We start from the raw sequence: 166,390 nt of genomic DNA, 5'->3' as shown, positions 1-166,390 counted from the left end.
CTTCAATTGGCTGTTCACAATGTATGGCGGTCGGGTCCGGTTTACGGTGCCGGTGTTGTGGACGATCGGCTTCATGGTGTCGTTCGTCTTCGGCGGCCTGACCGGGGTGCTCCTGGCGTTGCCGCCGGTCGATTGGCATGTCCACAACACTGTCTTCCTGGTTGCCCATTTCCATCACGTCATCATCCCGGGCGTACTATTTGGATGCATGGCTGGCTACAATTACTGGTTCCCCAAGGCATTCGGCTTCAAGCTCGATGAGCGCTGGGGTAAGGCGGCGTTCTGGTGTTGGTTCATCGGCTTCCATCTTGCGTTTATGCCGCTCTATGTGACGGGACTGATGGGCATGCCCCGCCGTCTGCAGCACTACGATGTCCTCTCCTGGCAGCCCTGGCTGCTGGTCGCCGAGGTAGGCGCACTGGTTATCCTGGCCGGAATCATCTGCCAGGTCGTCCAGATCGTGGTGTCCATTCGCCACCGTGAGGAGCTGCGCGACACGACCGGAGATCCCTGGAACGGCCGTACCCTGGAATGGGCGACCGCATCGCCGCCGCCGGCCTGGAATTTCGCGGTCCAGCCGCATGTCAACGAGATCGACGCCTTCTGGACAAAGAAGGAGCGCGTGCTCGCCAAGCAAGAACTGCCCGCGTGGCGGCACGACTATGAAGCAATCGAAGTGCCCAAGAATAGCCCGACCGGTTTCGTGACCGCGTTTTTCGCGGTGATCACCGGCTTCGCCCTGATCTGGCACATCTGGTGGATGGCGGGCGTCGGGCTGCTCGGCACAGCCGTGACGTTGCTCGCCTTCATGTTCCGCGCAGAGGACGAAGTTGAGATTTCGGCAGAACAAGTCGCTCAGTTCGATCGCGTGCACGCGGTGGAGGTATCGCTATGAACATCGCAGTTGAGATGGATGATATCCGCCAAGCCGAACTGCTCGATGTCAGTGAGGCGGGTCCCGCACCCAAGCGGATCATCGCGGGCTTCGGGTTCTGGATCTTCCTGCTGAGCGACATCGTGATGTTCTCGGCGCTGTTTGCAAGCTATGCCGTGCTCGCAAAGGCGACTGCAGGCGGTCCGACCGGTGCCCAGCTGTTCGATCTGCGGAACGCCGCGATCGAAACCGCCTTTCTCCTGCTCTCCAGCTACAGCTGTGGACTGATGTCGCTCGCCATCAATTCGCGCCGCCAGTTCGGCACCTTCTTTGGTGCCGTGGTGACGGTCCTCTTGGGTGCGGCATTTCTCAATCTCGAGCTCCGGGAATTTCAGGACATGATTGCGGTGGGGGCGTCCCCGCAACGTAACGCGTTTCTTTCCGCCTTCTTCACGCTAGTCGGTTGTCATGGACTGCACGTAGCAGTCGGACTGGCCTGGCTGGTCCTCATGATGATTCAGCTATCGCTGAGGGGGTTCCAACAGGTCGTAGTGCGCCGCTTGCACTGCTTCTCCCTGTTTTGGCACGCGCTCGACATCATCTGGATCCTGATATTCACGAACGTCTACCTGATGGGAGTCCTGCCATGACCGACACGCGTTGGGATGTTGCACCCGGAGACAGGCCGGCGCTTCCGGCCTGGGAGCGAAGCGCGTCTTCCGGCGTTCTCGTGTACACGATCGGCTTGCTCCTTGCAGCGATCCTGACGGCCACGTCTTTTTGGGTAGCCAACACCTCGGCGATCTGGGCTCCCGGCGTGCCGGCCGGGCTCGTTGTCCTTGCCATCGCTCAGATGGGAGTGCACCTGGTCTTCTTTCTTCACATCACCACGGGGCCGGACAGCACCCACAATGTGCTGGCGCTTGCGTTTGGCGTGCTCATTGTATTCCTGGTTCTCGCGGGCTCCCTCGTGATCATGGCCAACTTGAATGAGAACTTGATGGCGCATGGCGAGATGATGAATTTGCAAATGCAGCGCTGAACCATATGGTCGCATCGACCTCTGCGCGAATTCAGCGAGGCATGCCGCGAGGAATTCGACGAGATGCGCGACCGGCAGCTCTGTCCGGAGACGCCGGAGCATCGGGAGCGGCTGCTCCGTCTCGGCAACCGAAAGTCGCGGACGCATCGGCCGGATACGCGGACCGCCATCAACAGCAACCCAGGACAAAATCGCAGCAACCAGGGCAAAGCCGCGCCCTGGAAAATTCTTCATAACACGAGCCAAGCCACATCGATCCCGTAATCGCCGGGCCTACGGAGGGTACCATGACGTTGCAGATCTCACGACGAGGCAGGGAATATCTGAAGACGGCGCAGACTTTGCTCCACTCCGCCAACACCGCGACCAATCGGGCGGTAGCGGATCAGCTCAAGGCTCTTGCCGACATGTACGAGCGGCGAGCGGAGAAAGCTTCGCATGTCGATGCGGCCAAGGCAGCGACTCGCGCAGCCGCCGATAGCGAAGCACCATTCGAGGGAGGTCGGACATGACCCAGGTATATTTCTACTGTTCCAACACGAATAAGAAGGTTGTTCTCGTCAATCACCTCGGGGCCGTCGTGGACGATCTTGCTGAGGCTCGCGATCATGCGACACGTGTCGTGCAATCCCTCACCAATGAGCGCAGCCTCGAGGATTGGCGTGACTGGGTCTTGCATGTCAGCGACGACCAGGGCGATGAGCTCTTCGTTGTCCCCTTCACTTTCGTGCTTGGCAAGCCACATTGAGGTCAGCATGCGCGCAATACGATCGCGGACAGTGTCGCTTCGCCGAAGGGTGAACGAAGTCGCGAGAAGAGCGAGCAAGCTCATCGCGATGGCTTTTGATCCGTATCGGCCCCAGCGTCATTACATGCGTGGGCCGGGCCCAAAATGGTTCGCCAAACATGGCGCATCCGCATCTGTCACGATTTGCTGAAAGGCAGTTTGGGTCCCCGGCGCTGTCTCCCCCTTGTCCCTCGCCGGGCTTCCCGGCGGCCGGTCCTTTTCCCTCCCGGGGACCGGCCGCCTCTTTCAGGGCCTGATGGGCGACGGCGGTCAACGAAGCGAATGACGAAAACAATGGAGCACACAATGAAATACCTCTTCACATCTGAGATGGCTGTGAGTTGCCTGGTCGCCTTCGTATCGGGCGCACAAGCCCGCTCGGCGTATGACGGGTCCTGGGACCTTGTGTTCGTGACGCAGCGAGGCGCCTGCGACCCGTCCTATAATTTCTCCGTCAACATCACTGACGGCGTCGTCACGCATCCCAACCTCGTGAAGTTCAGGGGCCATGTAGCGCGCTCGGGCGCAGTCAGCGCCTCGGTGACCGTTCCGGACAAATATGCGTCCGGCTCGGGTCGGCTCTCGAGCAATTCCGGTCGCGGAACATGGAGCGGCTATTCGGGAGGCGCGCGTTGCTCGGGGTACTGGACCGCCCAGCGGAATTGACGGGTCTGGTCGAAATCGGCTGCTGATCGGAAAACGGAGTTTTCAGGTGAAGACAGCAATCACCGAATTGTTCGGCATCCGGCATCCGATCATCCAGGGCGGCATGCATTATGTCGGCTTTGCCGAACTCGCGGCCGCGGTTTCGAATGCCGGCGGCCTTGGCATCATCACAGGGCTGACTCAGAAGACGCCGGAGCTTCTGGCGAAGGAAATCGCGCGCTGCCGCGACATGACCGACAAGCCGTTCGGTGTGAACCTCACCTTCCTGCCGAGCTTCACCGCGCCGCCCTATCCGGAATACATCACCGCGATCAGGGAGGGTGGCGTCAGGGCCGTGGAGACTGCGGGCCGCAGCCCCGAGCAATACATGCCGGCGCTGAAGGCGGCCGGCATCAAAGTGATTCATAAATGCACCTCGGTGCGGCACTCGCTGAAAGCCGAGAAAATCGGCTGCGACGCGGTCAGCGTCGACGGCTTTGAATGCGGCGGTCATCCCGGTGAGGATGACATTCCGAACATGATCCTCCTGCCGCGGGCGGCGGATGAACTGAAGATCCCGTTCGTCGCCTCCGGCGGGATGGCGGATGCACGCAGCCTGGTCGCTGCGCTGTCGATGGGCGCGGCCGGCATGAACATGGGTACGCGTTTCATCGCCACTAGGGAAGCGCCCGTCCACGACAACGTGAAGCTAGCGCTCATCAAGGCGACCGAACTCGACACGGTGCTGGTGATGCGCGCGCTTCGCAACACCGAACGCGTGCTGAGGAACAAGGGTGTCGATAAGCTTCTCGAGATCGAGCGTGACAAGGGCGCCGCGCTGAAGATCGAGGACATCCACCCACAGGTCGCCGGCGTCTACCCAAGGGTCATGATCGACGGTCAGATGGATGCCGGCGCATGGAGCTGCGGCATGGTGATCGGCCTGATCCACGATATCCCGACAGTCAAGGAGTTGATCGACCGCATCATGCGTGAGGCCGAGCAGATCATCCGAGGACGGCTGACGGGCCTCCTTGACGGTACTCTTGATACCAAACCAACCCGCGGGGTTGCCTGAGGAGGGCGCTATGGGCGACTCGCACTTCAACAGCACGATCGCCATAGGAACCTGAGTATGCTGGAGAAGGTCCCGTCACGTGCTTAGCCGGCGACGCGATCCTCCCGCGCCGCATTGGTTTTTCTTCTCTACCGTCGCCGAAACTACGACCGCGGTCTTGCCGCGGTAGGCGAGGAGAGGGCGGCACGCTACTTTGCGCCTTGAGTACGGATTGAGTGGGAAAACACATAATTTAGTGCGGTACTTCACGAGTTCGTCGGTACGACAATGTCGTACCGACGACATCCCAGATCGTCGCGACAAAATGTGCCGTTCCGTAAGTGTTTGAAACGAGAGGAAAATGTTGTAGCCCTAACTTCTGATCGACTGTCGGCCCAAAAATTAGCTAATCCATCCGAGATGACAAAGCGAAATAACATCAACATGTTAGCGCATCGATTTTGCATTGCGCCCATGATGGATTGGACCGAGACATCTCGAAAAGCGATGCAGCATCAGCACTTAAGCCGCAGCTCGATCGGTCATGTCGTACCGAATGTAGTACTGCCGCTGGCTCGGAGCTCGACGAGCAAACGATTTCGCGCTTCTGCGTTTATATGGTGGCGGTGGCGTAACGCAGCGTAGCATCCAAAACGGCAGCTGCTGCTGGCTCCAGTCGCCGCAACCAAGTCATATTCAGTTTTCGCGTCTGCTTAGTATGCACGACCGCGCCTAATGGCGAGCTGACTTTTCCCCACCGACTCTGGGCGGTTCGAGCGTGACCTCCTTCAAGCGATCGCCGCTGGCGATGACGACCACAAAGTTGAGTTTGCCATCCTGCTTCATAAGGCCTCCGGCGAGAGCGCTTCCCTCTGCAGCTTTCTCGGCGATGCGTACGGCGTCCGACAGCTCTTGCTCAACAGACTTCAGGGCAATGATATTGCCCAGATCGTCTCGGTCGAGCTCCCTCAGCGATGACGAAACTTCCTTCTCTGTCACGCTTCCGGTATTCGCATCTATAACATTTTCCCAAAGTCGCTCATTGCCTACCGTCCGCACGCGATAAATGGCCGGACCGGAAATCTCAAGGCTGACATCCGCGGTCCTGGAACCGTCATGTAAATGCTCGGCGATCGCTACCGCCTGGCTGAGTGGTACTTTTATCGTGCGAAATTGCTCGATCAGGCGACGTATCGCCGCCTCATCGGCATCGCCTTGGGCGGCTACGCCCCTATTTGCGGCGTTCAAAGGTGAGTGGGGGACGTCGGCTCTCGCGCCCGTAGCAGCAAACGTGGCGGACAAAACGATAATCGCTAACATTCGCTTCTTCGGCATGATGAGGTAAATCCTGTGGCTATCCGTGAAAAACTGATCGGTGGTCTTATGGGTGTGTGCGAGGATCCACGACGGGCCTATCGACACGAACCTTGGCTCAGTGAAGCGCACCGTTCGAGTGTGGTATCTAAACTCGAATGCCGACCAGGTCGCCGCCGCTTCCCGGACCGAGTCTGTGCGAAATTGCGTCGTGGTTCCAAGGCAAGCCCGACTGCCCTCGTGCTTAAGTCGGCTTGATCGGAAACCCCCGGATCTAACTGCGCCAACGTTTCACGGACCTGGGGCGGGATTGCGGGGCTACCGTCACTCGCATCGGCTTGCTCGGATATTGACGCGGGCGGCTGTCGTGCGGCATCGGCCACATCCGAGGTAAGCGGCGAGGGGATTGCAGTCTCCCTGTCCGGGACAATGGGCGGGAAACCGGGCTGGCTGGTATCGATGATAACTGCTTCCGGTACCTTCAGCTCGGAGGCGATCCGGATCGGCGGAAGCGTAGAGTGCGATTCGATGAGCTTGTTTGGCGGGGGCTCCGGCAGCAGGGAATTGGCTGCAAAGAGCAGCACGAGCAACGCTCCGCCGACCCACATAAAGTAACCCCACACGGGAGCTTGAGTATCGACTGAATCACGCGCACGCATTGACAAGACGGATGTTCTGCTCACAGCGCCGGGCTCCCGCGCTGAAGTCCTTTCGGCGCGATGCAGAACCGCTCGCCGGCGAACGCGTGCAGCCCGGCAAGCAAGGCTATCGTAACGCCCAGCAGCAGGCTCAGAGCCACGAGGGACAGGGCCACGACCAGGTTCAGGCATGCGAGCGCAAGCCCCGGCCACGGATTTTCCTTTGCGAGCGACCACAAAAGGATTGACATTCTCGGCTCCCTAAATACACTATACCGTATAGTTCATATACATCCCGAACCGCGGGGTGTGTCAAGAGCGAAGACTCACAAGCTCGTGTTCAGGCACTTTCAACGGGCGGGTAATCGGAGCATGACGCTGCGTCTCCCGTTCGAAAGCGCGATGCCTCAGCAGAAGAAGGGATTTTGTATGTTCAAGTACACATTAGTAGTCATGCTGGCGGCAATGTTCGGGAACGGGACTGCTGTTGCGCAGGACAACCGCGGTACTCCCGAACAGAGGGCCGCATGCGCGCCTGACGCCTTCCGGCTGTGCCTTAGCTACATCCCCGACGCCACGAACGTAGAGGCCTGTCTCCGGCAAAGAGAGTCAGCGCTGAGCGATCCTTGCAGAGCCGTCTTTGACCGCGCTGCGGAAGCTGCTTCGGTCAGGACTGTTAGGGCGCCCCGCCGCGACGCGAGAGAGGAATGATCGCATGAACACGATTTATGCACCCGCTTTCGCCGCGTTCGGTGGCTCGGCCTTCGGAGCGATCTCCACGATCGTGACGGGATGGGTGACCCGGCGCCGCAAGCTTCGCGAGCGTCATAATGCCCGGTCGATCGCCAAGCGCGAGCGGCTCTATCGGAGTTTCATCGAGGAAGCCTCCCGTCTCTATGCCGAGGCGCTCGTCAGCGACAAGTCCGAGATTCCGCAATTGGTCAATCTGTACGCGCTTGTCGGGCGGATGAGGATTCTTTCTAGCGATGAGGTGGTTCAAGCCGCAGAGCGGGCAGGTCGCCTGATCGTCGAAACCTACCTTTCGCCGAACCCCGAACTGGTCGATTTGCCAGAACTCATGGAGGAGATGGACCCCTTGCGTCACTTTGGCGAAACCTGCCGGCGTGAATTGCATTCGATCGCATCTTGCTGAGGTCGCAAGCGATGCAGAAGCCGATGCGCCAAGTCGAATCCTCGTACATTCGTCGGCGAATCGTCCAAGCAGCGATCCGACTGCACCGCGAGATCGGTTTCAGGAAGACCACTGTCGCCGATATCGCTCGCGGGGCGTCGATGTCGCCCGCCAACGTTTACCGCTTCTTTCCTTCAAGGCAGGCGATCGAAGAGACGATCGTGGCGGATCTGTTCGATCGCGTGTCCGTGGCTGCAACTCTTGCGGCTCGCGGCGACTCCGCTCTGGAGCGCTTGACGGCTGCTTTGAGGACAATCTCGCAGCTGCACCAACATCGGCTGGAGCACGACAGCAAGCAACACGAATTGGTCGCTGCGGCGGTACGAGAGAACTGGGCAGTCGCCCTGTCTTACGCGGACCGGATCCGGGGGCTTGTGAGCGCGACCATTGCTGCTGGACAGGCGAGCGGCGAGCTACGACCGGGATGTGCAATGGCAATGACCTGTTGCCTGCTTGAAGCAATGGAGGGCTATCTTAATCCTTCGCGGATCAATGCGGCTGTCGTTCGGCCCACGTTCGACGAGATGATGGATTTTTGCGCCGGCGCCGTGCGTCACGGACCGTGGGGGCGGCCGATCGACCTGGCCGCCGATATCCGTCCCAAAGCCGTGGTGCAAGGATAGCGGCAGGGCTTCGGCTGGTTCACGGCCTCCAGTCCGCCTCACAAGCCGCGAGAAAGAAATTGACCCGCTCGTGCAGGAACGTCGGCAGCTCTTTTTTGAGATCCTTCAGTTCCTCACCCATCAAAGATCTCATCAGCATCGGAAGCAGAATGAGATCCATGAACATTTGAGCGGTCGCAACGCTCCGCTTTGCGCTGAAGGGGCCTTTGGCTGAGCGCGCGACCCTCTGCGTCGCCTCGTTCAAGAGTTGCGAAACTGCCCCAGCCGCGCGGTCGCGCGCCGCGTCGTGAACATTCCGGCTCAACTCGGGAAATCGGCGTGCCTCCGCGATCGTTGCGCGCGTGAGGTCCAACGTATCCTCGACAAATCTCTCCACGATCTCGATTCCTAGATTGGCGAGCTTTTCCTGGATGGTGCGGCCTGCCGGCGTGAACCCCTCAAAATCCGTCAATCCGTTGATGGTCCGCGCCACCACAGCCACGAACAGCGCCTCCTTGCCGGGGAAGTGGGCATAGATGGTCGGTTTGCTCGCAGGGGCCAACTCGGAGATGTCGTCGATACTGGCACTCCTAAAGCCTTTCTCGAGAAAGAGCTGCTGGGCAGCATCGAGAATCCGCGCCTGGACGTCACCGGCCAGATCCTTGGGCGGCCTGCCGCGTTTCGGGTTCTTGTTCTTCGCCATCACGATCTCCTCATCACGAGTCTTTGCGTGTCTGGATTCCACTTGACACGCGCCGGGAGGAAATGCAATGAAAAGAAAATATACGGTATAGTTTAATTTGGCCTTGCGCAAGTTGGCTTTGATGGCCGTGCCTGCGCCAGCTGATCCGGATGACCGGCCGACCGCCACATGCGCGTTCGGCCGCCGCCTGTCCGGCGCAACCTGAGGAGATCATCGTGAATATATGCAGCCCGGATTCGCCAATAGTGGAGCAGGGCATCTTGCTGCGCGAATTGAATCACCGGATCAATGGTGGGCTCGCCTCGGCGATCAACCTGGTCTCAACCGCGGCTGTCCGGGTGGAGGGGGCAGAGGCCAAGCGCGCCCTCAGCGATGTCGTCGAGTTGCTGCGTGGTTATGCCGATGTGCAACAGGCGCTTGCAGTGCCCAAGGGCAAGGCGCTGATCGACGCCGCGACCTACATCCGCATAATGGGCTGCGCCATGCGCCGTTCGTTGCTGGATCGGATGAATATCCGGCTGGCAATCGCCGCCGAATCTCTTCCGCTCCAACCCGAGCGGTGCCGGCAGCTCGGATTGATCGTCCACGGGCTCGTCACCAATGCAGCGACCCATGCGTGCTTCGAGGCGCGGGCCGGAGAAATCAAGATCAGGTTGACACGAATCGGCGGCCTGGTGAACTGCGTCGTCCTGGACAATGGATCGCGGCCGTCACGGAGCGCTGCTGGGCGCGGACTGCGGCTCGGCAATGATCTTGCCATGGGTCTCGGCGGCCGGGTCGAGCACGGCTTTGGTGACGAATTCACGTCCGTCGTTGTGTCGTTTCCGCTGTCAGAGCGTGAGCGGCAGGCGAACGGGGCGATGGTGAAGCGTCGCATCATGCGGTCGCCTCGCCGATCAAACGTCAACACGTCCGATGCCTCGGCGCTTTGCATAGAAGCGAACTGCCCCGATCGGGACAGCCGTCCCGTTGCAACTCGACCGGATCCTACGCCAGCTCACGGAGCCCAACTGGTGTCTGCCCGTCCAGCGCAGGATGCGCTGGGCGCGTTGTTGTCACCCCGCCACCGCATGGACCTGCTATGACCCATCACGCTACGAACCACAGCGAAATCGACCAAGCTGCCTGCAAACGCAAGCTGAGGGGCCCCGGTGGCCTGGCGGCTGCGCTTGTTGCAATCGCGCTGAGTGGCTGCAACGATCACGCCGCCGCTCCCATCGCGCGCACGGCGATCGTGCGCACGGAGATCGTGCAGCCGCGCGACCGGCAAAACTCCGTCACCCTGACCGGTGAGATCCAGGCCCGTTTCCACGCCGACCTGTCATTCCGCGTCAGCGGACGTGTGCTCGCGCGCTATGTCGATGTCGGCGCTCACGTCGAGGGTGGCGAGATCCTGGCTGTGCTCGATCCCACCGAGCAGCAGGCCGACGTCGATGCCGCGACCGCGGCGGTGCTGGCTGCAGAATCTCAGCTGCGCGTGGCCAAGGTGACTTTCGAACGACAGAAGACGTTGATCGCAAGCGGTTTTACCACGCGGACGGTCTACGATCAGGCGCAGGAAGGGTTGCGTACCGCAGAAGGTGCGCTTGAAGCCGCAAAAGCGGAGCTCGGAACGTCGAAAGACGCCCTTGGTTATACGGCGCTGCGCGCCGAAGCGGCGGGTGTGATCACCGCGCGCAATTTGGAAGTCGGCCAAGTCGTACAGGCCGCGCAACCCGTTTTCTCGCTGGCGCAGGACGGTGAACGGGATGCGGTGTTCGATATCTACGAATCTCTCTTGTTTGGCGATCGCGACGACAGCCGCGTATCGCTGGCGCTTGTCTCCGACGCAGGTGTTGCGGCGAGCGGGCATGTCAGGGAGGTATCGCCCGCGATTGATGCGAAGAGCGCGACCATCCGCGTCAAGGTTGCCATCCAGGATCCGCCGGCAGCGATGACGCTTGGTAGCGCCGTTGCGGGAACTGTCAAAGCGAAAGCCCAGCAGCAGATCGCGTTGCCCTGGAGCGCATTGGCGGCGGCTGGATCGAAGCCCGCGGTTTGGACCATCGATCCGGCGACCAAAACAGCTGCGCTTAAGGCGGTGACGATCGGCGGTTATGAAGCTCGTGAAGTGCTGATCAGGGCCGGACTCAAGCCGGGCGAGCGCGTCGTGATCGATGGCGGCAAGCTGCTGAGCAATGGCCAGGCCGTAACATATGAGGGAGACCCGTCATGAAGAGGCGCGTCACGATTGCAGCCGGCACCTTTGTAGCAGCGTTCGCGCTGGCTGGATGTCAGCAGGATGCGAAAGCGCCCGAGCCTGTGCGACCCGTGCTGTCGATGGTACTCGAGCCGAGCCGTCCAGATGGCATCGTCGCCGTTGGCGTTGTTGAGCCGCAGTACAAGACCAATCTCGCGTTCCGCGTTCTGGGACGTCTGACCGGGCGTCCCGTCTCTGTTGGTGACGTCGTCAGCGAAGGACAAACGGTCGGCGTCATCGACTCCATGGCTCTGGAGCTTGCGGTACGCTCGGCGAAGGCTGAGCTCACCAAGGCCGAAGCGCTCCTCGCGACTGCCAAGGCGACGGAGGAGCGGCAGCGAACCCTCATCACAACGGAAGCCACCACAAAGCAGACACTGGACAATGCCGAGCAGGCGCGAGCCGGTGCCGCCGCGTCGGTCGCGCACGCACAGGCAAACTTGATCAAGGCCATCGAGCAACGGGGCTATGCCCAGCTCAAGGCCGATTTCGCCGGCGTCGTCACTGCGGTGGGCGCAGAAGTCGGACAGGTGGTCTCTCCTGGCCAGAATGTCGTGACAGTCGCGAGGCCTGACATCAGGGAGGCGGTGGTCGATATTGGGGAGGATTTCCCGGTGCCGGTTGAAATTGGCTTGCCGTTCACCGTCGGCTTGCAGTTGCTCCCCTCCGTCCGGGTCGAAGGCAAGGTACGCGAGATCGCTCCGCAGGCAGACCCCGTGACGCGCCTGCGGCGAGTCCGTATCGCCCTGAACAATCCGCCTGAAAGCTTTCGCTTGGGCACGACCGTTACGGCGAAGCTCAGCCAAGCGCAAACTCCAACATTGCGCGTTCCCGCCTCGGCGGTGCTCGCCAAGGATGACGCGAATTTCGTCTGGGTCGTCGATCAGTCCGGGAGCACCGTCTCGCTGCAAAAGGTCGATCTTGCCGAGGACCCCGCAGGTGCCCGCGTCGCCGGTGGGCTTAGCCCCGGCGCGCGCATCGTGACCGCCGGAATCCACAGCCTTAAGCCAGGACAACACGTCCGTATCGAACAGGATCAGAAGCCATGACGTCGTTTAACCTTTCCGACTGGGCGCTCCGCCACCGTTCGCTCGTCTGGTACTTCATGATCGCCTTCATGGCGGCCGGCCTCTTTGCCTATCTTCAGCTTGGTCGTCAGGAAGATCCCGACTTCACCATCAAGACGATGGTGATCCAGGCACAGTGGCCGGGCGCATCGCCCGAAGAGATGACGCGCCAGGTCACCGACCGGATCGAAAAGAAGCTCGAGGAGCTGGAGTCGCTCGACTACACCAAGAGCGTGACTGTCGCGGGCCAGACCACCGTATTCGTTTATCTGCGCGACACGACAAAGGCGGTTGACGTCAAGCCGACCTGGGTCCGCGTCCGCAACATGATCGCGGATATCAAGGGCGAATTCCCGCAAGGCGTGATTGGGCCGGGCTTCAACGATCGCTTCGGCGACGTGTTCGGCAACATCTATGCCTTCACCAGCGACGGCTTGACCCAGCGTCAGCTGCGCGATGAGGTCGAAGGCATCCGCGCCAAGGTGTTGACCGTGCCAGATGTGGGTAAGGTCGACATTCTGGGAACGCAGGACGAGGTGATTTACCTCGAATTCTCCACTCGGAAGGTCGCGGCCCTTGGCCTCGACGTCCACTCGATCATGGCCTCCCTGCACGGACAGAACGCGGTCGCACCGTCCGGGGTGTTCCAGGACGGGCCCGAGCGGATCAGCGTGCGGGTAAATGGCCGGTTCACGTCTGAGGCAAGCCTGAACGCGGTCAATCTTCGGATCAACGACCGCTTCTTTCCGCTGACTGACGTCGCGACTATCACGCGCGGTTACGCCGATCCGGCCAAGACCTTGTTCAGGTACAACGGCCAGCCCGCGATCGGACTTGCGATCGGCATGAAGTCCGGCGCAAACCTGCTCCACTTCGGCGAGGCGCTGAAAGAGGAGATGTCAAAGGTCGCTGCCGACCTGCCGATCGGCGTCGGCGTTCACCTAGTCGCCGATCAGCCGGTCGTGGTCGAGCATGCCGTGTCGGGCTTCACCGAAGCGCTGTTTGAGGCCGTGGTCATCGTTCTCGCCATCAGCTTTCTCAGCTTGGGCATGCGCGCCGGGCTTGTCGTCGCAATTGCGATCCCGCTGGTTCTCGCCATTACCTTCGTGGTGATGGCCTATGCCGACATTTCGTTGCAGCGTATCTCGCTCGGTGCATTGATCATTGCGCTCGGCCTCCTGGTCGATGACGCCATGATTGCCGTCGAAATGATGGTGGCTCGGCTGGAAGTCGGCGATCCCCTGGAAAAGGCGGCAACCCACGTCTATACGTCGACCGCCTTTCCCATGCTGACGGGCACCCTGGTTACGGTCGCGGGCTTCATCCCTATCGGGCTGAACAGCAGCAATGCCGGTGAGTTCACCTTCACCCTGTTCGTGGTGATTGCGGTCTCTCTGATCGTGTCGTGGGTCGTCGCGGTGCTGTTCACCCCGCTGCTCGGCGTCACCATCCTGCCGGCAAAGATGAAGGGCCATCATGAGGCGAAGGGCCGGCTGGCGCAGATGTTCGCCCGCGTGTTGCTCGTCTGCATGCATCATCGCTGGATCACCGTCGGGGTGACGGTTGCAGCCTTCTTCGTCGCGTTGTTCGGCATGAATTTCGTGCAGCAGCAATTCTTTCCCTCGTCGGATCGCAGTGAACTGGTGATCGACTGGAATCTCCCCCAGAACGCTTCGATTGCCGACACCAACGCGCAGATGGCGCGCTTCGAGCGCGAACAGCTGCAGGGCAATGGCTCCGTGGAGCATTGGTCGACGTATGTCGGCACCGGCGCGCCGCGGTTTGTGCTATCGTTCGACGTGCAGACGGCCAATGCATGGTTTGGTCAGCAAGTCGTCGTGACCAAGGGCGGCATCGAGGCCCGCGACCGTGTCAAGGCGCAATTCGAAGAATATCTGAGGAAGGCGTTTCCAGGCACCGACACTTACGTCAAGTTGCTCGAGGTCGGGCCGCCGGTAGGGCGTCCGGTGCAATATCGCGTGAGCGGACCGGACGTCGCGAAGGTCAGGGATCTCTCGCAGGAACTGGCTGGCATCGTCCGGAGCAACCCCGATCTCGGCAACGTCGTGTTCGACTGGATGGAGCCTGCGCGGGTCGTCAAGGTCGATGTTCTCCAGGACAAGGCCCGTCAGCTCGGCGTGACGTCGGAAGACATCGCCACGGCCGTGAACTCGGTGCTCGAGGGCACGCAGATCACACAGGTTCGCGACAGCATCTATCTTGTCAATGTCACTGGACGCGCGACCGCGGTCGATCGCGGCTCGATCGATACGCTTCGAGATCTGCAGTTGACCGGGCAGGGTGGGCAGTCGGTGCCGCTCGGCGCCGTGGCCAACCTGCACTATGAGATCGAGCAGCCGACGATCTGGCGCCGCGCGCGCATTCCGACGATCACGCTGAAGGCTGGCATCGTCACCAACGTCCAGCCGAAGACAATCATGGATCAGTTGGTACCGAGGGTGGCGGAGTTCAGCAAAGCACTACCGGCGGGTTATTCTCGTGGCCGTCGTTCCGCTGATGTTGTTCGTCATGGCTACCGTAAAAATTTTTAAGCGACCGAGCATCGTATGCGGCCGATCCTCCTGACCGCGGCCGCCGCGAGTCTCGCGCTGATTCCGATCGCGCGCGAGATTTTCTGGGGTCCGATGGCCTACGCGATGATGGGCGGCATCATCGTCGGCACCCTGCTGACGCTCTTGTTCCTGCCGGCGCTCTATGTGGCGTGGTTCCGAATCCACCCTGTCCACGACGATGGCCGGCCAATGTCTGAGACGGTTGACCCGGCGCACGACACTCATTCGTCGAACTCGACCCTTGCACCGGTCGCGCCGGTGCCAGTCCTTGAAACGCAATTCTGAAACGGAGACTATCATGTCCAGGAAGTCACTCTTGACGCTGTCGGTCAGCGTAATGCTCGCGACAATTTCGTTGGCGCCAACCGCGGTGTTTGCGCAATTCCCCGGTCCGCCTCCAATAGGGCCGGGCGGTCTTCCGCCGATCGCGGCCGGCGGTCCTCCAGCATTCGCAAGTCCGCCTCCCATGCCGCCGGGCGGTGCGGCCAATGCCGGCCTTGGCGGTCCGGCTCCTCGGTTGGGCGCCGGCGTTGGTCCTCGCGGCGATCTAAGGGCGCTTGGCGGCGTCCGCACAGGCGGTCGTGACGGACCCGCGGTTGCAGGCTCGGTCCAGGCTCGCTCTGCATCGGTCAGCTACAGCCGTTCCGGAAGCTTCAGCCATGGCTATGGCGGGCGGCGATACGGTTATGGTGCAGCCTACGTCGCTGGAGCCTCTGCGGGCTATGCCTATGGCAGCAGTTCGAACGAGGGCAACTATTCCGATAGCGATTGCTACTACGCCTACGGTCGCCACCGACGCGTTCTGGTTTGCAACTGACAATCACGAACTCGGAGCTGCCCTTGACGGAGATCGGTTTGTTAATCCCAGCTGCGCGCCGTCGAAGCGGACCTTGGCATTGCGTCAGCGTGTCGAGCTGGTTGCGACAGTCGACACAAGGTCGGGCGTAATTGGGCCTCGAGCAGTTGCAGCCCGAGCTTTTGAACGCGCTCGCTTGACGCAACAAGAAATAAACTATACGGTATATTTTATTAAGCTGGCGAAGCTCGCGACGACCGCGATCCGGACAGAACGGGCTTCAGCAACCGCAAACCAAGAGCACAGAACCATGAACTTTCAGCCTCGACCACACTTGGCGATCGCCGACCGGCGTCTGCCATTCGATTGCATCGCGTTGCTCTTGCAAGGCGGCGGCGCCCTGGGCGCTTACCAGGGTGGCGTCTACGAGGCTCTGGCGGAAGCCGATATCCATCCGGATTGGATTGCCGGAATTTCGATTGGAGCGATCAACGCAGCAATCATCGCAGGCAATCCGCCCAATTCCCGCGTTGACCGGCTTCGCGAGTTCTGGACGCAGGTGACGTTGGACACGCCCTTCACCGAACTGATGAATAGTGATCACACCCGCAATTTTCTCAATCAGGTGAATGCGAGCTTCGCGGCGATGTTTGGCGCGAGTGGCTTCTTTTCTGCGCGGCCGCTGGCGCCTTGGTTGCAGGCGGGTGGAACGCTTGCCGCCACCAGCATCTACGACACGAGCGCGCTAAAGACGACACTAGAGCGCCTCGTCGATTTCGATCGCATCAACGCCGGTACGACGCGGTTCAGCGCAGGCGCCGTCAACGTGAGGACCGGCAATTTGGTCTATTTCGACACGGTCACGCATACGATTCGGCCCGAGCACATCCTGGCGAGTGGGGCGCTGCCGCCGGGCTTTCCGGCCGTCGAAATCGATGGCGAATACTATTGGGATGGCGGCCTCGTATCCAACACGCCGTTGCAGTGGGTGATCGAGTGTGGTGCCCGTCAGGACACGCTCGTGTTTCAGGTCGATCTCTGGAGCGCGCGCGGTCAGATTCCGCGCAATATGGCCGACGTCGTCACGCGTCAAAAGGAGATTCAATACTCGAGCCGCACGCGCGCGAGCACAGACCAGTTCAAGAGCCTGCATCGGTTGCAGCGGGACCTGGCAGCTCTCTTGAGCAGGCTGCCTGAAGATCTGCGCGAGCAAGATGATGTCAGGCTGCTCAGGACGGCTGCCTCTCACAACGTGCACAGCCTCGTCCACCTGATCTATCGCGCGCGGGACTACGAAGGGCACTCCAAGGACTACGAGTTTTCCCGTCTCTCGATGCAGGACCATTGGCGCGCCGGTTATCACGATGCATTGCGCACCCTTCGTCATCCCGAGGTGCTGGCCCGCCCGACCAGTGCGGACGGCGTCTCCACTTTCGATCTTGAGCAGGATGGTCGCGAATAGGCCAGTCAGCCGGCTATTCCCAATCACAGGAGAATTGAAATGCACGAGAATGAAGTGGTGAGGCGGGCGTTCGCGATGCCGCTCACCAATCCCGCCTATCCGCCTGGACCGTATCGCTTCGTCAACCGCGAATACCTGATCATCACCTATCGCACCGATCCGGCGAAGCTGCGAGCGGTCGTTCCGGCTCCGCTCGAATTTGACGAACGCGAGGCGTTGGTCAAGTACGAATTCATCCGCATGCCGGATTCCAGTGGTTTTGGCGACTACACCGAGAGCGGCCAAGTCATTCCGGTGTCGTTCCGCGGTCGCAGGGGCGGTTACACCCACTGCATGTTCCTGAACGATGAGGGACCGATCGCCGGCGGCCGCGAGCTCTGGGGCTTTCCGAAGAAACTGGCTCAACCGACGCTGCGGACCGAAGTCGATACGCTCATCGGCACTCTGGATTACGGTCCGTTGCGGGTAGCAACCGGCACGACGGGATACAAGCACCGCGAAGCCGACCTGGCGCAAGTCAAAGCCGCTCTCAAGGAGCCGAACTTCCTTCTCAAGATCATCCCGCACGTCGATGGCACGCCACGCATCTGCGAACTGGTCGAATATCATCTCGAGGATGTCACAATCAAGGGCGCGTGGACCGGGCCTGCGGCGCTCCATCTGACGCCTCATGCGTTGGCACCCGTAGCTGATCTGCCAGTTCTCGAGGTGGTGTCCGCGGTTCACCTACTGGCCGACCTGACGCTCGGGCTGGGCAAGGTCGTGCATGACTACCTCCAACAGCCAAGCCGACGTCTCATCGAAGCCCGCGAGACGAGCCTGGTCGACTGAACATGCAGGGACGCAACAGAAGGAGAGTGAATTGAGTGTTCTGAAGGGCAAGACGGCCGTTGTGACCGGCTCGACAAGCGGAATAGGTCTTGGGTGCGCGCGGGCATTCGCAGGTGGCGGCGCCAACATCGTGCTCAACGGGATTGGGGCACCGGCCGATGTTGAGAAGACGCGGGCTGCAATCGAGAACGATTTCGGAGTGAAGGTTATCTATTCGCCCGCGAATATGGGTGAGCCGATGGAAATTGCCAACATGATTTCGTTTGCCGAGAGGACGTTTGGGCGCGTGGACGTGCTGGTCAACAATGCCGGCATCCAGCATGTCTCGCCAATCGAGGATTTTCCGGTCGAGAAGTGGGACGCAGTCATCGCAATCAACCTCTCCTCCGCTTTCCATGCGATCCGTGCCGTTACTCCTGGCATGAAGCAACGAGGCTGGGGCCGTATCATCACCACGGCCTCGGCGCATTCGCTGGTCGCGTCTCCCTTCAAGTCAGCTTACGTCGCCGCCAAGCATGGCATCGCCGGACTCACGAAAACGCTGGCGCTGGAACTCGCCCGGTCGAAGATCACCTGCAACTGCATCAGCCCCGGCTACGTCTGGACGCCGCTGGTGGAGAAGCAGATCCCGAACACGATGAAGGCGCGCAACATGAGCAAAGATCAGGTGATCAACGACGTCCTGCTCGCGGCCCAGCCAACGAAGGAATTCGTGACGGTCGAGCAGGTGGCGTCGTTGGCGCTGTTCCTGTGCAGCGAGGACGCTGCACAGATCACCGGCGCCAACCTCTCAATCGATGGCGGCTGGACGGCCGAGTAGAGCCGCCGAAATGCACACTAGCTCTTGCAACGCGCGGTGAAAGAAAGGTGGTCGACGAACGATAGACCAAGAAGACAACAACGCTCAACAGCCTACGGCTGTTGCTTTACTGAACATCAACCAATTCCTCTGGAAAGAAGATCATGAACAAGCGACTGATCGCGAATGTCATTGGCTGTGCCTGCCTTACCTTGGCGACGGCAGCCGAAGCTCGAACCTCTTACGACGGTCCCTGGGATCTCGTCTTCGTTACGCAACGCGGAAGCTGCGATCCAACCTACAATTTCTCAGTGAACATAAACGACGGCGTTGTGACGCATCCCAATTTGGTGAAATTTAGCGGGTATGTCGGAAGATCGGGCGCAGTTCGCGCGTCGGTGACGGTGCACGACAAATACGCATCAGGTTCGGGAAGACTGACGCGAGATACTGGCCGCGGAGTCTGGAGCGGCTACGCAGGAGGCGGGCGCTGCTCGGGATATTGGACCGCGCATCGAAACAACTAGGACGCAGCCGACGGGCAGAGCTTCTCAGCGTGCCCCGTTGCCACGACTATCCTGTCGCCGAGGTAGACCGATATCGTGCCAGTTCAGACTGCCAACGTACGCGCCGTGGATAAGCGGCGGCGCTGTGGCTCACCGAACTCTTGCGAGGTCATTTACGCTCGCTTCGATCTTCTTGGCCAGATTAAAGCGCGGAGGGACGTAAGATGCTATCGCCTTCGTTTTCGGCATTGCCGACATGAAATAACTGACTCCAAGGGTGGCAAGAACCTCGCCGCCGAGGCGTATGGAAGACTGAAGGTGTTCGCTGATCTCGGTTGGTCATCAGGCGATCGTTCTGCGAAGCCGTTGCGCCGCACGCGCGCAATGATTTCGCGGGCGTGCGCAGAGGATATTCAGTACGAACAATTGCTGACGCTGGCAGTAGCGCTGCCCCGCCGAATTGTACTCGGACTGGTGCTTTCTCTCCTTTGACTTCTCATGGTGTTCGACAGATATCCGATTTTTGTTGTCGACATCTCGGTCGTGATTTTCGATTGAGAGCCCGCCTTACATCTCCGCACTGCGCAGGTTTTCCTACCCTGCAGCCGCCGCAACTACGATCGAGCGTGTCCCCCAGTTGGCCTGGTGAGGGCAGCAAGCTACTTTGCCCCTGAAGTAGATATAGGGAGGGCAACCGACTTAGCGCGGTACTTCACGAGTTCATCAGGTACGACAATGTTGTACCGACTGCATCGCGGAATCGTCGCTTCCAAACGTGCTATCTGCAAGTACTTGAAACGAAAGGAAAACGATCTAGACCCAAGGCTCTGATTGACTGTCGGCCCAATCTAAAGCGACCCAGACGAATTGAGAAAGCGGAATAACATCAACATGTTATCGCATCGATTTTGCATTGCACCTATGATGGATTGGACCGGAAAATCTCGAAAAGCGAAGCACCATCAGCACTTAAGCCGCAGATCGATCGAGCATGTCGTACCAAATGTAGTACTGCCACTGGTTCGGATCTCGACGAGCAAGGGTTGTCGTGCGCCGGCGTTTGTCCTGCGGCTATAGCGTAGCGCGGCGTAGCTGCGCGCGGCGGGAGGCGATATGCGCCTGCGTCGCCACGTGCATCGTTCTGCAGCGATCATTCAGCTCGGAGCTTCAGTTTGGCGTGGGCGAAGGCGCGCGTTCTAGGCAACTCGCCTGAGGGCGCGAAAAAAGGAGAGGCGGTGCGCCGCCTAGGTCGTCAAGGCTGCCATTTCTTTTCTGGCGGCATCGACTCTCGCATCAAGATATTTGGCTAGATCCAGAAGGTGGATGCCTTTAGCGCATTTCTGGCTTGCTTCCATTCGCACCAGAGGGATCGCTATTTCACCTGCGCTGATCTTCTGCACCAGCTTGGTTGGATTCAAGTGTGAGAAGTAATCCCGACACGCGTCTTCAATCGGAATGATCGCCTTACCTCCGTACTGCGCCATCAAAAGGAATGCAGTGTTCATTGGGCCTGGTCTCAACCGATCGCTATTCTATCTAGCTTGAGAAATGCCCGGCTTATTAGATCTATTTCCCTCGTCGGCGGAAATTCGGCTTGCCTAGCGTAGTAAAAGGAGCGCTCGGCGCGTGCGGGCCCTGTGCATTGTCAAGTAGGTGCCCTATCTGGTGCAGTCATCAACTCAACGTACAAGCGCACCGTTATGAGCGGCAGACTATCGATCAGGCTTGTTTTGCTGCATTTTCGTTCGAGTTCGATCGAGCTCGTTGCGGTTCGTGTGGTTATAGGCTCCTATCTCCGAAATATTTTCAGGATGATCATCGAGCGGATCGACTTGGCCCTCTCAAGGCTGAAACAGGGGTTCGATTCCCCTAGGGAGCGCCAGCAATCTCAGGCACTTAGGTAGCCTTCAGCCGCGTTCGTTGAATAATGGTTGAATAAGACGCTGGTGAACAGCGGCGAACGCTTGGGGAATTGGCTGTCGACGTCTTCGTAGATCTCGAGAGAGCTCTGATGGATGTAATCGACGCGAATATCGGGGTGTAAGCGGTGCCACTCGCCCAGCAGGCCTTTCGCCTCGACGGTGTCCGATGTCGAGACAAGGCGAACCGCTCCCTCCGTACCGGAGCCGACCGACAGGTCCCGGTCGAGCGGATCAGTGCGCAGTTGGTCCTCCTGGCTGCTCGCCGACGTGGCGGCCAGGGCACACAGCAGGGTGAAGGCTACGAAATGTAGTCTTTTCTCGGCCTCCAATTTGCCTCGATCTGCCGGACGTCACCGGCTGAGGCGTCATCGAAACCACTTAGCCAGGCGACATCTAAATGAGACAATATAGACGGTGCCGTCGTCCTGAGAAAAAGCCCAGCTCTTCAGTACGTATCTATCGTGTGGGCGCGATCGGCTCCATGCCGGATTTGACCAGTGCGGGAGCGGCTGCGGCCGATGCGAGGAAGTCGATAAGTGCCTTGCCTTGCTCGCGTGCTTTACCGTCCTTGGTGAGCGCAGCCGAGAAGATTGTGATCTTCTGGAGCTCCGGCGGCAGTGGTCCGACCAGCTCAGCGCCCGGGATTGGCAGTAACTCACTGATTTGCTGAAAGCCGAGCTCGGCGTCACCGTGTGCGACGACGCCGGCGACGGGGTCCGCTGGGATCATCCTGGCCTTACCTTCCATCTCCGAAGCGATGCCAAGCTTCTTGAAGAGTTCTGTCCCCACATAGACACCGCTTGCACTGTCGGAATATGCAACCGACTTCGCAGCGAGGAGGGTTGCCTTGAGAGCCTCCGGGGTCGAGATGTCGGGCTTCGGGGCGCCCGCGCGAACGACCATGCCTATCGGGGATCGCACCAGATCCACACGGCTGCCAGCATCGGCAAGTCCCTTGGAGATCATGACACCGAGCGCGTCGCCCACCATGATCAGCACGTCGGCAGGTTCGCCGCGGGCGAGGCGGACGGGGATTGCATTCTCGGTATTTCCCATCGACGGCCCGTAAGACGTGATGACGGTGTTGCCGGTCGTCTTCTCGAATTGCGGGACGAGCTCTTTGTAGGCAGCGCTCAGGCCGCCTGAAATCATGACCCGGATTTCCACCGCCTCAGCCATCGGTGCGCAGAGGCTGGCAACCAGGACTGCTACTACAATAAGCCAAGCCGGACGAATTGGACGCATCAAGTCACGTCGGGGCTGTTCATTCATGGCCGGTCTCCTTCCTCAGGTGCCGACGGTGTTCAAGCTGGCGGAGACTTCGGATGCCGTCGCAACGGCTTGCGTTCTATAGACCAATAGAGTTCCGACAAGACCACATGCTGCCGCCGCGCTCATCCACCAGCCGGGGGAGGCGTTGTCGCCCGTGGTCGCAATCAGCCAGGTGCAGATCGCGGCCGTGAAGCCTCCAAATGTCGTGGCCAAGCTGTAGGCAAGCGAAAACCCGGACGTGCGCACGCCGACTGGCATGACTTCCGTCAGCGCGACGATCATCGCGCCGTTGTAGCTCGCATAGATGAAGGACAACCAAAGCAAAACCACGAGCATCTTCCCGAACGTCGGCTCCGCTGCCAGCCAAGAGAGAGCAGGGTAGGCTGTCACGAGTCCCAGCAAAGAAAAGCCCACGAGAATCGGACGCCGGCCGACCTTATCTGACCAAGCTCCCATGACCGGAAGCCAGAAGAAGTTCGAAATGCCGACGCAGGCTGTGACCAACAGACTGTCGGTGGCGGAAAGCTTCAAAACCGACTTCCCGAAGGTGGGCGTATAGACGGTGATGAGGTAGAATGAAACTGTCGTCATAATGACCATCATCATGCCGCAGAGCACGATCGCCCAGTTCGCGAGGATCGATCGATAAATCTGAGCTACGGTCGGATGATGCTTGCGCGCAAGAAATTCGTCGGTCTCCTGGAGGGAGCGCCGGATGAAGAACACGAACGGCACGATCATGCAGCCAACAAAGAACGGAATCCTCCATCCCCAATCATCGACCTGTTGGGGAGAAAGCCAGGCGTTAAGCGCGAAGCCGAATGCGGCCGACACGATGATCGCGACCTGCTGGCTCGCCGATTGCCAACTGGCGTAGAAACCCTTGTGGCCGGGCGTCGCCATTTCGGAGAGATAGACTGAAACACCGCCCAGTTCGACGCCCGCCGAGAAGCCCTGCAACAGCCTTCCGATCAGCACGAGAAGGGGGGCTGCGATGCCTATGGTTGCGTAGCTCGGGACGAACGCAATCAAGACGGTTCCGCTAGCCATGATCGAGAGTGTCACGATCAGGCCCTTGCGGCGTCCGATTCGGTCGACATAGGCACCGAGGAAGATAGCCCCGAGCGGACGCATCAAGAAGCCGGCGCCGAAGGCGACGAACGTCAACAGGAGCGATGCGTATTGACTTTCGAGCGGAAAGAACGCCTTGGCGATGTAGGGAGCAAACACGCCGGAAAGAAAGAAGTCGAACATCTCTAGGAAGTTGCCGCTGGTGACGCGCAGCACCATCCCGATCTTCGATTGCGCGGATGTCGTCATGCTATCTTCCTCCCGTTTGGTTTGACCCGCCGGTGGGTTTTGTATTGCGTCTTGAGCGCGGTTAGTGCCGTGACCATTCGATCTGGCACACTCGCGACTCCAAAAGTTCAAAGCCTTAGAGCAGCTGCGATCGCCGTGCGGCGAAACCGAAGGGACACCGTAGACAGCTGAGCTGTCGTCAACCTGTCGCGAAGAACGGGTGCCGCGCGACAGTCGGCGCGTGAGCAAAGAGCGCAGCTTTACGCTCCGTGCCACGACCCTTGCTCTAGATCGATGTCCATTCATGGTCAGGAGCGGTTTTGCCTCTCCAACAAGGATGTCAGTCAGAGCTCTCGTCAAGGCGGGCCAGCACACGGTCGACCATGACACCAGCCTGGCCGAGATAGTTCGCGGGATCGCAGAGCGCCTCGAGTTCGCTGCGGCTCATCGCGCTCGCGATCTCCTTGTTCTCCAGCAAGAGCCCCAGCAGCGGCCGCTTCTGCCGCAATGCCTCGCGACAGATATCGTACATCAGATCGTGGGCGTATTCGCGTCCCAGGCGAGGTCCGAGTCCCATCATGACCGCTTCGGAGACGACCAGACCGTTGGTCATGTCCAGATTGGCCCGCATCTGCTTTTCATCGACCTCAAGACCCTCGAGCACGAAGCGCGCCTGCTTCAGAGCTCCCGCGATAAGGCAGAACGCCTCCGGCAAGACGATCCATTCGATTTCCCAGGGACCGGTCGAACGCTCGTGATCGGCGACCATCGCGTCCATCAGCGCAGCGGCATGTTGCCGGACCACTGAGATCGCCGCGTGGATGTAGCAGGACGAGATCGGATTGCGCTTTTGAGGCATGGTCGAAGAGGAGCCGCGCCCGTGAGAGAAGGGCTCGTACACCTCGGCGACCTCAGTCTGCATCATCAATTTGACGTCCATCGACAGCTTGCCCAGCGTGCCCCCGACCAGTCCGAGAAAGGCACCAACCTCCGCGATCGTATCGCGGATGGTGTGCCAGGCGATCACGGGCTGTGCGAGACCGAGCTCGCGCATCAGGCCGTCCTGCGTCTCCATGGCTCCCCTTTCGATCGAGGCGAGCGTACCGGCGGCGCCGGCAAACTCGCCCATCAGCACGCGCGGGCGAAGCTGCAACAGTCGCTCGCGATGGCGCTCGATGGCCGACAACAGTCCGGCCATCTTGTAGCCGAACGTAACCGGCACCGCCTGTTGCAGGTTGCTGCGTCCGATCATCGGTGTGTCGCGGTAACGTCGGGCCAGGGCCGCGAGAGCCTTCGATACCGCAGCGAGATCCTGGTCGACCAACGCCAGCGCTTCGCGAATCTGTAACACGGTGGCTGTGTCCGTGATGTCCTGGGTCGTGGCGCCCCAGTGGCAAAATTCGCCGAGGCGGTCGCGGCACAAGGCGTTGATCTGCGAGACGACGCCGAGCACTGGATAGCCGATGCGCTCCGTCTGGGCGCGCAGTTTTCCCATGTCGATCTTGTTGATGTCGCAGGCCGCGACGATCTCGTCGGCCGCTTTCTGCGGGATGATGCCGAGCCGGGCCTGCACGCGGGCCAGCGCGGCCTCGATATCGAGATATTTCTGAGTTCGGTTCTCGTCCGACCAGACCGCTTTCATGGCGTCTGTACTGAAGATGTTGCCGAAAATGGTGGAATCGATGATGGTGGCTGGCATCACTGGGCCTCTTGGTTGCTGGATAAATCTGCGCGTTCGATGATGGATTGCGCCCTGCGGAGCACAGGAGCATCCACCATATGTCCGTCGACCTGTGCAGCGCCGACGCCCGCCGCTACGGCGGAAACGACGCGGCGCGCCCACTCCAATTCCTCGGGACCAGGCGCGAAAGCCGTCCGTACGATCGAGATCTGGCGGGGGTGAATGCAAAGCTTGGCGGCGAAGCCCAGCGACCGGGCGAAAGCAACGTCGCTGACCAGGGCATCATGATCGTGAACGGCCGCGGTGACACCGGCGATCGGAGCGGCAAGGCCGGCGCAACGTGACGCCAGCGCGATCTGACTGGCCGGCATCAGCAGCCCTCGCTGATCCTCGCTGAGGCCGAGGTCCAGAGCAAAATCGAGCGCCCCGAAGGCGAGACGCTGGACTCCCGCCGTCCCGGCAATGATGTCAATTGCACGGAGCCCCAGCGCGCTCTCGATCAGCGGCACCAGCACCGGCTCTTCGCCGAGCGCGGCGAGGACATCCGTCAATACGTCACGCGCCTCTGCCTTTGGCACCATCGCGCCGACACCTTGCAGGGCACGAAGCATCGCAAGGTCATCTGCGAACCAAGGTGTGGTCGCGCCGTTGATCCGAACCAGCGTCCGTTTGTTCGCAACCGGCGTGCAACGGCACCATTCCGCGACGCCCGCGCGGGCCTCCGCTTTCCTGTCGGGATCAACGGCGTCCTCGAGATCCAAGATCACGACGTCAGCGCCCGAGCCAAGCGCCCGGTCAAAGCGCTCCGGCCGATCGCCGGGTACGAAGAGATAAGTGACGGGATGGCGCATCTGTCAAACCGCCCCTTCCGCGCGCAAGACTGCGACCTGCGCCGCCGAATATCCGAGCTGTTCGAGAATCGCTCCAGTGTGCTCGCCCAATGCAGGCACGGGATCCATCCTCGGATCGCCATCCTCCCATGATCCCGGCGGCAGCAGGGCGGGCACTTCGCCCCTTGGCGTGCCAACGTTCCGCCAGCGGGCGCGCGCCTGGAGCTGCGGGTGCGCCCAGAGCGCATCCATGTCGTTGGCCCGCGCGTTCGCGATGTTCGCTTGCTCAAGACGCTCGATGACCTCGGCGGCAGAAAGGCTTGCGAACGTTGCGTCGATAATCGCTTCGAGTTCCTGTCGCGCCGCATTGCGCCGGGCGTTGCCGGCAAATCTCTCTTCATGCGCGAGCTCCGGACGACGCAGAACGAACTCGCAGAACGCCACCCATTCCCGTTCGTTCTGAAGCCCGAGGAGCACGGTGTTTCCATCGCCGGCTTGAAACAGGCCGTATGGATAGATCGTCGCGTGACTGGCGCCCGTTCGCGCCGGCGGCGCCGCACCGTCAAATGCGTAGTAGAGCGGATACGACATCCATTCGCCGAGCGCTTCCAGCATCGAGATGTCGATGTGTCGACCCTTGCCGGTTTTCTGGCGCTCGAGCAAGGCGGCAAGGATGTTGCTGTATGCGTACATCCCGGCGGCGATATCGGCGATCGACGGCCCGGCCTTCGAGGGTGTCTCCTTCGTTCCCGTGACCGAGAGAAAGCCGGCCTCCGCCTGGATCAGAAGGTCGTAAGCCTTCTTGTCCCTGTAGGGGCCGTCGTTGCCGTAACCCGAGATATCGCAGACGATGATCCCAGGCCTATGTGCGAGGAGATCCTGATAACCAAGGCCCAGCCGCGCTGCAGCGCCAGGAGCAAGGTTCTGCACCAGGACGTCGGCATGCTCCTGGATCAGGCGCCTTAGGATTTGCCGCGCCTCGGGGTGCTTGATATCGAGCGCCAGGCTTTCCTTAGAACGGTTGGTCCATACGAAATGAGAGGCCAGACCGCGTACCCGTTCATCGTAGCCGCGCGCAAAGTCTCCGACACCAGGTCGCTCGACCTTGATGACGCGCGCGCCGAGATCGGCGAGTTGCCGGGTGGCAAAGGGAGCTGCGATCGCGTGCTCAAGCGTGACAACTGTTATTCCATCCAACGGTCTCATGGCATGATCCTCACTTCGTCACTGCCGTTGCGTCCATGGTCAGCCAGCCCTCGTGATCCCTGGCCCAGAGATGAATGTTTCCATCCGGATCGGGCGCACCACACACGGAGAATTTGTTGACATCGAAGGTTGGACGGACGGCCCGGAACCGAAATTCAACCAGTTCGGCATCGGGACGCTTGTGACGAAGCAGGTCGAGCAGCAGCGTTGCGATCAGGGGGCCATGTACGACAAGCCCAGGGTAGCCCTCGACCTCCGTGACGTAGCGTCGATCATAGTGGATGCGATGACCGTTGAAGGTCAGCGCCGAATAGCGGAACAGCAACACGTCGTCGGGCACCCACTCTCGCTGCCATTCCGCGTTGTTCGGCGCCGCGATCGGCGGCGGTGCGTTATCTTCCGGTCTGGGTGCCTGACGATAGACGATGTCATGGAATTCCGTCAGGGAAGGCGCCGCTGCGTCGTTGCGGCTCACCTCGTGGCGTACCTTCACGAAAACCAGATGGCCGCTGCGGCCGGACTTCTCCGTGACGTTTTCGATCCGCGACACGCGCCTCAAGCGGTCTCCGATCCGAAGCGGCTCGTGAAAGTGGAACTGACTTCCTGCCCACATCCGGCGGGGCAGCGGCACGGGAGGCAGAAAGCCGCCCCGCTTCGCATGGCCGTCCGGTCCGATCTCGGATTGCCGGTGCAGCGGCAGGAAATACAGCCAGTGCCAGAGCGGAGGCAAAGGTGTCCCTGCGGCCGGACGCTCGGCCGGACCGTCCAGCATGGCCGAGAGCGCAGCATAAGGCGTGGGAGTGGCGGTGTCGGTCACGGTCTCGCTGCGGCCGATCCAGTCGGTGAAATTCATGATCGAATCTCCAGGCAGGAATTACTCATGCGAATTGGCGGGTCTCAACGCCGCTGACCGCGGCGGTGCCGTTCTGATCGAGTTCGCGCGTCAGCGTGCTGCGGTCGCAAGCGTTCTCCCATAGCGAGACCACGATGCTGGCCACGCAATTGCTGATCATGCTGGTCAGCGCACGCGCCTCCGACATGAAGCGATCGATCCCGATCAGGAGCGCGACCCCGGCGACCGGCAGGTCCGGCATCACGGTAAGCGTAGCGACCAGTGCGACGAAGCCGCTGCCGGTTACGCCCGCCGCGCCCTTCGAGGTCAGCAGCATCAACCCGAGCATCGCCGCGATCTGCCCCCATGAGAGATGGACGTCGCAGGCCTGGGCGATGAACAGCGATGCGAGCGTCAGATAGATCGCGCTGCCGTCCAGGTTGAACGAATAGCCCAACGGCAGCACCAGTCCGGACACACCCTTTTGGCAGCCGAGCCGTTCCAGCTTGCGCAGTGCGCCGGGCAGGGCGGGCTCGGAAGAGGAGGTGCCGAGGACGATAAGCAGTTCTTCCCGAAAGTATCGGATGGTCTTCCAGAGACTAAAGCCGTTGATCCGGGCCAAGGCCCCGAGGACGAGCACGACGAAAGCCCCGCAGGCGACATAAAAGGTCAGGATCAGGAGCCCGAGCGAGCCGATCGACCGGATGCCATAGCGCCCGACCGTGAATGCCATCGCGCCGAATGCCCCGAGCGGCGCCAGCTTCATGATGAAGCTGAACGACGCAAACAGCACCTGTGAGAATGAATCAATGCCCTTCATCAGTGGCGCGCCGGCATCGCCGACGCGATTGATACCAAAGGCGACGAGGATCGAGATGAGCAGCACCGGCAGCACTTCACCTTCCGCGAACGCGCCGATAAACGAGTGCGGGATAATGTGCAGCATGAAATCCGTGAAGCCAACTGGATCAACCTGCTTGGTGTAACGGGCGGCCACGCTTGGATCGAGCGAAGAGACTGCGACGTGCATACCGGCGCCCGGCTCAAGCACCAAGACCGCAACAAGTCCGGCGAGTAGTGCAGCGACGGTCAGCCCATAGAACAGTACCATCGACTTGATGAGGGTCCGGGCGATTTCGCGGTTGTCATGCAGGCTGCTGATGCCGCTGACGATCGTGCAGAACACGATTGGCGCGATCATCATCTTCACGAGCTTGACGAAGCCGTCCCCAAGCGGCTTGAGCGCTGCGCCAAAATCAGGCCAGACATGGCCAACCACGATACCAAGAACGACGCCGAACAGCACCTGGACGTAGAGTAGCCGGTAAAACGGCTTTCGCGTCGCGGTGCCATCGCTTGGGCCTGATGCATCAACGCGCATCTCGCTTCTCCCTGTGTTAGCCATTTGTCTTGTTGTTTTTGGACCGCATCGGCGATCTGCCCGCGAACCGTTCGTTGGCGGCAGGCTTTTGCTGTATCGGCGGGACCCTTGATGTCCGGCCCGTTGTCGAAGGCTGGCGCCAATCCAGCCCGAAGCATTGCCCCGCCGAGGTCGTTCTGTGAAATGCAAAGAATTGTGCTATTATTCCAAGATGTGGAATAATATGAGGAGCGTTCGAGATGAACGCGGAACTACTCGACCTCAAGGCCTTCGTGACGGTTGCCGAACTGGGCAGTTTCGTCCGCACCGCGAAGGCGCTGAATCTGTCTCAGCCGGCACTCAGCCGACGCATCCAGAAGCTGGAGGAGAGCCTTGGGGCGCCGCTGCTCGAGCGATCCACGCGTCATGTGAAGCTGACCATGGTCGGCCGCGATTTCCTGCCCAAAATGCGCCGACTCATCGATGAGTATGAGACATCCGTACTCGCTATCCGCGATTTTGGCGCGCGCAGCTCAGGGCTCGTCGCAATCGCTGCGGTGCCCACGTCCGTGTTCTATTTTCTGCCGCTCGCGGTCGCGCGATTTAGCGACGCATATCCCCGGATTCGCGTTCGGATTCTCGATATTGGAGCGAACGAAGGCCTGGAGGCGGTGGCGCGCGGCGAGGCGGATTTCGGCATCAATTTCATCGGAGCGTCGCATGCCGATATCGAGTTCACGAAGCTGGTGGATGATCCCTTTGTGCTCGCATGCCGCCAAGACCATCCGATCGCGAAACGAAAGCGCGTGAGCTGGGCGGACTTGAAGTCTGAGCGGATCATAATGGTCGGCCGCAACAGCGGCAATCGCGCCCTGATCGACAATGCACTCGTGCAACACGGGGGGCAGCTCAGCTGGACCTATGAAGTTGCACATCTCTCCGGATCGCTTGGTCTCGTCGAAGCAGGGCTTGGTATCGCCGTGCTGCCGCGTCTGGCAACACCGGCCCCGGGTCACCCTATCATTCGGGCGATCCGGTTGACGGACCCTGAAATCTTCAGGACGATCGGCATCATACGCCGGCGCGGTGCCGGCCTCTCGCCTTCCGCGAGCCGCCTGCTGACGATGCTTCTTGAGACGTGGAGCTTCCGCAAGCGCAAGTAAATCGGAGCGGCAGACAAATAGGACAGCCGACAGGTTATCGCCCGTTTGCCTTTCAATACGGCTATCCTCGCGAAGCGACGCGCCTTGGTCCGGTCCGTGAAGCCGCGCAGGCGAGTAAGACTTAGATCGCCATGAGTCACGCCAACTGTAGTGATAAAAATTGAGGTCGGGGGTTCGAGCCGCTGCCAGCTCCGGACCTGTTGCCTATCGCTACAGGAGCCCTTCTCATCCCATGCTTCACACCTTCAGCTCAACGCGTGACCGGCCAGTCCGTAGACCCACGGCTCGTTCTCCTTTCGATTCAGAAAACGCCGCCCCTTGGACATGGTCGCGACGGTGTCGTTCATCCCCAAGCGGCTCTGCTGAAGGAAGTCGGCAAAGGGACCCGCCTGCTCCCGCGTGTCCACGCGAGCGAACTGCCCGGTTAGATCCTTAAGATGTGCGGCCGTGAGATGGATCGCGTCACGATCATTGCCGGCAACGATGGGACCAATCACGCGACCACGCCCGAACTCGCGATTCATGGAGTAACCGACAATCTCACCGCCGCGCCTTAGCGCGCAGATTGATGCATCCTCCGCAAGCAGCGCAAGCAGCCTGCTCCGATCTATTCTCACGGCACGCTGATCGAGCGCCGCAATCTCCTCAAGATCTTTGGACGACGAGGGCCTCAATTCACCGTCCAGAACTGGCAGCAAGGGGACAGGCGCTACGACCTCTCCTTGCCACTGAAACACTGTGGCTTCCTTCGTGAAGCCAAGTGAAAGATAAAGGTGATACGCAGCATCGGTCGAGTTCAGGCTCAAATTCCGCCCGCCAGTGCGCTCAAAGATCTGTTCCATAAGCCATCGCCCCGTGCCTTGTGCCTGGGTGCGCGGCGATGTGATCACCAAGCCGATGGTCGCGAATTCGTGGCCGTGTGGGAACCACATCGCGCTGCCGAAGACGCGTCCTATGCCATCAACGGCGACGATGCCGTGGCCGGCGCGGCGTAGGAAATCCCAATCCTTGGGTCGATGCGGCCAGCCAACCCCGATCGAAAGCGCGTGGAGCAGCTTCACATCAACCTCGTTGATGTCTTTCGCGACCAGTTCGAAGGACTTCACGCGTACCGTTCGTCCCATTTAGCTTTTCCGTTCCTTTGCGGGCCCCAAAGCCCACGGCCTACCGTCCTATCGGTCTTCTGCTGCGCGCCACACAAGCTTTGTTTTGCAGCAGCATAGCGTGGAAAGCCAGCAGCTTTCGCCTGTTTGGCAGGCGGTATTCGGAATGTTCCGCCGCTGGCGCAACTCAATTCAGCACGGAAAGCTCCTGGTTGCGGCTAGCCTATCGATATCCGGCAACAGCAGGCAGGGTGAGCCTCGTGAATGTTGAAGAATTTGTTGTAGGGCTCGCCGCATGTCCAGCCCTCAGGACTCTGCCAAGCCGCGCGCGGATCCGGGTATGCAGAGCCTGCCAGGTCGCCGAAGCGTCTCGATGCCCAGCATCCCGGGCGAGGACATGAGAGGAATACGTCGATGGCGTTCCTTTTCAATTCCGATGCCGCTCGGGGTGCTATTTTCCGTCACGTATTTGCGCGCCAGCTCCCTGATCTCGAATTCTACCATTGTAGCGAATGTTTCGATCCGGAAAAGATACGATACCTACTGACCTGGAAGGCGCCGGACGATCTCTCGCGCTTTCGCAACCTGGAAGTGCTCTTTTCCATCGGTCCGGGGGTCGATCAGTTCAAGCCGGAGACCCTACCGGACCATGTGAAGCTCGTGCGCATGGTCGAGGATGGCATCATACGCATGATGCAGGAATACGTCGTCCTCGGAGTGCTGACGCTCCATCGCGAAATGCTTGCATATGGGGAGCAGCAGAGACGGGGCGTTTGGCAGGCTCTTGCAACGACCCAGGCGGCCGATCGGCGCGTGGGCTTTCTGGGTCTTGGAATGTTGGCGCAAGCTGCAATCGATCGCTTGAAGCCGTTTCGATTTCCTCTTGCCGCATGGAGCCGCAGCAAAAAGGCGATAGAGGGCGTCACCTGCTTTCATGGCGACGGTCAGCGTGGCAGATTTTTGGGAGCAGCGGATATTCTCGTCTGTCTTCTGCCCCTGACGGAGCAAACGAGCGGCATTCTGAACGCAGGGCTTTTCTCGTTGTTGCCGGTGGGAGCGAGGTTACTGCATGTTGGCCGCGGCCCTCAGCTTGACCAAGGCGCACTCGTTGAAGCGCTCGACAGCGGTCGCCTGGCAGCAGCCATGCTCGACGTGACCGATCCCGAGCCACTTCCGGAAAGCCATGCCCTCTGGTCCCATCCGAAGGTGATCATAACGCCGCATATCGCGTCCGCGACGCAACCGCATACGGCAGCACAATCGGTCATAGAAAACATCCGGCGCCACCGCGCTGGAAGAAATCCGATCGGCCTAGTCGATCGAACACTCGGCTACTAACAGGAAAGATGCCATGTCACTTCTGGTTACCATCGACACCAATCCGGACTTCGCACCAAAGAACGCCCTGCCAGTTCCGGAACGGCTCATTTCAGGCAATCCATCGTTCAAGACCTGGGCGCAGGATGCCTCGAAAGGCGAGAAGGTGCTGACCGGCGTCTGGGAAGCAACGCCCGGCGAGACCCATTCCATCAAGGGTACCACCTTCGAGTTCTGCCACATCATTTCAGGTCTTATCGAAATTGAGGAAAAGGGTGGTGAGACGAAGACGTATCGCGCCGGCGACAGCTTTGTCATGAAACCCGGCTTTGTCGGCGTCTGGCGCACGATCGAGACCGTACGAAAGATCTACGTCTGCCATCATGACTGAGCGCAATGCTGAGGGCGGCCGCAACATGCGGCCGTCAGAACAATCGGCTTTCGGGGCCGCGTCTGACCGGAGTCAACGCCGTAAAGCCATTCATTCTCGATGAATAATGCGGCGCGCTGTCCTGTATTGCTCAGATGAGACGGCCCCGTCGCGCCGCCAATCCAGGCAGTGATGGCGGGCTCACGCCTCGAGGAAGGAAGAAGTCCATGGTCTCATTGAAGGACAGTGACCTGTTTCGCCAGCAAGCCCTGATCGGCGGCAATTGGCGGGATGCGAGTACGAAGGCGGCCGTTGATGTCATCGATCCTGCCAGCCAGGCAGTTCTTGGTACCATCCCTGACATGGGGCGTGAGGAGACGAGGGCGGCTGTCAACGCCGCGGCCGATGCGTTCAGACGTTGGAAGACGAGGGCTCATGCAGAGCGTGCCGTACTGCTCGAGCGCTGGTATGAGCTCATGCGGCATCACGAGCAAGATTTGGCGCTTCTGCTGACGCTGGAACAGGGCAAGCCGCTTGCCGAATCGCTCGCCGAAATCCGTTATGGGGCGTCCTTCGTAAAATGGTTTGCGGAAGAGGCGCGCCGGATCAACGGATCGACGATCCCGTCACCTTCCGTCGATCGCCGTATCCTAGTGCTGAAGGAACCGGTCGGCGTCTGCGGGATCATCACGCCCTGGAATTTCCCCAACGCGATGATTACGCGCAAGGTGGCGCCTGCGCTTGCCGCCGGCTGCACTGTGGTCATCAAGCCGTCTGAGTTTGCGCCCTTCTCCGCCCTCGCCATCGGTGTCCTGGCGGAGCGAGCGGGAATTCCAGCGGGCGTGATCAATATCGTGACGGGCATGCCGGCGGAGATCGGCAGGGAGCTGATGGCCAATGAAACCATCCGCAAAATCTCGTTTACCGGATCGACCCGCGTAGGCGCGCTGCTGATGAAAGGCGCCGCCGACAACATCAAGAGGCTCAGCCTTGAGCTAGGCGGCAACGCGCCGTTTATCGTCTTTGACGATGCTGATCTCGACCGGGCCGTCGACGGCGCGATTGCGTCGAAGTTCCGCAATGGAGGACAGACCTGCGTCTGCTGCAATCGCTTTCTGGTGCAATCAGGCATTTACGACGCCTTCGCACAGAAGCTCGCCAGCCGGGTCGCCAAAATGAAGGTCGGCGCCGGCACGGAAGACGGCGTCGCAATCGGGCCGATGATCAATGGCGCGGCGATCGAAAAGATCAAGCGGCACGTCACGGATGCCCTGGATAAGGGCGCAAAGATCATCTCGCAGAGTGAGGCGATGCCGGAAGGTCGGCAATATGCGCGCCCTGTCGTGCTCGGTGGCGCAACCACCGAGATGCTCTTGGCTTCAGAAGAGACTTTCGGTCCGGTCGCACCGCTTTTCCGCTTTGAGACCGAGGACGAGGCGATTGCGATCGCAAACGGCACGCCATTCGGCCTTGCCGCCTATTTCTACACTGAAAACCTCAAGCGCTCATGGCGTGTTGCCGAGGCGCTGGAATTCGGCATGGTCGGCTTGAACACCGGCCTGATCTCGACTGAGGTTGCACCGTTCGGTGGTGTCAAGCAGTCGGGCCTCGGACGCGAGGGATCCCAGCTTGGGATAGAGGAATATCTCGAGATCAAGGCGCTCCATGTCGGTGGGTTGGGTTGAGAGGTCGATCGATCCATCAGCTGAAGCATAAAAAAGGGGGCGGTTGAACCGCCCCCTTTTTTGTCACAACAACTCTGAACCTCCGTGCATTCACGCGCTTTTGCGAAGCGGCTCCAAGCCGACTGCCGCAGCGAGCCCGCCGATGTCAGCCACTTCGGTGTATTCATAGAACGGGTTCGCGGGCTCGTGACCACGGTTCACCCATACCTTGCTCTTGATGCCCAGGTCATAGGCCGTCATCAGGTCGTAGCGGAATGAGGAGGAGACGTGGGTGATGTCCTCCGGACCGCAGCCCAGCTTGTCCAGCATGTATTCGAAGCCCCTCATCTGCGGCTTGTAGGCGCCGGTCTCCTCGGCCGTGATGACCGTGTGAAAGGGAGCGCCGAGCTTCTCCACGTTCGACATGATGAGGCTCTTCATGGAATTCGACAGAATGACCAGCGGGATTTCCTTTGCAACCCGAGCCAAGCCTGCCGGAACGTCGGGATGCGGGCCCCATGTCGGCACCTCGTCATAGATGCGCTCGGCGTGCTCCGGCCGGAATGCGATGCCGTTGCGCTTGCAGGCGCGCTCCAGCGCATTGTGCACGACGTCAAGATAGGGTTTCCAAGCGCCGAGAACCTCGTCCAGGCGATAGGCCGAAAAATCCTTGATCAGCTTTGCCATCGCCGCGGACGACAGCTCCGAGCCATAGACGCGCGTGGCCGCGCCGGCCATGTCGAAATTCGTCAACGTGCCGTAGCAGTCGAAGGTGATGTATTTGGGTCTGAACGTCGCCATAGCTCCAATCCTCGTGATCTCACGCACCGCTTGCCGGTACGACAAGCATCATAGCGAGCAGCAGACAAGACAAAGCGCCGATGTCGCGGCGGCCGGGAGCAGATTGTGTCGTATCGGATCTGAGCTGTGGCAGAGAGTTGTGCGAAAAGGCGCCTCCTGCGTGAGCGCAAATGCCTTGCGTAGGCCGATGCCGGCATAAGATGCGGCGCCGATCGTCAATGACAGTCAAAATGCCCTTCGTCCGTGTTCAGCCTGAGAGCAACTGCTGTCTTGGTCATCCTACGTTGAGTGCGAAAACATCGGGGTAGCCGCACAAATCTTGCGGTTGATCTGGAGGACGACATGTTGAGCAACTCGCTGATTGAACTCGATCGCGCGCATCTGATTCATCCGGTCTCATCCTATCGCAGCCACGAGGCGACTGGCGTCCGCGTGCTGAAGTCAGGCAGGGGCGCGACGTTGACCGATGTCTCGGGCCGTCAATTGCTGGACGGCTTCGCCGGCCTGTGGTGTGTCAATGCGGGCTACGGACAGGACAGCATCGTTGAAGCGGCTTTGAAGCAGCTCCGCGAGCTCCCTTATGCGACGGGCTATTTCGGGTTGGGCTCCGACCCGGCTATCCGGCTCGCCGCAAGGCTGGCTGAATTGGCGCCTGGCGATCTGAACCATGTCTATTTCACCTTGGGCGGCTCCGATGCCGTCGACAGCACGATCCGGTTCATTCGGTACTATTATCATGCCAAGCGTACGCCACAGAAGGATCAGTTCATTTCCGTCGAGTCTGGCTACCATGGATCGTCGACGGCGGGGGCCGGCTTGACCGCGCTGCCGGCCTTTCATACGGGCTTCGGAGTACCATACGACTGGCAGCACAAAATCCCGTCGCACTACGCTTATCGCAATCCTGTCGGTTCCCATCCCCAGGCTATCATTGCGGCGTCGGTCGCCGCTCTGCGGGCCAAGATCGCCGAGCTCGGCGCCGAACGCGTCGCCGCCTTCTATGTCGAGCCGATACAGGGATCAGGGGGCGTTCTCGTTCCGCCGCCGTCTTGGCTCAAGGCCATGCATGGTGTTTGCAAGGAGTACGACATTCTGTTCGTTGCGGATGAGGTCATCACCGGCTTTGGCCGAGTCGGTCCGCTCTTCGCCTGTGAAGAGGATGACGTCGTGCCGGATCTCATGACCACGGCAAAGGGACTGACCTCGGGTTATGTGCCGATGGGGGCCGTTCTGATGTCGGACCGCGTCTACAACACCATTGCCGATGGTGCCGGCAAGGCGGCCGTGGGCCACGGTTACACCTATTCCGCCCATCCCGTCAGCGCGGCGGTCGGACTTGCGTGCCTTGATCTCTATGAAAACGGCTTGCTGGAAAACGGCCGAAAGGCCGGGCATCGGCTCATGGAGGGTCTTCGCGCGCTGGCCGATCATCCACTCGTCGGCGATATCAGGGGTCGCGGCATGCTGGCTGCGATCGAGCTCGTGACTGACAAGGAGCGCAAGACGCCTCTGCCGGCGGAAGCCGACGCGGCGCGCCGCATTTTTGACCGCGCTTGGGACAACGGTCTCGTCATCCGAGCCTTCGCGCAAGGCGTACTGGGCTATGCGCCGCCGCTGTGCTGCACGGACGCGGACATCGACGGCATCATCGAGCGGACCAGGAAGACTCTCGACCAGACGCTCGAAGACAAGGACGTTCGCGCGGCCATGATAGGATAAGGATCGAGCCTGTCCTCTAGCCGTTGAATATGCTTTCGAGAGGCAAATGAGATTTCACGATCGGCGACTTCAGCACGACGAAACTGAAGTATTTGTCGATACCGATATCCATCTCGACCAGGCGTTCCATCACCGCCTGGTATTCGCTGATCCCTGCCGTGATGAATTTCACAAGATAATCGTACCCGCCCGAGACGAGATGGCATTCGACAACGGAATCAATCTTTTCGATCGTTGTGAGGAAGCGCGCGAAATCGATCTGCCGGTGATTCTTGAGGGTGATTTCGGCGAAGACAGTCAGAGTTTGACCGAGTTTGGCAACGTCGATCTGGGCGGAATAGCCGGTAATGAAGCCCTCCGACTGTAGCCTCTTGACTCGCATCAGGCACGGGCTCGGGGACAGGTTTATCAGCTCGGCGAGCTCGACGTTGGAAATCCGCCCGTTCTTCTGCAATTCGCATAAAATCCTGATGTCGATCTTATCGAGCTTCATAGCAATGCCATGAGATGGGCCCGACAACGGCGTCAAGGCTTTGAGGCTTTAGCGTCATAGGCATTGTCATAACACCAACCAGCATTTTTTCCCACCGGGGGTGGAAACTGGATTCTAGAAGTCGCTGACCTTGCCCCAGGCGCTCATTTTCAGCCGCTCCGGCCTGTAAGGGCGCGGGTCGACGATTGGCGCGCTGCCCGCAATGATGTCTGCGATCATACGCCCGGCGCCTGGGCCGATCCCGAAGCCGTGGCCGCTGAACCCTGCGGCCAGCACGAAACCTGGAATCGACTGAACTTCGCCGATTGCGGGGATGCCGTCTGGCGTGCTGTCGATGTAGCCGGCCCAGACATTCGAGATTTCGACGTGCTCAAGTTCCGGCAGCAGCTTGCAAGCTCGTCGATGCGTCGCCCGAATCTGCTTCATGTCAGGGCGAGGATCGAGCGTGCGGTTCAGCTCCATCGGGGTCACCTCATCCAGCCCCCATTTAGTCAGCGTTTCATGGCCCTGCCGCAGCCCTTCGAAAGCCCCAGGGCTGAGACTTCGCCACCGGCGGGCGAACATGGGCAGGAATTCGCGGCCGAATCTGAATTGCTGCGGCGTGGGGTCAACTCGCGCGCGCCCGCTGATAGCGAGCGTGTATCCACCATTGCCCCGCCGGGTGAGCGAGACGAGCCCGGTGTAAAGAGCATCAGGCAGGCCGGGGGCGCCAGGAGCCAGCGCGAGAATCGACTGGCGCACGGATGCCTGCGGGAAACGAATTCCCAACTGGTTGCAGAATGAGGAGGCCCACGCGCCTCCTGCCATGACCGCCGTTTTCGTCCGGATCGTGCCGGCTTCGGTCACCACGCCGCTGACCCGGCCGCCATTGAGCTCCAAGCCGCGCGCCGCGCATTGCTGATGCACCGTGCCGCCCGCCGCCATGATCGCACGCGCGGCGATGGGCACCGCCTTTGAGGTATCTGCCGTCCCATCGGTTGGAGAGAAGACGCCGCCTTTCCATTTGCGGCCCGTCGCCTTGCCTCGCTCGCTCGCTTCTTCCGCACTCAACATGTGCGTCGTGACGCCCACCGTTCTGGCGAAGTCTCGCCATTTGGCCCAGCCCTCCAGCTCACTTTCGTCGTTCGACAAATACAACAACCCGCAGCGACGAAAACCCGTATCCTCACTGGTCTCCTCGGCAACTCTCTCCCAGAGATCGAGGCTCTTGGTTGCAAGCGGCAACTCGCGCGCGTTGCGGTTCTGTTGCCGGCACCATCCCCAGTTGCGGCTAGACTGCTCGGCTGCGACGCGGCCCTTCTCAAGCAAGGCAACCTTGAGGCCGCGACGGGCGAGGTAGTAGCTTGCGAACACGCCCACGACGCCGCCGCCGATAACGACGACGTCCGCCTCACGAGGCAGGGATGGACTGGATTTGATATGCAGGAGCGGCGCGCTCATCGGACTGGGATCTCCGGTGGTTGCGTAGCGTAACCGAGGAATTGCGGCAGGCCTCCGCGGACTTTGGTCATGAGACCGAATATCCTGCGGTTTATTGCCTTTGACACAGGCTATTATTGCGAAAATACTTTGCTTGCGTTGCAGCTTGCAGGCGGCGAGACGAATGCACGTGCTCCTGCAATCCATCGCGCGCTTCCCGGCAAGCGCCACGGCAGGCCTGGCGGCGCAGACTGAAATGCCAAATCGGACTTCGTTTTCAGAAGTTCCTGCTGCTTCGATGCCGGCTTTCGGCGACTCCGGGCTGATTCAAATCGTCAAGATCGGCAGAACCAGTCGATCGATCGGCGAAAGTCCGCGGAGGCAACTTGCATGAGCCGTGTCCCGGAGCAGGCCTTCGCAGAAGCGATCAAGTCATGACGTGGATGTCAGCTGAGGTTCGCTTTGATCGAAATGGCCGATCGGGTCGGCGCTGCGCTCTGAGCAACCGCTCTTGCTTCTTGCGCGAAGAGGCCTGAATCATGTCGCAGTCTCCAATGAAGGAATGGCAAGTTGAGGGGCGAGTTGTCGACCTGTCCAGGGAGCGTGGAGGCGCAAGGAGCCGAAGGCGCCGGCCGCAGCAAGATGACGGAATTGGCTTGAAAGGGGAGGATGCTCTTATGGCCTCTGGCATCCAGGTGGCAAGCCCCGCCGATGTCGCGCTGTCGGTGCGCGAGCTGACCGTGAGTCTGCCTGAAGGAATGGAGCGGGCCCACGCCGTCGAGAATATCTCCTTCGATCTGAAACGCGGACAGATTCTCTGTATCATCGGGGAATCCGGATCGGGCAAGTCCGTCACCGCCAACGCGATCATGGGGCTTCTGCCGAAGGCGATCCGGGTCTCTGCGGGTGCCATCCACCTGGATGGGACGAACATCGTGAGCCTCTCGCGCGACAAGCTCCGAAGCCTGCGCGGCCGCGTTGTTTCAATGATCTTTCAAGACCCTCTCTCGGCACTCAACCCGCTGATGACCGTGGGCGCGCAGATCGAGGAGGTGATGGCCGCACACGATGTCGGCACGTCGGCCTCCCGTCGCAGCAGGGCCATCGACCTGTTGATTGAAGTGGGTCTGCCCGATCCGCAGCTGATGTATCACCAGTATCCATTCCGGCTTTCGGGCGGACAGCGTCAGCGCGTGATGATCGCCATGGCTCTGGCTCTAGAGCCCGCGATCCTGATTGCAGACGAGCCGACCACCGCACTGGACGTGACGACTCAGGCGCAGATCCTCAAATTGATCCGCGACATTCAGCGCCGCAAGGGGATGAGCGTCATGTTCATCACCCATGATTTCGGCGTCGTGGCCGAGATCGCCGACTACGTTGTGGTGATGGAGAAAGGCCATTGCGTGGAGCAGGGCAGTGCCGAGCAGGTGCTGAAGTCGCCCAGCCACCTCTATACGCGGCGCCTGATCGCGGCCGTGCCGCACCTGACCGCCACGGACCGTGATCCCTTGGACGCTGCCGACAGGGGACCTATCCTGAAGGTTGAATGCCTTGTAAAGACCTATCGCAGCGGCAGCGCACTTTTCCGTACGCAGCGCATCGTGCCCGCGGTCAATGGCGTCACCTTCGATCTCACGTCGGGGCGCACGTTGGGCGTCGTCGGCGAAAGCGGCTCGGGGAAATCGTCGCTCGGCCGACTGCTGATCAAGCTTATGGACAGCGACAGCGGCTCGATTCTGTTCGAGGGCCGCGACCTTGCTGGGCTTTCGGAAGCCAAGTTTCGGCCGCTGCGGCCAAAAATCCAGATGATCTTCCAGGATCCTTTTGCCTCGCTCAATCCGCGATCGACGGTCGGGCAAATTCTGACAGTTGGTCCGGTCGCGCATGGGATGCGCCACAGTGAAGCCTGCGAGCGAGCACGGGAGCTTCTGTTCCATGTCGGTCTCGATTCAGGAGCCTTCGATCGCTATCCACACGAATTCTCCGGCGGGCAGCGCCAACGCATCGGCATCGCCCGGGCGCTGATGTTCAAGCCGAAGCTGCTGATCGCTGACGAGGCCGTTTCAGCGCTCGATGTATCGATCCAGGCGCAGATCCTGAAGCTGCTGGACCAGATTCAGCGCGAGACGGGCGTCTCGATGATCTTCATCACCCATGATCTGCGCGTTGCCAGCCAGATCTGCGATGAAATCGCGGTCATGCATCGAGGACAAATCGTGGAACGCGGACCGCCATCCCAGATCTTTCTCGCTCCGAACTCCAGTTACACGCGAGAACTGGTAGCGGCGATCCCGGGCGAGCAGCCCGGAGGCATGCTCCAACATGAAGGCTACGTCGAGTACCCCAAGCAAGGAGAGACGTTATGACCAAGCGTTCTGCGGATTCATCGAACTACTCGCGGCGCGATGCCCTGCGAATGGTGGCGTTCGGCGGAGCTGCTGTCTTCATCACGCCGAACCTTCTTGGTAAGCCCGCCTTCGCACGTACCTCTGCGGCAAAGCCGACCGGTCGTGTGATCGTCGGGCTCGGACAAGAGCCGACCGTCTTCAATCCGCTGATGGTGCACATCGAAGTCGATGATGGCGTGCATTTCTCGGTCTTCGATGCGCTCTTCCGCATCGATCCTCAAGGCGTCATTCAGCCCAACCTTGCGGCGGAAGTGCCGGACCAGAAGAATGGCGGAATTTCGGAGGACGGTCTCAAGTGGCGCATCCGCCTGCGTGACGACGTTCGCTGGCACGACGGCACGCCTTTCGGCGCCGAGGACGTGAAGTTCACGCTCGAACTGATCATGAACCCCAACTTCCGGAGTTGGCGCACCGCCGGACATGCTCTCGTGCGCGACATCACAGTGATCTCGCCGACGGAGATCTCGTGGCGAATGGAAGAGCCCTTTGCGCCCTATTTGTCCTTCCTGACCGAAACCTTCATCATCCCCAAGCACATCCTCGAGAAGGAGGCCAATCCGAACAACGCCGCCTTCAATCAGGCGCCGGTCGGCACCGGTCCGTTCAAGTGGGGCCAGCGGGTCGCCGGCGATCATCTCGAGCTTGTAGCTAACCCCGACTATTTCGGTGAAGGTCCTCACATCGAGAGGCTGGTCTTCAAATACATTCCCGATCTCACCGTCCTCTACACCCAATTCAAGAGCGGCGACGTTGATCTGGTGGGTCAGCCCTACATCACCCCAGACCACTACGGGGAAGCCAAGACGCTGCCGAACCGCGTCGTGACCCTCGTCCCGAGGACCTCGTTCGAATCCTTCTACCTGAACCTCGAGCGCCCGCAGTTCAAGGAGCTTGCTGTTCGCGAGGCGCTCTACGCGGCGATCGACAAGGAGGCGATCATCCAGGGGCTCTATTACGGGGTGCCGACGCCGACAGAGACGTTCATGCCGCGGCAGTCCTTCTTCTTCAATTCCAATCTGCCCCTGCACCAATTCGACTTGAACCGCGCGGGCAAGATCCTCGATCAGGCCGGCTGGGCAAAGGGCGCGGACGGCATTCGTGCCAAGAACGGCGTTCGCCTGTCCTTTACCAATTCGACCACGTCCGGCGATCCCCTGCGCGAACAGGTGCAGCAGTTCCTGCAGCAGACCTTTGCGCAGCTGGGCGTCGAGATGAAGATATCGAACCTGCCGGCCGCCGTGATGTGGGGCGAGTTCTGGACGCAATCGCAGTTCGATTCCGTGATCGTCGGCAGCTCGTATCTGATCGGCGCCGACCCGGACGTCACCAATCGCCTGCACTCGCGTTCGATCGCAGTGAAAGGCGGTCGCGGCTCGAACAATGCACAGTATACAAATCCGGAGGTCGATGCCCTGCTCGACAAGGGCGCGCGGACCTTCGATCCTGAAGCCCGGCGCGCGATCTACTCTCGCATCCAGGAACTTGTCCGTCGCGATCTGCCCTTCCTTCCGTTGTACCAGAGCAATGCGGTCGAAGGCCTCAAGAAGGGGATCAACGGTTTCGTGCCGAATGGCAATACGCGCACGGAATCCTGGAACGCGCTGGCCTGGTATTGGGCGAGCTGATGTGCTGCCGGCCGAGGCCCGTGGCCGAGGTCGGCGCTGGAGTGATGCTGCAACGCCAACATGGTGACTCGAATGTCCGGGTTCCTGCTCAATCGTCTCTCGCAGAGCATCGTGCTGCTGGTGATCGTCTCGATCATCGGCTTCACGGTTCTCAACCTCATGCCGGGCGGTCCTCTCGCGCAGTTCGGGCTCGATCCGGGCATGACCCAGAAGGATGTGGAGCGGCTCGCAGCGCAGCTCGGGTTGAACCGGCCGCTATGGATACAGTATCTCGATTGGGCCTGGCGGCTGCTCCAGGGCGATTGGGGACACTCCTTCCGCGATGGCTCTTCGGTGCTGGCGGTAATTGGTCGACACCTGCTGGCGACGCTGCTGCTCATGGGTACGTCCACCGCATTTGCGATCGCCGCCGGCGCCTGGATCGGAATCCGCGGCGCCACCCATCGCTACTCCCTGTTTGACTACTGCGCGACCGTCGGCGCCATGGTTGCCCTGTCGGTTCCGACTTTCTGGTTCGGCCTCATCGGCATCTACATCTTCACCCTGAAGCTCGGGTGGGTTCCTGCAGGTAACATGTACACGATCGGCGATGGCTCGGTGCTGGACTATTTGCATCACCTGATTTTGCCGAGCTTGGTGCTGTCGCTCGTTCATGTCGCAATCTGGAGCCGCTACATGCGCACGGCGACTCTCGATGCGCTAAGTCAGGATTTCGTCAAGACCGCCCGCGCCAAGGGCGTTAGCGAGCGTCGCATCCTGCTGAAGCATGTCGTAGGCAATGCGTTGCTGCCGATGATCACCCTAGCGGGGATGCAGCTGCCCAGCATTCTGACCGGCGCATTGGTCACCGAGACGGTCTTTACGTGGCCCGGAATGGGTCGGCTGTTTCTCGATAGTCTCGGTTACAGCGACTATCCGGTCGTGATGGGGCTATTGATATTCTCGGCCATCCTGGTCGTGTTGGGCAACCTGATCGCAGACATCATCATCGCCACCGTCGACCCGCGCATTCGCCTGGGGTGAGCCCGCCGGCTCACGCCTGTTACAGGAGGCAAGTCATGACCGCCATCGTCGCACACTCAGCTCCGGCTCGCTGGTGGCACAGCCGTGCGGTGTACCGCTTCATGCGTCATCATCTGGCGCTCGTTGGGATCGCGATGATCAGCCTGCTCGTGCTGGCGTGCGTCCTCGGTCCCTATGCCTTGCCTTACGACACCCTCCAAATCGATCTGCGCGCCCGCTTTGCTCCGCCTCTCAGCGGTCACCACTACTTGGGAACCGACCCCTTGGGACGTGACTTGGCCGTACGGCTCCTGATGGCCGGGCGCATCTCGCTGCTGGTGGGTTTCTCGGCGATGTTGCTATCAACGCTGATCGGCACCCTTGTCGGCGTCACGGCGGGCTATCGCGGTGGCTGGATCGGGGCGGCGCTGATGCGCACCGTGGACGGCTTTCTGTCCTATCCCTCGATCTTCCTCGTCCTGGCGCTGGCCGCGACGCTGCGGCCGAGTCCCGTCATGATCACGGTCATCATTGCCGTCACGAGCTGGATGGAAACTGCCAGGATCGTCGAGGCCGAAGTCCGCTCGCTGCGCGAGCGCGAGTTTGTCCAGGCTGCACGCATGGTGGGGCTCAGTCGTAAGCATATCATGTTCCGCGAGATCTTGCCCAATGCCATGGGTCCCATCATCGTCGCCGCAAGCCTGGCGGTCGCCCGCGCGATTCTTCTGGAAGCCTATATCAGCTTCCTCGGCTACGGCATCCAGCCGCCGCTGCCGAGCTGGGGCAACATGCTCAACGGCGCCCAGCAATACCTGGCGAGCGCTCCATGGCTCGCCATCATTCCCGGTGCCGCAATTACGATTGCGGTGACGAGCTTCAACTTCATCGGCGACGGCCTGCGAGATGCCCTCGACGTTCGAAACGACCACATTTGATAATTCCAGCCGAGCCACTGCTGAACATACGAGAAGCAACCGCCATGCACGCGCCGAGAGTTGACGAGAAGGCGACGCCCTACTGGTGGGAAGCCTCACCGCTCAAGCCGCTGCCCCAACAGCCACTGCCCAAGAAGCTCGACGTGCTGATCGTGGGCGCGGGCTATGCCGGGCTTTCGGCCGGTCTGGTGCTGGCGCGCGAAGGACGTTCCGTTGCGGCGTTCGATGCGATGGATCCGGGAGAGGGAGCTTCTACGCGCAACGGCGGGATCACCAGCGGAACCATTCGGCCGGATTTCGCGACGCTCACGCGGCGGTTCGGGGAGGAGAGGGCGCTGGCGATCGAGGCCGAAGGCAAGAGCGCACGCGAATTCCTGTACGATTTCATCAAGACGGAAGGGCTTGCCTGCGACTTCCAGCCGGTGGGACAGTTCAAAAGCGCATTCGGCTATGAACAATACGAATCCATGGCGCGGACCGCGGAGAGGCTCGCGAAGAGGCTTGGGATCGAGGCTTACGCAGTTCCCTATTCCGAGCAGCGGAAGTACATCGGCACGGATGTTTATCGCGGCGGCACGGTTCGGATGGACATCGGCGGGCTGCATCCGGCGAAATTTCACGCCGAACTCCTGCGCGTCGCGCTCGCTTCGGGGGTGACCCTCCACGGTCGAACACAGGTCATCTCGATCGAGAGGGATGGCTCCGGATTCTGCGTCGTCACTTCGGCCGGCTTGGTGCAGGCACGTCAGGTGCTGGTCTGCACGAATGGTTACACCGATGGTGCCGTGCCCTTCCTGCGTCGCAGGTTGGTCCCGGTCCGCAGCCGGATCATTGCGACAGAGCAACTCGCGCCAGACGTCATGACGCGGCTGATGCCGAAACGGATGATGATCACCGAGAATCGGGAGGTCGGCTTCTATTACCGGCCTTCGCCGGACGGCAAACGCATTCTGCTCGGTGGCCGCGACAGCTCCCGCGTCGGCGATCCAGTCGCCCCGAAGCTGCTTCTCCGCAAGGGCCTGATCAATCTGTTTCCGGAACTGGAGAGCGTTCGCCTCTCGCACAGCTGGTTCGGCAACGTGGCGATGAACCGCGACATGATTCCTCGCATCTTCGAGAAGGACGGCATCGTCTATGCCACCGGCTTTTGCGGCTCGGGCGTGGTCTGGGCGCCTTGGGTCGGTATGCATGCAGCCCACAAGCTCATGGGGCATGAGGAGCGGGCGCGCACGGCCTTTGACTTCCGCCCTCCGGCCTTCATCCCGTTCTATCGAGGCAATCCCTGGTTCATGCCCGCCTTCATTCAGGGCTATCGGATGCGGGACCGGATCGCGCTGTGGCGCGCCAGCCGCTGAAGGGCCGGCAGCATAGCGTCCAACCAGCGGCACTGCCGCTTCTCGAAAGAAGAGCATCGATGCACTACGTCTCCACACGCGGCCATTCGGGCCGCAAGCAGTTCTGCGAGATATTGCTCGAGGGGCTCGCGCAGGATGGTGGGCTCTACGTTCCTGAGAGCTACCCGCGCGTGGACAGCGCTACGCTAAAGAGGTGGCGTAGCTTGCCGTACCCAAGCCTGGCCTTCGAAATCCTGTCGCTCTATGTCAGCGACATTCCGCCGGCCGACCTGAAGGCAATCTGTGAAAAGACCTATACCTCGGAGGTATTCGGAAGTCCTGCTATCGCGCCGCTGCGAAAGCTGGAGCCAGGGCTTTACCTGCAAGGCCTGTCGAACGGCCCTACGCTGGCGTTCAAGGACATGGCCATGCAATTGCTCGGCAATCTGCTCGAGTACGAATTGGAGCGGCGACACGAGGAATTGAACATTCTTGGCGCGACCAGTGGCGACACCGGCAGCGCGGCAGAATACGCCATGCGCGGCAAGAAGGGGGTACGGGTGTTCATGCTCTCGCCCCACGGACGAATGAGCGCCTTTCAACAAGCTCAGATGTTCAGCCTTCAGGACGACAACATCCACAACATCGCGATAGACGGCGTGTTCGACGATTGCCAGGACATCGTCAAACGCGCGTCAGGCGACCTGGAATTCAAGCGACGATACAACATCGGGGCAGTCAATTCGATCAACTGGGCGAGGTTGGTCGCGCAGGTCGTCTATTACTTTTCCGGTTACCTGCAAGCGTCCGAAACGGCGCCGGAAGGCGTGAGCTTTGCCGTGCCTTCAGGAAACTTCGGCAACATCTGCGCCGGTCACGTTGCGCGCATGATGGGGCTTCCGATCTCTCGTCTCGTCCTTGCAACCAACGAAAACGACGTGCTCGACGAGTTCTTCCGCACCGGCATCTATCGCGTTCGAAGCCGCGCGGACACGCTGGAAACATCCAGCCCTTCCATGGACATTTCCAAAGCCTCGAATCTCGAGCGTTTCATGTTCGATCTGCTCGGTCGCGACGCCAATCGAACGAAATTGCTGTTTGACGATCAGCTCCGTGAGCGAGCGTCGTTCGATCTGAGCGGAGATCCCAGCTTCGCAAAGGCGGCTACTCGCTTCGGCTTCCGCAGCGGCAAGAGCACTCACGCCGAACGGCTCGCGACGATCCGGGACACCTGGGACCGTTACGGCACCATGATCGATCCACACACTGCCGACGGCGTGAAGGTCGGACGTATGCATGTAAGTCCCGAGACGCCGATGATCGTTCTCGAAACGGCACTTCCCATCAAATTCGTAGCGACGATCAGGGAAGCGTTAGGTCGCGAGCCGGATCGCCCGCAACGTTTCGATGGCATCGAAGATTTGCCGAAACGGGTCAGAGTCCTTCCGGCAGATGCAGAGGCGGTCGAGAACTACATCGCCGACGTCGTGCAAGGCAGCTGAACAGACGAGTCCGGACCGGGAGGTGCTGCACGATGGCCGTCTTTACCGAGTTGACGTTCGACGAGGTCGCCGCGTTCTTTCGAGCGCTGGGTCTAGGTGCACCCCATTCCGTTCACGGCATCACCAGCGGAATTGAGAACACCAACTACTTCGTCGATACGGATGGTGGGACCTACGTGCTCACCTTGTTTGAGCGTCTCACATTCGAGCAACTGCCGTTTTACCTGCACTTTATGAAGCATCTTGCGACGCGGGGCATGCCTGTGCCGGATCCGGTTGCTGACGCAAATGGCGCAATTCTTCACACGCTGAGGGAGCGACCCGCGGCAGTCGTCGACAGGCGTCCCGGTGCAAGCGAGACTGAGCCCACGGCCGCCCACTGCAATGCGGTTGGGCAGTTTTTGGGGCGCTTGCACTTGGCCGGGACCGATTACCCGCGAGAACAGGCCAATCCGCGGGGTCTGCAATGGTGGAACGAGGTCGTGCCGGTGCTCAGCCCCTGCGTATCTGCTGGACAGCGCTCGCTGCTGGACAGCGAACTAGCCTATCAGAACCAGATCGCCTTGTCCTCGGATTACCGGCAGCTTCCCCGAGGGCCAGTGCACGCTGATCTCTTTCGCGACAATGCGTTGTTCGAGGGCGGGCAGCTGTCCGGTGTCCTCGATTTCTACTTCGCCGGATGCGAAGCGCTGCTGTTCGATATCGCGGTTTGCCTCAATGACTGGTGCGTCGATGGTGCTGGCGGCTGCGACGACGTCGAACGCTCTGCCGCGTTGCTCGGCGCCTATGGAAGCGTCCGCGAGCTAACTCCGTCGGAACGCATGCTGCTTCCGGCCATGCGGCGCGCAGCGGCGTTTCGGTTCTGGCTGTCGCGTCTCTGGGACGTCTATCGGCCACGCCACGCGACGCTACTCAAGCCACACGACCCCAGCCACTTCGAACACATGTTGCGCGGACTTCGGGAAGCACCATCAAGATCGTCGAAACTGCGGCAGCGAGGATTGGGGGTAACATGGCGTCGACTCTAGCAGGCCGGGTTCGCGAGCTTCTTGCGCAGATCGAAACCGAAGGGCTGTACAAGCGCGAGCGGGTCATCACGAGCGCCCAGGCGGGCCGGATCAGTGTCGGTTGGCAGTCTTCCGAGCGCGAACTCATCAATCTTTGCGCAAACAACTACCTCGGCCTAGCCAATCATCCCGAAGTCGTCGCAGCCGCAAAGCGAGGTCTGGATGAGTTCGGGTTTGGCATGGCATCGGTGCGCTTCATCTGCGGCACGCAGACCCTGCACCGCGAACTCGAGCGCACGATCGCCCGCTATTTGTGCAAGGATGACGCCATCCTGTTCGCGGCCTGCTTCGACGCCAATGGCGGGGTCTTCGAGCCGCTTCTGGAGGCCGACGACGCCATCATTTCGGATTCTCTCAATCACGCTTCCATTATCGACGGAGTGCGTCTTTGCAAGGCGAGGCGCTACCGCTTCGCCAACGGCGACATGAACGAGCTTGAGGATCGGCTCAAAGAAGCCGACAGGGACGGGGCTCGGTTCAAATTGATCGCCACGGACGGCGTGTTTTCGATGGACGGATACGTCGCCAGGCTCCCCGCCATTTGCGCCTTGGCCGAGAAGTACGGCGCTGTTGTCATGGTCGATGACTGCCATGCCACCGGCCATCTGGGCGAAGCCGGCCGCGGCACACCGACGCTGACAGGCACAAGCCGGCAGGTCGATATTGTCACGGGGACGCTCGGCAAGAGCCTGGGTGGCGCGATGGGCGGCTTTGTTGCGGCGTCGCAACCCATTGTTGATCTGCTTCGACAGCGAGCGCGTCAATATCTCTTCTCCAACAGCCTCGCTCCGGCAGTGGCGGCGGGATCGATCAAGGCGATCCAGATCGCGGAAAGGGCCGACGACCGACGGCAGCTCCTTGCTGCGCATACACGGCGCTTTCGGTCGGGCTTGGAGAAGGCCGGGTTCGAGTTGCTCGCGGGAGAATCGCCAATCATTCCAGTCATGCTGCAGGACGCGCGCCTGGCGCAGGATATGGCAGCCGCGCTGGATGAACGCGGCATCTACGTCGCCGCGTTCTTCTATCCCGTCGTCCCCAAAGGAAGGGCGCGGATCAGGACACAGATGTCCGCCGCCTTGACCGAGAAAGACGTTGAACAGGCGATCGATGCCTTCACCGATGCCGGCAAAGCGCTCGGCGTGATTTGATGGTTACAAAGGTGCTCTCATGAAAGCTCTTGTCAAAGCAGCCGCCGAACCGGGGCTCTGGCTCGACGAACGGGGGATCCCGCAGATCGGACCGGATGACGTTCTCATCAAGGTCAACAAGACTGGGATCTGCGGCACGGATATCCATATCTACGCTTGGGATGAGTGGGCGCAGCGGACCGTCCCTGTCCCGATGGTCGTCGGCCATGAGTATGCAGGCGAGATCGCCGAGCTGGGCGCGAACGTCACGAGATTCGCGATTGGTCAGCGCGTTTCGGGTGAGGGCCATGTTGTCGGCACGAGCAGCCGCGCTGCGCGGGGAGGGCGGTTTCACCTGGATCCTGAAACCAAGGGGATCGGTGTCAATATTCCCGGAGCTTTTGCCGAATATCTGCGTTTGCCCGCCTTCAATGTCGTGCCGCTCCCTGATGCGATCGATGACGAGATCGGGGCCATCCTCGATCCGCTCGGCAATGCCGTCCATACCGCACTGTCGTTCGACCTCGTTGGGGAGGATGTGCTCATCACCGGCGGTCCTATTGGCATCATGAGCGCCGCAGTTGCCAGGCACGTTGGTGCGCGGCACGTCGTGATTACCGACGTCAATCCGCATCGCTTGGCATTGGCGACTGAGGTTGCTGACGTTGTTCCCGTCGACGTGAGCAAGCAAGATCTTCGGTCCGTGACGCAGCGCCTCGGCATGAAGGAAGGGTTCGATGTCGGGCTCGAGATGAGCGGTGCGCCCGCCGCGTTCGACCAAATGGTCGAAAATCTGGTGATGGGCGGCAAGATAGCGATGCTCGGCATCCCTGCTCGGCCCGCGACGGTCGATTGGACCAAGCTTGTCTTCAAGATCCTCACCGTTAAGGGAATCTACGGGCGGGAGATGTTCGAGACCTGGCATAAGATGCTCGCGATGCTCGAAAGCGGTCTCGACATCCGGAAAATCATAACGCACCGCCTGCCGGTCACAGAGTTCAAGGCCGGATTTGAGATCATGCGCACCGGCAACTGCGGCAAGATCGTCCTGGACTGGAAGACGTGAATTCGCCCTCTGAGAGGCCGCCTGGCGCTGGACAGCAGATTGATCCTGCTGCCGCATCATCAATGAAATTCTATGCCGAACTTTGCGCCAGTCCGGCTGCGTAATGTTGTCGGCCCCAAGCTACGCTGCGAACTGCGGGGGGATCATGAGATGGCCTCCCGCTGTCAGGCGCTGGCGAGTAGTCCGGCAACCCGAGCAAGAGACGTCGAACGATCATGACAGCCGCCGCTTATCCAGTCGGGCATTGCGACAATGAGGACGTGGTCCTCCTTCCCTTCGCCAGATCGCATCTGGAAGGCGCCCTGAAGCTCTCGCAAGAAATGTCCTGGCCCTACCGGATCGAGGATTGGGACGTCGCGCTGCAGCTGGGCAATGGCTTTGTTCTGGAGCGCGCCGGGACGGTGATCGGGACCGCGGCCTGGTGGCCGTATGGCGAGACTCATGCTTCCGCCGGCATGATCATTGTCGCGAAGGCCGCTCAGGGCCGTGGCTATGGGGCGCGGCTGATGGACGCGTTGCTGGCGTCGGCGGGCCCACGGACCATCGCGCTGAATTCGACGGCCGAAGGCATCATGCTTTATCGCCGCCGCGGCTTTGTGCCCACCGGGATCATCCATCAGTACCAGGGAATTCCAAATGGAAGCCACGAGCCGCCGCGGTCGGGCCTCAGACCAATGGTCGGATCGGAGTTCGAGGCGATCGCGCGGCTCGACCGCGCCGCTACGGGGTTGGAGCGGCGGCAGTTGCTGAATCGGCTGTTTGACAGCGGTAACGGCTATGTCCTGCTGCGTGACGGCATACTTCGCGGCTACGCCATCTCTCGCCTTTTCGGCAGCGGGCATGTCATCGGCCCCGTGGTGGCCGAGAGCCCGACCGATGCGCGCGCGCTGATTGAATTCACGATCGTGCGGCTTGGGCCTGTCTTCGCCCGGATCGACACTCCTGCCTCCTCGCAGCTCGGGGAATGGCTCGAAAGCATCGGCCTGCAGCGCGTCAGCGATGCCACAACCATGGTGCTGGGAACGCCGGCTCCATGGACTGGACCGGCGCGCATGTTTGGGCTCGCCAACCAGTCATTTGGCTAGGGGACATCGGGATGCTGCGGGTGGAGATGGACAGAACGGATATCCTGGACGCCGGTTCGGACCAGGCAGCCGCGACGCTCGGCGCGCTGGCAACACCGGCTCTCCTGCTCGACAGAGACCGACTGGATCGCAATCTCTCGCGCCTCTCCTCTCGTATGGCCGCGCAAGGCATCGTGCTGCGTCCCCATATGAAGACAGCGAAATCCATTGACGTCGCCCAATGCGCCTATCCATCGGGGGTGGGACCAATCACTGTCTCAACCTTGGCGGAGGCGGAGTACTTCGCGCAGCATGGCTTCCGGGACATCACCTATGCCGTGGGACTTGCACCTCACACCGCCGCGAGGGCGATGCGCCTGCGGAAAGGAGGCATCGACATCAAGGTGCTGCTGGATTCGCCTGAGCAGGCCGCCATGCTTGGCGCGGCCGGGCGCGCAGCCGGTGTGACACCGTCCGCCTTCATCGAGATCGACTGCGACGGTCATCGCGGCGGGCTGACCGGGACCGATCCCAAGCTCCTGGCCGTCGCGACGGCCCTGGCCGAGGCCGGCGTCAAGCTTGCCGGCGTTCTCACCCATGCCGGCGAATCCTACAGCCTCAGCATGCCGGCGGCCCTTGCCGCGGCTGCGGAGAACGAACGCGCCGTGGCCGTCGCAGCCGCAACGACATTGCGGGCGGCGGGCCATGAATGTCCTGTCGTCAGCGCCGGCTCGACGCCGACCGCCCATTTTGCCGAAGATCTGACCGGCGTCACGGAAATGCGCGCCGGCGTCTACATGTTCTTCGATCTGGTCATGCACGGCGTCGGTGTCTGCACGACCGACGACATCGCGATCTCGGTGCTCGCCACGGTCATCGGCACGAAGCCGGAAAAGGGCTGGATTTTGGTCGATGCGGGGTGGATGGCGCTGTCGCGCGACCGCGGCACCGCGGCGCAGCGGGTTGACCAGGGATATGGTCTGGTCTGCGAGGTGGCCGGCAAGGTCTATCCCGACCTGATCGTCTCGCAAGCAAGCCAGGAGCACGGGATCCTCGCCATCAGGCCCGGGTCGGCGCACGCTTTGCCCAATCTTCCGATCGGCGCGAAGGTCAGGATTCTCCCCAATCACGCCTGTGCGACGGCGTCGCAACACGAGTTGTACAACGTCGTCTCCGCCGGCAGCGACGCGATTCACGCCCGATGGCCCCGGATGCGCGGCTGGTAGGCCTGGCCGGCCATTCCCGGCCAGCTCGGCCCCTGGTTCCTGCGCTGATCGGCGCCTATTACCGGATCAAGGATCGCTTCCAATGACCTCGCCCCTTCGACACCTGACGGAAGCCGGCTTCCTCGGAAATTTCTACATCGACGGAGAATGGCGGAAGCCGATCGGATCAGTCACGGCAGCAGCAACTGTCGTCAATCCGGCGACGGAGCAGCCGATCGCTGACATCGCGCTCGGCGATGACGACGATGTGGACTGCGCGATCGCAGCCGCCAGACGAGCCTTCGCGGGCTGGTCCATGACACCGCCTGCTGAGAGAGCGGCGCTGCTCGACCGGGTTCATGGCTTGCTCCTCCAGCGGCTGGAGCTATTCGCGCAGGCCCTCACGTGCGAGATGGGAGCCGCCATCACCTACGCGCGCCGCGCTCAGGTGCCGCTGGCTGCCGAACATATCCGCGTCGCCCGCGACAATCTCGCGAATTATCCGTTCATCGCCGCGCGCGGCAGCACCGCGATCATGCGCGAGGCCGTTGGCGTCTGCGGCCTCATCACGCCATGGAACTGGCCTCTCTACCAGATCACCGCCAAGGTGGGACCCGCGCTCGCGGCGGGCTGCACCGTGGTGTTGAAGCCGAGCGAATTGTCGCCGCTGAGCGCCTTGCTGTTCGCGGAAGCGATGGACGATGCCGGTTGCCCGTCCGGCGTGTTCAACCTCGTCAATGGGACAGGCCCGATCGTGGGCGCCGCTCTGGCGTCGCATCCAGAGGTCGACATGATCTCGATCACCGGTTCGACGCGCGCCGGCGTTCTCGTCGCGCAAGCGGCGGCGCCCACCGTCAAGCGCGTTGCCCAGGAGCTCGGCGGCAAGTCGCCGAATATCATCTTGCCGGACGCCGATCTCGGCCGTGCTGTTCCGCTCGGCGTCGGCGCCGCCTTCCGCAATCTCGGCCAGTCCTGCAGCGCGCCGACGCGGATGCTCGTGTCTCGCTCACGCATGGAAGAGGTCGAGACCTTGGCGGCTGCGGCCGCTTCGGAACTGGTGGTCGGCGATCCCCTTGCGGAAAACACGACTCACGGTCCGATTGCGAACCGGCCACAGTTCGAGCGTGTGCAGACCATGATCGGCGTCGGCCTGGAGGAAGGTGCCAGGCTCGTCATCGGCGGGCGAGGTCGGCCGGCCCACCTGCGGATCGGCCTCTATGCGCGCCCGACGATCTTCTCGAACGTCCATCGCGACATGAGGATCGCACGGGAGGAGATCTTCGGCCCGGTGCTGTCGATCATTCCCTATGACACCGTGGACGAGGCGATCGCGATCGCCAACGACACCGTCTACGGCCTCGGCGCCCATGTGCAGGGCACCGATATGGAGACGGTGCGGACCGTCGCCAGGCAGATCCGGTCGGGTCAAGTTCATCTCAACCATCCCGACTGGGACCCCAACGCACCTTTCGGCGGCTACAAGCGTTCCGGCAACGGCCGGGAATATGGCATCGAGGGCATGGAGGAGTATCTCGAGACCAAGGCAGTTCTCGGATTCTACCGATAGCTCAATATCGGCTCCGAAGAGCTGCGGCATCGCGCTTTAAACGAAATTTCCAACCTGTTCTTGCAGCCATTGAGCAAGATGGTGTGCTTTCCCCGACAGTTCAGGTTCTCCTGTCCAAATGAGCCCGTAGTGGCTTTCGTCGGGATCGAAACCGGCAGGTGCGGTGAGCCGCCCTCTATCGATATCGTCGGTAGCAAGTACCCACGGGCTGAGGGCAACACCCAATCCCGCTGATGCGGCTTCAACGATCAGGAAGTGGTGATCGTAGAAGCGAATCTCCGTAGGGCGCCGCACTGACGGATGGGTGGAAAGCCAGCGCGACCAGGCGTCCCGCCGGGTTTTTGAACCCAGGGCGATGTACTCCCCGGAGGCAAACGCAGACGCGAGTTGAGGACTCATGACCGGTCCTACCTTTTCAGGAAAGAGGCGCCGGACATGCCACAAATCTGGAAGCGCAAAGTCGAGCCGGCGTATGGCGAGATCGATCCGGTCGCGGCGAAACTCGACAGGGCCGCCGGCGACAGAGAGATGGAGAGCGATGTCGGGATGGACGGCCTGAAAGTTCGCAAGTCGTGGAATAAGCCAGCGCATAGCCACTGAAGGCTCGCATGAGAGAACGAGGGAATTCTGCCGAGCGTTGGCAGCACGCAAGCTTTCAACGGTTGTCGCCAACTCGGTGAAGAACCGGCCGAGCGTTAGGTTGAGCGCCTCTCCTGCGGCGGTGAGGCGCAAGCCACGTCCGCTTTTTTCGAAGAGTTTGAAGCCAAGGTCTTCGGACAGTTTGGTGATACGGCGGCTCACCGCCCCGTGGGTCAAGGCGAGGCTGTCGGCGGCAAAGCGGACCGACCCGAGGCGCGCCGTGGTCTCGAACGCACGTAAGTCGTCCAAAGAAGGTATTTCTGACCGCTTCATTGGTGATATGATGTCACCAATCAGATGTAAAAACTATCGCTTTTTATACTGGACTTGGTTCGCATAATTGATCCATGCGAACCAATGGCCAATACACAATCGGTATTCTTGCCGACGATTTGACCAGCGCCGCGGATGGGGCCGCCCCGTTTGTCCAGCGGGGCCTGCGAGCCGTTGTCGGCCGACGTCAGCTGCCTCTACGGGAAGCAACGATCCTTGCCGTCGATAGCGGATCGCGATCGCTTCGAGCATCGCAAGCGGCACAGCGAGCGTCGGAACTTGCCCAGCAACTCGCTTCACGGGATGTCCTCTACAAGACCGTGGACTCGACTCTTCGCGGCCATGTGAGGGCCGAGATGGAAGCGGCCTTCGCCGCGAGCGGTCGCAAGATGGTGGTCTTCGCACCTGCGTTTCCGGGCGCAGGGCGTACGACCGTCAGCGGCGTTCAGCTTGTCGATGGCATCCCGGTCGCGGAGACCGGCTATAGTCGCGATCCCATGCATCCGGCGCGGCGTTCGCGGCTGGTTGAGCTCGTCCCGTCCTCCATCGGCAATGTCGTCATCCTTGATGCTGCGACACAGGACGAACTTGACGTAAAGATTGCGGCATTGCCGGATCCGGAGTCGATCCTGTGGGTGGGCTCTCCGGGCATGGCTCTGGCCTTAACAAAGCGGTTTGCGCCGGTTCAGGTTGCGTCTGACGTGACGCTGACCAGGGGCAGCGAGATTCTTGTTGTTGTCGGCAGCGCTAACCCGCGCAGCCATCGTCAGGCCGATCGGATCGGGGTCGAGCGCGGTGTTGCCCTGTTGCGAGCGCCGCTGGAACGTATGGACGACCCCAATTCCATCCTGCGCGACATTGCGCAGACTGCGGCTCGAAGGCTGGTCGATGAGCGTTGCGCCGTGGTGATAGCCACTGGCGGGGATACGATGGAAGCGATCCTCGATAGTCTGGACATCTCTGCGTTCGAGATTCTGCAGGAGCTTGAGCCGGGGTTTCCGCTTGGCCGCGCGTCCCTCGGGAACGGACGAGAGCTGCTCATCGCCATGAAGGCGGGCGGCTTTGGCGACGACGACACGCTGCGTCGTGCGGTCGCGCGGCTCCACGCCTGCGCCTCGGTGTCGGAAAAGAAGGTTGTGTGATGCCCCAAATCGCTCCCCTCGCCATCACCATGGGCGATGCCTCCGGCATCGGCCCGGAGATCGTGGCGAAGACATTGGCCAAAGGCGGTCAAAGCTTGGTCGTCTTCGGCAGCTCGGTCGTGATGGAGAATATCGTCCGTCGTCTGGGTCTCGGCCTCAAGGTCAAGCGCATCGCCGAACCTCAAGAGTCGCGCTCTGAGCCGCGGTCCATCGAGGTCATCGAAGCGACGCAAATCATCGCGCCGCCTCCGCTCGGGAGCGTCAGCGCCATGTCCGGCCAAGCTTCCTTCGACGCCGTCGTCGCCGCAATCGCGGCAGCCAAAACCGGCAAAGTCAGCGGCATCGTCACCGCTCCGATCAACAAGGAAGCAATGGCAAGCGCGGGCATTCCTTATCCCGGGCACACCGAGATTCTCGCCGAGTATGGTGGTGCGAAGCGCGTCGCGATGATGCTGGCCAACGACGACATCCGCACGGTTCTCGTCACGATCCACACGTCGCTGCGCAAAGCGATCGACGAAGCGGACTTCAATGCGCAGATGTCGGCGATCCGGCTCGCAAACGAGGGTGGGAAGGCCCTCGGAATCGCGGCGCCGCGCGTTGCGGTCGCAGGGCTCAACCCCCATGCCGGCGAAGGTGGTCTCTTCGGCGACGAGGAAATCCGGGTCATTGGTCCCGCGATCGAGGCCGCACGCGGCGAGGGCATAGACGCCAGCGGGCCCTGGCCTGGCGACACCGTCTACATGCAGGCCCGCAAGGGGCGCTTCGATGTGGTTGTGGCCCAATATCACGACCAGGGCCTGATCCCCGTGAAATATCTCGGCCTCGAAAAGGGTGTGAATATCACGCTCGGCCTGCCGTTCGTCCGTACAAGCCCTGACCATGGCACGGCGTTCGACATTGCAGGTCAAGGCCTCGCCGACGCCGCCAGTTTCGAGACCGCGCTGGCTTACGCGCGAAGGCTCGTCGCCGCGCAAACTAAAGCCAAGGAAGGGTAGTCTAATGGGCCTTCGCTTCATCTTCATGCTGACGCGCAACGATCGCACCGTCGAGGACGCCTCGGAACAGCTCAAGACCGCCCTGAGCCTTGGCGTTCGCCACGTTGGCTTCAAGGACATCGGCCTGCCGATCGACCGGCTCAAAGTCCTCAACCAAGCCATCAAGGCAGACGGCGCGACCTCCTATCTCGAAGTCGTTTCACTCGACCAGGAGAGTGAAATCCTTTCGGCGAAAGCGGCCGTCGAAATCGGCGTCGATGTCTTGCTCGGCGGCACACGTGTTGACGACGTCCTGCCGATCCTTGCGAGCACAGGCATTCAATACTGCCCCTTCCCGGGTCGCATCACGGGTCACCCGAGCGTGCTCGAAGGGAGCATTGAGGAGATCGTCGAGAGCGCCAAGGCGCTCACTGCGCGGGAGGGCGTGCATGGTCTCGACCTGCTCGCCTATCGCTCCAAGGAGGACGTCCCGGCCCTCATCAAAGCGGTCTGCGCGGCGGTGTCCAAACCCGTCTATGTGGCGGGCTCGATTGGTACGCCCGAGCGGATTGCCATCCTGAAGGACGCGGGAGCTGCCGGCTTCACCATCGGCACGGCTGCGCTGGACGGTAAGTATCCGGGCGAGGACAAGGACGTCGCCGGTCAGCTCGGCGCCATCATTCGTGACGTGGCCGCGCTCAATCGGCATCTCTCGCCACTCCACAAGAAGAACTTGGCCAACTCGTTCGGGCAGTTCAAGGAGACTTGGTCTACCAAGATCGCCGGTCAGATCAACGATATGCAGATCAAGCTCGCCAAGTTCGCGGGCGAGTTCGCCTGGCGCTTTCACAGGAGCAGTGACGAACTCTTCCTGGTGCACAAGGGTCGCCTGCTGATGAAGTTCCGTGATCGGGAAGAGATCATCGAGCAAGGCGAGTTCATCGTAGTCCCCCATGGGGTCGAGCATTGCCCTGTCGCGCTGGACGACATCTGCGAGGTCGTGCTGCTCGAACCCGGCACATCCATGGATGCCGCTCGATCATGTCAATCGACTGCAGCAGAGGGGCCGTGGGGACATGCCGTTCGAGGCTGAGCTCGTAAAAGAGCGGTTCCTGCAGCTCGTATCGCTCAAGCGCTCAAAAACCGAACATCTTGCGAAGTTCTAGCTGATTTCAGCACATTCTGTTGCGCGCACGATGCGATGAAGGGCTGATCGGAATTTTGCTTCCGCATTCTTGGCAGCCGAGGTTCGTTGGAATATGTCGCCCCACGTCGAGCGCATTCACAGCGACGAGCATCTTCCGGCCGAGGCGGACGTCGTCGTCGTCGGCGGCGGCATTCTCGGCTCTACGGCCGCCTATTACCTGGCGAAGCGCGGCCTCTCCGTGGCGCTGCTCGAGAAAGGCCACGTCGCCTGTGAACAATCGAGCCGAAACTGGGGTTGGTGCCGCCAGCAGAACCGCGACCGGCGCGAACTGCCGCTCTCGGTGCTCTCCATGCGGCTGTGGGACGAGCTCACGCGCGATATCAATCGGGATCTCGGATTTCGACGCTGCGGTCTCGTCTATGCGACCCACGACGAGGCTGTGCTCGCAGGCTGGGAAAAGTGGCGCGAGGTCGCCAGGGAGTACGATGTCGATACGCGCGTGCTGAGCCGGGCGGAGGTGGCCGAGCGCGTCCCGGAAGCGCGCGACAGATGGGTTGGCGGGACCTATTCGGAGCGGGACGGCAAGGCCGAACCTGCGCTCGCTGCGCCGGCTATCGCCGAAGCGGCCAGAACTCTGGGCGCCACGATCCATCAGGGATGCGCCGCGCGGGCGCTCGACCTTGCCAATGGCAAGATTGCGGGTGTGCACACGGAGAAGGGCTACATCAGAACCAGCGCGGTGCTGTGCGCCGCCGGCGCCTGGTCCTCGCGCTTCCTTCGCCCGCTCGGGATCAGTTTCCCCCAAGCCAGCATCCGGCAGACCGCGCTGCGTTCCACCCCGACAATCAACATAGGCGAGGCGGTCTCCACACCCTACTGCACGATCACGCGCCGACTGGACGGCAGCTATACGCTTGCGATCAGCGGCAAGGCGAACCTCGAAATCACGCCCCAGGCTATCCGGTACAGCCGGGAATTCATGCCGCAGTTCTTGCGTCGCTTGAAGAACGTCAGGCTCGGCGTCGGCCGATCGTTCGTTTCGGGGCCGGATTCGATGCCGGCCCTGCTGACCAACGACGATCGGATCTTCGAACAGAATCGCGTGCTGGATCCTCCGCCCTTGAAATGGCTGGTGAGCCAAGTGGTGGAGAGTGTCCGGAAAACCTTTCCCCAACTCGGCGAAATAAAGATCGATAGCGCCTGGGGCGGCTTCGTCGATTGCACGCCGGACGCAGTGCCTGTGGTGTCGCAGGTGGATGGGGTGGATGGCCTCGTCCTCGCGGCGGGCTGCTCGGGTCACGGCTTCGGTCTGGGTCCGGGGCTCGGTTATCTGGCCGCAGAACTTGTCGTCAACGACACGTCTTGCGTCGATCCCACACCGTTCCGGCTGTCGCGTCTGGTCGATGGCTCGAAGCTGGACATCTCCGCCATCTGAAGATCGAGCCGGAAGTCGGGCCTGACGCGCACCAAGCGAAGTCAGGTTCATACGATCGACTATTTGGTAAGTCGCCGACTGGCTCCTCTGAACCGCGAAAAGCCTCGTGATGAAAGACGTTCAATACGAGTCGCAGCGACGCAAACTGCCGACAATCACGGCATTTCAGCATTGCTTTTCGAAATGGCGTGCCGCGGTCGGCCTTCGTTTACTTTGGTCGACCGGAACGGTGTAGGCCCCGCACTTCCCGCTGTTGAAAAAGTTCACAGCATACGTCGCGCAACCATTGGCTTGCCGGATCGTGATGGAAGCGGGCATGCCAATATTGCTTCACCGTAAAACCGGCGATCGCGAGCGGGCAGTCGAGCACGCGCAGTCCGTAATAGTGAGCCAATGTTTCGCCGATGTGTCTTGGCAGCGTAGCGATCAGGTCCGTCGTCCCGACGATCGCGGGTAGTCCCAAGAAGCCGGGGAGCTCAAGCGCAACGTCAAGGACCATCCGCTGCTCCTGTAGCGCGGCCGCAAGCAACTGGTGTCCTGTGCCCGAGCGAATGAGCACGTGTGCCTCACGCCTGAAATCCCTTGCGGTGATGCGGTCGCGGATCCGGGCATGTTTTGTGTTGGCCAGACAGATCCAATCCTGCGGGAAGAGTGCCTGCTGGAAGTGTCCGGCGTCGAGGTCCGAGATGTAGCCAAGCGCCAGATCGGCCTCGCCGGACTGCAGCATCCGTGGGGTGTCGGCGCCGATCTGTGCTGCCTCGATGCGGATGCCCGGAGCAACGCGACGGACGTGAGCGAGGATGGCTGGCAGGAGCGTGATGTGGCTGCCGTCCGTCATGCAGATGACGAAGCGACGCTTGGCACTCGCCGGATCAAACTCAGGGCGAAGCTCGGCCAGACGATGCAGCATCTCCAACGCCTGCCTGGCGGTGCCGATGAGAGCCTCGGCGCGCGGCGTCGGCAGCATCCCCTCCGCCGATCGGATGAAGAGCGGATCGTCCAGTTCCTTTCGCAGGCGCGCCAGCCAGATCGAAACGGTTGGCTGACTTTGACCGAGCTTTTCGGCTGCTTTGGTGACGCTGCCCGTGGTGAACAATGCGTCAAAGAGCCGGAGCAGGCGCGGGTCCAGCAGGTTCGTCTCGGAAAGGTCCCGGTGCTTCATTGCGATCTACAATAATAGATATAAGAATCATAGCATATCTAAATAAAGGCCTGACTGCTACCACGCCCCCGACGCCCAAAAAAGGCGCGGGAGAAACGTTCGGATGAGGATCTGCTTTATCGGAGCGGGGGCCTTGGGCTCGACCATCGGCGGCACGCTGGCGCGCGGCGGTGCCGAGGTTTGGCTGATTGATCCGTTCCAGGCCCATGTTGACGCGATCAACGCCCAAGGGCTTCAGATGCTCGAAGGTGGCTCCGACGCCGTCGTGACGGTCACCGCCTGCACTTCCGCGGCCCAGGTCGGCGTCAAGGCCGACCTCGTCATCGTCCTCGTCAAATCCTATCACACGCGGGACGCCATCCGCGCCGCTGCGCCGATCATCGGGCCGCATACGGTCGTGATGTCGCTTCAAAACGGTCTTGGCCACGAGGACATCCTTTCGGAAGAAGTTGGCCGTGAGCGGGTCATGGCGGGCAAGACTTACGTGGGCGGCGTGCTGCTGGGCCCTGGTCATGTTCGCTCCGGAGTTGTCGGCAAGGAAACCATCATCGGCGAACTTGACGGGCGCTTGACGGAACGCGCACGGCAAATTTCCGAGACCTTCAATCGTGCCGGCATTCTCACGCTGCTCAGCGACAACATCCTGGGCACGATGTGGGACAAGTTGTTCATCAACGTCGCCGGTGGGGGAATTACCGCCGTTACCGGGCTGACCTATGGCGGCCTGTATTCACTGCCTGTCCTGGAAGAGTGTGCGCTGGCCGCGATTTCGGAGAGCATCGCGGTTGCGCAAGCCGCCGGTGTCAAGATCTCGATTACCGACCCTCGACGCGCTTGGACGATGGCATCAGCTGGGCTACCGCCCGAGTTCAAGACCTCGATGTTGCAGAGCTTGCAGTCCGGCAATCTGACCGAGGTTGATTACATTCACGGCTCCGTCGTGCGTTGGGGGAGCAAGTTCAATGTCCCGACCCCCGTCAATTCGACCCTCGTCGCGTTGATCAAAGGGCTTGAATACGCCCGCAGCGAATATCCGGGAAAGGCCTGAGACGATGTCGCTACCGCGCGCTTATGTCGAACACGTCGCGATCCGTGTGCCGGACGTTGACCGTCACGTCGACTTCTTTCGTGAGGTGCTTGGTCTTGCCGTTCGCGACGAGCAACCCGCCGATGGCGCGCGTCCGCGTCAGGTGTGGGTGCTCGGAAGCGTACAGCTCATCGAAGATCCTGGCTTTGTCGGACTCGAGGGACGTCTCGCCCATCTCGGCATCATGGTCGACGATTACGAAGGTGTGCTCGCCCGTGCTGCCGCGTGGGGCGCCAAGGCCCTGCCCGCCGGGCCGAACTGGCTCGAACTGCCGGGCGGGCTGAACGTCGAAATCTTGCAAGCTAGTGCGGGTGCCGTGGAAGCGGCGCTGGCGATCAATCCACGGGCCTAAGGAACACGCGACATGACCGATGAGCGCTACTGGGACGATGCCAAGGTCGGCGACGAATGCGTCACCCCCGCGGTGACGGTCACCGAAGCGATGGTGAATGCCTACGCCGAACTGACGGGTGACTTCACGCCTGTTCATGTCGACGAGGAATACGCCAAGACCACACCATTCGGCACGCGGGTCGCGCACGGGTTGTTTGGTCTGTCGCTGGCTGACGGTCTGAAGACACGTGCCGACTACCGCTTCCTTCCGGGAATGTCGCTGGGCTGGACGTGGGATTTCAAGCTGCCGATAAAGCTCGGCGATACCGTGCATGTGAAGTTCCGCGTCGGTTCGATGCGCGCCACCAAGCGGGAAGGGTGGGGCATCGTGGTGCTGCCCTCCGAGCTCATCAATCAGCGCGGCGAAGTGGTGCAGCGCGGCGAGCACCGCTTGATGATTCCGATGCGCCCGAAGACCGGCATCGCGGGAGAGCAGGCATGACCGCACAAGATCTGCCGCTCAAAGGCATTCGCGTCATCGACTACAGCCATTTTCTCGCAGGCCCGTTCATGGGCCGTTGCCTCGCCGCGATGGGCGCGGAAGTCATCAAGGTGGAGCGCCCCAGGGAAGGCGATGCGGGCCGCGCCCATGGCTATTTCAAGGACGGACAATCCGGCTACTTCCTGCAGCAGAACATGGGTAAGCAGGGCCTGTGCATCGATCTGCGGGACGGGCGTGGCCTCGACATGATGATGAAGCTGGTCGAGACGGCCGACATCTTCATCGAGAACTATCGCCCCGGCGCACTCGAACGCCTCGGGCTCGGTTACAAGACGCTCTCGGCGCGGAATCCGAGGCTGATCTATTGTTCGGTCTCCGCCTATGGCCACACCGGTCCCTATGCCGACCGTCCGGGCTTCGGCCTGATCGCAGAAGCGATGTCTGGCGCGCTGGCGCAGTTGGGCTCCCCCGGGGAAGCGCCGCCGCTGCTGCGGATGCCGCTGGCGGACATGTACACCGGCATTCACGGCGTGGCTGCCGTCAATGCCGCGCTGGTCGGCCGCGCGTCGTCCGGGCGTGGTCAACATATCGATCTGGCGCTGTACGACTGCATGGTCTCGATGCACGACTATGCGGTTCAGCGTTACTTTCTCTCTGGCGGTACCGACCTGCCGAAGCAGACCGGGAGCGGTCAGCCGGACTCGACCGTCTACGGCGTCTTTCCGGCAAAGGACGGCAATCTTGTCATAGCGGCGCAAGTCGATGATGCGTGGCGACGATTGGCGGGCCTTATCGGGGGAGACACGCTGGCATCCGACGAACGCTTCACCACGCCTGCCGCGCGCAACGTCCACTATGCTGAAGCGATGGAGATTGTGCGCACCTGGACGCTGTCGCAACCGTCTCGCGACGCCTGTCTTGCGGCACTTGAGGAGGCAGGAGTGCCGTCGGCTCCCGTGCAGACCATCGAAGAGGTCGTGAAGGATCCGCAGATCCACGCCCGGGGCATGCTGGTCGAACAGGAGCATCCGGTGCTCGGCAAGGTGACGCTGCCGAACCTTCCGTTCCGCTTCTCCGACTGCGACACAACGGTGCGCACGCCAGCACCACTGCTCGGCCAGGACAACCGTCGTATTGCCGCCTCGCTTGGCCTGTCGGCCGAAGTCGTCGATGCGATGGTGCGAGATGGCGTGCTCTACAACGAAGCTGCAGTGCAGGAGTGAGCCATGAGCGATCGCTATGCGGTGATTGGCAATCCGATCGGCTTTAGCAAATCACCTCTCATCCATGGCGCTTTCGCCAGAATGACGGGACAGGACCTTGTCTATGAGGCGATCGAGGGTCCCCTCAATGGCTTCATCGAACGGGTCGATCAATTCCGAGCAGAGGGCGCCAAGGGGCTGAACATCACCGCTCCGTTCAAGCTCGATGCCTTCGACTACGCAAACGAGCTTTCAGAGAGCGCCGAACGAGCGGGCGCCGTCAACTGCCTGAAGTTCGACGCCGATCGGATCATTGGCGAAAACTTCGACGGGATCGGCCTCGTGCGGGACACTACGGTCAATCTCGGCGTCAAAATGGCCGGCCGGCGCGTCCTGATGCTCGGCGCTGGGGGCGCGGCGCGTGGCGCGCTACTGCCGTTCCTGCGCCAGGAGCCGTCCGAGCTGGTTCTCGTCAACCGGACGCTGTCGAAAGCGGTGGCCCTGGCCGAAGAGTTCGCCGGCTGTGGTCCCCTGATTGTCAGCGGCTATGCTGAACTGGCCGATCTTGCCGAGGGCTATGACGTCGTGGTCAACGCGACGTCGGCCAGCCTGCGCGGTGAGATGCCGCCACTTCCAGGCAATGTCTTCCGCGGTGCGGAGCTGGCCTACGAACTTGCCTACGGCAAGGGACTAACTCCCTTTCTGCAAGCAGCCCGCGCCGAAGGCGTAGCCAAGCTGGCTGATGGCGTCGGCATGCTGGTCGAGCAGGCCGCGGAAGCTTTTGCCTGGTGGCGTGGCGTTCGACCGGGCACGACTCAGCTTATCGCCGAACTGACCGTTCCGTTGAGCTGACCGGCGATGCCCAGCATGCATCAAAAGCCCAGCTTTCTCGTCGGCCTGATTGGCAGCGGCATCGCCGCGTCGCGCACTCCGCCCATGCATGAAGCGGCCGCTGACGCCGCTGGCATCCGCTATCTCTACAAGAAGATTGACCTGATTGAGTTGAAACTTGGTGCCGAAGCGCTGCCGGAATTGCTGACGGCGGCAAAGCGGATGGGCTTTGACGGGCTGAACGTGACCCATCCCTGCAAGCAGGCGATCCTTCCTCTCCTGGACGAGCTTTCGCCCGACGCGGAGGCGCTAGGTGCCGTGAACACCGTGGTCATCAGGAACGGTCGAATGACCGGCCACAACACCGACTGGTTCGGCTTCGCCGAGAACTTTCGCCGCAACATGCAAGGTGCATCGCTTGGTCGCGTCGTCCAAATCGGTGCGGGCGGTGCGGGCGCGGCGGTTGCTTTCGCGCTGATGAAGCTGGGCGTGCAGGAGCTGACCATCATCGATGTCGACTTTGTCAAGGCGCAGAGTTTGGTGGATAGCTTGTCCCCCCGATTTCCGGAAGGGCGCTTACGGCTCGGCCAGGATGTCGCTGCAGCCGTCGCTGCCGCAGACGGAATTGTCAACGCGACGCCGCTCGGCATGGATAAATATCCAGGGACGGCGCTGCCCACGGAGCTTCTGCGTCGCGACCTGTGGGTCGCCGAGATCGTCTACTTCCCGCTGGAAACCGCACTGCTGCGCGCGGCACGTGCCCTCGGCTGCCGCACCGTCGATGGCGGCGGCATGGCGATCTTCCAGGGCACCGAAGCATTCCGCCTGTTCACCGGCATCTCACCCGATCCAGACGTCTTCTTCGCCACTTTTGCGTCCCTGGGAGGGTGACGTCAGGTCGATGGGCGAGCGGCACGTACAACGCCCGAGAGGAAACGCAAGATGGGCTACACGCTCGATTTCTCGGTGGTTTGGCACGCGATGCCGGCCCTGCTGTGGGGCTGCGTGGGCACGTTGGGCCTGGCGCTTGCCGGGATGATGCTCGCGATGGTGATCGGTGTCGCCGGCGTCGCGGCACGCGATTCGAAAGCGGCCTGGCTGCGGGCCATCGTGATTGGTTTCGTCGAGATCGTCCGCAATACGCCTTTCCTGGTGCAGATTTTCTTTCTGTTCTTCGCCCTGCCGCTAATAGGATTGAAGCTCAATCCAACCGCGACCGCGATCATCGCACTCGGTGTCAATGGCGGCGCCTACGCCATCGAGATCATCCGCGGCGGCGTCCAGTCAATTCATAAAGGACAGGTGGAGGCCGGCTACGCGCTCGGACTGCATAAGGGGCAGGTGTTCCGTTTCATCGTGCTCAAGCCCGCGCTACGCGCGATCTACCCCTCGCTCACGGGTCAGTTCATCATGCTGACGCTGACCTCGTCGATCTGTTCGGCTGTGTCCGCCTACGAACTAACGTCGGTTGCGCAGCGCATCGAAAGCGACACATTCCGTAGCTTCGAGGTCTATTTCTCGGTGACCTTCCTCTATCTCGCGATCTCCTGGCTGCTGATGCTGGGCTTTGCGGTCATCTCTCACCGCTTCTTCTCATATCCGACACGCTGAGGAGGGTAGGTCATGACACCGCATTTTGGTCTTCCTGAGCTTGGGTTCCTGTTGCGTGGGCTGCAATGGACGATGCTGCTGACGCTGGTCGCATTCGCAGGCGGCTGCACGGCAGGGCTGGTCGTCGCTTTGCTGCGCACCTGTGGTCACAAGGGCGTGGAATGGATCACCCGCATCTACATCGGGATATTCCAGGGCACTCCGCTGCTGTTGCAGCTCTTCGTCGTGTATTACGGATTGGCGCTGACCGGCCTGAAGCTCGACGCGTTCGTCGCGGTGGCGATCGGCTTCACCGTGAATGCCTCCGCCTTCCTCGGCGAGATCTGGCGCGGCGCGATCGAGGCCGTGCCGCGCGGCCAGACTGAGGCAGCGATGGCGCTTGGCCTGCACTATTCGTCTCGCATGCGCGATATCGTGCTGCCACAGGCAATCCGCATCTCGCTGCCCGCGACCATCGGCTATCTGGTGCAGCTCATCAAGGGCACTTCGCTCGCCGCCATCGTCGGCTTCATCGAGCTCGCCCGCGCCGGTCAAATCGTATCGAACCAGACCTTCCGGCCGTTGCTCGTCTTCGGTGTGGTCGGCGCGATGTATTTCATCCTCTGCTGGCCACTGTCGTGGTGGGGCAGTCGGATGGAGGCCAGGCTCGCCCTGGCCAATCAAAGGTAGGAATGGCGGACCTGCCCAATCAACACAGCCATCACCAGGAGGAGGGAATTTCATGTTGTTTTTACGCAATCATCGCCAGCTTGGCATCGCGCTGCTGATGCTGGGGGCAATCGCCGCCGCAGGCAAATCGCAGGCCGGCACCCTGGACGACGTGAAGAAGAAGGGCGTCGTCGTCATCGGCATTCAGGGCGACAATCCCCCTTGGGGCTATGTCGATAGCTCGGGGAAGCAGGACGGTTTCGATGCCGACATGGGGCGCGCCTTCGCCGAATCTCTCGGCGTGAAGGCCGAATTCGTCCCGCTGGCGGTGGCCAATCGTATCCCGGCGCTGACCACGGGCCGCGTCGACATTCTGTTCGCAACCATGGCCATGCTGCCCGAGCGCGCGAAAGCGGTGCAGTATTCCAAGCCCTATGTCGCCAACGAGATTACGCTTGTCGCGGCCCAGGCCACCCCGATCAACAGCAATGCCGACATGGGTAAGTACGTTATTGGCGTTCCGAGGTCCTCGACGCAGGACACCCAGGTCACCAATAGCGCTCCCGCGGGCACCGAAATCCGCCGGTTTGACGATGATGCGGCCACGATCCAGGCGCTGCTCTCCGGTCAGGTGCAGGCCGTCGGCGCGAACAGCTTCTACCCGCAGCGTCTGAACGCCGCAAAGCCCGAACTTGGGTTCGAGCCCAAGCTTCACTTCACGGCTCTGTACAACGGCGCCTGCACCCGTCTCGGAGACAAGGAGTGGAACGAGACGGCCAACAAGTTCATCGACCAGATCAAGACGAACGGCAAGTTGGCCAGCTTCTACGCCAAATGGATGAAGGCGCCCGTGCCGATCTTCCCGGAGCAGGTTCCTGGCGTTCCGTTCACCGTCCAATAGCCACCGCGAGCGGCCGACGCACCATCCGCGTTGGCCGCCGTCCGATAGCGGAGCCAAATCCCATGCTGGACCAGATCCTGATCGAAATGAAGGGCGTGCAGAAGTGGTACGGCGGGTACCAAGCTCCGCGACGTCGATCTCACCGTGCGCAAGGGCGAGAAGATCGTGCTCTGCGGTCCGTCCGGTTCGGGCAAGTCGACGCTGATCCGCTGCATCAACCGCCTCGAGGCGATCCAGCAGGGCAGTATCGTGGTGAACGGTCATCGGCTGGACGACAGCATCAAGGCCATCGATGTCGTGCGTCAGGACGTCGGCATGGTGTTTCAGAGCTTCAACCTTTTTCCGCATATGACGGTGTTGCAGAATTGCATGCTCGCACCCATTCGCGCGCGCCGCATCAGCAAGGTCGAGGCGGAAGCGACCGCGCGAAAATACCTCGAGCGCGTCCGCATCGGCGACCAGGCCGAGAAATATCCAGCCCAGCTCTCGGGCGGCCAGCAACAGCGCGTCGCGATCGCGCGTGCGCTCTGCATGCAGCCCAAGGTCATGCTGTTTGACGAGCCGACCTCGGCGCTCGACCCTGAGATGGTCAAGGAGGTGCTCGATACGATGATCGGCCTTGCCAATGACGGCATGACCATGATTTGCGTCACCCACGAAATGGGCTTTGCCCGACAGGTAGCCGATCGTGTCATCTTCATGGCTGAAGGCCAGATCATCGAAGAAGGTGCGCCCGACGCATTCTTCCGCAATCCACAGCACGCCCGCACCAGGCAGTTCCTGGGCGAGATCCTTGCCCATCACTGAACGGAGTTTTCATGAGTCGTCTTGTCTACGTCCTCAACGGACCAAATCTCAATCTGCTCGGCAAGCGTCAACCCCACATCTATGGCCACGAGACGCTTGCGGATGTGGAGCGGGACTGTCGAGCTCTAGCCAAAGAGCTTGGCTTGGAGATTCGCTTTCATCAGTCCAATAGGGAATACGAACTGATCGACTGGATCCACGAGGCGCGTGAGACCGCCGCCGGTATCGTGATGAATCCCGCCGCCTTCACCCATACGTCGGTCGCCATCCTTGATGCTCTAAACACGTTCGAGGGGACGGTGATCGAGGTGCATATTTCCAATGTGCACAAACGCGAGGAATTCCGCCATCATTCGTTTGTTTCCAAACGAGCTGATGGGGTCATCGCTGGCTTCGGCACCCAGGGTTACCTGCTCGGCTTGCGTCGTGTGGCCAAGCTGCTTGATGAGAACAAGGGATAGCATTGTATGAGTTCACCAGTCCGGCTGTCGGTGATGGGAGCGGGTCTCATCGGCAAGCGCCACATCGAACACATTCTCGCGCGGCCGGAGGCGATGCTGTCGTCGATCGTCGATCCGGCGCCTGCGGCACGAGAGTTGGCGGTTGCGCTGAAGGTGGACTGGTTTCCGTCCTTTCAGGCACCATGCTCTCCGAAAACCGGCCGGAGGGAGTTATTGTCGCCACCCCCAATCAGATGCACGTGGCCAACGGCATGGATTGTATCGCTGCTTGTATCCCGGCGCTGATCGAGAAGTCGTTAGCGGATGACGTCGTCGCTGCACAGTCCCTGGTCGAAGCCCGCGTCATTCCGGGGCGCCTCGTCAGAGGCGAACCCGAAATCTCGCGCCACAACCCGATGATCCAGCGCGCCAAGGCGGAGATCGACGGCGGCCGGCTCGGCCAGATCGTGTCGGTGCATGGCATGTTCTGGCTGATCAAGCCGGACGATTATTTCGATGTGGCGTGGCGTCGCGAGAAAGGGGCGGGGCCTGTTTTCCTGAATCTCATCCACGATGTCGACCTGCTGCGCTATTTGTGTGGGGATATCGTCGCGGTGCAAGCTGCGCAATCGAATCGACTGCGTGGAAACGCCGTCGAAGAGACGGCGGTGATCATCCTGCACTTCGCCTCCGGTGCGCTGGGAACGGTCAACGTCTCCGATACCATCCAGTCGCCCTGGAGCTGGGAGTTCACTTCTGGTGAGAACCCGGCCTATAGCCATATGAAGGAGATTTGTTACCAGATTGGCGGCACGAGGGCATCGCTGGCTATTCCGCAGCTCGACCTATGGCATCATCCAAGCAAGGCCAGCTGGTGGGCACCGATCGAGCGCGAGCGGCTGAGCTACGAGACGGAAGACCCGCTTGGTCTGCAGATTGCCAATTTCTGCGGGGTTATCCGCGGCACCGCCGAGCCTGTGGTGAGCGGTCGCGAAGGGCTGAAAACCCTCAGAGTGATCGACGCGGTCAAGCGCGCGGCGGAAACCGGAGCTCTCGTGTCGGTTTGATACGGGAAGCGGAAGAGACAAATCATCGGCAAGCCGTCCCGTCCATTCTCGCTTCGAATGCTATCTCGAAACAGCGAGTGCCTCCTTGCATCGTGTCGCGAACGCCATGAGATACTCGCCGATCTCTGCGCTCAGCGCATCGCTGGGCTCGATGTCTTGCATGCTCATATTGAGTACGTAAACCGGCCAGCCTTCGAGGACGATAGGAGCGGCGACGGCGAGTACGCCAGGTTGCCAGGAAACCGCACAATATCCATGGCGCCCGACATCGCGGATTGATTTTTGTACCTCAACGTTCAATACCTTCGTGGCGGCGACGGTGCGCCGTCTGAATTGCGCAAGCAACTTGTCGCGCTCCGCGTCGGCGATGCCGGCAAGATAGGCGCGCCCGAGCGAGGTCAACTCCATCGGCACCTGTTGGCGGCCGCGATGCTGCGCAGCGTCGGGCGCGGGTTGTAGCGAATGGATTCCAGATAGACCATCATTGCACGATCAGCCGTTGCCAGACCGACGTTCAGTCGGCGCCGCGTCGATTCGGCCCGCATCCATGGACCGAGCACCTTGAGCACGGGTGATCCCATGCGGACGGCGTGGCCGAGGCTGAGAACGGCGGCAGCGAGCCGATAGTTGCGGTCGCTTCGGACTTCGTCGAGCATGCCGAACGCGACCAGGGTCTTGGTGAGACGGCTGACGGTCGAGCGGGGTAGCCCCGTGCGCTCGGCGATCTCGCCGTTACCGAGCGTATCAACGCCCGGCCGGAAGGCGCGCAAGATCTCGATGCCGCGCTCTAGCGATCGGTTTCCGTTTGCGCCACCGGCATATTGCCGCGCCGAAGCCATCCCGCGTTCCTCCAGCCATTCCATTAAGTGGAAATGGGGCATATCGCTTTTATGACAGGTGAGCGGCAAAGCATCACTAAATCGCTTCTCGCTCAAACCTGGCCTGCCAATCGATCGATCAGCCATTGGGTTGCCGGGCCCGGCGGCGTTTGCATTCGCCAAATGGCCTGTAATGGATAGCGCGCATCCCTCGAGCCCGGGATGTCCAATTCGACCAGGCGTCCCGCCTCCAAATCGCCGTGGACCATGAATTCAGGCATCAAGCCCCAGCCTACGGCGGCCAGCAACAAGGCGTGCTTCACTCCGAGATCCGCAAGCCGCCATGTCTTGCTACTGAAGACACCGAAATCCTGGCCTCGCGTCAGTGGAGAGCGATCGCTCAAAACGAGCTGAATGTACTCTCGCAGATCGCTTCGTAGATCACCTGGCGAATGCCGCCGCGCGCGTGCCAGCGGATGCGAAGGCGAGGCCACCGGCACCAGCCTGACGTGGCCGATCAACCGCCTCTCCATGTCATCCGGAAGCGGATGCATCGCGCCGTTGATCCCCAACCGCGCGGTACCATCGGCCACGAGCTGGGTCACCGCACCAAGTGCCTCTGCATGCAATCGCAACTGAACTGTCGGATAGGCAATTTGGAATCCTTGCAGAGCGTCGACGAGGCGGGCCGTCGGCAGCATCACGTCGGTCACCACGGACACCTCGGCTTCTTCGCCTTCGCGTAGACTGGCGGCCTTGGCGCGCATCTTCTCCATGTCCTGAAGCACCGACCGCGCGTGGGCGAGCAGCGCTCGGCCGGCTTCGGTGAGTTCAGGCCTCTTCGTCCCCGAGCGATCGAACACAGCGACGCCGAGTTGCTGCTCGAGATTGTCGATCCCGTAAGCGATTGCGGAAGTGGCGCGGTTCAGGCGGCGCCCGGCGGCGGCGAAGCTGCCGCAGTCCACCACCGTGGCCAGGATCTGGAGCTGATCGATCGTCGGGGTGCCAACCTTCATTTCTAAAATCCTGAACAATCTTTTCTATATTATCATGATTTTCTGGAAAGTGGCGGGAAGGTATCCCTCGTTCAGTGGTTCACGAGATCGCCCAAAAACACCCCAATGAGCACCTTAATGAACACCCTCACACGCGTGCGCGAGCGCAAGATCGCGACGCTTCATGCCGCCCTGCATGCAAACGAAGGAGACGGCTTCGAGGTTCGTCGCGCCATCCCGTCGTCGGCCTTTGAAGCCATCGGTCCCTTCATCTTCCTTGATCATTTCGGTCCGATCGAGGTGCGCCCCGGCGAAGCCAAAGGCGCCTCGGCCCATCCTCACGCCGGGATCGAAACGCTGAGCCTCTTGCTCGAAGGACGGACGGTTCACAAGGACAGCCTCGGCAACATCAGCACGATGGGGCCGGGCGAGGTGCAATGGATGCGCGCCGGGCGCGGCGTCGTCCACGATGAATCACCGGACGAAGTCCTGCGTCGCGCGGGTGGGCGCGTGCACGGCGTGCAGTTGTGGATCAACATGCCAAAGGGCGGGAAGCATGCCGACCCGAGCTACAGGCACGTCAAGGCGGACGAGATTCCGCTTTTGCCGCAGGATCGCGGGACGGTTCGCGTTGTGGCAGGGCGGACCGGCGATGTCACCGGCCCGGTCCAGACCTCAGGAAATCCCTTTGTCGTCCATGCGAGCTTGAGCACGGGCGGTGCGCTGCGCATGGATGCCTCGGGCCCGCATGAGCTCGCGCTCTACCTCATGACGGGCCAGGTCGCGATCGACGGCCACGCCATCGAGCCGGGGCAGCTTGCCCGCCTCGCATCCGGCGATGCGCTCCATGTGGTGGTGCAGGAGAGCAGCGAATTGCTGCTGGTTGGCGGCGACCCGCTCGACGCTCCCATCGTCCGCCATGGTCCCTTCGTCATGAACACTATCGCCGAGCTCGAGCGCGCCGTCCGTGACTATCACGCGGGCCGGATGGGAAAGATCTGACCTCGTCCATTGCTCATCCTCTCCAATCAATCCATCTCAAGAAAGGAACCATTGCCATGTCCACGCCCACCTATCTTCCGGCCCTCGGTCGACTGCTGATCGCACTCATCTTCGTCATGTCCGGCCTGTCGAAGATCGCTGCGCCCGCCCAGACAATTGCCTACATTCAGTCCTCTGGCGCGCCATTCGCCCCGGCCGCTTTCGCCGTCGCCGTCATCGTCGAGATGATTGGCGGGCTCGCGCTGCTGGTCGGTTTTCAGACCCGCCTGACTGCTACAGCGCTGGCAATTTTCACATTGGCCGCCGCCATCTTGTTCCACAACGACGTGGTCGACCAGAACCAGATGATTCATTTCCTGAAGAACATCGCGATCACGGGCGGGCTCCTCCAGGTGGTCGCGTTCGGTGCCGGCGCATTCAGTCTCGACAACCGGCGCAAGTCCATTTCGGTCCCAGCGTGAGCCTGCGCGATCGATCATCGCGGGGTGCGGGCCGATCCAAAAGCGTCGGCGAAGCTCGCACCCGCGCGACGGTGACGTGCTGTTTGAGTAACACGGCGTCCCACAAAATGCAGACGTGCAGTTTGTTCAGTTGTTGTTTTTGATGAGGAGGATTGCTCATGTCTCGTGCTTCCGTTCAAAACAGAGGTTCGGCCGCGGTGACCGGAGCCGGCAGCGGCTTAGGTCGCGACATTGCGCTGGGTCTTGCCGCGACGAACTACCGCGTGTTTGGAACAGCCCTTTCGGCGGACGAGGTCGCCGATCTCAAGCAGGCTTCCAACGGTAAGGTCAATCTAACAGTCTGCGATATGACGGACGAAGCCGCGGTCAACAGCTGGGCTCGCGAGATCGATAGTCAGTCAGAAGAAGGGCTTGATCTGCTGATCAACAACGCCGGGATCCTGACACCAGGGCCACTGGAAATGTTGCCGCTTGGCGCTATCCGTCGCGAATTCGAGGTCAACGTTTTCGGAGCTCTCTCGGTCATCAATGCGTTTCTGCCGACCTTACGGAAGGCGCGCGGCCGCATCGTTCAGCTCAGCACCTGGACGGCCAGCTTGCCGCTGCCATTCAACGGACCATCCGGCGCATCGAAAGCTGCAATGGAGGCGTTTGCCGCCGTCTATCGCGCAGAGCTTAAGCCGTTCGGTATCGATGTCGTGGTCGCCGCGGCCGGCAACATGAAGACTGGCGGGCCGGCCAAGACCGCCGCTGCGCTCAAGCGAATCGCCGACACCATGACTCCGGAGCAGCAGCGATTGTACGGGCAAACTTTCGGCACGTTTACGGACAAGCTGAATGGCATGCAGGAGAGCGGGCTGGAGTCAGCGGCGGCGGCAAAGCGCGTCATTGAGATCGCCGAGCAAGTGCCCGCACCGAGCAGGGCTGGCGTGGGCCAAGACGCCGAAGAAATACTACGCTTCGTTCGCGAACGCTCCGACGCCGAACAGGATGCCCGTCGCCTTCAAATCGTTGGCCTGCAGCAAGTTTGATCCGCTCGCCGGTGCGATATCGCAGCCGGCGCGACAGAAATCAAGGAGAGGAGCTAAGCCGTGCTCGTTCTTGTCGATCCCAAAGATGCACGCGCAATCAGGAACAAGGATAACATCCTTGGGATGTATGATCTGATGATCAATAAGGGGAAGCCAGAGGAAGCGGCAGCAAGGTTCATGGCGCCTGCTTACGTCCAGCATAATCCGCTCATTCCCGATGGCGCAAACTCTCTCGGAAAGTTCTTCGGTCAAGTTACCAGGGAGCGTGCGCGAGCCCGGGTCGACGTCCATAAGATCATCGCTGCTGGCGATTACGTCTGGTCGCACGTGAACTTTCTCAATCTGTTCAATGACGATCCGCAAGACACCGGGATCGCCGGGGTCGACATCTTCAGGATGGACGCCGACGGAAAAGCCATCGAGCATTGGGACGTGTTGCAGGTCGTCGGCACTTCAGACAGTGCAGCCAATTGGTATGGCCCGAATGTACTCGCTGCAAACCCGAACGGGATGTTTTGAAGCGGCCAGTTCGTCATGGGCAAACGAACTTGCTCGTCTTATGCAAAAAAATAGAGGAATCCGATGCCCGGAAAGTTCATTATCGCGAACGAGTTGCAGCTCAAGCTCGATGACTTTGGCACATCTAGGCGGCTCAGCGATCCGCTAAACACAGGAGCCAAGCAACTCACAGTAAGCGAGGTTAACTTCGATCCGGGCAGAGGACACAATTTCCACAAGCATCCCAATCAAGAAGAGATGGTGCTCGTCGTTGCGGGACAGGTCGAACAATGGGTCGATCGCGAGAAGCGAATCCTCCATCCTGGTGACTCCGCCTTCATTCCGGCCGATGTTGTGCACGCCTCATTCAATGCTAGTGACCAGCCGGCGAAGATCATCGCAATCCTTGGACCCTGTATCGGGCCTAACGGGTACGAGGTGGTCGATGTCGCCAACGACGCGCAGTGGAAGACGCTACTAAGGTAAAGAGTGGCGATACGCGAGATTACAACCCTACGATCCGCTTGAGCATCTTCAGCTTCGAGTCCGATCACAAGAGGGAAGGCAATTGCTGCTGGACCGCGCTTGCTTCCGATTTTCCGCGATATTGTTCGCCTAGCTCCGAGAGTAAGGTGGGCGCTACGCGCCAATTGTGGTGATCGAGTGGGGCAGATCTGAGGACCGGCAGCTTATGGGCGCAAAGCGGAATTCGGTGGAAACTGCGCTTTGAAAAGGGGCAGGCTGCTTCTCGGCCAAGATTGCTTCCGAGAAGAGGTGTTATCGGAAGCGATCGACCTGTAGCAAATTGCGTGGTGATTAAAAAAGAAGGGACCAGCCAGGAATAACCTATCAAACTGATAGGTGTTCATACGAGATTGAGCGAGTTGGCGAATTGATGAGCAAAATTGCACAAAGCTTACCAGTTCTGTCGTTTCTCACGGCCGAGATACTGAGTGCCTTCGCAAGGTTCAAGAGCCGTTCTCGGTGCGGTAGAATCGCAGGGAGTTAGCTGTAGCTTCGCCATGGCCGCCTAAAATCGGCGGCCGAACTTGTCCCCGCAGCAATGACGAGTGGAGAGGCCGAGAGGTGATACTGCTGATTTTTCTGATGATTTCGCTCCAGGCCCTTAAGCGTGCAACGCTTGCCGGTAATGATGCTGAGCTTGATCGCTCGGAAGTCTCCCGGGCCGCGCAAGACTGCAGCAACAGCTTGAGACCCGCTTTGGCTGACGTTGAGTGGAGTTGGAGGCTCGCCGAAAATCGCGGGTCGCAAATTGCGCTCAGCTTGAGCTTATGGCACGCGACCGCGCCCTGCTGAGCTAACAGCGCGCGCGGTCCCGCTGTTGTGGCGGGGCTACCGTCGATGACCTGCGGCAGGCCCGCGAGTTTGCTCGGCTGTTCTGTAAGCGCGAGGAGGCGATCGAAACGTGCGTCGAACACTGCGATGTTGCGGCGGGCGATTTGCTGATCCTGTATCGCGATGTTGTCGTGGTGTTGTCAATAGTCTTGCTCGTCAAGCGTACGCTGGACGGCCGGAAATCGGCAAGATCATTTGGGACTTTGAAGCGCACAAGGCGCTCGCGGTTGAGCATCGCCGGCGTGCAGACTGGCACACGGCGCAGCTCGCAGCCGCGCGGTTTCGGAGCCAAATGCATCAGATAGATGTCGCAGCCTTGCCACACTCTACACCAGATCGGGTGCGTTAATCGACGACATCAAGGATCGTGAGGCTACGGCGGACGTAACCGATCTCACGATATTGAAGGCCCCGACGTGCAATATCGTCGGGGCCTTTTTCATCGCCGGCGTTTGCGCCGATGCATTCGAGAAACTAGCCAACTCACGATTGTTCGCTTGCGCGGTGAATGATCGTGCATAGTTCGCGGCGATCCGTCATCCAGTTCGCGTAGCCGGTCAATCTGAACTTTGAGCCTCGCGGGTATTTCTTCGTCTCTGAAATACGCTTGCAATCTTTCACCGATCTCTCGGAGGATTGCACGTCTAAGCGCTTCGTCGATATGGCTTTGCATGGCGGAACCTCTTTGTTCCGGCTAAAATTCCGAACTCGCACCTCCTGGCCTGCCCTGTGATTGTCACCGTGCATAACAGCGGCGACGCTCTTCGAACGGGCAACGCCGTTGGTTTAGAAATGTTCACATAAGTTAATGTGAGAACCCGCAGATCAAGGCGAGTAACGATATCCCCCGGCTGCATGACGATCCTTGGGTGGATCGAGCCGGCAGTGATCCTGACCGGTCTCGATTTGCCTTTCGACAACCCCAATGCTTCAACGGCGCGAATGCAAATTTGGGCCGGGTCTTTGAGGCCGGTCTGCCCGATCTCGATGACCTTCTTAGCGATCAGCTCGGTAAGGGGATCGTTCCGATCCTTGACGCCGATGGTACGCGGGGCCTGCTCGTAAACTGCCGAAAGTCGAGCGACGTCTTCCGGCCCGACGGGTGAGTTTTGAAGTATTCGGTAGATAGCTACTGCTAGTCCCCAGTTGAGACCAGAATAGCACTAAGTCACTGGCGAAAAATTGCGATTTCGGAGCAAATTTAGTGGAAGTTATCCAACACTCGCTCCATCGCCGGATGCTGCCTGTTCTTCACCTTGATCCAGTGCTTAGACCTGCCGCCCTGATACGTTCGGTCGCGATGCTTGGACACCAGTCCTTCAAGCCCCAACTTGCAGGCAGCTCGAAACAGATCAGGCCCAAGCTCGCCACTCTCGAAAGGATTGACGAAGACACCGTCAGGACGACGCGCCAGCAGGCGCTCCAAATTCGCCTTCCGCATCGACAAGGGGAGCATGCGAAGGTCGTCACCGCTTTCGGCAAGAATATCGAAGGCGCAGTACTGCACCTGATCATCGTACTTGCGCGAATGCAGCGCGTTGAAATCGGAGACGCCATCAACGCCAAGCACGACGGCCTCGCCATCGAGCACAAAGTGCGTTTGGCGGATCTTGCGCGCGGCTTCCACGATCCATGGATAGCGGCTGGTCCAATTGTAGCCGCCGCGCGTGATCAGGCGCACGCGGTCGCCATCGCGCTCCAAGCGAAGGCGATAACCGTCGTATTTCACCTCATGGAGCCAATCGGGGCCGTCCGGGACCGCAGTGCCCTTCGGCATGTTCTGGCTAATCAAGCCGGACGATTATTTCGACGTTAGTTGGCGGCGTGAGAAGGGAGCAGGCCCCATCTTGCTCAATCTAATTCATGATGTGGACCTGTTGCGCTATCTCTGCGGCGAGATCGTTTCGGTGCAGGCGGCGCAATCCAACCGGCTACGCGGCAACGACGTCGAGGAGATCGCGGCAATCATTCTGCATTTCGCCTCCGCCGCGCTGGGAACGGTGAACGTTTCCGACATCATCCAATCGCCCTGGAGTTGGGAATTCACCACGGGCGAGAACCCGGCCTACAGCCACACGCAGGAGACGTGCTATCAGATCGGAGGGACGAAGGCCTCTCTGGCCATTCCGCAACTCGATCTGTGGCATCACCCGAGCAAGCCGAGCTGGTGGGCACCGATCGAGCGCGAACGACTGCGCTACGAGCCGGAGGATCCGCTGGGATTGCAGATTGCGAATTTCTGCGCGGTTGTGCGCGGCACTGCTGAGTCGGTGGTGAGCGGCCGGGAGGGGCTGAAAACGCTCAAGTTGATAGACGCGATCAAACGCGCGGCGGAATCCGGAGCTCGGGTATCAGTCTGATATCGGTGACTTCCATAAGGCATCGCTCTAAGTCGACAGCGGTCCTCATATTGAGAGCGCTGGCCTCGGATTCGCAGTGTGCAAGTTATCCTACTCTACCGCCGCCGGCTCTACGATCGCGCTTATCCCGCCGTTGGCGTGGTGAGGGCCGCAAGCTACTTTGCGCCCGAAGTAGACGGGATTGATTGCGAGGACACACAAACCTAGCGCGGTACTGCACGAGTTCATTCGGTACGACAATGTCGTACCGGGCTACATCGCGAGATCGTCGCAGCCAAACGCGCCACGCGCGCATGTGCTTGAAACGAAAGGAAGATGATTTAGACCTAAGGCTCTGATCGACTGTCGGCCCAAAAACCAGCTACCCCAGACGAGTTGATAAAGCGAATAACATCAATATGTTAGCGCATCGATTTTGCATTGCACCCATGATGGATTGGACCGGGACATCTCGAAAAGCAAAGCGCGATCAGCACTTAAGCCGCACCTTGATCGATCATGTCGTACCAAATGTAGTACTACCACTGGTTCGGAGCTCGACGAGCAAGCGTTGTCGCGCGTCGGCGTCCGTCTTGCGGCTAAAGCGTAGCGCGGCGTAGCTGCCCGCGGCGGCAGGTGATATGCGCCTGCGTCGCCGCGAGCAACGTTCTGCGGCGATCATTCTGCTCGGAGCTTAGTGGTGGGCGAAGGTGCTTAGCGAGGTTCAAGCAACTCGCCTGAGGCGCCAAAAAAAAAGAGGCGGTGCGCCGCCTAGGTCGTCAAAGCTGCCATTTCTTTTCTGGCGGCCTCGACTCTCGCATCAAGGTATTTGGCTAGATCCAGAAGGTGGATGCCTTTAGCGCATTTCTGGCTTGCTTCCATTCGCACCAGAGGGATCGTTATTTCACCGGCGCTGATCTTCTGCACCAGCTTAGTGGGATTCAGGTGTGAGAAGTAATCCCGACACACGTCTTCAATCGGGATGATGGCCTTACCTCCGTACTGCGCCATCAAAAGGAATGAAGTATTCATTGGGCCAGGTCTCAACCGATCGCTGTTCTATCTAACTTGAGAGTTTTCCGGCTTGTGAGATCTATTTCCGTCGTCGGCGGAGTTTGGCTGGCCTAGCGTAGTAAAAGGAGCGCTCGGCGCGTGCGGCTCTACAGGATATGGTCGACTGATTGGTACCGTGACCCCGATAGAGAATTCAATCGGTTGGTCGAGCGTATCGAGCGCCTTAGAGTTCCTGGATGAGAAACGTGCTTATCGCGGAGGAAGCGTGATCCAATCGACGAGTCCGGACGTCATGTAGACGATGGCGCCGCGGCGGGAGTCGGTTGCCATGAGGTAGTGACCGAGTTGCTGCCTGTAGGTCGCCCGATCGGCCTCGTTCGTCGCGATGTCGCTCTTCCAATCGAAAACGACCGTGCTGCCGTCTTTGTCCTGCGCAATTGCGTCCGCCCGTCCGGCAATCAGATAGTCGGAATCCGCGAGAGCGACGGCATGGATCGGGACCTCTGCGATGAGCCGGCCGCGAAAGCGCTTGATATCCGGAAGCTGAAGGGTCCTGAGGGCCGTGGTGGCAAGCTCGTCTGCATCGAGAGACGCGCCAGATTGAGAAAGTGAGAACAGTTCATCGCTCAATAGCTTCGCCCGAGAGGTCGCTGCGCTCTGGCTTTCCTCCAGCTCGCCGGTGATCAGCTCTTCCATCAATTTGTGCAGAAGAATGCCGCGGATCCGTCCACCCTCCAAAGCTGGATCCGGACGGAGCGGCCCCTCCTCGGCGGCTTCCGACGGAAGCTGTTCGGTGACCACGTCCGGATCTCCCTCGCTAGGCGTGATCCATCGGATCCGCGGCGCGGACTCAAGCTTTGATTGCTCTTCTGCGAATATCTCCAAGCTCTGGTGATTTGCGACGGCGGCTGGCGCGACGATCGGGATCCGAGGAAGGCGAGCGATGTTCAGCTCAGGGATTGTGTCCAATTTAAAATCCAAAAGCTTCGCCCAAGAGGCGTCGTTGCTCCAAGTGAAGTCGGGTATGACCAACAGCTCCATCGCCCGGGTGCATGCGACATAGAGGAGTCGTAGGTTCTCCTCCTTTTTTTCCGTTTCCTCGGCGAGCAAGGCTTCCCCGAGGCTGGGCGGCACGACCTGACCCAACGCCCAATGCAAGCTCTCATCGATCCGCCGATAGACGAACGTCTCGGCTCGCCGTGGCATCGACGCCCGATTGATTGGGATGACGACGGGCCATTCAAGGCCCTTGGAGCTATGAACTGTGACGATCTCGATCGATTGACCGTCGGCCTCGATCATGCCTTCCGGCGAGCCAGAGCCGCTGGACCATTCATCGTCGATGTCCCGAGCGAACTGAACGAAGCCGCGAACACCGTAGCTGCGCGCGCGTTCGACCAATCCGTCGATATTCGCGAGTGATCTCGTTGCCTGATCGGCGCTGCGGGCAGCCACGATGGCGCGTACGCGGAGCCTCTCGATCGCTTCGGCGAGAATCAGTGCTGGCGTTGTGCCGTGAACGCGACGGCGAAGGTCTCTAAGAACGAGAAGCACTTCCCGTGCTACGGGATGCCGGATGGACATCGGGTCGATTCTCAGCGAGAGCCTCTCGATCCCGTTGTCACCATCCGAGCTCGGGAGGTCGGCAGTTATGTCCAACAGCTCCTGCTCGGTCAGTCCGACCAGCGGGCCACGAAGAAAAGCTCCGAGCGCCAGCGTATCCCGCGTGTCCGCCAACGCGCGGATCAACGCCACCAAATCCTGCGCCTCTTGTCTCCTGTAGAGATTCTTACCCGCTTGGGAAGCGAACGGCAGACCTGCTTCCTCCAGTGCTCTTTCGTATCGCCAGAGGTCGGTCGAGACAGGAGCGAGAAGCGCTATGTCGCCGGGACTTAACCGCCTAGTTTCGCCGTCGTTGAGCTTCACCTCGACGTTTCCGATCAAGCGCGCGCAGACCTCGGCGATCACCCGCGCTTCCTCGTCGCGGGCGCCGTCGACCCGCGTCTCAGGAGGGAGTTGCACGGCGACCTTCGCCACGCACGGAAAGCCGCCGCCCACGTCGTTCCGCGTGCTCCGTAGGGCGACGTAGCCGGCCTCTTGCGAAGACATCCGCTCTTCGAAGCAGCGATTGACATGGTCCAGAATCTGACCGCGTGAGCGGAAGTTCGCGGTAACCCGCACGACATTGTTCGGAAATTGCGCCTCGATGGCTCGGCGGACCATGAGATATGTCGCAAGGTCAGCTCCGCGGAAGCGGTAGATCGCCTGTTTCGGATCTCCCACCAGGAACAGATGTCCGGGTTGCAGCTGCCGTTGGTGCCATGCGGGCGCATCCGTCGCTGTGCCACACAACAAGAAGATGATCTCCGCCTGAACCGGATCGGTATCCTGAAATTCGTCCACGAGCAGCCGCGAGAACCGCTCGCCGGCATTGTTTCGGACAAGAGGATAGTCGCGCAATACATCGCGACATGTGAACAACAGGTCGTCGAAGTCCAGAACCGCGGCCCGCCTTTTGAACGCCTCATATTCCGCCAGCACGTCGTCGAGTTCGACGGAGAACGTTCCGATAACCGCCGTGCCGATCCGGCCCATCAACGAACCATAGGCCTTGCGGCATCGCGCATAATGCTCCTCAGCCTGGTCGGCGAGGCGGTCGCCTGAGTCTCGGCCGGCGGCGCCCCGCCACAAGGAGCGTCGTCTATATTCGCGAAGATCGAAGGTATCCTTGCGCATGATCGGCAGCCATGCGGGGTGTGCAAGCTCCCACAACTGCTCGAAGTCGGGGAGGGGATCGAATCGACCGCGAAAGTGTGAAACTAGCGTCTCGAGAGCCACGATGTCTGGGTCGGCCTCGGGCGGCACGTCGACTTGATCGCACCAACGGCGGAATTCGCGAACGCTCTCTGCGAACTCGAGATCGGCGCTCGAATCGAGGTCGGATGGCAGGGGACGCGCCGATCGATAACGTCGGCGGAACTTGGCGAAACTCCGCAAGAGTCCTTCCGCGCCGGCAGGGTCTCTCCGCGCGATCGAGGCGATGGGATCCTGCACCGCAGGCGCCGGCTTGTCGAGCCGTTCGCGCCACCATCCGTCGAAGATCGCATCGAAGACGAAATCTGCCTGATCTCCGTCCAGGATTTCCGCTCCCGGATCGATGCCAGCTTCGACCGAATAGGTACGCAGCAAGTCGTGGCAAAAGCCGTGGATCGTCCCGCATGCCAATTCGTCCAGTCGACCGGACGCGGCGCGTAGCGCCTCGGTCTGATCCGCGGTCGGTCCATTGGGGACCCCTAACCTGAGCTCATCGGGAATCTTGCCGAGGAGGAGGCAGTCGAGATACCACGCGATGCGTTGTCGTAGTTCGCCGGCCGCAAGCTCGGTGAAGGTGATGGCAGCAATCGAGCGCGGACGCACACCCGCTGCGAGCAGCATTACCACGCGGCCCGCGAGAAGGGACGTCTTGCCGGTACCCGCAGCGGCCTCGACCAGCAGGCAAGATTGCAGTTCGGTCAAGGCCCGAAGACGTTCGACATCGTCGACGATGACCGTCATGGCGCGCTCCAGAAGCGTACGATACTTTCGGTGGCCTTGTTGTAGGCTATGAGCTTGCGCCTCTCGTATCCGGGCGACGCCGGTAGCGCCAATCGCAGCTCATTCGACTTGTCGAAGGAAAGCCGGCCGGGCGTGGCGACGCCGCGCCGGAGCATCCCGGCGGCGACGTTGATGAAGGCCGCGATCTGTTCGATCGCCGCGTCAAGATCTTGGAGTTTCAGAGCCAGTGTCTCGCCTCGGAGATAGAGCAACCGGGCGACGATCTGAGGATCGTCATTGAGCAACTGTCGGCAAGCAAGTCCGTACAGCGCGCGTTGCAGCTCGAAACCACCCTTGATCACGATGCGGTCGGCGTTCTTGGGAGCTTCGCCGGTTTTGTAGTCCGTCACACGAACCGCACTATTGTCGCTTCGGAGGTCCAGGCGATCGATGGTGCCGCGCAAGGTGATGGGAGTGTCGGGTACGGCGACCGGGATCCGAGGATCCCATGGCAGCTCCCGCTCGACGACGAAATCCGCGGGCTGCCCGAAAGGCACCTCGGTCCAACTCCGGGTTCCGGCGGCCGCGATCTCCTTCCGCAACAACCCAACCAAGGCCAGAGAAGCGGCGAAGTCGACCGTGTTGCTCCACAGCAGGGCCGGAGGCACGTGCCCTTCGAGCGGCCAGCTCTCGCGGACGGTGTGTGCTGCATCCCGCAGGGCACCTTCTATTTCCTCGTCCGACGCGCGCGCATATCCCGGCTGTGGTTCGAGCGAGTCGACTGTGCGGCGCAGCAGCTCATGCACCAGCTTGCCGAACTCATCTGGCGCGATCGTCAACGGCTGCTCGCGGTCTCGGGGTGTCTTCCAGCCGAGCGCGTAGCGCCAGACGAAACCTAGCGGGTCCCGCAACATTCTCTGCAAAGACGTCGGGGACTGAACGCGTCCGATCGCCTTCAGGACGACGGGATGGTCGGAGCCGAACTGGCCATCGTTCCGCGTGAGCTGCCCGAGGTGCCAGTTGCGCCAACATTGATCGGCCGACCTAATCCGATCGATCTTGGCCGCATCCTCGGGACGAGCCATGATGCGGTCGGCCTCGTTCCAAGCATGTTCAGGAATGCGCGCTCTCGAAAGCGGAGCTTCGGGCTGATCCTCAAGCAGCGGGCTTCGTCCCACTCGGCTGCCTTGCGCGGTTCGCCGGCCGCGCGACAGCGTGACGCTGCCCGACGCCGCTCCGAGGATGATTCGGAAATGTCTGCGATCGGCTTTCGCGACCGGGTCGACATCAACAACGTTGGCGGGAAGCACATGGTCGGGGATAATGGAATCGTCGCCGGAGCGTCGAGGCCAATGCCGATTCGTGAGCCCAAGCAAGCGGACATGGGCTCGTGGTGCAGCCGCCAAGTCGCGCGCCGAGCACCAGATGACGGAGTCGGCGGGGTCGTTCTCGGATTCGAAGCGCGTATTCTGTAATGAGAGCTCGATCGCTTCGGGCGGCGCGCGCCGCAAGGCCGACTGCCAGAGCTGTAGCGCCCGGCCGCGCAGAAAGAGACCAGCCGCCTCTCTCGCCGCCGAAATTCCCTGCACGAGCACCTCAACGAGAGGCAGGACCTCTTGGGTACGAGCCAAGGAAGGGTCCTTCTGCATGGTGGCGGTAATCGCGCGTCGCCAATCTTCGCTTCGGGCCAACGTCGCCCCCCGCGGAAGGGACGCCAGCCACTGTTGCGGAAGCTGGTCGAGGGAAATTTGCTGGCCTAGACACGTCGAAACAAGTCGTCGCATGCGCTGCTGGTTCAAGCCGTGGAGTAGGATATCGGCCAACGCCGCGCAACGCTGGCCGTCGCGCGTAGACAGGGCGGGCACGCCTTGCGGAAAATGCAGCCTCAGTCCAGCATCGTCGGCCAAAGCGCAGAAATGATCGTCCCAAGGCGTCGTCCCCGCCGAGACGATCGCGATTTCGTGGGGCTTCGCATCTCCCGATACGATGAGGTGCCGGGCCCAACGAAGGCTCTCGACCACCTCGTGGTGCGGATCGGCGCAGGAGACGACGGCGATTTCGCGTTGGCGGCCAGATCCTTCGCGCTGGACGACTGCCCCCGTGAACCATTCGGTTTCGGAGTGGAAGCTGGCATGCCACTCGACCGAAACCTCTTTCGAAAGAGCTTCCACCAAGGATCGCCAGACCGGAGCGACGAAGGAAGAGCCCTCGATGGTCACCGGGCCGATTACGCGCACTGCGTGACGAATCCGCGCCAGAGCAGCATCTCGCAGGCTACGCGGCGGCAGCATCGCGAACGGCAGATTCCTTCGGACTCGATCCTCGATCAGGGCCAAGTCGTTGAGGCGGACCTTCTCCGCGTGTGCTTCCGATCGAAGGTCGATGTCGGCATTCCAGACTTTGCGCAGGGTCCGCGCGATCGCTCGGGTCATGCCCGGCAGATGCCGTACTCCTTCAAGCTCGACGAAGCCGCCCGCTTCCAGAGCACCGTGGACGGCGCGGTCGAGATGTTCGGAAGAGATAGGCGACACAAAGCCGCCGGCCAGCCGGGCGGCGAGCATCGGTAGCGTCAAGATCTGACGTCCGCATACGCCGGCGCGCGCCGCTGCCGCACGCCGCATTTGAAGGGCGAGTGGGCCCTCTACCACTGAAGTGCGCATCTCAAGCATGTCGAACCGCGAATATCGTCCAATGTCATTGCGCGGGGGCCTTTTCTTGTCCTTTGACGCTCGGTTTTAGGTCGCGATCGGGCACGCTCAGCTTGATTTTTTAGCCTTAGAACGATCGCGCAGGCTAGCAATTTGAACCCAAATAGCTCGCGATTTGCACGTGTCACACGATCAAAGAACGCCGCGATAGCTTTCAAAGTATCTCACTGTATTTTAGGAAAAATACGCGTCTACTTAGGTTTTGATTTGAGATTTAGGGTCACCTTATTGCAGGCGCAACGCAGAGACTCGGGAATTGGTTTGGGCGAAGCGTAAAGCCACGAGCCGCAGTCGTCGCAGCGAAAGCATTCGAGCAGGCTCTTGAACGCGGCGATGACGGGTTCAAAATCCTTTTTACCGAAATTGGCCCATTCGTTGTAATGCACCGCCTTGTTGACGGCCCACTGTTCAACGCTGCGTGCGCCGTTTGACTCGGATAGCGCCGTCTTGCGCCTAAGAGCCTCTTCCTTTGCCGCGGTATTGCCCCAGGATTGGGCGGCATCCGCAGCTTTGCCGCAGAGTTCTTTCATGCGAACCAGAACGCTCGGCAGGAGTTCACCGAGCTCGTAATTTCCATCGCTGCGGAACGCAGGCCGGGCCGCCAGCTGGTCTGCCAGGTGCCGAGACGCATATTCAAGATGATGCCGCAATCCATGGGCGGCAGTTTCGACCTTGCCGCGCGAAAGTGCGGCCGCGATTTCGTCCCAGATTTCTTCATTTGACTCAACAAGCGGCCCTGTATCAACGGTCCAGCTGTGAAATGCGAGCGATGTCTTGTTGGTGACCAGGCCAGCCGAGCGCATCTGCTCCGCCCAAAGGCGGTCATGAGTCGTAATTATGAACTGGGTATTGGGGAAATACGATTTTAGCAGCTTGCAGAATTGATAGCGATGTCCGGAATCGACGGACATGACCACGTCGTCGAGCAATGCAAGCGTGAAGCGATCGCCGAAAAGACGCTTCATGAGTGCCAGATAAAGGCACACGCCCATCCCGTCCTGATGGCCCTCACTGTGATAGGCACCCGGCGGAAACAGGCCGCGCTCGTAAAAATTGACGTTGAAATCCAGCTTGCCCTCGCTTGGGCTGAGCTTCGCCGTGAACTTCACTTCGTCGTCTTCGTTGACTGCCTTATAGTAAGTGCTGAAGTCCTTCTCGACGCTGTCATAGAGCGCATTGAGTTCGATCTCCATGACATCGCAGTAGGCGTCATAAGCGGCTTTGCCGAGTCTGGCTGCTTTTTGGGCTGCGGTGCCTTTACGCATCGCCTCGCGATAATCATCGAGCCGCAACTGTGCCGTCGTAAGAAAGGTATGCGCGTCGACATGCGCTGTCTGGTCGGGTTTCGCGTCCACGGCGGCCTTAATAACAACGAGCATTGTTGCGAGCTGACCCGGTAGACCATGCCACCCCCGTTCAAGCCGTGATTTCATGCCGACAAGGCCCTGCAGGTCGGAGACACCACCTTTGAAGGTCTCGAGATCCTGCGACCAGCGATCGAGCAGCAGGCGGGCGGCATCATTGTGCTCGGCTGCGATTTTGACAACTGGCGCAATGAGCCCGCCCAGCCGTGTGCTGTACTGTGCGAGCGTTGAACCAGCGCCGAGCATCTCAGCCTGAAGCTTGGCGGCTTCTCCAGATTTCGACAGCTTCGTTTCCAGATGCTTGCGTAGATGATCTTCATCATCCCAGGAGCGATCACAGAGTGGACACTCGGCGCCGTCCAACAGTTCAAGCCCCTTCTCGATCAGAGCGCGGCGCTGAAACGCATCCAGGAGCGAGGGATCGGCTTCAAGACGGGCGATTGCTGCCAGAATGACTGTGGCGGGTTCTGCGCCGGCAGGCCCAATCTTCTCCAAAGCGCCGGAAAGGGCTTCAAGATCGCGCAACTGGGATGCCTTGTTGAACTCTGGCAGTTTATCGCCGCCGGACAGTCCCGCATCGAGCTTAGTATCCGCCGCAAGTGTAGCGATCTCCGGCAGCCCGAGAACCTTTCGCCGCGCATTGACCGCGCTGAGGAGGTCAAGCGCGCGGAATTCCGCAATCTGCAGGTGCCGCTGCAGCGTGTTCCGACTGGTATCAACCTGTATCGCCGCGAGCTTTTGTGCGGATTGAAGTCTGTTGGCCGCGGTGTTCAGGGCTGCGCGCGTCTGGCCGATCTCGTCAAGCTTCAAGATCGTCTGAATTTCTTCTGACCGTTTGGTGGGTTCGATCAGGATGAAGCGCAGAATGTCGCGGCGCGACAGCGTGATTTCGGGATGCTCGGCGATTTCGTCGAAAGCCGCCCGGATATCAGGTTCGTTGGGATTGATCGTCGGCTTTTTTGGAGCGGAAACTTTGCGAGTGATGGTCGCCGTCTTCCCAAGTTCCTGGAAATGAACGGTCAGGCTGACGAAGGCCGCGTCCGGAAATTTGGCCTTATCGACATGGGGCCCATGCTCGGCCACGGACAGGCCCTTGGTGCCCGCACCGGTCAGACGACTCATCTTGCCTGTGAGCGCGAATTCGATTGCATCGATCACGCCGCTCTTACCAGATCCATTTGGGCCGGATACCGAGAACGTATCCTTGCCGAACGTGATATCCAGCTTACGGATCCCACGTACCTCTTCGATATGGGCGCTCTCGAGCTTGATCATTCGATGTCACCGGCGTCATCAGAAGCGAACACCGTGGCGAAATCGTCAGCCTTAGGCTTCTTATCGGCCGCCAACAGATCGGTAATCTGCTCGATCTTTTTTGAATCGAAGTCCTCGTCCTCGGCCAATTTGGCGAGGAACTTGTCTGCAATCGTCTTCTGCAACGTGCTCATGAGCCAATCTCGGCGATTCGTAGGTTGCTGTTGAAAGGATAGTAACCTGCGCGGCGATGCAGCATAAGGCGACCAAGTCAACATGGATGATCATGCCGCTGACAGGCGGCGCGCCGGTTGTCGGTTTTGCCTGTCACGCCGCCAGCCCGGGCGGGTCTTCCTTGATACCGCGGGCAACGATCCGGAGCGCCCCATCCGGAAGCGGCCGCTGCAGCTTTAGTGCCTCGTCTCCAGTGGCGGTCATCCAGGTCTCGACTTCGTCCGGGGTCGTCAGGATCACCGGCATCGCCTTCGGGTGGATGGCGCCGACCTCTGCATTAGGCTCCGTCGTGAGGAACGCGTAGAGGTCGTTGGTGGTCTCGCCTTCCTTGACCTTCCGGACCGACGTCCAGTTGGTCCAGATGCCAGCGAAGCAGGCGAGGGGCCGGGTCTCGTCGAGCGCGAACCAGATGTCGCCTTCGGCCTTGTTGAACTCGCTGAAGGAGTTGAACGGCACTACACAGCGATTTTCGACGTCGAGCCAGCGGGCCCAGTGTTTGCTCTTGACGTTGCGGATGTTGGTCGTGCCGCCGTCCGGCTCCATTCTGAGCAATTCCTTGAAATCGACCGTCTTGCCCTTGGCCTGCAGCTTTTCGGCTCGTTTCTTGGTGGCGTCCATCAGTGCCTTTGATGACGATGGCATCCCCCATCGCGCCGTGCCGAGCTCGCGGCCGTCGGCTCCGTTCCGCACGATCGGTGCTTTGTAGTCGGGAAACACGCCGGGCATCGGCGCCAGATTGCCGACGTATCGGTTTACGACGCGAAACAGCGCGCTAATGGCAGCTTGGTCTGTCGTGATCGAATAGAGATTGCACATTAGTCAGGCTTCGGTTCGAGGGTGGCGAGGCTGCCAAGTCAGTTGTACCAGAGTCGCAGACGGACGCCGGCCCGCCTTGGCGCATTTGCGGCAGCGCAGCCGGCTGGCGAGATCATGCACGAAGGTGGTCGGCGGATGTTTCATCGCCGCAAGGTCGACATCGCTCGGCGTCTTGCAGCGCGCGCACCTGATCTCGAGCCAAGGGAAGCCTCCGTTCACGGCCTGGTCGATGGTGGGCGAGGGATCAATCGGTTCGCCGTCGCTCCACATCCGCTCGTTCCAGCTTTCGCAAAGCAGCCTGTCAGCTTGCTGGATCATGGCCTCGCCCTTGGCCCGCATCTCCGACGATTGAGCGGCCAGCATGTTGGCCATCGCACGTGCCTTGCCGAGCTCTTTCGCCAGAGCCTTGCGATCGCCGCCCGACAGGGGCGTAGGGTGATACTTCGGGGCCATCCGGACATCCAGGCGCTAAGAGATCGGATCGGCAATTCGGAGCGGTTACAGCGTCTCGAACGCCGGCCAGCACCCGTCTTCTTCATGCCTGCCGGTGCGTTGCTGGCAGGTGTTGTCGAGCAACCGCTGCGCCACGTCCTTCCAAAGCGCGTTCTCGCCATACAATCGGACCGCATCGGCCTTCTGGATTTCCACGGTCCGCTCGCAGCGGCGGCACGAGATACGCAGCACGTGGCGTTGAATCTCGGAAAGACGCCGCTGCCGCTTTTGAGCTCCACTCTCGTCGGCGCGAGGGTCTTTCAGGACCGATTCCCAATATTCCGCCGGGAGCGGCGCATCCGGAGCCGCCGCGGAGGGGCCCGGTCTTCGGGCAGCTTCAGCGGCCAGTTTTTGCATCTGCTTTGGGGTCGGCATGCGCCAGCTCGCGGGTCGATCGGTCATTCCGAAGTAGAACATAACAAGAACAAATGTCGAGTCCGCTCCGAGCCTCATCCTGAAAAAATTCATCCTTTTTGGAGAGGCGCGGTGTCGGAACCAAGCCGGGCCGTTCGTCTTGAATCCGGTGTCAGTAATGGAGTTCCCCCGCGATGGCCCCCCGCGCTAACTGGAAAGGCTTCCTGCGTCTTTCCCTCGTCACCTGTCCGGTAGCGCTCTATCCGGCCACGTCGGAATCCGAAAAGATCTCGTTCAACCAGCTCAACCGAAAGACCGGCCATCGCATCAAGTACGCCAAGGTGGACGCTGATACCGGTGAGGAGGTCGACAACGAAGACATCGTCAAGGGCTACAAGGTCGACACCGACACGTTCATAGAGGTGACGAAGGAAGAGCTCGAGAATGTCGCGCTGGAATCGACGCGAACGATCGAGATCGACGAGTTCGTCGACCGCAGCGAGATCGACCCACGCTACCTGATCCGCCCTTACTACCTGACTCCAGATGGCAAAGTCGGGCACGACGCCTTCGCCGTCATCCGCGAAACCATCCGCGAAATGAACAAGGTCGCGATCGGTCGCGTGGTGCTGACCAATCGCGAGCACATCATCGCGCTGGAGCCGCTGGACAAGGGGCTGATGGGGACCCTGCTGCGCTATCCCTACGAAGTCCGGTCCGCCGACGAGTATTTCAACGATATCCAGGACGTCAAAGTCACCAAGGATATGCTTGATCTCGCCAAGCACATCGTCAATCAGAAGGCGGGTCACTTCGAGCCGGACAAGTTTGAAGACCAGTACGAAACCGCCCTCATCGATCTCATTAACCAGAAGCGCGCCGGTAAACCCATCACCGCGAAAGCGCGTCCCCGCGGCGAGAACGTGGTGGACCTGATGGACGCGCTGCGTAAGAGCATTGGAAGAGACGCGACGGCCGCGACAGAGGCACCCAAGAGGCCAGGCAAAAAGCCGCGCAAGCCGGCGGCCGGGCAGAAGGAAATGCTGATGCCGATCGCGGGCAAAAAGCCGGCGAAAGAGGCCGCGGCGAAGAAGCCGGCGGCCAAGCCGCAGCGGAAATCGGCTTAGGTGTCGTGAAGCATCCGGTGACGCCGGACGGCCACTACTTCGTCGTCCGCGGCCGGCTCTGGCGGTTGGCAATTCCTAATCTCGACGAGGTTTTACAAAAGGCGGTACAACGGGGGCCCGCTGCGCTACCGGCCTGTTTCGAACGATCTTTGCTGTGCATCAGCCGGTCATCGCGCCTCAGTGCTCCTCGCCCGCTCAGCTTTGGATTGCTCTACAAAAATGGAGCGATATGGCTGCGGTAAAGATTCCCAGGAGATCGACCTTGAGCGCGGGCATTCTCGCATACCGCAAGGCCGCTCGTGGGCTCGAGGTTCTGCTCGTTCATCCCGGCGGTCCGTTCTGGCGGAAGAGGGATGATGGCGCCTGGTCCATTCCAAAGGGCGAAATCGATGCCAATGATCCTCCGGAAGACGTCGCACGACGCGAGTTTGCCGAAGAACTCGGCCCGAGCGCTTCGATTGGTCCACTCCAGGCGCTGGGGGAAGTCCGACAGCAAGGAGGGAAGCGCGTCATCGCATTCGCCGGCGAGGGCCACTTTGACCCCGCGGCGTTGATCAGCAATACCTTCGATATCGAATGGCCGCCTCGAAGCGGTCGACGGCAGAGCTTTCCCGAAGTCGACCGCGCGGAATGGTTTGATATCGAGCTCGCGCGGACCAAGATGCTGTCCGCTCAAGCTGAGTTTCTCGATCGTCTTTTGGCGATCGCGGTTGAGAGCGCCGGGAAATGATGTTCAGGATTGGAATCATTTCGGACACGCACGGTCTGTTGAGGCCCGAGGCGGAACGAGGCCTGACGGGCGTCGATCACATCATCCATGCCGGTGACATCGGACGCCCCGAGATCGTTGACGCGCTTCGCCGCATCGCGCCCGTCACGGCCATTCGTGGAAACGTGGACAGTGGCGAGTGGGCCCGCGAATACCCCGACACGAAATTCGTACGCTTGGCGGGAAAGTCGATCTATGTTCTGCATGACCTGAATTCGCTGCAGGCCGATCCCGGCGCCGGTATCGACGTCATCGTCTCCGGGCATTCCCACGTGCCGAAGATCGACACGATCGGTGGCGTTCTCTATCTGAACCCCGGCAGCGCGGGACCCCGGCGTTTCAAGCTGCCGATCACGCTTGCGACGCTCGAAATCACGCGTGCGGGCGTGCGACCGGAGATTCACGACCTTGGAGGCGGTTGAGCGCACCACGGCGCAGGGAATTCACAGCGAAGGAGGCGAATGCGTTAGTTCGTTCCGTTTGCCCGTTACGCCCGAAGGGAAGCGCTATTTGCGCGGACGTTCTCGCTCGCGGACGACATCCTTCGCCCGCTTGTCGGACCTGAGCCCGAGGTAGACGGGCTGGCGCAGTTCGCCCTTACTCGTCCACTCCGCGAATTTGACCTCGGCAACCAACGAGGGCTTGACCCAGGTCGTGGCCGCCTCGTCCTTCACTTTGGCTGGGAAGGGTGATTTGGGGGTCGTCAGCTTTACGAGCTTGGCATGGAGGTCCTCCAGGACCTTGTGGCTGAATCCAGTGCCGACATGTCCGATATAGCGCCATGTGTCGTCTCCCCGCACGGCGAGGACCAGGGCGCCGAAGAACGGCCTGGTGCGCCTGGGCTCTGTGAAGCCCGCGATCACCACTTCCTGCCGCTTTGCTGTCTTGATTTTCAGCCAATCCGGGGTCCGGCTTCCGGACCAATACGCGCTGTCGGCGCGTTTCGCCATGATGCCTTCCAGACCCTTCCGCTCGGCCTCGGCGAAGAATTTCTTGCCGTTCGCTTTGCGGTGTCGGCTGAAGGCGATCAGCCGGTGGCTCGGCAGGATCACTTTCAGCCGCTCCTTGCGCTTGAGAAGAGACTGTTTGCGCAAGTCAACTGCGTCCTCAAACATGAGATCGAAGGCGCAATACACAAGCTTCGCTTCATGACGCAGCGCGTTTTGCAGCAGCTGGAAATGCGAGACGCCGTCGTTTCCGATCGCAACAAGCTCGCCGTCGATTACGGCGTCGCCCTTCACGCCCTCCAGCGCTTTGGCGACCTCGATATAGCTGCCGCTGATGATCTTGCCGTTGCGGCTGTAGAGTGCAACCTTGCCCCGCCGGATCTCCGCGATCATCCGGAAGCCATCGTACTTGTCCTCGAAAACCCAGCCGGGGTCGTCGAACGGCGCGTCGGTGAGCGTCGCGAGCATTGGCTGCAAGCGCTTGGGCAGGGTCGACGTCCGGCTCATTCAAGGGCCAATCCTTCAGAGCGTGTTGCGTAATGCAGGGACGTCCTTCAAGAATGAAGGAACGCTCAAAGCCATGGCATGTTCCGTCAGACGCCGCGGCAAATCCCAGAGTGCGCGACGTTAACTACAAACGGGAAGGCCTGATCAGACCGATGGCGAGAAAACTGAAAACCTACCAGACTTCGCTGGGCTTCTTCGATCTGGCGATAGCCGCTCCTTCCATGAAGGCGGCTCTGGAAGCGTGGGGCGCAGACAGCAATCTCTTTCATCAGGGCGCGGCGAAGGAAAGCGATGATCCGGACGTCATCGCCGCAACCATGGCAAAGCCTGGCGTCGTTCTCAGGCGCCCGGTCGGATCCGACGGATCTTTCAAAGAACATGCCGAACTGCCCACCGATCTTGGCGACGGCAGACCGACGAAAGCTGTCCGCACGTCGAAAGGCTCGAGGACGAAAAAGCCTTCCTCTCGCCCCGTGGACAGCTGCGGAGCGAAAGGCCGCGTTGGAGTACCAACGGGAAGAGAGGCGTCGCGAGCTTGAACGAGCGAGAGAGGAGGCCGCCCGGCAGAAGGAGCGTGAACGCCGTCAGCAGGCGGTCGACAAGGCGCAGGCTGCGTTGGACAAGGCCGAGCAGGAGCACGCGAAACGGGCCTCAGCCATCCAGGCTGAAGTCGAGGCTCTTGAGAAGAAATCGCGGGCCGAAGAAACCCGCTGGCAGAAGGAGAAGGATCGATTGGAAACTGCGCTGCGGCGCGCGCGAAGTTAGAAGCTAGTCAGCCATCGGTCTAGCATTGCCCTCGTCGCGCCTCTACCTTTCTACGACGCTCCAAAGATCACATTGCTCAATGCGGCTCTGCGTGATGTTGCATAGGCCAGTATTGAAGTTGAACTCGCGATTGGCGGAGGCGAAAGACAAAAGATTCGGAAGAATGACCTCCGAACGGCGCAGAACTATCCGGAGGTCAATGGTTCGCAGTTTAGAGCGCGGGGTTAGAAGAAGCTGGACTGGATTCTCGATCTTCCGGCAGCGGTCTCAGGGATCCTTCCAGGAGACGCCGAACTCGCGGCGATCGGAGTGGATCGTCGAAGACTGTCGAGTACGGTGGGCGCGGCGAAGTTTGCGCGAACTTTGTCATCCACCGGATCGATACGGTTCAGCACGTCTCGGGGTAATCCGATGTCACCCATTGCAACCCTCCTTCTTAGGCGGCCAGAACCCTCGACGTCGAGCAGAGACGGTTCGGTTTACCTCCGGGAGGATTGCGTGGACCACCGTCGAGTTCGCACAGTGCCTCGAGGATATCGTCGATGGTTACTGGCGCTTTCAGTCCCGGCGGTGCCCGCAAGGACGGGCAGGAGGCGATGGCCGATGCGTCGGACGCCCAGGATGCCAAAATGGCGCGTTTCTCCGAGGTCGACAGCGAAGGGTCGGCCAGCACATCCCTCGGATGGTCGAACACAGTCCCGGGATGCAGCAGAGCGTTGAAGTCGATGACGTTGTCGTCGGAAGCGGTCGTCGGCCGCATGGTATCCTCCATTCCGTAGACGAAGTTGGATGCCGCGCGTCGGCTGACGCGCGGCGTTGCTCGATGGGGTTGAATTAGGCCGCTTTGGCCTCGATCTGTTGGACGTTGCCTGAAGACGTTGCGCCGGCAATCGCGATGCGGCGCGGCTTCATGGCCTCCGGGATTTCCCGAACCAATTCGATCTTCAGCAAGCCGTTGTCGAACGTTGCGCCCTTGACCTGGACGTAGTCCGCCAAGTTGAACTGGCGTTTGAAATGGCGCGTCGAGATCCCCCTGTAGAGAAACTCGCGCTCGGCCTTCTCGGTCTTGCCGCCCTCGATCGTGACGACATTCTGCTCAGCCGTGATGGAGACTTCGTCGGGCGAGAAGCCCGCTACCGCCAGCGTGATCTGGTAGCGGTCTTCGGCCAACCGCTCGATATTGTAGGGGGGATAACTTTCCTCGGTAGCCCGCTGGGCCGTCTCGGCAAGGTCGAACAGGCGATCGAAGCCGATTGTCGACCGGAACAGGGGCGAGAAGTCATAAGTGCGCATAGCCAAATCCTCCAAAGAGCAAGATGGGTATGAGGCACCGGACACGACCGGTGCCCGTCTCAGTCCGAGGCCCCGGAGGGCACCTCGAACGCCACCCGAAGGTGACGCCAAAAAAATTAGCAAAACCGGTTTTGGTTTCAAGAGGGGAGGCAAAAAAATCGTCGGGTGAGGGGTCAGGCGATCCCGGTCAAGTCGCGCAACGTCGAGATGAGTTGGGCACCACTATACGGTTTTGGGATGAAAACGCTGCCCGCCGGCAGATCCTCGTCCGCACATGACCGGACGTCGCGACTATCTTGATCAGCGGTCAACGGTCCCGGGCGAACCGGGCGAGCTTTAGCCATGTTCTACTTCCAGATTGAGCCGAATTGTCGCGAGAAGGCGCTGCCTGATTACAGGTCCTCGCGTAATCCTCGAAAGAAGGGGTGCCGGACCTTTCCCTCGGCAGACTTCGCGCGGTACTCGATCTCGGCCAGAAGCTTGGGTTCAACCCAGATGCCCTTGTGGTTGATGCGCTTGGCATAGGGCTGGGTCTTTCGGATGAGAGGCTTAAGCCGCTTCTGCAGGTCGGCGGCCGAGACCTTGTCGAAGCCGTGGTCGACTTTGCCGGCGTAGACCAGATCGTCGCCTTTGCGCCGGCCGACATAGAGTCCGTCCCACTTCGTGCCATCGAGTGCGAAACCGGCAATGGTCAACGTCTCCCGCTGCACGCAGGTCTTCTTGACCCAGTCGTTCGTGCGTCCCTTCGGATAGGCACCGTCCCGTACCTTCGAGACAACGCCTTCGAGGCCGAGCTTGCAGGCGTGCGCGAACATCTCGCGGCCCTCTATCTCGAAACTTTCGCTGAACTGGATGTCGGTGCCATTGAGGATCTTCTTGAGCTCAGTCTTGCGCTGAAAGAGCGGGAGTTTCCGGAGATCGCGGCCGTTCAGATAAAGCAGATCGAACGCCACCAGCACGATGCTTGTCGACTTGCCCTTGAGCTCGTTCTGCAGGACCGAGAAATCGGTCGTGCCGTCGGCGGCCGGTACCACGATTTCGCCGTCTACCACGGCCGAGGTCGCCTTGATCCGCCAGACGTCATGGGCAACCTTCTTGAAACGGTGCGTCCAATCGTGGCCGCGGCGGGTGAAGATCGTCGCCGCCTCGTTGGCCAGATGGACCTGAACACGATAGCCGTCGAATTTGATTTCATGAATCCAGCGGGCCCCTGACGGCACCTTGTCGATCGAGGATGCCAGAGCGGGCTCGACGAAGCCTGGCAGGGGCGCCTTGACGCCGATCGCCTCGGGCTTTTTACGCTGAAACGCCACTGAAGAACTCCACGCTACAACCGATTCAAATTGGCACAGTTCGAATCGTTCCGGAACCTCAGAATCCCCTTCGCGTTGCTTGGATGTCATAACAGGAGGCACCCATGGCGGTAGCGAAGAAGACGAAGACGGCGCGCGGGCGAAAACAGGATCGGGCGCGGGTGGCCGGCGGGCAGAACTATGAAGTGCAGTACGAGGCAAAGAAGACCGGAAAGTCGGCGCCGGCGGTGAAAAAGGCCGTCAAAAAGGTCGGCAATGCGCGCAAGCGCGTGGAGAAAAAGCTGGGCCGCTGAAATGGGAAGGCCGGGCTGGCGTTGAGGCTCGGCACGGCCTTCTAGTCCGGGGGGCATTCCGGGCAGGTATCACCGATCGAGTTTAGCACGTCGCGAACCTCGGCCGCCGCTGCATCAGGGGTGACGCCTGCAGGCGGGTCTCCACGGGCGATATCAAGGGCCCGCTCCCGTGCATTGTGGATCGGCGCGATCTTGCATCCAACCGTGTTCTTCGCACTCGCGGATGGCGCCCGCTTCCTGGAGCACCTTGATCGCCCATCCACGCAGCGTCCGTATCGCTGGCCTTCGTTCACGCGTCATCAGCATTGAAATAACTCCTGCTACGACGAATCGCGATGTGCGTCATTCGTTCCCTAGTTAGCACGGGCTGGGATTTGTAATGACGAGAGGGCAAGGTTTGGCGTGCAATGCGCGACCGAGCCACGGCATTCGAAAAGCTGCAAAACTCTTCCCGATGCTTCAGGTCCGAGCCTTTGACGCGCAGACCGAAGCACGAGAGGAGGTCGCAGATTCCCTCGTCTTGGATTTCCTGGCTTTCCGTTAGGGCGCGTGCGGCTTCGCCGCACCGGGCTCTCGTGAACCGAGCCGCTTTGCGTCTCGGCCATCCGGCTCCGATCCCTCGCGCAGAGACGGCGGAGCTCCTCGCCGGGGGCACTCGGGAAAGGGGCTCGCCTTCGGCGATCGCTATCACTGCCCCTGTCCCGGGTGCCGCTGTTAACCGGTCTCGTCGCTGCACTCGGACCCGCGTGACCCTTCGGGTCGCTATGCTCACGCTCTCCGGGTGCCATTTCAGTGGGACGATGCGCCATTGGCGCACGCCTGATCAGGGCCTGCGGCCCTAAGCAGTCAAGGCCACGTCCCATGAAGAAATGGGACGCAAGGTGGGTCGCTCCGCAGATTGCGGCGGGGCGTCACGCGTCGTCGTTTCCGCGCAAGAGGCTAAGAGCAAGAGAGCTGAATGGGGTTTGTCGTGACGGGTCACAGGCTGCGAGAGAGGCTCGCGGCGCCCGTCGCGGAGACCCGCGATGTCCAGACATTATCCTCGCGCACACTCCGGTGAGGACCGGGCGAGCCTTTATGATGAAATCACCAAAAAGATCATCGGCGAACTTGAGGCCGGCCGACTCCCGTGGGTGCAGCCTTGGGGCACCGCGGCGACGGCGTGCTTGGCAATGCCGAAAAGCGCCGCGACTGGCCGCCAATACAGCGGCATCAATATTCTGATCCTCTGGGGGGCTGCCACCGAGCGAGCATTCACAGGTCAGAGCTGGCTTACCTTCCGCCAGGCGCTGTCGCTCGGTGGTCACGTCCGCAAGGGCGAGCGCGGGACTACTGTTGTTTATGCGGACCGCTTTGTACCGGTCGACGAAAAGCGGCGCGCGAGCGAAACGGGCGACGAAGCGCAGGCCATCCCATTCCTCAAGCGCTTCACTGTCTTTAATACTGATCAATGCGACGATCTGCCTTCGGGGATCACGACGACGGTGCCGCCTCCGCCGCCAGGCCTGATCGAGCCGCGTGTCGAACAGCTCATCAAGGCGACCGGCATCAACTTCCGCATGGGCGGCAACCGCGCATTCTATGCGCCGGCAGAAGACTATGTGCAGGTGCCTCCACCACAAGCCTATTTTGAGCCGATCAATTGGCATCGAACCGCCTTGCATGAGCTGGCGCATGCCAGCGGCCATCAGTCACGTCTCAACCGTGACTTGTCAGGCGGTTACGGTACCAAGAAGTACGCCTTCGAGGAGCTCATCGCAGAGATATCGTCTGCGTTCAGTTGCGCGTCGCTCGGTATCGTACCGACGGTGCGACATGCCGACTATATCGGCTCCTGGCTCGAGGTGCTTCGCGAGGACAATCGCGCGATCGTGCGAGCTGCCTCTCAAGCCAGCAAGGTCGCGGATTATCTGCTTGGCTTTCTGCCGGAGTCCGTTGTTGACGTGACGACCGAGAGAGCGGAGCAGGAGGCAGCGTGAAGATCTCGCCAGTCGCTTCGGAAACGAGAGTGAGAGGGGAGATGCGGTTTTCGCGACGGGTTGGAGGCCGAGAGAGAGGCTCCCGGCCGCCCGTCGTGGAGATCAGACATGACGAAGGCTGTCCAAAAGATCACCCTGTCGCCCTCGCGGGACATTCCGTTCAACAAGCTGGTGCTTAGCCAATCCAACGTGCGGCGCGTGAAAGCGGGCGTTTCGATCGAGCAGCTCGCCGAGAGTATCGCGCAGCGTACGCTCCTGCAAAGTCTCAATGTCCGGGCGGTTGTGGACTCGGAAGGTAATGAGACCGGCATGTTCGAGGTACCGGCCGGTGGCCGGCGTTATCGCGCGCTGGAACTTCTCGTCAAGCAGAAGCGCATGGCGAAGACGCAGGCCGTTCCGTGTGTCGTGCACGGCGCAGGTGACCGAGGCGGTATATGACACTCCTACGGGACGGACTCGGCTCATTCCGCAGGGAGCACGGCTGATAGGTGCTTACGATAGTCAAGTCGCATTTGGGCAGTCGCGCGTGCTTCTGGTCTGGACCAGGTTGATCATGCCGAACGGCCGGTCCATCGTGCTGGAGCGGCAGCCGGGTGCCGACGCCGCAGGTTACTCAGGCCTCGAGGACGAAGTCGACAATCATTGGAAGGAATTGTTGAGCGCGGCTGCGCTCTCAACCCTGCTTGCGGTTGGGACCGAGGTGAATTCCGGGAGCGACGTCAACAACAGCAACAGCGGCATCATCCAGGCTTTGCGGCGTGGGGCTGGCGACTCCGCAAATCAAGTCGGGCAACAGCTTGTCCGGCGTAGCCTCAACATCCAGCCGACGCTGACGATCCGACCGGGATTTCCGGTGCGGGTCATCGTCAGTCGCGATCTCGTGCTCGAACCGTATGGGGGCTAGCAGCATGGTCAAACTCAAACTCGGGGCACTTACCGACGACAAGCCGGTCAAGGTCACACATGAGCTGCCGGCGAGCGTACACCGAGACCTGGTCGCCTATGCCGAGTTACTTGCGCGCGAGAGTGGTCAGCCCGTCGGCGATCCGGTCAAGCTGATCGTCCCCATGTTAGTGCGGTTCATGGCAACGGATCGGGGTTTTGCAAAGCTTCGCCGCACATCAAGTGACCGTACATCGTGAGGGGTAGCGCTCTGAAAGAAGTCGCAGGTTGTCATCCTGCCAACCGGCAGAGTAGCTCAATACGCTCGGCCCGGTGCATGCTAATTCCGGTCCCCATGTTAACAAGACTCTTGTCCACGCAGTGCCTTGATATCAGTAACTCAGCCCTGCGCTTGTCAGTAAATCACCAGGCAAAGTGTAGTGCGGGACTGGCGGGGAACCTGGCGATGACGAGTGTGGGCGAGGCTAGTCTTTGCGCCCAAGTTCAGGTTTTCGTCCTCGTGCCGGAGGCGCGGCTTATCGACCAGATTCCATCGATGGTTTATCTGTTCGATTCATTTCAAATCTGGGGCTCAATACAAGTCGCCTTAAGCGGATGCCTTCGCCTTCTGCCTACCAGAAGGCTCGTAGTTCTGGGCAAGCGGCGGGAAGTCTTCGGGAGTGAGCGTCTCCTTCTCAAGCAGAAGCTGCGCACCTTGATCCAGCAACTCGCGGCGTTCGCATAAGAGTGCTTTCGCGCGAGCGTAGCTGTCGTCGATAAGATGCTTCACAGCCAGGTCAATCTCACGCGCAGTTTCTTCGGAATAATCCTTCTCGCGCACGCCAACCGTCTGGTCACGTGGCGAGATCGTCGGCAGCTCCCGTCGAAACCTCGCCGAATACGACTTGTTCAGCCGCCCGGCCGGCCAACAAGACCACCATGCGGTCCTTCAATTCCCCCATGGTGATAAGGAATCGATCGTCAGTCGGCCGTTGCATTGTGTAGCCGAGCGCGCCGATCGAGCGTGGGATGATGGACACTTTGTGCACAGGTTCGGTGTCAGGAAGGTTGGCGGCGGCGAGCGCATGGCCCATTTCGTCGTAGGCGACGACTTGCCTCTAATCCGGCTGCAACAATCGGCCCTTGCGTTCCGAGCCGGCAACAATCCGCTCGACCGCCACTGTAAAGTCGGCCGTCGCCATTGAATTCCAGGCGCCGGGCCATCAAAAGCGCTCATGACAATTCTGAACGTGTCGAGCTGAAGCCAGGAGAGTTCGAATGCGCGGATAGCTCGAGACGGCGTGCCGCTGACCATCGCCATAATCGTTGATGTGATCTGTCGCTCGGCGACCGTCGCCACGGTCCTACCCGTCTCGCCGCCGCTCAGGATCTTGTTCAGCCGTAGTCTGCCGCCATCGGAAAAGCCGACCAGCACCTCGTCGATGAATGTTGATACCGGAAGGTTGTTGGAGGCCGGCTGAAGAGCCATTTAAATTCGCAGAGGGTACCTGCGAAAACCTCCAACGCGGGCAATCTTCACGTAGTAACAGGGGACTATTCTGTTACGCAGTGGAGGATTGACCACGTTCCTTAGCTTACGCCAATCGATTACCGGCGTCGTTCACCGCAAGCTCGCGCGGATGCTGAGCAACCAAATCGACAACCTTACGCGCTTCGTCCACTTCGCCCAGATAGCCAGTCGTGCCGCGAATGTATTGTTCATTCGACAGCATCGGGATTCGTGGCAGGCGTTAGTGCTGCCGATTCGTGAGGATCTCAATGTCATGTTCGCGCGACGGAATTCCTCTAGAAGAACTTGAGACCTCTCACACGTACACCGCGCCGTTGAAGCGCCTTAAGAGCGGACGGAAATCGCCATCTCCCGAAAACAAAACCATCATACCGTCGATCGCATTGCGTGCACTGTGAGTTCGATCCCCATTCTGCATCTGCTGCTGCGGCGACCACCATTCCCAACAAAGTCCTTAGTTATTTTTGAGACCACGACGAAGCCGTGGTAGGCAAGCCAATCAAGCAAAGGCAGAATGTCAGAACGCATTTGGTTTTCCTTGTTAGCGGCGTAGAAGAACGCTCACCAAACAATCGCTTCTAGCTTTCGACAGTCAAATGTTGAAACCGAGCGCTCTTGCCGTGAAATGAAAACGGACACCATCAATGAACGGGGCAGCGCTGGCATTGGCGTCCTTATCCTTCATTTGACGGGAGGTCGTTCTGTTCGGGGCGCTTGCTTAAGATGGAGCGACCACCGGCATTCGGGCAATCTCTTTGCCATCGTCATCGACTGCGCGGACCTCACAGTCCCGATATTTGTCCCCCCTGTACGCAAGCTCGGCGGCCAAAACTGAGGCATAAAGTCGCGCAGCCTCGGTGTCTGTTAACACCGTGCCTGTTTCGTCTTCAACCGTTCTTGCCTTGCACAAGATGTGAAAGTAGTAACGCATCAAACCTGAAGTTATAAGTAGTGGCCTAGCCTCAGCAAAATAGTGCTTTCACGGCCCTCCGTATCGGCTAAGTAGGAACTATCGTTCGGCCAAACTATCGTTCGGCTATCTGGCTAAGGAGATGTTACGTGGAAACCGTCTTCTCAACCGAACAGGTCCATCCGCGCGATAAGTTCGATTTTTGGCATAGCGTTGCTTGTAAACAAATCGTTGATCATGATGCTCAACCTTTGGCGCGATCAAGCTTTGAGGCCAAGATCGAGGCGGGAGAATTCGGCGGTTTGGACGTGATTGTCGTCAATACGTCGCCGATGCAGATTTCGCACGCCGCAAAGCACATTTCTCGCACAAAGTCGGACTACTTGTTTGTATGCCGCCAAATTTCAGGCAAGGTGAAACTTGAGCAGTGTTCTCGCGAGGTCGTATTAGAGCAAGGCTGTGTGACGCTCTTGGACCCTTTGCTGCCCTACGCGGGAAAGTTCGCACAGGATTGCAAAATGCTTGTTGTCAAGGCTCCACGTCGCGAGTTGGAAGCGCGCCTTGGGAGGGTTAGGGATGTAGTCGCTTGCTCAGTGAGGCCTCGTCGGGCGCAGGATCGGCTAACATCATCAGTGATGGCCATGTTACCTTCGCTTTCGAAGGAAAAGAATTCCGTGAGCGATAAAATCGTAACGAGTGACCTCCTCGATTTGATCGCCGTGTCGATTACTAAAACTCTAGGCGATGACCGTCCCCGCGTCTCCTCGGCCAGAGCCCTTATGCTGCTGAACATTCGCGGGGTTGTCGAGGAGCGATTGACTGATCCTGCCCTCGATGCTCAGGCCGTGGCCGATGCCGTGGGAATAAGCTTGCGATACGCGAATAGAATTCTCGCCGAGCTCAATACATCTCTCACGCGCTTTATTTTGGCGAGACGGCTCGCACGATGCCGCTACGCTCTTGAAGATCCCACCCAGGCGCACCGTACCGTCAGTGAGATTGCGCATGCTTGGGGATTTTCCGATCTGACCAATTTTGGTCGTCGATTCAAGCAAGCGTACCGCATTCTACCCCGCGACGCGCGGGAAGCTGCCAAGCGATCATGACACGGTTAACACGTTGAACCTTAGCCTTGGTCTGTCGCGAAAGGTTTTGCTGCGCTTCGGCACTTGAGCCAGACGAGTTTCGTGCGAATAGAATCAGAATTGCTTAGAGCCGAATAGCTCAGCAAAATGCGGGCCCACCGTCCGGTGCGATCTCAAGACCTCGGAGCACTCAAATGAGCCCTATTGCGGGTATGACCCAAGCAAGTCCGCGGCAGTTGTAGCGCTGCATTCGGGCAAAGCCCGCTGTACTATTCAGGCGCTCCGAGCCGCCACGTCACTAACTGTTTGCGTCTGGCCCTTGATCCCCAGTCGATCGAGTAAAGCGTTGGCAACAGCTTCCGTGGATGCTGGATTTTGTCCCGTGACCAGATCGCCATCGGAGATGGCATAGGGCTGCCACTTCTCTTTCCGGGAATAGTTGCCGCCGTTGTTCCTCAACATATCTTCGACCAGGAACGGTACGACGTCCGTCAGTTCAATTGCAGCCTCCTCGAGGTTGGAAAATCCGGTGACGGATTTGCCGGCGACGAGGGGAAGGCCATTGGATGCCATGGTGTAACGCAACGCGCCGGGCCCATGGCAGACGAGCCCTAATGGACGACCCGTGTAGGCCATGGTTTCGATCAGTGCGATTGAGTGAGGGTCATTGGCGAGATCCCATAACGGCCCGTGGCCGCCTGGATAGAAGGCGGCATCATGGTCGCGGGCCGAAATGCTCGACAGCGTCCGGGTGTTCGCCAACTCGGCTTGCGCGTGACCGTCGCGCCGAAAGCGAATAGTCGCTTCGGTCTCCGCCTCGGGCCACTCGCTTCTTGGATCGACTGGGGGCAGGCCTCCGTAAGGCGATGCAAGTGTGAGAACGATGCCGGCGTCCTTGAAGATGTAATAGGGCGTAGCGAATTCATCGAACCAGAGGCCAGTCTTCTTGCCAGTGTCCCCAAGTCGGGCGTGCGAGGTTAGTACGATCAATATCCTCATCTCAGGTTTGCTTCTCTGCTCAGCACCTGGGTGGTGGAGCATCGGGCATCACTGTTCGACGTTCATTGAGGGTCATCAATTTTGCCGTCAAAGTTCAAACAGCGCTGATCGGCACCGGCTTTTGGTTCTTGTCGCGTCACATTGATTGTCGGCGAACTAGCTCGCGCTAGTCGAGCGCCTGTTCGGCCTTAGCAGAGACAAGTTGATGAAATTCCCGCCTTGCTTGGCGTACACAAGATCCCGCGAAATCAAGACATGGCTGAAAAACACCGAGGCCTGGCAGGCCGGTCGCGCATTTGGCGAGTCAGCCCGTCAGTATCTAACCGGGATCAAGAAAACCGCTGCGCTGCAGCACTTAAAAGTTGCGCCGAGTCGTCGTCAGGCACATAAATTCTTCTTTAGACCTTGAACCTGCGCTGCTTAGCTCAGACCAGGTCGCTCCGTTTTCGAACCGGATTACTCTTGTGATCGGCCCCAAGATAAAGGCGACAGCCGGCGCAGCCTCTTTCGTGGAGTGTCTGTTGTTGAAGCATCATCGTTCACGTGATGAGGATCTCAGTTGAGCATCTCCGTTTGATGAAAATTGATCCCTGTCAAGGCCCTAAGACAACTGCAGCGGCATACTTTGCCGCGCTTCCGTACTCCTGGAACGAAAGACGGCGGAGTGTTGAGAAGAATCCACGCTGCTTAATAGGCTGATCTGAACAAATTTCGACTTTTGCCGCATGTCCCGCTGCTGACCATGATGTGGCCAAGCGGAGGTGTCGTTGAGTCGTCCGCCGACCCTCTCCTCGTGCTGTGTCCCTGTTATGGCCGCTTCGGGTGGGATGCGGTTGCCAATCTCGATTACGACCAGCCGATGCTGACCGAAATCCATGCGTCTAGGCTTAGGTTCATCACTCCGCTGGTTCGACAAGAGGGCGAGACCACATGCAAAGTTCGTGTACCTCCGTCGCGCTCGCCGCGTTCATCCTAGGCATTTGCAGCTCCATGGGTGCAGCCCAGCCGCAGAGTGAGGATAAAAAGTCGGGAGATTCTCCTTGGAGTACCGGGCGCACGGTATTGCCGGACAATCAGGGTCAACCTCAGCCACAGGGCTTGACCGGCCCACTATCGACAGGCACGGGCGGCGCTCCACCGACAAGTCCACAGGGGGGCACACCGCCAGACATGCAACCCGCGCCGGGCGGTGCGACCAAGAGCATCGTTGATCCTTCTCCTAGACAGTAATGCGTGACGTGGCTGCACGAAGGGAGAGCCCGATGAATTGCCCCTTCATCGGTCCGGCCTTGCGGTTTGCTGACGCCGTACACGGGGTCAGGGCAGGTGGCCTTCGGTACTCTCACTTTTCGCAATCACAGCGAAGAGAGCTGTGCTATCGGCGCGCAGTAGACGGGGCAGGAGGAAAAAATCTGTCGAGAAATTGATGTTTGTCAGATGCCCACGGGTCATGCTGTGCGCATAGTGGCAATTGAGTTTGATCAATAACGTCCGTTGCACCGCTTGGAAAGGCTCGTGTATGAAAGGACGTGTCCAAGCAGCCTTGCATCGGCGCGATCTGCTTCGCCTCACGATTGTAAGCGCTGCCGTCGCGACCGCTGGAACGTTGACCATCGAGCCCATTGTGGCTGAGCCCATGGGTAGCGGTAAGCGCAAGCCCCGTTACCAGGCGAACTCAGCCGAGGTTCAAAACTTCTATCGCGTCAACAGCTATCCCGCCCGCTAAGGAGGCGCGCATGCTGTTCAGGAAGTCGGAACGTCGCAGTCGTGGGCAAGCAGCTGTCGCACCGTCTCAACCACGCAGGGGCATCGATCGCCGTATATTCTTGAATGGGTCGGGCCTCACCGTCGGTGCGCTGGCGGTGCTTGGCGACTTGCCGCTCGGTTGCGTTCGCCAGGCGGAAGCCGGCCCGCCGCCTCCCTCGGGTGCCAGGGTTAACACCCGCAAGAATATCTGCACACATTGTTCGGTCGGTTGTTCGGTTATCGCAACAGTCGCGAACGGCGTGTGGATCGGGCAGGAGCCAGATTATGACAGCCCGATCAATCGTGGATCGCATTGCTGCAAGGGCGCCGCGGTACGCGATGACGTCTTGAGTGAGCGCCGCTTGCGCTACCCCGTGAAGCTTGTCGATGGCCAATGGACGCGTGTGTCATGGGAGCAGGCCATCGACGAGATCGGGGACAAGCTCATTGAGGTTCGCGACAAGTCCGGACCGGAGTCGGTGTACTGGCTTGGATCCGCCAAGTTCACCAATGAAGCCGCCTACCTCAACCGCAAGCTTGCGGCCTTCTGGGGCACGAACAATTCCGACCACCAAGCGCGTATCTGCCATTCCACGACGGTCACCGGGGTAGCAAATACCTGGGGCTATGGCGCGATGACCAATAGCTACAATGATATTCGAAATGCCAAGACCATCATGGTCATGGGCGGCAATCCCGCCGAGGCGCACCCGGTTTCGCTTCAGCACATTCTTGAAGGCAAGGAGCTGAACCGGGCCAACATGATCGTTATCGATCCACGAATGACGCGGACGGCCGCGCACGCGACCGAGTATGTTCGCGTTCGCCCCGGAACCCACATCGCGACGATCTACGGCATGCTTTGGCACATCTTCCAAAACGGCTGGGAGGACAATGACTTTATCCGCCAGCGGTCGTATGGCATCGACGAGATCCGCAGGCAAGTCGCGAGGTGGACGCCCGGAGAAGTCGAGCGGGTTACAGGTCTGCCTGAAGCACAGGTCAAACACATCGCGGAAATGTTCGCCAAAGAGAAACCCGCAACATTGATCTGGGCTATGGGGCAGACGCAATTCTCGACCGGTACAGCGAATGTCCGTGCCAGCTGCATACTGCTGCTGGCGACAGGCAACGTCGGAGGACCCGGAGGCGGCGCCAATATTTTCCGTGGCCACACCAATGTGCAGGGGGCTACCGATCTCGGCCTCGATGTGACGACGTTGCCACTCTATTACGGCCTGACACAGGATGCCTGGCAGCATTGGTGCCGGGTATGGGAGGTCGATTACGACTGGATCGCTTCGCGCTTCGCGAGCAAAACGCTGATGGAAAGTCCGGGAATTCCGAGCACGCGCTGGTTCGACGCGGCTTTATTGCCGAAGGATCAGGTCACACAGCCCGACAATGTGCAGGCGATGTTCGTCATGGGACATGGCGTCAACACGATCACGCGGATGCCGGAAGCCAAGCGAGGGATAGAAAAACTCGAACTGCTGGTGGTGTGTGATCCCTATCCGACCGCATGGTCGGTGCTTTCGGAACGCAAGAACGGCATCTATCTCTTACCGACCTGCACCAGCTTCGAGATGGATGGTTCGCGGACCGCCTCGAATCGCTCGCTGCAGTGGGGCGAGAAGATCGTGGACCCGGTGTTCGAATCGAAAAACGACTACGAGACGATGTATCTGCTCGCCCGCAAGCTGGGTTTCGCCGACCGGATGTTCAAGAACATCAAGGTAGAAAACGGCGCGGTATCGGTGGAGGATATTCTGCGCGAGATCAATCGCGGCGGCTGGTCGACCGGCTATTGCGGACAATCGCCAGAACGGCTCAAGGCGCACATGAGAAACCAGGCCAAATTCGATCTGGTCACCTTGCGGGCGCCGAGGGATGATCCGGAAGTGGGTGGAGACTATTACGGTCTGCCGTGGCCGTGCTGGGGGACGCCTGAGTACAGACATCCCGGTACGCCGATTCTCTACAATACCAATCTTCCGGTGAGCGAAGGCGGTGGCACGTTCCGCGCGCGGTTCGGCGTCGAACGCATCGTCAAGCGCAAGGTGATGGAGAACGGGCAGGAAGTCGAAAAGGAGCAACACGACAATTTGCTTGCTGAAGGCTCGTATTCGGTCAAGTCCGAAATCAAGGACGGCTACCCCGAGTTTACGCTGGCCGTGCTGAAGAAGCTGGGATGGGACAAGGATTTGACTCCGCAGGAAATGGAGGTCATCCTGCGCGTCAATCGTGCCAATCCCGATGCGGTGTCATGGGCGCTGGATCTTTCCGGCGGGATTCAACGTGTCGCGATCGAGCACGGCTGCTCGCCGTACGGCAACGGCAAGGCGCGGATGATCGCCTGGAATTTGCCTGATCCAATTCCGGTCCATCGCGAACCGATCTACACCCCCCGCCCGGACCTCGTGGCTGACTATCCGACGCTGCCGGATGCCAGGCAATTCCGCGTGCCCAATATCGGCTTCAGCGTTCAGAAGACTGCCGTTGACAAAGGCATTGCCAAGCAGTTTCCCCTGATCCTGAGCTCGGGCCGGCTTGTCGAATATGAAGGCGGCGGCGAGGAGACGCGATCCAGTAAATGGCTAGCAGAGCTGCAGCAGCACATGTTCGTCGAAATCAATCCGACGGACGCACGCGCCCGCGGAATCAAGGATGGCGGATGGGTTTGGGTGACCGGGCCGGAGAGTAATTCGAGGGCTCGCATGAAGGCCTTCGTGACGGAAAGAGTAAGCGAGGGAGTGGCCTGGATGCCTTTCCACTTTGCCGGTTGGTACGAAGGCGCCGATCTGCGTCCCAAGTATCCGAAAGGTGCGGATCCGATCGTACTCGGCGAGAGTGTGAACACGCTCACGACCTACGGATACGATCCATCGACCGGCATGCAGGAGCCGAAGGCCACCCTTTGTCAGATCAGGGCGGCGTAAGAGGATAGAGCCATGGCGTGCATGAAATTCCTTTGTGCCGACCGCAACATCGACAGCAATGCCTGCGTCACCGCCCGCAAAAAACGAGAATGACGTCCCCTGGAGAATGACGGCAAGCCCGGTGAGCGTTCGGCTTCGATGGGCTGCATGCATTGCACGGGCCCACCCTGTGCGGAGGTTTGATCCGCAATAGCAACGCCAAGATGCAAGCAGCCCAAATGGCGACGGGTTGTATCAAACGCATGTGGAACACCATCGCTTTCGCTGGGAATTTGGAGCTGCTGGATGCTAAGGTCGTGGGCTACTGTCGTTGACAACCAGCAATTTCAGACCGGGCGTCCCATCACGACGCTGCTCTGTCTCACGATGATCGGGCTTTTGACCTGCCTTGCGTGGGTGCGCGATTGCGAAAGCTCTTCATTTGAGGGGTCTTGTCCTTCCAAAAGATCGCCTCGAATTTCAGGATCGCACGATGAATCGCGAGAGGCAACATTTCCGATGCGGCACTGGCCAGAGCAATCGCACACTCAAAATCACCACGCTGCCAATGCTCGATGGCGGCGTGTATCTGCCGCATCGATGCGTAGTAGGAACAGGTCTCGATGTGATGAGGGTTGCCGATTGCGTATTCCTCACGCTAGATGCGTGCACGAAACAGGCAGTGAAGACCATCAACTACCTGCCATGCGGAATCGGCACACTGACGTCTGTCAATAATCAGCCCTTGGTTACGGCACTTTGCTATCTCACAGATCCACGAGAGGCGCATCTTATCGGGCGGACGCTGTGCGATCAGGCGCACAACGAACGCCGACAGCGCGGCGAGGGTAACACGGACTGGTTAGCGGTTGGCAGGTATCGGCCAGCAATGGCGGTTTCCATTCCTGAATTGATAGCGGTCAACGCTTGCTCGCGATGAAGGGGCTAGTGTGGCTCATTCGTTCGGGATTGGCCATGCGGAAGATAGTGCAAGGCATCGTCACGTTTCTCGCGATCGCTGTCGCATCCCCAGCGTTCGGCCAAGGTAGCGTGCGCTACGAGCTGCTCCCTGAGCCGGATGTCAAGTCTAACACCTCTTACCGGACGGCTGCGGCCTATGTGGTTGACAAAAACGAAAATCAATTTTTTGTCTGTTCGGCGCGCTACAACTATCGTGACCTGACGGCGAACAATGGTTCGTGCGTCAAGCTCGACCCGACGATCGGCCGGCCATCGCTAAACGAGACACATGTGGCGCATGCAGTGACCGGGCTCCACGATGGTCAACCCGTTCCTGCCGGTGATCTGGTTTATCGACCCAGGCAGCGGGGATGTTCAATTCGCGCCATCCGTCACCCCGGGCTATGCGTGAAAATTAGTCTGCCGTGAAGAACAAAGGACTCGCATCATGACCGTCACCGAGGCCACCCGCACTACCGTACTTCCTTCAGGTGAACCCATTCCAATGCTCGGCCAAGGGACCTGGCACATGGCAGAGAATCCGCTGAACCGGCGCAACGAGATCAAAGCGCTACGCCTCGGCATCGATCTCGGCATGAGCCTGATCGACACGGCCGAAATGTACGCCGACGGTGGCGCCGAAAGGCTTGTCGGCGAGGCCATCAAGGGCCGGCGCGACGAAACCTTTCTGGTGAGCAAGGTGCTGCCTCAGAACGCCACCCGACAGGGCACGATAACGGCTTGCAACCGAAGTCTGGCCCGGCTTGGGGTACATGAGATTGATCTCTATCTGCTGCATTGGCGAGGACTCACTCCGCTGGAAGAAACCGTCGATGCTTTCGAGGCTTTGGTTGGCGCAGGCAAGATCCGGAACTGGGGCGTCAGCAACTTCGATATCGGTGACATGGAGGAACTCGTCGACTTGCCCAATGGTGCCAAGGTCGCGGCCAATCAGGTGCTCTACAATCTCGAGCGTCGCGGCATCGAGTTCGACCTCTTGCCATGGTGCCAGCGTAGCGGCGTCCCCGTTATGGCCTATTCGCCGATCGAGCAGGGCCGTGTATTGCGTCATGTCGCACTCAAGACGATTGCGGCGCGTCTCGGCGCGACCCCGGCACAAGTGGCGCTGGCCTGGGTGCTACGCCAGGACGGCGTATGTGTGATACCGCAGTCGGGCAAGCCGGAGCATGTTCGCGAGAACCGTGGTGCGCTGGACGTTCGCCTGACGCCACAGGATCTGGCGGATCTCGATGAAACCTTTCCGCCGCCGGACCGCAAACAACCTCTGGCGGTGCATTGAGGCCAATTCGGGAGCCATCCGACAATGAGTGAACAAGCCCGCCACATCGTTTGTCCACACTGCACGAGGATCAACCGAATTCCGGCCGGGAAAGATGCGCGCCAGGCGAAATGCGGCCATTGCCACCAGCTCCTGTTTACGGGACATCCGACGCCGGTTTCCGCTCGCAGCTTTACCACCCACGTCCAGCGCAACGACATTCCCGTCGTGGTCGATTTCTGGGCGGAGTGGTGTGGGCCCTGCAAGGTGATGGCACCGGTTTTCGAGCGTGCGGCCGGCGAGTTCGAACCGGAACTTCGTTTCCTGAAGGTTGACACAGAGGCGGAAGCCGAGCTGTCGACCCGCTACAACATTCGAGGCATTCCAACCCTGATGCTATTCCACAAAGGGAATGTCGTCGCGCAACGCGCGGGCGCTGTGGGTGCCGAGGCGTTACGCCAGTGGTTGCGCCAGCATGCGCCTTCAGCCGCGCCTGCAGCCTCATGAGTACACCATCACGGTTTTGATGTTGACGAACTCCCTGATGCCGTAGCAGGACAATTCACGCCCATAGCCGCTTTCCTTGATGCCTCCAAAGGGCACCCTCGGATCGGAACGAACGTTGTCATTCACGAAGACCATTCCAGATTCGATCTCGAACTCTGCAATCCGTTCACCGCGCGCAAGATCGCGCGTGATCACGGCGCCGCCAAGCCCGAATGGGGTGTCGTTCGCCACCGCAATCGCCTCGGCCTCGCTCCGGGTCGGGATGATTGCCGCAACTGGGCCGAACAATTCCTCTTCATAGGCCGGCATGCCTTTCCTCACGTCGGTGAGAACTGTCGGCGGGTAGTAGGCTCCCGGATGATTGGGCACGGTGCCGCCGAGCAGCAGGCGCGCTCCCTTTCCGACGCTTGCGATGACCTGCCGGTGCAAGGTGTCGCGCAAATCGTGCCGTGCCAGCGGACCTATCTCTGTCCCACGCTCGAACGGGTCTCCCATCTTGGTCTGGCTCATCAGCTCGACAAAGCGTTTCTCGAAAGCCGGCCTGGCCTTTTCGACCACGATGAATCGCTTGGCGGCGATGCAGCTCTGGCCCGAATTCACCAGCCGGCCTCTGACGCAGATGGCGGCCGCGGAGTCGGGATCGGCATCTTCCAGGATCAAATAGGGGTCGCTGCCGCCGAGCTCGAGCACGGTCTTTTTGAGCGTGGCGCCAGCCTTGCTCGCGACTGCGCGTCCGGCGGCGGCGCTACCCGTCAGGGTCACCGCGCGCACGAGCGGATGCTCGATCAGGGCGTCGACCTGCTTGTTGCCGATCATCAATGTGCGGAACAGATTTTCGGGAAAGCCGGAGTCGCGAAAGATCGGTTCGATCGCAAGCGCACAACCCGGCACGTTAGAGGCATGTTTGAGCAGTGCGGCATTGCCCGCCATTAGGCTCGGCGCTGCAAAGCGAAAAACCTGCCAGAACGGAAAATTCCAGGGCATCACCGCGAGCACGACCCCGATCGGATTGAACGTGACGAAGGTCCTGCGTGCCTCCGTCCCTATCGGGTGAGATGTCAGGAAATTCTTCGCATTGTCGGCAAAGAACTCGCAGGCCTGAGCACATTTCTCGGCTTCCGCGACGCCGTCCTGGAGGGGCTTTCCCATCTCCTTCGCCATTAGTTGCGCATATTCGCGCGCCTTCTTGTTCAGGATCTCGGCTGCGTTGCGCATCAGCGAAGCGCGGTGTTCGAAACCGGTTCGACGCCAGGCGAGGTAATCCCGGTGAACCTTGCCGACGACGTCTTGCGCCTCCTCGGTCGACCATTCCTCATATGTCGCAAACGGCTCACCGGTGGTGGGGTTGATGGATTGAAATGTCATGGCGGATGGTCCTCGCATCGCGCTCGGGTCGGGCGGCACTCGCTGCGTCGATCACCATGAGTATGCGAGGTTCGATAGACCATGACGGCCGTCAATTTGCGCGCTTGCAAATGCCAGCTTGACTATCGCCAGCTCTGGTCCACGCACGCCTTGGGCTGTTCGCCGCGGTCCTGGGCCAGTGACGGATAGTCGGTGTATCCCTTCTCACCCCCGCCGTAGTAAGTGCTGGGATCATCGGCGTTGAGTGCCGCGCCCAGACGCAGACGGTCTGGCAGGTCGGGGTTGGCGAGGAATTTTCGGCCATACGCGATCAGATCGGCCCATCCCTCCCGAAGCCACCGCGCTCCGCTCTCAGCATCGAAGCCGCCTGCCACGATCAGGGTTCCCCTGAACCTGTTCCGGACCAGCCTCGCCATATCGAGCGCGTGTGGATCCGGTTCCTTCCCGTTTTGCATCTGCTCCAGCGCGGGGTTGACCATATGCAGATAGGCCAACTCGTATTCGCTCAGTCGTTCGGCCACATAGCCAAAGGTTGCTTGCGGGTTGTCGTCATGGATGTCATTCAATTTTCCCAACGGGGATATGCGCACGCCGATGCGGTCCGGTCCCCAGACCGGCATCAGGGCCTCGACGACTTCAAATAGCAGGCGGGTGCGGCTCTCCACCGCGCCGCCATAGGCGTCGTTACGCCGATTGGTGCCACTCTCGATAAACTGGTCGAGCAGGTAGCCGTTCGCTGCATGGATCTCCACGCCGTCGAAATCGGCCGCCACTGCATTCCTTGCAGCACGCACATATTGCGCCACCACGTAGGGCATCTCCTCGATGTCAAGCGCGCGAGGTCGTACAAAGGGAACGAGCGTGCCTTCGCCACGCTCGGTTTCGATGAAGGCCTTTCCAGCCGGGATGACGGCTGAGGCAGCGACGGGCAGCATGTTGTCGGGCTGTAGCGCCGGATGTGAAATGCGGCCGACGTGCCATAGCTGGCAAAACATCAGGCCTGCCGCTTGATGGACCGCGTCGGTGATGCGCCGCCACGCCCCAACCTGCTCGCGGCTATGAATGCCGGGCGTCCAGGCATAGCCCTGGCCCTGCATCGACACCTGCGTCGCCTCGCCGACAATCAGCGCGGCCGAGGCGCGCTGCGCGTAGTAGCAGGCCGCGAGCGCGCCCGGCACGTTGCCGGGCGGGCGAGCGCGCGAGCGCGTCAGTGGGGCCATGACCACGCGATGCGGCAGATTGAATGGACCAAGGCGGTACGGCTGGAACAGCGGTGCGGTATCCGTCTCTCGGCTCGCTTCCTGCTTTGGTGTCGCTGACGCCACGTCATCCATCGCCTGCTCCTGCAAAGGCAAAACCTCGCTACAATCATATCCACCTGGAGAACCGCCCTCACTGACGATCGTCAACCAAACGGGTCAGAGCAACGATATGACTAAAACAAAATGGTTGGGACGCATCCGCCGCCCCTTACAGGGAGCACGGCTTCCCTGTGGAGAGTGAAAAATGTTCGACCTAGTCAAAATCGACATGATGTAGGTTCGGCATCTCATCGGCAACCACCACGGCGTCCACGATCGCGGTCCCTTGATGGTGAACGCCTCGGCCTGCGCCGAGATCAGTTCGGCCGAATGTTCGGCGGAACGGCACGAGGCCGACGCTCTCGGCCTTCATTGTGTGGGGCCGAGGGCTGAATTGTTGAGATGACGACCTTGACCGGCAGCTTGTGCTGGACGGCTGAGAGGAATTCGCCTGTCAAGCATGTTGAAACCGCCGTCGACGGTCAGCGCGATACCGCGAGTTGTCCGGTCAACTTGGCTTTTCTCCATCGCCACTTTCCTTCAATATCCATTGGTTGCCTCCAGCGGTGACTACGCCGCCGCTAACGTAGCGTCGCAAGACGCGCACTCGCGGGAGGAGGGTAAAAATGCGCGTCCCGCGAGGACCGCCTGGGCTTCAGACGGCTTATTCGGTCGTTTCCTTTGGAGCGTCCTTGACCTCGATCTTCTTCGGCTCCGGGTTGGCCGGCTTCGGTATCGTGATCCGACATCGCGGCATCCACGCTCGACGGGTCGACGCCGGGGGGAAGTTGCAGCACGCGCATGAACACACGGTAGCAGCGCTCGCCGTGCTGGACGTTCTTGTCCTTCTGGTCCTCTTCGATCCGCTTCTCGCCGGGAATTGTGAGGGTGTCATCGTCGATGGATATCTCGACATCCTTGCGCTCGAGGCCCGGCATCTCTGCGCTGACCTCGATCGCCTTGTCGGTTTCCGTGATGTCGATCGATGGTAGGAACGAGAGTCGCCGACCCGCCATTGGCACTCGAGCCTTGGGCGAATTCATTGAACAGCCGGTCGATCTCCTGATGCAAGCCGAACAATCCGAAGCCCGGTTGAGTCTCACGAAATGGGGACAAGTGATCGTAGTCTCATAGCACTCTCCTTGTTGGTCGTTCTGGGGCTATCATCTGTCCGCGGATGTGACACTTTGGTTGATGTGCACCTTCAAGGTGGCCATGAGTGTGTTTTTTCGCCGGCGCTTAATTTCCGAATTCGATCTCATATCGCACGCGGCGCCAGCGTGTCGTTGATTACGGTCAATTTTTGCGGTCCGTAAAGACCTCTAGGCGGCCGATTACGTATTCTTACGGTACGGAGATTTGTAAAAGTGTTGGATCACCGGGGCGATCACAAAGTCGGTTTGGCGCGAATGGGCAGCGTAAGGAAGAACGAGAACTGGGAAGGTGCAGCATGAAGGCGAAAACGCGAGCACTGGACTACTACCGGCGAATGTTAGCCGCGCAGAACCATGCGATGAAGCGGCTCGATGAGCATGCCAAGATTATACTGTTTGCCAGGAGCCAGGAGGTTCCAGTCAATTCGGAGCCGGCGGCCCATTGGTACTACGTAATTTCGGGGGCGGTCCAGCGATCCGCCATCCGTTCAGACGGGCGGCGGCAGAGTCTCGACTTGATGTTGGCGGGAGATTTCTTCTTCGTCGTCGATAGACGCGAAGATCTGACGGTCGAGGCGATCGCGGAGGAAACAGCGCTGGCAGGTTACTCTGGTCAAAGGATCGAGCAATTGGCGCAGCGCGATGTGGAGTTCGCCCGCGAGCTCCGTGATGTCGCATTTCAGATCATGTCGCGGATTCAGGATCAGTTGCTGATCATCGGCGGTGTAACGGCGGTCGAAAAGCTCGGTTCATTTTTGCTTGCGTTGGCGAGCCGTTCGTCGAATGATAAGGGTCAGATCGTATTGCCCCTGACGCGCTACGACATCGCCGAGTATCTCTCAGTTTCGGTCGAAACCGTTTGTCGTTCCTTCACCAGCCTGCAGCAGCGTGGCGCGATCAGGCTGGCGGGAAAACGCACCGTCAGGATTATCAATCGAAATGTCTTGGAGGAGAAGAAGGAGCACGATTCCATGCGGCTCCGCGGCAGCAATTCCGTCCAAACCTCACGCCCCGAGCGAGCCATTGACCACGAACTAGCGTGGGGCCAGCCGTGCCATGATGCCGTGGCGAAGCGCTTCCGCAATTTGACGCATGCCCAGCCGCACCATCATACGCGGTGAAGAATCAGCCGGTGAGAGGCGAGGGATAGTGTTCGCTCAACAGCTTGGGAAAGTGTGCGAGCCGGGTTGCAATTGTCATTGCCGGGACAAAGCGCTCTCGCGTTAACAACAAGAGACGAACACGAAAAAAATTGCGGTCGCAAACCTGGTTGCGACTGTGCCGCGAAGGCTCGCGGCTTTCCGTCGCCTGTAGCCGTAGGGCAATCGCATATGGCTTCGAGAAGGCACGTGGGACTGAAGCGTATCGCGAACAAAGCGGAATCGAATGCTGAACAATCTCGCTGCTTTCGTCGGATTCTCAGACGTTTTCCATATGGATAGCCCTAGGTGGGGTTTTCGAATTAGGTAAAGTAACCACCAAAGAGGCTGGCCAACTGGGGCGGCCTTACCTAATCTTCGGACCAGCTACGCTCCCCGCACGAGCACTCGAACATGCGGGATGGTTTTGCCGCTCTTGGGATCGAGCGTCGTGGGAAGGACGGGAGGGACGCCGCGGCACCGGATACACGTCTGAATGGGAGCCAACGTCTGCGGCGGCTTCCCCGGCCTCACGTCTTTACTCACTTCAAGTCCTCCACCGCTGAATCACGAGCACGAAGGCATATACCAAGCAATCGGTCTGATTGGCCGCAGTCTATCGTTCGCCGGCCAACAGGTCGATAGCTGCGCGTCAGTTGATATCTTCGCCTGCCGAAGCGCAACCAGATGGCTGCGCTTCTAAGGACAGCCGCGAACCGCCGAGAAGTCCTGCGGCGCAGGTACGCGGCGTCTTTGCTGACGAGGGCTTGCCCAGTTAAGCCGTAAAAAGCAGATCAATTGCTCTCGTACAGCCGAGACATGCGCGTCACGGCGTGTATCGGCTTCTAGCACCCGAAGGCGAACACAGGGGGGTTGGAATCTATGACATGCAGCGGAGGAACACCTAGGCGAGTAGCGAAGATCGCGCTCTTTATCGATGGCGAAGACCTTCATCTCAGCGCGAAAGCTCTCGGCTTTGACCTCGACTATCAAAAAATGCTCGAGAAATTCCGAAGCCGAGGGATTATCTTACGCGCTATCTACTACATAGCGATAGCTCAGAATCAGGAGCAGCAGTCCAGTATTCGGCCGCTTGTCGATTGGCTAGATTATAACGGCTTCAGCATCATATCGAAATCGACCAAGGAGCACGTGGACGCTGGTGGACGACGGAAAGTCAGAGGCAACGTGCACATTGAACTCGCGGTCGATGCGATGGCCTTGGCAGAGCAGCTAGACGAGATGGTGCTATTCTCAGGAAACAGAGAGTTTCAGCCTGTCGTTAAGGCGGTGCAGCGACGAGGGGTGCGCGTCACTGTCGTTTCGACGATTGCAACCAACCCAGCAAGGGCCGCCGACGAATTGCGTCGACAAGCCGATTGCTTTGTCGATCTCGCTAATCTGCGTAGCGATTGTGCCCGGCATTCGTCCGATCGCCGAACTCCACACCACAATCCATAACGTTAGGCCAGTCGCAACTGCGCTACCACAAACACCTGGGAGGATCCGGCTCAAAGAACACGATCGCATGCCTCTGCCTTGGAATACTACATGAGCAATCAATGCAGAGTCGCTGGGACCGAACCCGTCCCGGTTTTTGTCTCACGATACAGGAGACCGGGTGCGAATGTCATGCACCCTCGCTTCTAAGGCGTTCAGGGCACCTCGACAAGGACTGATACTCGCTCGGAGAAGTTCCGTAAGCCTGCTTGAAGCGACGCCCAAAATGAGTCATGTCGGAAAATCCCCATCCGTGCGCGATCTCGCTGATTGTCCGATGAGCCTGCATGGCATCTGCTAGCGCACTCCGGCAGCGGGCGAGCCGTCGAGTTAGGATCAGGCGGCTTATCGAAGTACCCTGTTCGGCCAAAACGTCGTTCGCGTAGCGGACGCTTACGCCCGCTGCGGCAGCGACAGTCGAAGTATCAAGATTATGATCCGATAATCTCGCCTCGATCACAGCACGAAGGCGCATAATCGTCGCTGCCCTGGGCGACGATAGCGCGCGGAGCCCACCCATCGGGGCGGTGAGGGAGATAGCAATCAGATCTAACGAAAGATTTCCCATCATCTCCGCTGCCGCGGGGCTCATCTTTCCTGTGACTGTAGGCATCATTTCCAACACGGATGCGGTAACCACGTCTTCGGGCCGATCAAGTGGGATCAAGCGCGCGGTCAGCTCTTGAGTTTTGCCGAGGCGTGCCTCCAGTTCACGCCGAGGGACTTTGACGACGAGCGTGGTCGAGCCTTTGAGGAACTTCACTCGGTAGGGGAGCAATGGATCGACTAACGTTGCGGGCCCAACATCGAGGGACACCTCGCGCGTGTCCTGCTCAATTATCGCAACGCCCGAGATCTGGCGGCACAGGAACACATCGTCGGGCCTGGTATGAGAAACGTGGACCTTGGTGTGGGTGACGAGCATCGGAGAATTGCGAAACTGGATAAGACCCAAGTGACCGACAGATCCGGCCCTAATTTCGGCCTCAAAACCTGTCCGTGTTTCCGGTCGAGAGTCGTGATCCACGATCTGTTTACACGCCACGCTATGCCAGTAGTCGAAGCGATCACGCGGGTGGACTTGCGCAGTCGAAAAGAGGAGTTCCACTTTGTCTTTTCCTTCGCGTCGAAATAGCCGAGCAGTACCGCCTATGCGGGCGATCCTGGCCGGATTGATCCAGTTAGACCGAGCGACCCAAGATGCGCGCTCGAGCAGGTGGAGTCCAGCCCACGGACTTCGCTGAGGGGACGAACCGCTTCACTTGAAAAGGGGGCATTCGGAGCAGATTTGAGCGCGGCCGCCCTGCGGACATGATCGCAGTCGATGGCACTTGGCGGCAGGATGTGTCGTCAACGATCGATCCTACAGTGCAGCGACGCTGACGGTCTGGTCTTCGATTGAAAGAAGTTGCTCTTCTGCTTTCCTCAACATGGTTGGTCTATCGGCGCTGTGCGCTGGAGTGGGTCAATGGCGATAGCGTAGACGTTGCGCTTCTTCGCCACAACAAAGGTAAGAAAGACCCAAGGCTCGGAGATTGGGATGGATCTGTTAGATACGCAGAAGCCGACCGACCGGCTTGATTGACATCCCGCGCCGGAACAAAATTGCGGCTCTGAATCCGAAGCTTGCTATTCCGAATCCGAGGCGAGTGACGCCGGATTCGAAGCCGGCGGCTGCCAACAGCAACAAACAATAGAATGATGACGAGTCACGAACCGAGACCCTTGGGAACTGACGTCAGTCTTTCCTTTCTTGAATGCAGGATTGACTCCGTTCGTTTTTCGTGCGGCTTCAGCCGCCATACTTCGTACGATCCAGCGTCTCCATGGTCTGGATATCCTGGACCAGGCAACGCAGCCCGTGCAGTTGATCCAGCAGGTGCAAGATTATCGAAATGCCTTCGTCGTTAACGCCGAAATCGACCTTGAGATCCTGGATCAAGCGCACCCGCGCGAGTTCGGCATCAGAAAAGTCCAATCTCCTTTTGGGAGCGATGGGGACCAGCCATTCCGCTTCGATCCACGCATTTAGTGTCGGGAGGTCGAGATGCGATCGGTCGATGAATTGCTGCATCTGCATGTCAAACCCCCATCGATTGACGCGGGCTTTCCGCGGCCGGCTGCCATCGGGCGACGAATTTCTCGAGTTCCGGATCCCGCTTTTGCGGCAGCACCAGCTTGAGGGTAATGTATTGATCGCCCTTGACACCGTCAGGACGCGGAACCCCGCGCCCCTTCAGCCGGAGCACGCGACCGGTGCTCGACCATTTCGGCACCGTCACCGTAACCGTCCCGCTCGGCGTGGGGACGCTGATCTTAGCGCCCAGCACCGCTTCCTTCAGCGAGATCGGTAGATCCAGATAGATGTCGTCGCCTTTGCGGGTGAAGTAGGGGTGCGGCTGAACGCTGATCTCGATCAGGGCGTCGCCGGGTTGACCTTCGCCGGCCGCCGGACGGCCTTTGCCTTTCAGACGCAGTGTCTGGCCGTCCCGCACGCCCGGGGGAATGTTGACCTCGAGCGTGGACCCATCGGGAAGCAGAAGCGATTGCTTGCCGCCGTTGATGGCATCGAGGAAGGCGAGGTCGAGATGATAGCGGACATCTTGGCCCCGTCTGCGGCCGCCGCGGCCCGCGCGACCGAAAATCTCTGAGAGGATATCCTCGCCGCCGGAAAAGTCGCCGAAATCGGCAAAACCGGAATTGCTGGTATAGGTCGACCAGCCGTCCTGATCGGCGAAATCCCGATAGTACCGCTGCCGCGGTCGCTCAGTGCCCGAACTGTCGATCTCGCCGCGATCAAAGCGCGCGCGTTTTTCTGGATCGTTCAACAGATCGTAGGCGGCGGAGAGTTCCTTGAATTTTTCCTCGGCCGCCTTATCGCCGGGATTGAGGTCGGGATGCGATTTCTTCGCAAGACGGCGATAGGCCTTCTGGATATCTGCTTGCGTGGCATCCCTTTTTACTCCCAGTGTCGTATAGGGGTCTGCAGCCAATATCCGCTCCCGTTCCTCTGTGCGCGGCTGGGCCGCGCGAAGCGCGCGTCATTCTCGCGTTGCCTGCGGAGATGGCTGTTGGGCTTTGGCTACCGCAACGCGCGCCGGCCGCAGTAGACGATCGTGCAGTGTGTAGCCATTCTCCAGAACCTGAACCACATTGCGGGGCGGCTGCCCGACTGCATCGATCTCCAGCACCGCTTCGTGTTTCTCGGGGTCGAACGGTGCGTCCAGCGCCTTGATCTCCTCCACGCCGAACCGCTTCAGGATCTCTGTCAGGATGCGGTCAGTTGCTGTCACGCCTTCGATCAATGGATCCTGCTGGCCTGTGTCAGCACGGTTAGTGCCGGCACCGATCGCCCGCCGCAGATTGTCGATCACCTGCAGCAGTTCGCGGGCGAAGCTCGCGATAGCGTATCTCTGTGCCTCCTCCGTGCGCCGCTCGCCTTGCCGGCGCGTATTCTCGGTCTCCGCGAGCGCGCGCATTAAACGTTCCCTCAAAAGTTCATTCTCGACCTCGAGATCGCCGCTCCTGGTCTCGACGCTATTCACCTGCGTTTCGGCGCTATTCGCTTGCACCCTATCAAGATCCTCGTCCACGGTTTTTGTCGCCATGTCATACTCCTCGCCCGGTTTCATATGCGAGTTCGCGCGTCACGATGCTCTTCGGTCGCGCGGGTCGACTTCCTCGAATTCGGCATCGACGATGTCTTCACCGGAGGAGCCGCCTCCGCTCGACGACGCCTGCGCGTCAGCGCCTTGCGAGGCGGCACGGTTCAGCGCCTCGCCGATCTTGGCGGCGGTCTGCTGCAAGCGATCCGTCGCTTGGCGAACCGATTGCGGGTTTTCGGCCGTGAGGGCCTGTTTTGCATCGGAGATTGCCTGTTCGACCTCCTTCTTTAGATCGGCAGGGATCTTGGATTCCGATTCCTTCAGGGCCTTTTCAGTGCTGTAGATCGCGGCATCGGCTTGGTTGCGTGCTTCGACGAGTTCCTTGCGGCGCTTGTCCTCCTCGGCGTGGGCTTCGGCTTCCTTGAGCATCTTCTGGATATCCGCCTCGCTAAGGCCACCGGAGGCCTGGATCCGGATGCTTTGCTCCTTGCCGCTGGCCTTGTCCTTGGCGGAGACGTTGACAATGCCATTGGCGTCGATATCGAAGGCGACTTCGATCTGTGGCACGCCGCGGGGTGCCGGCGGAATCCCGACGAGGTCGAATTGTCCCAGCAGCTTATTGTCGACGGCCATTTCCCGTTCGCCCTGAAACACGCGGATGGTAACCGCCGTCTGGTTGTCTTCCGCGGTTGAGAATACCTGGCTCTTCTTGGTCGGAATGGTTGTATTGCGGTCGATCAGCTTCGTCATAACACCGCCCAGCGTCTCGATGCCGAGCGACAGTGGCGTCACGTCGAGCAGCAGGATGTCCTTGACGTCGCCCTGCAGCACGCCGGCCTGGATTGCGGCGCCGATCGCGACCACTTCGTCCGGATTGACGCCCTTGTGCGGTTCACGCTGAAACAGGTTCTGCACGATTTCCTGCACTTTCGGCATGCGGGTCTGGCCGCCAACCAGCACCACTTCGTTGATGTCGGACGCCTGCAGTCCGGCATCCTTCAACGCTGCCTTGCAGGGTCCGATGGTGCGCTCGATCAGGTCATCGACCAGCGCCTCCAGCTTCGCCCGGGAGAGCTTGATGTTGAGATGCTTTGGCCCGTTCTGGTCGGCGGTGATGAAGGGCAGGTTGACGTCGGTCTGGGTGGCGCTCGAGAGCTCGATCTTGGCCTTCTCGGCGGCATCTTTCAGCCGCTGTAGTGCAAGGCGATCCCTGCGCAAATCGATGCCGTTCTCTTTGCGAAATTCGTCTGCCAAGTAATCGATGATGCGCTTGTCGAAATCTTCGCCACCGAGGAAGGTATCGCCGTTGGTAGCCTTCACCTCAAACACGCCGTCTCCAACCTCGAGGATGGAAACGTCGAATGTGCCGCCGCCGAGATCGTAGACGGCGATCTTTCCGCTGCCCTTTTTGTCGAGGCCGTAGGCCAGCGCGGCCGCGGTCGGCTCGTTGATGATACGGAGTACCTCCAGGCCGGCAATCCGTCCGGCGTCCTTGGTCGCCTGACGCTGGGCATCGTTGAAATAGGCCGGCACGGTTATTACGGCCTGCGTTACCTTGTCACCGAGATGGGCTTCGGCGGTCTCCTTCATCTTGGTCAGAATGAAAGCGCTGATCTGGCTCGGGCTGTACTTCTTGCCCCTCAGTTCGACCCAGGCGTCGCCGCGGGAACGATGTGATAGGGAACCATACCCTTGTCTTTCGCGGTGATCGGGTCGTCATAGCGCCGGCCGATCAGCCGCTTAATGGCGTAGACGGTGTTTTCCGGATTGGTGATGCTTTGCCGCTTGGCGGGCTGCCCGACCAGGACCTCACCTTCATCGGTGAAAGCGACCATCGACGGCGTCGTGCGGCCGCCCTCGGCGTTTTCGATTACCCTGGCTTTGTTTCCTTCCATCACGGCGACGCAGGAATTGGTGGTCCCGAGATCGATGCCGATTGCTTTCGCCATGGCTGGCTCCTTCGATGTCGTTGCGCTGGCTCGGGCTGTGGAGCGGTCATGGCCGCCACATGTGTTGGTGTGATTTCGCATCAATGCGGGACGCGCAAAACGCCGGGAGGAGAGCGACGACGTGCGCGCCCTGCCGCCGCTGGGCTCAGGCGGCTTCCTTGACCTCGATCTTCTTCGGCTCCGGTTTGGCGGGCTTCGGAATCGTGATCTTCAGGACTCCGTTCGACATGGTTGCCTGAACGCTCGAAGGGTCGATGCCGGACGGCAATTGCAGTACGCGATAGAACACGCCATAGCTGCGCTCGCTGTGCTGGACATTCTTGTCCTTCTGCTGTTCTTCGACCTTCTTCTCGCCACGAATGGTGAGAGCGTCGTCCTCGATCGAAATCTCGACATCCTTGCGCTCGAGTCCGGGCATCTCGGCGGTAACTTCGATCGCCTTGTCGCTTTCGGAAATTTCGATGTTCGGAACGATGTTCGCTTTGCCGCTTGGGCCGATGCCTTGCGCGAACTCGCTAAACAGCCGATCGATCTCCCGATGCAGACCGAACAGCCCGAAATCGGGTCGCGTCAATGCGCCGGCGTCTCCAAATGGGACCAGTGATTTTAACCTCATTGGAATTCTCCTTCATAGAGTGAAGTTCTGCTAGCTTGCGAAGGACTAGTAAGGTTTGACGACAATCCGGTCTTCGACCTTCGTGACGCCGGGCGCCGACCATGCGACACGTTCGGCTTCCTCTCGCTCGATCCAGGAACGAACGATGCCTTCCAGCACCACTTCGCTGCCCTTCGCTTCCACGGTAATGCGCTCCGCGTCCACCTCGGCGCTGCGCTTGAAGGCATCCCGGATCTTGCGCTGGATGTCGGTGGGCTGGACCTTGGGCTTCACGGTGATGACGTTGGTAACGCCCTTCACGCCCTTGACCTTGCGGACCGCCGTGTCCGCGGTGGTCTTCTGGTATTGCCACTCCACCGCGCCTTCGAGCGTGATCCAGCCATCCTTGACGATGACCTTGATCTTGTCGTACGAAATTGGCAGTTGTGACTTCAGCGCGGCAACTGCGTCTCGGGCGATGTCGGGATCCGGACGCTGGTCGATCGCCGGCAGCCGCACTTCGATGTCGTTTGCGACGGCAAGAACACCGGCCACGCGCTTCGCGGCTGTCTCGGCCTCAAGCCTATCGGCGTAGCTGTGGGTGAAGCCCGCCAGCGTGACGACACCATTCTTGACTGATACGGCGATATCGTCGGCATTCAGATCGGGATCCCATTTCAGTTCGTCTCGGACATCGCGCTCTATATCGCTGTCGGATTTCATGTTGTTCTCCTGGTTGGCACAAAACTCGGCAAACTGACTCGGCGGATCATTTTTGCCGATGGAGCCGAATCTATGCCGGGCAACGGATGCCGCCATGACGATCATCAACTTCCACACCAGGTTTGTGCGGTCGATGAAGCCGTTCGCCAAGGGGGCTCCGCAATGCTGGGTCCGATGAACGATGAACTATGGCCGCCCGAGCGGTTCGTTCCCCAGCCACGGATCCGGCCGCAGCGAGTGAAGCGGGAGATCGTCGGCCGTCTTGGCGATTTCGATTTCGTGGATGTGAACGGCTTCTCCGCCGTGGCGAAGCAGAATTTCCTGGGCCAAGGCTTCCTTCTCCGGGGACTGAACCCGTACCCAGATCAGCAATCCTTCCCATTCGGCAACAGGTTCCAATCCGCGGACCCGGTCACGCTGCATTAGCCGTCGCAGCGGTCGTATCGCCGCGGCGGCCGCGACGATCCCGCTTAGGACGGAAACGACGATAACGGTCAGTGGCGTCATTTCACGCGATATGAGGTAGAACGCCATGACAAGGGCGACAACGGAGCCGACAACGCTGGCCGTGACGACTTCGATGCCAAGCCGATCGTCCCCGCCTACGTAGGGCCTCCGCGCCGCCGCCGGTATGTCGGCAAGGTCGGCAGCCGGAATAGCCTGATAGTTCAGCCGCCGTTGCTGTTCGTCGGGCGAGGCGCTGACGTCGATGTCGGCCCGGTCAAATCCCGAGGACAACAAATCCTGTGCGGCGGTGTCGAGCGCTCTCCGGGAATGGAAGACGCCCGTCACCTCTCGTGTACGGAGCCGGTCAAGGACATCTGAAGGTTCGGACATCGGGCGTGCGCTCCGGTCCAACTAGGACGATTTATAATGGTATTCCGTCAGCTTCTTCAGTTCCTCCTTTGATGCGCCGGGCAGGGTGATCTTTTGTCCGTTGTCGTCGATGACGAGGCTCTCATAGGGCACCACTATCAGGCGGCCGCCGACGCCGAGGAACCCGCCGACCTGTAGCACAGCAAAGTTCAGTTGCTTCTTGTCCGCGATGACATCATCGAGGGTCCCGATCTTTTCGTTCTTGTCGTTGATAACGTTGCTGCCCAGCAGCTTGCTCATGCGATAGCCGTTGGCCACGACCGAGAAGTCGACCTTGACGAGACTTACGCCGGCTTGCGGAAGTGCCGGGGTGGTACTGGTAGTGGTAGTGAATGCCGCGATCGACGCGAGCGCAATCCAGATCATCCAGTTGGGAGCAGTCCTGTGTGCCGTCAGCGCGTGACTGGGTGAATGCGGCGATGCCATGCGGGTGTCAGAGTCAAGAGAGGCTCCAAGTCTGTTGAACGCAATCATGAGTGTCTCCTGGGTTGATCGTGACTGCAGAATTAAGCTCTCAATCCGGACAACGGCGATGATCGTTGTCAATTCGGCGGGCCGCTAATCGCTCGGCACGTCCGAGCCGACCTGTTGGTCTGTCAGGCATGGCTGTCGGCTGTGAGGCGCGTTTGAATTGCCGACACCAGGGACGCGAAGTCGAACGGACCATCATGACGGATACCATTGATAAAAAAGGCAGGTGTGCCGTTTACGCCACTGCGTACACCGCCCATGAAGTCGTTCCGTACTTTGCTTCTGAACTGTCCCGTTTCGAGAGCATGGCGCAGCATCGCCTCGGGAAGCCTTAGCTTCTCGGCAATCAATATGATCGTCACAACACTCAGGACGGCCTGGTTTCGAAACAGCGCGTCATGCATTTCCCAGAATACGCCCGCCGAACCCGCAAATTCGGCGCTTTCGGCCGCGACCTGGGCATAGGGATGCACTTCGGTTAGCGGAAAATGGCGGAAGACAAATCGCATCTGTCCCTGGAAATACGATTCCACCTGGTCGACGACGGCACACGCCGAAGCGCAAAACGGGCATTGATAGTCGCCATATTCCACCACACTTAACGCAGCGTGGGCCGCTCCTCGGATATGGTCACTTTTGTTGATCGGCATTTGCAAGTTGGCCATGTGCGTTTGCCTTGTCGGAGAGTTGTTCGAGAGCGTCGAGAATCCCATCCGCGCCGGGATTGAGCGTGAAGTTCGGCGCGACGATTCCGGCAGTCAGGATGGATGACATCGTCTTCCTCGTGCGTGAGTTGTGGCCCCGAATTGAATCGATGCCGTTCTAGAGGAATGCGCCGCTCGCTTCGTTGATTGCTGTCAATTGTGTGGCTTTCAAATCTTCAACGTGGCTGCACACGGAGCTGCGATGGCCGCAGATCCGGCCGGCGTTACGTAATTTTACGATACGCAAAACCCGCGAGTCCTTGGAACGCCGGCATCCTGCAATGTTTTATGGAACCAAGTAGGGCCGGCGACCTTCGAAACAAAGGGTGAAATCATGAAAACGAGAGCGCATGCGATAGATTACTATCGGCGGATTCTTTCGGGGCAGCCCCATTCGTTGAAGCAAATAGATGCATTCGCCAAGATTGTGCTTTGCAATCGTGGTCAGGAAATTCCACGAAGTGTGAATTCCGCCGGTCACTGGTATTGCGTCATTTCCGGGGCGGTTCGCAGGTGCGCGCTCCGGACCGATGGACGGCGGCAAATCCTTGATCTGATGCTGCCCCGAGATTTCTTCTTCGTGCCAGGCGATGGGGACGAGGCCACCATCGAAGCGATTGCGGAAGAAACGGCGCTTGCCAGTTATCCCGGTGAGCGGATCGAACGGCTGGCCGAGCGTGATCCGGAGTTCGCGCGGGAGCTCCGCGACGTAGCCTTCCAGGCGTTAGCCAGATCCCGCGCCCAATTGATGATTATTGGCGGCGTCACCGCACTTGAGAAGGTCGGTTCCTTTCTCCTTTCGCTCGACGGTCGGTCCTCAGACGAAGATGGACAGGTCGTGCTACCCATCTCGCGCTACGACATCGCTGACTACCTTGCGGTTTCGGTCGAGACGGTATGTCGCTCCTTTACCAACCTGCAGCAGAGGGGTGCCATTACGTTGGCGGGCAAACGTACGGTCAAGATCCTGAACCGCGCCGCGCTGGAAGACCATGTTGGCGAAAGCCAGGGAGCAGGGGCCTAACCCTATCCCTTGGCATCTGGCGGAAGCCTGTTAAGTCTCGCCATGATTCCCAAACGAAGGGCTTCCGCGAGTTGGCGCATGCCAAGCCGGTCCATCATGCGCGCGCGGTGAACTTCGACCGTTCGCACGCTGAGGCCGAGATTGTACGCAATCACCTTGTTGGAGTGACCGTCGATCAAGCCGTCAAGCACGTCCCGCTCGCGCGGACTGAGACCCGCAATCCGCCGTGCTGCGTCCGCGATCTCGTCATTGCGATCGGACTGCCTGCCTGCAAAGGCCATCTCGATCGAACTCAGCAGCGCGCGGTCGCTGTATGGCTTTTCCAGGAAATCGATCGCGCCCGCCTTCATCGCGTGGACCGCTGTTTGAATATCGCCCTGAGCAGTCACCACGATTACCGGAAGATCGCGTCTGATCGTGTTGAGACGTTGCTGGACCTCCAGGCCGTTCATGCCTTGCAAGCGGATATCCAGCAAGAGGCAACCCGCCTTGATTGTTTTTGCAGCTGTGAGAAACGCGCCCGGATGTTCGAAGGTAACGGGCTCCAAGTTCGCCGAGCGCAAAAGTCGCTCCAGAGAGCGGCGGACTGACTCATCGTCGTCGAGAACATAGACGGTTCGTCCAGCAGGCATCGGCAAGTCGTCCGGAAAGGATGAACGAATATTGGCCCCTGCCTCACACCTGGTGCGACCGTCAAGTGACTGTGCGCTTGCACAAGTTGGTACTGAGTTGGGAAATAATCAATGCCAAAATTGATGTCCTGCGACAATGTGGCGTGGTGAGGCCGGCCGCCTGTGCCGGCAACGCAGGTTGCGAAAAGCTCGTGATGCTCGGAACCGGCTGTCACACGATGATCCATCGCCGGCAGAATCCATAAAGAGGTGACATGGTCGCTGTGCGCTTGCAGAAGTCGCCAGTTATTGGGAACGCGCTGCCTGCCGTCCCGCGGCCGCCACGTGCGGCGTGCCTTCGAAGCGGGGGTCGCGCGCCTGCAGAGGATTTAGTGCAGCGTCAATCGCGTCGTCGACCCGCTCAAGCCATATGAAGCGCAATCGGCTGCGCGCATTTTCAGGGACATCCTCGATATCCCTTCGATTGCGGGCAGGGAGCATGATCGTGGTAATCCCTGCCTGGAGCGCGCCAAGCACTTTCTCCTTCACGCCACCGATCGGGAGGACCAGGCCGCGCAGCGATATCTCGCCGGTCATCGCTGTATCGCTCCGGACCGTGCGGCGGGTCAGAAGTGAAGTCAGTGCCAGAAACATAGCGACGCCCGCGCTTGGGCCATCCTTGGGAATGGCGCCGGCCGGGACGTGAACGTGGACATCGGACTTCTGCAGCGCGATCGTATCGATGCCAAATTCAATGGCGCGCGACTTGACGAGGGAGAGCGCCGCCTGCGCGCTTTCCTTCATCACCTCACCCAGCTGACCGGTGAGGATCAGTTTGCCCCGGCCGGGAATGCTGGTCGCCTCGACAAAGAGAATATCACCGCCGGTGGGAGTCCAGGCGAGGCCAGTAGCGACTCCGGGCACGCTGGTTCGCATCGCGACTTCCTGCTCGAAACGCCGCGGCCCCAGAATGGCAGGAAGGTCCGTCGGCGCGGCGACAAAGCGTGTGACGCTCGCCTCGGCTATCCGCATAGCCGCGTGCCGGCAAATGGCGCCGATATGCCGCTCCAGGTTCCGCACACCGGCTTCGCGCGTGTAGTTGCGGATGACGGCCGTAATGACGTCGTCGGAGATTTCACATTGCTCGCTGGTTAGACCAGCGGACTTCAGTTGACGCGCGAGGAGATAGCGCTTGGCGATCGCCAGCTTATCCTCCTCGATGTAACCCGGCATCTCGATGATCTCCATCCGGTCGCGCACCGCGGCCGGGATATTTTCGATCACGTTGGCGGTGCCAATCAGCATGACCTTGGAGAGATCAAAGGGAATCGCAAGGTAGTTGTCGCGAAACGCCGCGTTCTGCTCGGGGTCGAGCACTTCGAGCAGCGCCGCCGCCGGGTCGCCGTGAAATCCCGCACCCAGCTTGTCCATCTCGTCCAGCATCATCACCGGGTTGCGCGTTCCTGCCTTCCGGATCGACTGGATGACGTTCCCCGGCAGTGCGCCGATATAGGTTCGGCGGTGTCCGCGTATTTCGCTTTCGTCATGGACGCCGCCGAGGCTCAGTCTCACGAACTTGCGTCCCGTGGCGCGGGCGATGCTTTGGCCGAGTGAGGTCTTGCCGACGCCTGGAGGTCCGACAAAGCAGAGTATTGGGCTCTTGCCTTCCGGATTGAGCTTGCGCACAGCAAGGTGTTCAAGAATTCGCCGCTTCACCTTCTCAAGGCCATAGTGATCGTCATCGAGAATTCGCCGCGCTTCGACGATGTCGATTTGCTCCGGATCCAGCTTCGACCAAGGCAGCTCGGTCAGCCATTCGAGGTAGCTTCGCGTCATCCCGTACTCTGCCGCGGCCTCCGGCATGCGTTCGAGCCTTTTCAATTCCCGCCTGGCCTGCTCCTCGGCCTCCTTCGGCATTCCGGCCTTGTCGATCTTGTGATTGAGTTCCTTCAGCTCGATGGACTTGGCGTCGTCGTCACCTAGTTCCTTCTGAATCTGCCGAAGCTGTTCGCGAAGAATGTGCTCGCGCTGCTGCGACGAAAGGGTCTGTTGCGTCTGTTCGCCAATTGCCTTTGAAAGCTGCAGGACCTGGATTCGCTTCGCCAACAGGCCGAGCAGCTTGTCGAGAAGCTGGGTTACGTCGAAGGTTTCGAGCAGATCCTGCTTCTCGCCAACAGGAATATCGATGATGCCGCTGAGAAAATCGGCGAACACGGACGGCGAATCCAGGCCTTCGATGGCCGCTGGAATTTCCGGCGGAAGGTTCGGTAGCAACTGGATCGCTTCCCGGGCCCGCGTCTTGAGCAGACTCATGCGCGCCTCGACTTCGGGGGTCATCACCTCGGATATGCCGGCCTCCTCGATGCGCGCTACGATGTAGGGAAAACCGGAAAGAAATTCCTTGACGCGGAATCGTCTTACGCCGCGGCAGATCGCATAATGGGTCGCCTCGGAAGTCACATAGCGCAGGATTTCGGCCACCGTGCCCACATGGCGCAGATCCTCAGGCCTCGGCTGCTCAACGGCAGGGTCGTTCTGCAGCAGCAGACCGATTTTGCGGCAACTGCGGACGGCTTCCTGTACGGCAGCGATGGACGACGGCCGGGCAATCGTCAAAGGCAGCACGATACCGGGGAACAGCAGCATATTGCGAATCGGCAAGATAATGATTGCATCCTCGGGCACGGCAGCCGGGCTTTGATCGGTCGTGGTGCCGGATTCGCGTTTGGATGCGTCAGCCATCGATCGGTCCTTCCATCGATTGCTTGAAGAAGGTCAGCACGAGACATCCGTTGCGGTATTCCGATTGACCGAACCGTAGGTCCGTAGTCGGAAACGCAATCCGGCGCTCGAATCTCCCGTAGGGGATTTCGAGACGGACCGCGGTGCCATCGCGCGGAATCGTGCCCTGTTGGCGAAGGCCAACGACCGAAACGCCATCATCATCGATCGTCACTTTCAGGTCGTCGCGGTCGACGCCCGGAAGCGCGACCGTTATTCGAGCCTCGGAATCGGTCGCAACGATATCGATTGGAGGCTCCCAAAAGGCCGCGGAAGCGATGGCGGTCATCGGCCGGAAGAATTGACGATGCAAGCGCTCGGCGCGTTCGATCATTTCGCAGGCAGTGGCCCACATAAGAGTTCCTGGATCGACTGCGGCCATGTCATCCTCGTGCGCGTGCCCGTCGAGCCTATGACGCAACTCGAGAGGTCACCTTGACGATCGTCAACCGGCAGCCATCGCGGGACCGTCCTAGTGGGTGATGACCAGCGGTACCGGTGAATGATGCAGGAGTCGTGAGGTCGTGCTGCCTGGCAACAGTTCGTGCAGGCGCGAGTGGCCATAGCTGCCAATCACGAGCAGGTCGGCGCCCAGCCGCCGGCATTCCTCGATCACGATGTCGGCAATTTCGTCGTCCTCTCCGACCGCGCGATACTTCACCGCGTTGATGCCGTGATGCCGCAGATGCTGCGCGGCATCGTTGGCCCTCAGCGCATCGGTTTCGGCCGGTTGTTCGTTTTCCACCACGAGAAGCCAGACTTTCCTCGCTCGCTGCAGATAGGGGAGGGAGTCGGACAGCGCGCGAGGCTTCCGTTCCAGGCAACCACGACATGATCGAGGGGCGCCATGGTTTTTTGTCTTCCGGAACCAGAAACAGATGACGTCCCGCGCCGTAGAGGAGTTCTTCGATCAGACTCCGCGGTTCGTTTGGTCGGCCGTTCGGGCGAAGCGCCACGAAGGTGTCGGCGGCACGTGCCAGGAGCGAAGCAGTATCGGCGACGTCGCGTTCGCCTTCCACATCGAACCGCCGGAGGAAGGTTGGTTGCCGCAACCGCTCCAGCCGCTGCAGCACCGTGGCTTCGACGGCGTCGCCGGCCTTCCTTGCATCGTGCAGCAGTGTTGCCGGTCCGCTGGACCCCGCATCCTGGACCACATCGGATATAGCCGCCGGCAAGACGTTGAACAGCAGCCCGGTGATATGACTTTCGAAAGTTGCGGCGATCTGGCTGACAGCGGCCAGCCGCGCGAAGTCTCCTGCTGTCCCATCCAACCGAACCAAGATGTCCTTGATCATAATGACCTCGCAGGACGCCGCCAGCACGCCGAAGAAGAAGGACCGCTCGGATTTCGCCGGCGGTCCAAGTCTGGGGGAGGAAAGACCCGGGGAAGGGACACCGACAGGAGGATACTGCCGGTTGTCCAACACTACGAATAGAACAGGGCCGCGCATTGACAACGCTCAATTTCCGTTCAACCTTTCATGACCCGCGTGCTCGTGGAGCGCTGGGCGTCGTCTACTGGTTAATGCGCGACCGCGATCAGCGCGGGGACGAGGACGTCTGAGTGTGCGCGTTGTACAAGTAGACCGGCAGTTTCTCCAATGCCGCGCGACTTGCTCCCGGAAGCACGATGAAGCCGCGCGATTCGTCCAGCTTCAAACTGTTGAAGGGAACGGCGACCAGGTGTGGTCCGGCCCCGATGAAATCGCGGACGGAAAGCACTGCAAAGATACGTCCGTCCTTGCTGAAGATGAAATCGTTGATCTTCCCGATCGTCTCGTTCTTGTCGTTGACGATTGTCTTCAACTTCAGCGTTTCGGCGGGATAGCCGTTCGCGACCTCGTTGACATCAAGCGTAACCAGGCCGACTGGTTGCGCCGCCGAGTATTGCCCCGGCAGACAGACGAGGACAACAGCAACCGCAGCAAGCCACGGCGAAGGAGGCCCTCCTTGGAGAGGCTTCCGTCGAATGCCGTAGGCGTTTGCGCGTTACTGACATGGGGGGTGCGGTGCCGGTGCCACAGTTTGAACGACGGACGGTATTATCGGAGCTTGAGCCACTGGTAGTTGGCTCCCTGACGATCTCGGTCACGAGTTTCGTATCAGGATCGATCAACACGATGCGGTCGGGCAGTTTTACAAAGATCGGGCAGTTTTACAAAGAGAAGGCCTTTTACCTCCGGCACCCGGTCTGTGACATGGTTGGGAAGCGCTTGCGTGTTCATCGAATCCGGCAGCTTGCTTCCGACCCGCGGTTGCGTGCCGCCGGGCGCGGGCTGTGATAGCGAGGAGGCAAGTCTCTGGCTAATCATTTGTTGCTGACTCGACGTGAGATCGGCTTGGGCGGTATCGGGCTTCTGGGCGGCGGCGAAACCTGTGCTGCCAAGAAGTGCAAGGGGCGACGGTGCCTGCGCAAAGGAGTCTGTTCATCGTGTTATCTCCTGGATCGGGAGCCGAGGCCGCCAATGGTCCCGGCGTGGTGCGTCGGCCACCGGTACCGGCAAGGAAACGGCAAGGCGGCTGGCCGAGCGTTGACCATCGTCAAGATTTGCGGGAATTGAATGGTGCGCGCGAATGGCCAACGCTGGCATCAGTAATTGAACGCAGCGGGATATTGCTAAGCCGTGTGCGGCGGATCCGGATATGTCGGCGTCTTCTTCGCGCGTTGCGGCGTCATTTTTGCCGGCGATGGCTTGCCGGGAACACCACGCGGTCCAAGCAACTCCTGCTGGATGTCATCCTCGGTCTTGCGTGGCAGTCCATCATCAAGTTGGCGAGGTTCACCGAATATAAGCATCTTCTCACTCCGGATTTCCTGCTTAGTCCAGGAGACTTCAATAGGCGTTGACCGTTGTCAAACCGACCAATCGCTTTTTTCTCCATCGGCCGACACGTTCTTTGGCAGAGAAGGCAGGGTAAACCGGAAGATCGTTCCGCCTCCGGCGTTTGGTTCGTATCGCAGCGTGCCGCCGTGCGCTTCGGCAATTGACTTGCAGATCGTAAGACCGAGTCCCATGCCATTGCGCTTGGTCGATCGAAATGCCTCGAAAAGATGGTTGGCGATTTCGGCCGGTAGTCCCGGGCCACGGTCGGCAACAGCGATCTCGACAAACCCATCATCGAGCAACGCGGTCGTTACTCCGAGGTCATAGCGGCTACCACCCGTCATCGCTTCATTGGCGTTCCGCAGCAGGTTGACCAGCAATTGTTGTACCTGAACCCGGTTTGCCAGCACATTCTCGGCCTTCGGATCAAAGGAGAACCTGACCTGAGCGGTCCGCGCGGCGCTGCCCGCCAGCGCGAAGTCACTTGCATCACGAATGAGAACGGAAAGCGTTTCGACGCGCATTTCCGCTTCGTCGCGGGTGACGAATTCGTGCAGACGCCCAATGATCCGGCCGATGCGAAGCGCCAGTTCTGCAGCCTCGTCCATGATTTCATGATAGGCGTCGATGCGGTGAGCGTTACCGTTAGCCATCATCCTGCGCACGGCGTTAACGGAGTTGGTGAGAGCGGTTAGAGGCTGGCTGATTTCATGCGCGAGCGCACCGGCCATTTGACCGGCAACGCTTAGGCGAGATGCATGCAGTAGCTCCTGCTGCAGATCTCGCGTGCGGGCATCGGCGCGCTCGCGCTCCGCAATTTGTGCGCTGAGTTCGGTCGTCTGCTCGATAACGCGCCGCTCGAGCGACTCGTTCACCTGGCGCAGGTCAGCCTCCAGTTTCTTCTGATCCCGGAGATCGCGGCTCACTGTGGCTAGGTTCCTCGGCCGCCCGGTGCGCGGATCGTCGATCCGAAACCAATCGACAAAGAATGGAATGGTCTCGCCGGTCTGAAAATGCTGGAAATCCAGCTCGCCAAGCCATCGGCCGGTTTGCAGCACGATCGGCAACAGCGTTTCGCGCGCATGCTCGCGATCACGCTCGGCAATGATATCGAAGATCAGGAGCTGCGAGATTGGCGCGTTGCGGGGCAGCCCGACCAAGTTGCGGCCGGCCGGATTGATGTATTGCGGAATACCTTCCATTGTGCCGAAGCCAATGAATTCGGATGATCGCTCGATGACCGTCATCAGACGCCGTTCTTCTGCTGTCTCGGATTGCCAGCGGCTCACTGCGAGAGTGGCGTCGTTGGCGGCAATGCCAAGTAACAGACGCTCTTTTTCGTTTGGAAACCTGGATCGAAGCGATCCAGCCACCACCTTCGCGGTGCCGGTGAAGCCGATGGGCACTGAAACGACGGCGAGCTCGCCCGCTCCAATCGGGTCAGCGATCGACATCGTTTGTTCGCTGCGCCCCGATCCGTTGCCGCGTACGGCGCTCTCGACGGCGCTTACAAAGGCCGCCGACATCCGGCTACCAGAACGGGTCACTTCCACTGACGGATCGTTCCTTGTACCCGGCAGTGTCACGTAGACGAAGTCGGCGCTTAGCATCGTAAGCAAGGCTGCCGACACGCTGTCGGCGATCTGTTGTGGCTGATAGTCCTTCCAGATGGCGGGCAGCGTGGAAAGTGCGATCAGATCGCGTAGGCATTTCCGCAGATCGTGCAAGTGAGAGTTGTTTTCTACCCACGTCATGGCGATGGAACCTGCGGGCTTGTCGGTAGCGTTTGGCCGCCATGGTCTACGTGTGACCGGTGAACGCTCAGCCTGTCAAGAAAGTTCGGTGGGGCAGCGCATTCATACCGCTTAAGCTCGGCGGAAATCGACGGCGCATTACGTATTTTTACGTAATCGCTTTCACGCCCTCAAACCCCGCAAACTGTCATGGCATCTGCGACCGACCAGAGTGAAGCCCATGGCTGCAAATATGGTGAACAACGGTACGACGATGCGAGCGTGCGGGTGCAAGCGCCAGCGTGTTTGTTGACAGTCAGAAGTATCGCGTGATGCTTCCATTCATGGCGAAAGCATTCGAGACTGGTGATAAACTGGTGCACATCATTGACAAGAACGATGGCGATGAGCGGCGGGCTCGCCTCACCCAGGCCAGCATCGACGTCGATACCGCCAAGAAATCGGCCCAGCTCGAAGTCTTGCGCCAGGGAGCATGCACGTCGTCGCTGGCTACTTTGACATCAGCGCCGGATGCTTGCCAATCTATACAGGCGAGTTGCCCTCGATAATGAGCGTTATGAGGTCGCGCCTGTAGTCTAATCAGGAGTGGTCGTTTCACGACCTTCCGGGCGTGACGGATCAGATCGAGTATGAGAGCCGCTTCAATCTGATCTGACCAAAATTCGACGACGTCACCGTATGCGCCCTTGACGCTACCAAGTTTAGCGCCGAGATCATGATTTGCTACGCACGCATCTGTTCGTGATGGAAATGTGACAATTGTCGTCGGGATAAGTCTGCACTTGTTGCGGTTTATGACAGTGGTGTTTTTCGGGAAAATCCGGTGCACCGGCAACTTCGAAAGTTGCGAACAACCTATTGCGACTTTGGGCGTTGACCCCTGCATCACTCTCCCTGACCGAGGGAGTTGACCATGCCGCGATATTACTTTCATCAGTATTCGAACGGCCGGCGATCCGAAGATCGAAAAGGCACGATCCTTCGCAGCGCCGCCGAAGCTTGTACCTGCGCCATTCGCCACGCGCCCGCTCGTTTAAGGGCAGCGATCCGCGAGAGGGACAACGACAACTTCGTTGCCACTGAAATCTCGGACGGCGAGCGCACCCTGTTTGTGGTCAGAGGAAAGATAATCATCGAAAAGTTCTAATTACTCTCGATGATCGACTGGACAGGCAGCTACGTAAAATTACTGAATTTCCGGCTGCGTCGGTTTTTTAGTAGTTACCAGTCGTTGGAGAAAGCGTATCGAGGCGTCGCATGCAGGACATTCAGAAACGGATCGATGAAATAGAGACCCAGGCGTCTGAATCGGCCTTGATTGCTGATCTGGCTACGGATCGTGAGGCGCGAATCTACAACGACAGGCTGGCGCGGGAGCTTCGCGAGTTTGCAGCGGACTTGCGTAAGCAAGCGCAAATCACAAGGAACGTTAGGCCGTCTTTCGCGGGCACCGTCCAGCCCACGTCTGACGGTCGTGCCCGATACAGGTCCTGATCGCCATGCGTCGTCGATCAAAGCCACACAGTTTTGAAGACCAGCTAGCGGTAGCAAAAGAGCGGCTGGAACGAGAGATCGCGAAGCTGCCCGGCGGTTCCGAAAGGGATGTATTGGTCAGGAAAATCAGGCAGGTTGATACAGCTGCAGGCATGAATGCGTGGCTGTGGGCGCGGAAAAATGCGCCGAAGCGATAGATTGCAAGATTCGTTCATCGGAGACGATTGTTCAAGTCGGATAAAGCATGCGGATCGTACAGATTGCTTCCTTGGCTGAAAGCATCCCTCCCCAGCTGTATGATGGAACGAAGCGCGTCGTTGCTTGGTTGGTGGACGAGCTGGTGGAGTTGGGGCACGATGTCACCTTGCTACGGCTGCGACGCACGCCCATCATCCCTTATGAATTCTTCCTCGGGGGAGCGCCATTCGACCGTTCTGCCCTCTCCCTTGAGGAGGTCGGCCACGATCCTAGGCGCAGGATCGGAGAAATATCGCAGGTTCGGCTGGTGTTCGGAAGAGGCGAATGTCCGAAATTGTAAGCTGACACCATAATCCCTGATGCTTGCGCTGGATCAATTCAGCCAGCCCGAGAGGTGGCAAGAATTGCAATAAGCCAAGCCGCTCGGTGAGCGAGTTGCGACGGGACCTAGAGGCCCCGAGACACCGGACACTTCTCGGGCCTCTGAGCCGTCTACTCAACGCCAATTAGCTTGCCTTCCTAGCTCGCATCGACGACCGTCTCACTGGGGCTCGCTTGTGTCCAGTGACACGCTGATGATGTGTTAAGGGCGTGCTGCGGCCACCTTCCGCGCTTTGGCGCAATGCTTCCATCAGGTCAACAACCTCAGCCGAGGGCCGCTCCTTTGGCGGTTTATCGATCTTTTCGCCGCGTCGTTTCCTCTTAATCAACGCTCGCAGGGCTCGCTCGTAGTGATCCTCGAATTGTTCGGGATGAAAGTGACCAGCCTTCATCGCGAGTATTTTCCTCGCTAGCTCAAGCATTTCTCTCGGTGCTCTCTCCTCTAGCAGATCACCGAAATAATCCCTCTCGTTCCGGATTTCATAGGGATATCGCAGCGTCACGCCCATCAGGCCCTTGCCACGCGGCTCAATCGCCATGACATGTTCGCGCGTCGTGAGCACCACCCTGCCGAGCGCTACCATGCCCTCTTTCCTGATTGCCTCTCTGATGACCACGTACGCTTGCCGGCCGATTTCCCCCGCCGGGGTCATGTAGTAGGGACGGCTCAAATAGAGATCGTCAATCTCGTTTCGTGGCACGAACTGATCGATCTCGATTGTATGCGTCCCTTCGATCTCGATCGTCTTGAGATCATCCTCGGTGAGGGCGACATATTGCCCCCTACCGACTTCGTAGCCCATGACAATGTCTTCCGGGTCGACCTGCTTCCCGGTCTCGGCATCCAGCTTGCAGTATTTGATCCGGTGTCCGGTATTCTTGTTGATCAGATGAAATCGGACCTTCTCGCGGTCAGAGATCGCTGGGAACAGCTGGATCGGACACGACACTAGCGACACACGCAGATAGCCCTTCCAGTAAGCACGTGGGGCCATCAGCCTCTCCATTCGCTAATCTATCGTGTGTCGGCCAGTTGCAACGAGTTTCTGGCTCGGCTGCCTACTTTGCGACAGGGCCAGACGACGCCCAGGTGACTGGCCAAAGCGCGCGGATCTCCTTCGGCAGAGACTGAACTACGTGGCCGATTTCTCCTGCGGAGACATGGTTCTCAAGTGTCTGGAAGACGGCACGTACAGCATCTTCGCGGTTGATGAGCGCTGTGTTGGGGAGGCGCGTGTCAATCCAGGCTAGGAATTCGTCCCGTGATCGAATCTTTTCCGGCTTTCCCGCCGGACGCCACGCCTCGTAGTAGATACCGCGCATTAACATCGGGAGTTGTTCGCCGAGATGAGCCGCCTCATCGGTTGTCAAGCGGTCGCGCAGGCAATGCAGCACCGCTCGCAACGCCTGATAGGCCTCGTGACGATCGGAGCCCAGCATCTCTCCGATTTCCTTGAGCCACGTGTTCGTCTTGTGAAGCGTTTCGTCAAACACCTCTAGGCCGGTCAAGCTCATGATACACCTTCCGGATTGAATGCGGACATTCCAAATGCGGGTCGAGCCGAAGTGGTCGGTCACGGCCCCCAAGATTTGCAAGATTCTGCGCGCGCCCGCCTGGGCCGCCTTGATGGGTGTCAATTCGCTGCATTCGTCCAGATCGCAAGCACGTGCGCAGTGACGGTTTTTGCAAGGAGTTCTAGGTGACGCCCGGCCCGGCCCTCCATAAGAGACGCAGGCAATGTTCAATGCGCAACGAGGCAGCACGGATACACAGGTTCATGTATTTCTTACCTTGATTGACAGGTATCAACATTGTCGCTCAGAATTTAGAACCGCGTTGGCTGGAGTACTTGAGGGAGTGGACAACCACCGCTGGGGACTCACTGGAAAGAATGCCCTATGCGCAAGCGGACTCCGGCGACCGCTGGCTTTGTGCTCGACGCAACAATGGGATAGCGTCTACCTCGGCCATCGAAAGGGTGATGATCCGGCCTCTGCCAGGACAGTCGATCGCTTCGTACCTCAATCAGATAACGAGCTGCGCGTTTGAAGCCGCAGGAACGATAGCGCGCAAAGCCGATTGATAGGGAGCTCTTTTGAAGGAGTTTCCTGATGGATCTGAAAGGCAAGAAGATCGCGATCCTGGCCACCCATGGCTTCGAGCAATCCGAACTTGAAGTGCCTCGCGACCGTTTGAAGAAAGCGGGTGCAACCGTCGAGGTGATTTCGCTGACCGCCGGCGAAATCAAGGGATGGGACATGAAGGACTGGGGTCGGCCGGTGAAGGTCGACAAGTCGCTCGATCAAGTCTCATCGTCGGACTACGACGCCATCGTGCTACCGGGCGGGCAAATCAATCCCGACCTGCTGCGGGTCGAACCGAAGGCCCTCAAGTTCATCAAGGAGATTTTCGACGCCCAAAAGATCGTCGCCGCGGTCTGCCACGCACCGTGGCTGTTGATCGAGACCGGGATCGCGAAGGGACGGAAGATGACGTCCTACAAGTCGATCAAGACCGACGTCATCAATGCCGGCGCAAAATGGGAGGATTCCCAGGTCGTGGTCGACCAGGGCGTGATTACGTCGCGCAACCCGGGTGACCTCGAAGCGTTCAGCGCGAAGATCATCGAGGAGGTCAAGGAAGGCCGCCACGTCAGGCGGAGCGTAGCCTAACCGCCGTGTTGTTGGCGTTCAGGCCAATCAACTGACCAGTCGCAGCCGGAGGCTAGACCCAAACGCGCTCGGGAATAAGAGATGAAAGCAAAATCCGTCACTGTCGGTTCGGAGCGGTCATTTGTCCTCGTCCTCGACCAGGGAGAGGAGGCGTTCGGGGCGATCACCGATTTCGCGAACAAGGAGCAGGTCAGCGGCGCCGCTGTGACGGCGATCGGTGCCTTCGCTCATGCCGAGGTTGGCTGGTTCGAACTCGCGGCTAAGAGCTACAAGCGGATCGCTGTCAACGAGCAATGCGAAGTCCTCAGCCTGATCGGCGATGTGGCGGAGAGCGATAGCGGCACGGCCAGCCTTCACCTCCACGCGGTGCTTGGTCTGCAGGATGGCTCCGTGCGCGGCGGCCACTTCCTGTCAGGTTCAGTGCGGCCGACGCTGGAAGTCACGATCAACGAAACAGTCAAGCATATGCGGCGGAAAAAGCGCCCCGATCTCGGGATCGCCCTCCTCGATCTCTGAGCGGGAGGATGAATCAGTCCATTAATTCATTGCATTTTCGTCAGCGATCGAAGGTTTGATCGCACTTTAGCTCAGTCGTTTCTGATGCGAAAAAAATTAGTGCGGTACTGAGATCTTGAGCCGCACTCACAAGCGTCCAGTTGCGCAAATTCGGAAGTTGACCATCTGAGGCGTCTTTGATCACCGAAGACGGCGTCGAACTGTGCTATCGCGCGTTAGATAACGAAGATCACTTCTTGAGATGATCGAGGTAGGCTTCGACGGGATGCGTTGTGCTGGCACGGCAAACTTCGTGGAAAATTGATCGTTGTCAGCGCGTAGAAACGGGCTGCCAGCTACTGGCGTCGGGAATCCGTCGGAATCTAACTCGGAGACTACGAACAATGGCAAAGAAACTCGAAAAATCGCAGTGGATCGTCTATTTCGATCTCATATCAAAAGCACTGGGCGGCAAACGTGTCGAGATCGAGGTGGCGTCGCTTAAGCTTGGTGATCAGATCGAGGTGCACTGGCTACCGTTCTTTGGGATTTCCTATGATCCAAGGGACGACCTAATCTCGCTCGTGCTCGAAGGACATGATCATCTGATCCACAAACCCAGAGAAATATACATCGAAGGAGAAGGTCTGGAGTTGTCCAGCCTCGAGGTTGTCGACGCGGACGGCGTGCGTCAGATCGTCGTCCTCAGAAATCCTCTGATGCTGCCGGCACCATCTGTAGCAAAAGCGGGCTGATCGTTCCACTAATACAAAGAAACAAACGATTGCCCATGCTTTGGAGCGCGCAGAATGCTGCGATCATCAATCGGGCATCTGCTCGCGATGAGAACCCAGACGCGCTCCAACAGGAGTAGCATATGCTGAGGCGTCGTCGTTTCAAACAGGGACCTCTTCGCACAAGCGCCGTTCAGAACGGATGCCGAGACCTCAGCCATCAACTCCACGAACCTGTCAATCGATCCCAATAGATGATTGGCGGGACGTGCCGCTCGAGCGGGCCGGCAAGCGACGAATTTCTGCGGTATGGCGCAATGGATCATCTCGCGGTCCGGCGCGTTGATCGAAGCACGCGCTACTAAGGAGCAAGCGATGCCCGAGCTAGCCGTTTCACGCGAAAAGGTCAGCTTTTTGATCGAAAAAGCGCAGGAGTTTGATGTCAAGGACTTGCCGGCGGATGAGGAGTCCGGATCGAATCCTGCTGACGATGCTGAAGTCGACGTATTGCAGGACGATGGCTGCGACGCTGTCGCTGCCGAGATGGCGAGCTTCATTAGGGCCTTGAACGAGGACGAGCAGATCGACCTCGTCGCGTTGATGTGGCTCGGACGGGGCGATGGCACGATCGACGAGTGGGAAGATTTGCGTAGCCAGGCGGCTGAACGGCGGAACGGATACCGCAATCCGCGTTGGGAGACCGTGCGTTACCTGCTCGGCGAACCGCTGTTGGGCGATCTCCTGGCCGAGGGCCTCGACAAGTTCGGAATATCCTGGGTCGATGAGGCCCCCACGCCCTGATAAGCACAATCGACAGCCGAAACAGGGATGATCGCGATGATGCATCCGGCGCCGTTACCCCGACAGCAGAGGTGAAGGAAATACAATGACAGGGATCAAACTTCCTGTCACGGAAGCCTAAGGATACCCTTGCGATGTTGACGAACGTCAAGAAAAAGCGCCTGCGCCCTATCGGCGGTGGTTACGCGAAAGGCGGTGGTTACGCGAAAGAGGAGATCATCTATGTTGCCTGACTATCCGAAGCCACCTTACCCGAATCAGAAACAGCCCGTACCCGGTTGGACCGCCAAGATGGACCCGCGTCCGGATCATGGCGAGTACAGCTACAGGGGCTCAGGTAAGTTGAAAGGCATGCGGGCTGTAATCACGGGCGGCGACAGCGGCATTGGACGTGCGGTGGCAATAGCCTATGCGCGCGAAGGTGCCGACGTCCTCATCGCCTATCTAATCGAGCACGACGATGCGCAGGAGGTCAAAGCGTTGGTAGAGAAGGAGGGGCGTAAGGCGATCTTGATCGCCGGCGACATTAGTGATCCCGAGCATTGCCGCTCCATCATCAAACACGCTGTCGACGAACTTGGTGGCATAGATATACTTGCCAACAATGCAGCCCATCAGGCGACATTCGAGGACATTAGCGAGATCAGTGACAGGGAATGGCAACTGACCTTTGAGGTGAATATCCATTCGATGTTCTATCTAACCAAGGCCGCGGTGCCCCACATGAAGCCCGGCAGCGCAATTATCAACACTACATCGATCAATGCGGACGCGCCGAACCCGATCCTTCTCGCCTATGCGACCACCAAAGGGGCGATCCAAAACTTCACTGGAGGTCTTGCACAGATGCTCGCCAAGAAGGGAATCCGCGTCAACGCCGTGGCGCCCGGACCGATCTGGACGCCGCTGATCCCATCGACCATGCCTGAACAAGCGGTGGGGAATTTCGGCGAGCAGGTCCCAATGAAGCGGGCAGGGCAGCCCGCCGAACTTGCAACGGCTTTTGTCATGCTGGCGGACCCGCTGTCGAGCTACACTTCAGGAACAACTGTTGCGGTGACGGGCGGGAAGCCGTTTATCTGATCGCTCTCTTCATCCATTCGGGAACCTTGCCAACAAACTGCCTTCAGCCCTCGGTGGCGAGCCAGTTCGCGCAGGGAGCCGAACTTTTCGGCTTTTGCGCGCCATCAATCTCGCACCGCCGTCAACCTTGTCGACCTAGATTATCTTTCAAGCGTCGGCTACTGAGATGATGACCTTAAGAGCGTTCGTCTTGGCCGCCTCGCCGAAACGTCGCATAGGCGTCCATGATCTTGTCGAGCTTGAAGTGGTGCGCGATCAGTCGCTTGGGATCGATCTTGTGTGATTGTATAGTCTTGAGCAGCATCGGCGTTGTGACGACGAGTCTTGTCGTGATCGCGATGTTACGGTCCCATAGGCGTTCCAGATGCAGATCTACCTTGACGCCATGGACGCCGATGTTAGCGATGACACCACCAGGCGCCACGATGTTCTCGCAAGTGACAAAGCTCGAGGGAACGCCGACGGCTTCGATCGCGGTATCGACGCCACGACCGTCGGTCATCTTCATGATTTTCTCGGCCGCCTTGCCATTCCTATTGTTGATTGTTGTCATTGTTGATTGTTGTCGTCGCACCGAAGCGGGACGACATTTCGAGCCGGTTGTCGTCAAAGTCGATCACCATGAGTTCCGACGGTGAGTAGAATTGAGCCGTCAGCAACGCCGCAAGCCCGATCGGGCCGGCTCGGACGATCGCGATGGTTGCTCCGGGTTGAACCTTGCCGTTGAGCACGCCGCATTCGAACCCGGTGGGCAGGATATCGCTCAGCATTACTAATGCTTCCTCATCCGTTCCGGAGGGGGTGCGGTATAGGCTGGTTTCGGCAAAGGGAATGCGGACATACTCGGCCTGGGTGCCATCGGTCGTGTTGCCGAGGATCCAGCCCCCGTTGACACAATGCGAGTACATTCCGCGGCGGCAGTAGTCGCATTTTGCGCAGGACGAGATGCAAGACACAATCACGCGGTCGCCGGCCCGAAAGGCGGTGACGGTGGCGCCGACTTCTTCGATGATGCCGGTGCCTTCGTGGCCAAGGATACGGCATGGTGTACAGGTCGGCACGTCGCCTTTGAGGATGTGCAAATCTGTTCCGCAAATCGTCGTCCTGACGATCTTGACGATGGCGTCCGTTGGCGCGGCAATCTTCGGCTTTGGGCGATCTCAAGCGCCTTCTTTCTGGGCCCTTGGTATACCAGCGCCTTGCCAATCGAGTGAATCGTTTCGAGCATCAGGCGATGCCATAGCTTCGACCGGTGCCCAGCGTTGCCACGCTGCGCCTGGACATTGTCGCGTTTCATTGCACAGAGGAGGCGAGTGGTCAGAACCGCGCCGGGCGCTCCGATCGGACAACCGTGGGCAACGGCGCCGCACTCGACGTTGACGACATCCTGAGCGAGCCCAAGCTGCCGGTCAGGACGATGGTGATCGATGCAGAGGCCTCGTCTCGATGCGTCCAATCTCGGCGATTTTCCAGCCAACCCGATCGAGCGCCTGCCGGACGACAGGATGGGGCCGAGCCCCAATATGCGTATCGAAAACTAAGACTGTTACTTCCCAGATCCCTTGATAGCCATCAATTCGTCCGTATTATTCGGCGAGCAGGAGGGGGTGGGACTATTTGCTTGTTCATCACAGGCTGTGGAATTGCGACCGGCCGCGCCCAAGTTGATCGACATCACTGTCGACGGAAGACGCATCAAGCCTGCGCCGATTGACATTCGAGGCGCTCGCGAGAGGACCTGTTCATTGACGATGGTCAATGCTTGAAGCCGTTGCGGAGTTCATGCTCCTTGCGATGCCAGCAGCGAAGGAAGTTCCTATGAGGCTCGGGAAAATATGCATTGCTCTTGCGATACTTTCCGGCCCGCCCGCTTCCGCCTAGGCCGGCCTGTCCAGTTTTGTTGCGTAAAGCATGCGGAGATTGTATCCGCATGAAGCCTGCTCAGACATTTTGATAGCCTCGATTGTTAAGTCATCGAACGCTAGCGAACATTGCGAACCGGCGTTCACGCGATCGACAAATAATGCACTCGTGTGCGGGCATCAGTTGATGGTCTTTGGAACGCAGGTTCGATCATGAAAGTCGGAGTCGTTGGAGCAGGCAGGGTGGGGTGTTCCTGTGCTTTTGCCATGGTGGTACGGGGGAGTGCCCGGACGATTGTGATCGTGGACCGAGCGCCTAAGCGGGCGAGGGCGGTCGCCACCGATCTTCGTTACGGAGCGCCGCTCTGCCCAAAGACCACCATCGTTGATGGCAACTATGAAGAGCTTGCCGATGCCCAGCTGATTATGATTGCCGCCGGCATCAATGAAAAGGAGGGCGGCGCCACCGATCGCAGCGATCCCAAGGGCAGGTTGCGGTTGCTCGACAAGAATGCTGAAATTTATCACGAGATCGTTCCGCGCATTGTGCACGCCGCGCCTCGCGCGGTGATATTGGTCGTGACCGATCCGCCGGATCCGCTCGCCGATATTGCGCGCGCAAGCGTAAGCCATGATCGCGTGCTAAGCACCGGTACGTTTTTGGATTCCTTGCGTTTCCGCGTTCATCTGGCGGCGCATTTCGGCATCGATGCCAATCAGGTAGAGGCGCAGGTGGTCGGCGAACATGGGATCTCGCAGGTATTCCTCTGGTCAACCGCCCGGATCGCCGGCGTGCCGATCGGCGAGCTGGACGGAATTCGTGGCCGAGTGTCTCACAGTTTGCGCAGGCAGGTCGAGGCAGACGTTCGTTACGCGAATATCTCTATCATCGAAGGCAACGACGCGAGCCAGTTTGGCATTGGTATCGTTGCGGCGCGGATCGCGGAAATTATTCTTCGCGATGAACGAGCGGTGATTCCGATCGGCAGCTATAACGACAAGTTTCGCGTCACTCTCTCACTTCCAAGCGTTGTCGGGCGCGAGGGCGTGCTTCGGATTTTCGAGCCGGAGATGTCCGTCGAGGAGCAGCGGGCGCTGGAACTGGGCGCGGCTAACTTAAGGAGGTCGCTAGGTCGTCGGTAGACGGGAAGCATATTGTTGGGCTGCAGCGCCCGATGCGAAATGCGCCCGGCATGCCAGAGCTGATTGAAGATCAATCCGTCAGCCTGGTGCACCGCTCTCATGACCTGACGCCATGCCTCCACCTGCTTGTGGCGTCCGTGCCGGGAGTCCAGGCGTAACCCTGGCCTTGCATCGACAGCTGTGTTGCCTCGCTCACGATCAGGGCTGCAGATGCACGCTGCGCGTCGTAGTCGTAACAGGCCGCGAGGGAGCTCGGCACGTTGCCCGGTTGGCGCGCCCGCGAGCGGGTCAACGACGCCATGACCATTCGATGCGGCAGCCTGAAAAGGACCCACTGGTATGGCTGGAACAGCGTGTTGGTGTCCGCCGTCTGCCTGACGCGCGCGCTGCCTCAACGGTGGTGGCCTCGTCTATGTTCCCTCCTTTCGAGGGTAAACCCGCATTAGGACAGCCGCGCGATGGTGACCTGCGCTGAAGTGCACACCACCATGATGCTGCAACATCGAGGAAGGCGCCGTGATAGAGATCAATTTCATGTCCGTGCGAGAAAATCGCGCGAAACTGACGACCATCAAGGGGAGCCGGCCTGCGCACGGCATCATGAGGCGAGGAGACCGCTGCCATGATGATCGCCGCCGTGCAATCGAACCAGCCGCTCACCAGCCATGTTATGAGCGTGGCGAGATTCGAGCGATTTTTTCGAATCGTCGCCAGCCTCGATGTCGACAAGCAGGACCTCAAGCGCTACAGCGATTTCGTCAACCAAAAACTTTATGATCTCCTGCTGCGGGCCCAGGCGGCCGCCAAGGCGAATGGCCGTGTGCTGTTTGAGCCGTTCGACCTGCCGATTACCAAGGGACTGCAGGAATGCATCCATGAATTCGACAGGCTCGACGAAGAGATCGAGTTGCGGCCGATCCTCGACCGCCTCGCCACGCGCCCACCGCTTGACCTTGCTTACGGTGAGGATATCGAGACTCGCCTACCGGACATCGCGGGAGGTCTGAGTGTCGCGCTCGCGCATACGTTCAACATCATCGATCCCGGGCTGAAGAATCCATCGAGCGAGCACTGGCGGAAGTGCTTTCGTATTTTCGATCTGCTGCTGTAGCTGCGCGAACGGCAGAGTAGCCAAACATCGCGACGGCTGTCGTGAGCGAGGAGAGAGCGATGATCAGAGATGTGATGGTGTGGCTGGACGGTGGCGCCTCCGATGAAATTCGCCTAGCAGCCGTCGCCGATATGACCCGGCGGCTCGAGACCCGCGTGGTGATCGGGTTGTATCTCAACGTTCTGCCATTGCCGGGGCCGATCGAGGGCGACACCACCGCCGCGATCGTCGAGCATGCGCGCGAAACTGGCGATGCGATGGAGGAGGCGCTAGCCAAGCGGCTGCGAATGCTGGATCGGGTGGTCGAGATCCGGCGGTTCGATGTCCTGTCCGACGACGTTGCCAAAATTGCCGCGCGAGAGGCGCGCTCCGCCGACACCTTCGTGGCGCTTCGTCCCAATGGCGCGATGGATCCTGAGAAGCTCGTCGAAGGCGTGCTGTTCGGCTCGGGTAGGAACGTCTATCTTGTTCCCGAGACGGAGCGGCCGAAGATCGCCTTCGACCGCATCATGGTCGCCTGGAACGGGAGCCGGGAAGCGGCTCGTGCGCTTGCCGAAGCGATGCCATTTCTGCACAAGGCGGAAAAAGTGTCGGTCATCGTTGCGACCGGCGAAAAGCCTACCGAGGAGGAAGCCGTGATGGGGATCGATGCCGTCAATCATCTTCGGCATCATGGAATCGAGGCCAGCCTGCATCGCATCAAGTGCCGCTCCAGCGAAGTCGGGCCACAATTGATGGCGGAGGCCGAGCGCCGGAAGGCGAACCTTATTGTCATGGGCGGATATAGTCATATGCGCCTGCTCGAGCGGCTGCTCGGCGGGGTGACCTACAGCCTGATGCATGAAGCGCCTATCCCGCTGTTGATGGCGCACTAGGAACACATTGCACCCTGCCCCCGATAGCGAGATTGCAGATGCCGACGATTGATAGCCGCCGCGAGCAAATGTTTCCCAAGCTTACGCCACATGAAATCGATCGTCTTCGTCGCTTCGGCACGGTGCGGTACTACCATGCCGGCGAAGCGCTGTTCGTGACCGGAGAAGTCGCGCCGGGCATGTGTGTGCTGATCAAGGGCTCGGTGCGCGTCGTCAGGCGCGATCCGCTAGGCCATTGCGCCCCGATTGTGGAGCAGGGACCCGGCGAATTCGTCGCCGAAGTGGGACAATTGTCAGGCCAGCCTGCCTTTGTCGATGTTCACGCCATCGACGATGTCCAAGCGCTCTTGATCCCGCCGGAAAATCTACGCGCGTTGATGATTGGGGAGCCCGAACTCGGCGAACGGATCATGCGGGCTTTGATCCTCCGCCGCGTCGCGCTGGTCGAGGCCGGCGCCGGTGGTCCGGTCCTAATCGGCGCGGAATCGAGCCCTGACATCGTGCGTCTGCAAGGCTTCCTCGCCCGCAATGCGTATCCACATCAATTGCTCGATCCAGCAAAGGACGCCGACGCAGCGAAGCTTGTTCAGCAATATGCTCCAAATTCGGCAGACCTGCCGCTTGCCGTGTGTCCGAAAGGAACGATCCTGAAAAATCCGAGCGAGCCAGAGCTGGCGCGCGCGCTCGGAATGGTGCCGATCGACGACGAGAGCCGAACCTATGACGTCGCGGTCGTAGGCGCCGGCCCGGCGGGCCTTTCGACGGCGGTCTATGCGGCATCAGAGGGCTTGTCGGTCGTCGTCTTCGACGCCCGTGCCTTCGGCGGGCAGGCCGGCGCCAGCGCGCGGATCGAGAACTATCTCGGTTTTCCCGCCGGCATTTCCGGCCAGGCGCTCACCGCCCGCGCCTATGTCCAGGCCCAGAAATTTGGCGCGCGGATGGTGATCCCAGCGGGCATATCGCGGCTCGATGTGAGCGGCGCGCCGATCACGCTGTGCCTGGGGAATAGCCGGCGTGTGAGGGCCTCGACGGTGGTGGTTGCGACCGGCGCCCGCTACCGTCGCCTCAACGTGCCGAATCTACCGAGTTTCGAGGGGCGCGGCGTTTGGTATTGGGCTTCGCCGATCGAGGCACGCCTGTGTCGGGACGAGGAGATCGTTCTGGTCGGAGGCGGAAATTCGGCGGGCCAGGCCGCCGTATTCTTGCGTAACTTCGCAAAAAAAATCTGGATGCTGGTCCGTGGACCAAGCCTCGCGGAGAGCATGTCGCGCTACCTGATCGACCGGATCGCGAATCTCGACAATATCGAGGTGCTGACTCACACGGAGGTGGTCGCGCTTTATGGCAGCCGGGAAGGGCAATTGGAGCGCGTACGCTGGCGCAACAGCTCGACCGGCGAAGAAACTGAGAAGCCAATCCGCCACCTCTTCCTCTTCATCGGCGCGGACCCGGCAACGGCTTGGCTCAAGGACGCCGGGATCGCGTTGGACAGCAAGAATTTTGTGCTGACGGGATGGGACATTCCCTCCAGCATCCGCTCGAAGAGTGGGGTTGGCCGCCCGCTGCTGCTCGAAACCAGCGTACGCGGTGTATTCGCCGCCGGCGACGTCCGATCCGGGTCGGTCAAGCGCGTGGGTGCTGCGATCGGTGAGGGTGCCGTCGTCGGCGCGGAGCTACACATTGCGCTTGCTTGCCAAGGGCCAGGCTGCAATGGCGCTTGAGGTGCGACGTGAGAGGGAACGAAGCGCCAGTCAAGACGCGCACGAAGCCGCAAACGCACTTACAGTCCCATCACCGCGGTGAACGGCGGGGTGCCGAGATGTAGCGCGGCCACGACTTGCGAAGTTGACCGTCGCAAGGTCGGCACCGGTGGATCGGATCCGATCTGTTCGGACATCGAGCTGCTGCCGCAGCTTTGAGCAGCTGTTCGAATGCGATCATGAGAGCCACCATCCCCGGCGGTCGCGATTTCCAAACAAGCCACCAATATCTTGACGGCGGTCAAGGGATAGCTCGGCGGTTTGCGGCATCATCGGTCGGGTCAGGAAAACCAGCGGAGAAAATCCATGTGCGACTACAGCCTACATGCCGTTACGTCACGCCCCGCAAAGGTTGGAGAGAGTTTGGTGTCGACCAGCTTCTGCGGTACATCGACCCGCGGCTTTGCCGCCAAAGACGAACCCACTGTCGCCATTTGTCTGCTGCCCGGCACTGAGCTCGGATTCGAGCAGGACGTGAGATACAATCGCAACTGGTTGTTGACCAAGAGCGTAGGCTTCCGTGTCGCCCAATTCTGCGTGATCAAACCGAAACCGCCAAAGCAGCACCACGATGGCCTGCTGTTTCCCGACGGCACCATCGTTCTTGTGAATCTCCTGTCGAAAGGACAGCATGCTCGGGTGCTTCAATTGCCCGCCACCCGGCTGGCAAAGGAGAGGGGGGCTCACGCTGAGCACGCTTCTGTCTATTCGGCCGAGCAGGATGACCGCGTTGAAATCGAAGCTGCTCAGCAGGCCTGATAAGCCTGGGGCGGATAATTGGTGTTGCTCCCGCCCCAGGCGCAGAGGGCGACGTGATATCGTTAACCCCACGGTCAGCCGTTTGTGAGAAACTTCCAGCCCCAGCAGAAGCCGCAATCCTGCGCCCTTATCATCTTCGGTGTCACGGGAGACCTGACCAACCGGCTGGTGATCCCTTCGCTTTACAATCTGGCGGCAGCCGAACTATTGCCGGAAAGATTCTGCGTCGTCGGCGTCGCGCGCTGCAGCATGTCGAACGAAGCGCTGCGCGAGAGCCTAATGAAGGGCCTGCATCAGTTCGCAACCCGCCCCGTGGAAGACAAGGTCGCGAATCATCTTCTGGAATGCATCACCTCTGTCGAGGCCGATCCCAGCGACGACCCTTCTTTCGACCGTCTCAGGGAGCAGCTTGAACGGCTGGAAGCCGCGCGCGACATAGGGGGCAATCGGCTGTTTTATCTGGCGACACCGCCCGATGCCTTCGCACCGATCGTGCGCCAACTCGGCCGTCTCGGCTTGTTGAAGGAGGATCACGGCGCCTGGCGGCGGCTCGTGATCGAAAAGCCGTTTGGGACGGATCTGGCATCGGCGCGCGCGCTGAATGCGGAATTGTTGAACATCCTCAACGAACACCAGATCTACCGAATCGATCATTACCTGGGCAAAGAGACCGTCCAGAACATCCTGGTGCTGCGCTTCGCCAACGGAATGTTCGAGCCGATCTGGAACCGCCATCACATCGATCACGTGCAGATCATTGTGGATGAGCAGCTCGGCGTTGGCCACCGCGGTAGCTTTTATGACGCGACCGGCGCGCTGCGCGACATGGTACCGAATCACTTGTTTCAACTGTTATCGCTGATCGCAATGGAGCCGCCGAGACATTTCGACGCCCATAACGTGCGTTCGGAAAAGGACGGGGTGCTGGCGGCGATCCAGACCCAGAGCGAAGAGGAAGCGCTGAAAAACTCCGTGCGCGGCCAGTACACTGCCGGGAAAATCGGCGACACCGAGATCCCGGGTTACCGAAAGACTCCGGATGTCAGGCCGGACAGCGCCACGGAGACTTACGTCGCGATGAAACTGAACATTGACAACTGGCGCTGGGCCGGCGTCCCTTTTTATTTGCGCACCGGCAAGGCGCTCGCCATGAAGCGCACGGAAGTGGCGATCAAATTCCGCGAAGCGCCGTTTGCGATGTTTCGATACACGTCCGTCGAGCAACTGGCTGAGAACTATCTCGTCATCTGCATCGAGCCGACCGAAGGCATCACGCTGCAATTCAACACCAAGCTGCCAGGACCTGTGATCAGGATCGACGGCGTACAAATGAAGTTTCTTTACAAGGATTACTTCAAGGCCGAGCCCGCGACAGGTTATGAGACCTTGATCTACGATTGCATGATCGGCGACAACATTCTGTTTCAACGCGCCGACGGCGTGGAAGCCGGCTGGGGGGCGGTTCAGCCTTTCCTCGATGCCTGGAAGAGAGTGGGCACCAAGGGGTTGGAATTCTATCCTGCGGGCAGCGAGGGGCCCCCGGGCGCATTCGAGCTTTTGAAGCGCGATGGCCGAAGCTGGCGGAAGCTCTGAGGGCGATGCGCTTGGGGAACCAGCCGCCGAACGGTTGTGGGCCAGGAACCAGTGTCGACCGCGATACGGTAGATCCGCTTACTCATCGCCTTTCAAGGGATATGAGCACCGGCAGTCTTGCTTCGACGAAGGGAATTTAGGGATTATATCTGAGAGCGGCAGCGCGGGCAGCGCGCCCGGACCGGGCCGGAGGCGTGCATGCTCAAAATCGAAAACTATGCGATGATCGGCGATTGCAAGGCAGCAGCCATGGTCGGGCGCAACGGCTCGATCGATTGGCTGTGCTGGCCGAGATTTGATTCGGCTGCGTGCTTTGCCGCCCTGCTTGGCGACTCAGAAAACGGACGGTGGCTCATTGCACCGAAGGATGAGCCGATCGAGACGTTGCGGCGCTACCGCGCAGGCACTTTGGTCCTCGAAACGGAATTCCGAACGAAGGGTGGCAGTGCGACGCTTATCGATTTCATGACACCGGGAGACCGCGCCGATCTTGTGCGCATTCTTGTCGGTCGACAGGGGCGAGTCGAGTTTCACTCCGAATTTATGGTGCGCTTCAACTACGGGGCGACGGTGCCGTGGGTCAACCGACTCGATGACGGCAGCATCAGCGCGATCGCCGGTCCGGAGCGTCTGGTGCTGCGTACGACAGCCTCGCTTCACGGCGAGGATCTGAAAACGGTTGGCGAACCTACGGTCGAGGCAGGCCAGTCAATCCCGTTCATCCTCTCCTACGGGGCGTCGTTCCAAGATCCTCCGCCGGCGATTGATGCCTTCGACGCGCTGACGCGAACGGAAGCATTCTGGCGTGGATGGAGTGATCGGTGTCCCGAGGTCGGTCCCTGGACGGAAGCGGTCAAACGTTCGCTCATTACATTGAAGGCTCTGACCTACGCCCCGACCGGCGGGATTATCGCCGCGCCCACGACCTCTCTGCCGGAGCTCATTGGTGGAATCAGGAATTGGGACTATCGCTTTTGCTGGTTGCGCGACGCCACCTTCACCCTGCTGGCCCTGATGCACCTCGGATACTACGACGAGGCGCGGACATGGCGAGACTGGCTCCTTCGCACCATCGCCGGTAATCCGGAGCAGGTGCAGATCGTGTACGGAGTGGGCGGCGAGCGCTGGCTGCCGGAGCTGACTATTCCGTGGCTCGCCGGCTATGAAAGATCGCCGCCGGTGCGCATCGGAAACGCCGCCTACCAGCAACTTCAGCTGGACGTTCTCGGCGAGGTCGCCGATGCCATGTTCCACGCCGGGAAGGGCGGGATAGGTCTGACCGAACGTGGCCGCGCCCTGCAGCCCATCATGCTGAGATATCTCGCCAGCGCTTGGCGCGAGCCGGATCAAGGCATTTGGGAGGTACGCGGTGAGCGACAGCACTTCGTCCATTCGAAGGTCATGGCCTGGGTTGCGTTCGATCGTGCCGCCAATGAGTTCGCTGCAGAGGGATCAATCGAGGCATCTCGACATTGGCGAGCGGTCGCCGACGAGATTCACGCCGACGTGTGCGACCGCGGCTTCGACCGCGATCTCGAAAGTTTCGTGCAGGCTTATGGCTCGAAACGACTCGACGCTGGTCTGCTGCTGATGCCGCTGGTGGGCTTTCTGCCTGCAACTGACCCGCGCATGAGGAATACGGTGCGGGCCATCGAAAAGAGACTGCTGGTCCAGGACGAGTTTGTTCTGCGGTATGAACGCGCAAATCCCGGTGACGGCCTGCCCCCGGGAGAAGGAGCGTTTCTGGCGTGCAGCTTTTGGTTGGCTGACAATTACATTCTGCAGGGCCGCTATTTGGAGGCCCGTAAGCTGTTCGACCGTCTCCTCTCGCGTTGCAATGACGTGGGACTGCTCGCCGAGGAATACGATCCGTTCGCCGGCCGCATGCTGGGTAATTTTCCGCAAGCCTACAGCCATGTGGGTTTGATCTGTTGCGCCTTGAATCTCACCCGGGCGACGGGCCCTGCGGAGGAGCGCGCCGAGTCGCAGCGCCCGGCGATGCGTCCAACTGCGCAAGCCGAGGCGGAGCCGGACTGACGTAGACGTTCCTGCTGAACGGCGGTCCACCGTCAATGCCAAGCAGCCGTTCTGGTTCCTCGAATACGAGTTTTGCGCTGCTGCCGGTGGCGAAAACGGGCATCCATCAAAGACAAATATCGCCGCTTGAGGTGAGATGTCTCAGCGCCTCATGCAAGCAAAAGGGGTAATCAATGGTACTCAACGTGGTGACGATCAGTGGCAGCCTGCGCAAGGGCTCGTACAATACCGCGCTGATGCGGGCGCTTCCCAAGCTTGCGCCTTCAAATCTTCATCTGTCCAATGCGCCGCCATATGACGGTATGCCCCTGTACAATGCGGATGTTCAGGCCGCCGGCTTTCCAGGTGAAGTGACGACCTTCGCCGATGCCATCAGGAAAGCCGATGGCATCATCATCGTCTCGCCCGAATACAACTGGACTATTCCCGGAGGCCTGAAGAACGCGCTGGATTGGGTGTCGCGCCTGGAAAACCAGCCCTTCAGGGAGAAGCCAGTCGCCATTCAGTCCGCCACCGGCGGCCCCCTGGGCGGGGCGCGGATGCAATATCATCTGCGAATGGCGCTTACCTATCTCAACGCCTTCGTGTTTGGGACACCGGAAGTATTCGTCGGACTAGCCCAGACCAAATTTGATCCGCATACGCTGGAATTGAAGGACGACCCGACCAGGAAGGTAGTCGCCGATCAGCTCGCGGCCTTCGCGAAATTCGCTGCTCGCTTCAAGGGGTGAGCGCTTCAACACTATCCCTTACTTGTCGGCACGTTCCGACCATTAGTCCAGGATCGCGGCCGCTGATTGTCGGCAGGCGATCGACACGCTCGTGCCAGTATTTGCCGACCTCGAGTTCTGGCAGCTCGATCGGAAGCCTGGCCAACTGCATTTCACAAGCTGGCGATCCAGCACTGAGACAACGAGCCTATAATTTATATTAGCGCATGCCTCGTCGCGTCCGCATTGACTGTCGTCAAGATCGTATCGACCGGGTCAGCTAGTCATCACCGGCCGAGTTCTTCGACCAGCTGCGATGGGCCGGTCGTGAGTTGATTGCTACGTAAAATTACGACATGGCGCATCCTGCGTACGGGGTCGATATTGCATGAGTGCGTACGCTGCGCGGATTAATCCTGCGTCTGCTCGCAGCACACATAGCAAAAGGAGGGCGGCTCGCGCCGACGAAACCAATGTTCCTGGCTCCATCTGATACACTCAGAAAGTTCGCAACAATCAAGAGACCCGCATGCCCGAAGTGCGGACGCGCCATGGCCGCGGGCAGGGCCGCACCAGGCGCGATCGGTTATCAAGAACTCACCTTTGCTTGCTCGACGTGTGGCCAGTCCAAGACACTTTCCATCCCCATCGACCCACTCAGGAGTGATGCGGTAGGTTGGCTTGCAAGCGAGCTCAGGCCGCCGAAATAGTCAGATGTTTTCTTCCATGCAGTGGCGGAAGTGGCAGTTCATGGCTGAACCACGGCCGCTTAACTGCGAAGAACCCGAGAAGTCCGAGGACGACATTCAGCGCGAACTGCTTGGTCCGCGCGGCGTGTCCGGCGCTCCGGATCCGACCAGGGTGACTCCACAGGTCGAAAAGAACACGCCAAAGCACATTGATTTAGGCACACTGCATAGATTGGCGATGGCCGCTTACTTTGCGTCGGCTCAGGTCGAGCTATGTACATCCCGCACCATGATCTGCCTGACGTTCTCGGGGGCATTCGCGGTGATCGACTTCGCTATGTCAGCCTTCGTGACCCTGTTACTGGTCGTCGACCCCGTCGGATTGGTGCCGGCGTTTCTCGTGGCAGCAGAGGGCTCTGCGGCCGAGACAGGGCCCGAATTGCCGTCCGGTCTGATCGCCGCGGCGATCCTGGTAGGTCTTGCATTATGCGGGAACTGGCTGTTGCGTCAGCTTGGAATCAGCATTCCAGCTTTTCAGATCGCGGGCGGACTTCTTTTGTTCGCCGTCTCCTACCGGATGGTCTTCGGCGATCGGCCGCACCGCGAGGCGCGCGAAACCGATAAGACGATGGCCGAGCATGTTTCGGATATCGCCATCTTTCCGTTGGCTATCCCGCTAATGGCCGGACCGGTCGCAATCATCACCACGCTATTGTTGTCCAGCGCCGCAGGCACGACATCGAGACTGGTTGTTGTCATACTGATCATTCTGCTCGTGTACCTGATCTGCGTGATTTGCTTCGCCCTGGCCGTGCCGATCGCGAAATCACTGCGCAACACTGGAAATGCCGTGCTTTCCCGGCTGCTCGGGATATTGCTCGCGGCTTTCTCGGTTCAGTTGGTATTGGATGGGGTCGCATCCGTTCGCGCGAGCGCCTGAATGGATCGGCGGCCGCTGTGACGAGACGACCATCAACGACCGTATCGGCATGCCATGCGAGGTTGGCTGCGATCTGAGGCCGACCCGCTGTACCTCAGCCCACTTCCACAGAATCCCCCTGGTCCGGCTGACTTCGCCGCACCGGCAGATATTCGACGCCGCCACTGTTCTGCATGCGGACGGGTTGCGGATACAATTTCATGAGTTCGAAAACGCTGTTGGGCATGTCGGTGTTCACGGGAAGGCCTAGCCGCTTCGAGGTCGACGCCCAGATCGGATAGTCATGCGTCCACGTACCAGATGCGAGCTGTTCCGCCAGCTTGGCGGCTTGTTCAGCGGGCAGCCGCCGCTCCAGCAGTTCACTCGCCGACTGTTTGATCTGCGCAATTGCCTTGCGGCCGACGTCGGCCATTATCAACGTTTGATCCTCAATCTTGGCGACCGGCTTCTCCTCGACGACCTTAATCAGCGAGACCGCCGGCGACTGTCCGAGCTGCGGATCGATCGGACCGAGCACGGCATGGCTGCTCATCACGATCTCGTCGGCCGCCAGCGCGATCAGCGTACCGCCGGACATGGCGTAGTGCGGCACGAAGACCGTGACTTTCGCCTTGTGCTCGCGGAGCGCCCTGGCGATCTGCAGCGCTGCCAACACGAGGCCTCCCGGCGTGTGCAGCACGAGGTCGAGCGGCACATTTTCGTCTGTCATCTGAATGGCGCGCAGAACCTCCTCCGAATCGTTGATGTCGATGTAGCGGGCGATCGGGAAGCCCAATAGCCGCATGGTTTCCTGCCGGTGCACCAGCAGGATCACCCGCGATTTTCGCTGAGCCTCCAGTTGCGAGATCTTGCGCACGCGCATCGCCTCGAGCATGCGCTGGCGCAACAGCGGCTGGATCGCCGAGAACACGAAGAAGATCCAGAAGAGATCACCGATCGACATGGAAGCCTCCACGAATAGCACCTCACATCCGCCCTTCAGGATCGAAGCCGAGCACGCCTTCGTCCCGATAGTAGGCCCGGTAGCGCCGTTCGGACTGGACCATGAGGGGGACAAGTGCGAAGCCTGCCACAAACCCGCCGACATGGGCCCACCACGCGACGTCCGCGCTCGTGGGCGTTACCGCCAGGTCCAGGATTCCCTGCAAGATCTGCATGAGGAACCAGAACCCGACATAGAAGAAGGCATAGACCTCGAAGAACAGCGGGATGAACAGGATCGGGACCACCACGACCACCCGCGCGAGGGGAAACAGGCGCATGTAGCTCCCGAGGACACCGGCGATCGCTCCCGAGGCGCCCAATGCCGGTACGATCGAGACCGGGTTGAAGAAGATATGCGCGACAGAAGCCGCAACGCCGCAGGCAAGATAGAACGCCAAATAGCGGCTATGGCCCAGCCGATCTTCGATGGTCGGACCGAACAGCCATAGCGTCCACATGTTCAGGATGAGGTGCAGCCACCCGCCGTGCAGGAACATCATGGTGAAGAGCGGCAGGACGTCGTCGATGACCGGGTCGATCTCATCGGACGCAAGAATCCCGGAATAACGCGCAGGGACAAGCGCGAATTGATACAGCAGCTGCTGAAGCTCGTACTGGCTCAGGCTGCTCTCGAACAGGAACATGATACAGTTGGTGGCGATCAGCACCCACGTGATCATCGGGGGGTAACGGGTCGGGACAGTATTCCTGATCGGGAACATCTGCGCCTCTTCGTATCCGTGCCGCGATGCCGGATAGACACTGCGGCCAGATGCCTGGGCGAACCATGACAGTCGTCAATTTTCGGGCGGGAGGGCGAAGCGCAGCCGCCTACTGCGGGCGGTCGGTCCGCCGGGCAGGTCTCGCTATCCCCCCGTTACGGCGAGAACGGCTTCCTTGATCTTGGCCAGCCCGAAATGCCCGATCATCTCCAAATCGACATGGGGTAGATTTGGCATTTCGTTTGAGATGACGGTTGCGTCAACAAGCGCCGGACCATCGATCGAGAGAGCTTCGACTACCGCTGCCATCAATTCCGACGGGTGTCTGGCCATGTATCCGCGGCCACCGCACGCTCGGGCTAATGCCGCGAAATCCGGGTTTGGAAAGTCGATGGCCTCGCGAAATGGCACCAGTCCGACGCTTTCGGCCTCCAGCGTGATCAGTCCGAGCGACGAATTGTTGTAGATGATGACCTTGACCGGCAGGTTGTGATGCACTGCTGTCAGGAATTCGCCCATCAGCATGTTGAAGCCGCCATCGCCGGTCAGCGCGATCACCTGACGCGAGCGATCCAGCGCCTGTATGCCATTGGCTTGGCCGAGCGCCGTTCCCACCGCCGCATTGTTGAAGGATCCGATGATCCGCTGCGTCCCGGTTTGTCGGATCCAGTTAGCAGACCACAGTGTGTTTAGGCCGGTATCCAGGACGAATATCGCGTCGGAATGGGCGAGATCGCTAACCGCACGGGCTACCGTCTGTGGATGGATCTGATCGACGCTCCGCTTGATATCAGCTTGCTGGTTGAGCATCGCGTCCCATGTCCTGCGCTCGTCGGTGACCTCGTCCCAGAATTCGGTATCGGTCTTCGGCCCAATCCGGCCGAGTAACTGTTTCAGCGTCGGCCGGGCCGATCCAGCAACGCCGAGCGCGGTCGGAACGCGCCGTCCCAGCACCTGCGGTCGTTCATCGATCTGAATCACCGTGCTCTTGGTCGGGAGGAAGTTGGAATAGGGATAGTCGGTGCCGATCATTAGCAGCAGGTCGCAACGCATCACGGCGTTGTAGACGGCCCTCGTCCCGATCATGCCGAGACCGCCCATCCAGCGGGGATCGTCGTAGGGCAGGAGGTCTTTACCCTTGACTGTATGGATCAGCGGAGCCTTGAGCCGGTCCGAGAGAGCGCACAACAGGTCAACGGAGCCGCGGCATCCGGCGCCGCACATCATCACAATCTTGTCCGCCTGATCAATCCGCCGGGCTAGTTCGGCGATCCTTGCCTCGCTGGCGGTGACTTCGGACCGCGGCTTCAAGGTTAGGATGCTGGGAACGCTGCCTTGCGCTTTCGCTGCGATCACATCCTGCGGAAGCGTCAGATGTGCGACGCCGGGGCCGGCATAGGCGGCCGCTATCGCCTGATGGATGACCGCCGGTGCCTGCGCTGCGGTCGAGATGGTCTCGGTGTAGAGTGACACGTCGCGAAACAAGAGATCGGGTTCGGTGGTCTGGATGTAATCGGTGCCATGTAGCTTGCGCGGCATGTCGCCAGACAAGGCCAGCACTGGCGCATGATCGCGGGCCGCTTCATAGAGACCGGCAACCAGATGATTGCTGCCAGGTCCAGTGGTGCCGGCACACACTGCGAGCGTGCCGGTGATCTTGGCCTGGCCGGCGGCGGCTTGCGCCGCGCCTTCCTCGTGGCGGACGCCAACCCACTCGATCTTGCTGCGTCGGACCACATCGGCAAGCGGATTGAGCGAGTCGCCGATCAATCCGAAGATGTGCCGGACGCCGATCCGTTCGAGGGCACTTACCAGAATGCCGGCAACTGTCTGTGACATGGCCCGCTCCCAACTCTCGCCATCGGAGTGCGTTCAATGCGGCAGGCTGGCGCCGCTGCCGGCTATAGACCTTGACTGGCTTCAACCCGTCAACGATGCGACGAAGTTGTGATAATTGCTGGCCCGGCCCCTTGTTCCAAAGGCGCTTGTCGCCGCAATGCGCGAGCAGTCGCCGCATGCGGTCGGGCGCGTCCAGTCGGGATCGGACGACGAGCGGTTACCTCCCCGCTTATGCGGGCGGGTTGTCCCACCATAAATTAGTGAGAGCGGCCACCTTTCTCAGCACGTTGTGGAATAGTGCCAACAGCAGAGGTGGAACGTCGAAGTTCAGCGTTCGTTGAGCGCACTCTTGATCCTCAGGATCAATTCGTCTTCGGTGTAGGGCTTATGCAGTATTAGCGTTTCGCCGAAACCCTCGATAACTTCGCGATTGCCGTAGCCGGTAACGAGAATGACCGGCAACGCGGGACGTGTAGTCCTGATTGTTTTCGCGAGCTCGATCCCGCTCATTGTCGGCATGGCATAGTCTGCAAGAATGAGGTCAATCTCTGAATGGCTATCGAGCAATTGAAGTGCGTCTTCTCCGCTTGGGGCAGGAACGACCGAATATCCTAAGGAGTCGAGCAATCGGAGAGTTGTCTTGAGCACCGCCGCGTCGTCATCCACGACGAGGATAGTTGCCGTCGTATCGATTCCTGGCTTGACGATCGGCATCTGGTCGTGATCGACCCGGGTTACTTCGGCGCGGGGCAGGAACACCTTTACCGAGGTACCCTTGCCGACGCGTGTCTCGATTCCGACACCTCCGCCCGATTGCTTCACGAAACCGACCAATTGGGCGAGGCCGAGGCCGGAGTTCCTCCCAGGTTGCTTGGTAGTGAAAAAAGGCTCGAAAACGTGGGGAAGGACATCGTCCGGAATACCTGATCCCGTATCGCTGACGATCAAGCCAACGTATTGTCCCGGACTAGGTCCATCCGCACCGCGCACGGGACCGTCGACGACCGCATTGCGCGTTTCAAGCGTGAGCGTACCACCCGAAGGCATGGCGTCCCTGGCGTTTAGGACGAGATTTAGGATGACCAGTTCTACCTGGGTTGCATCGACCTGGGCGGACCAAAGATCCGGAGCCAGCACGGTCCGCAGCTGTACCGTGCCCTCCAATGTGGCGCTGAGGAGACGGCTCATTCCGGCAATCTTGCTGTTGAGATCAACCTCCTGAGGTTCGAGTCGCTGCTTGCGCGAGAACGCAAGGAGTTGCCCGACAAGCTTCACCCCGCGTTCGGCAGCGGTGCGGATCAGCTCGATCCCTTCCTGATCGCCGGTCTCTCGCAAACTGTGGGACAACAGACGAGCGTTAGTGAGCACGACGCTAAGCAGATTGTTGAAGTCGTGTGCCACGCCCGACGTGATCTGCCCGATTGCGTCACGCCGCAGCAATTGCTGAACTTCAGCTTCGGCTATCTCCCGCTGCTCAATTTGGGCGCGCAATTTCCGGTTGGCTTCCGCTAGTTCATGAGTTCGAGCTTCGACGCGACCCTCAAGCGCCTCTTCGATGAGTTTGCGGTCGGTGATGTCCATCGCCACCGCGTAAAATGAAACCGGCACGTTGTTCTTGAAATTTGTTCGCCCACGCGTCGCGACCCAGCGCTGCACGCCGTCGGTTTTTCCGATAACGCGGTACTCGATATCGTAAACCCCGTTCCCCCTTGGGTCGGCGCATTCCTGGATCGCGGCCTCGACGCGGACGAGATCATCCGGATGTACGCCGGCCCGCCACACCTCGTAGTCGATCGGCGCGCCAGCAGGCAGACCCCACATTGCTCTGATCCTGTCATCGCATTGCAATTCGTTGGTTTGTGGGTTCCACGCGTAACGGCCGAGCTTCACAAGATCAACGGCGGCTTGCAGGCGCGACTCGCCCTCGCGCAAGCACTGCAGCAGCTTCGTCCTCTCGATGAAGTCCGCAGCCTGCCTTGCCAGCACATCGAGCCGCTGCATGACTTTGCCGCTCGGTCGTCGCGACGTAGAGAAGTGTACGCTCAACATGCCGACAAAGCAGCCAGTGCGGGCGAGCAGTGGCACGCTGGTGATCGCCAGCACGCCGGCTGCTCGTAGTACTCCGAGCGACGGTGTGTCGTTGAAGATATCGCTGTCATTTACGTCCTCGACAACCACAGCCTCATGTCGGTCAAGCGCAGCGCCACATGTCGCGCCACGACCGCCGCCACGCACTTCTCGAAAGAACTCAAGGAAGGGCCGCCCGAATGCGCGGTGTGCCGCGATTTCCAGCGCGTCCTTTTCATTGTTGAAAAGTTGAAGGGTTCCGCGATCCGCTTGGGCAAGCGACATCGCTGCATCGAGCGTCATCTCAAGAAGGGGCTGCAAGTCGAGCGATTGTAGGCTTCGCGTGCTGATCTCTTGCAGCGTCGTTAGAGCAGCGATGTCATCGCGCGCCTGCTCGGTAGCCTGAAGACGACGGTGAGATAGCGAAAGATGCGAGCGCACCCTCGTGGTCAACTCGCGGGCGGAAAATGGCTTTACCAGGTAGTCGTCGGCGCCCAAATCCAAGCCCTCGATGCGCGCTTCTTCTCCGGCCCGCGCGGACAGAAGAATGATTGGAATTTCGGCAAGGTTGGGATCAGCGCGCAGCGCCGACAAGAGCCCGATCCCGTCGAGACGCGGCATCATGGTGTCCGTCAGAACGAGGTCGGGCGGGCTTCGCCGCGCCGCGTTGAGGGCCTCCAGTCCATCGGTTGCCGTTTCCACCTCCCACCATCTCGCCAGCAGGCGCCCGAGATGCTCGCGCATGTCCGCATTATCATCGACCACTAGCACGCGCGCGCGTCGGCCGCCCGGTTCACCCGGGCCGGGCTCGCCTATGATTGCGTCGGAATTGTCGGAAGGCTGGGCGGACGGAAGCCAGCGCATCGCCTCCTCAACAAACACGCCGGCCGCGACCGCCGTCGAGGCCGGGGAGGATTGAGCCTGAATACGATTGGCAGGCAGGTGATCACGACCGAACGGGAGTCTTATCGAGAATGTCGTGCCACGTCCAACTTGGCTTTCGACGCGAATCTCGCCGCCATGAAGCCGCACCAGCTCTTGCACGAGGGCAAGACCAATTCCGGTGCCTTCATGAGTGCGGCCGCGTCGGCCCTCGATGCGGTGAAAGCGCTCAAATATCCTACGCAGGTCCTGTTCGGGAATGCCGACGCCTGTGTCAGCCACGCGTAACACGGCGTTGGAGCTTTCCGCCTCGATCGTGACCGCGATGCGCCCTTCCAACGTGAATTTGAACGCATTGGAGATGACGTTGAGGACGATCTTCTCCCACATCTCGCGGTCGACATAGACCGGCTG

The 166,390-nt window shown here is 60.1% G+C and carries 154 protein-coding genes, 1 tRNA gene and 11 pseudogenes (1 of these 166 running past the window's edge); 95 read left to right on the top strand and 71 right to left on the bottom strand.

The window, feature by feature from the left end; translation table 11 throughout:
- From Q2941_RS02680 to Q2941_RS02650, 7 genes are all read left to right on the top strand, one after another.
- Window positions 1-895: cbb3-type cytochrome c oxidase subunit I (locus Q2941_RS02680; protein ID WP_458191563.1), on the top strand; the 895-nt coding region annotated here is incomplete at its 5' end.
- Window positions 896-909: 14 nt separating this feature from the next.
- Window positions 910-1,524, top strand: coding sequence for a cytochrome (ubi)quinol oxidase subunit III (locus Q2941_RS02675; RefSeq protein WP_458191579.1), 615 nt, complete (start codon window positions 910-912; stop codon window positions 1,522-1,524).
- A complete protein-coding gene (gene cyoD, locus Q2941_RS02670; protein WP_458191562.1) occupies window positions 1,521-1,916 on the top strand; it encodes a cytochrome o ubiquinol oxidase subunit IV in 396 nt (131 codons plus the stop codon). The genes Q2941_RS02675 and cyoD overlap by 4 nt, the downstream gene beginning before the upstream one ends.
- A 287-nt stretch (window positions 1,917-2,203) precedes the next feature.
- Entirely contained in the window at window positions 2,204-2,428 is a 225-nt protein-coding gene (locus tag Q2941_RS02665; RefSeq protein WP_458191561.1) for a hypothetical protein, read from the top strand.
- Window positions 2,425-2,664: a DUF6894 family protein gene (locus Q2941_RS02660; RefSeq protein ID WP_458191560.1), complete on the top strand. Its 240-nt coding sequence runs from the start codon at window positions 2,425-2,427 to the stop codon at window positions 2,662-2,664. The genes Q2941_RS02665 and Q2941_RS02660 overlap by 4 nt, the downstream gene beginning before the upstream one ends.
- A gap of 345 nt (window positions 2,665-3,009) precedes the next feature.
- Window positions 3,010-3,369, top strand: a complete 360-nt coding sequence (locus Q2941_RS02655; RefSeq protein ID WP_458191559.1) for a hypothetical protein — start codon at window positions 3,010-3,012, stop codon at window positions 3,367-3,369.
- A 46-nt stretch (window positions 3,370-3,415) separates the two neighbouring features.
- The gene (locus tag Q2941_RS02650; protein WP_458191558.1) at window positions 3,416-4,426 is read left to right on the top strand and encodes an NAD(P)H-dependent flavin oxidoreductase; all 1,011 of its coding nucleotides are present in this window, start codon (window positions 3,416-3,418) and stop codon (window positions 4,424-4,426) included.
- 711 nt (window positions 4,427-5,137) lie between these two features.
- On the opposite strand, the gene Q2941_RS02645 is transcribed toward Q2941_RS02650, so the two are convergent.
- Window positions 5,138-5,740: a PepSY domain-containing protein gene (locus tag Q2941_RS02645; protein WP_458191557.1), complete on the bottom strand. Its 603-nt coding sequence runs from the start codon at window positions 5,738-5,740 to the stop codon at window positions 5,138-5,140.
- Window positions 5,741-6,398: 658 nt separating this feature from the next.
- Window positions 6,399-6,608, bottom strand: a complete 210-nt coding sequence (locus tag Q2941_RS02640; RefSeq protein ID WP_458191556.1) for a hypothetical protein — start codon at window positions 6,606-6,608, stop codon at window positions 6,399-6,401.
- A 389-nt stretch (window positions 6,609-6,997) separates the two neighbouring features.
- On the opposite strand from Q2941_RS02640, the gene Q2941_RS02635 reads away from it, so the two are divergent.
- Both Q2941_RS02635 and Q2941_RS02630 read left to right on the top strand, forming a co-directional pair.
- The gene (locus tag Q2941_RS02635; RefSeq protein ID WP_458191555.1) at window positions 6,998-7,510 is read left to right on the top strand and encodes a hypothetical protein; all 513 of its coding nucleotides are present in this window, start codon (window positions 6,998-7,000) and stop codon (window positions 7,508-7,510) included.
- An 11-nt stretch (window positions 7,511-7,521) separates the two neighbouring features.
- On the top strand, window positions 7,522-8,172 hold the full coding sequence (locus Q2941_RS02630; protein WP_458191554.1) for a TetR/AcrR family transcriptional regulator: 651 nt from the start codon (window positions 7,522-7,524) through the stop codon (window positions 8,170-8,172).
- 19 nt (window positions 8,173-8,191) lie between these two features.
- On the opposite strand, the gene Q2941_RS02625 is transcribed toward Q2941_RS02630, so the two are convergent.
- A complete protein-coding gene (locus Q2941_RS02625) occupies window positions 8,192-8,965 on the bottom strand; it encodes a TetR/AcrR family transcriptional regulator (RefSeq protein WP_458191553.1) in 774 nt (257 codons plus the stop codon).
- Between the two features lie 38 nt (window positions 8,966-9,003).
- On the opposite strand from Q2941_RS02625, the gene Q2941_RS02620 reads away from it, so the two are divergent.
- The 8 genes and pseudogenes from Q2941_RS02620 (at window position 9,004) to Q2941_RS02585 (ending at window position 18,642) form a co-directional block, all read left to right on the top strand.
- Window positions 9,004-9,939, top strand: a complete 936-nt coding sequence (locus Q2941_RS02620; RefSeq protein ID WP_458191552.1) for a sensor histidine kinase family protein — start codon at window positions 9,004-9,006, stop codon at window positions 9,937-9,939.
- On the top strand, window positions 9,936-11,069 hold the full coding sequence (locus Q2941_RS02615; RefSeq protein ID WP_458191551.1) for an efflux RND transporter periplasmic adaptor subunit: 1,134 nt from the start codon (window positions 9,936-9,938) through the stop codon (window positions 11,067-11,069). Before Q2941_RS02620 ends, Q2941_RS02615 begins: the two co-directional genes overlap by 4 nt.
- Window positions 11,066-12,142 (top strand): efflux RND transporter periplasmic adaptor subunit, encoded by a 1,077-nt coding sequence (locus Q2941_RS02610; RefSeq protein ID WP_458191550.1) that lies wholly within the window; start codon window positions 11,066-11,068, stop codon window positions 12,140-12,142. The genes Q2941_RS02615 and Q2941_RS02610 overlap by 4 nt, the downstream gene beginning before the upstream one ends.
- A pseudogene (locus Q2941_RS02605) lies at window positions 12,139-15,018 on the top strand (efflux RND transporter permease subunit). The gene Q2941_RS02610 and the pseudogene Q2941_RS02605 overlap by 4 nt, the downstream one beginning before the upstream one ends.
- Window positions 15,019-15,031: 13 nt before the next feature.
- Window positions 15,032-15,550 (top strand): hypothetical protein, encoded by a 519-nt coding sequence (locus tag Q2941_RS02600; protein WP_458191549.1) that lies wholly within the window; start codon window positions 15,032-15,034, stop codon window positions 15,548-15,550.
- A gap of 289 nt (window positions 15,551-15,839) precedes the next feature.
- A complete protein-coding gene (locus Q2941_RS02595) occupies window positions 15,840-16,991 on the top strand; it encodes a DUF3734 domain-containing protein (protein ID WP_458191578.1) in 1,152 nt (383 codons plus the stop codon).
- A 39-nt stretch (window positions 16,992-17,030) separates the two neighbouring features.
- Window positions 17,031-17,822, top strand: coding sequence for an acetoacetate decarboxylase (locus tag Q2941_RS02590; RefSeq protein WP_458191548.1), 792 nt, complete (start codon window positions 17,031-17,033; stop codon window positions 17,820-17,822).
- Between the two features lie 31 nt (window positions 17,823-17,853).
- Complete coding sequence (locus Q2941_RS02585; protein ID WP_458191547.1) at window positions 17,854-18,642, top strand: 3-hydroxybutyrate dehydrogenase; 789 nt, start codon at window positions 17,854-17,856, stop codon at window positions 18,640-18,642.
- Window positions 18,643-20,371: 1,729 nt separating this feature from the next.
- On the opposite strand, the gene Q2941_RS02580 is transcribed toward Q2941_RS02585, so the two are convergent.
- The gene (locus Q2941_RS02580) at window positions 20,372-20,632 is read right to left on the bottom strand and encodes a pyocin activator PrtN family protein (RefSeq protein WP_458191546.1); all 261 of its coding nucleotides are present in this window, start codon (window positions 20,630-20,632) and stop codon (window positions 20,372-20,374) included.
- 312 nt (window positions 20,633-20,944) lie between these two features.
- Here Q2941_RS02580 and Q2941_RS02575 point away from each other — a divergent pair.
- Window positions 20,945-21,009: transfer RNA gene (locus Q2941_RS02575), tRNA-Glu, on the top strand.
- Between the two features lie 6 nt (window positions 21,010-21,015).
- Here the strand turns inward: Q2941_RS02575 and Q2941_RS02570 are convergent.
- From Q2941_RS02570 to dctA, 8 genes are all read right to left on the bottom strand, one after another.
- Window positions 21,016-21,378 (bottom strand): hypothetical protein, encoded by a 363-nt coding sequence (locus tag Q2941_RS02570; protein WP_458191545.1) that lies wholly within the window; start codon window positions 21,376-21,378, stop codon window positions 21,016-21,018.
- 127 nt (window positions 21,379-21,505) lie between these two features.
- Window positions 21,506-22,228 carry a substrate-binding domain-containing protein gene (locus Q2941_RS02565; protein ID WP_458191577.1) on the bottom strand — a complete coding sequence of 241 codons (723 nt, stop codon included), beginning with the start codon at window positions 22,226-22,228 and terminating at the stop codon, window positions 21,506-21,508.
- A gap of 108 nt (window positions 22,229-22,336) precedes the next feature.
- Window positions 22,337-23,641 carry an MFS transporter gene (tcuC, locus tag Q2941_RS02560; protein WP_458191576.1) on the bottom strand — a complete coding sequence of 435 codons (1,305 nt, stop codon included), beginning with the start codon at window positions 23,639-23,641 and terminating at the stop codon, window positions 22,337-22,339.
- 319 nt (window positions 23,642-23,960) lie between these two features.
- Window positions 23,961-25,319, bottom strand: a complete 1,359-nt coding sequence (locus Q2941_RS02555; protein WP_458191544.1) for a class-II fumarase/aspartase family protein — start codon at window positions 25,317-25,319, stop codon at window positions 23,961-23,963.
- Window positions 25,319-26,152 carry an HpcH/HpaI aldolase/citrate lyase family protein gene (locus tag Q2941_RS02550; RefSeq protein WP_458191543.1) on the bottom strand — a complete coding sequence of 278 codons (834 nt, stop codon included), beginning with the start codon at window positions 26,150-26,152 and terminating at the stop codon, window positions 25,319-25,321. Before Q2941_RS02550 ends, Q2941_RS02555 begins: the two co-directional genes overlap by 1 nt.
- Window positions 26,153-26,155: 3 nt before the next feature.
- Entirely contained in the window at window positions 26,156-27,337 is a 1,182-nt protein-coding gene (locus Q2941_RS02545; RefSeq protein ID WP_458191542.1) for a CaiB/BaiF CoA transferase family protein, read from the bottom strand.
- A 10-nt stretch (window positions 27,338-27,347) separates the two neighbouring features.
- Window positions 27,348-28,190: an HTD2 family dehydratase gene (locus tag Q2941_RS02540; protein WP_458191541.1), complete on the bottom strand. Its 843-nt coding sequence runs from the start codon at window positions 28,188-28,190 to the stop codon at window positions 27,348-27,350.
- A 25-nt stretch (window positions 28,191-28,215) separates the two neighbouring features.
- On the bottom strand, window positions 28,216-29,550 hold the full coding sequence (gene dctA, locus Q2941_RS02535) for a C4-dicarboxylate transporter DctA (protein ID WP_458191540.1): 1,335 nt from the start codon (window positions 29,548-29,550) through the stop codon (window positions 28,216-28,218).
- Window positions 29,551-29,789: 239 nt separating this feature from the next.
- Between dctA and Q2941_RS02530 the strand changes: the two genes are divergently transcribed.
- Entirely contained in the window at window positions 29,790-30,692 is a 903-nt protein-coding gene (locus Q2941_RS02530; protein WP_458191539.1) for a LysR family transcriptional regulator, read from the top strand.
- Between the two features lie 245 nt (window positions 30,693-30,937).
- Here the strand turns inward: Q2941_RS02530 and Q2941_RS02525 are convergent, their stop codons facing one another.
- On the bottom strand, window positions 30,938-31,816 hold the full coding sequence (locus tag Q2941_RS02525) for a GNAT family N-acetyltransferase (RefSeq protein WP_458191538.1): 879 nt from the start codon (window positions 31,814-31,816) through the stop codon (window positions 30,938-30,940).
- A 393-nt stretch (window positions 31,817-32,209) separates the two neighbouring features.
- Between Q2941_RS02525 and Q2941_RS02520 the strand changes: the two genes are divergently transcribed.
- The 3 genes from Q2941_RS02520 to Q2941_RS02510 all read left to right on the top strand — a co-directional run bounded on the left by Q2941_RS02520 (window position 32,210) and on the right by Q2941_RS02510 (window position 35,167).
- Entirely contained in the window at window positions 32,210-33,133 is a 924-nt protein-coding gene (locus Q2941_RS02520) for a 2-hydroxyacid dehydrogenase (protein WP_458191537.1), read from the top strand.
- 13 nt (window positions 33,134-33,146) lie between these two features.
- Window positions 33,147-33,503 carry a cupin domain-containing protein gene (locus tag Q2941_RS02515; RefSeq protein WP_458191536.1) on the top strand — a complete coding sequence of 119 codons (357 nt, stop codon included), beginning with the start codon at window positions 33,147-33,149 and terminating at the stop codon, window positions 33,501-33,503.
- A gap of 206 nt (window positions 33,504-33,709) precedes the next feature.
- Window positions 33,710-35,167 (top strand): NAD-dependent succinate-semialdehyde dehydrogenase, encoded by a 1,458-nt coding sequence (locus tag Q2941_RS02510; RefSeq protein WP_458191535.1) that lies wholly within the window; start codon window positions 33,710-33,712, stop codon window positions 35,165-35,167.
- Window positions 35,168-35,257: 90 nt separating this feature from the next.
- Here Q2941_RS02510 and Q2941_RS02505 read toward each other — a convergent pair whose 3' ends face one another.
- A complete protein-coding gene (locus Q2941_RS02505) occupies window positions 35,258-35,947 on the bottom strand; it encodes a haloacid dehalogenase type II (protein ID WP_458191534.1) in 690 nt (229 codons plus the stop codon).
- A gap of 342 nt (window positions 35,948-36,289) precedes the next feature.
- Here Q2941_RS02505 and Q2941_RS02500 point away from each other — a divergent pair, with 342 nt between their 5' ends.
- Entirely contained in the window at window positions 36,290-37,666 is a 1,377-nt protein-coding gene (locus Q2941_RS02500; protein WP_458191533.1) for an aspartate aminotransferase family protein, read from the top strand.
- 16 nt (window positions 37,667-37,682) lie between these two features.
- On the opposite strand, the gene Q2941_RS02495 is transcribed toward Q2941_RS02500, so the two are convergent.
- On the bottom strand, window positions 37,683-38,159 hold the full coding sequence (locus Q2941_RS02495; RefSeq protein WP_084805038.1) for an Lrp/AsnC family transcriptional regulator: 477 nt from the start codon (window positions 38,157-38,159) through the stop codon (window positions 37,683-37,685).
- Window positions 38,160-38,273: 114 nt separating this feature from the next.
- Window positions 38,274-39,599: an NAD(P)/FAD-dependent oxidoreductase gene (locus Q2941_RS02490; RefSeq protein WP_458191532.1), complete on the bottom strand. Its 1,326-nt coding sequence runs from the start codon at window positions 39,597-39,599 to the stop codon at window positions 38,274-38,276.
- A 163-nt stretch (window positions 39,600-39,762) separates the two neighbouring features.
- On the opposite strand from Q2941_RS02490, the gene Q2941_RS02485 reads away from it, so the two are divergent.
- The 13 genes from Q2941_RS02485 (at window position 39,763) to Q2941_RS02425 (ending at window position 55,483) form a co-directional block, all read left to right on the top strand.
- Window positions 39,763-39,972 (top strand): hypothetical protein, encoded by a 210-nt coding sequence (locus Q2941_RS02485; protein WP_458191531.1) that lies wholly within the window; start codon window positions 39,763-39,765, stop codon window positions 39,970-39,972.
- A gap of 283 nt (window positions 39,973-40,255) precedes the next feature.
- Window positions 40,256-41,947, top strand: a complete 1,692-nt coding sequence (locus tag Q2941_RS02480; RefSeq protein ID WP_458191530.1) for an ABC transporter ATP-binding protein — start codon at window positions 40,256-40,258, stop codon at window positions 41,945-41,947.
- On the top strand, window positions 41,944-43,614 hold the full coding sequence (locus Q2941_RS02475; RefSeq protein ID WP_458191529.1) for a peptide ABC transporter substrate-binding protein: 1,671 nt from the start codon (window positions 41,944-41,946) through the stop codon (window positions 43,612-43,614). The genes Q2941_RS02480 and Q2941_RS02475 overlap by 4 nt, the downstream gene beginning before the upstream one ends.
- Window positions 43,615-43,686: 72 nt before the next feature.
- A complete protein-coding gene (locus Q2941_RS02470; protein ID WP_458191528.1) occupies window positions 43,687-44,637 on the top strand; it encodes an ABC transporter permease in 951 nt (316 codons plus the stop codon).
- A 35-nt stretch (window positions 44,638-44,672) separates the two neighbouring features.
- On the top strand, window positions 44,673-45,551 hold the full coding sequence (locus Q2941_RS02465) for an ABC transporter permease (protein ID WP_458191527.1): 879 nt from the start codon (window positions 44,673-44,675) through the stop codon (window positions 45,549-45,551).
- 44 nt (window positions 45,552-45,595) lie between these two features.
- On the top strand, window positions 45,596-46,906 hold the full coding sequence (locus tag Q2941_RS02460) for an NAD(P)/FAD-dependent oxidoreductase (RefSeq protein ID WP_458191526.1): 1,311 nt from the start codon (window positions 45,596-45,598) through the stop codon (window positions 46,904-46,906).
- Between the two features lie 59 nt (window positions 46,907-46,965).
- The gene (gene thrC, locus Q2941_RS02455; RefSeq protein WP_458191525.1) at window positions 46,966-48,387 is read left to right on the top strand and encodes a threonine synthase; all 1,422 of its coding nucleotides are present in this window, start codon (window positions 46,966-46,968) and stop codon (window positions 48,385-48,387) included.
- A 32-nt stretch (window positions 48,388-48,419) separates the two neighbouring features.
- The gene (locus tag Q2941_RS02450) at window positions 48,420-49,415 is read left to right on the top strand and encodes a homoserine kinase (RefSeq protein WP_458191524.1); all 996 of its coding nucleotides are present in this window, start codon (window positions 48,420-48,422) and stop codon (window positions 49,413-49,415) included.
- Window positions 49,400-50,602 (top strand): glycine C-acetyltransferase, encoded by a 1,203-nt coding sequence (locus Q2941_RS02445; RefSeq protein WP_458191523.1) that lies wholly within the window; start codon window positions 49,400-49,402, stop codon window positions 50,600-50,602. The genes Q2941_RS02450 and Q2941_RS02445 overlap by 16 nt, the downstream gene beginning before the upstream one ends.
- Before the next feature lie 19 nt (window positions 50,603-50,621).
- Complete coding sequence (gene tdh / locus Q2941_RS02440; protein WP_458191522.1) at window positions 50,622-51,647, top strand: L-threonine 3-dehydrogenase; 1,026 nt, start codon at window positions 50,622-50,624, stop codon at window positions 51,645-51,647.
- Window positions 51,648-51,862: 215 nt separating this feature from the next.
- Window positions 51,863-52,732, top strand: coding sequence for a GNAT family N-acetyltransferase (locus Q2941_RS02435; RefSeq protein WP_458191521.1), 870 nt, complete (start codon window positions 51,863-51,865; stop codon window positions 52,730-52,732).
- Window positions 52,733-52,758: 26 nt separating this feature from the next.
- Window positions 52,759-53,937 carry an alanine racemase gene (locus Q2941_RS02430; protein WP_458191520.1) on the top strand — a complete coding sequence of 393 codons (1,179 nt, stop codon included), beginning with the start codon at window positions 52,759-52,761 and terminating at the stop codon, window positions 53,935-53,937.
- 82 nt (window positions 53,938-54,019) lie between these two features.
- A complete protein-coding gene (locus Q2941_RS02425; RefSeq protein WP_458191519.1) occupies window positions 54,020-55,483 on the top strand; it encodes an aldehyde dehydrogenase family protein in 1,464 nt (487 codons plus the stop codon).
- Between the two features lie 36 nt (window positions 55,484-55,519).
- Here the strand turns inward: Q2941_RS02425 and Q2941_RS02420 are convergent, their stop codons facing one another.
- Window positions 55,520-56,371 carry a LysR family transcriptional regulator gene (locus Q2941_RS02420; protein ID WP_458191518.1) on the bottom strand — a complete coding sequence of 284 codons (852 nt, stop codon included), beginning with the start codon at window positions 56,369-56,371 and terminating at the stop codon, window positions 55,520-55,522.
- Window positions 56,372-56,469: 98 nt separating this feature from the next.
- On the opposite strand from Q2941_RS02420, the gene Q2941_RS02415 reads away from it, so the two are divergent.
- The 4 genes from Q2941_RS02415 to Q2941_RS02400 all read left to right on the top strand — a co-directional run bounded on the left by Q2941_RS02415 (window position 56,470) and on the right by Q2941_RS02400 (window position 61,096).
- Window positions 56,470-57,537, top strand: a complete 1,068-nt coding sequence (locus Q2941_RS02415) for a four-carbon acid sugar kinase family protein (RefSeq protein WP_458191517.1) — start codon at window positions 56,470-56,472, stop codon at window positions 57,535-57,537.
- On the top strand, window positions 57,537-58,535 hold the full coding sequence (gene pdxA, locus Q2941_RS02410; RefSeq protein WP_458191516.1) for a 4-hydroxythreonine-4-phosphate dehydrogenase PdxA: 999 nt from the start codon (window positions 57,537-57,539) through the stop codon (window positions 58,533-58,535). The genes Q2941_RS02415 and pdxA overlap by 1 nt, the downstream gene beginning before the upstream one ends.
- 4 nt (window positions 58,536-58,539) lie before the next feature.
- Window positions 58,540-59,607 (top strand): cupin domain-containing protein, encoded by a 1,068-nt coding sequence (locus tag Q2941_RS02405; RefSeq protein ID WP_458191515.1) that lies wholly within the window; start codon window positions 58,540-58,542, stop codon window positions 59,605-59,607.
- 166 nt (window positions 59,608-59,773) lie between these two features.
- Window positions 59,774-61,096, top strand: coding sequence for an NAD(P)/FAD-dependent oxidoreductase (locus tag Q2941_RS02400; protein ID WP_458191514.1), 1,323 nt, complete (start codon window positions 59,774-59,776; stop codon window positions 61,094-61,096).
- Window positions 61,097-61,304: 208 nt separating this feature from the next.
- Here Q2941_RS02400 and Q2941_RS02395 read toward each other — a convergent pair whose 3' ends face one another.
- Window positions 61,305-62,258, bottom strand: coding sequence for a LysR family transcriptional regulator (locus Q2941_RS02395; RefSeq protein WP_458191513.1), 954 nt, complete (start codon window positions 62,256-62,258; stop codon window positions 61,305-61,307).
- 103 nt (window positions 62,259-62,361) lie between these two features.
- Here Q2941_RS02395 and Q2941_RS02390 point away from each other — a divergent pair, with 103 nt between their 5' ends.
- The 12 genes and pseudogenes from Q2941_RS02390 to Q2941_RS02335 all read left to right on the top strand — a co-directional run bounded on the left by Q2941_RS02390 (window position 62,362) and on the right by Q2941_RS02335 (window position 71,687).
- On the top strand, window positions 62,362-63,306 hold the full coding sequence (locus tag Q2941_RS02390; RefSeq protein ID WP_458191512.1) for a ketopantoate reductase family protein: 945 nt from the start codon (window positions 62,362-62,364) through the stop codon (window positions 63,304-63,306).
- 4 nt (window positions 63,307-63,310) lie between these two features.
- A complete protein-coding gene (locus Q2941_RS02385; protein ID WP_458191511.1) occupies window positions 63,311-63,697 on the top strand; it encodes a VOC family protein in 387 nt (128 codons plus the stop codon).
- Between the two features lie 12 nt (window positions 63,698-63,709).
- Window positions 63,710-64,180 (top strand): MaoC family dehydratase, encoded by a 471-nt coding sequence (locus tag Q2941_RS02380; protein WP_458191510.1) that lies wholly within the window; start codon window positions 63,710-63,712, stop codon window positions 64,178-64,180.
- Window positions 64,177-65,403, top strand: coding sequence for a CaiB/BaiF CoA transferase family protein (locus tag Q2941_RS02375; protein ID WP_458191509.1), 1,227 nt, complete (start codon window positions 64,177-64,179; stop codon window positions 65,401-65,403). The genes Q2941_RS02380 and Q2941_RS02375 overlap by 4 nt, the downstream gene beginning before the upstream one ends.
- Window positions 65,404-65,406: 3 nt before the next feature.
- Window positions 65,407-66,234: a shikimate dehydrogenase gene (aroE, locus tag Q2941_RS02370; protein WP_458191508.1), complete on the top strand. Its 828-nt coding sequence runs from the start codon at window positions 65,407-65,409 to the stop codon at window positions 66,232-66,234.
- 15 nt (window positions 66,235-66,249) lie between these two features.
- The gene (locus Q2941_RS02365) at window positions 66,250-67,104 is read left to right on the top strand and encodes a shikimate dehydrogenase (protein ID WP_458191507.1); all 855 of its coding nucleotides are present in this window, start codon (window positions 66,250-66,252) and stop codon (window positions 67,102-67,104) included.
- A gap of 51 nt (window positions 67,105-67,155) precedes the next feature.
- On the top strand, window positions 67,156-67,824 hold the full coding sequence (locus Q2941_RS02360; RefSeq protein ID WP_458191506.1) for an amino acid ABC transporter permease: 669 nt from the start codon (window positions 67,156-67,158) through the stop codon (window positions 67,822-67,824).
- Between the two features lie 12 nt (window positions 67,825-67,836).
- Window positions 67,837-68,493, top strand: a complete 657-nt coding sequence (locus Q2941_RS02355; protein WP_458191505.1) for an amino acid ABC transporter permease — start codon at window positions 67,837-67,839, stop codon at window positions 68,491-68,493.
- Window positions 68,494-68,545: 52 nt separating this feature from the next.
- Window positions 68,546-69,373, top strand: a complete 828-nt coding sequence (locus Q2941_RS02350; RefSeq protein WP_458191504.1) for a transporter substrate-binding domain-containing protein — start codon at window positions 68,546-68,548, stop codon at window positions 69,371-69,373.
- A 62-nt stretch (window positions 69,374-69,435) separates the two neighbouring features.
- Window positions 69,436-70,180, top strand: a pseudogene (locus Q2941_RS02345) (amino acid ABC transporter ATP-binding protein).
- Between the two features lie 11 nt (window positions 70,181-70,191).
- A complete protein-coding gene (gene aroQ / locus Q2941_RS02340; RefSeq protein WP_458191503.1) occupies window positions 70,192-70,641 on the top strand; it encodes a type II 3-dehydroquinate dehydratase in 450 nt (149 codons plus the stop codon).
- 6 nt (window positions 70,642-70,647) lie between these two features.
- Window positions 70,648-71,687, top strand: a pseudogene (locus Q2941_RS02335) (Gfo/Idh/MocA family protein).
- Between the two features lie 60 nt (window positions 71,688-71,747).
- Here the strand turns inward: Q2941_RS02335 and Q2941_RS02330 are convergent.
- Genes Q2941_RS02330 through Q2941_RS02320 form a run of 3 tightly spaced genes read right to left on the bottom strand, consistent with a single transcriptional unit; the run spans window position 71,748 to window position 73,521 of the window.
- Window positions 71,748-72,095: an IclR family transcriptional regulator gene (locus Q2941_RS02330; RefSeq protein WP_458191502.1), complete on the bottom strand. Its 348-nt coding sequence runs from the start codon at window positions 72,093-72,095 to the stop codon at window positions 71,748-71,750.
- Entirely contained in the window at window positions 72,086-72,622 is a 537-nt protein-coding gene (locus tag Q2941_RS02325; RefSeq protein WP_458191501.1) for a helix-turn-helix domain-containing protein, read from the bottom strand. The genes Q2941_RS02330 and Q2941_RS02325 overlap by 10 nt, the downstream gene beginning before the upstream one ends.
- On the bottom strand, window positions 72,619-73,521 hold the full coding sequence (locus Q2941_RS02320; protein ID WP_458191500.1) for a LysR family transcriptional regulator: 903 nt from the start codon (window positions 73,519-73,521) through the stop codon (window positions 72,619-72,621). Before Q2941_RS02320 ends, Q2941_RS02325 begins: the two co-directional genes overlap by 4 nt.
- Window positions 73,522-73,638: 117 nt before the next feature.
- On the opposite strand from Q2941_RS02320, the gene Q2941_RS02315 reads away from it, so the two are divergent.
- From Q2941_RS02315 to Q2941_RS02295, 5 genes are all read left to right on the top strand, one after another.
- Window positions 73,639-74,502: a pirin family protein gene (locus Q2941_RS02315; RefSeq protein ID WP_458191499.1), complete on the top strand. Its 864-nt coding sequence runs from the start codon at window positions 73,639-73,641 to the stop codon at window positions 74,500-74,502.
- A gap of 56 nt (window positions 74,503-74,558) precedes the next feature.
- A complete protein-coding gene (locus Q2941_RS02310; protein WP_458191498.1) occupies window positions 74,559-74,963 on the top strand; it encodes a DoxX family protein in 405 nt (134 codons plus the stop codon).
- A gap of 158 nt (window positions 74,964-75,121) precedes the next feature.
- A complete protein-coding gene (locus Q2941_RS02305; protein WP_458191497.1) occupies window positions 75,122-75,994 on the top strand; it encodes an SDR family NAD(P)-dependent oxidoreductase in 873 nt (290 codons plus the stop codon).
- A 60-nt stretch (window positions 75,995-76,054) separates the two neighbouring features.
- On the top strand, window positions 76,055-76,513 hold the full coding sequence (locus Q2941_RS02300; protein ID WP_458191496.1) for a nuclear transport factor 2 family protein: 459 nt from the start codon (window positions 76,055-76,057) through the stop codon (window positions 76,511-76,513).
- Between the two features lie 63 nt (window positions 76,514-76,576).
- Window positions 76,577-76,978 carry a cupin domain-containing protein gene (locus Q2941_RS02295; RefSeq protein WP_458191495.1) on the top strand — a complete coding sequence of 134 codons (402 nt, stop codon included), beginning with the start codon at window positions 76,577-76,579 and terminating at the stop codon, window positions 76,976-76,978.
- A gap of 2,071 nt (window positions 76,979-79,049) precedes the next feature.
- Here the strand turns inward: Q2941_RS02295 and Q2941_RS02290 are convergent.
- The gene (locus Q2941_RS02290; RefSeq protein ID WP_458191494.1) at window positions 79,050-79,625 is read right to left on the bottom strand and encodes an ATP-dependent DNA ligase; all 576 of its coding nucleotides are present in this window, start codon (window positions 79,623-79,625) and stop codon (window positions 79,050-79,052) included.
- Here Q2941_RS02290 and Q2941_RS02285 point away from each other — a divergent pair.
- Window positions 79,624-80,208 (top strand): Gfo/Idh/MocA family oxidoreductase, encoded by a 585-nt coding sequence (locus Q2941_RS02285; RefSeq protein ID WP_458191493.1) that lies wholly within the window; start codon window positions 79,624-79,626, stop codon window positions 80,206-80,208. The genes Q2941_RS02290 and Q2941_RS02285 overlap by 2 nt on opposite strands.
- A 750-nt stretch (window positions 80,209-80,958) precedes the next feature.
- Here Q2941_RS02285 and Q2941_RS02280 read toward each other — a convergent pair.
- The 8 genes from Q2941_RS02280 to Q2941_RS02245 form a co-directional block, all read right to left on the bottom strand.
- Window positions 80,959-81,219 (bottom strand): pyocin activator PrtN family protein, encoded by a 261-nt coding sequence (locus Q2941_RS02280; protein ID WP_458191492.1) that lies wholly within the window; start codon window positions 81,217-81,219, stop codon window positions 80,959-80,961.
- A 231-nt stretch (window positions 81,220-81,450) separates the two neighbouring features.
- Entirely contained in the window at window positions 81,451-84,756 is a 3,306-nt protein-coding gene (locus Q2941_RS02275) for a UvrD-helicase domain-containing protein (protein WP_458191491.1), read from the bottom strand.
- Window positions 84,753-87,308, bottom strand: coding sequence for a PD-(D/E)XK nuclease family protein (locus Q2941_RS02270; protein ID WP_458191490.1), 2,556 nt, complete (start codon window positions 87,306-87,308; stop codon window positions 84,753-84,755). The genes Q2941_RS02275 and Q2941_RS02270 overlap by 4 nt, the downstream gene beginning before the upstream one ends.
- A 326-nt stretch (window positions 87,309-87,634) precedes the next feature.
- Window positions 87,635-90,082, bottom strand: coding sequence for an AAA family ATPase (locus tag Q2941_RS02265; protein WP_458191489.1), 2,448 nt, complete (start codon window positions 90,080-90,082; stop codon window positions 87,635-87,637).
- Window positions 90,079-90,255, bottom strand: coding sequence for a hypothetical protein (locus Q2941_RS02260; RefSeq protein ID WP_458191488.1), 177 nt, complete (start codon window positions 90,253-90,255; stop codon window positions 90,079-90,081). Before Q2941_RS02260 ends, Q2941_RS02265 begins: the two co-directional genes overlap by 4 nt.
- A gap of 133 nt (window positions 90,256-90,388) precedes the next feature.
- Window positions 90,389-91,111 (bottom strand): SOS response-associated peptidase, encoded by a 723-nt coding sequence (locus Q2941_RS02255; RefSeq protein ID WP_458191487.1) that lies wholly within the window; start codon window positions 91,109-91,111, stop codon window positions 90,389-90,391.
- Window positions 91,112-91,114: 3 nt separating this feature from the next.
- On the bottom strand, window positions 91,115-91,564 hold the full coding sequence (locus Q2941_RS02250; protein ID WP_458191486.1) for a hypothetical protein: 450 nt from the start codon (window positions 91,562-91,564) through the stop codon (window positions 91,115-91,117).
- A 45-nt stretch (window positions 91,565-91,609) separates the two neighbouring features.
- Window positions 91,610-92,005 carry a hypothetical protein gene (locus Q2941_RS02245; protein WP_458191575.1) on the bottom strand — a complete coding sequence of 132 codons (396 nt, stop codon included), beginning with the start codon at window positions 92,003-92,005 and terminating at the stop codon, window positions 91,610-91,612.
- 146 nt (window positions 92,006-92,151) lie between these two features.
- Between Q2941_RS02245 and ku (Q2941_RS02240) the strand changes: the two genes are divergently transcribed.
- The 3 genes from ku (Q2941_RS02240) to Q2941_RS02230 all read left to right on the top strand — a co-directional run bounded on the left by ku (Q2941_RS02240) (window position 92,152) and on the right by Q2941_RS02230 (window position 94,275).
- On the top strand, window positions 92,152-93,084 hold the full coding sequence (gene ku, locus Q2941_RS02240) for a non-homologous end joining protein Ku (RefSeq protein ID WP_458191485.1): 933 nt from the start codon (window positions 92,152-92,154) through the stop codon (window positions 93,082-93,084).
- A gap of 229 nt (window positions 93,085-93,313) precedes the next feature.
- Window positions 93,314-93,814 (top strand): NUDIX hydrolase, encoded by a 501-nt coding sequence (locus Q2941_RS02235; RefSeq protein WP_458191484.1) that lies wholly within the window; start codon window positions 93,314-93,316, stop codon window positions 93,812-93,814.
- The gene (locus Q2941_RS02230) at window positions 93,811-94,275 is read left to right on the top strand and encodes a metallophosphoesterase family protein (RefSeq protein ID WP_458191483.1); all 465 of its coding nucleotides are present in this window, start codon (window positions 93,811-93,813) and stop codon (window positions 94,273-94,275) included. Before Q2941_RS02235 ends, Q2941_RS02230 begins: the two co-directional genes overlap by 4 nt.
- Window positions 94,276-94,359: 84 nt before the next feature.
- Here Q2941_RS02230 and ligD (Q2941_RS02225) read toward each other — a convergent pair whose 3' ends face one another.
- On the bottom strand, window positions 94,360-95,307 hold the full coding sequence (gene ligD, locus Q2941_RS02225) for a non-homologous end-joining DNA ligase (protein WP_458191482.1): 948 nt from the start codon (window positions 95,305-95,307) through the stop codon (window positions 94,360-94,362).
- Between the two features lie 152 nt (window positions 95,308-95,459).
- Between ligD (Q2941_RS02225) and Q2941_RS02220 the strand changes: the two are divergent.
- A pseudogene (locus tag Q2941_RS02220) lies at window positions 95,460-96,072 on the top strand (cell envelope biogenesis protein TolA).
- A 436-nt stretch (window positions 96,073-96,508) separates the two neighbouring features.
- On the opposite strand, the gene Q2941_RS02215 reads toward Q2941_RS02220, so the two are convergent.
- The 3 genes from Q2941_RS02215 to ligD (Q2941_RS02205) form a co-directional block, all read right to left on the bottom strand.
- On the bottom strand, window positions 96,509-96,832 hold the full coding sequence (locus tag Q2941_RS02215) for a hypothetical protein (protein WP_458191481.1): 324 nt from the start codon (window positions 96,830-96,832) through the stop codon (window positions 96,509-96,511).
- Window positions 96,833-96,906: 74 nt separating this feature from the next.
- The gene (gene hspD, locus Q2941_RS02210; RefSeq protein WP_458191480.1) at window positions 96,907-97,365 is read right to left on the bottom strand and encodes a small heat shock protein HspD; all 459 of its coding nucleotides are present in this window, start codon (window positions 97,363-97,365) and stop codon (window positions 96,907-96,909) included.
- A 392-nt stretch (window positions 97,366-97,757) separates the two neighbouring features.
- Window positions 97,758-98,678 carry a non-homologous end-joining DNA ligase gene (ligD, locus tag Q2941_RS02205; RefSeq protein ID WP_458191479.1) on the bottom strand — a complete coding sequence of 307 codons (921 nt, stop codon included), beginning with the start codon at window positions 98,676-98,678 and terminating at the stop codon, window positions 97,758-97,760.
- 104 nt (window positions 98,679-98,782) lie between these two features.
- Here ligD (Q2941_RS02205) and Q2941_RS02200 point away from each other — a divergent pair, with 104 nt between their 5' ends.
- A complete protein-coding gene (locus Q2941_RS02200; RefSeq protein WP_458191478.1) occupies window positions 98,783-98,971 on the top strand; it encodes a DUF3606 domain-containing protein in 189 nt (62 codons plus the stop codon).
- Window positions 98,972-99,012: 41 nt separating this feature from the next.
- Here Q2941_RS02200 and Q2941_RS02195 read toward each other — a convergent pair.
- Window positions 99,013-99,277 (bottom strand): annotated as a pseudogene (locus tag Q2941_RS02195) (hypothetical protein).
- A gap of 719 nt (window positions 99,278-99,996) precedes the next feature.
- Here Q2941_RS02195 and Q2941_RS02190 point away from each other — a divergent pair.
- From Q2941_RS02190 to Q2941_RS02175, 4 genes and pseudogenes are all read left to right on the top strand, one after another.
- Window positions 99,997-100,950 (top strand): ArdC family protein, encoded by a 954-nt coding sequence (locus Q2941_RS02190; protein ID WP_458191477.1) that lies wholly within the window; start codon window positions 99,997-99,999, stop codon window positions 100,948-100,950.
- 108 nt (window positions 100,951-101,058) lie between these two features.
- Window positions 101,059-101,370: pseudogene (locus Q2941_RS02185) on the top strand (ParB/Srx family N-terminal domain-containing protein); the annotation flags it as partial.
- Window positions 101,360-101,854: pseudogene (locus Q2941_RS02180) on the top strand (TraB/TrbI/VirB10 family type IV secretion system protein); the annotation flags it as partial. The pseudogenes Q2941_RS02185 and Q2941_RS02180, both read left to right, overlap by 11 nt.
- 4 nt (window positions 101,855-101,858) lie before the next feature.
- Window positions 101,859-102,092: a DUF2274 domain-containing protein gene (locus Q2941_RS02175; RefSeq protein WP_458191476.1), complete on the top strand. Its 234-nt coding sequence runs from the start codon at window positions 101,859-101,861 to the stop codon at window positions 102,090-102,092.
- A 347-nt stretch (window positions 102,093-102,439) separates the two neighbouring features.
- On the opposite strand, the pseudogene Q2941_RS02170 reads toward Q2941_RS02175, so the two are convergent.
- Window positions 102,440-103,022, bottom strand: a pseudogene (locus tag Q2941_RS02170) (ATP-dependent zinc metalloprotease FtsH); the annotation flags it as partial.
- A 111-nt stretch (window positions 103,023-103,133) separates the two neighbouring features.
- On the opposite strand from Q2941_RS02170, the gene Q2941_RS02165 reads away from it, so the two are divergent.
- Entirely contained in the window at window positions 103,134-103,313 is a 180-nt protein-coding gene (locus Q2941_RS02165; protein WP_458191475.1) for a hypothetical protein, read from the top strand.
- Window positions 103,314-103,427: 114 nt separating this feature from the next.
- Here the strand turns inward: Q2941_RS02165 and Q2941_RS02160 are convergent, their stop codons facing one another.
- Window positions 103,428-103,565 carry a hypothetical protein gene (locus Q2941_RS02160; RefSeq protein WP_458191474.1) on the bottom strand — a complete coding sequence of 46 codons (138 nt, stop codon included), beginning with the start codon at window positions 103,563-103,565 and terminating at the stop codon, window positions 103,428-103,430.
- Between the two features lie 516 nt (window positions 103,566-104,081).
- On the bottom strand, window positions 104,082-104,294 hold the full coding sequence (locus Q2941_RS02155; RefSeq protein WP_458191473.1) for a DUF6894 family protein: 213 nt from the start codon (window positions 104,292-104,294) through the stop codon (window positions 104,082-104,084).
- A gap of 128 nt (window positions 104,295-104,422) precedes the next feature.
- Between Q2941_RS02155 and Q2941_RS02150 the strand changes: the two genes are divergently transcribed.
- Entirely contained in the window at window positions 104,423-105,379 is a 957-nt protein-coding gene (locus tag Q2941_RS02150; protein ID WP_458191472.1) for an AraC-like ligand-binding domain-containing protein, read from the top strand.
- Window positions 105,380-105,631: 252 nt separating this feature from the next.
- Here Q2941_RS02150 and Q2941_RS02145 read toward each other — a convergent pair whose 3' ends face one another.
- A complete protein-coding gene (locus Q2941_RS02145; RefSeq protein ID WP_458191574.1) occupies window positions 105,632-106,357 on the bottom strand; it encodes a type 1 glutamine amidotransferase domain-containing protein in 726 nt (241 codons plus the stop codon).
- A gap of 1,736 nt (window positions 106,358-108,093) precedes the next feature.
- On the opposite strand from Q2941_RS02145, the gene Q2941_RS02140 reads away from it, so the two are divergent.
- The 6 genes and pseudogenes from Q2941_RS02140 (at window position 108,094) to trxC (ending at window position 113,767) form a co-directional block, all read left to right on the top strand.
- Window positions 108,094-111,042, top strand: a complete 2,949-nt coding sequence (locus Q2941_RS02140; protein WP_458191471.1) for a formate dehydrogenase subunit alpha — start codon at window positions 108,094-108,096, stop codon at window positions 111,040-111,042.
- A 12-nt stretch (window positions 111,043-111,054) separates the two neighbouring features.
- Window positions 111,055-111,222 (top strand): annotated as a pseudogene (locus Q2941_RS02135) (formate dehydrogenase); the annotation flags it as partial.
- Window positions 111,223-111,514: 292 nt separating this feature from the next.
- The gene (locus tag Q2941_RS02130) at window positions 111,515-111,961 is read left to right on the top strand and encodes a hypothetical protein (protein WP_458191470.1); all 447 of its coding nucleotides are present in this window, start codon (window positions 111,515-111,517) and stop codon (window positions 111,959-111,961) included.
- A 35-nt stretch (window positions 111,962-111,996) separates the two neighbouring features.
- Window positions 111,997-112,410, top strand: a complete 414-nt coding sequence (locus Q2941_RS02125; protein ID WP_458191469.1) for a hypothetical protein — start codon at window positions 111,997-111,999, stop codon at window positions 112,408-112,410.
- A gap of 19 nt (window positions 112,411-112,429) precedes the next feature.
- Window positions 112,430-113,281 carry an aldo/keto reductase gene (locus Q2941_RS02120; protein WP_458191468.1) on the top strand — a complete coding sequence of 284 codons (852 nt, stop codon included), beginning with the start codon at window positions 112,430-112,432 and terminating at the stop codon, window positions 113,279-113,281.
- Between the two features lie 24 nt (window positions 113,282-113,305).
- A complete protein-coding gene (trxC, locus tag Q2941_RS02115) occupies window positions 113,306-113,767 on the top strand; it encodes a thioredoxin TrxC (protein ID WP_458191467.1) in 462 nt (153 codons plus the stop codon).
- Here trxC and Q2941_RS02110 read toward each other — a convergent pair.
- The 3 genes from Q2941_RS02110 to Q2941_RS02100 all read right to left on the bottom strand — a co-directional run bounded on the left by Q2941_RS02110 (window position 113,762) and on the right by Q2941_RS02100 (window position 117,449).
- Window positions 113,762-115,132 carry an NAD-dependent succinate-semialdehyde dehydrogenase gene (locus tag Q2941_RS02110; protein ID WP_458191466.1) on the bottom strand — a complete coding sequence of 457 codons (1,371 nt, stop codon included), beginning with the start codon at window positions 115,130-115,132 and terminating at the stop codon, window positions 113,762-113,764. The genes trxC and Q2941_RS02110 overlap by 6 nt on opposite strands.
- Before the next feature lie 122 nt (window positions 115,133-115,254).
- Window positions 115,255-116,466 carry an alkene reductase gene (locus tag Q2941_RS02105; protein ID WP_458191465.1) on the bottom strand — a complete coding sequence of 404 codons (1,212 nt, stop codon included), beginning with the start codon at window positions 116,464-116,466 and terminating at the stop codon, window positions 115,255-115,257.
- Between the two features lie 548 nt (window positions 116,467-117,014).
- Entirely contained in the window at window positions 117,015-117,449 is a 435-nt protein-coding gene (locus Q2941_RS02100; protein ID WP_458191464.1) for an Hsp20/alpha crystallin family protein, read from the bottom strand.
- Between the two features lie 434 nt (window positions 117,450-117,883).
- On the opposite strand from Q2941_RS02100, the gene Q2941_RS02095 reads away from it, so the two are divergent.
- Both Q2941_RS02095 and Q2941_RS02090 read left to right on the top strand, forming a co-directional pair.
- Window positions 117,884-118,708, top strand: coding sequence for a helix-turn-helix domain-containing protein (locus Q2941_RS02095; protein WP_458191463.1), 825 nt, complete (start codon window positions 117,884-117,886; stop codon window positions 118,706-118,708).
- A 900-nt stretch (window positions 118,709-119,608) separates the two neighbouring features.
- Window positions 119,609-120,187 (top strand): LabA-like NYN domain-containing protein, encoded by a 579-nt coding sequence (locus Q2941_RS02090; RefSeq protein ID WP_458191573.1) that lies wholly within the window; start codon window positions 119,609-119,611, stop codon window positions 120,185-120,187.
- Between the two features lie 169 nt (window positions 120,188-120,356).
- Here the strand turns inward: Q2941_RS02090 and Q2941_RS02085 are convergent, their stop codons facing one another.
- From Q2941_RS02085 to Q2941_RS02035, 11 genes and pseudogenes are all read right to left on the bottom strand, one after another.
- Window positions 120,357-121,334, bottom strand: coding sequence for an AraC-like ligand-binding domain-containing protein (locus Q2941_RS02085; RefSeq protein WP_458191462.1), 978 nt, complete (start codon window positions 121,332-121,334; stop codon window positions 120,357-120,359).
- 684 nt (window positions 121,335-122,018) lie between these two features.
- Window positions 122,019-122,306 (bottom strand): chaperone modulator CbpM, encoded by a 288-nt coding sequence (locus tag Q2941_RS02080; protein ID WP_458191461.1) that lies wholly within the window; start codon window positions 122,304-122,306, stop codon window positions 122,019-122,021.
- A gap of 1 nt (window position 122,307) precedes the next feature.
- Window positions 122,308-123,219 carry a DnaJ C-terminal domain-containing protein gene (locus tag Q2941_RS02075; protein WP_458191460.1) on the bottom strand — a complete coding sequence of 304 codons (912 nt, stop codon included), beginning with the start codon at window positions 123,217-123,219 and terminating at the stop codon, window positions 122,308-122,310.
- Between the two features lie 48 nt (window positions 123,220-123,267).
- Window positions 123,268-123,834 (bottom strand): nucleotide exchange factor GrpE, encoded by a 567-nt coding sequence (locus tag Q2941_RS02070; protein WP_458191459.1) that lies wholly within the window; start codon window positions 123,832-123,834, stop codon window positions 123,268-123,270.
- A gap of 39 nt (window positions 123,835-123,873) precedes the next feature.
- Window positions 123,874-125,780: pseudogene (gene dnaK / locus Q2941_RS02065) on the bottom strand (molecular chaperone DnaK).
- A gap of 145 nt (window positions 125,781-125,925) precedes the next feature.
- Window positions 125,926-126,396, bottom strand: coding sequence for an Hsp20/alpha crystallin family protein (locus tag Q2941_RS02060; protein ID WP_458191458.1), 471 nt, complete (start codon window positions 126,394-126,396; stop codon window positions 125,926-125,928).
- A gap of 45 nt (window positions 126,397-126,441) precedes the next feature.
- Window positions 126,442-127,098, bottom strand: a complete 657-nt coding sequence (locus tag Q2941_RS02055; protein WP_458191572.1) for a BON domain-containing protein — start codon at window positions 127,096-127,098, stop codon at window positions 126,442-126,444.
- A gap of 186 nt (window positions 127,099-127,284) precedes the next feature.
- Window positions 127,285-127,935, bottom strand: a complete 651-nt coding sequence (locus Q2941_RS02050; protein ID WP_458191457.1) for a hypothetical protein — start codon at window positions 127,933-127,935, stop codon at window positions 127,285-127,287.
- Window positions 127,936-127,956: 21 nt separating this feature from the next.
- Window positions 127,957-128,448, bottom strand: a complete 492-nt coding sequence (locus Q2941_RS02045; RefSeq protein ID WP_458191456.1) for a PRC-barrel domain-containing protein — start codon at window positions 128,446-128,448, stop codon at window positions 127,957-127,959.
- A gap of 122 nt (window positions 128,449-128,570) precedes the next feature.
- Window positions 128,571-129,110 (bottom strand): DsbA family protein, encoded by a 540-nt coding sequence (locus tag Q2941_RS02040; RefSeq protein WP_458191455.1) that lies wholly within the window; start codon window positions 129,108-129,110, stop codon window positions 128,571-128,573.
- On the bottom strand, window positions 129,076-129,219 hold the full coding sequence (locus Q2941_RS02035; protein WP_458191454.1) for a hypothetical protein: 144 nt from the start codon (window positions 129,217-129,219) through the stop codon (window positions 129,076-129,078). The genes Q2941_RS02040 and Q2941_RS02035 overlap by 35 nt, the downstream gene beginning before the upstream one ends.
- 264 nt (window positions 129,220-129,483) lie before the next feature.
- On the opposite strand from Q2941_RS02035, the gene Q2941_RS02030 reads away from it, so the two are divergent.
- The gene (locus Q2941_RS02030) at window positions 129,484-130,173 is read left to right on the top strand and encodes a helix-turn-helix domain-containing protein (RefSeq protein WP_458191453.1); all 690 of its coding nucleotides are present in this window, start codon (window positions 129,484-129,486) and stop codon (window positions 130,171-130,173) included.
- 2 nt (window positions 130,174-130,175) lie between these two features.
- On the opposite strand, the gene Q2941_RS02025 is transcribed toward Q2941_RS02030, so the two are convergent.
- The 7 genes from Q2941_RS02025 to Q2941_RS01995 form a co-directional block, all read right to left on the bottom strand.
- Window positions 130,176-130,805 (bottom strand): response regulator transcription factor, encoded by a 630-nt coding sequence (locus tag Q2941_RS02025; RefSeq protein ID WP_458191452.1) that lies wholly within the window; start codon window positions 130,803-130,805, stop codon window positions 130,176-130,178.
- A 285-nt stretch (window positions 130,806-131,090) separates the two neighbouring features.
- Window positions 131,091-133,526, bottom strand: coding sequence for an endopeptidase La (gene lon / locus Q2941_RS02020; RefSeq protein WP_458191451.1), 2,436 nt, complete (start codon window positions 133,524-133,526; stop codon window positions 131,091-131,093).
- Window positions 133,519-133,947 carry an Hsp20/alpha crystallin family protein gene (locus tag Q2941_RS02015; RefSeq protein ID WP_458191450.1) on the bottom strand — a complete coding sequence of 143 codons (429 nt, stop codon included), beginning with the start codon at window positions 133,945-133,947 and terminating at the stop codon, window positions 133,519-133,521. The genes lon and Q2941_RS02015 overlap by 8 nt, the downstream gene beginning before the upstream one ends.
- Window positions 133,948-134,037: 90 nt before the next feature.
- Window positions 134,038-134,313 carry a universal stress protein gene (locus tag Q2941_RS02010; RefSeq protein ID WP_458191449.1) on the bottom strand — a complete coding sequence of 92 codons (276 nt, stop codon included), beginning with the start codon at window positions 134,311-134,313 and terminating at the stop codon, window positions 134,038-134,040.
- A 791-nt stretch (window positions 134,314-135,104) separates the two neighbouring features.
- The gene (locus Q2941_RS02005; protein ID WP_458191571.1) at window positions 135,105-135,377 is read right to left on the bottom strand and encodes a PRC-barrel domain-containing protein; all 273 of its coding nucleotides are present in this window, start codon (window positions 135,375-135,377) and stop codon (window positions 135,105-135,107) included.
- A gap of 805 nt (window positions 135,378-136,182) precedes the next feature.
- Entirely contained in the window at window positions 136,183-136,362 is a 180-nt protein-coding gene (locus tag Q2941_RS02000; protein WP_458191448.1) for a hypothetical protein, read from the bottom strand.
- Window positions 136,363-136,419: 57 nt separating this feature from the next.
- Complete coding sequence (locus Q2941_RS01995; protein WP_458191447.1) at window positions 136,420-138,144, bottom strand: PAS domain-containing sensor histidine kinase; 1,725 nt, start codon at window positions 138,142-138,144, stop codon at window positions 136,420-136,422.
- Between the two features lie 323 nt (window positions 138,145-138,467).
- On the opposite strand from Q2941_RS01995, the gene Q2941_RS01990 reads away from it, so the two are divergent.
- The 3 genes and pseudogenes from Q2941_RS01990 to Q2941_RS01980 form a co-directional block, all read left to right on the top strand.
- Complete coding sequence (locus Q2941_RS01990) at window positions 138,468-138,692, top strand: hypothetical protein (RefSeq protein ID WP_458191446.1); 225 nt, start codon at window positions 138,468-138,470, stop codon at window positions 138,690-138,692.
- Between the two features lie 365 nt (window positions 138,693-139,057).
- Window positions 139,058-139,291 (top strand): DUF6894 family protein, encoded by a 234-nt coding sequence (locus tag Q2941_RS01985; protein WP_458191445.1) that lies wholly within the window; start codon window positions 139,058-139,060, stop codon window positions 139,289-139,291.
- Between the two features lie 591 nt (window positions 139,292-139,882).
- A pseudogene (locus tag Q2941_RS01980) lies at window positions 139,883-140,005 on the top strand (glycosyltransferase family 4 protein); the annotation flags it as partial.
- 337 nt (window positions 140,006-140,342) lie between these two features.
- On the opposite strand, the gene ku (Q2941_RS01975) reads toward Q2941_RS01980, so the two are convergent.
- The gene (gene ku / locus Q2941_RS01975) at window positions 140,343-141,212 is read right to left on the bottom strand and encodes a non-homologous end joining protein Ku (RefSeq protein ID WP_458191444.1); all 870 of its coding nucleotides are present in this window, start codon (window positions 141,210-141,212) and stop codon (window positions 140,343-140,345) included.
- A gap of 64 nt (window positions 141,213-141,276) precedes the next feature.
- On the bottom strand, window positions 141,277-141,732 hold the full coding sequence (locus Q2941_RS01970) for a DUF2267 domain-containing protein (protein ID WP_458191443.1): 456 nt from the start codon (window positions 141,730-141,732) through the stop codon (window positions 141,277-141,279).
- Between the two features lie 597 nt (window positions 141,733-142,329).
- On the opposite strand from Q2941_RS01970, the gene Q2941_RS01965 reads away from it, so the two are divergent.
- The 5 genes from Q2941_RS01965 (at window position 142,330) to Q2941_RS01945 (ending at window position 146,003) form a co-directional block, all read left to right on the top strand.
- Window positions 142,330-142,890 carry a type 1 glutamine amidotransferase domain-containing protein gene (locus Q2941_RS01965; RefSeq protein ID WP_458191442.1) on the top strand — a complete coding sequence of 187 codons (561 nt, stop codon included), beginning with the start codon at window positions 142,330-142,332 and terminating at the stop codon, window positions 142,888-142,890.
- Window positions 142,891-142,971: 81 nt separating this feature from the next.
- Window positions 142,972-143,406 carry a PPC domain-containing DNA-binding protein gene (locus Q2941_RS01960; RefSeq protein ID WP_458191441.1) on the top strand — a complete coding sequence of 145 codons (435 nt, stop codon included), beginning with the start codon at window positions 142,972-142,974 and terminating at the stop codon, window positions 143,404-143,406.
- Between the two features lie 383 nt (window positions 143,407-143,789).
- A complete protein-coding gene (locus Q2941_RS01955) occupies window positions 143,790-144,140 on the top strand; it encodes a DUF5335 domain-containing protein (protein WP_458191440.1) in 351 nt (116 codons plus the stop codon).
- A gap of 354 nt (window positions 144,141-144,494) precedes the next feature.
- A complete protein-coding gene (locus tag Q2941_RS01950; RefSeq protein WP_458191570.1) occupies window positions 144,495-144,920 on the top strand; it encodes a DUF3775 domain-containing protein in 426 nt (141 codons plus the stop codon).
- A 222-nt stretch (window positions 144,921-145,142) separates the two neighbouring features.
- Complete coding sequence (locus Q2941_RS01945; RefSeq protein WP_458191439.1) at window positions 145,143-146,003, top strand: SDR family oxidoreductase; 861 nt, start codon at window positions 145,143-145,145, stop codon at window positions 146,001-146,003.
- A 175-nt stretch (window positions 146,004-146,178) separates the two neighbouring features.
- Here the strand turns inward: Q2941_RS01945 and Q2941_RS01940 are convergent, their stop codons facing one another.
- Genes Q2941_RS01940 through Q2941_RS01930 form a run of 3 tightly spaced genes read right to left on the bottom strand, consistent with a single transcriptional unit; the run spans window position 146,179 to window position 147,459 of the window.
- Entirely contained in the window at window positions 146,179-146,511 is a 333-nt protein-coding gene (locus Q2941_RS01940) for a zinc-binding dehydrogenase (protein WP_458191438.1), read from the bottom strand.
- A 25-nt stretch (window positions 146,512-146,536) separates the two neighbouring features.
- Window positions 146,537-147,079, bottom strand: a complete 543-nt coding sequence (locus Q2941_RS01935) for an alcohol dehydrogenase catalytic domain-containing protein (protein ID WP_458191569.1) — start codon at window positions 147,077-147,079, stop codon at window positions 146,537-146,539.
- Window positions 146,962-147,459, bottom strand: coding sequence for a hypothetical protein (locus Q2941_RS01930; protein WP_458191437.1), 498 nt, complete (start codon window positions 147,457-147,459; stop codon window positions 146,962-146,964). Before Q2941_RS01930 ends, Q2941_RS01935 begins: the two co-directional genes overlap by 118 nt.
- 619 nt (window positions 147,460-148,078) lie before the next feature.
- On the opposite strand from Q2941_RS01930, the gene Q2941_RS01925 reads away from it, so the two are divergent.
- A complete protein-coding gene (locus Q2941_RS01925) occupies window positions 148,079-149,008 on the top strand; it encodes a lactate/malate family dehydrogenase (RefSeq protein ID WP_458191436.1) in 930 nt (309 codons plus the stop codon).
- Window positions 149,009-149,105: 97 nt separating this feature from the next.
- On the opposite strand, the gene Q2941_RS01920 is transcribed toward Q2941_RS01925, so the two are convergent.
- Complete coding sequence (locus Q2941_RS01920) at window positions 149,106-149,309, bottom strand: hypothetical protein (protein WP_458191435.1); 204 nt, start codon at window positions 149,307-149,309, stop codon at window positions 149,106-149,108.
- Between the two features lie 321 nt (window positions 149,310-149,630).
- Between Q2941_RS01920 and Q2941_RS01915 the strand changes: the two genes are divergently transcribed.
- Genes Q2941_RS01915 through Q2941_RS01905 form a run of 3 tightly spaced genes read left to right on the top strand, consistent with a single transcriptional unit; the run spans window position 149,631 to window position 152,715 of the window.
- Window positions 149,631-150,119 carry a DUF1931 family protein gene (locus tag Q2941_RS01915; RefSeq protein ID WP_458191434.1) on the top strand — a complete coding sequence of 163 codons (489 nt, stop codon included), beginning with the start codon at window positions 149,631-149,633 and terminating at the stop codon, window positions 150,117-150,119.
- A 59-nt stretch (window positions 150,120-150,178) separates the two neighbouring features.
- Window positions 150,179-150,994 carry a universal stress protein gene (locus tag Q2941_RS01910; RefSeq protein ID WP_458191433.1) on the top strand — a complete coding sequence of 272 codons (816 nt, stop codon included), beginning with the start codon at window positions 150,179-150,181 and terminating at the stop codon, window positions 150,992-150,994.
- Window positions 150,995-151,032: 38 nt separating this feature from the next.
- Window positions 151,033-152,715 carry an FAD-dependent oxidoreductase gene (locus Q2941_RS01905; protein ID WP_458191432.1) on the top strand — a complete coding sequence of 561 codons (1,683 nt, stop codon included), beginning with the start codon at window positions 151,033-151,035 and terminating at the stop codon, window positions 152,713-152,715.
- A gap of 59 nt (window positions 152,716-152,774) precedes the next feature.
- Here the strand turns inward: Q2941_RS01905 and Q2941_RS01900 are convergent, their stop codons facing one another.
- Window positions 152,775-152,999, bottom strand: a complete 225-nt coding sequence (locus Q2941_RS01900) for a hypothetical protein (RefSeq protein WP_458191431.1) — start codon at window positions 152,997-152,999, stop codon at window positions 152,775-152,777.
- Between the two features lie 61 nt (window positions 153,000-153,060).
- On the opposite strand from Q2941_RS01900, the gene Q2941_RS01895 reads away from it, so the two are divergent.
- The 5 genes from Q2941_RS01895 to Q2941_RS01875 all read left to right on the top strand — a co-directional run bounded on the left by Q2941_RS01895 (window position 153,061) and on the right by Q2941_RS01875 (window position 159,482).
- Entirely contained in the window at window positions 153,061-153,513 is a 453-nt protein-coding gene (locus Q2941_RS01895) for a hypothetical protein (RefSeq protein ID WP_458191430.1), read from the top strand.
- An 84-nt stretch (window positions 153,514-153,597) separates the two neighbouring features.
- Complete coding sequence (gene zwf, locus Q2941_RS01890) at window positions 153,598-155,106, top strand: glucose-6-phosphate dehydrogenase (protein WP_458191429.1); 1,509 nt, start codon at window positions 153,598-153,600, stop codon at window positions 155,104-155,106.
- Between the two features lie 198 nt (window positions 155,107-155,304).
- Window positions 155,305-157,143, top strand: coding sequence for a glycoside hydrolase family 15 protein (locus Q2941_RS01885; protein ID WP_458191428.1), 1,839 nt, complete (start codon window positions 155,305-155,307; stop codon window positions 157,141-157,143).
- 173 nt (window positions 157,144-157,316) lie between these two features.
- The gene (locus Q2941_RS01880; RefSeq protein WP_458191427.1) at window positions 157,317-157,874 is read left to right on the top strand and encodes an NADPH-dependent FMN reductase; all 558 of its coding nucleotides are present in this window, start codon (window positions 157,317-157,319) and stop codon (window positions 157,872-157,874) included.
- Window positions 157,875-158,864: 990 nt separating this feature from the next.
- Window positions 158,865-159,482 (top strand): MarC family protein, encoded by a 618-nt coding sequence (locus Q2941_RS01875; protein ID WP_458191568.1) that lies wholly within the window; start codon window positions 158,865-158,867, stop codon window positions 159,480-159,482.
- A gap of 94 nt (window positions 159,483-159,576) precedes the next feature.
- Here Q2941_RS01875 and Q2941_RS01870 read toward each other — a convergent pair whose 3' ends face one another.
- The 4 genes from Q2941_RS01870 to Q2941_RS01855 form a co-directional block, all read right to left on the bottom strand.
- Window positions 159,577-160,425: an SDH family Clp fold serine proteinase gene (locus Q2941_RS01870; protein ID WP_458191426.1), complete on the bottom strand. Its 849-nt coding sequence runs from the start codon at window positions 160,423-160,425 to the stop codon at window positions 159,577-159,579.
- 22 nt (window positions 160,426-160,447) lie between these two features.
- A complete protein-coding gene (locus Q2941_RS01865) occupies window positions 160,448-161,134 on the bottom strand; it encodes a rhomboid family intramembrane serine protease (RefSeq protein WP_458191425.1) in 687 nt (228 codons plus the stop codon).
- A gap of 198 nt (window positions 161,135-161,332) precedes the next feature.
- Window positions 161,333-163,027 (bottom strand): thiamine pyrophosphate-dependent enzyme, encoded by a 1,695-nt coding sequence (locus Q2941_RS01860; protein ID WP_458191424.1) that lies wholly within the window; start codon window positions 163,025-163,027, stop codon window positions 161,333-161,335.
- 327 nt (window positions 163,028-163,354) lie between these two features.
- Window positions 163,355-166,390, bottom strand: partial view of a response regulator gene (locus Q2941_RS01855; RefSeq protein ID WP_458191423.1) — the 3' portion only. It continues 1,383 nt past the right edge of the window; the window shows 3,036 of its 4,419 coding nt (coding positions 1,384-4,419); its start codon lies off the right edge, out of view; its stop codon occupies window positions 163,355-163,357.

It is taken from the genome of Bradyrhizobium sp. UFLA05-153 (assembly GCF_054185185.1).
Note: the sequence above shows the minus strand (reverse complement) of the source record. Positions and strands in the feature narration are given on the sequence as shown.

Coding starts and splice junctions, on each gene's coding strand:
- Q2941_RS02675 (WP_458191579.1), top strand. CDS start 910: ATGGATGATATCCGCCAAGCCGAACTGCTCGATGTCAGTGAGGCGGGT.
- cyoD (WP_458191562.1), top strand. CDS start 1,521: ATGACCGACACGCGTTGGGATGTTGCACCCGGAGACAGGCCGGCGCTT.
- Q2941_RS02665 (WP_458191561.1), top strand. CDS start 2,204: ATGACGTTGCAGATCTCACGACGAGGCAGGGAATATCTGAAGACGGCG.
- Q2941_RS02660 (WP_458191560.1), top strand. CDS start 2,425: ATGACCCAGGTATATTTCTACTGTTCCAACACGAATAAGAAGGTTGTT.
- Q2941_RS02655 (WP_458191559.1), top strand. CDS start 3,010: ATGAAATACCTCTTCACATCTGAGATGGCTGTGAGTTGCCTGGTCGCC.
- Q2941_RS02645 (WP_458191557.1), bottom strand. CDS start 5,740: ATGCCGAAGAAGCGAATGTTAGCGATTATCGTTTTGTCCGCCACGTTT.
- Q2941_RS02640 (WP_458191556.1), bottom strand. CDS start 6,608: ATGTCAATCCTTTTGTGGTCGCTCGCAAAGGAAAATCCGTGGCCGGGG.
- Q2941_RS02630 (WP_458191554.1), top strand. CDS start 7,522: ATGCAGAAGCCGATGCGCCAAGTCGAATCCTCGTACATTCGTCGGCGA.
- Q2941_RS02620 (WP_458191552.1), top strand. CDS start 9,004: ATGACCGGCCGACCGCCACATGCGCGTTCGGCCGCCGCCTGTCCGGCG.
- Q2941_RS02615 (WP_458191551.1), top strand. CDS start 9,936: ATGACCCATCACGCTACGAACCACAGCGAAATCGACCAAGCTGCCTGC.
- Q2941_RS02610 (WP_458191550.1), top strand. CDS start 11,066: ATGAAGAGGCGCGTCACGATTGCAGCCGGCACCTTTGTAGCAGCGTTC.
- Q2941_RS02600 (WP_458191549.1), top strand. CDS start 15,032: ATGTCCAGGAAGTCACTCTTGACGCTGTCGGTCAGCGTAATGCTCGCG.
- Q2941_RS02595 (WP_458191578.1), top strand. CDS start 15,840: ATGAACTTTCAGCCTCGACCACACTTGGCGATCGCCGACCGGCGTCTG.
- Q2941_RS02590 (WP_458191548.1), top strand. CDS start 17,031: ATGCACGAGAATGAAGTGGTGAGGCGGGCGTTCGCGATGCCGCTCACC.
- Q2941_RS02580 (WP_458191546.1), bottom strand. CDS start 20,632: ATGAACACTGCATTCCTTTTGATGGCGCAGTACGGAGGTAAGGCGATC.
- Q2941_RS02565 (WP_458191577.1), bottom strand. CDS start 22,228: ATGGCTGAGGCGGTGGAAATCCGGGTCATGATTTCAGGCGGCCTGAGC.
- tcuC (WP_458191576.1), bottom strand. CDS start 23,641: ATGACGACATCCGCGCAATCGAAGATCGGGATGGTGCTGCGCGTCACC.
- Q2941_RS02555 (WP_458191544.1), bottom strand. CDS start 25,319: ATGCCAGCCACCATCATCGATTCCACCATTTTCGGCAACATCTTCAGT.
- Q2941_RS02550 (WP_458191543.1), bottom strand. CDS start 26,152: ATGCGCCATCCCGTCACTTATCTCTTCGTACCCGGCGATCGGCCGGAG.
- Q2941_RS02545 (WP_458191542.1), bottom strand. CDS start 27,337: ATGAGACCGTTGGATGGAATAACAGTTGTCACGCTTGAGCACGCGATC.
- Q2941_RS02540 (WP_458191541.1), bottom strand. CDS start 28,190: ATGAATTTCACCGACTGGATCGGCCGCAGCGAGACCGTGACCGACACC.
- dctA (WP_458191540.1), bottom strand. CDS start 29,550: ATGCGCGTTGATGCATCAGGCCCAAGCGATGGCACCGCGACGCGAAAG.
- Q2941_RS02530 (WP_458191539.1), top strand. CDS start 29,790: ATGAACGCGGAACTACTCGACCTCAAGGCCTTCGTGACGGTTGCCGAA.
- Q2941_RS02525 (WP_458191538.1), bottom strand. CDS start 31,816: ATGGGACGAACGGTACGCGTGAAGTCCTTCGAACTGGTCGCGAAAGAC.
- Q2941_RS02520 (WP_458191537.1), top strand. CDS start 32,210: ATGGCGTTCCTTTTCAATTCCGATGCCGCTCGGGGTGCTATTTTCCGT.
- Q2941_RS02515 (WP_458191536.1), top strand. CDS start 33,147: ATGTCACTTCTGGTTACCATCGACACCAATCCGGACTTCGCACCAAAG.
- Q2941_RS02510 (WP_458191535.1), top strand. CDS start 33,710: ATGGTCTCATTGAAGGACAGTGACCTGTTTCGCCAGCAAGCCCTGATC.
- Q2941_RS02505 (WP_458191534.1), bottom strand. CDS start 35,947: ATGGCGACGTTCAGACCCAAATACATCACCTTCGACTGCTACGGCACG.
- Q2941_RS02500 (WP_458191533.1), top strand. CDS start 36,290: ATGTTGAGCAACTCGCTGATTGAACTCGATCGCGCGCATCTGATTCAT.
- Q2941_RS02495 (WP_084805038.1), bottom strand. CDS start 38,159: ATGAAGCTCGATAAGATCGACATCAGGATTTTATGCGAATTGCAGAAG.
- Q2941_RS02490 (WP_458191532.1), bottom strand. CDS start 39,599: ATGAGCGCGCCGCTCCTGCATATCAAATCCAGTCCATCCCTGCCTCGT.
- Q2941_RS02485 (WP_458191531.1), top strand. CDS start 39,763: ATGCACGTGCTCCTGCAATCCATCGCGCGCTTCCCGGCAAGCGCCACG.
- Q2941_RS02480 (WP_458191530.1), top strand. CDS start 40,256: ATGGCCTCTGGCATCCAGGTGGCAAGCCCCGCCGATGTCGCGCTGTCG.
- Q2941_RS02475 (WP_458191529.1), top strand. CDS start 41,944: ATGACCAAGCGTTCTGCGGATTCATCGAACTACTCGCGGCGCGATGCC.
- Q2941_RS02470 (WP_458191528.1), top strand. CDS start 43,687: ATGTCCGGGTTCCTGCTCAATCGTCTCTCGCAGAGCATCGTGCTGCTG.
- Q2941_RS02465 (WP_458191527.1), top strand. CDS start 44,673: ATGACCGCCATCGTCGCACACTCAGCTCCGGCTCGCTGGTGGCACAGC.
- Q2941_RS02460 (WP_458191526.1), top strand. CDS start 45,596: ATGCACGCGCCGAGAGTTGACGAGAAGGCGACGCCCTACTGGTGGGAA.
- thrC (WP_458191525.1), top strand. CDS start 46,966: ATGCACTACGTCTCCACACGCGGCCATTCGGGCCGCAAGCAGTTCTGC.
- Q2941_RS02450 (WP_458191524.1), top strand. CDS start 48,420: ATGGCCGTCTTTACCGAGTTGACGTTCGACGAGGTCGCCGCGTTCTTT.
- Q2941_RS02445 (WP_458191523.1), top strand. CDS start 49,400: ATGGCGTCGACTCTAGCAGGCCGGGTTCGCGAGCTTCTTGCGCAGATC.
- tdh (WP_458191522.1), top strand. CDS start 50,622: ATGAAAGCTCTTGTCAAAGCAGCCGCCGAACCGGGGCTCTGGCTCGAC.
- Q2941_RS02435 (WP_458191521.1), top strand. CDS start 51,863: ATGACAGCCGCCGCTTATCCAGTCGGGCATTGCGACAATGAGGACGTG.
- Q2941_RS02430 (WP_458191520.1), top strand. CDS start 52,759: ATGGACAGAACGGATATCCTGGACGCCGGTTCGGACCAGGCAGCCGCG.
- Q2941_RS02425 (WP_458191519.1), top strand. CDS start 54,020: ATGACCTCGCCCCTTCGACACCTGACGGAAGCCGGCTTCCTCGGAAAT.
- Q2941_RS02415 (WP_458191517.1), top strand. CDS start 56,470: ATGCGAACCAATGGCCAATACACAATCGGTATTCTTGCCGACGATTTG.
- pdxA (WP_458191516.1), top strand. CDS start 57,537: ATGCCCCAAATCGCTCCCCTCGCCATCACCATGGGCGATGCCTCCGGC.
- Q2941_RS02405 (WP_458191515.1), top strand. CDS start 58,540: ATGGGCCTTCGCTTCATCTTCATGCTGACGCGCAACGATCGCACCGTC.
- Q2941_RS02400 (WP_458191514.1), top strand. CDS start 59,774: ATGTCGCCCCACGTCGAGCGCATTCACAGCGACGAGCATCTTCCGGCC.
- Q2941_RS02395 (WP_458191513.1), bottom strand. CDS start 62,258: ATGAAGCACCGGGACCTTTCCGAGACGAACCTGCTGGACCCGCGCCTG.
- Q2941_RS02390 (WP_458191512.1), top strand. CDS start 62,362: ATGAGGATCTGCTTTATCGGAGCGGGGGCCTTGGGCTCGACCATCGGC.
- Q2941_RS02385 (WP_458191511.1), top strand. CDS start 63,311: ATGTCGCTACCGCGCGCTTATGTCGAACACGTCGCGATCCGTGTGCCG.
- Q2941_RS02380 (WP_458191510.1), top strand. CDS start 63,710: ATGACCGATGAGCGCTACTGGGACGATGCCAAGGTCGGCGACGAATGC.
- Q2941_RS02375 (WP_458191509.1), top strand. CDS start 64,177: ATGACCGCACAAGATCTGCCGCTCAAAGGCATTCGCGTCATCGACTAC.
- aroE (WP_458191508.1), top strand. CDS start 65,407: ATGAGCGATCGCTATGCGGTGATTGGCAATCCGATCGGCTTTAGCAAA.
- Q2941_RS02365 (WP_458191507.1), top strand. CDS start 66,250: ATGCATCAAAAGCCCAGCTTTCTCGTCGGCCTGATTGGCAGCGGCATC.
- Q2941_RS02360 (WP_458191506.1), top strand. CDS start 67,156: ATGGGCTACACGCTCGATTTCTCGGTGGTTTGGCACGCGATGCCGGCC.
- Q2941_RS02355 (WP_458191505.1), top strand. CDS start 67,837: ATGACACCGCATTTTGGTCTTCCTGAGCTTGGGTTCCTGTTGCGTGGG.
- Q2941_RS02350 (WP_458191504.1), top strand. CDS start 68,546: ATGTTGTTTTTACGCAATCATCGCCAGCTTGGCATCGCGCTGCTGATG.
- aroQ (WP_458191503.1), top strand. CDS start 70,192: ATGAGTCGTCTTGTCTACGTCCTCAACGGACCAAATCTCAATCTGCTC.
- Q2941_RS02330 (WP_458191502.1), bottom strand. CDS start 72,095: ATGGAGTTGACCTCGCTCGGGCGCGCCTATCTTGCCGGCATCGCCGAC.
- Q2941_RS02320 (WP_458191500.1), bottom strand. CDS start 73,521: ATGAAGGTTGGCACCCCGACGATCGATCAGCTCCAGATCCTGGCCACG.
- Q2941_RS02315 (WP_458191499.1), top strand. CDS start 73,639: ATGAACACCCTCACACGCGTGCGCGAGCGCAAGATCGCGACGCTTCAT.
- Q2941_RS02310 (WP_458191498.1), top strand. CDS start 74,559: ATGTCCACGCCCACCTATCTTCCGGCCCTCGGTCGACTGCTGATCGCA.
- Q2941_RS02305 (WP_458191497.1), top strand. CDS start 75,122: ATGTCTCGTGCTTCCGTTCAAAACAGAGGTTCGGCCGCGGTGACCGGA.
- Q2941_RS02295 (WP_458191495.1), top strand. CDS start 76,577: ATGCCCGGAAAGTTCATTATCGCGAACGAGTTGCAGCTCAAGCTCGAT.
- Q2941_RS02285 (WP_458191493.1), top strand. CDS start 79,624: ATGTTCTGGCTAATCAAGCCGGACGATTATTTCGACGTTAGTTGGCGG.
- Q2941_RS02290 (WP_458191494.1), bottom strand. CDS start 79,625: ATGCCGAAGGGCACTGCGGTCCCGGACGGCCCCGATTGGCTCCATGAG.
- Q2941_RS02280 (WP_458191492.1), bottom strand. CDS start 81,219: ATGAATACTTCATTCCTTTTGATGGCGCAGTACGGAGGTAAGGCCATC.
- Q2941_RS02275 (WP_458191491.1), bottom strand. CDS start 84,756: ATGACGGTCATCGTCGACGATGTCGAACGTCTTCGGGCCTTGACCGAA.
- Q2941_RS02265 (WP_458191489.1), bottom strand. CDS start 90,082: ATGATCAAGCTCGAGAGCGCCCATATCGAAGAGGTACGTGGGATCCGT.
- Q2941_RS02260 (WP_458191488.1), bottom strand. CDS start 90,255: ATGAGCACGTTGCAGAAGACGATTGCAGACAAGTTCCTCGCCAAATTG.
- Q2941_RS02255 (WP_458191487.1), bottom strand. CDS start 91,111: ATGTGCAATCTCTATTCGATCACGACAGACCAAGCTGCCATTAGCGCG.
- Q2941_RS02250 (WP_458191486.1), bottom strand. CDS start 91,564: ATGGCCCCGAAGTATCACCCTACGCCCCTGTCGGGCGGCGATCGCAAG.
- Q2941_RS02245 (WP_458191575.1), bottom strand. CDS start 92,005: ATGACCGATCGACCCGCGAGCTGGCGCATGCCGACCCCAAAGCAGATG.
- ku (WP_458191485.1), top strand. CDS start 92,152: ATGGCCCCCCGCGCTAACTGGAAAGGCTTCCTGCGTCTTTCCCTCGTC.
- Q2941_RS02235 (WP_458191484.1), top strand. CDS start 93,314: ATGGCTGCGGTAAAGATTCCCAGGAGATCGACCTTGAGCGCGGGCATT.
- Q2941_RS02230 (WP_458191483.1), top strand. CDS start 93,811: ATGATGTTCAGGATTGGAATCATTTCGGACACGCACGGTCTGTTGAGG.
- ligD (WP_458191482.1), bottom strand. CDS start 95,307: ATGAGCCGGACGTCGACCCTGCCCAAGCGCTTGCAGCCAATGCTCGCG.
- Q2941_RS02215 (WP_458191481.1), bottom strand. CDS start 96,832: ATGCGGCCGACGACCGCTTCCGACGACAACGTCATCGACTTCAACGCT.
- hspD (WP_458191480.1), bottom strand. CDS start 97,365: ATGCGCACTTATGACTTCTCGCCCCTGTTCCGGTCGACAATCGGCTTC.
- Q2941_RS02200 (WP_458191478.1), top strand. CDS start 98,783: ATGGCGGTAGCGAAGAAGACGAAGACGGCGCGCGGGCGAAAACAGGAT.
- Q2941_RS02190 (WP_458191477.1), top strand. CDS start 99,997: ATGTCCAGACATTATCCTCGCGCACACTCCGGTGAGGACCGGGCGAGC.
- Q2941_RS02175 (WP_458191476.1), top strand. CDS start 101,859: ATGGTCAAACTCAAACTCGGGGCACTTACCGACGACAAGCCGGTCAAG.
- Q2941_RS02160 (WP_458191474.1), bottom strand. CDS start 103,565: ATGCTGTCGAATGAACAATACATTCGCGGCACGACTGGCTATCTGGGC.
- Q2941_RS02155 (WP_458191473.1), bottom strand. CDS start 104,294: ATGCGTTACTACTTTCACATCTTGTGCAAGGCAAGAACGGTTGAAGAC.
- Q2941_RS02145 (WP_458191574.1), bottom strand. CDS start 106,357: ATGAGGATATTGATCGTACTAACCTCGCACGCCCGACTTGGGGACACT.
- Q2941_RS02140 (WP_458191471.1), top strand. CDS start 108,094: ATGCTGTTCAGGAAGTCGGAACGTCGCAGTCGTGGGCAAGCAGCTGTC.
- Q2941_RS02130 (WP_458191470.1), top strand. CDS start 111,515: ATGAATCGCGAGAGGCAACATTTCCGATGCGGCACTGGCCAGAGCAAT.
- Q2941_RS02125 (WP_458191469.1), top strand. CDS start 111,997: ATGCGGAAGATAGTGCAAGGCATCGTCACGTTTCTCGCGATCGCTGTC.
- Q2941_RS02120 (WP_458191468.1), top strand. CDS start 112,430: ATGACCGTCACCGAGGCCACCCGCACTACCGTACTTCCTTCAGGTGAA.
- trxC (WP_458191467.1), top strand. CDS start 113,306: ATGAGTGAACAAGCCCGCCACATCGTTTGTCCACACTGCACGAGGATC.
- Q2941_RS02110 (WP_458191466.1), bottom strand. CDS start 115,132: ATGACATTTCAATCCATCAACCCCACCACCGGTGAGCCGTTTGCGACA.
- Q2941_RS02105 (WP_458191465.1), bottom strand. CDS start 116,466: ATGGATGACGTGGCGTCAGCGACACCAAAGCAGGAAGCGAGCCGAGAG.
- Q2941_RS02100 (WP_458191464.1), bottom strand. CDS start 117,449: ATGGCGGGTCGGCGACTCTCGTTCCTACCATCGATCGACATCACGGAA.
- Q2941_RS02095 (WP_458191463.1), top strand. CDS start 117,884: ATGAAGGCGAAAACGCGAGCACTGGACTACTACCGGCGAATGTTAGCC.
- Q2941_RS02090 (WP_458191573.1), top strand. CDS start 119,609: ATGACATGCAGCGGAGGAACACCTAGGCGAGTAGCGAAGATCGCGCTC.
- Q2941_RS02080 (WP_458191461.1), bottom strand. CDS start 122,306: ATGCAGATGCAGCAATTCATCGACCGATCGCATCTCGACCTCCCGACA.
- Q2941_RS02070 (WP_458191459.1), bottom strand. CDS start 123,834: ATGGCGACAAAAACCGTGGACGAGGATCTTGATAGGGTGCAAGCGAAT.
- Q2941_RS02060 (WP_458191458.1), bottom strand. CDS start 126,396: ATGAGGTTAAAATCACTGGTCCCATTTGGAGACGCCGGCGCATTGACG.
- Q2941_RS02055 (WP_458191572.1), bottom strand. CDS start 127,098: ATGAAATCCGACAGCGATATAGAGCGCGATGTCCGAGACGAACTGAAA.
- Q2941_RS02050 (WP_458191457.1), bottom strand. CDS start 127,935: ATGTCCGAACCTTCAGATGTCCTTGACCGGCTCCGTACACGAGAGGTG.
- Q2941_RS02045 (WP_458191456.1), bottom strand. CDS start 128,448: ATGATTGCGTTCAACAGACTTGGAGCCTCTCTTGACTCTGACACCCGC.
- Q2941_RS02040 (WP_458191455.1), bottom strand. CDS start 129,110: ATGGCCAACTTGCAAATGCCGATCAACAAAAGTGACCATATCCGAGGA.
- Q2941_RS02035 (WP_458191454.1), bottom strand. CDS start 129,219: ATGTCATCCATCCTGACTGCCGGAATCGTCGCGCCGAACTTCACGCTC.
- Q2941_RS02030 (WP_458191453.1), top strand. CDS start 129,484: ATGAAAACGAGAGCGCATGCGATAGATTACTATCGGCGGATTCTTTCG.
- Q2941_RS02025 (WP_458191452.1), bottom strand. CDS start 130,805: ATGCCTGCTGGACGAACCGTCTATGTTCTCGACGACGATGAGTCAGTC.
- lon (WP_458191451.1), bottom strand. CDS start 133,526: ATGGCTGACGCATCCAAACGCGAATCCGGCACCACGACCGATCAAAGC.
- Q2941_RS02015 (WP_458191450.1), bottom strand. CDS start 133,947: ATGGCCGCAGTCGATCCAGGAACTCTTATGTGGGCCACTGCCTGCGAA.
- Q2941_RS02000 (WP_458191448.1), bottom strand. CDS start 136,362: ATGCTTATATTCGGTGAACCTCGCCAACTTGATGATGGACTGCCACGC.
- Q2941_RS01995 (WP_458191447.1), bottom strand. CDS start 138,144: ATGACGTGGGTAGAAAACAACTCTCACTTGCACGATCTGCGGAAATGC.
- Q2941_RS01990 (WP_458191446.1), top strand. CDS start 138,468: ATGGCGAAAGCATTCGAGACTGGTGATAAACTGGTGCACATCATTGAC.
- Q2941_RS01985 (WP_458191445.1), top strand. CDS start 139,058: ATGCCGCGATATTACTTTCATCAGTATTCGAACGGCCGGCGATCCGAA.
- ku (WP_458191444.1), bottom strand. CDS start 141,212: ATGGCCCCACGTGCTTACTGGAAGGGCTATCTGCGTGTGTCGCTAGTG.
- Q2941_RS01970 (WP_458191443.1), bottom strand. CDS start 141,732: ATGAGCTTGACCGGCCTAGAGGTGTTTGACGAAACGCTTCACAAGACG.
- Q2941_RS01965 (WP_458191442.1), top strand. CDS start 142,330: ATGGATCTGAAAGGCAAGAAGATCGCGATCCTGGCCACCCATGGCTTC.
- Q2941_RS01960 (WP_458191441.1), top strand. CDS start 142,972: ATGAAAGCAAAATCCGTCACTGTCGGTTCGGAGCGGTCATTTGTCCTC.
- Q2941_RS01955 (WP_458191440.1), top strand. CDS start 143,790: ATGGCAAAGAAACTCGAAAAATCGCAGTGGATCGTCTATTTCGATCTC.
- Q2941_RS01950 (WP_458191570.1), top strand. CDS start 144,495: ATGCCCGAGCTAGCCGTTTCACGCGAAAAGGTCAGCTTTTTGATCGAA.
- Q2941_RS01945 (WP_458191439.1), top strand. CDS start 145,143: ATGTTGCCTGACTATCCGAAGCCACCTTACCCGAATCAGAAACAGCCC.
- Q2941_RS01940 (WP_458191438.1), bottom strand. CDS start 146,511: ATGAAGATGACCGACGGTCGTGGCGTCGATACCGCGATCGAAGCCGTC.
- Q2941_RS01925 (WP_458191436.1), top strand. CDS start 148,079: ATGAAAGTCGGAGTCGTTGGAGCAGGCAGGGTGGGGTGTTCCTGTGCT.
- Q2941_RS01920 (WP_458191435.1), bottom strand. CDS start 149,309: ATGGCGTCGTTGACCCGCTCGCGGGCGCGCCAACCGGGCAACGTGCCG.
- Q2941_RS01915 (WP_458191434.1), top strand. CDS start 149,631: ATGATGATCGCCGCCGTGCAATCGAACCAGCCGCTCACCAGCCATGTT.
- Q2941_RS01910 (WP_458191433.1), top strand. CDS start 150,179: ATGATCAGAGATGTGATGGTGTGGCTGGACGGTGGCGCCTCCGATGAA.
- Q2941_RS01905 (WP_458191432.1), top strand. CDS start 151,033: ATGCCGACGATTGATAGCCGCCGCGAGCAAATGTTTCCCAAGCTTACG.
- Q2941_RS01895 (WP_458191430.1), top strand. CDS start 153,061: ATGTGCGACTACAGCCTACATGCCGTTACGTCACGCCCCGCAAAGGTT.
- Q2941_RS01885 (WP_458191428.1), top strand. CDS start 155,305: ATGCTCAAAATCGAAAACTATGCGATGATCGGCGATTGCAAGGCAGCA.
- Q2941_RS01880 (WP_458191427.1), top strand. CDS start 157,317: ATGGTACTCAACGTGGTGACGATCAGTGGCAGCCTGCGCAAGGGCTCG.
- Q2941_RS01870 (WP_458191426.1), bottom strand. CDS start 160,425: ATGTCGATCGGTGATCTCTTCTGGATCTTCTTCGTGTTCTCGGCGATC.
- Q2941_RS01860 (WP_458191424.1), bottom strand. CDS start 163,027: ATGTCACAGACAGTTGCCGGCATTCTGGTAAGTGCCCTCGAACGGATC.